General features: G+C 73.4%; 208 protein-coding genes, 7 tRNA genes and 1 riboswitch (1 of these 216 only partly in view). Of the genes, 129 read left to right on the top strand and 86 right to left on the bottom strand.

Annotation, left to right across the window (positions count from 1 at the left end; all coding sequences use genetic code 11):
* Nucleotides 1-1,057, bottom strand: partial view of an acyl-CoA dehydrogenase family protein gene (locus tag FHX73_RS01065; RefSeq protein WP_145902801.1) — the 5' portion only. The gene continues 92 nt to the left of window position 1, outside the view; only the first 1,057 of its 1,149 coding nucleotides appear in the window; the start codon lies at nt 1,055-1,057; its stop codon lies off the left edge, out of view.
* Between the two features lie 141 nt (nt 1,058-1,198).
* Here FHX73_RS01065 and FHX73_RS01060 point away from each other — a divergent pair, with 141 nt between their 5' ends.
* Both FHX73_RS01060 and FHX73_RS01055 read left to right on the top strand, forming a co-directional pair.
* Nucleotides 1,199-1,828: a TetR/AcrR family transcriptional regulator gene (locus FHX73_RS01060; protein ID WP_145902800.1), complete on the top strand. Its 630-nt coding sequence runs from the start codon at nt 1,199-1,201 to the stop codon at nt 1,826-1,828.
* 176 nt (nt 1,829-2,004) lie between these two features.
* Nucleotides 2,005-3,237 carry a protein kinase domain-containing protein gene (locus FHX73_RS01055; RefSeq protein ID WP_145902799.1) on the top strand — a complete coding sequence of 411 codons (1,233 nt, stop codon included), beginning with the start codon at nt 2,005-2,007 and terminating at the stop codon, nt 3,235-3,237.
* Nucleotides 3,238-3,330: 93 nt separating this feature from the next.
* Here FHX73_RS01055 and FHX73_RS01050 read toward each other — a convergent pair whose 3' ends face one another.
* The 5 genes from FHX73_RS01050 to FHX73_RS01030 form a co-directional block, all read right to left on the bottom strand.
* Nucleotides 3,331-3,786 (bottom strand): hypothetical protein, encoded by a 456-nt coding sequence (locus FHX73_RS01050; RefSeq protein ID WP_145902798.1) that lies wholly within the window; start codon nt 3,784-3,786, stop codon nt 3,331-3,333.
* Between the two features lie 324 nt (nt 3,787-4,110).
* Nucleotides 4,111-4,440, bottom strand: coding sequence for a DHCW motif cupin fold protein (locus FHX73_RS01045; RefSeq protein ID WP_145902797.1), 330 nt, complete (start codon nt 4,438-4,440; stop codon nt 4,111-4,113).
* A gap of 15 nt (nt 4,441-4,455) precedes the next feature.
* Nucleotides 4,456-5,736: a nitric oxide synthase oxygenase gene (locus FHX73_RS01040; RefSeq protein WP_246213285.1), complete on the bottom strand. Its 1,281-nt coding sequence runs from the start codon at nt 5,734-5,736 to the stop codon at nt 4,456-4,458.
* A 122-nt stretch (nt 5,737-5,858) separates the two neighbouring features.
* Complete coding sequence (locus FHX73_RS01035) at nt 5,859-6,656, bottom strand: TIGR03084 family metal-binding protein (RefSeq protein ID WP_145902796.1); 798 nt, start codon at nt 6,654-6,656, stop codon at nt 5,859-5,861.
* A gap of 119 nt (nt 6,657-6,775) precedes the next feature.
* Nucleotides 6,776-7,972, bottom strand: a complete 1,197-nt coding sequence (locus FHX73_RS01030) for a serine hydrolase domain-containing protein (RefSeq protein WP_145902795.1) — start codon at nt 7,970-7,972, stop codon at nt 6,776-6,778.
* A 123-nt stretch (nt 7,973-8,095) separates the two neighbouring features.
* On the opposite strand from FHX73_RS01030, the gene FHX73_RS01025 reads away from it, so the two are divergent.
* On the top strand, nt 8,096-9,337 hold the full coding sequence (locus tag FHX73_RS01025; protein WP_145902794.1) for a methyltransferase: 1,242 nt from the start codon (nt 8,096-8,098) through the stop codon (nt 9,335-9,337).
* A 15-nt stretch (nt 9,338-9,352) separates the two neighbouring features.
* On the opposite strand, the gene FHX73_RS01020 is transcribed toward FHX73_RS01025, so the two are convergent.
* The 6 genes from FHX73_RS01020 to FHX73_RS00995 all read right to left on the bottom strand — a co-directional run bounded on the left by FHX73_RS01020 (nt 9,353) and on the right by FHX73_RS00995 (nt 14,105).
* Nucleotides 9,353-9,673 carry a hypothetical protein gene (locus FHX73_RS01020; protein ID WP_145902793.1) on the bottom strand — a complete coding sequence of 107 codons (321 nt, stop codon included), beginning with the start codon at nt 9,671-9,673 and terminating at the stop codon, nt 9,353-9,355.
* A 239-nt stretch (nt 9,674-9,912) separates the two neighbouring features.
* A complete protein-coding gene (locus tag FHX73_RS01015; RefSeq protein WP_145902792.1) occupies nt 9,913-10,485 on the bottom strand; it encodes a hypothetical protein in 573 nt (190 codons plus the stop codon).
* Nucleotides 10,482-11,876: a hypothetical protein gene (locus FHX73_RS01010; RefSeq protein ID WP_145902791.1), complete on the bottom strand. Its 1,395-nt coding sequence runs from the start codon at nt 11,874-11,876 to the stop codon at nt 10,482-10,484. Before FHX73_RS01010 ends, FHX73_RS01015 begins: the two co-directional genes overlap by 4 nt.
* On the bottom strand, nt 11,873-12,682 hold the full coding sequence (locus FHX73_RS01005) for an ABC transporter ATP-binding protein (RefSeq protein WP_145902790.1): 810 nt from the start codon (nt 12,680-12,682) through the stop codon (nt 11,873-11,875). The genes FHX73_RS01010 and FHX73_RS01005 overlap by 4 nt, the downstream gene beginning before the upstream one ends.
* A gap of 56 nt (nt 12,683-12,738) precedes the next feature.
* Complete coding sequence (locus tag FHX73_RS01000; RefSeq protein ID WP_170304798.1) at nt 12,739-13,548, bottom strand: zf-HC2 domain-containing protein; 810 nt, start codon at nt 13,546-13,548, stop codon at nt 12,739-12,741.
* Nucleotides 13,545-14,105 (bottom strand): RNA polymerase sigma factor, encoded by a 561-nt coding sequence (locus FHX73_RS00995; protein WP_145902789.1) that lies wholly within the window; start codon nt 14,103-14,105, stop codon nt 13,545-13,547. Before FHX73_RS00995 ends, FHX73_RS01000 begins: the two co-directional genes overlap by 4 nt.
* A gap of 184 nt (nt 14,106-14,289) precedes the next feature.
* Between FHX73_RS00995 and argC the strand changes: the two genes are divergently transcribed.
* From argC to FHX73_RS00905, 18 genes are all read left to right on the top strand, one after another.
* Nucleotides 14,290-15,318: an N-acetyl-gamma-glutamyl-phosphate reductase gene (argC, locus tag FHX73_RS00990; protein ID WP_145902788.1), complete on the top strand. Its 1,029-nt coding sequence runs from the start codon at nt 14,290-14,292 to the stop codon at nt 15,316-15,318.
* Nucleotides 15,319-15,353: 35 nt separating this feature from the next.
* The gene (gene argJ / locus FHX73_RS00985; RefSeq protein WP_145907978.1) at nt 15,354-16,508 is read left to right on the top strand and encodes a bifunctional glutamate N-acetyltransferase/amino-acid acetyltransferase ArgJ; all 1,155 of its coding nucleotides are present in this window, start codon (nt 15,354-15,356) and stop codon (nt 16,506-16,508) included.
* Nucleotides 16,509-16,595: 87 nt separating this feature from the next.
* A complete protein-coding gene (gene argB / locus FHX73_RS00980; protein WP_145907977.1) occupies nt 16,596-17,471 on the top strand; it encodes an acetylglutamate kinase in 876 nt (291 codons plus the stop codon).
* Nucleotides 17,468-18,739, top strand: coding sequence for an acetylornithine transaminase (locus FHX73_RS00975; protein ID WP_211786106.1), 1,272 nt, complete (start codon nt 17,468-17,470; stop codon nt 18,737-18,739). The genes argB and FHX73_RS00975 overlap by 4 nt, the downstream gene beginning before the upstream one ends.
* 18 nt (nt 18,740-18,757) lie before the next feature.
* The gene (locus tag FHX73_RS00970; protein WP_145902787.1) at nt 18,758-19,309 is read left to right on the top strand and encodes an arginine repressor; all 552 of its coding nucleotides are present in this window, start codon (nt 18,758-18,760) and stop codon (nt 19,307-19,309) included.
* Between the two features lie 211 nt (nt 19,310-19,520).
* Entirely contained in the window at nt 19,521-19,724 is a 204-nt protein-coding gene (locus FHX73_RS00965; RefSeq protein WP_145902786.1) for a ferredoxin, read from the top strand.
* On the top strand, nt 19,721-20,923 hold the full coding sequence (locus FHX73_RS00960; protein ID WP_246213284.1) for a cytochrome P450: 1,203 nt from the start codon (nt 19,721-19,723) through the stop codon (nt 20,921-20,923). Before FHX73_RS00965 ends, FHX73_RS00960 begins: the two co-directional genes overlap by 4 nt.
* A gap of 178 nt (nt 20,924-21,101) precedes the next feature.
* On the top strand, nt 21,102-22,295 hold the full coding sequence (locus FHX73_RS00955) for an argininosuccinate synthase (protein ID WP_145902785.1): 1,194 nt from the start codon (nt 21,102-21,104) through the stop codon (nt 22,293-22,295).
* 44 nt (nt 22,296-22,339) lie between these two features.
* On the top strand, nt 22,340-23,770 hold the full coding sequence (gene argH, locus FHX73_RS00950) for an argininosuccinate lyase (protein WP_145902784.1): 1,431 nt from the start codon (nt 22,340-22,342) through the stop codon (nt 23,768-23,770).
* Nucleotides 23,771-24,028: 258 nt separating this feature from the next.
* Nucleotides 24,029-24,529: a GNAT family N-acetyltransferase gene (locus FHX73_RS00945; protein ID WP_145902783.1), complete on the top strand. Its 501-nt coding sequence runs from the start codon at nt 24,029-24,031 to the stop codon at nt 24,527-24,529.
* A gap of 452 nt (nt 24,530-24,981) precedes the next feature.
* Nucleotides 24,982-26,016, top strand: coding sequence for a methionine ABC transporter ATP-binding protein (locus FHX73_RS00940; RefSeq protein ID WP_170304797.1), 1,035 nt, complete (start codon nt 24,982-24,984; stop codon nt 26,014-26,016).
* On the top strand, nt 26,013-26,711 hold the full coding sequence (locus tag FHX73_RS00935) for a methionine ABC transporter permease (RefSeq protein ID WP_145902782.1): 699 nt from the start codon (nt 26,013-26,015) through the stop codon (nt 26,709-26,711). The genes FHX73_RS00940 and FHX73_RS00935 overlap by 4 nt, the downstream gene beginning before the upstream one ends.
* Before the next feature lie 81 nt (nt 26,712-26,792).
* Entirely contained in the window at nt 26,793-27,617 is an 825-nt protein-coding gene (locus FHX73_RS00930) for a MetQ/NlpA family ABC transporter substrate-binding protein (RefSeq protein ID WP_145902781.1), read from the top strand.
* A gap of 135 nt (nt 27,618-27,752) precedes the next feature.
* Entirely contained in the window at nt 27,753-28,376 is a 624-nt protein-coding gene (locus FHX73_RS00925; protein ID WP_145902780.1) for a GNAT family N-acetyltransferase, read from the top strand.
* Between the two features lie 174 nt (nt 28,377-28,550).
* Nucleotides 28,551-29,789 carry a precorrin-6y C5,15-methyltransferase (decarboxylating) subunit CbiE gene (gene cbiE, locus FHX73_RS00920; protein WP_145902779.1) on the top strand — a complete coding sequence of 413 codons (1,239 nt, stop codon included), beginning with the start codon at nt 28,551-28,553 and terminating at the stop codon, nt 29,787-29,789.
* Nucleotides 29,790-30,324: 535 nt separating this feature from the next.
* Nucleotides 30,325-33,786: a nicotinate-nucleotide--dimethylbenzimidazole phosphoribosyltransferase gene (gene cobT / locus FHX73_RS00915; RefSeq protein ID WP_145902778.1), complete on the top strand. Its 3,462-nt coding sequence runs from the start codon at nt 30,325-30,327 to the stop codon at nt 33,784-33,786.
* A 112-nt stretch (nt 33,787-33,898) separates the two neighbouring features.
* Nucleotides 33,899-35,137, top strand: coding sequence for a uroporphyrinogen-III C-methyltransferase (gene cobA, locus FHX73_RS00910; RefSeq protein WP_145902777.1), 1,239 nt, complete (start codon nt 33,899-33,901; stop codon nt 35,135-35,137).
* A gap of 16 nt (nt 35,138-35,153) precedes the next feature.
* Complete coding sequence (locus FHX73_RS00905) at nt 35,154-35,960, top strand: TrmH family RNA methyltransferase (RefSeq protein ID WP_145902776.1); 807 nt, start codon at nt 35,154-35,156, stop codon at nt 35,958-35,960.
* Between the two features lie 99 nt (nt 35,961-36,059).
* On the opposite strand, the gene FHX73_RS00900 is transcribed toward FHX73_RS00905, so the two are convergent.
* The 6 genes from FHX73_RS00900 to FHX73_RS00875 form a co-directional block, all read right to left on the bottom strand.
* The gene (locus FHX73_RS00900) at nt 36,060-37,928 is read right to left on the bottom strand and encodes a serine/threonine-protein kinase (RefSeq protein WP_246213283.1); all 1,869 of its coding nucleotides are present in this window, start codon (nt 37,926-37,928) and stop codon (nt 36,060-36,062) included.
* Nucleotides 37,929-38,493: 565 nt separating this feature from the next.
* Nucleotides 38,494-38,568: transfer RNA gene (locus FHX73_RS00895), tRNA-Val, on the bottom strand.
* 51 nt (nt 38,569-38,619) lie between these two features.
* Nucleotides 38,620-38,691 (bottom strand) — tRNA-Val (locus FHX73_RS00890).
* Between the two features lie 51 nt (nt 38,692-38,742).
* Nucleotides 38,743-38,814, bottom strand: a tRNA-Val gene (locus FHX73_RS00885).
* Nucleotides 38,815-38,844: 30 nt separating this feature from the next.
* Nucleotides 38,845-38,918 (bottom strand) — tRNA-Cys (locus FHX73_RS00880).
* 68 nt (nt 38,919-38,986) lie between these two features.
* Nucleotides 38,987-39,059: transfer RNA gene (locus FHX73_RS00875), tRNA-Gly, on the bottom strand.
* A gap of 223 nt (nt 39,060-39,282) precedes the next feature.
* On the opposite strand from FHX73_RS00875, the gene FHX73_RS00870 reads away from it, so the two are divergent.
* From FHX73_RS00870 to FHX73_RS00860, 3 genes are read left to right on the top strand one after another with little or no spacing between them, the layout of a single operon-like run.
* Nucleotides 39,283-40,311: a chorismate-binding protein gene (locus FHX73_RS00870; RefSeq protein WP_145907973.1), complete on the top strand. Its 1,029-nt coding sequence runs from the start codon at nt 39,283-39,285 to the stop codon at nt 40,309-40,311.
* A gap of 42 nt (nt 40,312-40,353) precedes the next feature.
* Nucleotides 40,354-41,175, top strand: coding sequence for an aminotransferase class IV (locus FHX73_RS00865; protein WP_145902774.1), 822 nt, complete (start codon nt 40,354-40,356; stop codon nt 41,173-41,175).
* A 50-nt stretch (nt 41,176-41,225) separates the two neighbouring features.
* The gene (locus FHX73_RS00860; RefSeq protein ID WP_145902773.1) at nt 41,226-42,059 is read left to right on the top strand and encodes a GNAT family N-acetyltransferase; all 834 of its coding nucleotides are present in this window, start codon (nt 41,226-41,228) and stop codon (nt 42,057-42,059) included.
* A gap of 7 nt (nt 42,060-42,066) precedes the next feature.
* On the opposite strand, the gene FHX73_RS00855 is transcribed toward FHX73_RS00860, so the two are convergent.
* Nucleotides 42,067-42,555 carry a DsbA family protein gene (locus tag FHX73_RS00855; RefSeq protein WP_145902772.1) on the bottom strand — a complete coding sequence of 163 codons (489 nt, stop codon included), beginning with the start codon at nt 42,553-42,555 and terminating at the stop codon, nt 42,067-42,069.
* A gap of 90 nt (nt 42,556-42,645) precedes the next feature.
* Between FHX73_RS00855 and FHX73_RS00850 the strand changes: the two genes are divergently transcribed.
* Complete coding sequence (locus FHX73_RS00850) at nt 42,646-43,083, top strand: hypothetical protein (RefSeq protein WP_145902771.1); 438 nt, start codon at nt 42,646-42,648, stop codon at nt 43,081-43,083.
* Nucleotides 43,084-43,103: 20 nt separating this feature from the next.
* Here the strand turns inward: FHX73_RS00850 and FHX73_RS00845 are convergent, their stop codons facing one another.
* On the bottom strand, nt 43,104-43,694 hold the full coding sequence (locus FHX73_RS00845) for a CGNR zinc finger domain-containing protein (protein WP_145902770.1): 591 nt from the start codon (nt 43,692-43,694) through the stop codon (nt 43,104-43,106).
* 347 nt (nt 43,695-44,041) lie between these two features.
* Nucleotides 44,042-44,455 (bottom strand): SsgA family sporulation/cell division regulator, encoded by a 414-nt coding sequence (locus FHX73_RS00840; RefSeq protein ID WP_030056266.1) that lies wholly within the window; start codon nt 44,453-44,455, stop codon nt 44,042-44,044.
* 320 nt (nt 44,456-44,775) lie between these two features.
* Here FHX73_RS00840 and FHX73_RS00835 point away from each other — a divergent pair.
* Nucleotides 44,776-44,847: transfer RNA gene (locus FHX73_RS00835), tRNA-Val, on the top strand.
* 224 nt (nt 44,848-45,071) lie between these two features.
* Nucleotides 45,072-45,143 (top strand) — tRNA-Val (locus FHX73_RS00830).
* Between the two features lie 66 nt (nt 45,144-45,209).
* On the opposite strand, the gene FHX73_RS00825 is transcribed toward FHX73_RS00830, so the two are convergent.
* On the bottom strand, nt 45,210-45,932 hold the full coding sequence (locus FHX73_RS00825) for an exonuclease domain-containing protein (protein WP_145902769.1): 723 nt from the start codon (nt 45,930-45,932) through the stop codon (nt 45,210-45,212).
* Nucleotides 45,933-46,175: 243 nt separating this feature from the next.
* On the opposite strand from FHX73_RS00825, the gene thrS reads away from it, so the two are divergent.
* Together thrS and FHX73_RS00815 are read left to right on the top strand one after the other, a co-directional pair.
* Nucleotides 46,176-48,155 (top strand): threonine--tRNA ligase, encoded by a 1,980-nt coding sequence (thrS, locus tag FHX73_RS00820; protein ID WP_145902768.1) that lies wholly within the window; start codon nt 46,176-46,178, stop codon nt 48,153-48,155.
* A 69-nt stretch (nt 48,156-48,224) separates the two neighbouring features.
* Entirely contained in the window at nt 48,225-48,785 is a 561-nt protein-coding gene (locus tag FHX73_RS00815; protein WP_145902767.1) for an HIT family protein, read from the top strand.
* An 87-nt stretch (nt 48,786-48,872) separates the two neighbouring features.
* Here the strand turns inward: FHX73_RS00815 and FHX73_RS00810 are convergent, their stop codons facing one another.
* Entirely contained in the window at nt 48,873-50,522 is a 1,650-nt protein-coding gene (locus FHX73_RS00810) for a hypothetical protein (RefSeq protein WP_145902766.1), read from the bottom strand.
* Between the two features lie 179 nt (nt 50,523-50,701).
* Here FHX73_RS00810 and FHX73_RS00805 point away from each other — a divergent pair, with 179 nt between their 5' ends.
* From FHX73_RS00805 to FHX73_RS00790, 4 genes are all read left to right on the top strand, one after another.
* Nucleotides 50,702-51,082, top strand: coding sequence for a thiol-disulfide oxidoreductase DCC family protein (locus FHX73_RS00805; RefSeq protein WP_145902765.1), 381 nt, complete (start codon nt 50,702-50,704; stop codon nt 51,080-51,082).
* A 177-nt stretch (nt 51,083-51,259) separates the two neighbouring features.
* Nucleotides 51,260-51,901 (top strand): phosphatidylinositol phosphate synthase, encoded by a 642-nt coding sequence (gene pgsA, locus FHX73_RS00800; RefSeq protein ID WP_145902764.1) that lies wholly within the window; start codon nt 51,260-51,262, stop codon nt 51,899-51,901.
* Nucleotides 51,902-51,904: 3 nt separating this feature from the next.
* A complete protein-coding gene (locus tag FHX73_RS00795) occupies nt 51,905-52,879 on the top strand; it encodes a phosphatidylinositol mannoside acyltransferase (RefSeq protein ID WP_145902763.1) in 975 nt (324 codons plus the stop codon).
* Nucleotides 52,876-54,057 (top strand): glycosyltransferase family 4 protein, encoded by a 1,182-nt coding sequence (locus tag FHX73_RS00790; protein ID WP_145902762.1) that lies wholly within the window; start codon nt 52,876-52,878, stop codon nt 54,055-54,057. Before FHX73_RS00795 ends, FHX73_RS00790 begins: the two co-directional genes overlap by 4 nt.
* Nucleotides 54,058-54,117: 60 nt before the next feature.
* On the opposite strand, the gene FHX73_RS00785 is transcribed toward FHX73_RS00790, so the two are convergent.
* Nucleotides 54,118-55,029: a hypothetical protein gene (locus FHX73_RS00785; RefSeq protein ID WP_145902761.1), complete on the bottom strand. Its 912-nt coding sequence runs from the start codon at nt 55,027-55,029 to the stop codon at nt 54,118-54,120.
* 130 nt (nt 55,030-55,159) lie between these two features.
* On the opposite strand from FHX73_RS00785, the gene FHX73_RS00780 reads away from it, so the two are divergent.
* The 12 genes from FHX73_RS00780 to FHX73_RS00725 all read left to right on the top strand — a co-directional run bounded on the left by FHX73_RS00780 (nt 55,160) and on the right by FHX73_RS00725 (nt 67,662).
* Nucleotides 55,160-55,705 carry a LemA family protein gene (locus tag FHX73_RS00780; protein WP_145902760.1) on the top strand — a complete coding sequence of 182 codons (546 nt, stop codon included), beginning with the start codon at nt 55,160-55,162 and terminating at the stop codon, nt 55,703-55,705.
* A gap of 129 nt (nt 55,706-55,834) precedes the next feature.
* Nucleotides 55,835-56,749: a pyridoxal 5'-phosphate synthase lyase subunit PdxS gene (gene pdxS, locus FHX73_RS00775; RefSeq protein ID WP_145902759.1), complete on the top strand. Its 915-nt coding sequence runs from the start codon at nt 55,835-55,837 to the stop codon at nt 56,747-56,749.
* Between the two features lie 128 nt (nt 56,750-56,877).
* The gene (pdxT, locus tag FHX73_RS00770) at nt 56,878-57,501 is read left to right on the top strand and encodes a pyridoxal 5'-phosphate synthase glutaminase subunit PdxT (protein WP_145902758.1); all 624 of its coding nucleotides are present in this window, start codon (nt 56,878-56,880) and stop codon (nt 57,499-57,501) included.
* A 79-nt stretch (nt 57,502-57,580) separates the two neighbouring features.
* Nucleotides 57,581-58,345 (top strand): YebC/PmpR family DNA-binding transcriptional regulator, encoded by a 765-nt coding sequence (locus tag FHX73_RS00765; RefSeq protein ID WP_145902757.1) that lies wholly within the window; start codon nt 57,581-57,583, stop codon nt 58,343-58,345.
* 155 nt (nt 58,346-58,500) lie between these two features.
* Nucleotides 58,501-59,049: a crossover junction endodeoxyribonuclease RuvC gene (gene ruvC / locus FHX73_RS00760; protein WP_145902756.1), complete on the top strand. Its 549-nt coding sequence runs from the start codon at nt 58,501-58,503 to the stop codon at nt 59,047-59,049.
* A complete protein-coding gene (gene ruvA, locus FHX73_RS00755) occupies nt 59,046-59,660 on the top strand; it encodes a Holliday junction branch migration protein RuvA (protein WP_145902755.1) in 615 nt (204 codons plus the stop codon). Before ruvC ends, ruvA begins: the two co-directional genes overlap by 4 nt.
* 60 nt (nt 59,661-59,720) lie before the next feature.
* On the top strand, nt 59,721-60,806 hold the full coding sequence (gene ruvB, locus FHX73_RS00750) for a Holliday junction branch migration DNA helicase RuvB (RefSeq protein WP_145902754.1): 1,086 nt from the start codon (nt 59,721-59,723) through the stop codon (nt 60,804-60,806).
* Nucleotides 60,807-60,985: 179 nt separating this feature from the next.
* Complete coding sequence (gene yajC, locus FHX73_RS00745) at nt 60,986-61,387, top strand: preprotein translocase subunit YajC (RefSeq protein ID WP_145902753.1); 402 nt, start codon at nt 60,986-60,988, stop codon at nt 61,385-61,387.
* Between the two features lie 130 nt (nt 61,388-61,517).
* On the top strand, nt 61,518-63,380 hold the full coding sequence (gene secD, locus FHX73_RS00740; RefSeq protein WP_425461355.1) for a protein translocase subunit SecD: 1,863 nt from the start codon (nt 61,518-61,520) through the stop codon (nt 63,378-63,380).
* A gap of 4 nt (nt 63,381-63,384) precedes the next feature.
* A complete protein-coding gene (gene secF, locus FHX73_RS00735; RefSeq protein ID WP_145902752.1) occupies nt 63,385-64,515 on the top strand; it encodes a protein translocase subunit SecF in 1,131 nt (376 codons plus the stop codon).
* A gap of 1 nt (nt 64,516) precedes the next feature.
* A complete protein-coding gene (locus tag FHX73_RS00730) occupies nt 64,517-65,074 on the top strand; it encodes an adenine phosphoribosyltransferase (RefSeq protein WP_211786104.1) in 558 nt (185 codons plus the stop codon).
* A 134-nt stretch (nt 65,075-65,208) separates the two neighbouring features.
* Nucleotides 65,209-67,662, top strand: a complete 2,454-nt coding sequence (locus FHX73_RS00725) for a RelA/SpoT family protein (protein ID WP_145902750.1) — start codon at nt 65,209-65,211, stop codon at nt 67,660-67,662.
* 79 nt (nt 67,663-67,741) lie between these two features.
* Here FHX73_RS00725 and FHX73_RS00720 read toward each other — a convergent pair whose 3' ends face one another.
* Together FHX73_RS00720 and FHX73_RS00715 are read right to left on the bottom strand one after the other, a co-directional pair.
* The gene (locus FHX73_RS00720; protein WP_145902749.1) at nt 67,742-68,971 is read right to left on the bottom strand and encodes a DUF349 domain-containing protein; all 1,230 of its coding nucleotides are present in this window, start codon (nt 68,969-68,971) and stop codon (nt 67,742-67,744) included.
* 231 nt (nt 68,972-69,202) lie between these two features.
* Nucleotides 69,203-69,988 carry a peptidylprolyl isomerase gene (locus FHX73_RS00715; protein ID WP_145902748.1) on the bottom strand — a complete coding sequence of 262 codons (786 nt, stop codon included), beginning with the start codon at nt 69,986-69,988 and terminating at the stop codon, nt 69,203-69,205.
* Between the two features lie 257 nt (nt 69,989-70,245).
* On the opposite strand from FHX73_RS00715, the gene FHX73_RS00710 reads away from it, so the two are divergent.
* The 9 genes from FHX73_RS00710 to rpsD all read left to right on the top strand — a co-directional run bounded on the left by FHX73_RS00710 (nt 70,246) and on the right by rpsD (nt 80,999).
* Nucleotides 70,246-70,953, top strand: a complete 708-nt coding sequence (locus tag FHX73_RS00710) for an MBL fold metallo-hydrolase (protein ID WP_145902747.1) — start codon at nt 70,246-70,248, stop codon at nt 70,951-70,953.
* Nucleotides 70,954-70,964: 11 nt separating this feature from the next.
* Entirely contained in the window at nt 70,965-72,227 is a 1,263-nt protein-coding gene (gene hisS / locus FHX73_RS00705; protein ID WP_145902746.1) for a histidine--tRNA ligase, read from the top strand.
* Nucleotides 72,224-74,002: an aspartate--tRNA ligase gene (gene aspS, locus FHX73_RS00700; protein ID WP_145902745.1), complete on the top strand. Its 1,779-nt coding sequence runs from the start codon at nt 72,224-72,226 to the stop codon at nt 74,000-74,002. The genes hisS and aspS overlap by 4 nt, the downstream gene beginning before the upstream one ends.
* Before the next feature lie 158 nt (nt 74,003-74,160).
* Nucleotides 74,161-74,727 (top strand): Uma2 family endonuclease, encoded by a 567-nt coding sequence (locus FHX73_RS00695; protein WP_145902744.1) that lies wholly within the window; start codon nt 74,161-74,163, stop codon nt 74,725-74,727.
* A 75-nt stretch (nt 74,728-74,802) separates the two neighbouring features.
* The gene (gene ppk2 / locus FHX73_RS00690; protein ID WP_145902743.1) at nt 74,803-75,624 is read left to right on the top strand and encodes a polyphosphate kinase 2; all 822 of its coding nucleotides are present in this window, start codon (nt 74,803-74,805) and stop codon (nt 75,622-75,624) included.
* 67 nt (nt 75,625-75,691) lie between these two features.
* A complete protein-coding gene (locus FHX73_RS00685) occupies nt 75,692-76,912 on the top strand; it encodes a serine/threonine-protein kinase (protein ID WP_246213282.1) in 1,221 nt (406 codons plus the stop codon).
* Between the two features lie 91 nt (nt 76,913-77,003).
* Nucleotides 77,004-78,701, top strand: a complete 1,698-nt coding sequence (locus FHX73_RS00680; RefSeq protein ID WP_145902742.1) for a serine/threonine-protein kinase — start codon at nt 77,004-77,006, stop codon at nt 78,699-78,701.
* Nucleotides 78,702-78,741: 40 nt separating this feature from the next.
* Nucleotides 78,742-80,091, top strand: coding sequence for a replication-associated recombination protein A (locus FHX73_RS00675; protein ID WP_145902741.1), 1,350 nt, complete (start codon nt 78,742-78,744; stop codon nt 80,089-80,091).
* Nucleotides 80,092-80,384: 293 nt separating this feature from the next.
* Nucleotides 80,385-80,999, top strand: coding sequence for a 30S ribosomal protein S4 (gene rpsD, locus FHX73_RS00670; RefSeq protein WP_145902740.1), 615 nt, complete (start codon nt 80,385-80,387; stop codon nt 80,997-80,999).
* Between the two features lie 92 nt (nt 81,000-81,091).
* On the opposite strand, the gene FHX73_RS00665 is transcribed toward rpsD, so the two are convergent.
* On the bottom strand, nt 81,092-83,233 hold the full coding sequence (locus tag FHX73_RS00665) for an ATP-binding protein (protein ID WP_211786103.1): 2,142 nt from the start codon (nt 83,231-83,233) through the stop codon (nt 81,092-81,094).
* A gap of 178 nt (nt 83,234-83,411) precedes the next feature.
* On the opposite strand from FHX73_RS00665, the gene FHX73_RS00660 reads away from it, so the two are divergent.
* The 7 genes from FHX73_RS00660 to FHX73_RS00630 all read left to right on the top strand — a co-directional run bounded on the left by FHX73_RS00660 (nt 83,412) and on the right by FHX73_RS00630 (nt 91,632).
* Complete coding sequence (locus FHX73_RS00660; RefSeq protein ID WP_145902739.1) at nt 83,412-83,888, top strand: DUF948 domain-containing protein; 477 nt, start codon at nt 83,412-83,414, stop codon at nt 83,886-83,888.
* Between the two features lie 6 nt (nt 83,889-83,894).
* Nucleotides 83,895-84,290 (top strand): DUF6167 family protein, encoded by a 396-nt coding sequence (locus tag FHX73_RS00655; RefSeq protein ID WP_145902738.1) that lies wholly within the window; start codon nt 83,895-83,897, stop codon nt 84,288-84,290.
* 16 nt (nt 84,291-84,306) lie between these two features.
* Nucleotides 84,307-86,976 (top strand): alanine--tRNA ligase, encoded by a 2,670-nt coding sequence (alaS, locus tag FHX73_RS00650; RefSeq protein WP_145902737.1) that lies wholly within the window; start codon nt 84,307-84,309, stop codon nt 86,974-86,976.
* Entirely contained in the window at nt 86,976-87,464 is a 489-nt protein-coding gene (gene ruvX, locus FHX73_RS00645; RefSeq protein WP_145902736.1) for a Holliday junction resolvase RuvX, read from the top strand. Before alaS ends, ruvX begins: the two co-directional genes overlap by 1 nt.
* Before the next feature lie 108 nt (nt 87,465-87,572).
* On the top strand, nt 87,573-88,745 hold the full coding sequence (gene mltG / locus FHX73_RS00640; RefSeq protein ID WP_145902735.1) for an endolytic transglycosylase MltG: 1,173 nt from the start codon (nt 87,573-87,575) through the stop codon (nt 88,743-88,745).
* Nucleotides 88,746-88,896: 151 nt separating this feature from the next.
* The gene (mltG, locus tag FHX73_RS00635; protein ID WP_145902734.1) at nt 88,897-90,774 is read left to right on the top strand and encodes an endolytic transglycosylase MltG; all 1,878 of its coding nucleotides are present in this window, start codon (nt 88,897-88,899) and stop codon (nt 90,772-90,774) included.
* Nucleotides 90,775-90,804: 30 nt separating this feature from the next.
* Entirely contained in the window at nt 90,805-91,632 is an 828-nt protein-coding gene (locus FHX73_RS00630) for a shikimate dehydrogenase (RefSeq protein ID WP_145902733.1), read from the top strand.
* Nucleotides 91,633-91,653: 21 nt separating this feature from the next.
* Here FHX73_RS00630 and FHX73_RS00625 read toward each other — a convergent pair whose 3' ends face one another.
* Nucleotides 91,654-91,905 carry a CBU_0592 family membrane protein gene (locus FHX73_RS00625; RefSeq protein WP_145902732.1) on the bottom strand — a complete coding sequence of 84 codons (252 nt, stop codon included), beginning with the start codon at nt 91,903-91,905 and terminating at the stop codon, nt 91,654-91,656.
* 17 nt (nt 91,906-91,922) lie between these two features.
* Nucleotides 91,923-91,988: riboswitch (guanidine-III (ykkC-III) riboswitch) on the bottom strand.
* 211 nt (nt 91,989-92,199) lie between these two features.
* Between FHX73_RS00625 and aroC the strand changes: the two genes are divergently transcribed.
* From aroC to FHX73_RS00595, 6 genes are all read left to right on the top strand, one after another.
* A complete protein-coding gene (gene aroC, locus FHX73_RS00620; RefSeq protein WP_145902731.1) occupies nt 92,200-93,384 on the top strand; it encodes a chorismate synthase in 1,185 nt (394 codons plus the stop codon).
* Entirely contained in the window at nt 93,381-93,896 is a 516-nt protein-coding gene (locus FHX73_RS00615; protein WP_145902730.1) for a shikimate kinase, read from the top strand. Before aroC ends, FHX73_RS00615 begins: the two co-directional genes overlap by 4 nt.
* On the top strand, nt 93,893-94,981 hold the full coding sequence (aroB, locus tag FHX73_RS00610) for a 3-dehydroquinate synthase (protein WP_145902729.1): 1,089 nt from the start codon (nt 93,893-93,895) through the stop codon (nt 94,979-94,981). Before FHX73_RS00615 ends, aroB begins: the two co-directional genes overlap by 4 nt.
* Nucleotides 94,978-95,436 carry a type II 3-dehydroquinate dehydratase gene (aroQ, locus tag FHX73_RS00605; protein ID WP_145902728.1) on the top strand — a complete coding sequence of 153 codons (459 nt, stop codon included), beginning with the start codon at nt 94,978-94,980 and terminating at the stop codon, nt 95,434-95,436. Before aroB ends, aroQ begins: the two co-directional genes overlap by 4 nt.
* A gap of 78 nt (nt 95,437-95,514) precedes the next feature.
* Complete coding sequence (locus FHX73_RS00600; RefSeq protein ID WP_145902727.1) at nt 95,515-96,345, top strand: AAA family ATPase; 831 nt, start codon at nt 95,515-95,517, stop codon at nt 96,343-96,345.
* 16 nt (nt 96,346-96,361) lie between these two features.
* A complete protein-coding gene (locus tag FHX73_RS00595) occupies nt 96,362-97,168 on the top strand; it encodes an Fpg/Nei family DNA glycosylase (protein ID WP_145902726.1) in 807 nt (268 codons plus the stop codon).
* A gap of 9 nt (nt 97,169-97,177) precedes the next feature.
* On the opposite strand, the gene FHX73_RS00590 is transcribed toward FHX73_RS00595, so the two are convergent.
* The 5 genes from FHX73_RS00590 to FHX73_RS00570 form a co-directional block, all read right to left on the bottom strand.
* Nucleotides 97,178-97,591 (bottom strand): DUF6234 family protein, encoded by a 414-nt coding sequence (locus FHX73_RS00590; RefSeq protein WP_145902725.1) that lies wholly within the window; start codon nt 97,589-97,591, stop codon nt 97,178-97,180.
* 73 nt (nt 97,592-97,664) lie between these two features.
* Entirely contained in the window at nt 97,665-98,954 is a 1,290-nt protein-coding gene (locus FHX73_RS00585) for an MFS transporter (RefSeq protein WP_170304796.1), read from the bottom strand.
* Between the two features lie 57 nt (nt 98,955-99,011).
* Complete coding sequence (locus FHX73_RS00580) at nt 99,012-99,446, bottom strand: sigma factor-like helix-turn-helix DNA-binding protein (RefSeq protein ID WP_145902724.1); 435 nt, start codon at nt 99,444-99,446, stop codon at nt 99,012-99,014.
* 93 nt (nt 99,447-99,539) lie between these two features.
* On the bottom strand, nt 99,540-100,163 hold the full coding sequence (locus tag FHX73_RS00575) for a TetR family transcriptional regulator C-terminal domain-containing protein (protein WP_145902723.1): 624 nt from the start codon (nt 100,161-100,163) through the stop codon (nt 99,540-99,542).
* Nucleotides 100,164-100,203: 40 nt separating this feature from the next.
* Nucleotides 100,204-100,644: a MarR family winged helix-turn-helix transcriptional regulator gene (locus FHX73_RS00570; RefSeq protein WP_145902722.1), complete on the bottom strand. Its 441-nt coding sequence runs from the start codon at nt 100,642-100,644 to the stop codon at nt 100,204-100,206.
* Between the two features lie 80 nt (nt 100,645-100,724).
* Here FHX73_RS00570 and FHX73_RS00565 point away from each other — a divergent pair, with 80 nt between their 5' ends.
* Nucleotides 100,725-101,639, top strand: a complete 915-nt coding sequence (locus tag FHX73_RS00565; protein WP_145902721.1) for a quinone oxidoreductase family protein — start codon at nt 100,725-100,727, stop codon at nt 101,637-101,639.
* 7 nt (nt 101,640-101,646) lie between these two features.
* Here the strand turns inward: FHX73_RS00565 and FHX73_RS00560 are convergent, their stop codons facing one another.
* Nucleotides 101,647-103,047, bottom strand: coding sequence for a lipase maturation factor family protein (locus FHX73_RS00560; protein WP_145902720.1), 1,401 nt, complete (start codon nt 103,045-103,047; stop codon nt 101,647-101,649).
* A gap of 112 nt (nt 103,048-103,159) precedes the next feature.
* Between FHX73_RS00560 and FHX73_RS00555 the strand changes: the two genes are divergently transcribed.
* The 4 genes from FHX73_RS00555 (at nt 103,160) to FHX73_RS00540 (ending at nt 106,308) form a co-directional block, all read left to right on the top strand.
* Nucleotides 103,160-104,266 (top strand): M24 family metallopeptidase, encoded by a 1,107-nt coding sequence (locus FHX73_RS00555; protein ID WP_145902719.1) that lies wholly within the window; start codon nt 103,160-103,162, stop codon nt 104,264-104,266.
* Nucleotides 104,267-104,337: 71 nt separating this feature from the next.
* Nucleotides 104,338-104,901, top strand: a complete 564-nt coding sequence (gene efp, locus FHX73_RS00550) for an elongation factor P (protein ID WP_145902718.1) — start codon at nt 104,338-104,340, stop codon at nt 104,899-104,901.
* Between the two features lie 2 nt (nt 104,902-104,903).
* Entirely contained in the window at nt 104,904-105,341 is a 438-nt protein-coding gene (gene nusB / locus FHX73_RS00545; RefSeq protein ID WP_145902717.1) for a transcription antitermination factor NusB, read from the top strand.
* A 130-nt stretch (nt 105,342-105,471) separates the two neighbouring features.
* Nucleotides 105,472-106,308: a thioesterase family protein gene (locus FHX73_RS00540; RefSeq protein ID WP_145902716.1), complete on the top strand. Its 837-nt coding sequence runs from the start codon at nt 105,472-105,474 to the stop codon at nt 106,306-106,308.
* Between the two features lie 133 nt (nt 106,309-106,441).
* Here the strand turns inward: FHX73_RS00540 and bldD are convergent, their stop codons facing one another.
* Nucleotides 106,442-106,945 (bottom strand): transcriptional regulator BldD, encoded by a 504-nt coding sequence (bldD, locus tag FHX73_RS00535; RefSeq protein WP_030056198.1) that lies wholly within the window; start codon nt 106,943-106,945, stop codon nt 106,442-106,444.
* A gap of 345 nt (nt 106,946-107,290) precedes the next feature.
* On the opposite strand from bldD, the gene pyrR reads away from it, so the two are divergent.
* The 16 genes from pyrR (at nt 107,291) to FHX73_RS00455 (ending at nt 125,591) form a co-directional block, all read left to right on the top strand.
* Complete coding sequence (pyrR, locus tag FHX73_RS00530) at nt 107,291-107,896, top strand: bifunctional pyr operon transcriptional regulator/uracil phosphoribosyltransferase PyrR (RefSeq protein ID WP_211786267.1); 606 nt, start codon at nt 107,291-107,293, stop codon at nt 107,894-107,896.
* Nucleotides 107,897-107,904: 8 nt separating this feature from the next.
* On the top strand, nt 107,905-108,879 hold the full coding sequence (locus FHX73_RS00525; RefSeq protein ID WP_145902714.1) for an aspartate carbamoyltransferase catalytic subunit: 975 nt from the start codon (nt 107,905-107,907) through the stop codon (nt 108,877-108,879).
* The gene (locus FHX73_RS00520) at nt 108,876-110,180 is read left to right on the top strand and encodes a dihydroorotase (RefSeq protein WP_145902713.1); all 1,305 of its coding nucleotides are present in this window, start codon (nt 108,876-108,878) and stop codon (nt 110,178-110,180) included. The genes FHX73_RS00525 and FHX73_RS00520 overlap by 4 nt, the downstream gene beginning before the upstream one ends.
* A gap of 17 nt (nt 110,181-110,197) precedes the next feature.
* Nucleotides 110,198-110,752, top strand: a complete 555-nt coding sequence (locus FHX73_RS00515; protein WP_145907970.1) for a PH-like domain-containing protein — start codon at nt 110,198-110,200, stop codon at nt 110,750-110,752.
* Nucleotides 110,749-111,906: a glutamine-hydrolyzing carbamoyl-phosphate synthase small subunit gene (gene carA, locus FHX73_RS00510; RefSeq protein WP_145902712.1), complete on the top strand. Its 1,158-nt coding sequence runs from the start codon at nt 110,749-110,751 to the stop codon at nt 111,904-111,906. The genes FHX73_RS00515 and carA overlap by 4 nt, the downstream gene beginning before the upstream one ends.
* A complete protein-coding gene (gene carB, locus FHX73_RS00505; protein ID WP_145902711.1) occupies nt 111,899-115,207 on the top strand; it encodes a carbamoyl-phosphate synthase large subunit in 3,309 nt (1,102 codons plus the stop codon). Before carA ends, carB begins: the two co-directional genes overlap by 8 nt.
* Nucleotides 115,208-115,271: 64 nt before the next feature.
* Nucleotides 115,272-116,366, top strand: a complete 1,095-nt coding sequence (locus FHX73_RS00500; protein WP_145902710.1) for a quinone-dependent dihydroorotate dehydrogenase — start codon at nt 115,272-115,274, stop codon at nt 116,364-116,366.
* A 122-nt stretch (nt 116,367-116,488) separates the two neighbouring features.
* Nucleotides 116,489-117,355 carry an iron-sulfur cluster-binding protein gene (locus FHX73_RS00495; RefSeq protein WP_145902709.1) on the top strand — a complete coding sequence of 289 codons (867 nt, stop codon included), beginning with the start codon at nt 116,489-116,491 and terminating at the stop codon, nt 117,353-117,355.
* Nucleotides 117,352-118,314 carry a dihydroorotate dehydrogenase gene (locus tag FHX73_RS00490; protein WP_246213280.1) on the top strand — a complete coding sequence of 321 codons (963 nt, stop codon included), beginning with the start codon at nt 117,352-117,354 and terminating at the stop codon, nt 118,312-118,314. The genes FHX73_RS00495 and FHX73_RS00490 overlap by 4 nt, the downstream gene beginning before the upstream one ends.
* Nucleotides 118,315-118,322: 8 nt before the next feature.
* Nucleotides 118,323-119,153, top strand: coding sequence for an orotidine-5'-phosphate decarboxylase (pyrF, locus tag FHX73_RS00485; RefSeq protein ID WP_145902708.1), 831 nt, complete (start codon nt 118,323-118,325; stop codon nt 119,151-119,153).
* 267 nt (nt 119,154-119,420) lie between these two features.
* Entirely contained in the window at nt 119,421-119,747 is a 327-nt protein-coding gene (gene mihF / locus FHX73_RS00480; protein ID WP_145902707.1) for an integration host factor, actinobacterial type, read from the top strand.
* Nucleotides 119,748-119,909: 162 nt separating this feature from the next.
* On the top strand, nt 119,910-120,467 hold the full coding sequence (gene gmk, locus FHX73_RS00475; protein WP_145902706.1) for a guanylate kinase: 558 nt from the start codon (nt 119,910-119,912) through the stop codon (nt 120,465-120,467).
* A gap of 34 nt (nt 120,468-120,501) precedes the next feature.
* On the top strand, nt 120,502-120,768 hold the full coding sequence (rpoZ, locus tag FHX73_RS00470; protein WP_145902705.1) for a DNA-directed RNA polymerase subunit omega: 267 nt from the start codon (nt 120,502-120,504) through the stop codon (nt 120,766-120,768).
* Between the two features lie 92 nt (nt 120,769-120,860).
* Nucleotides 120,861-122,099, top strand: coding sequence for a bifunctional phosphopantothenoylcysteine decarboxylase/phosphopantothenate--cysteine ligase CoaBC (gene coaBC, locus FHX73_RS00465; protein ID WP_145902704.1), 1,239 nt, complete (start codon nt 120,861-120,863; stop codon nt 122,097-122,099).
* 140 nt (nt 122,100-122,239) lie between these two features.
* Nucleotides 122,240-123,433 carry a methionine adenosyltransferase gene (gene metK, locus FHX73_RS00460; RefSeq protein ID WP_145902703.1) on the top strand — a complete coding sequence of 398 codons (1,194 nt, stop codon included), beginning with the start codon at nt 122,240-122,242 and terminating at the stop codon, nt 123,431-123,433.
* A gap of 88 nt (nt 123,434-123,521) precedes the next feature.
* On the top strand, nt 123,522-125,591 hold the full coding sequence (locus FHX73_RS00455) for a primosomal protein N' (protein WP_145902702.1): 2,070 nt from the start codon (nt 123,522-123,524) through the stop codon (nt 125,589-125,591).
* 84 nt (nt 125,592-125,675) lie between these two features.
* On the opposite strand, the gene FHX73_RS45925 is transcribed toward FHX73_RS00455, so the two are convergent.
* Nucleotides 125,676-126,224 (bottom strand): hypothetical protein, encoded by a 549-nt coding sequence (locus tag FHX73_RS45925; protein ID WP_246213279.1) that lies wholly within the window; start codon nt 126,222-126,224, stop codon nt 125,676-125,678.
* Nucleotides 126,225-126,409: 185 nt separating this feature from the next.
* On the opposite strand from FHX73_RS45925, the gene def reads away from it, so the two are divergent.
* Genes def through FHX73_RS00430 form a run of 4 tightly spaced genes read left to right on the top strand, consistent with a single transcriptional unit; the run spans nt 126,410 to nt 130,235 of the window.
* Nucleotides 126,410-126,955 carry a peptide deformylase gene (def, locus tag FHX73_RS00445; protein WP_145902701.1) on the top strand — a complete coding sequence of 182 codons (546 nt, stop codon included), beginning with the start codon at nt 126,410-126,412 and terminating at the stop codon, nt 126,953-126,955.
* Nucleotides 126,956-127,011: 56 nt separating this feature from the next.
* Nucleotides 127,012-127,947: a methionyl-tRNA formyltransferase gene (gene fmt, locus FHX73_RS00440; RefSeq protein WP_145902700.1), complete on the top strand. Its 936-nt coding sequence runs from the start codon at nt 127,012-127,014 to the stop codon at nt 127,945-127,947.
* 51 nt (nt 127,948-127,998) lie between these two features.
* Nucleotides 127,999-129,432, top strand: coding sequence for an RsmB/NOP family class I SAM-dependent RNA methyltransferase (locus FHX73_RS00435; RefSeq protein ID WP_145902699.1), 1,434 nt, complete (start codon nt 127,999-128,001; stop codon nt 129,430-129,432).
* Nucleotides 129,433-129,476: 44 nt separating this feature from the next.
* Nucleotides 129,477-130,235 (top strand): nucleotidyltransferase domain-containing protein, encoded by a 759-nt coding sequence (locus tag FHX73_RS00430; RefSeq protein ID WP_246213278.1) that lies wholly within the window; start codon nt 129,477-129,479, stop codon nt 130,233-130,235.
* A 34-nt stretch (nt 130,236-130,269) separates the two neighbouring features.
* On the opposite strand, the gene FHX73_RS00425 is transcribed toward FHX73_RS00430, so the two are convergent.
* Nucleotides 130,270-131,052: a TetR/AcrR family transcriptional regulator gene (locus FHX73_RS00425; RefSeq protein WP_246213277.1), complete on the bottom strand. Its 783-nt coding sequence runs from the start codon at nt 131,050-131,052 to the stop codon at nt 130,270-130,272.
* A 136-nt stretch (nt 131,053-131,188) separates the two neighbouring features.
* Here FHX73_RS00425 and FHX73_RS00420 point away from each other — a divergent pair, with 136 nt between their 5' ends.
* The 3 genes from FHX73_RS00420 to FHX73_RS00410 all read left to right on the top strand — a co-directional run bounded on the left by FHX73_RS00420 (nt 131,189) and on the right by FHX73_RS00410 (nt 134,026).
* A complete protein-coding gene (locus FHX73_RS00420; RefSeq protein WP_145902697.1) occupies nt 131,189-132,187 on the top strand; it encodes an ATP-binding cassette domain-containing protein in 999 nt (332 codons plus the stop codon).
* Nucleotides 132,187-132,978 (top strand): ABC transporter permease, encoded by a 792-nt coding sequence (locus tag FHX73_RS00415; RefSeq protein WP_145902696.1) that lies wholly within the window; start codon nt 132,187-132,189, stop codon nt 132,976-132,978. The genes FHX73_RS00420 and FHX73_RS00415 overlap by 1 nt, the downstream gene beginning before the upstream one ends.
* A 76-nt stretch (nt 132,979-133,054) precedes the next feature.
* The gene (locus tag FHX73_RS00410; protein ID WP_145902695.1) at nt 133,055-134,026 is read left to right on the top strand and encodes an aldo/keto reductase; all 972 of its coding nucleotides are present in this window, start codon (nt 133,055-133,057) and stop codon (nt 134,024-134,026) included.
* A gap of 16 nt (nt 134,027-134,042) precedes the next feature.
* Here the strand turns inward: FHX73_RS00410 and FHX73_RS00405 are convergent, their stop codons facing one another.
* A complete protein-coding gene (locus FHX73_RS00405) occupies nt 134,043-134,873 on the bottom strand; it encodes an SDR family NAD(P)-dependent oxidoreductase (protein WP_145902694.1) in 831 nt (276 codons plus the stop codon).
* Between the two features lie 100 nt (nt 134,874-134,973).
* Here FHX73_RS00405 and FHX73_RS00400 point away from each other — a divergent pair, with 100 nt between their 5' ends.
* The 3 genes from FHX73_RS00400 (at nt 134,974) to FHX73_RS00390 (ending at nt 137,571) form a co-directional block, all read left to right on the top strand.
* Nucleotides 134,974-135,753 (top strand): class I SAM-dependent methyltransferase, encoded by a 780-nt coding sequence (locus FHX73_RS00400; protein WP_145902693.1) that lies wholly within the window; start codon nt 134,974-134,976, stop codon nt 135,751-135,753.
* Between the two features lie 75 nt (nt 135,754-135,828).
* Nucleotides 135,829-136,512 (top strand): ribulose-phosphate 3-epimerase, encoded by a 684-nt coding sequence (gene rpe, locus FHX73_RS00395; RefSeq protein ID WP_145902692.1) that lies wholly within the window; start codon nt 135,829-135,831, stop codon nt 136,510-136,512.
* 96 nt (nt 136,513-136,608) lie between these two features.
* A complete protein-coding gene (locus FHX73_RS00390) occupies nt 136,609-137,571 on the top strand; it encodes a pirin family protein (protein ID WP_145902691.1) in 963 nt (320 codons plus the stop codon).
* Between the two features lie 86 nt (nt 137,572-137,657).
* Here FHX73_RS00390 and FHX73_RS00385 read toward each other — a convergent pair whose 3' ends face one another.
* The 13 genes from FHX73_RS00385 to FHX73_RS00325 form a co-directional block, all read right to left on the bottom strand.
* Nucleotides 137,658-137,981 carry a helix-turn-helix domain-containing protein gene (locus FHX73_RS00385; RefSeq protein WP_145902690.1) on the bottom strand — a complete coding sequence of 108 codons (324 nt, stop codon included), beginning with the start codon at nt 137,979-137,981 and terminating at the stop codon, nt 137,658-137,660.
* Between the two features lie 170 nt (nt 137,982-138,151).
* Nucleotides 138,152-138,985, bottom strand: coding sequence for an FkbM family methyltransferase (locus tag FHX73_RS00380; RefSeq protein ID WP_145902689.1), 834 nt, complete (start codon nt 138,983-138,985; stop codon nt 138,152-138,154).
* The gene (locus FHX73_RS00375) at nt 138,982-139,254 is read right to left on the bottom strand and encodes a phosphopantetheine-binding protein (RefSeq protein WP_170304794.1); all 273 of its coding nucleotides are present in this window, start codon (nt 139,252-139,254) and stop codon (nt 138,982-138,984) included. The genes FHX73_RS00380 and FHX73_RS00375 overlap by 4 nt, the downstream gene beginning before the upstream one ends.
* Nucleotides 139,255-139,289: 35 nt before the next feature.
* Nucleotides 139,290-140,417: an LLM class flavin-dependent oxidoreductase gene (locus FHX73_RS00370; RefSeq protein ID WP_145902688.1), complete on the bottom strand. Its 1,128-nt coding sequence runs from the start codon at nt 140,415-140,417 to the stop codon at nt 139,290-139,292.
* Nucleotides 140,414-141,811, bottom strand: coding sequence for an aldehyde dehydrogenase family protein (locus tag FHX73_RS00365; RefSeq protein ID WP_246213276.1), 1,398 nt, complete (start codon nt 141,809-141,811; stop codon nt 140,414-140,416). Before FHX73_RS00365 ends, FHX73_RS00370 begins: the two co-directional genes overlap by 4 nt.
* 29 nt (nt 141,812-141,840) lie before the next feature.
* Nucleotides 141,841-142,578: a class I SAM-dependent methyltransferase gene (locus FHX73_RS00360; protein WP_145902686.1), complete on the bottom strand. Its 738-nt coding sequence runs from the start codon at nt 142,576-142,578 to the stop codon at nt 141,841-141,843.
* A gap of 26 nt (nt 142,579-142,604) precedes the next feature.
* Nucleotides 142,605-143,918 (bottom strand): condensation domain-containing protein, encoded by a 1,314-nt coding sequence (locus tag FHX73_RS00355; RefSeq protein ID WP_145902685.1) that lies wholly within the window; start codon nt 143,916-143,918, stop codon nt 142,605-142,607.
* Nucleotides 143,919-144,053: 135 nt separating this feature from the next.
* Entirely contained in the window at nt 144,054-145,340 is a 1,287-nt protein-coding gene (locus FHX73_RS00350; RefSeq protein ID WP_211786101.1) for an MFS transporter, read from the bottom strand.
* Nucleotides 145,337-146,950 (bottom strand): class I adenylate-forming enzyme family protein, encoded by a 1,614-nt coding sequence (locus tag FHX73_RS00345; protein ID WP_246213275.1) that lies wholly within the window; start codon nt 146,948-146,950, stop codon nt 145,337-145,339. Before FHX73_RS00345 ends, FHX73_RS00350 begins: the two co-directional genes overlap by 4 nt.
* A gap of 14 nt (nt 146,951-146,964) precedes the next feature.
* Nucleotides 146,965-147,384 carry a cupin domain-containing protein gene (locus FHX73_RS00340; RefSeq protein ID WP_145902683.1) on the bottom strand — a complete coding sequence of 140 codons (420 nt, stop codon included), beginning with the start codon at nt 147,382-147,384 and terminating at the stop codon, nt 146,965-146,967.
* Between the two features lie 69 nt (nt 147,385-147,453).
* On the bottom strand, nt 147,454-148,476 hold the full coding sequence (locus FHX73_RS00335; protein ID WP_246213274.1) for a phosphotransferase: 1,023 nt from the start codon (nt 148,474-148,476) through the stop codon (nt 147,454-147,456).
* A 147-nt stretch (nt 148,477-148,623) separates the two neighbouring features.
* Nucleotides 148,624-149,532, bottom strand: coding sequence for a hypothetical protein (locus FHX73_RS00330; RefSeq protein WP_145902682.1), 909 nt, complete (start codon nt 149,530-149,532; stop codon nt 148,624-148,626).
* 120 nt (nt 149,533-149,652) lie between these two features.
* Complete coding sequence (locus FHX73_RS00325) at nt 149,653-150,642, bottom strand: Lrp/AsnC family transcriptional regulator (protein ID WP_246213273.1); 990 nt, start codon at nt 150,640-150,642, stop codon at nt 149,653-149,655.
* Between the two features lie 139 nt (nt 150,643-150,781).
* Here FHX73_RS00325 and FHX73_RS00320 point away from each other — a divergent pair, with 139 nt between their 5' ends.
* The 7 genes from FHX73_RS00320 (at nt 150,782) to FHX73_RS00290 (ending at nt 160,703) form a co-directional block, all read left to right on the top strand.
* The gene (locus tag FHX73_RS00320) at nt 150,782-152,299 is read left to right on the top strand and encodes an FAD-dependent monooxygenase (RefSeq protein WP_145902681.1); all 1,518 of its coding nucleotides are present in this window, start codon (nt 150,782-150,784) and stop codon (nt 152,297-152,299) included.
* A gap of 858 nt (nt 152,300-153,157) precedes the next feature.
* Nucleotides 153,158-154,750: an ArnT family glycosyltransferase gene (locus FHX73_RS00315; RefSeq protein ID WP_145902680.1), complete on the top strand. Its 1,593-nt coding sequence runs from the start codon at nt 153,158-153,160 to the stop codon at nt 154,748-154,750.
* Between the two features lie 86 nt (nt 154,751-154,836).
* Entirely contained in the window at nt 154,837-156,852 is a 2,016-nt protein-coding gene (locus FHX73_RS00310) for a galactose oxidase early set domain-containing protein (protein WP_211786266.1), read from the top strand.
* A gap of 43 nt (nt 156,853-156,895) precedes the next feature.
* Nucleotides 156,896-157,369, top strand: a complete 474-nt coding sequence (locus tag FHX73_RS00305) for a hypothetical protein (protein WP_145902679.1) — start codon at nt 156,896-156,898, stop codon at nt 157,367-157,369.
* A 362-nt stretch (nt 157,370-157,731) separates the two neighbouring features.
* A complete protein-coding gene (locus FHX73_RS00300) occupies nt 157,732-158,712 on the top strand; it encodes a hypothetical protein (RefSeq protein WP_145902678.1) in 981 nt (326 codons plus the stop codon).
* A gap of 120 nt (nt 158,713-158,832) precedes the next feature.
* Complete coding sequence (locus tag FHX73_RS00295) at nt 158,833-159,270, top strand: hypothetical protein (RefSeq protein ID WP_145902677.1); 438 nt, start codon at nt 158,833-158,835, stop codon at nt 159,268-159,270.
* Nucleotides 159,271-159,374: 104 nt separating this feature from the next.
* Nucleotides 159,375-160,703 carry a hypothetical protein gene (locus FHX73_RS00290; RefSeq protein WP_145902676.1) on the top strand — a complete coding sequence of 443 codons (1,329 nt, stop codon included), beginning with the start codon at nt 159,375-159,377 and terminating at the stop codon, nt 160,701-160,703.
* Here FHX73_RS00290 and FHX73_RS00285 read toward each other — a convergent pair.
* Nucleotides 160,700-162,649 carry an AfsR/SARP family transcriptional regulator gene (locus FHX73_RS00285; RefSeq protein WP_145902675.1) on the bottom strand — a complete coding sequence of 650 codons (1,950 nt, stop codon included), beginning with the start codon at nt 162,647-162,649 and terminating at the stop codon, nt 160,700-160,702. The genes FHX73_RS00290 and FHX73_RS00285 overlap by 4 nt on opposite strands.
* Before the next feature lie 104 nt (nt 162,650-162,753).
* Here FHX73_RS00285 and FHX73_RS00280 point away from each other — a divergent pair, with 104 nt between their 5' ends.
* The 5 genes from FHX73_RS00280 (at nt 162,754) to FHX73_RS00260 (ending at nt 166,646) form a co-directional block, all read left to right on the top strand.
* Nucleotides 162,754-163,620, top strand: coding sequence for an alpha/beta fold hydrolase (locus FHX73_RS00280; protein ID WP_145902674.1), 867 nt, complete (start codon nt 162,754-162,756; stop codon nt 163,618-163,620).
* A 47-nt stretch (nt 163,621-163,667) separates the two neighbouring features.
* Nucleotides 163,668-163,898: a hypothetical protein gene (locus FHX73_RS00275; protein WP_145902673.1), complete on the top strand. Its 231-nt coding sequence runs from the start codon at nt 163,668-163,670 to the stop codon at nt 163,896-163,898.
* A gap of 106 nt (nt 163,899-164,004) precedes the next feature.
* Entirely contained in the window at nt 164,005-164,544 is a 540-nt protein-coding gene (locus FHX73_RS00270) for a hypothetical protein (RefSeq protein ID WP_170304793.1), read from the top strand.
* Between the two features lie 30 nt (nt 164,545-164,574).
* The gene (locus FHX73_RS00265) at nt 164,575-165,576 is read left to right on the top strand and encodes a helix-turn-helix transcriptional regulator (RefSeq protein ID WP_145902671.1); all 1,002 of its coding nucleotides are present in this window, start codon (nt 164,575-164,577) and stop codon (nt 165,574-165,576) included.
* A gap of 218 nt (nt 165,577-165,794) precedes the next feature.
* Nucleotides 165,795-166,646 (top strand): dioxygenase family protein, encoded by an 852-nt coding sequence (locus tag FHX73_RS00260; protein WP_145902670.1) that lies wholly within the window; start codon nt 165,795-165,797, stop codon nt 166,644-166,646.
* A gap of 61 nt (nt 166,647-166,707) precedes the next feature.
* Here FHX73_RS00260 and FHX73_RS00255 read toward each other — a convergent pair whose 3' ends face one another.
* Nucleotides 166,708-167,283, bottom strand: coding sequence for a TrmH family RNA methyltransferase (locus tag FHX73_RS00255; protein ID WP_145902669.1), 576 nt, complete (start codon nt 167,281-167,283; stop codon nt 166,708-166,710).
* A gap of 55 nt (nt 167,284-167,338) precedes the next feature.
* Entirely contained in the window at nt 167,339-168,079 is a 741-nt protein-coding gene (locus tag FHX73_RS00250; RefSeq protein ID WP_145902668.1) for a class I SAM-dependent methyltransferase, read from the bottom strand.
* Between the two features lie 162 nt (nt 168,080-168,241).
* Here FHX73_RS00250 and FHX73_RS00245 point away from each other — a divergent pair, with 162 nt between their 5' ends.
* Nucleotides 168,242-169,261, top strand: a complete 1,020-nt coding sequence (locus FHX73_RS00245) for a glutamate ABC transporter substrate-binding protein (RefSeq protein WP_145902667.1) — start codon at nt 168,242-168,244, stop codon at nt 169,259-169,261.
* Here FHX73_RS00245 and FHX73_RS00240 read toward each other — a convergent pair.
* From FHX73_RS00240 to FHX73_RS00220, 5 genes are read right to left on the bottom strand one after another with little or no spacing between them, the layout of a single operon-like run.
* Nucleotides 169,258-172,281 (bottom strand): alpha-mannosidase, encoded by a 3,024-nt coding sequence (locus FHX73_RS00240; protein WP_145902666.1) that lies wholly within the window; start codon nt 172,279-172,281, stop codon nt 169,258-169,260. The two genes, FHX73_RS00245 and FHX73_RS00240, sit on opposite strands and share 4 nt — an antisense overlap.
* Before the next feature lie 25 nt (nt 172,282-172,306).
* On the bottom strand, nt 172,307-173,560 hold the full coding sequence (locus FHX73_RS00235) for a glycoside hydrolase 5 family protein (RefSeq protein ID WP_145902665.1): 1,254 nt from the start codon (nt 173,558-173,560) through the stop codon (nt 172,307-172,309).
* Between the two features lie 36 nt (nt 173,561-173,596).
* Nucleotides 173,597-174,460, bottom strand: coding sequence for a carbohydrate ABC transporter permease (locus FHX73_RS00230; protein ID WP_145902664.1), 864 nt, complete (start codon nt 174,458-174,460; stop codon nt 173,597-173,599).
* On the bottom strand, nt 174,460-175,347 hold the full coding sequence (locus tag FHX73_RS00225; RefSeq protein WP_145902663.1) for a carbohydrate ABC transporter permease: 888 nt from the start codon (nt 175,345-175,347) through the stop codon (nt 174,460-174,462). Before FHX73_RS00225 ends, FHX73_RS00230 begins: the two co-directional genes overlap by 1 nt.
* A 17-nt stretch (nt 175,348-175,364) precedes the next feature.
* Nucleotides 175,365-176,660 carry an ABC transporter substrate-binding protein gene (locus FHX73_RS00220; protein ID WP_145902662.1) on the bottom strand — a complete coding sequence of 432 codons (1,296 nt, stop codon included), beginning with the start codon at nt 176,658-176,660 and terminating at the stop codon, nt 175,365-175,367.
* 131 nt (nt 176,661-176,791) lie between these two features.
* Here FHX73_RS00220 and FHX73_RS00215 point away from each other — a divergent pair, with 131 nt between their 5' ends.
* From FHX73_RS00215 to FHX73_RS00200, 4 genes are all read left to right on the top strand, one after another.
* Nucleotides 176,792-177,817 carry a LacI family DNA-binding transcriptional regulator gene (locus FHX73_RS00215; RefSeq protein WP_145902661.1) on the top strand — a complete coding sequence of 342 codons (1,026 nt, stop codon included), beginning with the start codon at nt 176,792-176,794 and terminating at the stop codon, nt 177,815-177,817.
* A gap of 119 nt (nt 177,818-177,936) precedes the next feature.
* The gene (locus FHX73_RS00210) at nt 177,937-178,869 is read left to right on the top strand and encodes a glycosyl hydrolase family 18 protein (RefSeq protein ID WP_145902660.1); all 933 of its coding nucleotides are present in this window, start codon (nt 177,937-177,939) and stop codon (nt 178,867-178,869) included.
* 51 nt (nt 178,870-178,920) lie between these two features.
* Nucleotides 178,921-183,108 carry a glycoside hydrolase family 38 N-terminal domain-containing protein gene (locus FHX73_RS00205; RefSeq protein ID WP_145902659.1) on the top strand — a complete coding sequence of 1,396 codons (4,188 nt, stop codon included), beginning with the start codon at nt 178,921-178,923 and terminating at the stop codon, nt 183,106-183,108.
* Entirely contained in the window at nt 183,105-183,785 is a 681-nt protein-coding gene (locus FHX73_RS00200; RefSeq protein WP_145902658.1) for a DUF7158 domain-containing protein, read from the top strand. Before FHX73_RS00205 ends, FHX73_RS00200 begins: the two co-directional genes overlap by 4 nt.
* A 22-nt stretch (nt 183,786-183,807) precedes the next feature.
* On the opposite strand, the gene FHX73_RS00195 is transcribed toward FHX73_RS00200, so the two are convergent.
* Nucleotides 183,808-185,172, bottom strand: a complete 1,365-nt coding sequence (locus tag FHX73_RS00195; protein WP_145902657.1) for an FAD-dependent oxidoreductase — start codon at nt 185,170-185,172, stop codon at nt 183,808-183,810.
* Nucleotides 185,173-185,595: 423 nt separating this feature from the next.
* Between FHX73_RS00195 and FHX73_RS00190 the strand changes: the two genes are divergently transcribed.
* The 3 genes from FHX73_RS00190 to FHX73_RS00180 are packed head-to-tail and all read left to right on the top strand — an operon-like array spanning nt 185,596 to nt 188,884.
* Nucleotides 185,596-186,252, top strand: a complete 657-nt coding sequence (locus FHX73_RS00190; RefSeq protein ID WP_425461354.1) for a helix-turn-helix transcriptional regulator — start codon at nt 185,596-185,598, stop codon at nt 186,250-186,252.
* Nucleotides 186,252-186,881 (top strand): Pvc16 family protein, encoded by a 630-nt coding sequence (locus FHX73_RS00185; RefSeq protein WP_145902655.1) that lies wholly within the window; start codon nt 186,252-186,254, stop codon nt 186,879-186,881. Before FHX73_RS00190 ends, FHX73_RS00185 begins: the two co-directional genes overlap by 1 nt.
* Nucleotides 186,878-188,884: an ATP-binding protein gene (locus FHX73_RS00180; RefSeq protein ID WP_246213272.1), complete on the top strand. Its 2,007-nt coding sequence runs from the start codon at nt 186,878-186,880 to the stop codon at nt 188,882-188,884. Before FHX73_RS00185 ends, FHX73_RS00180 begins: the two co-directional genes overlap by 4 nt.
* Nucleotides 188,885-188,977: 93 nt before the next feature.
* Here FHX73_RS00180 and FHX73_RS00175 read toward each other — a convergent pair whose 3' ends face one another.
* From FHX73_RS00175 to FHX73_RS00135, 9 genes are all read right to left on the bottom strand, one after another.
* The gene (locus FHX73_RS00175) at nt 188,978-190,654 is read right to left on the bottom strand and encodes a peptidoglycan-binding domain-containing protein (RefSeq protein WP_145902654.1); all 1,677 of its coding nucleotides are present in this window, start codon (nt 190,652-190,654) and stop codon (nt 188,978-188,980) included.
* Nucleotides 190,655-190,866: 212 nt separating this feature from the next.
* Entirely contained in the window at nt 190,867-192,189 is a 1,323-nt protein-coding gene (locus tag FHX73_RS00170; protein WP_145902653.1) for a discoidin domain-containing protein, read from the bottom strand.
* Nucleotide 192,190: 1 nt separating this feature from the next.
* A complete protein-coding gene (locus FHX73_RS00165; protein WP_145902652.1) occupies nt 192,191-192,739 on the bottom strand; it encodes a phage tail protein in 549 nt (182 codons plus the stop codon).
* Nucleotides 192,740-192,743: 4 nt separating this feature from the next.
* Nucleotides 192,744-194,696 carry a putative baseplate assembly protein gene (locus tag FHX73_RS00160; RefSeq protein WP_145902651.1) on the bottom strand — a complete coding sequence of 651 codons (1,953 nt, stop codon included), beginning with the start codon at nt 194,694-194,696 and terminating at the stop codon, nt 192,744-192,746.
* Entirely contained in the window at nt 194,696-195,142 is a 447-nt protein-coding gene (locus tag FHX73_RS00155) for a GPW/gp25 family protein (RefSeq protein WP_145902650.1), read from the bottom strand. Before FHX73_RS00155 ends, FHX73_RS00160 begins: the two co-directional genes overlap by 1 nt.
* A gap of 78 nt (nt 195,143-195,220) precedes the next feature.
* Nucleotides 195,221-197,113 (bottom strand): VgrG-related protein, encoded by a 1,893-nt coding sequence (locus tag FHX73_RS00150; protein ID WP_145902649.1) that lies wholly within the window; start codon nt 197,111-197,113, stop codon nt 195,221-195,223.
* Between the two features lie 20 nt (nt 197,114-197,133).
* Nucleotides 197,134-197,844 (bottom strand): CIS tube protein, encoded by a 711-nt coding sequence (locus tag FHX73_RS00145; protein ID WP_170304792.1) that lies wholly within the window; start codon nt 197,842-197,844, stop codon nt 197,134-197,136.
* A 2-nt stretch (nt 197,845-197,846) separates the two neighbouring features.
* A complete protein-coding gene (locus tag FHX73_RS00140) occupies nt 197,847-198,281 on the bottom strand; it encodes a phage tail protein (RefSeq protein ID WP_145902647.1) in 435 nt (144 codons plus the stop codon).
* A gap of 61 nt (nt 198,282-198,342) precedes the next feature.
* Nucleotides 198,343-199,539, bottom strand: a complete 1,197-nt coding sequence (locus tag FHX73_RS00135; protein ID WP_145902646.1) for a hypothetical protein — start codon at nt 199,537-199,539, stop codon at nt 198,343-198,345.
* On the opposite strand from FHX73_RS00135, the gene FHX73_RS00130 reads away from it, so the two are divergent.
* The gene (locus FHX73_RS00130) at nt 199,529-200,032 is read left to right on the top strand and encodes a hypothetical protein (protein WP_145902645.1); all 504 of its coding nucleotides are present in this window, start codon (nt 199,529-199,531) and stop codon (nt 200,030-200,032) included. The two genes, FHX73_RS00135 and FHX73_RS00130, sit on opposite strands and share 11 nt — an antisense overlap.
* Before the next feature lie 339 nt (nt 200,033-200,371).
* Nucleotides 200,372-200,683 carry a hypothetical protein gene (locus tag FHX73_RS00125; protein WP_145902644.1) on the top strand — a complete coding sequence of 104 codons (312 nt, stop codon included), beginning with the start codon at nt 200,372-200,374 and terminating at the stop codon, nt 200,681-200,683.
* Nucleotides 200,684-201,649: 966 nt separating this feature from the next.
* Here FHX73_RS00125 and FHX73_RS44405 read toward each other — a convergent pair.
* From FHX73_RS44405 to FHX73_RS00105, 5 genes are all read right to left on the bottom strand, one after another.
* A complete protein-coding gene (locus tag FHX73_RS44405; RefSeq protein ID WP_170304791.1) occupies nt 201,650-201,808 on the bottom strand; it encodes a DUF6760 family protein in 159 nt (52 codons plus the stop codon).
* Nucleotides 201,808-202,290: a hypothetical protein gene (locus FHX73_RS00120; RefSeq protein WP_145902643.1), complete on the bottom strand. Its 483-nt coding sequence runs from the start codon at nt 202,288-202,290 to the stop codon at nt 201,808-201,810. Before FHX73_RS00120 ends, FHX73_RS44405 begins: the two co-directional genes overlap by 1 nt.
* The gene (locus FHX73_RS00115) at nt 202,290-202,733 is read right to left on the bottom strand and encodes a phage tail protein (RefSeq protein WP_145902642.1); all 444 of its coding nucleotides are present in this window, start codon (nt 202,731-202,733) and stop codon (nt 202,290-202,292) included. Before FHX73_RS00115 ends, FHX73_RS00120 begins: the two co-directional genes overlap by 1 nt.
* A gap of 52 nt (nt 202,734-202,785) precedes the next feature.
* Nucleotides 202,786-204,384, bottom strand: a complete 1,599-nt coding sequence (locus tag FHX73_RS00110) for a phage tail sheath family protein (RefSeq protein WP_145902641.1) — start codon at nt 204,382-204,384, stop codon at nt 202,786-202,788.
* Nucleotides 204,385-204,801: 417 nt separating this feature from the next.
* Nucleotides 204,802-205,509 (bottom strand): 2OG-Fe(II) oxygenase, encoded by a 708-nt coding sequence (locus FHX73_RS00105; RefSeq protein WP_145902640.1) that lies wholly within the window; start codon nt 205,507-205,509, stop codon nt 204,802-204,804.
* 197 nt (nt 205,510-205,706) lie between these two features.
* Between FHX73_RS00105 and FHX73_RS00100 the strand changes: the two genes are divergently transcribed.
* Nucleotides 205,707-206,753, top strand: a complete 1,047-nt coding sequence (locus tag FHX73_RS00100; protein WP_145902639.1) for a GRAS family protein — start codon at nt 205,707-205,709, stop codon at nt 206,751-206,753.
* A 17-nt stretch (nt 206,754-206,770) separates the two neighbouring features.
* On the opposite strand, the gene FHX73_RS00095 is transcribed toward FHX73_RS00100, so the two are convergent.
* Nucleotides 206,771-207,895, bottom strand: a complete 1,125-nt coding sequence (locus FHX73_RS00095) for an FAD-dependent oxidoreductase (RefSeq protein ID WP_145902638.1) — start codon at nt 207,893-207,895, stop codon at nt 206,771-206,773.
* 53 nt (nt 207,896-207,948) lie between these two features.
* Here FHX73_RS00095 and FHX73_RS00090 point away from each other — a divergent pair, with 53 nt between their 5' ends.
* Nucleotides 207,949-208,647, top strand: a complete 699-nt coding sequence (locus tag FHX73_RS00090; protein ID WP_145902637.1) for a TetR/AcrR family transcriptional regulator — start codon at nt 207,949-207,951, stop codon at nt 208,645-208,647.
* On the opposite strand, the gene FHX73_RS00085 is transcribed toward FHX73_RS00090, so the two are convergent.
* From FHX73_RS00085 to FHX73_RS00070, 4 genes are all read right to left on the bottom strand, one after another.
* Nucleotides 208,631-209,197 (bottom strand): GNAT family N-acetyltransferase, encoded by a 567-nt coding sequence (locus FHX73_RS00085; protein WP_145902636.1) that lies wholly within the window; start codon nt 209,195-209,197, stop codon nt 208,631-208,633. The two genes, FHX73_RS00090 and FHX73_RS00085, sit on opposite strands and share 17 nt — an antisense overlap.
* Before the next feature lie 65 nt (nt 209,198-209,262).
* Entirely contained in the window at nt 209,263-210,024 is a 762-nt protein-coding gene (locus tag FHX73_RS00080) for a group II truncated hemoglobin (protein ID WP_145902635.1), read from the bottom strand.
* 107 nt (nt 210,025-210,131) lie between these two features.
* Nucleotides 210,132-210,476, bottom strand: a complete 345-nt coding sequence (locus FHX73_RS00075) for an antibiotic biosynthesis monooxygenase family protein (protein WP_246213271.1) — start codon at nt 210,474-210,476, stop codon at nt 210,132-210,134.
* Nucleotides 210,477-210,551: 75 nt separating this feature from the next.
* A complete protein-coding gene (locus tag FHX73_RS00070) occupies nt 210,552-211,739 on the bottom strand; it encodes a serine hydrolase domain-containing protein (RefSeq protein ID WP_145902634.1) in 1,188 nt (395 codons plus the stop codon).
* Nucleotides 211,740-211,852: 113 nt separating this feature from the next.
* Here FHX73_RS00070 and FHX73_RS00065 point away from each other — a divergent pair, with 113 nt between their 5' ends.
* Nucleotides 211,853-213,007 carry a sensor histidine kinase gene (locus FHX73_RS00065; protein WP_145902633.1) on the top strand — a complete coding sequence of 385 codons (1,155 nt, stop codon included), beginning with the start codon at nt 211,853-211,855 and terminating at the stop codon, nt 213,005-213,007.
* Nucleotides 212,995-213,639 carry a LuxR C-terminal-related transcriptional regulator gene (locus FHX73_RS00060; RefSeq protein ID WP_145902632.1) on the top strand — a complete coding sequence of 215 codons (645 nt, stop codon included), beginning with the start codon at nt 212,995-212,997 and terminating at the stop codon, nt 213,637-213,639. Before FHX73_RS00065 ends, FHX73_RS00060 begins: the two co-directional genes overlap by 13 nt.
* A gap of 35 nt (nt 213,640-213,674) precedes the next feature.
* On the opposite strand, the gene FHX73_RS00055 is transcribed toward FHX73_RS00060, so the two are convergent.
* The gene (locus FHX73_RS00055) at nt 213,675-214,511 is read right to left on the bottom strand and encodes a DUF1684 domain-containing protein (protein ID WP_145902631.1); all 837 of its coding nucleotides are present in this window, start codon (nt 214,509-214,511) and stop codon (nt 213,675-213,677) included.
* Between the two features lie 227 nt (nt 214,512-214,738).
* Between FHX73_RS00055 and FHX73_RS00050 the strand changes: the two genes are divergently transcribed.
* Both FHX73_RS00050 and FHX73_RS00045 read left to right on the top strand, forming a co-directional pair.
* Entirely contained in the window at nt 214,739-215,584 is an 846-nt protein-coding gene (locus FHX73_RS00050) for an SAM-dependent methyltransferase (protein WP_145902630.1), read from the top strand.
* Between the two features lie 65 nt (nt 215,585-215,649).
* On the top strand, nt 215,650-217,785 hold the full coding sequence (locus FHX73_RS00045) for an NB-ARC domain-containing protein (RefSeq protein WP_246213270.1): 2,136 nt from the start codon (nt 215,650-215,652) through the stop codon (nt 217,783-217,785).
* 19 nt (nt 217,786-217,804) lie between these two features.
* Here the strand turns inward: FHX73_RS00045 and FHX73_RS00040 are convergent, their stop codons facing one another.
* The gene (locus FHX73_RS00040) at nt 217,805-219,481 is read right to left on the bottom strand and encodes a translation initiation factor 2 (RefSeq protein ID WP_145902629.1); all 1,677 of its coding nucleotides are present in this window, start codon (nt 219,479-219,481) and stop codon (nt 217,805-217,807) included.
* 33 nt (nt 219,482-219,514) lie between these two features.
* On the bottom strand, nt 219,515-220,804 hold the full coding sequence (locus FHX73_RS00035) for an MFS transporter (protein ID WP_246213269.1): 1,290 nt from the start codon (nt 220,802-220,804) through the stop codon (nt 219,515-219,517).
* A 157-nt stretch (nt 220,805-220,961) separates the two neighbouring features.
* Here FHX73_RS00035 and FHX73_RS00030 point away from each other — a divergent pair, with 157 nt between their 5' ends.
* Both FHX73_RS00030 and FHX73_RS00025 read left to right on the top strand, forming a co-directional pair.
* Nucleotides 220,962-221,330 (top strand): ArsR/SmtB family transcription factor, encoded by a 369-nt coding sequence (locus FHX73_RS00030; RefSeq protein ID WP_145902628.1) that lies wholly within the window; start codon nt 220,962-220,964, stop codon nt 221,328-221,330.
* A 173-nt stretch (nt 221,331-221,503) separates the two neighbouring features.
* Nucleotides 221,504-221,962, top strand: coding sequence for an SsgA family sporulation/cell division regulator (locus FHX73_RS00025; RefSeq protein WP_145902627.1), 459 nt, complete (start codon nt 221,504-221,506; stop codon nt 221,960-221,962).
* A 20-nt stretch (nt 221,963-221,982) separates the two neighbouring features.
* Here the strand turns inward: FHX73_RS00025 and FHX73_RS00020 are convergent, their stop codons facing one another.
* Together FHX73_RS00020 and FHX73_RS00015 are read right to left on the bottom strand one after the other, a co-directional pair.
* On the bottom strand, nt 221,983-222,438 hold the full coding sequence (locus FHX73_RS00020; RefSeq protein ID WP_145902626.1) for a nucleotide triphosphate diphosphatase NUDT15: 456 nt from the start codon (nt 222,436-222,438) through the stop codon (nt 221,983-221,985).
* 40 nt (nt 222,439-222,478) lie between these two features.
* A complete protein-coding gene (locus FHX73_RS00015; RefSeq protein ID WP_145907958.1) occupies nt 222,479-223,972 on the bottom strand; it encodes an SDR family NAD(P)-dependent oxidoreductase in 1,494 nt (497 codons plus the stop codon).
* Between the two features lie 286 nt (nt 223,973-224,258).
* Here FHX73_RS00015 and FHX73_RS00010 point away from each other — a divergent pair, with 286 nt between their 5' ends.
* Nucleotides 224,259-225,209 (top strand): 2-hydroxyacid dehydrogenase, encoded by a 951-nt coding sequence (locus FHX73_RS00010; RefSeq protein WP_145902625.1) that lies wholly within the window; start codon nt 224,259-224,261, stop codon nt 225,207-225,209.
* A 23-nt stretch (nt 225,210-225,232) separates the two neighbouring features.
* On the opposite strand, the gene FHX73_RS00005 is transcribed toward FHX73_RS00010, so the two are convergent.
* Nucleotides 225,233-226,039 carry an arylamine N-acetyltransferase family protein gene (locus tag FHX73_RS00005; RefSeq protein ID WP_145902624.1) on the bottom strand — a complete coding sequence of 269 codons (807 nt, stop codon included), beginning with the start codon at nt 226,037-226,039 and terminating at the stop codon, nt 225,233-225,235.
* Nucleotides 226,040-226,131: 92 nt separating this feature from the next.
* A partial coding sequence (locus FHX73_RS44400; RefSeq protein ID WP_342795274.1) for an MFS transporter occupies nt 226,132-226,575 on the bottom strand: 444 nt, incomplete at its 5' end.

The raw sequence follows: 226,575 nt of genomic DNA, 5'->3' as shown, positions 1-226,575 counted from the left end.
GCAGCAGCTTGCCGGCCGGGTACTCGTCGATGAAGCCGTAGCCGCCGAAGACCTGGAGCGCGTTGTTGGCCGCGCGCACGGCCGCCTCGCTGGCGTACAGCTTGGCGACCGAGGACTCGGTGGCGAACGGCAGGCCGCGGTCGATGTGGTCGGCCACCCGCCAGGTGAGCAGCCGGGCCGCGTCCAGGTCCACCGCGATGTCGGCGAGCAGCTCCTGCACCAGCTGGTGCGAGGCGATCGGCTTGCCGAACTGCTCGCGCTCGGTGGCGTAGCGCACGGCGGCGTCCAGCGCGGCCCGGATGATGCCGACGCAGCCGGCCGCCACCGACATCCGGCCCTTGGCCAGCGCCGCCATGGCGACCGTGAAGCCCTTGCCCTCCGGGCCGAGCCGGGCGCCGTCCGGCACCCGGACCTGATCGAGGGTCAGCTCCGCGGTGGCCTGGCCGCGCAGGCCGAGCTTGCCGTGGATCTCCCGGCGGCCGAAGCCGGGGGAGTCGGTCGGGACCAGGAAGGCGGTGATGCCCTTGTGGCCCGGCCCGCCCGTGCGGGCGAAGACCAGCGCGACGTCGGCCCAGGTGCCGTTGGTGATGAACGTCTTGGCGCCGCTCAGCAGCCAGTGGTCGCCGTCCTTCACCGCCTTGGTGGTCAGGTTCGCCGCGTCCGAGCCGTTGCCGGGCTCGGTCAGCGCGAAGCAGGCCAGCGCCTCGCCCGAGCAGAGCCGCGGCAGCCAGTGGCGCTTCTGCTCCTCGGTGCCGAAGCCGTTCACCGACTTGGCGACCAGGCCGAGCGAGACGCTGACGATGCCGCGCACCGCCGAGTCGCCCCGGCCGAGCTCCTCCAGCACCAGGCAGTAGGCCAGGTGGTCGCCGCCGCTGCCGCCGTACTCCTCGGGGATCGTCAGGCCGAGGAAGCCCAGCTTGCCGAGCTTGCCGATCACCGACCGGTCCACCGACTCGGCGCGGTCCCACTCGGCGGCGAACGGCGCGATCTCGCGCGCGGCGAACTCGGCGGCGAGGTCGCGGACGGCGGCCTGCTCCTCGGAGAGCTCCAGGTCCATGGCGTGCCTTCCCGGGTCTTGTGATCCAGCGGGGCCGTAAACTAGCGGTGCAAGTTTTTCCGGACTCTAGCCCGCCCGGCGGGCCGCTGGGAAGAGGCACCCTGCGAGAATGCCTCCTTCCACCCCTGAACGGAGCACCCCATGGCCCGCCCCCGCACCCCGCTGCTCAGCCGCGAGCGGATCGTCACCGCCGCGCTGGCGCTGGTGGACGCGGAGGGCCTGGAAGCGCTCTCCACCCGGCGCCTGGCCACCGAGCTCTCGGTCAGCGGGCCCTCGCTCTACAACCACTTCGCGACCAAGGACGACCTGCTGGACGCCATCGTCGACAGCGTGATGGGCGAAGTGGACCTGGCGATGTTCGTCCCCGGCGCCGACTGGCAGCACGCCCTGCGCGCCTGGGCCCGCTCCTACCGCGCCGCGCTCGCCGCCCACCCGCACGTGGTGCCGGTGCTCGCCCAGGGCCCGGGCCGCCGACCGAACGCGCTGCGCCTGGCCGACGCGGTCTACGGCTGCCTGGTGGAGGCCGGCTGGCCGCGCGGGCAGGCCACCCGGATCGGCGCACTGATGCGGTACTTCGTCACCGGCTCGGCCCTGGGCTCCTTCGCCTCCGGCTTCCCGGAGGACGCGGCCCTCTACGGCACCGACTACCCCCACCTCGGCGAGGCCCATCGCCTCGCCGAGCACCGCGCCTCGATCGACCAGGGCGCCTTCGACCTCGGCCTGGACGCCCTGCTGGCGGGCCTGGCGGGGCGCTACCCGACCCAGGACTGACCGCTCCGTAGCCCGGGCCGGCCGGCTCGCCCTCGCTGCGCTCGCCCTCGCAGGACGTGCCCCTGCCAGGACACCCTGCCCGCTCACGGCGCTCCCGTCCCACAGGGTTTTCACATGAATGCCCGCTACGGTCCGGCGCCTGTACGGTCTCCGGCCGGAAGAGAGGAACCCGAGGCATGGACCAACAGCGGCTGCTCGGTGGTCGGTACGCCCTGGGCGGTCTGCTCGGGCGCGGTGGGATGGCCGAGGTCCACCTGGTGCGGGACCTCCGGCTGGACCGGACCGTCGCGGTGAAGATCCTGCGGGCGGACCTGACGGCGGACCTGTCCGGACGGGAGCGGTTCCAGCGGGAGGCGCAGTCGGCTGCGGCGCTCAACCACCCTGGCATCGTCGCGGTCTTCGACACCGGCGAGGATGTCGTCGCGGGTGTCGCGCTGCCGTTCATCGTCATGGAGTACGTCGAAGGCTCGCCGCTGAGCGACCTGGTCGACCAAGGCGAGCCGATCGACCCCGAGCGGGCCGTGCTGATCACCATGGACATCCTCGACGCCCTCTCCCACGCGCACGGCCAGGGCATCGTGCACCGCGACATCAAGCCGGCGAACGTGATGGTGGCGGCCGGCGGAAGCGTCAAGGTGATGGACTTCGGCATCGCGCGCTCGCTCGGCCTCGCCACGGGACCGGCACTGACCCAGACCAACCTGGTCGTCGGCACCGCGTCCTACCTCTCTCCCGAGCAGGCCCGCAGTGAGCCGGTGGACGCACGCAGCGACCTGTACTCCACCGGCTGCCTGCTCTACGAACTACTGACCGGGCGACCGCCGTTCGTCGCCGAGAGCCCACTGGGTGTGATCTGGAAGCACGTGCACGAGGAGCCGGTGGGACCCTCGGAGCTGAAGGCAGCGCTGCCGCCGGCGCTCGACACCGTGGTGCTCACGGCCCTATCCAAGGACCGCGACCAGCGGTTCGGCTCCGCCGCGGAGATGCGTGCCGCGTTGGAGGAGGCGCTGCTCCTGCCACCCGCCACCACGGTGTCGCGGCCCGCGCCCCCCGACGCCCCCGCACCGCCCCGTCGGCGTCGCCGGACCGGGCGGTTGGGCGTGGCCATCACGGCCTGCCTGGCGCTGGCCGCCGGTGCCACCGCCTACGCCGTCGCCCACCGGAGCGGCACGCCGGCCAGCTCGCAGCGCATCCCCGAACTGGCCGGCGTCACCGTCCTCCAGGCCCGTGAGAGCGTCCGGAACGCCGGTCTGCGGATGGGGGACATCGCCTACGGCGACTGCCCCGGCCCCCGTGCCGCGCAGCCGAGCAGGATCTGCGCCCAACACCCGGCCCCCGGCACCCTGGTGGCTCGCGGCACGGCTGTCACCGTCCGGCTGCCCGACCCGCACCGGGCCACCGCGCAGTAGGGCGCCCGGGCACGGGCCCCCGGGAACGGCCAGGGTGCGCGGGAGTGACGGGTCCCTCTCCCGCGCACCTTCAGCCGCTTCGCGGCCCGCTGATCAGCAGTGGAAGGCGCCGCTGTCGAAGAACGCCACGTCCGTTCCGTCAGGGGTGTAGGTGTCCGCCGTGACCCGGATGCAGTGGCCGCTGCCCGGGACGCTGACCGGGCCGGCGTAGTAGTAGAAGGCGTTACTGTCCTCGCGGGACGTGAGTGGCGGAAGGCCCGGGTAGTCACCGCAGGCGCTGCCCGTGAAGTCGTACGCGCACTCGTAGATGGTGACGTCGGTGAGCGTCTTCGTGCCGTAGAGGCTGCCGGTCTTCACGTTGACCGCGCAGTTCTGCCCTGTCGAGCTGTTCCAGAACACGTGGACGTAGCTGAGGACCGCACCGGTCATGGTGGTGTGCGTCAGGTACGGCGAGCCACTGACCTCGGTGCCCGAGCAGCCCCAACCGCCGGCGGAGGCGGTGGTGGCGGAGGCGAGCGTGATGCCGCTGGCTATGGTGACGGCTGCCATGACGGGGGCGAGTCTACGAAGGAGTCCGCGCATGGGTGTTGTCATCCTTTCAAACGGCTGTGGGGAGCCGGATGGCGGTAGTGGGGTTCTGCATGACACCCCGGCAGCAGGCAGGGCGGTGCTCAGCGCTCGGACCTGCGTCGACGAGGACCCCGCCGGTGCCAGGAGGAGTTGATCGCCGGAATGATCGCATTCTGCGAATGTTCCTGGGAAGTCCCTTGGTACAGCGGGTATTTGAGGGCGTATTGGTTCGCTATTCGGGGGTGAGCGTCCGGGCGCGGTGAGCACGCCGGGGCGGACGGGGCAGCAGAGCCGGGATCACGGTCAGTCGACGATGAACAGCCGAGCCCCGTCCCGGGTGCTGGAGCGGTGCGCCTGGACGTTGTCGCCGACCTGGTAGCTGGTGCCGGCGGTGAGGGCGACGGTCTCACCGCCCGCCAACTCCGTGGTCAAGGTGCCCTCCAGGACGAGGAGGATGTGCCCTCGCTCGCACCAGTGGTCGGCCAGGTATCCGGGGCTGTAGTCGACCATCCGCACGCGCAGGGGGCCGAACTCGCGGGTGCGCCAGGTTGCGGTGCCGGTCTCGCCGGGGTGCTCGGTCGGCTCGACCTGTGACCAATCCGTGGTCCCGAAAGGGATGTTGAGCATGTCCATCGGATGATCGTAGGCTCACCACGGCTCGCGCGGCACGAACGCCGGGCGCAGGGCGGGGTCCACCGGGTCGTAGTAGCGGTGGAACACCGGCGTCAGGGCTCCCGAGACCGGTGGGACGATCCAGCTCCAGTCCGCCGGTGTGGGGCGGCCGAGGCGTTTCTCCTGGGCGATGTGGCGCAGGAAGCGGTCCGACTCGGTGTGGTGGTCGGCGATGGTCACCCCGGCCTCCTGGAAGGAGTGCAGCACCGCGAGGTTGAGCTCGACCAGGGCGCGGTCCCGCCAGAGGGTGCGGTCGCTGGAGGTGTCCAGGCCGAGCCGCCCGGCGACCTCGCCGAGCAGGTCGTAGCGGTCGGCGTCGGCCAGGTTGCGGGCGCCGATCTCGGTGCCCATGTACCAGCCGTTGAACGGCGCGGCGGGGTAGCGGATCCCGCCGATCTCCAGGGTCAGGTCGCTGATCGCCGGCACCGCGTACCAGCGCAGGCCCAGTTCGGCGAACCAGGCGTGGTCGGGGTGGCGCAGCGGCACCTCCAAGGTGCTGTCGTCCGGCAGTTCGTACCAGCGCGGCGGCTCGCCGGGTCGCTCCTGCACCAGCAGCGGCAGCACGTCGAACCGGCCGTCGCCGCGCTTCCATCCCAGGTCGGCGGCGCGGGCGGCGAGTTGCCCGCCGGCCGGGTCGCCGGTCCAGCCGCCGTCGGGGCGCGGGTGGCCGGCGTACCGCACCAGCTGGGAGTTGAGGATCCGCGGCGCCGGGCGGCCGGGCCGGTCCGGGGCGAACACGCTGATCACCGGGCGGATCCGGCCGCCGTTGCCCGCCGTCCGCAGGTGCTCGAAGCAGTGCTCGGCGAGTTCGTCCGCGCTGGAGCACTCGCGCAGGTCGCGGACCACCAGGCTGCGCCAGTACAGCCGGCCGATGCAGCGGGCCGAGTTGCGCCAGGCGACCCGGGCGCCGAAGGCCAGCTCCTCGGGGGTGTGCCGGTAGCTGCCGGTGCGCTCGATCTCGTCCAGCACCTGACGCACCCTCGGCTCCGGGTCCCCGGAGCCCGGGCGCTCGGCGTGGAACTGCCGCAGGAAGGCGGCGGCCTGCACCGGGTCGGTGAAGTCCGGCTCGGTGGCGGACGGCTCGGCGGCAGACAGTTCGGCGGCAGACGGTTCGGTGGCGGACGGCTTGGTGGAGGACGGCGCGGGCCGGGGCGGCGGCACGCTGGCCGATCCGGCGGGCACCGTGCCGTGGCCCATGGGGCAGCCGGCCTGGGCCGGGTGGGTGGTGCGGCGGGAGCGGAGGCGGCTGAAGATCAAGGCGAGGTCCTTTCCGCCCGCCATGCAAGCGCCTGCCCCGCCGCCCGGGCCGGGAGTCACCGATTCCCGCCCACCGGGGCCGCGCTCGCGGGTACCCTGCCCACCCCGCCTGCCCGGGAGCCTCAGCGCCCGCGCGGCTTGCGCCCCTCCCCGGGCGGGCCGGCGAAGACCTGGGCGATCGGCACCCAGGCGGTCGCCACCGGGCCGCTGACCGCCAGCGCCAGGTCCTCGGGGTGCCGGCGCTGGGTGACCAGCAGGCAGAAGTCCAGCGCCGGGCCGGCGATCCGGTTCTCCGCGTCGGCCGGCCCCCAGCTCCAGGACTGGCCCTGAGCCCCCGTCAGCTCCACCCGCACCGGGTCGGTCGGGATCGGCTGCCCGTGGGCCGAGAAGGCGAAGCCCATGGTCCGCACGCCCAGGTGCGCGACGTGCCGCAGCCGGGCGGTCGGCGGGCGCCCGGCGCCGACCGCCTCGGCCACGTCCTCGCCGTGCGCCCAGGTCTCCATGATCCGCGCGGTGGCCATCGAGCCGGCCTTCATCGGCGGGCCGAACCAGGGCAGTTTGCGGCCGTCCGGCACCTCGGCCAGCGCCGCCAGCAGTTCGGCCCGGCCGGCCCGCCACCAGTCCAGCAGGTCGCGCGGGGCGAGCGCGGCGCCGGCGGCCGCGCCCTGGTCCACGAAACCGTCGAACTCGGTGGCGCCGACCAGCAGTCCGGTCGCGGCGGCGTGGAAGCCCTCGGGGTCCCGCACGGCGCGCAGCGCCCACTCGTCCGTCCAGGCCAGGTGGGAGATCTGGTGGGCGATGGTCCAGCCCGGGGCCGGCGTGGGCGTCCGCCAGCCGGCCGGGTCCAGCGGCTCCACCAGTGCGTCCAGCGCGTCGCCCTCCGCACGCAGGTCCGCGAGGATCTCCGCGGTGTCGGTCATCGTCTCCCACCCCTCCGGTCGCCGTGCTCCGAGCCCCGCCAGCAGGCTTCCCCGCTGCCCACGGCGGAACCCCCACTCTGGCCCCGGGGTCCCGGCCGGCACCAGAGCCGTGCGGCGGGTCAGTCGGTGAGCGCGGCGTACATCGCGGTCCAGAAGTCCTGGCAGACCGGCGGCGGGGCCGGGGAGCTCCAGGCCCGCGAGGTGAGCAGCACGCCGACCGTGCCGCGCACCGGGTCCACCGCCCAGGAGCTGCCCAGGCCGCCGTCCCAGCCGTACTGCCCGGCCGGGTGGCCGAGTTCGGCCGTCCGGGTCACCACCGCGACGCCCATGCCCCAGCCCCGGCCGTCGAAGTAGCCGGGCACCAGCTGACCGAGCGTCTTCTGCTGCTCGGTCAGCTGATCGGTCGCCAGCAGCTCGACGGTGCCGGGGGAGAGCAGTCGCCGCCCGCCGTACCGGCCGCCGGCCAGCAGCATCCGGCCGAACGCCAGGAAGTCGTCCACGGTGGAGACCAGGCCCGCGCTGCCGGCCGGGAAGGCCGGGGGCGCGGCCCACTCGCCGTTCACCTCGTCGTAGACGGCGGGTCCGCCGTTTCCCGGGTCGCCGGCGTAGCAGGTGGTGAACCGGTCCAACTGGTCGGCGGGCACGTGGAAGCCGGTGTCCCGCATGCCCAGCGGTTCGAAGACCCGCTCGCGCAGGAACTCCTCGAAGGGTCGGCCGCTGGCCCGGGCGATCAGCACGCCCAGCACGTCGAAGGCGGTGTTGTAGAGCCAGCGCTCGCCGGGCTGGTGCATCAGCGGCAGGGTGGCGAACCGGCGCAGCCACTCCTCCGGCTCCGGCGGCAGGGCGGGGTGCGGGGCGTGCTGGCCGAGGTCCAGCACCTCCATCGCGCGCTGGATCGGGTAGCTGCCGGGCGGGGCCATGACCAGGCCGGTGCCCATCCGGAAGGTCAGCAGGTCACGCAGGGTGATCGAGCGGTGTGCCGGCACCGTGTCGTCCAGCGGGCCGAGCGGGTCGGCCAGCACGCGGCGACCGGCCAGCTCGGGCAGCAGCTCGTCCACCGGGCCGTCGAGCCGCAACCGGCACTCCTCGGCGAGGATCAGCGCCGCCACGGCCGTCACCGGCTTGGTCATCGAGGCCACCCGGAAGAGCGTGTCCCGACCCACCGGCCCGCCGCCCAGCGAGCGCTTGCCCAGCGCCTCCACGTGCACCTGGTCACCCTGCGCGACCAGGGCGACTAGCCCGGGCACCCCGCCGTGCGCCACGTGCCCGGCCAGCACGTCGTGCAGCCCGGTCAGCCGCTCCCTGTCGAACCCCATGCGTGTGCTCCTGTCTGCGCTCCGGCTGACGGGCCGTCGGATCCCGCTCCGATCCTGCCAGTCGGGGCGGACGAACCGGGGCAATCACCGCGCCGCCGGGCCAGCGGATAGCCTGGTCGCACGATGAACCTCTTCACCACCGCCCGGGGCGAGCTGCGGCTCTCCCGCTACCCGGAGGACCCGCGCGAGCAGTTGCGGGCCTGGGACGCCGCCGACGAGTACCTGCTGAACCACCTGTACGGCGCCGCCGACCCGGACCTGCTGCCGCCGGACACCCCGCCCGCGGACCCGGCCGGCGAGGTGGTGGTGCTCGGCGACCGCTGGGGCGCGCTGACCACGTCGCTGAGCACGGGAGGGGCCGCCACCCCCACGGAGCCGCGCCCGACCCTGGTCACCGACTCCCACCTGGCCCGCGAGGCGACCCGCGCCAACCTGGCCCGCAACGGCGCCGACCCGGCCGCCGCGCGCCTGCTCGCCAGCACCGACCCGGCGCCCTGGGGCCCCCACCCGGCCGAAGGCCCGGGGAGGATCGACCTGCTGCTGGTCCGGGTGCCGAAGAGCCTCGCCTTCCTGGAGGACCAGCTGCACCGGCTGGCCCCGGCCCTGCACCCGGGCAGCGTCGTGATCGGCACCGGCATGGTGACGGAGATCCACACCTCCACCCTCCAGCTCTTCGAGCGGATCATCGGCCCGACCCGCACCTCGAAGGCGGTCCGCAAGGCCCGGCTGATCTTCAGCACCCCGGGGGTCGAGACCCGCCCGGCCAACCCCTGGCCGCTGCGCCACCACCTGCCCGAAGGCATCGGGGTGCTCTCCGGACGGCCCGTCACCAACGTGGCCGGCGTCTTCTGCGCGGACCGGCTGGACATCGGCACCCGGTTCCTGCTGGAGCACCTGGCGGTCCGGCCCGGGCCGCTGCAGGTGGTCGACCTGGGCTGCGGCAACGGGATCCTCGGCACCGCCGCCGCGCTGGCCAACCCGCAGGCCGCGGTGACCTTCGTCGACGAGTCCTTCCCGGCGCTCGCCTCCGCCGAGGCGACCTTCCGGGAGAACGCCGGCCCGGACGCCGCCGCCACCTTCCTCGCCGCCGACGGCCTGGGGCCCGACGCGGTGGCGGCCGTGCCGCCCGGCTCGGTCGACCTGGTGCTGAACAACCCGCCGTTCCACTCCCACCAGGCCACCACGGACGCCACCGCCTGGCGGATGTTCACCGGCGCCCGCCGCGCGCTGCGCCCGGGCGGCGAGCTCTGGGTGGTCGGCAACCGGCACCTCGGCTACCACGTCAAGCTGCGGCGGATCTTCGGCAACTGCCAGACGGTGGCGGGGAACCCGAAGTTCACCGTGCTGCGCGCCGTCAAGCGCTGAGCACGAGCCGGCCGGTCAGGCCGCGGCGGTGCACTGGAGCTCGACCTCGGCGTTCCAGCGGATGGGCCGCGCCAGCGTGTAGCTCACCCACTGGTTGACCTGGGTGCACCCGCTCGACGGGTAGCCGGCGCTGTTCGCCGCGCTGTCCGCGGCGGCCGTCGCGTTGCCGAGCGCGCCCTGGTAGAGCAGGGACCAGCCGGTCCCGTAGAAGTCCTGGGTGGAACCGGGCGCGGCCTGCCGGGGAGCGGCCGCCCGGGCGGAGGCCGGGGTGACTCCGAGGAGCAGCAGCGCCCCGGCGGCGAGCGCTGCGGCGAGAACGCGATTGGTCGTCAGCATGGGGTCGGTCCCTTCGGGATGACGGTCCGTGCGGCAGCACGGCGGGCAGTACCTTGGCAGCCGTGGTGCCGGTGTGTCGCCAGTGGTTCCGGGGGCGGACGGCACTTTGGCGGGATCCGGCCCCACTTTGGCGCGCCCCCGTCGCGGGGCGGTGCCGGGTGGACCCGTCAGCCCGTCAGCCCGTCAGCCCGTCAGCCCGTCAGCCCGTCAGCCCGTCAGCCCGTCGGCCTGGCGACCCGTCAGCGCCGCGGTCCCGCCACCGCGTACAGCACGGTGCCCGCCGCCAGCAGCGCCCACGCGGTCGCGGCGGACGCCGTCGTGGCGGGGGAGTAGAGCATCCAGCTGCCCACCTGGCCCACGACGCCGGGCGCGACCGGCGCCAGCAGGGTGTAGCCGAGCCAGCCGGTCGGCAGGGTCCAGGCGAACGGTGCCCCGCACAACACCGCCCCGAGCGCGGCCAGGCCGATCAGGCCCGCGCCGTCCCGGACGACGAACGCGGCCGGGGCGAGGTCCGGGCCCGCCGCCCGGACCGCCAGCAGCGCCGCGCCGGCGACCGCGCCGCCCAGCAGCACGTGCGCCGCCCGGCGCAGCGGCCAGCGGATCGCGGCCGTCCGCTCCAGCGCCTCGTCCGGCCCGCCGAGTCCGATCGAGGCGGCCGCCACGTTCGCGGTGAGCACCAGGAGCGCGACGTTCAGACCGGGGCCGTGGCCGCCGCCCTGGCCGAGGGCCCACAGCGCCAGCGCGACCAGCGTGATCGCGGCGGCCGAGGCGGGTACCTGCCGCGAACGCGCGTACAGCGTCAGCCACCTCACGAGGACGCCTCCCCGGTCAGTGCCGCGAGCCCGTCCTGGCAGGAGAGCGCGGCGGCGTGCGCCCGGGCGATCCGCGCGCGCTGCTCGGCCGGCGGCAGGGCCGTCAGCTGCTGCCAGGCGGCTTGCGCCCGCGCCCACGCACGCTGCCCGTACTCGCCGGGGTCCGGCTGCCGCAGCGGTTCGAGCCGGTGATCGCCGAGGGCCCAGCTCGCGACGATGCTCTGCACGGGCACGTCGACCAGCCCACCGCCCTCCCACGGGGTGCGCGGCGCGCAGTTCGGCGCCAGGCCCTGGGCGACCAGGACGCGGGTCAGTCCGTCCCCCGACGCACCGACGACCAGCGGGTCCTCGAAGTCGACCAGCAGCACGTCGCCGGCGAGTTGGCGGTCGTCGGCGAGCGCGCGCAGCGCGGTCTCCTCCCGCACCGAGGCCGGTGCCCCGTCGCCCAGGGCGTCGTGCAGCAGGCGCAGCGCCTCCTCGGCGCGCGGCGCGAGTGCGGCCAGCTGCGAGCGGTGCGCCTGCGTCACGCACACCGGGCCGTCGCAGACCAGGGCGGCGGCGGCCCGGTCGACGACGTAGCTGCCGCGCGGGTCGGCCGGCAGGATCAGCAGGGCCAGGGCCGCGCCGGCCAGCACGGGGGCCGCCGCGAGCAGCCGGGCCCGGCGGGTCGCGGCCGACAGCAGGCCGAGTCCGGTGGCGAGCAGGCCGAGCAGCCAGAGCGCCTGGCCCAGGTGCACGGAGCCGGACAGGGTCAGCAGCAGCTCCCGCGGCTCCGCGACCGCCGGGGACAGCAGGGCGAGCCGGTTCGGCGCGGTGCCCGACGGCAGCAGCCCCTCGTTGTCCTGACGCAGCAGCAGCTCCGCCAGGAGGAGCAGCATCACCAGGGCCGGCGGGGTGAGCACGGAGGGGAGGGCCCGGGCGGCGCCCATGCCGAAGACCGCCGCCGCGACCAGGGCCAGCGCGGCCACCAGCGAGATCGGCAGCCAGCCGAGGGACGTCAGGTGGCCGGTGGGGCCGAGCGCCACTCGGACCGCGCCCACCAGGACGACCAGGCCGAAGCCGGTGACCAGCGCGAGCGCCATCGCACCGGCCGGCGCCGCCGCGCGGCGCCAGGCCGGCAGCGGGGTGGTCGCGAGCAGCTCGGTCATCCGCGAGCGGGAGTCGCGCAGCCCGTACACCGCCCCCGCGCCCGCCGCCAGCGGCCACCAGTAGGCCAGCCAGGACCGGGTCCACAGCGCCATGGGGGTCCACTGGGCCGTCCACCCGGCGGTGCCCCGCCACCAGATCCCGTCGATCAGGAAGAGGATCGCCACGCTGCCGCCGAGCACGACGACGCCGGGCCACGGCGCGACGGACCGCTTCAGCTCGATCCCGAGCACCCGCGCGTTCACCAGGTCCCCCGCTGCTGCCCGGAGTTCTGGAGCAGGGCCGAGTAGCCGCGCTCCAGCGGGCTGTCGCCCGGGTACTCGGAGCCGCCCGCCGCCGCCAGCACCTCCGGGGTGCCCTGGAAGACCAGGCGGCCCTCGGCGAACAGCACCACGTCGGAGCAGGCGGCCGCGACGTCCTCGACCAGGTGGGTGGAGACGACCACGCAGGCGTCGCGGCCCAGTTCCTGCAGCAGCTCGCGGAAGCGCAGGCGCTGCGCCGGGTCCAGACCGGCCGTCGGCTCGTCGAGGAGCAGCAGCACGGGGTCGTTGACGATGGCCTGGGCGATGCCGGCGCGGCGCACCATGCCGCCGGAGAGGGTCTTCATCCGGTGGTCGGCGCGGTCGGCCAGGCCGACCCGCTCCACGGCGCGCTGCACGGCCGCGGGGACGTCCGCCTTGGGCACCTCCTTCAACCAGGCCATGTACTCGACGAACTCACGCACCGTGAAGCGCTTGTAGTAGCCGAACTCCTGCGGCAGGTAGCCGATCCGGCGGCGCAGCGCACGCAGGTCGCCCGAGCCGCCGACCGCGGTGCCGCACAGCCGCAGCTCGCCGCCGGCGGGGCGCAGCACGGTGGCCAGGGACCGGATCAGGGTGGTCTTCCCCGCCCCGTTGGGCCCCAGCAGGCCGTGGGTGCCGGTGCCCAGGGCGAGGTCGAGTCCGTCGACGGCCATCTTCTTGCGTCCGGCCCGCACCTTCAGGTCGGTGGCCTGGATCTCCCAGGCGTAGGTCCTCGGCGCGGTGTCGGCCGCGCTCGTCATCGGTGGCATGAGCTGCTCCCCTTCTTCAGCGAGTTCTTCAACGAGGTCGAGGTGCGACGAGGGCTTCACAGCGTCGAGTAGGCGTTCCTGCGGGCGATCACGGTGCCGGTGCCGAGCGCCAGGAGCACGGCCCACACGGGCAGTTGGTCCGACAGCAGGGCGAGCGGGAGGCGGCCGTCGCCCCAGGGCACCGCGATGACGGCGCCCCAGGCGGCCACCAGTGCGGCGGCGGCGCGGGTCACGCCGATCACGCTGCCCAGCGCCAGCGCGGTGGAGGTGAAGGCCAGGGAGGGCAGCAGCCACTGCGCGGCCGTGGTGGCCCCGGTCAGCAGGCCCCCCACCAGGAGCACCGGCACGACCACCACGAGGGCGGCGGTGGCGCGCCGCAGGAGCAGCGGCAGACCGGCCCGGGCGGTGGCGGCGGTCAGCTCGTGCGCCGGGTCCAGGGCGCGCGACCAGGCCCCGGCGACGGCGCACAGCGGCAGCACGGGCGCGATCAGCACCAGGGGCGAGGCCCCGTCGAAGGCCGGCGCCCCGGCGCTGCCCAGCGCCAGCGCCAGCAGGGCGACGGCGACGGTCACGGCCAGCCACGGGGCCGCGGCCGGCGTCAGCCAGGTCGTCACCCAGCTCGGGCGGCGGCGCCGCGCGGGCGTCTGGACGGCTGCGTCCAACTGCGGCTCCAGACCGGCCCGGACGGCGTCGACGAGCGCGGCGACGCCCGGCGCCCCGGTGGCCACGGCGGCCGCCAGGCGGCCCCGGCACGGCGCGCAGGTCTCCAGGTGGGCCTCCAGGGCCCACACGGTGTCCGCGGCCATCGCCGCGTCACCGCGCGCGTACTCGTCGAGCAACCGCGTCGACGCATGGTCGGTGCTCATGCCAGTGCCTCCCGCATCGCGATCCGGGCCCGGCGGGCGCGGGTCTTGACCGTGCCTTCGGGCAGTCTGAGCAGCACGGCGGTCTCCCGAACCGAGAGCCCGTCGAGCACCATGGCCTGCAGGACCAGGCGCAGTTCCGGCGCCAACTGCCGCAGGGCGTCGCCGACTTCGCCGCCGACAGTGGCGGCCAGTGCCTCGTCCTCCGCGGCGGGCACCACGGCCCGCTCGGCGGCGGCCGCCGGCGGTTCGGCGTGGTGGGCGCGGCGGCGGAACGCGTCGACCAGGCGGCGCGCCGCGATCGTCCACACCCACCCGACGCCCGTGCCGCCGATCGCGCTGCCGGCGAACGCGCCGGCCGCGCGCCACACCGCCAGATAGGTCTCCTGCATGACCTCGGCGACGATCTGCTCGTCCGCGCAGCGGCGGCGCAGCCGCACCGCCAGCCACGGCGAGGTGCGGCGGTACAGCTCGTCGAACGCCGCCCGGTCACCCCTGGCGACCAGCCGGAGGAGGTGCTCCTCGTCCAGCTCGTCCAGTGCTCTCCTGCGTGATCTCACACCAGCCAGACGGCTGCTGCGGCCTGCGGGTTCTACATCGGAAGTGATCTGCGTCACAGAACCCACCGCCCACGCCGGGGCCCTCAGGCTACCCATCGCAACTCCTTGCATGAATGTTCCGCAGTGCGTATATTCATGCCAAGTTGTCGTGGGCAGCACGTCATGGTCAGGGAGGATGGCAGTCATGGCCTTGCGGGTCGCAGTCGCCGGGGCGAGCGGGTACGCGGGCGGTGAGGTGCTGCGCCTGCTGCTCTCCCATCCCGAGGTGGAGATCGGCGCACTGACCGGCGGCTCCAACGCCGGCACCAAGCTCGGCGAACTCCAGCCGCACCTGCTGCCACTGGCCGACCGGGTGCTGGAGCCGACCACCACCGAGGTGCTGGCCGGGCACGACGTGGTCTTCCTCGGTCTGCCGCACGGGCAGTCCGCCGCCGTCGCCGAGGCGCTCGGCGAGGACGTGCTGGTGGTGGACTGCGGTGCCGACTTCCGGCTGAAGGACCCGGCCGACTGGGAGCGGTTCTACGGCTCCGCGCACGCCGGCACCTGGCTCTACGGCCTGCCCGAGCTGCCCGGCCACCGCGCGGCGCTCAAGGGCACCAAGCGGATCGCCGTGCCCGGCTGCTACCCGACCGCCGCCACCCTGGCGCTCTTCCCGGCCTACGCGGCCGGGCTGGCCGAGCCGGAGGCCGTGATCGTCGCGGCCAGCGGCACCTCGGGCGCCGGCAAGTCGGTCAAGACCCACCTGCTGGGCAGCGAGGTGATGGGCTCGGTCAGCCCGTACGGCGTCGGCGGCGTGCACCGGCACACCCCCGAGATGTCGCAGAACCTGACTCCGGTGGCCGGCGAGCCGGTGACCGTGTCGTTCACCCCGATGCTGGTGCCGATGTCCCGCGGCATCCTGGCCACCTGCAGCGCCAAGGCCAAGCCGGGGGTGACCGCGGGCGACCTGCGGGCCGCCTACCGGGCCGCCTACGGTGACGAGCCGTTCGTCCACCTGCTGCCCGAACTCCAGTGGCCGCAGACCAAGTCGGTGGCGGGCTCGAACAACGCGCTGGTCCAGGTGGTGCTCGACGAGCACGCCGGCCGGATCATCGCGATCAGCGCGATCGACAACCTGGTCAAGGGCACCGCCGGCGGCGCGGTGCAGAGCATGAACATCGCCCTCGGCCTGCCCGAGCAGCTGGGCCTTCCCGTGAACGGAGTCGCACCATGAGCGGCAGCACCGACAGCACCGACAGCACCGACAGCATCGGCGTCACGGCGGCCCAGGGCTTCCGCGCGGCGGGCGTCACCGCCGGGATCAAGGCCTCCGGCACCCCGGACCTGGCCCTGGTGGTGAACGACGGCCCGTCCTTCGCGGCGGCCGGCGTCTTCACCTCCAACCGGGTCAAGGCGGCCCCGGTGCTCTGGTCGGAGCAGGTGCTGAAGGGCGGTCGGCTGGCCGCGGTGATCCTCAACTCCGGTGGTGCCAACGCCTGCACCGGCCCGGCCGGCTTCCAGGACACCCACACCACCGCGGAGCGGGTCGGCGCGGCGCTCGGCGTCGGGGCCGGCGAGGTCGCGGTCTGCTCCACCGGCCTGATCGGCGAGCGGCTGCCGATGGACCTGCTGCTGCCCGGAGTCGGGCTGGCCGTCGGCGAGTTGAGCCCGCAGGGCGGCGAGGCCGCGGCGATCGCGATCAAGACCACCGACACCGTGCACAAGACCGCCGAGCAGCGCAGCCCGGCCGGCTGGACGGTCGGCGGGATGGCCAAGGGCGCCGGCATGCTGGCCCCGGGCCTGGCCACCATGCTGGTCGTGCTGACCACCGACGCGGCCGTGGACGCACCGGAGTTGGACGCCGCGCTGCGCGCCGCCACCCGCACCACCTTCGACCGGGTGGACTCCGACGGCTGCATGTCCACCAACGACACGGTGCTGCTGCTGGCCTCCGGCGCCACCGGCACCGCCCCGGACGGGGACGAGTTCGCCGAGGCGGTCCGGCTGGTCTGCGCCGACCTGGCGCGTCAGCTGATCGGCGACGCCGAGGGCGCCAGCAAGGACATCCGGATCGAGGTGACCGACGCCGCCACCGAGGACGAGGCGGTCCAGGTCGCCCGCACCATCTCCCGCAACAACCTGCTCAAGTGCGCCATCCACGGCGAGGACCCGAACTGGGGCCGGGTGCTGGCCGCGATCGGCACCACCGACGCCGCCTTCGACCCGGACCGCCTCGACGTGGCGATCAACGGGGTCTGGGTCTGCCGGGACGGCTCGGTGGGCGAGGACCGCGCGCTGGTCAGCATGAAGGAGCGCGAGGTGGTGATCACCGCCCGGCTGAACGCCGGCGCGGCGAGCGCCACGCTGTGGACCAACGACCTGACCGCCGACTACGTGCACGAGAACAGCGCCTACTCCACCTGAGCCGCGAGACCTGAGCCGCGAGGACTACCCGTGCAGATCGCACCCAAGGGCGAACAGGCCCGCAACAACACCGCGCTGCCCAAGGCGATGACGCTGATCGAGGCGCTGCCCTGGCTGGAGCGGTTCCACGGCAAGACCGTGGTGATCAAGTTCGGCGGCAACGCCATGGTCGACGACTCGCTCAAGTCGGCCTTCGCCCAGGACGTGGTCTTCCTCCGGTACGCCGGCCTGCATCCGGTCGTGGTGCACGGCGGCGGCCCGCAGATCAGCGCCCAACTGGCCAAGCTGGGCCTGGAGTCCACCTTCACCGCGGGCCTGCGGGTGACCACCCCGGAGACCATGGACGTGGTCCGGATGGTGCTGGCCGGCCAGGTCCAGCGCGAACTGGTCGGCCTGCTCAACGAGCACGGCCCGTTCGCGGTCGGGATGACCGGCGAGGACGCGCACACCATGACGGCCGTCAAGCGGTACGCGGTGGTGGACGGCGAGCAGGTGGACATCGGCCTGGTCGGCGACATCGTCAACATCGAGCCCGGCGCCGTCAAGGCGCTGATCGCGGACGGCCGGATCCCGGTGATCTCCAGCGTGGCCCGGGGTGCCGACGGCCACGTCTACAACATCAACGCCGACACCGCCGCCGCCGCGCTGGCCAGTTCGCTCGGCGCCGAGATGCTGGTGGTGCTGACCGACGTCGAGGGGCTGTACGCCGACTGGCCCAACTCCGATGACGTGATCAGCCAGCTGACGGCCAGTGAGCTCGAAGCCATACTGCCGACCCTGGCCAGCGGCATGCTGCCCAAGATGGAGGGCTGCCTGCGCGCGGTGCGCTCCGGGGTGGGCACCGCCCGGGTGCTGGACGGCCGGGTGCAGCACAGCCTGCTGCTGGAGATCTTCACCGACGAGGGCATCGGCACCATGGTGGTGCCGGACGACGAGACGACCGTACTGGGGGGCTTGGCATGACGAGCGACGAGGCAGGTTCCAACAAGGCTGTGTCCAACAAGGCTGTGTCCAACAAAGAACTGACGGACCGTTACCAGGCCGCCTTCACCGACAACTACGGCACCCCGCGGCTGCCGCTGGTCAAGGGCGAGGGCTCGGTGGTCTGGGACGCCGACGGCAAGCAGTACCTGGACCTGGTCGCCGGCATCGCGGTCAACGCGCTGGGCCACGCGCACCCGGCGCTGCTCGCCGCGGTGACCGCCCAGCTCGGCACGCTCGGCCACGTCTCCAACCTGTTCACCAGCGAGCCGACCATCGCGCTGGCCGAGCGGCTGCGGGCGCTGGACCCGCGGCCGGGCCGGGTCTACTTCTGCAACTCCGGCACCGAGGCGCTGGAGGCCGCGTTCAAGCTCAGCCGGCTGACCGGCCGGACCGGGCTGGTCTCGCTGCAGGGCTCGTTCCACGGCCGGACCATGGGCGCGCTGGCGCTCACCGGCCAGCCGGCCAAGCAGGACCCGTTCCGCCCGCTGCCGGGCGACGTCACCCACGTGCCGTTCGGCGACGTCGAGGCGCTGCGGGCGGCGGTCACCGAGCGGACGGCCGCCGTGGTGCTGGAGCCGATCCAGGGCGAGAACGGCGCGATCCCGCTGTCGGCGGAGTACCTGCTGGCGGCCCGGGAGATCACCCGCGCGGCCGGCGCGCTGCTGGTGCTGGACGAGGTGCAGACCGGCATCGGCCGGACCGGCCACTGGTTCGCCCACCAGGCGGTGCCCGGCCTGGAGCCGGACGTGGTGACGCTGGCCAAGGGCCTCGGCGGCGGTCTGCCGATCGGCGCCGTGATCGCCTACGGCGCGGCGGCCGAGCTGCTGAAGCCCGGTCACCACGGCTCCACCTTCGGCGGCAACCCGGTGGTGGCGGCCGGCGCGCTGGCGGTGCTGGACACCATCGAGTCGCAGGGCCTGCTCGCCCGGGTCCAGCAGCTCGGCGAGCGGCTTCGCACCGGCATCGAGGCGATCGGCGACCCGCTGGTGGCCGGGGTGCGGGGCGCGGGCCTGCTGCTCGGGATCGTGCTCACCGAGCCGGTCGCCGTCCAGGTGCAGGCCGCCGCCCAGCAGGCCGGCTTCCTGGTGAACGCCGCGGTGGCGGACGCGGTGCGGCTGGCGCCGCCGCTGGTGCTGACGGACCGGCAGGTGGAGGAGTTCCTGGGGGCGCTGCCGGCGGTCCTCGCCCAGGTCCGGGCCGAGCTGGACGCCCGGCAGGACGACCCGGCCGCGCAGGCCGGCGAGTAGTCCGGAAGAATCATCATCATGACAGTGCCCCCACCCGACCAGCCCGCCCCGGGCCCGACGCCGCAGGTGCCGCAGACCCGGACCGCGCGGCACCGCCGGATCGTCGACCTGCTGACCCGTCAGCCCGTCCGCTCGCAGAGCCAGTTGGCCAAGCTGCTGGCCGACGACGGGCTGGTGGTCACCCAGGCGACGCTCTCCCGGGACCTGGACGAGCTGGGGGCGGTCAAGATCCGCAACCGGGACGGCGCGCTGATCTACGCCGTCCCGGCCGAGGGCGGCGACCGCACGCCGCGCGCCCCGATGGGGGAGTCGGCCAGCGAGGGCCGGATGGCCCGGCTGGCCGGCGAGCTGATGGTCTCGGCGACCGCCTCCGGCAACCTGGTGGTGCTGCGCACCCCGCCGGGCGCCGCGCAGTTCCTCGCCTCCGCGATCGACACCGCCGAGGTGTACGAGATCATCGGCACCATCGCCGGCGACGACACGGTGCTGCTGATCAGCCGTGACCCGGCCGGCGGCCAGGCCCTGGCCGACCACCTGATGCAACTCGCCCAGTCCCGCACGGACCGGTGAGGACCGGACCATCGGGGCCCGGAGCGGCGAAGCCGGACCATTGACGCTCCACCGTTGACGCTGACCATTGAAATCCGGCCAATCTCGGACAGCGTGATCCGATCCGTCGTGCACAGCGCAACGGCGCGTTAAGTTGGCAGCACGGATAGTTGGTTGCCCGAGGCAACGGGCTCGGGTGGCCTTCTCCCTTCGCCCCCGACGAGGTACCGCCATGCACGTGAGTGTCGATCAGGACCGTTGTTGCAGCTCCGGCCAGTGCGTACTGGCCGTCCCCACCGTCTTCGACCAGGACGAGGAAGAGGGGGTGGTGCGTCTGCTCGACGCCGACCCGTCCCCGGAGCTCGACGAGAAGCTCAGGACCGCCGCCGCGCTCTGCCCGGCCGGCGCGATCAGCCTGACGGAGGTGGCCCGGTGACCAGCCTCCACGAACCCCCGCACGAGACCGCCGAGCTGTTCACCTTCCCGCAGCCCCGGGCCACCGGCTGCCCCTTCGACCCGCCCCCCGCGCAGCGCCGCCCGGCCACCCGGATGGCGCTCTGGGACGGCGCGCCCTGCTGGATGGTGACGGACTACCAGGACGTCCGCACCGTGCTGAGCGACCGCCGGTTCAGCGCCGACGCCCGGATCGAGGGCTTCCCGTTCTTCGCCCCGGGCCGGCGCGCCTTCATCCGCGACGAGCCCGCCTTCATCCGGCTCGACGACCCCGAGCACCAGCGGCTGCGCCGGATGATGACCGGCGACTTCCTGGTCAAGCGGGTGGACCAGCTGCGCCCGCGGATCCAGCGGATCGTCGACGACGCGCTGGACGCGATGATCGCCAAGGGCGCGCCGGCCGACCTGGTCGCCGACTTCGCCTTCCCGATCCCCTCGCTGGTGATCTGCGAGCTGCTCGGCGTGCCCTACGAGGACCACGAGTTCTTCCAGCGGCAGAGCCGGCTGGTGCTGGACGCCACCGCCGGCGCCGAGCAGGTCAAGGCGGCGATGGACGACTTCAACGCCTACATGACCGAACTGGCCGCCTCCAAGAAGGGCGAGGAGGACGGCATCGTGGCCCGGCTGGCCTCCCGGGAGGACCTGACGCCCGGTGAGGTGGCCTCCAACGCGCTGCTGCTCCTGCTGGCCGGCCACGAGACCACGGCCAACATGACCTCGCTGTCGACCCTGGTGCTGCTGCGCCACCCCGAGCAGCTGGCGAAGCTGCGGGCCGAGCCCGAGCTGGTCAAGGGCGCGGTCGAGGAGCTGCTGCGGTACCTGACGATCGTGCACACCGGCCTGCCCCGGGTCGCGGTGGAGGACGTCGAGCTGCCCGGGGGAGCGGTGGTCCGGGCCGGCGAGGGCGTCTTCGCGATGATCGCCGCGGCCAACCGGGACGAGGAGATGTTCGGCGCCGGCGAGGAGTTGGACATCACCCGGGACGCCCGCCGCCACCTGGCCTTCGGCTTCGGCGTGCACCAGTGCCTGGGGCAGCCGCTGGCCCGGGTGGAGCTGCAGATCGCGCTGGCCACCCTGGTGCGCCGGCTGCCCGGGCTGCGGCTGGCGGTGCCGTTCGAACAGGTGCGGTTCCGCACCGAGTCGCTGATCTACGGACTGCACGAGCTGCCGCTGGCCTGGTGATCCGTCAGCAGTCCACGGCTGATCCGTCAGCACTCCACGGCCCGCTCCGGGGTTTCCCGGGGCGGGCTTTGAGTTTCATGCAGAGTCGTGCATACTTATGCCTATCAGCGCATGAGAACTCCGCAAGGGACCCTCACTGCCGCTCGCCCCTGCACGCACCGCGAAGAAGGAGAAAGCCGTGACCGAGCGCGTCGTACTCGCCTATTCGGGCGGTCTGGACACGTCCGTCTGCATCGGCTGGATCGCCGAGGAGACCGGCGCCGAGGTCATCGCCGTCGCGGTCGACGTCGGCCAGGGCGGCGAGGACCTCGACGTCATCCGCCAGCGCGCCCTGGACTGCGGTGCGGTCGAGGCCGAGGTCGCCGACGCCCGCGACGAGTTCGCCGACGAGTACTGCCTGCCGGCGCTCAAGGCCAACGCCCTCTACCAGGGCCAGTACCCGCTGGTCTCGGCGCTCTCCCGGCCGGTGATCGTCAAGCACCTGGTCGCCGCCGCCAAGAAGCACGGCGCCACCACCGTCGCGCACGGCTGCACCGGCAAGGGCAACGACCAGGTCCGCTTCGAGGTCGGCATCCAGTCGCTGGCCCCCGAGCTCAAGTGCATCGCCCCGGTCCGCGACTACGCGATGACCCGGGACAAGGCGATCGCCTTCGCCGAGGCCAAGGGCCTGCCGATCGCCACCACCAAGAAGTCGCCGTACTCGATCGACCAGAACGTCTTCGGTCGCGCCGTCGAGACGGGCTTCCTGGAGGACATCTGGAACGCCCCGATCGAGGACGTCTACGAGTACACCCAGAACCCGGCCACCCCGCGCGAGGCCGACGAGGTCGTCATCACCTTCGAGGCCGGCGTGCCGGTCGCGATCGACGGCCGCAAGGTGACGGTGCTCCAGGCGATCGAGGAGCTTAACAAGCGGGCCGGCGGCCAGGGCATCGGCCGGCTCGACATGGTCGAGGACCGACTGGTCGGCATCAAGTCCCGGGAGATCTACGAGGCCCCCGGCGCGATCGCCCTGATCACCGCCCACCAGGCGCTGGAGAACGTCACCGTCGAGCGCGAACTGGCCCGCTACAAGCGGCAGGTGGAGCAGCGCTGGGCCGAGCTGGTCTACGACGGCCTGTGGTTCTCCCCGCTCAAGCGCGCCCTGGACGGCTTCGTCAACGAGGCCAACCAGCACGTCACCGGCGAGATCCGGATGGTGCTGCACGGCGGCCGCGCGGTGGTCAACGGCCGCAAGTCGGCCCAGTCGCTCTACGACTTCAACCTGGCCACCTACGACACCGGCGACACCTTCGACCAGTCGATGTCCAAGGGCTTCATCGAGATCTTCGGGATGTCCTCGAAGATCGCCGCCCGCCGCGACCTCGCCTGACCCTCCCTCAGCACCCAGCCGACCGAACGCAAGGAGCGCCCCCGATGCCGTCCGACCAGCAATCAGATGTCCGCCTCTGGGGCGCTCGCTTCGCCGACGGCCCGTCCGAGGCGCTGGCCAGGCTCTCCGCCTCGGTCCACTTCGACTGGCGGCTCGCCCCGTACGACATCGCCGGCTCCAAGGCGCACGCCCGGGTGCTCAACAAGGCCGGGCTGCTGACCGAGGAGGAGCTGGCCGCGATGCTGGCCGGCCTGGACCGGTTGCTGGCCGACGTCGAGTCGGGCGCCTTCACCGGCACGGTCGCCGACGAGGACGTGCACACCGCCCTGGAGCGCGGCCTGCTGGAGCGGCTCGGCCCCGACCTGGGCGGCAAGCTGCGGGCCGGCCGGTCCCGCAACGACCAGATCGCCACCCTGTTCCGGATGTACCTGCGCGACCACGCGCGGATCATCGGCGGCCTGCTCCTCGACCTCCAGGAGGCCCTGGTCGGCCTGGCCGAGGCGCACCCGGAGACGGCGATGCCGGGCCGCACCCACCTGCAGCACGCCCAGCCGGTGCTCTTCGCCCACCACGTGCTGGCCCACGTGCAGGCGCTCGGCCGGGACGCCGAGCGGCTGCGCCAGTGGGACGCCCGCACGGCGGTCAGCCCGTACGGCTCCGGCGCGCTGGCCGGCTCCTCGCTCGGCCTGGACCCGGAGGCGGTCGCCGCCGACCTCGGCTTCGAGGGCGGCTCGGTGGGCAACTCGATCGACGGCACCGCGGCCCGCGACTTCGTCGCCGAGTTCGCCTTCGTCACCGCGATGATCGGCGTCAACCTCTCCCGGATCGCGGAGGAGGTGATCATCTGGAACACCAAGGAGTTCGGCTTCATCACGCTGCACGACGCCTTCTCCACCGGCTCCTCGATCATGCCGCAGAAGAAGAACCCGGACATCGCCGAGCTGGCCCGGGGCAAGTCCGGCCGGCTGATCGGCAACCTGACCGGCCTGCTGGCGACCCTCAAGGCGCTGCCGCTGGCGTACAACCGGGACCTCCAGGAGGACAAGGAGCCGGTCTTCGACTCCTGCGACACGCTCGAAGTCCTGCTGCCCGCCTTCACCGGCATGATGGCCACCCTGACGGTCCATCGGGAGCGGCTGGAGGAGCTCGCCCCGGCCGGCTTCTCGCTGGCCACCGACATCGCCGAGTGGCTGGTCAAGCGCGGCGTGCCGTTCCGGGTCGCGCACGAGGTGGCCGGCGCCTGCGTGAAGGTCTGCGAGGGCCAGGGCATCGAGCTCTGGGACCTGACGGACGAGCAGTTCGCCTCCATCTCCGCGGACCTGACGCCCGAGGTGCGCGAGGTGCTCAGCGTGCACGGCGCGATCGGCGCCCGCAGCGGCCGGGGCGGCACCGCGCCGAGCGCCGTCGCGGTGCAGCTGGGCGAGGTCAAGGCCGACCTGGCCACCCAGCGCGAGTGGGCGGCCCCGGCGGGCTGACGCCCGGTCGGGGCTGCGGCAATCGGCGGTCCGCCGGTCACCGTCCGCGTGATTTGCGCCACCTGCGGGATGCGGGCGGGTTGAGAACAGCTGAAGGCTGGGTAGAGCGCTGGCGAACGTAGCGGCCGGAATCGGCTGGTACGGTCTAGCGCTACTCCCCGGTCTGGGCCGATCCCCGGCCGGGCAGACCTCCGGCTGGCCACTCGGCGCTGACCCTCACGCTGTGCGCCGGGACTTGACGATGGGAGGCCCCCGCACATGGGCATGAGCGTGATCATCTCGGCCGCGACCGAGCAGGACACCGAGCAGATCCTGAAACTGCAGTACCTCGGCTACCAGAGCGAGGCCGAGCTCTACGGCGACTGGTCGATCGAACCGCTCACCCAGACCCTGGAGAGCCTGCGCACCGAGCTGGCCGAGCGCCACGTGCTGGTCGCCCGGCTCGGCGACGAGGTGGTCGGCACGGTCCGCGGCTGGATCGACGCGGACGGCGTCGGCCGGATAAACCGCCTGGTCGTGCACCCGCGGATGCAGCACCACGGCCTCGGCGGCCGGCTGCTCCGCGCGGTCGAGGACCGACTGCTGGCCCAGGGCCCGGTGCGCGCCTTCCAGCTCGCCACCGGCCACCGCAACCTCGGCAACCTGCGGCTCTACACCGCCCAGGGCTACCGGCAGTCCGAGGTCCGCCAGGCCGCCCCCGGCCTGAGCCTGGTCACCCTGGAGAAGCCGGCCACCCAGCCGCTGGCCACCGCGGTCTGAACCGGTCTGAACCAATCTGAGCTGGCCCGACGAGCGGCTCCACTCTCCCCGAGGGTGGAGCCGCTCGCGTTTTCCCTTGCGGCGACTGCATCGTGTCCGCAATGCGGACGCAACGTCCTGTTCATTGGGACTCATGCGCATCATCTGTTTTACTGGTTCTCATGACTGCGACGACGAAATCCACCGCCACCGGCACCATGCCGGCAGGTGTGCGTGGCATGTGTTGTCGAATGTGCCGGTCCTGACCGGGCGCTGACGCCGGGTTGACACCCGCCCCGCCCCTGCGGCCCTGACCGAGGCCGCCCCGCACGCCCCGCCCCGCACGCACCGCGTCGCACCCCCTCGCACCACCCCGCCCCCGGCCCGCGCCGGACGCATACGCACGCCCAGTGCTGCGCGGGCACCGTGCGAGGACGAACACCCCACCCTCCCCCGGAGTTACGGAACCAGCTGTGATCACCACCACAGGCCTTTCAAAGGTCTACACCTCTCGCGGCAAGGAGACCGCCGCCCTGCGCGGCGTCGACCTGCACGTGCGCGAAGGCGAGGTGTACGGAGTCGTCGGCACCAGCGGTGCCGGCAAGAGCACCCTGATCCGCTGCGTCAACATGCTGGAGCGCCCCAGCTCCGGCACCGTCACGGTGGACGGCGTCGAGCTCACCGCACTGCGCGGCAGCGCCCACCGGGCCGGCCGGGAGCTGCGCGAGGCCCGCCGCCGGATCGGCATGGTCTTCCAGCACTTCAACCTGCTCTCCTCGCGCACCGTGCAGGAGAACGTCGAGCTCCCGCTGGAGATCACCGGCCTGGACCGCGCCGCCCGCCGCCGCAAGGCCGCCGAGCTGCTGGAGCTGGTCGGCCTGGCCGACAAGGCCCGCAACTACCCGAGCCAGCTCTCCGGCGGCCAGAAGCAGCGGGTCGGCATCGCCCGGGCGCTGGCCGGCGACCCGAAGGTGCTGCTCTCCGACGAGGCCACCTCGGCGCTCGACCCGGAGACCACCCGCTCGGTGCTGGAGCTGCTGCGCACGCTCAATCAGGAGCTCGGCCTGACCGTGCTGCTGATCACCCATGAGATGGACGTGGTCAAGTCGGTCTGCGACTCGGCCGCGCTGATGCGCGACGGGCGGATCGTCGAGTCCGGCACGCTGACCGACCTGCTCGCCACCGGCGAGTCCGAGCTGGCCCGCGAACTCTTCCCGCTCGGCGCGCCCGGGGGGAGCGGGTACTCCGACGGCACCGTGCTGGAGATCACCTTCCAGGGCGACAGCTCCGGACAGCCGTTCATCTCCCAACTGGCCCGCACCTACCAGATCGACATCAACATCCTGGGCGCCGCGGTGGAGACCATCGGCGGCCGCCAGGTCGGCCGGATGCGGGTCCAGCTGCCCGGCACCCACCAGGACAACGTCGTGCCGATCGGCTACCTGCGCGAGCAGGGCCTGCAGGTCGACGTCGTCACGACCGCCCACCGGACGGGAGCCCTCGCATGACCTGGGACGACATGCAGCCGCTGCTGCACGACGCGACCATCGAGACGTTCCAGATGGTCGGCATCGCCACCCTGGTGACGCTGCTGCTCGGCCTGCCGCTCGGGGTGCTGCTGGTGCTCACCGACAAGGGCGGCCTGTGGCAGAACCGCCCGGTCAACAAGGTGGTCGGCGCGGTCGTCAACGTCGGCCGCTCGCTGCCCTTCGTGATCCTGCTGGTCGCGCTGATCCCGTTCACCCGCTGGGTGGTCGGCACCTCGATCGGCTGGCAGGCCGCCACCGTGCCGCTGGCCGTCGGCGCCATCCCGTTCTACGCCCGGCTGGTCGAGGGCGCGGTGCGCGGCGTGGACGGCGGCCTGGTCGAGGCCGTCCAGTCGATGGGCGGCTCCACCTGGGCGGTGGTCCGCAAGGCCCTGCTGCCCGAGGCACTGCCCGCCCTGGTCTCCGGCCTCACCACCACGGTGATCGCGCTGATCGGCTACTCCGCGATGGCCGGCACGGTCGGCGGCGGCGGGCTCGGCAACCTCGCCATCACCTACGGCTACATGCGCTTCGAGACCGGCTTCATGGTCGTCATCGTGATCGAGCTGGTGGTGCTGGTCACCCTGGTCCAGCTGCTCGGCGACCTGATCGGGCGCCGGCTCGGCCACCGCGGCGCCACCGCCGGCCTGCTCGCCCGCCTGCGCCGCACCGCCTGACGCACCCTCACCGACTTCCGCCCCCGAACCCCCGGGTGCGCGGCCACCCCCTCGTGGAACCAACGGAGAAAGGCACTTTTCGTGCGTACCGTCCTGAAGATCAGCACCGCCGCCCTCGCCGTCACCGGCCTCACCCTGGGCGCCACCGCGTGCTCCGGCTCGTCCTCCTCGAACAGCGCCGACAAGCCGCTCGTGGTGATCGCCTCGCCCACCCCGCACGCCCAGATCCTGGACTACGTCCGGGACAACCTGGCCGCCAAGGTCGGCCTGAAGCTGACGGTCCGCGAGGTCTCCGACTACACGCTGCAGAACCCCGCCGTGCAGGACGGCTCCGCCGACGCCAACTACTTCCAGCACGTCCCGTACCTGAACGACTTCAACAAGACCCACGGCACCGACATCGTGCCGGTCGAGACGGTCCACCTGGAGCCGCTCGGCGTCTACTCCAAGAAGGTCAAGAAGGCCGCCGACCTGGCCGACGGCGCCTCGGTCGCGGTGCCCAACGACGCCACCAACGAGGGCCGCGCGCTCAAGCTGCTCGCCGACAACCAGGTGATCAGCCTGAAGGACGGGGTCGGCACCGCCGCCACCATCCACGACATCACCGGCAACCCGAAGCACCTGAAGTTCAAGGAGCTCGACGCCGCCCAGCTGCCGCGCGCGCTGAGCGACGTGGACGCCGCCGTGATCAACGGCAACTACGCGGTCGGCGCGGGCCTCAAGCCCGCCACCGACGCGATCCTGCTGGAGAAGGCGGACAACAACCCGTACGCCAACGTGCTCGCCGTCAAGAAGGGCAAGGAGAACGACCCGCGGGTGCAGAAGCTGGCCCAGCTGCTGCACTCCGACGAGGTGAAGAAGTACATCGAGGACAACTTCCAGGGCTCGGTCATCCCGGCCTTCTGATCCCTCGCACACCCGGGGCCCCGTCCGTCGGCGGGGCCCCGCGGCACGTCCCGGAGCTGACGCCCGGTCACCCGCGGCGCCGAGCGGGTCGGGCGGGGCGTACCGTGGGTCCACGACCCGGCGAGGAGAGACGGTATGCCAGCGAGCTTCCCCGAGACCGCGATCAGCACCGAACGGCTGCTGCTGCGCCCCTTGGAGGACGGCGACGTGCCCGAGCTGGTCGCCATGATGGCCGACGACCTGGTGCTGAACTGGACCGACGTGCCGCAGCCCTACACCCACCGGCACGCCCTGGACTGGATCCGCCGGCAGGCCCCGGCCCTGCGCGCGCAGGGCCGCGGCATCGCCTTCGCGGTCACCGAGCACCTCACCCAGCGGCTGGTCGGCACCGTCGAACTGCGGCACACCGACTGGCGGCTGCTCAGCACCGAGGCCGCCTACGTCACCGCGCCCTGGGCCAGGGGCGAGGGCTACGCGGTCGAGTCGCTGCTCGGCATCGCCCAGTGGCTCTTCGAGGACCGCGGCTTCCACCGGCTGGAGCTGCGCACCGCGGCCGGCAACACCGCCGCCCAGCAGGTCGCCCAGAAGATCGGCTGCATCAGCGAGGGCGTGCTGCGCAGCGCCTGGATAGTGCGCACCGGCGAAGTCGGCTCGGCGGGGGAGGAGAGCCGCAGCGACCTGATCCTGTGGAGCCTGCTGCCCGAGGACCTGGAGCCGGTCGACGACCTGCTGAAGGACCGTTACGCCTTGCAGGATTGAGGGTCCGTCGAACCGCCGGACCGCGCGCCACGCGGTCGACCAAGATCGCCGGATACCGCCGCACCGGCACACCCACCAGGTAACCTCTGCTGCTGGGCGGACGGCCCGGGCGACGGGGGCGCAGCGCCATCCGCGCGAGACGAGCTTCGAGCACTCCGAGGGAGAACTGCCGGCATGGCCGACCGGATCACGGTCATCGGGTGGGACGGAACACCGCTGACCGAGGCGGCCGCCGCCGCGCTCACCGCCGCCACCCTGGTGGCGGGGGCGCCCTACCAGCTGAACGCGCTCCCGGTGCCGGCCGGCGCCGAACGGATCGCGCTGGGGAGCGTGGAGAGCGCCGCCCGCCGGATCGCCGAGCACCGCGGCGCCGTGGTGGTGGTCGCCGAGGGCGACCCGGGCTTCTTCGGTGTGGTCCGCGCCCTGCGCCGGCCGGAGTACGGGCTGGAGTTGGAGGTGCTGCCCGCCGTCTCCTCGGTCGCCGCCGCGTTCGCCCGGGCCGGCATGGCCTGGGAGGACGCCCAGGTGGTCTCCACCCACGGCGGCCGGCTGCGCCGGGCCGCCAACGTCTGCCGGGCGCACTCCAAGGTCGCCGTGCTGACCAGCGCCGACGCCGGGCCCAGCGAGCTCGCGCTGATGCTGCGCGGCGTGCACCGCACCTTCGTGGTCTGCGAGGCGCTGGGCACCGCGGACGAGGACGTCACCGTGCTCACCTCGGACCGGGTGCCGGACCACGACTGGCGCGACCCCAACGTGGTGCTGGTGATCGGCGGCTCCACCCCGCAGAGCGCGGGCGTGGACGCGACCGCCGGCTGGCTGGCCGGCCGGCCCGTCGGCTACCCCGGCACCGAGCGCGGCTGGGCGCTGCCCGGCGACGCGTACGACGGCGACTCACCCCGCACCCTCTCCCCGCAGACCCGCGCGGTGGTGCTGGCCCGGCTCGGGCCGGGCGCCGGCGACCTGGTCTGGTGCGTGGGCGCGGGCAGCGGGGCGCTCGCGGTGGAGACCGCGCGGTTCGGCGCCGCGGTGGTCGCGGTCGAGGAGTCGGCGGCGACCTGCGCCCGGATCGCGGTGAACGCGCGCCGCTACGGCGTCGAGCTGGAGACCGCCGCCGGACCGGCGACCGAGGTGCTGGGCGGACTGCCCGAGCCGGACGCGGTGGTGGTGGAGCAGGGCGGGGCCGAGGTGGTGCGCGCGGTGCTGACCCGCCGTCCGGCCCGGCTGGTCGCGCTGGCCGGCACGGTGGCCGAGGCGGGCGAGATCCGCGCGGTGATGACCACGGCCGGGTACCGGGTGGAGGGCATGGTGCTGCAGTCCGCCCCGCTGCAGGCCACCCCGTCGGGCTCCGACGCCGAGTCGGCGATCGGCCCGTTCGAGAGCACCCTGCTGCTCTGGGCCGAGCCCGCGCCCTGAACCGGCTGGCCTCCCGCAGGGCGGGCCCGGCCCTGGGTGCGCGCCGTGAGCTTGCCGGGAGCCGGGTAAAGGTCTCCGAGGTGACGAATCGACAATTGAGGATGATTCGGACAGCGGCGGCCCGAGTGGACCTTGGTGGCCGGTAGTCTGACGATCTGACTGCCCGCCTGCCTGGCGCGGTGGTGCGAACCGCGCCGACGTGGTGCAACCCACACGTGGATCGGTGCGTGGGCATTCGACTGACGCAGGCCCGACCGGGAGAATGTCCCGGGGTTCCGGGCCGGTCGTGCCGGATGCCCCGGGCTGTCGTTAGTTCAGGTGGCGGTGCCCCGCCTCACGCGTCGGACCAGACGCGGCGAGCGCCGGCACCGGACACCGTGACCGGTCGAACGGCCCACGGTCGCCGCACCCGGCGGCCGACAGGTGAACGACGGTGGGGTGGGCCGGTCTCCGGCTTGGACCCGGAACGGGCGGTGCGCCTCGGTCGGCGACCGGGTCGCCAAGGACGCGGAAGCGGCCTGGAAGGAGTGTTGACATGACCGACGCTGGTCACGTCCCCAGTGAGGGACTGCCGGAGCACCTGCTCCCCGAGACCGGGACCGAACCGGTCCAGGGAGGTGGCGGGTGGGGCGGCGACCTCGTCGGCCAGTCCGTACCGGGGGGCGGCGGTGCGCCGGCCGGGCCCGGGTACACCTTCATCGACCAGCCGGACGACGAAGAGGACGTGCTGCTGATGCCCGGCCCGCAGGGCGGCTGGGCCGACCCGTCGGCCACGCCCGTGGTGCCGCTCGGCGAGGCGCTCACCCCGCCCGCCCCGGGCGGGTTCGTGGCGCAGCCCGGGTACCCGGGCGCCGCGCCGATGGCGCAGCCGGTACCGCCGCAGCCCGTCGCCGTCCAGCCGGTGGCCGTCGAGCCCGTCGCCGTCCAGCCGGTGGTTGCCGCCGAACAGCCCGTGCCCGGCACGCCCGTGGAGCCGTCCTGGCCGCCGGTGGTGCCGCCCGGGTACGCCGAACAGCCCCAGGCCGAGGCCTCCCCGGTCGCCGCCGTGCCGCAGCCCGCGCAGCCGCGCCGGCCGCTGCACGCCGGGCCGCCGATCCCGGACCCCTCGCTGATGACCGGTCAGGTGCCGGTCCGCTCGCTGGCCGACCGCGGCCCGTCCGAGCCCGGCGGCACGCCGCCGCACGGGGTGCCGGTCGCCGTGCTGCCGCCGGAGACGGCCGCCGAGAGCACCCTGGTGCTGCCGGTGCAGAAGGCCGCGGCTCCCGTCGAGCAGCCGGTCGCCCCGGTCGCCGTGCCGGTCGCTCCGGTCGCCCCCGTCGCTCCGGTCGCGGAGCCGGTGGCGACGGAGCAGGCCGTCGTGGAGCCGGCGCCGGTCGCCATCGAGCCGGTGATCGCGGAGCCCGTGGCCGTGGAGGCGCCCGCCGCGGCCGTCGCGCCCGTGGAGACGGTCGCGCCGGTCGAGACCGTCGAGCCGGCGCCGGTCGCCGTCGTCGAGCCCGTCCCCGCGCCGCAGCCGGTGGCCGCCGAGGCCGCGCCCACTCAGCCGGTGGCACCGGTCCAGGAGGCGCCCGCCGCCCCCGAGGCAGCCGCCCCCGCGCAGCCGGGCGCACCGCGCCGGATCGCCGCGTTCCTCGCCGACCCCGCGCCGCTCGGCCTCGCCGTGGTGGACCCGGTGGTCGAGCAGCCGGCCCCGGTCGCCGCCGAGGCCCCCGCCGCGGAGCAGCCGGCCGTCGAGGCCCCGGCCCAGCCCGCCGAGCAGACCCCGGTCGCTGACGCCCCGACCGCTGACGCCCCGTCGGCTGAGGCGCCGTCCGCCGAGGCCGCGCCGGCCCCGGAGCAGCCGACCGCCGTCGAGGCACCCGCTGCCGAGACCCCCGCTGCCGAGACCCCGGTCGCCGCCGAGCCCGTCGCCGCCGAGCCCACCATCGCCGAGGAGCCCGTCGTCGCCGAGGCCCCCGCCGAGCAGGCCGAGCCGCTCGCCCAGCCCGACCCGGCCACCCCGATAGCGCCCGCCGCGCCGGAAGCCGCCGCCGAGGCCGCGCCCGGGGCCGAGCCGGTCCAGCCGACCGAGCCTGTCGAGGCGCCCGCCGCACCGGAAGCCGCCGTCGCCGAGCCGGCCACCGCGCCCGAGCCGCAGCCCGCCGCGGCCGCTCCCGAGGCCGCCGGCGAGCCCGACGCGCAGCCCGTACCGGACCAGGCCGAAGCCGGAGCCGAGCCCGCCGCCGAGCCCGAGGCCCCGCGCGGAGAGGCCGCGCCGGGCTACGACACCGCCGCCCGCGACGCCGTCCACCAGGTGATGCGCGAGCGCCGCGACATCCGCAACGGCTTCCGCCCCGACCCCGTCCCGCACGAAGTGCTGCTCCGGGTCCTGGAGGCCGCCCACACCGCCCCCAGCGTCGGCTACTCGCAGCCCTGGGACTTCGTGGTGATCCGCTCCTCGGACACCCGCCGGAAGATGCACGCGCTGGCCGAGCGGCAGCGCGAGGCCTACGCCGACTCGCTGCCCAAGGGCCGGGCCAAGCAGTTCCGCGAGATCAAGATCGAGGCGATCCTCGAAACCCCGGTCAACATCGTGGTCACCGCCGACCGCACCCGCGGCGGCCGGCACACCCTCGGCCGGCACACCCAGCCGCAGATGGCCCCCTACTCGGCCGCGCTCGCCGTGGAGAACCTCTGGCTGGCCGCCCGCGCCGAGGGCCTGGGCGTCGGCTGGGTGAGCTTCTTCGACGAGGAGGAGATGGTCCGCGAGCTCGGCCTGCCCGAGCACCTGGACGTCGTCGCCTACCTCTGCATCGGCTTCGTCGACTCCTTCCCGGACGAGCCCGAGCTGCAGCAGCAGGGCTGGGCCAAGAAGCGCCCGCTCTCCTGGGTGGTGCACGAGGAGCAGTACGGCAACCGCGCGCTGCCCGGCGAGGAGCCGCACAGCCTGCTCTCCGAGACCCTGCGCACCATCCGCCCGCTGGACGCCAAGGCGCTCGGCGAGGCCTGGGACCGGCAGAAGCGGATGACCAAGCCGGCCGGCTCGCTCGGCATGCTGGAGATCATCTCCGCCCAGCTCAGCGGCCTGTCCCGGAAGTGCCCGCCGCCGATCCCGGAGCCCGCCTGCGTGGCGATCTTCGCCGGCGACCACGGCGTGCACGCCCAGGGCGTCACCCCCTGGCCGCAGGAGGTCACCGGCCAGATGGTGGCCAACTTCCTGGCCGGCGGAGCGGTGGTCAACTCCTTCGCCGCCCAGGTCGGCGCCGAGGTCTGCGTGGTGGACGTCGGCGTCAAGGCCGAGCTGCCCGAGGCGATCCAGCAGGGCCGCACCACCGGCCTGCTGCCGCGCAAGGTCAAGCCCGGCACCGACGACATGACCCAGGGACCGGCGATGAGCCGGGAGGAGGCGCTCAAGGCGCTGGAGGTCGGCATCGAGACCGCCCGCGACCTGGTCGCGGCCGGCAACAAGATCCTGATCACCGGCGACATGGGCATCGCCAACACCACCGCCTCCGCCGCGCTGATCTCGGTCTTCACCGGCGTCGACCCGGCCGAGGTCACCGGCCGCGGCACCGGCATCGACGACGAGACGCACACCCGCAAGGTGGCCGTCATCCGGCAGGCACTGGAGCTGCACCAGCCCGACCCGACCGATCCCATCGGCGTGCTCGCCGCGATCGGCGGCCTGGAGCACGCGGCGATCGCCGGCTTCCTGCTCGGCGCCGCCTCGCTGCGCACCCCGGTGATCCTGGACGGCGTGATCGCCGGCTCCGCCGCGCTGGCCGCCAAGGCCATCGCCCCCGAGGTGCTGGCGGCCTGCATCGCCGGCCACCGCTCGGCCGAGCCCGGCCACCAGGCCGCGCTGGCCAAGCTCGGCCTGCGCGCGCTGATCGACCTGGACCTGCGGCTCGGCGAGGGAACGGGCGCCCTGCTGGCCCTCCCGCTGGTGCAGAGTGCGGCCCGGGCGATGCACGATGTAGCCACCTTCGACTCCGCCGGAGTCACCGAGAAGGGCTGATCCACCGTCTCGGCTCCACCGTCTTGATTGGCCCCGTACCGGCCCGAGGGCGCGCCGGTACGGGGCACCGCCTTATCCGAAATTCGTCCTTCGCCCCACAGGAGCCACCCGCATGAACGCGCCCAACGTGCACCCCAGCACCACCGGCCAGACCCCGTACCCCGTCGGCCTGTTGCTGGCCGGCCGCCGGGTGGTCGTGGTCGGCGGCGGCCAGGTGGCCCAGCGCCGGCTGCCCGCCCTGATAGCCGCCGGCGCCCAGGTGCACCTGGTCTCGCCGAGCACCACGCCCGCCGTCCAGGCGATGGCCGACGCCGGCGAGATCACCTGGCACCGCCGCGGCTTCGCCGCCGGTGACCTGGCCGAGGCCTGGTACGTGCTGGTCGCCTCCTCCGACCCGGCCGTCAACGAGGCGGTCAGCGCCGAGGCCGAGCAGGCCCGGATCTTCTGCTCGCGCAGCGACGACGCGGCCGCGGCCACCGCCTGGACCCCCGCCAGCGGCCACGACGACGCGGGCACCACGGTCGCCGTGCTCACCGGCGACCCCCGGCACTCGGCCGCGCTGCGCAACGCCATCGTCGAGGGCCTGCGCACCGGCACCCTGACCGCGCGTCAGTACCGGCAGCGGACGGCCGGCGTGGCCCTGGTCGGCGGCGGCCCCGGCGACCCCGACCTGATCACCGTGCGCGGCCGCCGCCTGCTCGCCGACGCCGACGTGGTGGTCGCCGACCGCCTGGCCCCGCGCGAGCTGCTCGCCGAGCTGCCCCCGCACGTCGAGGTGATCGACGCCTCGAAGATCCCCTACGGCCGGCAGATGGCCCAGCAGGCGATCAACGAGGCGCTGGTCGAGCACGCCAAGGCCGGCAAGTTCGTGGTCCGGCTCAAGGGCGGCGACCCGTACGTCTTCGGCCGCGGCGGCGAGGAGCTGCTGGCCTGCGCCGAGGCCGGCATCCCGGTCACCGTGGTGCCCGGCATCTCCAGCTCGATCAGCGTGCCCGCCGCCGTCGGCATCCCGGTCACCCACCGCGGCCTGACCCAGGAGTTCACCGTGATCTCCGGGCACGTCGCCCCGGAGGACCCGCGCTCGCTGGTCAACTGGGAGGCCGCCGCCCAACTGAACGGCACCCTGGTGCTGCTGATGGCGGTGGAGCGGATCGGCGCGATCGCGGCCAGGCTGATCGCGGCCGGCCGGTCCGCCGACACGCCCGTCGCCGTGATCCAGGAGGGCACCACGGCCGGCCAGCGCCGGATCGACGCCACCCTCGCCACCGTCGCCGACACCGTGGCCGCCGAGGGCGTGCGCCCGCCGGCGGTCATCGTGGTCGGCGAGGTCGTCCACGTCCTCCAGCACTGACAACCGGAAGACCGTCATGTCCCAGCCCAGCACCGTCACCGATCCCGCCGACCCCCGGCTGGCCGACTACACCGGCCTGACCGACGTCGAACTGCGCCGCCGCCGCGAACCCGCCGAGGGCCTCTTCATCGCCGAGGGCGAGAAGGTGATCCGGCGGGCCCTCGCGGCCGGCTACGGGATGCGGTCGATGCTGCTCACGCCCAAGTGGCTGGACGTGATGGCGGACGTGATCGAGACCGTCGACGCGCCCGTGCACGTGGTCGAGCCCGCCGTGGCCGAGCAGGTCACCGGCTACCACGTGCACCGCGGCGCGCTCGCCTCGATGGCCCGCAAGCCGCTGCCGGACGTCGCCGAGGTGCTCGGCCCGGCGCGCCGGGTCGCGGTGCTCGAAGGACTGGTCGACCACACCAACCTCGGGGCGATCTTCCGCAGCGCGGCGGCCCTCGGGATGGACGCCGTGCTGCTCTCGCCGGACTGCGCGGACCCGCTCTACCGGCGGGCCGTCAAGACCTCGATGGGCGCCGTCTTCTCGGTGCCCTACGCCCGGCTCGACCCCTGGCCCGGCGCGCTCGACGCGCTGCGCGCGGCCGGCTTCCGGGTGCTCGCCCTCACCCCGGCCGAGGGCTCCGTCACCCTCGCCGAGGCCGCGCCCCACCAGCTCCCCAAGGCCGCCCTGATGCTCGGCGCCGAGGGCGACGGCCTCACCCCGCGGGCCCTGGCCGCCGCCGACACCCTGGTCCGGATCCCGATGGCCCACGGCATCGACTCCCTCAACGTCGGCGCGGCGGCCGCCGTGGCCTTCTACACCGTCAACGCCGGCTGACGGCCGCTCAGAGCGCGGGCCGGGTCGAGCCCGCCGCACCACGTCCGGGGCCGGCAGCTCCAGCAGCTCGTCCAGCCGCCCGCCCGGTACGCCTGACGCCTACGGCGCCGGCGTCCCCCCGGCACCCGTGCCGCCCGCGACACCCGCGCCCGGCCAGGACTCCTCCAACGACCCGTCACCGCGCACCGCGTAGCGCGTGGTCGCCACCGCACCCGTCTGCGGCACCCGCTCCTCCCGGACCAGGGCGCCCTCGTCGAGCCGCCAGGTCGCGGTGGAGGACGGGTCGGCGGCGGAGGTGCGGGCGGTGGCCAGGGCGGGGGAGTCGCCGCTGAAGGTGAAGAGCTCCACCAGGTCGACCGGCATCGCCCCCTCGGTCCGCCGCAGCACCACCACCTGCGCCGGGTTGCCCCGGTAGCGGGCCGGCATCACGGCGGACAGCGCCACGGCGGGCGGCCCGGCCGAGCGCCCGTTCTGCAGCTGGATGGCCGGCCCGCCCGACGGGTCGGGGTAGCTGCGGTTCGGCCAGTCCACCTGCGGCACCGATCCGGCCGCGGGACCGAAGCCGGCCGGCAGCGGCGAGCCGCTTGTGTGTGCGGCCGGCTGCGCGCCGTCGGCCGAGAGACCGATCGGCGGGACGGCGGCCGCGCCCTGCACCGCCGGCTGGGCGAGGCTCGAAGTGCTCGGCACGGCCGGCGCGGGCAGGCCCTGCGCGTGCCGGTTCTCGCACCCCTGGGCGGCGGCGATCGCCAGCGCGACCCCGATGGTGACCGTGATGAAGACCACCAGCCGCTGCCGCAGCAGCCGCCGCCGGGCCGCCAGCCCGCCGGTGGGCGGCGGGGTGTGCTGCCGGTCCCGGGCGGGCCCCGGCGCGGGCCGGGGCACCGGGCGCGCCGCCGGCCGGGGCGCGGGGCGCGCGGGCACGGTCGGGTGCCCGCCGGAGGACGGGTGCGGCTGCGAGCGGGCGAACCGCGGCCGCCCGAGCGCCCGCGCCTCCTCCGACTCGCGCGCCACCTTCTCGGCCCGGGCCGCCTCGCGGGCCGCCAACTCGGCGGCCGACAGCGGCGAGCCGGAGCCGACCCGCGCCTGCTCCCGCGCCCGGGGGGCCGAGGCCTGGGTGGCGACCGGCTCCGCGGCGGCTGCGGCCCGCCGCCCGCCGGCCCGCGCCGCCAGCTCGCTCAGCCGCTCGTGCAGGTGCGCCGCGCCGGGCCGCTCCAGCGGCTCCTTGGCCAGGCAGGCCCCGATCAGCGGGGCGAGCACCGGCGGCACCTCGGAGAGGTCCGGCTCCTCGTGCACCACCCGGTAGAGCATCACCTCGGAGGAGGCTCCCGAGCCGAACGGGGTGTCCCCGGTGAGCGCGTAGGCCAGCGTGGCGCCGAACGCGAAGACGTCGGTGGCCGGCGTCACCGCGGCCCCGCGCACCTGCTCGGGCGCCAGGAAGCCGGGGGAGCCGACGGCGGTGCCGACGTGGGTCAGCGTGCTGGCGCCGCGCGACCAGGCGATGCCGAAGTCGATGATCCGCGGGCCCTTGGGGGAGAGCAGGATGTTGGACGGCTTGAGGTCGCGGTGCACCACCCCGGCCTCGTGCACCTTGACCAGCCCGTCGGCCAGCGCGGCGCCGATCCGGGCCACCTCCGGCCAGGCCAGCGGGCCCTCGTCGCCGACCCGCTTGTAGAGCGAGGGACCGGGCACGTAGGCGGTGGCCAGCCAGGGCCGGTCCGCCTCGATGTCGGAGCCGACCACCCGCGCGGTCGCGCCGGCCCGGATCCGGGAGGCCGCCGCCACCTCGCGGGCGAACCGGGTGCGGAACTCGGAGTCCTCGGCCAGCTCGGCGCGGATCAGCTTGAGCGCGACCCGCTGCCCCTTGCGGTCCGACCCGAGGTAGACCACGCCCATCCCGCCGGCGCCCAGTCGCCGGTGCAGGCGGTACGGGCCGACGATGCGGGGGTCCTCACGCCTCAGCCGCATCATGCCCATGTCCGTCCCGTCGGCCCGTCAGGTGGGCAACCCGTGAGAGGGGCCCCGGGTGCTGGGGCATCGTCAGTTCCTGTCTGGCACAGCTTACGGAACGTCGGCTGCGGTGTGCTGATACGCAACACGTGAACCGCCAATGGGATTGTCCGACCCTTTCCGCAGGCCCCACCCCGCCCCGACCCCGAGGCCTCCCCTCAGGGTTCCCCCCGTGCGGCGCGACCCCGCCGTACGTCTTGAGACGTATGCGACCGGCGTGTCCTCATCCTCTGGGACACCCCGAGGACGAGACCGGGGCATGACGCCACGACCCGTCCACCGCCCTAACGTTGAGTGTGACGGAGCGCCCGACCTCCCAGGGGACAGGGACCGGGCGCCCAGCCGGTGGCAGGCGCCGCGCGGGGACGCGGACGGGCGGCAAGCGCGCGCCACAGACCCACCGGCGACCGCGAGTGCCGTGGTCGGACGTCGGTGAGGGCGGCCGACCACGGTACTCGTACCTCCGTCGATCCACGCCCCCCACAGACGCCGGAAGCCGGACCCGCGAGGCGGATCCGGCTTCCTGTGGTGCGCGATACTGGGATTGAACCAGTGACCCCTACCGTGTCAAGGTAGTGCTCTCCCGCTGAGCTAATCGCGCGGGGTTGAACTGTCTTGCTCACCACACTGATCCGCTGGGACCGGGTGGTCGTGCGCGATACTGGGATTGAACCAGTGACCCCTACCGTGTCAAGGTAGTGCTCTCCCGCTGAGCTAATCGCGCCTGTTCAACTGTCTTGCTCACCACGCCGATCCACTGAGGACCAGGTGGTCGTGCGCGATACTGGGATTGAACCAGTGACCCCTACCGTGTCAAGGTAGTGCTCTCCCGCTGAGCTAATCGCGCGGGTGGATCCCCGGTCGAACCGGGGATCCATGGAGGTGGAGACGGGATTTGAACCCGTGTACACGGCTTTGCAGGCCGTTGCCTCGCCTCTCGGCCACTCCACCAGGCAACTCGGTCCAGCCGGACCGCAGCTGAACCATATCAGTAAGAACGATCTTGCTGTTCTCCACCGAGCGGACGACGAGATTCGAACTCGCGACCCTCACCTTGGCAAGGTGATGCTCTACCAACTGAGCCACGTCCGCCTGTCTTCCGGGCCCTTCACCGCTTTCCAGCGGCTCCGTTTCCCGGCGACGTGTTGAACTTTAGCGGAAACCTCGGCCAGCTCAAATTCCGTTCCCGCCGAGCGTCGCCGGAGCGCCCGCGCAGCCCCAGGTCAGCGACCTAGACTCGAATCACCGCACACCTTCGAACGCGCCCAGGAGCACCGTGCCCACCCCCAGCCTGCCGCTCCCGTCCGACCAGCCGATGGCCCGCTTCGGCGGCCGGCTCGCCACCGGCCTGCTGGAGGTCAGCCACGATCCGGGCGTGCTGGAGACCGAGGGCTGGTGGGCCGTGGCGCACGACTTCGAGGGCCGGCTCACCTGCGCCCGGTTCGCCGAGGTCCGTCCCGACCCCGCCCCCGCGCAGGCCGGCGACCGCTGGCACGGCCCGCACCCCGACAGCTGGCACACCTCCCTGGACCGGGCCGGGTACGTGGCCGGGGTCCGCCGGATCCGCGAGCACATCGCGGCCGGCGAGGTCTACCAGGCCAACCTCTGCCGGGTGCTGACCGCACCGCTGCCCCACCCCGACCCGGCGCGCAGCGACATCGACGCGCTCACCGCCCAGCTCGCCCTCGGCAACCCGGCCCCTTACGCCGGAACGATTCGCCTCCCCGAGCACGGCATCGAGATCGCCACCGCCTCCCCCGAGCTCTACCTGCACCGCGACGGCCGCACCGTCTCCTCCGGCCCGATCAAGGGCACCGGCCGCACCGAGCACGACCTGCTGGAGAAGGACCACGCGGAGAACGTGATGATCGTGGACCTGGTCCGCAACGACCTCGGCCGCGCCTGCGCCACCGGCAGCATCACCGTGCCCGACCTGTGCGTGGTGGAGAAGCACCCGGGCCTGGTCCACCTCGTCTCCACCGTCGAGGGCCGGCTGCGCGACGGCGTCGGCTGGCGCGAACTGTTCGCCGCGAGCTTCCCGCCCGGATCGGTCACCGGCGCACCCAAGTCCAGCGCGCTGCGCATCATCGAGGCGCTGGAGACCGCCCCCCGCGAGCCCTACTGCGGTGCCATCGGCTGGGTGGACGCCGACCGGCAGCGCGCCGAACTCGCCGTCGGCATCCGCACGTTCTGGATCGACCGGGCCGATCCGGCGGCTCCGCTGCTGCGCTTCGGCACCGGCGCCGGCATCACCTGGGACTCCGACCCGGAGCGCGAGTGGGCGGAGACCGAACTCAAGGCCGCCCGACTGGTCGCGATAGCGTCTGGCCAGCAGGTGGAGTAGCCCAGCACGGCCGAGGACCGCACATCTCAGGAAGGGCCCGCGATGATCTGGCTCAATGGCGCACTTGTCGAGGAACACCGCGCGGAGGTCTCCGCCCTGGACCACGGGCTGACCGTCGGGGACGGCGTCTTCGAGACCGTGAAGACGGTGCACGGCCGGACCTTCGCACTCACCCGCCACCTCGACCGGCTGGCCCGCTCGGCTGCCGGCCTCGGTCTGCCGGAACCCGACCTGGAGCAGGTCCGCAAGGGCGTCGAGGCGGTCACAGCCGCCAACCCGGCGCCGCTCGGCCGGCTCCGGATCACCTACACCGGCGGCCTCGGCCCGCTCGGCTCGGACCGGCTCGACACCCCGCCCACCCTGGTGATCGCCCTCGGCGCCACCGCCCCGCGCCCCGACACCACCGCCGCGGCCACCGTCGAGTGGACCCGCAACGAGCGCGCCGCCACCGCCGGCCTGAAGACCACCTCCTACGCCGAGAACGTGATCGCGCTCGCCCACGCGCACCGGCTCGGCGCCTCCGAGGCGCTCTTCCCGAACACCGTCGGCGCGCTCTGCGAGGGCACCGGCTCCAACGTCTTCGTGGTGCTCGGCGGCAAGCTGCTCACCCCGCCGCTCGCCTCCGGCTGCCTGGCCGGCGTCACCCGCGCCCTGGTGCTCGACTGGTGCGACGGCGAGGAGGCCGACCTGCCGATCGAGGTGCTCCAGCAGGCCGAGGAGGTCTTCCTCACCTCCACCCTGCGCGACGTGCAGGCGGTCTCCCGGATCGACGACCGGGTGCTCGGCGACGCCCCCGGCCCGGTCACCGCCCGCGCGATGGCCGCCTTCACGGCCCGCTCCGCCGCCGACACCGACCCCCGCTGAGCCGCCCGCACACCCGTTAACCCCCGCCGCGCACGGGGAAGAGAGCAGCCATGACGACCACGCTGCGCCCCACCGGTCCCGAGGAGCCCCGGCCCGGCGGCGGCCGGCTGCGCCACTGGCAGGTCTGGGCGAACGGCCGGGCGGTGGGCAAGGTGCTGATCGCGGAGCACCTCGGCACCGGCCGGATCGAGGGCCTGGAGATCACCGAGGCCCGGCGCCGCGGCCGCGGCACGGTCGCCGCACTGGCCGCCGAGGAGGTGCTGCGCGGCTGGGGCTGCCACCGGGTCGAGGTGAGCGTGCCGACCGGGGCGAGCGCCGGCCACCGCCTGGCCCGGGCCCTCGGCTACACCGAGACCAGCCATCACATGCACAAGCGGCTGAGCCGTCCCCCGCTACCGCGACCGGAGTTGACGACCCGTCCGATCGGCCCGGAGGAGTTCCAGGACTGGCTGGACGGGATCAACCGGGGCTACCGCGACCAGTTGCGACGAGTCGGCCTGACGGAGCGCCAGGCCGCCGAGAAGGTGGCCGCCGACGTGGCCCGACTGCTCCCGAGCCTGCACGCCACCCCCGGCATGGCGGTGCACCTGCTGCTGGTCCCCGGCGAGCCCGGGCCGGCCGGCAGCCTCTGGCTCTCCCTCGACAACGGCCGGCTGCCCCCCGACGACCGCCCGCTGGCCTGGGTGATGAACGTCGAGGTCGAGCCCGGCCGGCGCGGCCGCGGCTACGGCCGCGAGCTGATGCTCACCGCCGAGCGCCTCTGCCTCGCGGCCGGGGTCCACGACCTCGGGCTGAACGTCTACGCCGCCAACGAGCCGGCCCACCGGCTCTACGAGTCGCTCGGCTACCGGCTCACCCGGCGGCAGTACGCCAAGCCGCTGTGACGGGGGCTCAGCCCTCCAGCAGCGCGGTGATCCGCTCCAGCAGCCCGTCCTGGCTCTTGCCGCCGTCCAGCCGCTGCCGGCCCACCACGTAGGTCGGCGTCCCGGTCACGCCGATCGCCTTGCCCTCGGCCTGGTCGGCGTCGATCACCAGCATGTGCCGGCCGTCGATCAGCGCCAGCTCGACCTCCTCGGTGTCCAGGCCCAACTCGCCCGCCACCTCCAGCAGCAGCTCCGGGCCGCGCCGCTCCAGCTCCTCGACCCGGGCGAGCACGGCCTCCACGAACGGCCACCCCTGGCCCTGGGCGAAGGCCTCCTCGGCCGCCTCCGCGGCCGGATAGGCATGCTTGTGCTTCTCCAGGGGAAAGTGCCGCAGCGTGACGTTCAACGCGTCACCGAAGCGGGCGCGCAGCGCGCGCAGGTCGTCGAGCGCCGTGCGGCAGTCGGAGCACTGCAGCTCGCACCAGAACTCGACCTGGGGGAGGGAACCTTCGATCATGCGCCCAGTGTTCCACTACGGGGGACCCCGCACCGAAACCACCGGAGTGACCATGGCGAGCAACCGAGCCATCGAGAGGGAGCGGTCGTCATGCTGACCGGCGCCGTCTGCTACGCCCTGACCGCCGCCGGCCTGGTGCTCGCCGGCCTGCACGGCTGGCGCCGCCGCTGGCGCACCGCGACCAGGTGGGCCGGTGTCGCACTGCTGCCGGCCGGCCTCTACCTGACCGGCCTGATCCCGGTCGGCACGACGATCGGCCGCGCGCTCGGCAACTGGGCCGCCCGCCTGGTGCTCGACCCCGGAGTGTGGACCGGCATCGCCCTGCTCGGCCTGGCCGCGCTGCTGCTGGCCATCACCGGGGTCGGCCGCAAGCCGAAGGCGGGCGGCGGCGAGCAGCAGTCCGCCCCGGCGGCCCCGGCCGCCCAGTCCCGCCCCGCCGTCGCCCCGAGCCGCCCGGCCCGCGGCGCCGCCGAGGACCTCGGCGACTTCTCCGACATCGAGGAGATCCTCCGCAAGCGCGGCATCTGACCGCTGACCACCGGTGGCCGTCAGGCCCCGACGACCACCCCGGCCGCCTCCTCCGCGTCCGCGCCGGCCCGCTGGCGCGCCCGGTAGGCGGCCACGTGCATCCGGTTCCCGCAGGTGCGGCTGTCGCAGTACCGGCGGGACCGGTTGCGCGAGAGGTCCACGAAGACCCGGGCGCAGTCCGGCGCCTCGCAGCGCCGCAGCCGCTCCCGCTCGCCGGCCATCAGGATCAGGCCCAGCGCCATGCCCAGCTCGGCCGCCAGGTGGTCGGCCAGCGCGGCGTGCGGGGCGAAGTAGTGCATGTGCCAACCGTGCCCGTCGTGGTCGGTCAGCCGGGGCGTCGCGTTGACCGCCGCCACCAGGGTGTTCACCAGCCCGGCCGCCACCTCGGTGGAGGGCGCGGTGAAGATCTCCCGCAGCTGCCCGCGCAGCTCCCGGACCGCCGCCACGTCGGCCGACCCGGTCCCGGCCACGTCGCTGATGTCGCAGCGCAGCACGAACGCGTCCACCGCGGCGACGTCGGACAGCTGCTCCGCACCGGCCACCTCGGGCGCCGTGTTCAGCAGCTCGACCAGGATGCCCAGGGCGCACTCGGTGTCATGGGTGATCAGCACGTGGGTAGCTCCTCGCGTGCGCCGGGGGCGGTCGGTCCGCCCGCTGCACGCCCCCACGCCTCGGCCGGGTGGGGGCCGGTCATCACCGCCGAACAATACCGGCCCGCACCGACGGAACGGCGAAGGCGCCCGGCGCCGCCGCCCTTCCGACCGCCGTGGCGGGCGGGGGAGGAGCGGGGCGCCGGGCGCCGGCAGGCCGGTGCGGCCTGGGGTGGATCGATTGACTCGGTGCGCACCGGGTCGGTACGTACGGCTGGCGTCGGCGTGCGCGGTCGAGTCGGTGGCCGTGCCCCCGAGTAGGACAGCCACCGGTGGAGCGGAACGGGCCCGGGGGATCGCCCCTGGCGTCAGCTCTCGGCGAGGATGTGCGACAGCTCCCGATCCAGATCGAAGTGACGGTGTTCGGTGCCGGGTGGCACCGCGGCGTCGGTCCGCTTGAGGAAGGACTCAAGCGCCCGGGCCGGGGCTTCCAGCAGGGCCTCGCCCTCAGGAGAGCTCAGCGCGATGCAGACGACTCCCTGTCCGTGGCTGCGTGACGGCCACACCCGGACGTCGCCCGTCCCGGTGGGTCGGTGCAGCCCCTCCGCGAGGAGGTCGCGGGCGAACACCCATTCCACGGTCTCGTCCGCACCGGTGTGGAAGGTGGCGTGCACGGCATAGGGGTCGGCGGTGTCGTAGCGCAGGCCCGCGGGGACGGGCAGTGACGACTCGCTCGACACGATGAGGCGCAGGTGCAGCTCGCAGCTGACCGTGGTGTTCATAAGCGCCAGGGCCTTTCGCTCAGTGTGCGCTCGGGGAATCGCACGTCGGCGAACGGACCATCCCACCTCCAGCGGCGATGTAAACCCGTCTGTCCCGATTCGGGGCATCCCGGTAACTCTTCCGGCGCATTGTCCAAAGCCCCGGATCGGGGTCGCGCGGCGGTTATCGGGAGGGGGTCGGCGGGGGCGCGGGGCGGGCGCCGGGCTCGTCGCGGATCGTGATCGGTGGCCTGGTCGGGCTGGTCGGGCCGGTGCCGGGCGGTCGGGCGGGGGGTGGTTCGGAGCACCCCTTCGGATGGGGTAATGTTTTCCCTGCAGCCGGGCGATTAGCTCAGCGGGAGAGCACTTCGTTCACACCGAAGGGGTCACTGGTTCGATCCCAGTATCGCCCACCGGATTGCATTGCAAGGCGTAGGACCCCGGTTATTTCCAACCGGGGTCCTACGCCTTTTCCGGCGTTTTCGAACGACCGTCGGTCAGGTTCGGGAACTGCGCCCGGAACTGAGTGCTCGTCATCTCCGGGGGCCGGTGCGGCTGCTGTCGCAGTGTCGGGCGGGCGGTGATCGACGAGTTTCACAACACCCCGTCCGGGGTGCTACTGTTCATCTCGTTGCCCGGGCGATTAGCTCAGCGGGAGAGCACTTCGTTCACACCGAAGGGGTCACTGGTTCGATCCCAGTATCGCCCACCGGACAACATCGGGCCCCAACTGCCACACGGCAGTTGGGGCCCGATGCCGTTGTGCGACGGTCCGTCAGGCGGCGGGGCGCAGCGGCCAGGAGCGGTCCACCCGCTCCTGGGTGCCGGAGCGGTCGAACCAGGCCTGCAGGCCGCGGGCCTGGGCCGCGTGCCAGGCGGTCTGACGCAGGTGCAGTTCGGCGGGGGAGAGTTCGCCGAGTGCGGTCCGGTGGCGGCCGCCGAGCACCCGGACCAACTGCAGGGCGGCCCAGGCGTCCGCGCCCGCGTCGTGCGCGCCGGCCAGCTCGACGCCGTAGTGCGCGCACAGGTCGGTCAGGGTGCGGCGGCCCTTGCGGTAGCGGTCCACGTGCTTGTCCAGCACCCGGGGGTCGACCACCAGCAGCTCGGCGCCGGCCAGGTGCGCGGCCAGCGTGCTGCCCGCGTGCCGGCGCAACTCCCGGTCCAGCAGCGTCAGGTCGTAGGGCGCGTTCATCACCACCAGCGGCACCCCGGCGCGGGCCTGGGCGGCCAGCGCGACGGCTATCTCGGTGCTGACCTCGGTGGGCGGGCGGCCGTGCGCCCGCACCTGTTCGTCGGTTATCCCGTGCACGGCGCGGGCGCCGTCCGGGATCGGCACGCCCGGATCGGCCAGCCAACTGCTCCGCTGCACCGGGGCGCCCGGGGCGGACTGCACGAGCAGGGCGGCGGAGACGATCCGGTCCTGTTCCACGTCCACGCCGGTGGTCTCGGTGTCGAAGGAGGCGAGCGGACCTTCGTACCACTGGGAGTTCTGATTCATGACCACCCCTCACTTCCCCTCGGTACCCCGCTCGGATCCGGTGCGGGTGCATCGCGCGGCGCGTGAACTGACGGTGCGTCGGCGGCGGCAGGGTTCCGACCAGGTGATACCCCCGGCCCCTACCGGCTCAACCCCGCCGGGGCGGCCCGGTCGGACGGGTGCACGGCGGTGCGGGTCGGCTCGGTACCATCGGGGCTGCAGCACCAGCTGCGACCATCAGATCCAGCACGTCAGGAGAGACCGGTGACGGACGTCCGGGTAATCATCAACCGCGAACCCGATCGGGAAGAGCGCGTGGTGACCACGGGCACTACCGCCGCCGAGCTGTTCGCCGACAACCGCGCCGTGATCGCCGCCCGGGTGGCCGGTGCGCTCAAGGACCTCGGCTACCCGCTGCAGGACGGCGACGAGGTCGAGCCGGTGGAGATCACCAGCGAGGACGGCCTCAACATCCTGCGCCACTCCACCGCGCACGTGATGGCGCAGGCCGTGCAGGAGATCTTCCCCGAGGCCAAGCTCGGCATCGGCCCGCCGATCAAGGACGGCTTCTACTACGACTTCGACGTCGAGAAGCCGTTCCACCCCGATGACCTCAAGGCCATCGAGAAGCGGATGCAGGAGATCATCAAGAAGGGCCAGAAGTTCGCCCGACGGGTGGTCACCGACGAGGCCGCCCGCGAGGAGCTGGCCAAGGAGCCGTACAAGCTGGAGCTGATCGGCCTCAAGGGCTCGGCCGCGACCGCCGGCGAGGGCGCGGACGTCGAGGTGGGCGGCGGCGAGCTGACCATCTACGACAACCTGGACGCCAAGACCGGCGAGACCTGCTGGGGCGACCTGTGCCGCGGCCCGCACCTGCCGAGCACCCGGATGATCCCGGCGTTCAAGATCATGCGCTCGGCCGGCGCCTACTGGCGCGGCAGCGAGAAGAACCCGATGCTCCAGCGCATCTACGGGACCGCCTGGCCGACCAAGGACCAGCTCAAGGCGCACCTGGACTTCCTGGAGGAGGCCGCCAAGCGCGACCACCGCAAGCTCGGCAGCGAGCTGGACCTCTTCTCCATCCCCGAGGAGATCGGCTCCGGCCTGGCCGTCTTCCACCCCAAGGGCGGCGTGATGCGCCGGGCCATGGAGGACTACTCGCGCAAGCGGCACGAGGAGGCGGGCTACGAGTTCGTCTACACCCCGCACGCCACCAAGGGCACCCTGTTCGAGCTCTCCGGTCACCTGGACTGGTACGCCGACGGGATGTACCCGCCCATGCAGCTCGACGGCGAGAACGACTACTACCTCAAGCCGATGAACTGCCCGATGCACAACCTGATCTACCGCTCGCGCGGTCGGTCGTACCGTGAACTGCCGCTGCGGCTCTTCGAGTTCGGCACGGTCTACCGGTACGAGAAGTCCGGTGTGGTGCACGGCCTGACCCGCGCCCGCGGCTTCACCCAGGACGACGCGCACATCTACTGCACCAAGGAGCAGATGGCCGACGAGCTCGACTCGCTGCTCACCTTCGTGCTGGACCTGCTGCGCGACTACGGGCTGACCGACTTCTACCTGGAGCTGTCCACCAAGGACCCGGAGAAGTTCATCGGCTCGGACGAGGACTGGGAGGAGGCCACCGAGACCCTGCGCAAGGCGGCCGAGAAGCAGAACCTCGAACTGGTCCTCGACCCGGCCGGTGCCGCCTTCTACGGTCCGAAGATCTCGGTGCAGGCGCGGGACGCGATCGGCCGCACCTGGCAGATGTCCACGATCCAGGTGGACTTCCAGCTGCCGCAGCGCTTCGACCTGGAGTTCCAGGGCGGCGACGGCAACCGGCAGCGGCCGGTGATGATCCACCGCGCGCTGTTCGGCTCGATCGAGCGGTTCTTCGCGGTGCTGCTGGAGCACTACGCGGGCGCCATGCCGCCGTGGCTGGCCCCGGTCACCGTGGTCGGCATCCCGATCACCGACGAGCACGTGCCGTACCTCCAGGAGGTCGCGGCCGAGCTGAAGAAGCACGGGATCCGGGTCGAGGTGGACGCCTCGGACGACCGGATGCAGAAGAAGATCCGCAACGCCCAGAAGTCCAAGGTGCCGTTCATGCTGATCGCGGGCAACGACGACGTCGAGGCCGGCGCGGTGAGCTTCCGCTACCGCAGCGGTGAGCAGAAGAACGGCGTCTCGGTCGCCGACGCCGTCGCGGAGATCGTGGACGCGGTGGAGCGCCGGATCCAGGTCTGACCGGACGGAGCGGGGGGACTCCTCATGAGGAGTCCCCCCGCTCCTGTTTTCCGGCACGGTGCTCCGAATATGCTGATCAGCATGACGAGTGAGCCGGTACTGCAGCAGGGCGTCGGGGAACCGGACGGTTTCCGGCGTCTGTGGACCCCCCATCGGATGGCGTACATCCAGGGTGAGAACAAGCCCACCGGGCCCGCCCCGGACGACGGGTGCCCGTTCTGCACGATCCCCTCGCTGAGCGACGAGGACGGCCTGATCATCACCCGCGGCGCGCACGTCTTCGCGGTGCTCAACCTCTACCCGTACAACGGCGGCCACCTGATGGTGGTCCCGTACCGGCACGTGGCCGACTACACCGAGCTGACCGACGAGGAGACGGTGGAGCTGGCCAAGCTGACCAAGCAGGCGATGACCGCGCTGCGGGCGGCCTCCGGGGCGCACGGCTTCAACATCGGGATGAACCAGGGCGGTGCGGCCGGCGCCGGGATCGCCGCGCACCTGCACCAGCACGTGGTGCCGCGCTGGGGCGGGGACACCAACTTCATGCCGGTGGTGGGCCACACCAAGGTGCTGCCGCAGCTGCTCGCGGACACCCGCAAGATGCTGGCCGAGGCCTGGCCCCAGGACTGAGTCGCGGCACCGAGTCGCGGCACCGAAGTCGCAAACGACAGGCCCCCCGGAGGGATCCGGGGGGCCTGTCGCACGTCTGACGGACCGTCACCAGGCGTCGTACTGGTCCGACTTGAACGGCCGGGCGCCCTGCATCTCGGACTTCATGATCAGCGAGCGGCCGGTGAACCGGTCCACGTTGACGTCGTGGTCCGCCAGGAAGTCGATGGTCGCGGCGAGCACCGCGCTGACCACCGGGCTGGCGATCCGGACCGAGTCGTCGGCCATGAACCGGTTGCCCCAGGCCGGGTTGGCCCAGGCGTGCCGCAGGCCGAACGGCTCCGGCAGCTTCATCGTGCCGCCGAGCCAGGCGAGCAGCGTGGGCACCTTGAGGAACGGTGCGCGCAGCGCCTGCCGGACCACCTCGATGTTGTCCACCAGGGGGAGCTGGATGGTGCGCTCCTCCCAGAACTTGCCGGGCTTGGGCTCGGTGCGCTCCTTGGGCTTGGGCTTGTCGGTGAAGGCGCCCTGGATCGGCCCGAGGGTGTGGCCGGCCACCGAGACCCGCAGGGTGTTCGCCAGCGCGGTGACGGTGACGGTGACGCTGACGATCAGCTGGCCCTTGTTCAGCACGAACTGGGTGCCGAGGTAGTGGCGCAGCCCGTCCTTGCCGAAGTCCTGCTGGTTGGCGACGGTGACCACGGCGTGGTCGCGCATCCGCGGGCCGTCCATGTCGGGTCCGCCGGGGCGGCTGATCTCGTCGGCACCGGCGCCGATCGAGCTGATCACCCACTGGTCGACGGAGGAGTTCGGCACGGCGCCGTTGGCCACGTGGCTGCGGCCCAGGGTGCCGTTCAGCCGGTCGGTGATCTTCTTGACCAGGTCCCAGGTGTGGAAGGTGCGGAACTCCTCGAAGCCCTCGGCGGGCCTGAGGTCCTCGACCATCTCCCAGGAGCCCCAGCGGCGGCCGAGGCCGAGTATCCCGTTGACGCCCGCGTAGTGCAGCACGTTGGTGTCCTGCTCCAGCACCAGCTGGGTCAGGCCCTCCTTGAGCGCGGCCGCCTTCTTGTCGTTCTCGTGGCGGGGCACGGCGGTGGGCAGCACGGCGGCGCCCAGGTTGCCCTCCAGCACACCCGCCCAGCGGCTGCGCAGGTCCTTGACCGAGTTGACCACTATCCGCTTGGCCAGGAACCAGCCGACCAGCGGGGCCAGCATGGTGACCCGCAGGTAGAGCGAGAGGAGGCCGTTGAACGGCGGCTTCCAGGCGAAGAAGAGCGTGAGCGCGGCCGGGATCAGCAGGATCAGCGCTCCGAAGAAGCCGTCCCACTTGCCGCCCGACAGCCGCCTGCGCAGTTCGAGGGCGCCGAGCCAGATCACCGTGCCCGGCAGGAAGAGCAGGCCGCAGACCACCGTCACCAGCATCAGCCGCTTGTCCCGGGCGGCCCGCAACTCCTCGGCGGCCAGGCAGTGTTCGACCACCGTGCGGGGTTCCATGCCGTAGGCGGGGACCAGCGGCTTGCGGCCCTTGCCGAGGGTGCGCCCGATGACGGCCTTGCTGAAGGCCTCGCCGAGGTTGGGGCGGAACAGATCGTGCCAGCCGGTCTTGCCGACCACACCGTCCTGCACCTTGGCGATGAACCCGTCCAGGTCGTCGTCGCGGTAGGCGGTGGCCGAGAGTGCCTGGGTGACCGCGGTCTGCGGGCCGCCGGCTTCCGTGCGGGGTATCTGCGGACCCGGAGTCATGTCGAGCTTCGCCACGACCGCCTCCCCTCCCTCCGTGTTCAGCGGCAGGTTACCGTGCCCCAGCGCCCTTGTGGCGATGATCGTCTGAAGTCCCGTCACCTGACGGTGGCGCTTTCCGCCAGGTTCCTTCCCCGGTGTGACACGGTTCGCACCCCCGAGGCGGATCCGGAGGGCGTTGGGGCAGGATCTGTGGCATGAGACTTTCGGAGCCACTGCTCGTGTTCGACGGCGACTGTGCCTTCTGCTCCTCCTGCGCACGGGCGGCGGAACGTTTCCTCGCCGGCGGGTGGACGGCGCGGCCGTACCAGTTCGCCGACCTGGCCGAGCTCGGGCTGACCGAGGAGCGGGCCCGGTACGAGGTGCTCTGGGTCACTCCGGCGGGGGAGGTGTACGGCGGGGCGCAGGCGGTGGCGAAGCTGCTGCTGCGGGCCGGCGGCGCCTGGGCCTACCTCGGCGGGGCGATGCGGCTGGCGCCGGTGCGGCCGTTGGCGGCCGCCGTGTACCGGCTGGTGGCGCGGCACCGGGACCGGATGCCGGGCGGTTCGGCGGCCTGCGCGCTGCCCCGGCGGGGCTGACCGGGCGGCTGCGCCGGGCCGATCGGCCGCCGATCGGGTGTGCGGCGGCCGGGAGCGGTCGGTGGCCTGGCTACCATGGGTCCCGCCGGGTGGCTGATCCGCCCGGCCGCCCGGTGGTGCCGCTGACGGCCGCCGGTGCTTCAGACCGGTAGTGAGATCGGAGCGGTCGGGAAGGCCATGCTCAACAAATACGCGCGTGCCTTCTTCACACGTGTCCTGACCCCGTTCGCCGCGCTGCTGCTGCGCTGGGGGGTCAGCCCGGACGCGGTCACGCTGATCGGGACCGCCGGCTCGGTGGCGGGCGCCCTGGTGTTCTTCCCGCGCGGGGAGTTCTTCTGGGGCGTGATCACCGTCACGCTGTTCATCTTCTCGGACCTGGTGGACGGGAACATGGCCCGGCAGGCGGGCACCTCCAACAAGTGGGGGGCGTTCCTGGACTCCACGCTGGACCGGGTGGCGGACGCGGCGATCTTCGGTGGCCTGGCGCTCTGGTACTCGGGGCAGGGGAACAACGACCTGCTCTGCGCGGTGACGGTGTTCTGCCTGGCCAGTGGGCAGGTGGTGTCGTACACCAAGGCGCGGGCGGAGAGCCTGGGCCTGCCGTGCGACGTCTCCGGGCTGGTCGAGCGGGCCGAGCGGCTGGTGATCACGCTCACCTGCGCCGGTCTCGCCGGTCTGCACAAGTTCGGGGTGCCGTACATCGAGTGGCTGCTGCCGATCGCCCTCTGGGTGGTCGCGGCGGGCAGCCTGGTGACGGTGCTGCAGCGGATGCTGACGGTGCGCCGGGAAGCGTTCGAGGCGGCGGGCCGGGAGGGCTGAGGGATGGCGGAACAGGCCGGGGCGGCGTCGGAGCCGAAGCTGCGCGAGCGCGTGGTCGACGGCGCGTTCGCGGCGGGCTGGGCGGCGCTGAAGGTGCTGCCGGAGCCGGTCGCGCGCGGGCTGGGCACGGCGGTGGCCGACTTCACCTGGTGGCGCCGGGGCAAGGGGGTGCGGCAGTTGGAGGCCAACCTGGCCCGGGTGCGGCCGCAGGCCTCGTTCCTGGAGCTGCGCGAGCTCTCGCGGGCCGGCATGCGCTCCTACCTGCGGTACTGGATGGAGGCGTTCCGGCTGCCGGCCTGGAGCGACCGGCGGATCGCCAACGGTGTCCGGATCGAGGGCATGGAGCACCTGGAGGCCGCGATGGCCGCCGGGCGGGGCGCCGTGCTGGCGCTGCCGCACATGGCGAACTGGGACCTGGCCGGCGCCTGGGTGGTGCGGGCCTGCGGGTACCCGTTCACCACGGTCGCCGAGCGGTTGAAGCCGGAGTCGCTGTTCGAGCGGTTCGTGGCCTACCGGGAGAGCCTCGGCATGGAGGTGCTGGCGCTGACCGGCAGCGACATGTCGGTGATCGCCACGCTGGCGCAGCGGCTGCGGGCCGGCAAGCTGGTCTGCCTGGTCGGTGACCGGGACCTGTCGGAGGCCGGCATCGAGGTGCAGTTCTTCGGCGAGGCCACCCGGATGCCGGCCGGTCCGGCGGCGCTGGCGCAGCGCACGGGCGCGGCGCTGCTGCCGGTCTCGCTCTGGTACGAGGGCCGGACGATGGGCGCCCGGATCCACCCGCCGGTCGAGGTGCCGGCGGACCCGGACAAGAAGGCGGCCAAGGCCGCGATGACCCAGCGGCTGGCCGACGTCTGGGCGGGCGAGATCGACCAGCACCCGCAGGACTGGCACATGCTGCAGAAGCTCTGGCTCGCCGACCTGCCGCGGGCGGCGCACCCGAAGCGGGACGCGAAGTCGGCGGCGGAGGCCGCCTCGTGAGGATCGGCATCGTCTGCCCGTACGACTGGGACGTGCCGGGCGGTGTGCAGTTCCACATCCGCGACCTGGCCGAGCACCTGATCGCGCAGGGCCACAAGGTGTCGGTGCTGGCGCCGGCGGACGACGAGTCCAAGCTGCCCGCGTACGTGGTCTCGGCCGGGCGGGCGGTGGCCGTGCCGTACAACGGGTCGGTGGCGCGGCTGAGCTTCGGGATCATCTCGGCGACCCGGGTGCGGCGCTGGCTGCGCGACGGCGACTTCGACATCCTGCACGTGCACGAGCCGGCCTCGCCGAGCCTGTCGATGCTGGCGGGCTGGGCGGCGACCGGTCCGATGGTGGCGACCTTCCACACCTCCAACCCGCGCTCGCGGGTGATGACCGCGGCCTCGCCGATCCTGCAGCCGATCTTCGAGAAGATCGACGCCCGGATCGCGGTGAGCGAGTACGCCCGGCGCACCCTGGTGGAGCACCTGGGCGGGGACGCGGTGGTGATCCCGAACGGGGTGGACGTCGGGTTCTTCGCCAAGGCGCAGGCGGATCCGCGCTGGACCGGGCGGACGATCGGCTTCATCGGCCGGATCAACGAGCCGCGCAAGGGCCTGCCGACGCTGCTCGCGGCGCTGCCGCAGATCCTCGCCGCGCACCCCGAGGTGCGGCTGCTGGTGGCCGGCAAGGGCGACGAGGCGGAGGCGGCCGCCGCTCTGGCGCCCGAGGTGCGGGCCCGGGTGGAGTTCCTGGGCATGGTCAGCGACGAGGAGAAGGCCCGGCTGCTGCGCAGCGTCGACCTCTACGTGGCGCCCAACACCGGGGGCGAGAGCTTCGGGATCATCCTGGTGGAGGCGATGTCGGCGGCGGCTCCGGTGCTGGCCAGCGATCTGGACGCGTTCGCCCAGGTGCTGGACGGGGGCCGGGCGGGGGAGCTGTTCCCGGTGGAGGACGCGGGGGCGCTGGCCCGGGCGGCGGTGCGGCTGCTGGACGACCCGGTGCGGCTGGCCCAGCTGCGCACGGCGGCCGCGGAGCACGTGCGGCGGTTCGACTGGTCGGTGGTCGGCGCGGACATCCTGGCGGTGTACGAGACCGTGGTCGACGGGATGGGCGGCACCGGCGCGGCCTCCAAGGTGCGCGAGGACGACCGCAGTTCGCGCCCGCGCCGACTGCTGGGCCCGGCCCGGGACTGAGCCCGGCGCGGGACTGGGCTCGGCCCGGGACTGGGCCCGGGCCGAGCAGCCGCCGCCTGCTCAGTGCAGGTGGACCACCTTGTGCATGCCTTCGAAGGCGTGCGGCAGGCCGGTCTGGTCGTCGGGGACGAAGCAGAGCAGCACGTAGTCGCCGGGCGGCAGCTTGTCGATGTGGATCACGGCGTCGTGGCCGGGGGAGATCACGCTGAGGCCGACCGGGACGCCGGTGAACGGCGGGGGCGGCGGGGGAGTGTTGTTCAGCAGCGCGTCGAAGTAGGCCTGCACCTGGTCGTCGGTGGTGCCGGGGGCGACAGGCTGGATCTGCATCTCGTGCAGCTCGTCGGCGGCGTTGTGCACGAAGATGCCGCCGTTGGCGTCGTCCACGGCCTCGGTCTGGAAGCGCGGGCCGTTGCTGGTCTCGTGCTGGATGACGATCGAGTGCGGGAAGTGCGGCAGGTGGAAGCCGGCGTCCTCGCAGAGGTCGAGCTCCTTGACCGGGGGCGGCGAGCCGGGGTTGGCCAGGAACGCGGTGAAGTCCAGCAGGTAGACCGGGCCGGCCTTGATGTCCTCGGTCAGGATCGCGTCGTTGCCGGGCCGGGCCAGGCCGCCGCCGAGCGCCTCGGCCTCGTCCCGGACCTTGACGATCGCGGCGGCCGCCGCGGTCGGGTCGGGGCCGACGGCGACGGCCAGGTCCTGCAGCACCTGGTCCATGGTGACGCCCTGGTGCGGCCGGATCATCTGGAGTTCGCGGCCGTTCGGGTCGTCGGTGGCGATCTTGAAGGTGACGGTGCCGCCGGCGTGTTCGTCGGGCGCCTGGACGACGCCGGAGGTGGACAGCTTGACGTTGACCACGAAGCCCTCGTGGCCGGGTGCGTCGGCCCGGGCGACTCCGGTGGCGCCCATGGCGGTGGCGACGGCCAGTGCGGTGACCGCCGCGCTCCTCGCGCCGCGGCGCAGCAGAGCGGTGCTCATGCCGGTCCTCTCTGTGTTGGGTGACCCCCGTCACAGATCATCAGACTGACGGATCATCAGCTAGGCGCCATGCGGGCGACGGGCACCGATTGGCGTAGCCGCCGCCCGGGGGCCGGTAGCGTGGCCCCCCGTGACCGATTGGATCTGGGCCGCTGTGGCCGTGGTGCTGTTCGCCGTCTACCTGAGCTGGACGGCGGGCCGGCTGGACCGGCTGCACGCCCGGCTGGACACCGCGCGCGCCGCCCTCGACGCCCAGCTGCTGCGCCGGGCCTCGGTGGCCCAGGAGCTCGCCACCTCCTCGCTGCTCGACCCGGCCACCTCGCTGCTGCTCTACGAGGCCTCGCACGCGGCCCGGCAGGCCGACGAGGAGCAGCGCGAGGTGGCGGAGAGCGAGTTGAGCCAGGCGCTGCGGGCGGTCTTCGGCGAGCCGGAGCAGGTGGCGGCGCTGCGGGCGGCGCCGGGCGGGGACGAGGTGCTGCGCGACCTGTCCTCGGCGGCGCGCCGGGTGCCGATGGCGCGCCGGTTCCACAACGACGCGGTGCGCGCGGCGCGCGCCCTGCGCACGCACCGGATCGTCCGCTACTTCCGGCTGGCCGGCCGGGCGCCGTTCCCGATGGCCTTCGAGATGGACGACGAGGTCCCGGCGGCCCTGGCACCGCAAGGTTCGCCCGCGTAGCGTCGGGCGCTATCGGCCTGTTTGTCGAGGAGCGCCGGTCGGTCTGGACCGGGTGGCGCATCGGAACGCGGATCGCACGGCCTACCATAGGGCGATAGCACACCGGTTCGTCTTCGAGTGAGGTCTTACGTGTCCAGCAGCACTACCGCTTCCGCCGACCAGCCGCAGATCGGCACCGCCCGGGTCAAGCGCGGTATGGCCGAGCAGCTCAAGGGCGGTGTGATCATGGACGTGGTCAACGCCGAGCAGGCCAAGATCGCCGAGGACGCCGGTGCCGTCGCCGTCATGGCGCTGGAGCGGGTTCCGGCCGACATCCGCAAGGACGGCGGCGTTGCCCGGATGTCCGACCCGGACATGATCGACGGCATCATCAACGCGGTGTCGATCCCGGTGATGGCCAAGTCCCGGATCGGCCACTTCGTGGAGGCCCAGGTCCTGCAGGCGCTCGGCGTCGACTACATCGACGAGTCCGAGGTCCTCACCCCGGCCGACGAGGTCAACCACTCCGACAAGTGGGCGTTCACCACCCCCTTCGTCTGCGGCGCCACCAACCTGGGCGAGGCGCTGCGCCGGGTCGCCGAGGGCGCGGCGATGATCCGTTCCAAGGGCGAGGCCGGCACCGGCAACGTGGTCGAGGCCGTGCGCCACATGCGCCAGATCAACGCCGACATCCGCCGCCTGACCACGCTGGACGAGAACGAGCTCTACGTCGCGGCGAAGAACCTCCAGGCCCCCTACGAGCTGGTCAAGGAGGTCGCGCAGCTGGGCAAGCTCCCGGTCGTGCTGTTCTCCGCCGGCGGCGTGGCCACCCCGGCCGACGCGGCGCTGATGATGCAGCTGGGTGCCGAGGGCGTCTTCGTCGGCTCGGGCATCTTCAAGTCCGGCGACCCGGCCAAGCGCGCCGCCGCCGTCGTCAAGGCCACCACCTTCTTCGACGACCCGAAGGTCATCGCGGACGTCTCGCGCGGTCTGGGCGAGGCCATGGTCGGCATCAACTGCGACACCCTGCCCGAGACCGAGCGCTACGCCAACCGCGGCTGGTAGTCCGGGCTCCGCGCCACGTTCGTCCGGCCCGCCGCGCGCAGCTCCAGGCGCGGCGGGCCGTCCTTGCTTTTTTCCCCCGGCCTTCGGCCGGGGGCGCCCCCACTACCGAGTTGAAGAGGTAGCCACCCGTGTCCACCCGCACCGCAGTCATCGGCGTCCTGGCCCTGCAGGGCGACGTCCGCGAGCACCTCATAGCGCTCGCCGAGGCCGACGCGCAGGCCCGCCCGGTCCGCCGGCCCGAGGAACTGGCCGAGGTCGACGCCGTGGTGATCCCCGGTGGCGAGTCCACCACGATGTCCAACCTGGCGCTCTCCTTCGGCCTGATGGAGCCGCTGCGCGAGCGGGTCGCCAAGGGCATGCCGGTCTACGGCTCCTGCGCGGGCATGATCATGCTGGCCGACGTGATCCTGGACGGCCGGGACGACCAGCAGAGCGTCGGCGGCATCGACATGACGGTGCGTCGCAACGCCTTCGGCCGGCAGAACGAGTCCTTCGAGTCGGCGATCGACGTCAAGGGCTTCGACAGCGCGGTGCACGGCGTCTTCATCCGGGCCCCCTGGGTCGAGTCGGTCGGGGCCGAGGTCGAGGTGCTGGCCGAGCTGCCGGCCGCCGACGGGGCCCAGTCGCGGATCGTGGCGGTGCGTCAGGGGAACCTGCTGGCCACCTCCTTCCACCCGGAGCTGACCGGCGACCACCGGGTGCACGAGCTGTTCGTCCGGATCGTCGAGGAAGCGCTCGCCGACCAGGGCTGACCGGTGCCAGGCGCGCCGCTCCGACACCGGTAAGATCTCCCCTGTTTCATTTCCCTTTGGCGACGTAAAGGAGCTGGTGATGTCCGGCCACTCTAAGTGGGCTACCACCAAGCACAAGAAGGCCGTGATCGACGCCAAGCGCGGCAAGCTCTTCGCCAAGATGATCAAGAACATCGAGGTGGCGGCGAAGACCGGCGGCCCCGACCCGGCGGGCAACCCGACGCTCTACGACGCCATCCAGAAGGCCAAGAAGAGCTCCGTCCCGATCGACAACATCAACCGCGCCGTCAAGCGCGGTGGTGGCCTGGAGGCCGGTGGCGCCGACTACTCCACGATCATGTACGAGGGCTACGGCCCGAACGGCGTCGCGGTGCTGATCGAGTGCCTCACCGACAACCGCAACCGCGCCGCCTCCGACGTGCGCGTGGCGATGACCCGCAACGGCGGCTCGATGGCCGACCCGGGCTCGGTGTCGTACCTGTTCAACCGCAAGGGCCAGGTCATCGTGCCCAAGGCCGACGGCGTGGACGAGGACCGGGTGCTGGAGGTCGTGCTGGAGGCCGGGCTGGACGTCGAGGAGGTCAACGACCTCGGCGACACCCTGGAGGTGCTCTCCGAGCCGTCCGACCTGGTCAAGGTCCGCACCGCGCTGGTCGACGCCGGCCTGGACTACGACTCGGCCGAGTCGCCGTTCGTGCCGAGCATGCAGGTCGAGCTGGACGTCGACGGCGCCCGCAAGATCCTCAAGCTGATCGACGTGCTGGAGGACAGCGACGACGTGCAGAACGTCTTCGCCAACTTCGACATCTCGGACGAGGTCGGCGCGCAGCTCGACGCCGAGTGACACCTGACGGTGCGTGCGACCGGCCCGGTGGTCCTGACGGACCGCCGGGCCGGTGCCGTTGTCGGTGAGTGCGGCCGTCGGTGAGTGCTGCTGTCGGTGCCGTTGGCTAGGGTCTGACCAGGCGTGCAGCGGCGGAACGCGGAAAGGGCGGGAGCGTGCGGGTACTGGGTGTGGACCCCGGACTGACCAGGTGCGGGGTCGGCGTGGTGGAGGGGGCGCCGGGCCGGCCGCTGCGGATGCTCGGCGTCGGCGTGGTGCGCACCCCGGCCGACCAGGACGTGCCGCTGCGGCTGCTCGCCGTCGAGCAGGGCCTGGAGCGCTGGTTGGACGAGTACCAGCCCGAACTGGTCGCGATCGAGCGGGTCTTCGCGCAGCACAACGTGAGCACCGTGATGGGCACCGCGCAGGCCAGCGCCGTCGCGATGCTCTGCGCCACCCGGCGCGGCATACCGGTCGCGCTGCACACCCCGAGCGAGGTCAAGGCCGCCGTCACCGGATCGGGGCGGGCCGACAAGGCGCAGGTCACCGCGATGGTGACCCGGCTGCTGCGGCTGGCCGAGCCACCCAAGCCGGCCGACGCGGCGGACGCGCTGGCCCTGGCGATCTGTCACATCTGGCGCGGCAGTGCGAGCGACAAGATCGCCGCCGCGCTGGCCCGCAGCACCCCTCCGCGTTCCACCCCAGCCAAGGAGTACCGCCCGTGATCGCCTTCGTCCAGGGCCCGGTGGCCGCCCTCAGCGCCGGCCTCGCCGTGATCGAGGTGGGCGGGGTCGGCATGGCGGTGCAGTGCACCCCGAACACGCTGTCCACGCTGCGCCTCGGCGAGCCGGCCCGGCTGTGCACCTCGCTGGTGGTCCGGGAGGACTCGCTCACCCTGTACGGCTTCGCCGACGAGGACGAGCGGGCCACCTTCGAGGTGCTGCAGGCGGCGCCCGGGGTCGGGCCCCGGCTGGCGCAGGCGATGCTCGGGGTGCACAGCCCCGAGGCGCTGCGGGTCGCGGTGGCCCAGGGCGACGAGCGGGCGCTGATCAAGGTGCCCGGGATCGGCAAGGCCAAGGCGGCCAAGCTGCTGCTGGAGTACAAGGACAAACTGGGCGTGCCGCACGGCACCGTGCCGGTGCAGTCGGCGCCGGTCGCGGTCGGCCCGGCGCCCTGGCAGGACCAGCTGCACGCCGCGCTGGTCGGCCTGGGCTACGCTCCGCGCGAGGCCGACGAGGCGGTGGCCGCGGTCACTCCGGAGGCCGAGGCGCAGCAACGCACCGACGTCGGCGCGCTGTTGAAGTCCGCGCTGCGCAGCCTGAGCCGGGCGCGCTGAAGCGGATCCGCTGGGCCGATCTGACCCCTTATCAATCTGTCGACTTGGAGCCAGTCCCCGATGAGCCCGTACGAGTCCGACCCCGTCGACCGGCTGGTCGGCGCCGCCGCCGACGACGCCGACCAGGCGGTGGAGGCGGCGCTGCGCCCCAAGCTGCTCGACGAGTTCATCGGCCAGGAGCGGGTGCGCGAGCAGCTCTCGCTGGTGCTGCGGGCGGCCCGCAAGCGCGGCGCCGCGCCGGACCACGTGCTGCTCTCCGGCCCGCCCGGGCTCGGCAAGACCACGCTGTCGATGATCATCGCGGCCGAGCTGAACGCGCCGATCCGGATCACCTCCGGGCCGGCCATCCAGCACGCCGGCGACCTGGCCGCGATCCTCTCCTCGCTGACCGAGGGCGAGGTGCTGTTCCTCGACGAGATCCACCGGATGTCCCGGCCCGCCGAGGAGATGCTCTACATGGCGATGGAGGACTTCCGGGTCGACGTGATCGTCGGCAAGGGCCCCGGCGCCACCGCGATCCCGCTGGAACTGCCGCCGTTCACCCTGGTCGGCGCGACCACCCGGGCCGGACTGCTGCCGCCGCCGCTGCGCGACCGGTTCGGCTTCACCGGGCACATGGAGTTCTACGCGCCCACCGAGCTGGAGAAGGTGGTGCACCGCTCGGCCCGGCTGCTGGACGTGGAGATCGACCCGGCCGGCGCGGCCGAGATCGCCGGCCGCTCCCGCGGGACCCCGCGGATCGCCAACCGGCTGCTGCGCCGGGTGCGCGACTACGCGCAGGTGGAGCACGACGGGGTGATCGACCGTCAGATCGCCGCCCGGGCCCTGGCCGTCTACGAGGTCGACGAGCGCGGGCTGGACCGGTTGGACCGCGCGGTGCTCGACGCGCTGCTGCGGCTCTTCGGCGGCGGGCCGGTCGGGCTCTCCACGCTGGCCGTCGCGGTGGGGGAGGAGGCCGAGACGGTGGAGGAGGTGGCCGAGCCGTTCCTGGTCAGGGAGGGGCTGTTGGCCCGCACCCCGCGCGGGCGGATCGCCACCGCCGCGGCCTGGCAGCACCTGGGGCTGGCCCAGCCGCCGCACGCCCCGGGCGGGCGCGGCGCGGTGCCGGGCCAGCAGGCCCTACTCGGTCCGGAGCCGTCCGCCTGATGAGGCGCGCCGAACTGAGTGCGCCGCAGACTCGCCACCTTTGGCGGCAGGATGCGATGCTTGGCGTTGTCCGATCAGAGCGGGTCTCCTAGACTTCGCCGGACCGTCCCGTCTCACTGGTGGGACGACCATCGCCACTGGCCAGCCCCCCGGCCGGGCCCTCAAAGGACATTTCTGCTGTGAGTCTCATCATCCTCGTCCTCCCGATCGCCGTGATGTTCCTGCTGTTCCGGTCGCAGAAGAAGCGCCAGCAGCAGACCCAGCACACGCTGTCGGCCATGGCCCCGGGCTCCGCGGTCCGCACGATCGGCGGCCTCTACGCCACCGTGAAGTCGATCGGCGACTCGACCGTGGAGCTGGAGATCGCCCCCGGCGTCTTCACCCACTTCTCCAAGAGCGCCGTCGCCGCGGTGATCGACCCCCAGGAGTACGACGAGATCATCAACGGCCGTCCCGCCGAGGACGAGTCCGCCGAGTTCGAGGCCGACGAGACCGAGGAGGCCGAGACCGAGACCGTCGCGGACGAGGCCGTCGAGGACAGCATCAGCCTTGAGAAGGCCGGCGAGAAGACCGCCAAGTAGTACCCCCCACGGCACGCAGACCCGTCAGGCTGCACCACTCACGGTTGTCCGCAGCAGGTACCGCCCACCTGTCCCTGAGGCAGGCGGGCGGTGCTGAGCCAGCGGCATGGGACAGGGAGAAACGAGCAAGGTGGCAACACCCAAGTCGCGTCCGCGCGACGGTTACCCGGGGCGGGCTCTGGCCCTCGTCCTGGCAGTGACCGTCGGACTGGTCGCCCTCATGTTCGGGACGGGCCACAGGACGCCTCGCCTCGGGATCGATCTGGCCGGTGGCACCGAGATCACGCTGACCGCCAACTCGACCGACAAGAACGCGGTCAACAAGTCCAACATGGACATCGCGGTCGGGATCATCCAGAAGCGGGTCAACGCGTTCGGCGTCTCCGAGGCCGAGGTGCAGACCCAGGGGAACAACAACATCATCGTTGACATCCCCAAGGGCACGAACAGCCAGCAGGCTGCCGAGCAGGTCGGCACCACGGCCCAGCTCTACTTCCGCCCGGTGATCACCTACGCGCCGACCGGCGTGCCGGCCCAGCCGACCCCGACGCCCAGCGGCTCCCCCTCGGGCAGCGCCGCTCCGTCGGGCAGCGCCTCGCCGAGCGCCGCCGCGAGCGGCTCGGCCAGTGCCTCCGCCGCCGCCAGCGCCTCCGCCCCGACCGGCGCGAGCCCCTCGGCCAGTGCCACCAAGGCCGGCCGCGCGGTCTCCGACGCCCTGAAGGCCGACGCCACCACCGGCACCGCCGCGGCCGCCTCGCCGTCGGCCGCCGCCTCGGCCGCCCCGTCGGCCGCGCCGTCCGCGCCGTCGCTGGCCAACCCGTCCGCCGCCCCGCCGGCGGCCGACCCGAACGCCGCGATCCCGGCCGACGTCCAGCAGCAGTACGCCAACCTGGACTGCTCGCAGGCGTCGCAGCGCAAGGACTACCAGGCCGCCGACCCGAGCAAGCCGACCGTCGCCTGCTCCACCGACCCGGAGCCCACGGGCGCCGGGAACCAGAAGGCCTACAACAAGTTCCTGCTCGGCCCGGTCGAGGTGAACGGCAAGGACGTCTCCAAGGCCACCGCGGGTTACGACACCCAGCAGGCCAACGGCTGGGAGGTGCAGCTGGCCTTCAACGACAAGGGTTCGAAGGACTTCGCGACCACCACCGGCCAGCTCGCCACCCAGCAGCAGCCGGCCAACGAGTTCGCCATCGTGCTGGACGGCAACGTCGTCTCGCACCCCTACGTGGCGCAGTCGATCACCGGCGGCAACGCGGTGATCAACGGCACCTTCACCCAGGAGCAGGCCAGCAGCCTGGCCAACGTGCTCAGCTACGGCGCGCTGCCGCTGAGCTTCGCCAAGAGCGACGTGACCACCGTGTCCGCCGCGCTCGGCGGCGACCAGCTGCACGCCGGCCTGCTGGCCGGCGCGATCGGCCTGGCGCTGGTGATCATCTACTCGCTGGTCTACTACCGCGGCCTGGGCCTGGTCTCGATCGCCGGTCTGGTGGTCTCCGCGATCCTGACCTACTCGATCATGACGCTGCTGGGCGCCAGCATCGGCTTCGCGCTGAACCTGCCGGCGGTCTGCGGTGCGATCGTGGCGATCGGCATCACGGCCGACTCGTTCATCGTCTACTTCGAACGGATCCGCGACGAGGTCCGCGAGGGCGCCCAGCTGCGCCCGGCGGTCCAGCGGGCCTGGCCGCGCGCCCGGCGCACCATCCTGGTGTCGGACTTCGTCTCGTTCCTGTGTGCCGCGGTGCTGTACGTGGTGTCGGTGGGCAAGGTGCAGGGCTTCGCGTTCACGCTGGGCCTGACCACGCTGCTCGACATCGTGGTGATCTTCCTCTTCACCAAGCCGATGATCACGCTGCTGGCCCGTCGGAAGTTCTTCGCCAACGGCCACCCGTGGTCCGGTCTGGACCCGAAGCGGCTGGGCGCCCGTCCGCCGCTGCGCAGCACCCGCCGCCGCTCCGGCACCCCTGCCGCCGCCGTCAAGGAGGCCTGACGCAATGTCACGCTTCAGCAACCTCGGCCACCGTCTCTACCGGGGCGAGATCAGCTTCGACTTCGTCGGCCGCCGCAAGCTCTGGTACAGCATCTCCGGGGTCATCGCCCTGGTGGCGGTCATCGGACTGTCGACGGTCGGGCTGCACCTGGGCATCGAGTTCAAGGGCGGGTCGGTCTACACCGTCACCAAGCCCGGACTGACGATCAGCCAGGCGCAGACCGAGATCAACAAGATCGTCGGGGACTCCACCTCGCAGGTGCAGTCCACCGGTGACGGCAAGATCCGGATCCAGGTCAGCGCCGACGAGAAGGTGTCCTCGGACACCGTCGTCAAGGACCTCTCCACCGACCTGGGCGTGGACGCCGCCAACATCGACGCCCAGGTGGTCGGCCCGAGCTGGGGCCACGAGATCTCCCAGAAGGCGCTGCTCGGCCTGGTGATCTTCATGGTCCTGGTCACCGCCTACCTGGCGATCGCCTTCGAGTGGCGGATGGCGCTGGCCGCGCTGGTCGCCCTCGTGCACGACCTGCTGATCACCATCGGCGTCTACGCGGTGGTCGGCTTCGAGGTCAGCCCGGGCACGGTGATCGGCTTCCTGACCATCCTCGGTTACTCGCTCTACGACACGGTCGTCGTCTTCGACACCGTGAAGGAGAACACCAAGGACATCGAGAAGCAGAACAAGCTCACCTACAGCGAGGCGGCCAACGCCGGCCTCAACCAGACCCTGGTGCGTTCGCTCAACACCACGGTGGTGGCGCTGCTGCCGGTCGCCGCACTGCTCTTCATCGGCGGCGGCATCCTCGGCGCCGGCACCCTGAACGACATCTCGCTGGCGCTGTTCATCGGCCTGTCGGCCGGTGCCTACTCCTCGATCTGCGTCGCCACCCCGCTGCTGGCGCAGCTCAAGGAGCAGACCCCGCAGATGCGGGCGCTGGCCAAGCGGGTCGCCCAGCGGCGCGCGGCGGACGCCAAGGCGGCGGCCGCCGCCGAGGCGGCCGGCACGACCGCGGAGCCGGTGGACGAGGCCGAGCAGGCCGTGGCCGACGGTGTCGCGGCGGGTATGGTCGGTCAGCGTAACCAGCCGACGGGCCGGGCCCGCGGCAAGGGCCGGCCCTCCGGCAAGCGCTGAGATGGGGAACCCCGTGACCGACACCGCCTTGACCGACCTGCTGAACAGCAGGATCCGGGACGTGCCCGACTACCCGAAGCCGGGGGTGCTGTTCAAGGACATCGCCCCGCTGCTCGCCGACGCCGAGGCCTTCGGGGCGCTCACCCGGGCGCTGGCCGAGCGGGCGAAGGAGCTGGGCGCCACCAAGGTGGTCGGTCTGGAGGCCCGCGGGTTCGTGCTGGCCGCTCCGGCGGCCGTCGCGGCGGGCCTGGGCTTCGTGCCGATCCGCAAGAAGGGCAAGCTGCCCGGCGAGGTCTTCCAGAAGTCCTACGACCTGGAGTACGGCTCGGCCACCCTTGAGGTGCAGTGCGACGCCTTCGCCCCCGGGGAGAAGGTGCTGGTGGTGGACGACGTGCTGGCCACCGGCGGCACCATCGCCGCCTCGCTGGACCTGGTCCAGCGGGCCGGCGCCGAACTGGTCGGCGTGGTCGTGCTGATGGAGCTCGGCTTCCTCGACGGGCGCGAGCGGCTCGCCCCGCACCTGGCCGGGGCTCCGCTGGAGACCCTGGTCACGGTCTGACACCGGACCGTTCCGAAGAGCGGTGATCGCACACGCGATCACCGCTCTCGGCATGTCAGGGGCGCACCGGTCGGCCGCCGCCGCGCCGCGCTCGGTACCATGAAGGTTCATCCGGTGCGTACCGAGGAGTGTCGTTGCCCGACGAGGCCCAGCACACGGGCGCGGCGCCCGCCAACGAGGAGAGCGCCCGCCAGCCCGCGCCGTCCGGCGCCACCTCGGCGCGGCCGGCACCCCCCTCCGGGCTGGCCCGCGCGGTCGGCCCCGCGCTGCGCCAGGCCTCCGCCAGCGGCGGCATGCGGGCCCGGCTGGCCCGCTTCGGCGGCCAGCGCAGCGCCGTGCACAACCCGGTGCTGGAGCCGCTGTTCCGCACCATCCGGGCCCAGGACCCGAAGGCCGACCCGGCCCTGCTGCGCGACATCGAGCGCGCCTACACGGTGGCCGAGCGCTGGCACCGCGGCCAGAAGCGCAAGAGCGGCGACCCCTACATCACCCACCCGCTGGCCGTCGCCACCATCCTGGCCGAACTGGGCATGGACGCCCCGACCCTGATGGCCGGTCTGCTGCACGACACCGTCGAGGACACCGACTACGGCCTGGAGACGCTGCGCCAGGACTTCGGCGACTCGGTCGCGCTGCTGGTGGACGGCGTCACCAAGCTGGACAAGGTCAAGTTCGGCGAGGCCGCGCAAGCGGAAACGGTTCGCAAGATGGTCGTCGCGATGGCCAAGGACCCCCGGGTCCTGGTGATCAAGCTCGCCGACCGGCTGCACAACATGCGCACCATGCGCTACCTCAAGCGGGAGAAGCAGGAGAAGAAGGCCCGCGAGACGCTGGAGATCTACGCCCCGCTGGCGCACCGGCTGGGCATGAACACCATCAAGTGGGAGCTGGAGGACCTGGCCTTCGCCATCCTCTACCCCAAGATGTACGACGAGATCGTCCGGCTGGTCGCCGAGCGCGCGCCGAAGCGGGACGAGTACCTGGCCACCGTGATCGACCAGGTGCAGCACGACCTGCGCGGGGCCCGGATCTCCGCCTCGGTCACCGGCCGGCCGAAGCACTACTACTCGGTCTACCAGAAGATGATCGTCCGCGGCCGCGACTTCGCCGAGATCTACGACCTGGTGGGCATCCGGGTCCTGGTCGACACGGTGCGGGACTGCTACGCGGCGCTCGGCACCATCCACGCGCGGTGGAACCCGGTCCCCGGCCGGTTCAAGGACTACATCGCGATGCCCAAGTTCAACATGTACCAGTCGCTGCACACCACGGTGATCGGTCCCGGGGGCAAGCCGGTCGAACTGCAGATCCGCACCTTCGACATGCACCGCCGGGCCGAGTACGGCATCGCCGCGCACTGGAAGTACAAGCAGCGCGCGGTGGCCGGCACCTCCAAGGTGCGCACCGACACCCCGACCCAGGTGCGCAAGGAGGACAAGGCCGGCGCGGTCAACGAGATGGCCTGGCTGCGCCAGCTGCTGGACTGGCAGAAGGAGACCGAGGACCCCAGCGAGTTCCTGGAGTCGCTGCGCTTCGACCTGTCCAACAACGAGGTCTTCGTCTTCACCCCCAAGGGCGACGTGATAGCCCTGCCCGCCGGCGCCACCCCGGTGGACTTCGCCTTCGCGGTGCACACCGAGGTCGGCTTCCGGTGCATAGGAGCCCGGGTCAACGGTCGGCTGGTGCCGCTGGAATCCACCCTGGAGAACGGCGACACGGTCGAGGTCTTCACCTCCAAGGCGGAGGGCGCCGGCCCGTCCCGGGACTGGCTGACCTTCGTCAAGTCGCCGCGGGCCCGCAACAAGATCAAGGCCTGGTTCTCCAAGGAGCGCCGCGAGGAGGCGATCGAGCAGGGCAAGGAGGCGATCGCCCGGGCGATGCGCAAGCAGGGCCTGCCGATCCAGCGGATCCTCACCGGCGACTCGCTGGTCACCCTGGCCCACGAGATGCGCTACCCGGACATCTCCTCGCTGTACGCGGCGATCGGCGAGGGCCACGTCTCGGCCCAGTCGATCGTGCAGAAGCTGGTCCAGGCGCTCGGCGGCGAGGAGGGCGCCACCGAGGAGTACGCCGAGACCGCCACCGTGCCCAGCCACGAGGGCCGGGCGCAGCGGCGCCGCCGGGCCAAGGGCGACCCGGGCGTGATCGTGAAGGGCGTCGACGACGTCTGGGTCAAGCTCTCCCGCTGCTGCACCCCGGTGCCGGGCGACCCGATCGTCGGCTTCGTCACCCGGGGCAACGGCGTCTCGGTGCACCGGGCGGACTGCGTCAACGTGGACTCGTTGACCCAGCAGCCCGAGCGGATGATCGAGGTCGAGTGGGCGCCCACCCAGTCCTCGGTCTTCCTGGTGGCGATCCAGGTCGAGGCGCTGGACCGCTCGCGACTGCTCTCGGACGTCACCCGGGTGCTCTCCGACCAGCACGTCAACATCCTGTCGGCGGCCGTGCAGACCTCCCGGGACCGGGTGGCGATGAGCCGGTTCACCTTCGAGATGGGCGACCCCAAGCACCTGGGGCACGTGCTCAAGGCGGTGCGCGGGGTGGAGGGCGTCTACGACGTCTACCGGGTCACCTCGGCCCGGAAGTGAGCAACGGGAAGGGGCCCACCGCCGCGGCGGTGGGCCCCTTCCCGTTGTGCTGACGGCGGACCGTCGTGCTGACGGCGGATCAGCCGCTGAACTCCTGCAGGCTCTTCAGCGCCTGGTCGAGCAGCGCCTGACGGCCCGCCAGCTCGCCCTCAAGCTTGGCCGCCTTGCTCGCGTTGCCGGCCGCCCGGGCCTTGTCCAGCTCGCCCTGGAGCTTGTCCACGGCGGCCTGCAGCAGGCTGGTCATGCCGGTCGCGCGGGCCTTGGCCTCCGGGTTGGAGCGCTGCCACTCGGCGTCCTCGGCCTCGCGGATCGCCCGCTCGACCGCACCCAGCCGGCCGTCCAGGCGCGGCTTGGCGTCGCGCGGCACGTGGCCGATCGCCTCCCAGCGCTCGCTGACGCCGCGCAGCGCCGCCTTGGCCGCCTTGATGTCGGTGATCGGCAGGATCGCCTCGGCCTCGGCGGCCAGCGCCTCCTTCAGCTTCTGGTTCTCCGCCTGCTCCGCGTCCCGCTCGGTGAAGATCGCCGAACGGGCCTGGAAGAAGACGTCCTGGGCGCCGCGGAACCGCGCCCACAGCTCGTCCTCGGCGTCGCGCTGGGCCCGGCCCGCGGCCTTCCACTGCGCCATCAGGTCGCGGTAGCGGGCCGCCGTGTCGCCCCACTCGGTGGAGTTCGAGAGCGCCTCGGCCTCGGTGACCAGCCGCTCCTTGACCGCCCGGGCCTGGTCCCGCTCCGCGTCCAGCTGCGCGAAGTGCGCCTTGCGGTGCTTGGAGAAGACCGAGCGGGCGTGCGAGAAGCGGTGCCACAGCTCGTCGTCGCTCTTGCGGTCCAGGCGGGGCAGGCCCTTCCAGGTGTCCACCAGGGCGCGCAGCCGGTCGCCGGCCTCCCGCCACTGGGTGGACTCGGCGAGCTGCTCCGCCTCGGCGACCAGCGCCTCCTTGGCGGTGCGGGTCTCCTCGGTGGCCTTGGCGCGGGCCGCCTTGCGCTCCACCTGGCGGGTCTCGATCTCACCGGCCAGGGTGTCCAGGCGCTGGGCCAGGGCGGCCAGGTCGCCGACCGCGTGGCCCTCGACGACCTGGGCGCGCAGGTGGTCCAGCGCGGTCTGGGCGTCCTTGGCACCGAGGTCGGTCTTGCGCACCCGGTGCTCCAGGAGCCCGATCTCGGCGGACAGGCCCTGGTACTTGCGCTCGAAGTAGGCGAGAGCCTCCTCCGGGGAGCCCGCCTGCCAGGAGCCGACGACGCGTTCGCCCTCGGCCGTCCTGACGTAGACGGTCCCCTGCTCGTCGACACGGCCCCACGGGTCGCTGCTCACAGCGCCTCCTCCACATGACGTCCCGTCACCGACTGGGTGCGGATCCGTCGTCCACAGTTGAATGTGCGGCGGACCGATGGCCCGTCGTCCCTGCCCGCCCGAGTCTTCCAGGTGCTTGCGGTGCTGCCCTGGGTGACGGCGGCGGGCCAGGGCACCCTATACAACAGCAACATAGGCGACCAGGCCCGGTGCTGTCCGCATCCGGGCCGGGTCGATTTCCGGCGGACCGGGTCAGTCCTTGACGGCGGTCACCTTGTTGAACACCACGGTGGCGTTCGGGGCGCCGTCGCCCTGTCCGTTCGCGTCGTTCTCGCCGGCCTGGGCGATGTTGTTCAGCACGTCCATGCCGCCGGTGATCTTGCCGAACGGGGTGTAGCTGGCGGGCAGCTGGGTGTCCTTGTAGACCAGGAAGAACTGGCTGCCGTTGGTGTTCGGGCCGGAGTTGGCCATCGCGACGGTGCCGGCCGGGTAGGTCGCGCCGGTCAGGTTCTCGTCGGTGAACTTGTAGCCCGGGCTGCCGGAGCCGGTGGCGGTCGGGTCGCCGCACTGCAGCACGTAGATGCCCTGGGTGGTGAGCCGGTGGCACTTGGTGTGGTCGAAGTAGTTCTGACCCGCCAGGAAGACGAACGAGTTGACCGTGTGCGGGGCCTTGCTCGCGTCCATGGTGAAGGTCACGGTGCCGCAGCTGGTGTCCAGCGTGGCGGTGTAGGTGGCCTTGGCGTCGACCGTCATGCTCGGCTCGGTGGACCACTGCTTGTTGTTCGGCGAGCCGGGCTGCGGGGTGGTGCAGCCCTTGCCGACCGGGGCCGCGCTGGCGGTGGCGGCCTTCTTCTTGCCGTCGGAGGAGAAGACGCCGGAGGCGGCCAGGCTCGCGCCGGCGACCACCACCACGGCGACCGCGCCGGCGATGATCGCGTTGCGGCGCTTCGCCTTGCTCCGGGCCTCGACGCGGTTCGCCTGCTGCCGCTCGTACTTCTCGCGGGCGAGCTGCCGCCGCCGCTGTTCGCTGGTGACCACCGGGCCGTCTCTCCTAGGTAACGCCGTACTGCACGGAAGTGTGGATGTGCTGGGCGGATCATCGCATCCACCAGCCGCCAAGTGTAGGGACCCTGTCGGTAAGAACACGGTGAGAAGGCGGGAACGGGGCATCCGAACCACCGGCACGGCGGCACGCCAGCAACCGGTATCCGGTTCGCAACCGGTGCCTTACCGCCGGTAGGCTGCACCGACAAGCCCGTCCCCCGTCCACCCCGACACGCCAGCAGAGGTCAACCGTGTTCATCGCCGGATTCCCAGCCGGAGCCTGGGGGACCAACTGCTACCTGGTGGCCCCCGCGGCCGGCGAGGAGTGCGTGATCGTCGACCCCGGCCACCAGGCGGCGGCCGGAGTGCAGGAGATGGTCCGCGAACACCGGCTCAAGCCGGTCGCGGTGGTCCTCACCCACGGGCACATCGACCACGTCGCCTCCGTGGTCCCGGTCTGCGGCGCCCAGGGCGTGCCGGCCTGGATCCACCCGGCGGACCGGTACATGCTGTCCGACCCGGAGAAGGCGCTCGGCCGCTCGATCGGGATGCCGCTGATGGGCGAGCTGACCATCGGCGAGCCGGACGACCTGCGGCTGCTCACCGACGGCAGCGAACTGGAGCTGGCCGGTCTGAAGTTCACCGTCGACCACGCGCCCGGCCATACCGAGGGGTCGGTGACGTTCCGGACGCCCGCGAGCGAGGAGATCCCCCCGGTTCTCTTCTCGGGCGACCTGCTCTTCGCCGGCTCCATCGGGCGCACGGACCTCCCGGGCGGCAGCCACGCAGCCATCCTGCGATCGCTGGCCCGGGTCTGCCTGCCCCTCGACGACGCGACCGTGGTGCTCTCCGGCCACGGCGCCCAGACCACCATCGGCCGCGAGCGCGCCACCAACCCGTACCTCCAGCAGGTGATGGGGTTGTCGGATGGCCCCGCGGCACCGCGACGAGGAATGTGACGGAAGAGAAGTTGAGCACCTTCACCGCCCCCAAGGGCACCTACGACCTGCTCCCGCCCAGCTCCGCGACCTTCCTGGCGATCCGTCAGGCACTGGCCGCCCCGCTGCGCCGGGCCGGCTACGGCTACATCGAGACCCCGGTCTTCGAGGACACCAAGCTGTTCTCCCGCGGCGTCGGCGAGTCCACCGACATCGTCACCAAGGAGATGTTCACCCTCACCCAGCGCGGTAGCGAGGCGCTGGCGCTGCGCCCCGAGGGCACCGCCTCGGTGGTCCGCGCGGTGCTCCAGGCCAACCTGCACAAGCTGGGCAACCTGCCGGTCAAGGTCTGGTACTCGGGCAACTTCTACCGGTACGAGCGCCCGCAGAAGGGCCGCTACCGGCAGTTCTCCCAGGTCGGCGCCGAGGCGCTGGGCGCCGAGGACCCGGCGCTGGACGCCGAGCTGATCATCCTGGCCGACGACGCCTTCCGCTCGCTCGGCCTGACCGACTACCGGCTGCTGCTCAACTCGCTGGGCGACAAGCAGTGCCGCCCGGTCTACCGGGCGGCACTGGTGGACTTCCTGGCCGGCCTCGACCTGGACGAGGACACCCGGCGCCGGGCCGAGATCAACCCGCTGCGGGTGCTGGACGACAAGCGCGAGGCCGTGCAGGCCCAGCTGGTCGGCGCGCCGATGCTGCGCGACTTCCTCTGCGAGGACTGCAAGGCCTACGACGAGCAGGTGCGCGCGCTGCTCACCGCCGCCGGCGTGGCCTTCGTGGACGACCCCAAGCTGGTCCGCGGCCTGGACTACTACACCCGCACCACCTTCGAGTTCGTCCACAACGGGCTCGGCGCGCAGTCCGCGATCGGCGGCGGCGGGCGCTACGACGGCCTGTCCGAGATGCTCGGCGGCCCGGCCCTGCCCTCGGTCGGCTGGGGCCTCGGCGTGGACCGGATCTTCCTGGCCCTGGAGGCCGAGGAGATCACCCTCGACCTGCCCGCGACCACCTCGGTGTACGCGGTCGCGCTCGGCGAGGAGGCCAAGAACGTGCTCTTCGCCAAGGTGACCGAGCTGCGCCGGGCCGGCGTGGCCACCGACCTCGCCTTCGGCGTCAAGGGCCTCAAGAACGCCATGAAGTCCGCCGACCGCTCCGGGGCCCGCTTCGCCCTGGTGGCCGGGGACCGGGACCTCGCCGAAGGGGTCGTCCAGCTCAAGGACATGACCACCGGCGAGCAGGCCCCGGTCGCACTCGAAGCACTCGTCACCACCCTGAAGGAGAAGCAGCTGTGATCCGCACGCACGACGCGGGCACGCTCCGCGCGGAGCACGCCGGAGCGACCGTCACCCTGGCCGGCTGGGTCGCCCGCCGCCGCGACCACGGCGGGGTGGCCTTCATCGACCTGCGCGATGCCTCCGGCACCGTGCAGGTCGTGGTCCGCGACCTGGACTCCGTGCACGGCCTGCGCGCCGAGTACTGCGTCAAGGTGGTCGGTGACGTCCGGGTCCGCCCCGAGGGCAACGAGAACCCGGACATCCCGACCGGCGCGGTCGAGGTCGTGGTGAGCGAGATCGTGGTGCTCTCCGAGGCCGCCCCGCTGCCGTTCCAGGTCGCCGAGTACGAGCCCGGCACGGTGAACGAGGAGGTCCGGCTGCGCTACCGCTACCTGGACCTGCGCCGCGAGGGCCCGGCCAAGGCGCTGCGGCTGCGCTCCAAGGTGAGCAACATCATCCGCCGGGTGATGGAGGAGAACGACTTCCTCGACATCGAGACCCCGTACCTGACCCGGTCCACCCCGGAGGGCGCCCGCGACTTCCTGGTCCCGGTCCGCCTGCAGCCCGGTCACTGGTACGCGCTTCCGCAGTCGCCCCAGCTGTTCAAGCAGCTGCTGATGGTGGCCGGCATGGAGCGCTACTACCAGATCGCCCGCTGCTTCCGCGACGAGGACTTCCGCGCCGACCGGCAGCCGGAGTTCACCCAGCTGGACATCGAGGCCTCGTTCGTCGACCAGGAGGACGTCCTGGCCCTCGGCGAGAAGATCGTCGGCTCGATCTGGCGCGAGGTGCACGGCTACGAGATCCCCAACCCGCTGCCGCGCCTGTCCTACGCCGACGCGATGGCCCGCTACGGCTCGGACAAGCCGGACGTCCGCTTCGGCCAGGAACTGACCGACCTCACCGAGTACTTCAAGGGCACCGAGTTCCGGGTCTTCCAGGCCCCGTACGTCGGCGCCGTGGTGATGCCCGGCGGCGCCTCGCAGCCGCGCAAGCAGCTGGACGCCTGGCAGGACTGGGCCAAGGCGCGCGGCGCCAAGGGCCTGGCCTACGTGCTGATCGACGCCGAGACCGGCGAGCTGCGCGGCCCCGTCGCCAAGAACCTCTCCGAGGAGCACCTGGCCGGCCTGGCCGCCGCCGCCGGCGCCAAGAACGGCGACGCGGTCTTCTTCGCGGCCGGCAAGCGCACCGCCTCCCAGGAGCTGCTGGGCGCCGCCCGCCTGGAGATCGGCCGCCGCTGCGAGCTGATCGACGAGTCGCAGTGGGCCTTCCTCTGGGTCGTCGACTTCCCGATGTTCGAGCCGATCGAGGACGAGAAGGGCGAGTTCCAGGGCTGGCACGCGGTGCACCACCCGTTCACCGCGCCCACCGCCGAGTCGCTCGCCAGCTTCGACACCGACCCCGGCAACGCCCTGTCCAACGCCTACGACCTGGTGCTGAACGGCTCCGAGCTGGGCGGCGGCTCGATCCGCATCCACCAGCGCGAGGTGCAGAAGCGGGCGTTCGACGCGATCGGCCTCTCCGAGGAGGAGGCCGCCTCGCAGTTCGGCTTCCTGCTGGACGCCTTCAACTACGGCCCGCCGCCGCACGGCGGCATCGCGCTCGGCCTGGACCGCGTGGTCACCCTGCTGGGCGGCTACGACACCATCCGCGACGTGATCGCCTTCCCGAAGACCTCCACCGGCGGCGACCCGCTGACCGGCGCGCCGACGCCGATCACCGCGGCCCAGCGCAAGGAGGCCGGCGTGGACGCCACGCCGAAGTCCGCGACCGAGGCGAAGCCGGAGAGCTGAGCCCCGCGCCGCACGCGCTCCAACGACCGGTGATGACCCGTTTGCCGTAACGGGTCGTCACCGGTCGTCGTTTATCCGGATGACACTGTGAACCGATACCGTCCCGGTGCCCCTCCGGGGGACAATGTGGGCAGGTACTCGGAGGAGGAGGAAGGACCGTGAGCGTTGCGGCTGTTGAGCAGCACAGCGGGCCCTGGACGTTGGACGACGTCCTGGCACTGCCCGAGGACTCGCACCACCGGGTCGAGCTGGTCGGGGGGGCACTGCTGATGAGCCCCAACCCGGGTGTGCCGCACCAGCGCACCAGTTCGCGTCTCTGGGCTTCACTGGCGGCAGCCATCGAGGCGGTCGGCGCGCCGTTCGAGGCACTGGAGGCCGTCAACGTCGTCGTTCCGGACGGGCTGCTCATCCCTGACCTGGTCATCGCGGACGCCCTCGCTGTCGAGAAGGCCGGCCTGACCCTGAGCGCCCACGACGTCGCTGTGGTGATCGAGATCGCCTCGCCCTCCACGCGGGTCAGTGACAAGCGCCTCAAGCCCTCGCTCTACGCCGCCGCGGGCATCCCGCACTACTGGAGGGTCGAGCTCGACCCGGCCCCGCGCTTCTACCTCGGCCGCCTGGAGCTCGGCAGTTACCAGGAGCGCCTGGTCCAGGTGGGCGAGCGTGCCGTACTGGACGATCCCTTCGCGCTGGAGCTCGACCCGGCGGGGCTGCTGCGGGGCTGAGCCGTGCGGCGAGCGGGTGCTGATGATCGGACTTACTCTGAGGGATCATCAGCTACCGACCCGTCAGGAGTCCCCGTGAGCGATGCACCCGCCAAGCAGCCCCGGCTGGCGAAGAAGCTGTACGAGGCCGAGTTGCTGCGGCTGCAGTACGAGCTGGTCAAGCTGCAGGAGTGGGTGCGGGCCGAGGGGGTGCGGCTGGTGGTGGTGTTCGAGGGGCGGGACGCGGCCGGGAAGGGCGGCACGATCAAGCGGGTGACGCAGTACCTGAACCCGCGGGTGGCGCGGATCGTCGCGCTGCCGGCGCCGACCGAGCGCCAGCGCGGGCAGTGGTACTTCCAGCGGTACGTGGAGCAGTTGCCGGCCGCGGGGGAGATCGTGCTGTTCGACCGCAGCTGGTACAACCGGGCCGGGGTGGAGCGGGTGATGGGCTTCTGCTCCGAGCAGGAGTACTGGCAGTTCCTGCACCAGTGCCCGACCTTCGAGCGGATGCTGATCGAGGCCGGCATCGAGCTGCGCAAGTACTGGTTCTCGGTCAGCGACACCGAGCAGCAGCGCCGCTTCCAGGACCGGCTGGACGACCCGATGCGGCGCTGGAAGCTCTCGCCGATGGACACCGAGTCGATCAGCCGCTGGGAGGACTACTCCCGGGCCAAGGACGAGATGTTCATCCACACCGACCTGCCGGACTCGCCGTGGCAGGTGGTGGAGAGCGACGACAAGCGGCGGGCCCGGATCAACATGATCTCCCACCTGCTCTCCACCCTCCCCTACCGCGACGTCACCAGGCCGCCGGTGGCGCTGCCGCCGCGCCCGGCGACGAAGGGCTACCAGCGCCCGCCGCGAGACCTCCAGAAGTACGTCCCCGACCACGCGGCCGAGCTGGAGCGGCGGGCCTGACCCGACTTGTGCCCGGGTGCGCCGCCCCGCCATGATGGCCCGTCAGTGAGCCGATGGGGGTGGGCGCGTGAAACCGCTGGCTGCGGGGGATCCGACGGAGGTCGGACCGTACCGGCTGCTCGGGCGGCTGGGCGCGGGCGGCATGGGCCAGGTGTACCTCGGCCGCAGCCCCGGCGGGCGCACGGTGGCGATCAAGCAGGTCAGGTCGGACCTGGCGGCCGACGCGGAGTTCCTGGGCCGGTTCCGCCGCGAGGTGGCGGCGGCCCAGCGGGTCGGCGGCGACTGGACGGCGCCGGTGCTGGACGCCGACACCGACTCCGCCGAGCCCTGGGTGGCCACCGGCTACGTCGCCGGGGCCTCGCTGGAGGAGGCGGTCAAGGAGTTCGGCCCGCTCAGCGAGCACTCGGCGCGGGTGCTGGTGGCCGGGCTGGCGGAGGCGCTGGCGGCGGTGCACGGGATGGGGCTGATCCACCGGGACATCAAGCCGCCCAACGTGATGCTCTCCTCGAACGGGCCGGTGCTGATCGACTTCGGCATCGCCCGGGCGCTGGACGGCAGCCACACCGCCGGGCTGACCAGCACCGGCTACGTGATCGGGACGGCCGGCTACATGTCGCCGGAGCAGGCGGCGGGCGAGCCGCTGGGCGCCGCCTCGGACGTCTTCCAGCTCGGTGCGGTGCTGGTCTTCGCGGCCACCGGCCACGAGCCGTTCCCCGGCCCGCACGCGCCGGCCGTGCTGCACCGGGTGCTCTACGGTGAGCCGGACCTGAGCGGGCTGCACGGCGAGCTGTGGCAGATCGCGGCGGCCTGCCTGGCCAAGGACCCGGCCGCCCGGCCGACTCCGGCGCAGCTGGCCGAGGGCCTGGCGCCGCAGGGGGCCAGGACGCTGGTGGACCACGGTTGGCTGGCGGCGCCGCTGATGGCGCAGATCCTGCGCCGGGTGACGGACATGCTGAACCTGGACGCCGGGCCGGCGCCGCAGACCCACCGGCTGGCCGTGCCTCCCGTGCCGACCGCGCCTCCAGTGCCGACCGCGCCTCCCTCGCCCGCGGAGCCGGCCGCGGCGTCCGCGCCGGCGGTGTCGTCCGCGCCGGCCGTGTCGTACGACGCCCGGCCGATCCCGGACCAGCCGGGTTGGCCGGCCGCCGAGCCGCTGCCGGCCACCGGCGAGGAGCCGGGCGAGGAGAGCGAGGGCCGGATCTGGCTCAAGCTGCTGACCACCGTCGGCCTGATGACGGCCTTCATCCTCGGCCTGATCGCGCTGGCGGTGAACCTGCCCGGGAACTGACGGGGGGCCTCCACGCACCGGACTTGTGTCCGACCTCCGGCCGCCGCCATGATCAGGGCCGTCGATCGGGCGTACGGGGGAGAAGAGGCGCATGCAGCCGTTGGCACCGGGGGATCCGGTCGAGGTCGGGCCGTACCGGCTGTTGGGTCGGCTCGGCGCCGGCGGGATGGGTCAGGTGTACCTCGGCCGCAGCCCGGGCGGGCGCACGGTGGCGGTCAAGCGGGTCAAGTCCGAGCTGGCGTCGGACGCGGAGTTCCTCGGCCGGTTCCGGCGCGAGGTCGAGGCCGCCCGCCGGGTCGGCGGCAGCTGGACGGCGCCGGTGCTGGACGCCGACACCGAGTCCGCCGAGCCCTGGGTGGCGACCGGCTACGTGGCCGGGCCGGCGCTGGCCGAGGCGGTGGCCGAGTTCGGCCCGCTCGCCGAGCACGGGGTGCGGGCGCTGGTCGCGGGCCTGGCCGAGGCGCTGGCGGCGGTGCACGGGCTCGGGCTGATCCACCGGGACGTCAAGCCGTCCAACGTGATGCTGTCGCCGGACGGGCCGGTGCTGATCGACTTCGGGATCGCGCGGGCGCTGGACGGCAGCACCACGGCCGGGCTCACCCAGTCCGGCTACGTGGTCGGCTCGCCCGGCTACATGTCGCCCGAGCAGGTGCAGGGGCTCGGTCTCGGGGCCGCCTCGGACGTGTTCCAGCTGGGCGCGGTGCTGGTCTTCGCCGCCACCGGGCAGGGGCCGTTCCACGCCGAGAGCGCCGCCACCCTGCTCTACAAGGTGGCCCACGGCGAGCCCGAACTCGGCACGCTGCAGGGGGAGTTGCGGGAGATCGCGGCGGCCTGCCTGGCCAAGGACCCGGCCGCCCGGCCGACCCCGGCGCAGCTGGCCGCCCGGCTGGCCCCGCAGGGCGCCCGGGTGCTGGTGGACCAGGGCTGGCTGGCCGCGCCGCTGATGGCGCGGATCTCCCGGCGGATGGCCGAGCTGCTGAACCTGGACGCCGCTGTGCAGCACCCGGGCACCCAGCGGCTCGCGGCCGTGCCGGTGCGCCCGGCCGAGCCGCCGGCCCACCCGCCGGTCCACCCGCCGACCGCGGCCGCCACGGTGGTGCCGCAGGCGCCGCCGAAGCCGCAGGCCGTGCAGGACCCGGAGCAGAACCGGGTCGCCGAGCTGCTGCGGCGCCAGCGGGAGCGCGAGGAGGCCGAGCGCCGCGGGCAGGTCGCGAGCCAGGAGGCCGAGCGCCGCCGCCGGGTGCGGATGGGGCTGCCCGCGGATCCGCCGCCGCCGAAGGACCGCACCAGGTCGGCGATCGTGATCACCGTCGGCGCGCTGCTGCTGGCGGGCGGGGTGATCGCGGTGGCGAACATGGGCGGCGGGAGCGGCAAGGCGGGTGCGAGCGGCACCGGCCAGTCGCCGTCGGCGAGCCCGATCGTCCCGCTCAAGTTCTACGGCCACTGGTCCGGCCCGATCGCCGGACAGGACGGGAACCCGGCGGGCAGGGCGGGCACCATGGCGCTGGACATCGTCAACGGCACGGACCAGCACCAGGCCCAGGCCCAGGCCACCTTCACCCTCTCCAGCAGCTTGACCTGCGAGTACAGCTACACCGTGCGGGGCACCTCCGACACCGAGGTGGAGCTGTCCGGTCCCTCCGCGGCCGGCTCCAACCCAGCCGGCTGCGAGACGGACTTCAGCGCCCACCTCTACCTGAACGCGGACAGCACCGCGACCTACTCCGGCGGTGACGTGGTCGCCAAGGTCCTGGAGGCGACCCTGACCTACAGCGGTGCCACCCCCTGAGCCGCCCCGGGCTGTCCGCGGTGCCCATTAGGGTGGCGGGGTGGACGAACCGGACCTCTTCACCGCCGCCGCCGAACAGCACCAGGCCGCCGAGCCCGGGCGGGCGCCGCTGGCCGTGCGGATGCGCCCGCGCACGCTGGACGAGGTGGCCGGGCAGCGCCAGCTGCTGAAGGACGGCTCGCCGCTGCGCCGCCTGGTGGCCGGCGCCAAGGGCCCGGCGGCGACCAGCTCGGTGATCCTCTGGGGTCCGCCCGGCACCGGCAAGACCACGCTGGCCCACGTGATCAGCCAGGCCGTGGAGGGCCGCTTCGTCGAGCTCTCCGCGATCACCGCCGGGGTCAAGGAGGTCCGCGCGGTGATCGAGGGCGCCCGCCGGGCGGTCGGGATGAGCGGCCGGGAGACGGTGCTCTTCCTCGACGAGATCCACCGCTTCTCCAAGGCCCAGCAGGACTCGCTGCTGCCCGCGGTGGAGAACCGCTGGGTCACCCTGATCGCCGCCACCACCGAGAACCCGTACTTCTCGGTGATCTCCCCGCTGCTCTCCCGCTCGCTGCTGCTCACCCTGCAGTCGCTCACCGACGAGGACGTCCGGGCGCTGCTGCGCCGCGCGACGGCCGACGAGCGCGGGCTGAACGGCGAGGTGACGCTGGGTCAGGAGGCCGAGGACCACCTGGTCCGGCTGGCCGGCGGGGACGCCCGGCGGGCGCTGACCACGCTGGAGGCGGCGGCCGGCGCGGCGCTGGAGCAGGGCCTGGCGGAGATCTCGCTGGCGGTGACCGAGACCGCGGTCAACCAGGCCGCCGTGCGCTACGACAAGGACGGCGACCAGCACTACGACGTGGCCAGCGCGCTGATCAAGTCGATCCGGGGCAGCGACGTGGACGCCACCCTGCACTACCTGGCCCGGATGATCGAGGCGGGGGAGGACCCGCGGTTCATCGCCCGCCGGCTGATGATCTCGGCCAGCGAGGACATCGGCCTGGCCGACCCGACGGCGCTGCCCACCGCGGTCGCGGCCGCCCAGGCGGTGGCGCTGATCGGCTTCCCGGAGGCCCGGATCATCCTCTCCCAGGCCGCCATCGCGCTGGCCCTGGCGCCCAAGTCGAACGCCGCCTACCTGGCGATCGACGCGGCGCTGGCCGACGTCCGGCAGGGCCTGGCCGGCGCGGTGCCGCCGCACCTGCGGGACGGCCACTACGCCGGCGCGGCCAAGCTGGGCCACGCCCAGGGCTACCAGTACCCGCACGACCTGCCCGGCTCGATCGCCGCCCAGCAGTACGCCCCGGACGCGGTGCACGGCAAGGAGTACTACGAGCCGACCAGGAACGGCGGCGAGGCCCGCTACGCGGACGTGGTCGAGTGGACCAGGGGCCGGCTCAAGGGGCGGTAAGCAGCCGGTATACTCGCTCGAAGTGCCAAGTTCCGGGTCCGGCAGCCAGCAGGCTGACCGGCCGCACCAGCGGGACGACGGCCCGCGGCCCCGCTCACGGGCGGTGCCGCCAGGAGCGTCGCGCACCGTCATCGGTGTCACGGACCACTTGCTGATCCGTGTACAAGCACGTTCGTGCCCGGCTCCGGAGAGCGGCTGACCACCCCGGTGGTTTTTTCTCCGGGTCGCGAGAGGCGACCTCCGTCAACACCTGGTGACAGCCGTATTCACAGAACGAAAGAGGTTCCGGTTCCATGGCGAACCAGAAGCGCCCCAAGGTCAAGATCGCTCGCGCTCTTGGCGTTCCGCTGACCCCGAAGTCCGTCAAGTACTTCGAGGCCCGCCCGTACCCGCCCGGCCAGCACGGCCGTGGCCGCAAGCAGAACTCGGACTACAAGGTCCGTCTGCTCGAGAAGCAGCGTCTGCGCGCCCAGTACGACCTGAGCGAGAAGCAGATGGCTCGCGCCTTCGACCGTGCCCGCAAGGCCGAGGGCAAGACCGGTGAGGTCCTGGTCGCCGAGCTCGAGACCCGTCTCGACGCTCTGGTGCTGCGTTCGGGCATCGCCCGGACCATCTACCAGGCCCGCCAGATGGTCGTGCACGGCCACATCCAGGTCAACGGCAGCAAGGTCAACAAGCCGTCGTTCCAGATGAAGCCGGGCTACGTCGTCACGGTCAAGGACAAGTCCAAGGAGAAGGTCCCGTTCCAGGTCGCCCGTGAGGGTGGCTACGCGGGCGAGGGCGCGACCCCGAAGTACCTTGAGGTCAACCTCAAGGCGCTGGCCTTCCGCCTGGACCGCATGCCGCAGCGTCGTGAGGTCCCCGTGATCTGCGACGAGCAGCTGGTCGTCGAGTACTACTCGCGTTGATCCGCGGGTAGCGCACTCAGCGCCTCCTCGGGCCCCCGTCACCGGTTCGCCGGTGGCGGGGGCCCGTTGCGTTCCGGGGAGCCGAGGGTCCGTCAGATCGGCCGCCGGCCGAGCAGCACGCAGTCCGTCGCCGCGGCGTGCGCCTCGGCCGACGGCTGCTCGCCGAGCGCCCGGTGCACGGCGGTCGGCAGGTCCAGTGCGCCGCCCCGGTCGAAGGCGTCGGCGAACTCCGCCTCGGTCAGCCCGGCCCGGGCCCGCCGGGCGCACTCCCGGTGCGCCGCGTTGAAGCCCGCCGAGCCGAACAGCGGCACGCCGACGGCCTGCCAGATCCGGTGCGCCGCGCCCTGCAGCAGCCGGGCCTCCAGCAGCTCCCCGCGCTCGGTCTCCAGCAGCGCCAGCAGCTCCAGGCCGAGCACGATGCCGACCAGGTCGCGGAAGCCGAAGTGCAGCCGCACGCTCTCCCGGGCGAAGGCCCGGGCCTGGCGCACCTCGCCGGCCAGCCACTGCGAGTAGGCACGCGCGTAGAGTCCGTACGCGTAGGCCCACTGCTCACCGTGCTCCTCGCAGACCGTGCGGACCCGGGCCATGCACTCCTCGCCCTCGGCCAGCTCGCCCTGGAACAGGTGGGCCAGGCCCAGTTCGAAGACCGCCATCAGCACGTTGCTGTTCAGCTCGCCGACCGCCTCGTAGCGCTCCAGGGCCTCCCGGAACAGCTCGGCGGCCCGGGCCGGCTCGTCGCCGATCAGCGCGGCGCAGCCCAGCCGGTGCAGCGCGTAGGCCAGCGCCCGGTCGTCGCCGCGGGCCAGCGCCTGGCGGCGGCACTCCTCCAGCAGCGGCAGTGCGCGGGCCCGGTCGCCCTGCAGGATCGCGGTGTAGCCGGTCACCCAGAGCGCCTTGGCCCGGGCGTCGGTGGGGGTGCGGTCCAGCGCCAGCGCCCGCTCCAGCCAGTGCCGGCCCTCGCCCAGGTGTCCGCAGCCGACCCAGAAGTACCAGAGCGTGCCGGCCAGCAGCAGGGCGAGCTGCTCCTCGCCCGGTTCGCCGAGGCAGAACTCCAGCGCGGCCCGCAGGTTGCTGTGCTCCAGCGAGGTGCGCTCGGCGGTCTCGGCCTGCCGGGGGCCGAACCACTCCAGCTCACCCCAGGTGGCCAGGCCCAGGTACCAGTCGCGGTGCCGGCGGCGCAGCCGGTGCTCGGCGCCGCTGCCGCGCAGCCAGCCGGCGCCGTAGTCGCGCAGGGTGTCGAGCAGCCGGTAGCGCACCGGGTGGCCCTGGGGGCCTTCCGGGCCGGCGATCCGCAGCAGCACCGACTTGGCGACCAGTTCGCCGAGCAGGTCGAGCACCTGCTCGGAGTCGAGGCCGTCGCCGGCGCAGACGTGTTCGGCGGCCTCCAGGTCGAAGTCGCCGGCGAAGACCGAGAGCCGGGCCCAGAGCAAACGTTCCTGCATGCTGCAGAGCTCGTGGCTCCAGCCGATCGCGGTGCGCAGCGTGCGGTGCCGGGGCGCCGCGCCGCGGTCGCCGCCGGTGAGCAGCTCGAACCGGTCGTCCAGCCGGAGCGCGATCTGGCGCACCGACAGCGCCCGCAGCCGCCCGGCCGCGAGCTCCAGGGCCAACGGGATCCCGTCCAGGCGGCGGCAGAGCGCCACCGCCTCCGCGCGCTGCTGCTCGGTGCGCAGTTCGAAGCCCGGCAGCACCGCCGCCGCCCGGTCGGCGAACAGCCGCACGGCCTCCGGCAGCACCCCCGGCGGCGCGCCGACCGGCAGCGGCGCCACCGGCAGCAGGTGCTCTCCGGCGGTGCGCAGCGCCTCCCGGCTGGTGGCCAGCACCCGCAGCCGGGGCAGCGCCCGCAGCAGCGCCGCCGTCAGCTCGGCGCAGGCGGCCACCAGGTGCTCGCAGCCGTCCAGCACCAGCAGCAGCCGGCGCTCGGCGAGTTGCTCGACCAGCACGTCCAGCGGCGGGCGCGCCGTGCCGTCGGTGAGCCCGAGCGCGGTCAGCACCGCGTGGCCGAGCAGCAGCGGGTCGTGCAGCTCGCCGACCTCGACCAGGAAGGCCTCCTCGGCGGCCAGCGCGGCCGCGCGCAGCGCCAGCCGGGTCTTGCCGACCCCGCCGGGCCCGGTCACGGTGACCAGCCGAGGGCCGGTCAGCAGGGCGGCCAGGGCGGCCAGTTCGGCGTGCCGTCCGGTGAAGCTGGTCAGTTCAGCGGGCAGGTTCCCGCGCCGCGCCGTGCTCTGCCGTTCCACCGGTCCTCCTGGCTCCCCGGGCCCGCCGACCGGTGCCCCGGGCGGCCCAACGAGGTGACCAGCCGGTAGGTTACGCGGGGTCCGTGCCACCGGGGACCGCCCCACCGGCGGTTATCCGGCGGAGCCGGGGGTCCCGGCGCGATAGGGTTCGGTACTGAGGAGTGGAAGGGAGCGCGCGGTGTCCGTCTCAGAGCTGGCCGGGCTGCTGGTGGCCGTCGGCTGGGTTGTCCTGGTGACGCTGCTCGCCGTCGTGCTGGTCCGCCTCGCCAAGGTCTTGAAGGAGGCCACCGCGCTGGTCGGCACGGTCGCCGAGCAGGCCGTCCCGCTGCTGCGCGACGCGGGTGACGCGGTGCGCAGCGCGCAGGAGCAGCTGGAGCGGGTGGACGACATCACCGCCAACGTGCAGGACGCCGCCGCCAACGCGAACGCGCTCTCCTCCACCGTCGCCGCCACCCTGGGCGGCCCGCTGGTCAAGATGGCGGCCTTCAGCTACGGCGTGCGCAAGGCGGTCGGCCGCCAGCAGGCCGGTCTGACCCTGCCTCAGCAGTCCGCCGAGCGGGAGGAGCTGGCCCGGCTGGTCCGGGCCGAGGTCCGCGCCGCCACCGCCCCGCGCCGCGGCCTGCTCTCGCGGGTCCGCCGAGCAGTGAAGGGCTGACGCACCGTGGTACGACGCATCTTCTGGATGACGGTCGGCGCGGGCGCCGCCGTCTGGGCCATGACCAAGGCCGAGGAGGCGACCCGCCGCCTCACCCCGGACAGCCTCTCCGGCACCGCCGCCCGCGGCGCGCTGCGGGCCGGCGACGCCGCCCGGCGGTTCGCCCTGGACGTGCGGGCCGGCATGACCGAGCGCGAGGAGCAGCTGCGGGCCGACCTCGGGCTGGACGGCACCGCGGTGGTCGAGCCGCGGGTGCGCCGGCCGCTCGTGGGCCGAGCTATCGAGGCGGCCCCCGGAGCATCCCGGTCGGCCGCCCTGCCCCCGTCGCGCAGCACCACCACCCCCCAGATCATCGCGTCAACGCCCCGTCAGCTGGATCAGCGCCGGGGTCAGCACCCTTAAACCGGAAGGACCACTCATGGAGTCGGCAGAGATCCGCCGCCGCTGGCTGCGCTTCTTCGAGGAGCGCGGCCACACCGTCGTTCCCTCGGCGTCCCTGGTCGCCGACGACCCCACCCTGCTGCTGGTCAACGCCGGCATGGTGCCGTTCAAGCCGTACTTCCTCGGCGAGGTCAAGCCGCAGTTCTCCCGCGCCACCAGCGTGCAGAAGTGCGTGCGCACGCTGGACATCGAGGAGGTCGGCAAGACCACCCGGCACGGCTCGTTCTTCCAGATGTGCGGCAACTTCTCCTTCGGCGACTACTTCAAGGAAGGCGCCATCAAGTTCGCCTGGGAGCTGCTCACCAGCTCCGTCGCGGACGGCGGCTACGGCCTGGAGAAGGAGAAGCTCTGGATCACCGTCTACAAGGACGACGACGAGGCCGAGCAGATCTGGCGCGACGTCATCGGCGTGCCGGCCGAGCGGATCCAGCGCCTGGGCATGAAGGACAACTTCTGGTCGATGGGCGTGCCCGGCCCGTGCGGCCCGTGCTCGGAGATCAACTACGACCGCGGCCCCGCCTACGGCGAGGAGGGCGGCCCGGCGGTCAACGGCGAGCGCTACCTGGAGATCTGGAACCTGGTCTTCATGCAGTACGAGCGCGGCCACGGTGACGGCAAGGACGGCTTCGAGATCCTCGGCGACCTGCCGAGCAAGAACATCGACACCGGCCTCGGCCTGGAGCGCCTGGCCGCCATCCTGCAGGACGTCGACAACCTCTTCGAGATCGACACCAGCCGGATGATCCTGGACCGGGCGGCCGAGCTGACCGGCCACACCTACGGCGCCGACCACAAGTCGGACGTCTCGCTGCGCGTGGTCACCGACCACATCCGCACCGCGCTGATGCTGATCGGCGACGGCGTCACCCCCGGCAACGAGGGCCGCGGCTACGTGCTGCGCCGGATCGTGCGCCGGGCGATCCGCAACATGCGCCTGCTCGGCGCCACCGACCCGGTGGCCAAGGAGCTGATCGACGTCTCGATCAAGGCGATGGCCCCGCAGTACCCGGAGCTGGAGAGCGACCGCAAGCGGATCGAGACGGTCGTGGTGGCCGAGGAGACCGCGTTCCTGCAGACCCTGCGCTCCGGCACCAACCTGCTGGACACCGCCGTCACCGAGACCAAGCAGGCCGGCGGCGCGGTGCTCTCCGGCGAGCAGGCGTTCAAGCTGCACGACACCTACGGCTTCCCGATCGACCTGACCCTGGAGATGGCCGAGGAGCAGGGCCTCCAGGTCGACGAGGCCGGCTTCCGCCGCCTGATGCAGGAGCAGCGGGACCGGGCCAAGGCGGACGCCAAGGCCAAGAAGATGGGCCACGCGGACGTCGCGGCCTACCGCGAGGTGGCGGACAAGTCCGGCGCCTCGGTCTTCACCGGCTACCTGAACACCGAGGGCGAGGCCACCGTGGTCGGCCTGCTGGTGGACGGCATGCCGGCCCCCGCAGCCACCGAGGGCGACGAGGTCGAGATCATCCTCGACCGCACCCCCTTCTACGCGGAGGGCGGCGGCCAGCTCGCCGACCACGGCCGGATCCGGCTGGACTCCGGCGCGGTGGTGGAGATCCGCGACGTGCAGCAGCCGGTGCCGGGCGTGACCGTGCACTCCGGCGGGGTGCTCTTCGGCGAGGTGGTGCTCGGGGCCTCGGCCTACGCCACCATCGACATCGACCGCCGCCGCGCCGTCTCGCGCGCCCACTCGGCCACCCACCTGACCCACCAGGCGCTGCGCGACGCGCTCGGCCCGACGGCCGCCCAGGCCGGTTCGGAGAACGCGCCGGGCCGCTTCCGCTTCGACTTCGGCTCGCCGGCCGCCGTGCCGGGCAGCGTGCTGACCGACGTCGAGCAGAAGATCAACGAGGTGCTGACCCGCGAACTGGACGTCACCGCCGAGGTGATGACCATGGACGAGGCGCGCAAGCAGGGCGCCATCGCGATGTTCGGCGAGAAGTACGGCGACTCGGTGCGCGTGGTCACCATCGGCGACTTCTCCAAGGAGCTGTGCGGTGGCACGCACGTCGGCAACACCGCCCAGCTGGGCCTGGTGAAGCTGCTCGGCGAGTCCTCGATCGGTTCCGGCGTGCGCCGGGTCGAGGCGCTGGTCGGCGTGGACGCCTACAAGTTCCTGGCCCGCGAGCACACCGTGGTGGCCCAGCTGACCGAGCTGGTCAAGGGCCGTCCGGAGGAGCTGCCGGAGAAGATCTCCGGGATGCTCGCCAAGCTCAAGGACGCCGAGAAGGAGATCGAGAAGTTCCGCGCCGAGAAGGTGCTGGCGGCGGCGGCCGGTCTGGCCGAGGGCGCCGAGGACGTCCGGGGTGTGGCCGTGGTCGCCGCCCGGGTGGCCGACGGCACCGGCGCGGACGAGCTGCGCAAGCTGGTGCTCGACGTGCGCAACCGGTTGGGCTCGCGCCCGGCGGTGGTCGCCGCCTTCACCGTGGCGAACGACCGCCCGCTGACCGTGATCGCCACCAACGAGGACGCGCGCTCGCGCGGCATCAAGGCCGGCGAGCTGGTCCGCACCGCGGCCAAGACGCTCGGCGGCGGCGGTGGCGGCAAGGACGACGTGGCGCAGGGCGGCGGCTCCAACCCGGCCGCGGTCGGCGAGGCGATCGAGGCCGTGCGGGCACTGGTCGCGGAGCGCGCCGCCTGATGGAGCCTCAGCTGGAGTTCCGGCCGGCCTGGCGCCGGGGTCGGCGGATCGCCGTCGACGTCGGCGACGCCCGGATCGGGGTCGCCTCCTGCGACCCCGACGGGTTGATCGCCACCCCGGTCGAGACGGTGCCGGCCGGCGGCAAGGCGCCGGCCCGGATCCGGCAGATCGTCGAGGAGTACGACGCCATCGAGGTGGTGGTCGGCCTGCCCCGCTCGCTGAGCGGGAAGGAGGGGCCGGCCGCCGCCAAGGTGCGGGCCTGGGCCGGCCGGTTCGCCGCGCTGGTGGCCCCGGTGCCGGTGCGGCTGGTGGACGAGCGGATGACCACGGTCACCGCGGCCGCCGGGATGCGGGCCTCCGGGGTGAAGGCGAAGAAGGGCCGCTCGGCGATCGACCAGGCGGCCGCCGTGGTGATCCTGCAGGCCGCGCTGGAGACCGAACGGGTGAGCGGTCGGGCACCCGGCGAGAGTGTCGAGCCGGTCAGCTGATCATCCTGGCCTAGCGTGCCGTGTGAGGGGCCCGTCCCGATGCATCGGGACGGGCCCCGATCCCTTCCGGACCGATCGGTCCGTCCGGACTGATCGCAGGTGCGCGCGATGGACCACGACACCTTGCCCGGACTCACGCCGGGACACCTCGGCGCGCCGGTGCTGGAGCCGCCGGCCGGCGACCCGCCGGTGCCGCGCGAACCGCGCCCGCTCGACCGCACCCGGCTGGCCTGCTCGCTCACCCTGCTGCTGCTCCTGCTGCTGGTCGGCGGCACCGTCCTGACGATCCGTCAGCTCTACGGTGCGGTCGCCCACCAGGGGCCGCGCCCGGCGGCCGACTACGCCGGCGCGGGCAGCGGGGTCGCGGTGCAGGTCTCGGTGCCGCAGGGCGCCAGCCTGACCAGGATCGGCGAACTGCTCCGGGCGGACGGGGTGGTGGCCAGCGTCAAGGCCTTCACCGAGGCCGCGGGCGGCGCCACCGACCGGATCCAGCCCGGCACCTACGCGCTGCGGCACAGGATGTCGGCCGCCGCCGCGCTCGGCGTGCTCGGCGACCCGGCCAACGCCAACGCCCTGACCGTGCCCGAGGGCTGGCGCTCCAGCGCGGTCTTCGCGGCGATCGACCAGCGGCTCGGCAAGCCCGCCGGCACCGCCCAGCGCACCGCCGCCGACCACGCCGGCGAACTGGGCCTGCCGGACTGGGCGGCGCAGAACCCGGAGGGGCTGCTCTACCCCGCGACCTACCCGGTGACCGGTGAGAGCACCCCGCTCGGGCTGCTCCGGCAGATGGTGACGCGGTCCGGCGCCGAGTTCCGGGACAGCGGCCTGGTGCAGGGCGGCCCGAACCAGCTGACGCCGTACCAGGTGCTGGTGGTGGCCAGCCTGGTGCAGGGCGAGTCGGACAACGCCGACGACATGGCGATGGTGGCCCGGGTCGTCTACAACCGGCTGGCCCGGGGCATGCCGCTGCAGCTCGACTCGACCATCAACTACGCGCTGGGCCGCACCACGCTGCACACCACGGTGACCGACACCCAGCTCGACTCGCCCTACAACACCTACCGGGTGGCCGGCCTGCCGCCGACCCCGATCGACAACCCGGGCCGGATGGCGCTGGACGCCGCACTGGACCCGGCGCCGGGCGACTGGCTGTACTTCGTGACCGTCCGACCCGGGGACACCAGGTTCACGGACAGTGAGGAACAGCAGCGCAAGAACGTCGACGAATTCAACGCATACCAGGCGAGTCACGGCGGTTCACCGACTCCGGGCGGCCCTTGAGGGCCGAACGCGGGAATGTGGGCCTTACCCTGCGGTACGGTAACGTCTCCCCTCAGGCGCTGCGCTAGCACGCCGGTTCGAGGTACTGCCGGGACGCCGTCCCGGGCGGGAGGTCAGATCAGCCGCCCGTTCCGTTGGCCTAAGGGAATCGATGACTGATCTGGGTCGGGGCTACGGCTCCCAGCCGTGGCACCCCTCTGATCCCGGTTACGGTGAGCAGCCGCCGCAGGAGTACCAGCAGCACCCGCAGCACCAGCAGTCCGTTCCCGGCGCCGAGCAGTACGTCCAGCAGTCCGACGATCCGTACGGCCAGTACCAGGCGCAGGACGCCTACGGCCAGCAGGCCTACGTCCCGGTGGACCCCTACGCCCAGCAGCAGTGGCAGCAGCAGGGCTACCAGCAGCAGGCCGGCTACCCGCAGCAGCCGGGCCAGGCGCAGATGCTCCAGCAGCAGGGGTATCCCGAGCAGCAGGGCTATCCGGACCAGCAGGGCTACGCCGAGCAGCAGGTCTACGTCGACCAGCAGGGCTACGCCCAGCAGGTGGGATACCCGCAGCAGGCCCAGCAGTTCCAGCAGGCGGCGCAGCAGATGCCGCCGCAGCAGTTCCAGCAGGTGCCGCAGCAGGTCCAGCCCCGGGCGCCGCAGCAGCTCCAGCAGCCGGCGCCGCAGGAGCACACCGGCGGCCCGGGCCCCGACGGCATCGACTGGGAGGCCGAGGCCGCCGCCCTGGACAACCCGCAGCCCGTCGCGGACGAGCCGTACCAGGAGTACGACGAGTACGCCGAGCACGCCGAGGACGAGTACACCGACGAGGAGCACCTCGACGGCGAGCACCCCGAGGGCGGGTACGCCGAGGACGAGTACGCCGAGGAGCGGGACGGCGAGTTCGGCTCCTTCCTCGGCGACCAGGACGACAGCGCCGAGGCCGAGGCCAAGCGCAAGGCCAAGGGAAAGAAGTCGGGCCTGCGCAACGGCGGCGCCTGCCTGACCGCCGCCGTCGTGCTGCTGGCCGCCGTCGGCGGCGCCGGCTGGTGGGGCTACGGCTTCTACAAGAGCCACTTCGGCCCGCCGCCGGACTTCGCGGGCAACGGCACCGGCAAGGTGCAGGTGCAGATCCAGGACGGCGCCACCGCCTCGGACATGGCCCTGGTGCTGCAGAAGGCGGGCGTGGTGAAGAGCACCGGCGCCTTCGTCAACGCCTACAACCGGGCCAACAAGATGCTGCAGCCGGGCTACTACATCATGGCGCTGCAGATGTCCGGCGACGCCGCGGTGGCCGAGATGGTCAGCGAGGCGGGCGGCGACTCGCTGATCATTCCGGAGGGCAAGACCTCCACCGCGATCTACGCGATGATCGACACGAAGCTGAAGCTGAGCGCGGGCACCACCGCCGCGGCGGCCAAGGCGAACGTCGCCAACCTGGGCCTGCCGGCCTACGCGAACAACAACCCCGAGGGCTTCCTCTGGCCGTCCAAGTACTCGGTGGCCGACGGCATGAAGCCCGAGGACCTGCTGAAGCAGATGGTCACCAACGCGGTCAACGAGTACAACTCGCTGGGCCTGGACGCCGCCGCCGCGCAGATCGGCCTGAAGAACGCCTACGAGGTGGTCACCGAGGCGAGCATCCTGCAGGCCGAGGGCAACAACGTGGCCGACTTCGGCAAGATGGCCCGGGTGATCAACAACCGGCTGACCACCACCGCCACCAACCACACCCTGGGCATGGACACCACGCTGCAGTACTCGGTCGGCTCGAAGCAGCTGACCGACGCGCAGATCAAGGACGGCTCGAACAAGTACAACACCTACATCAACCCGGGCCTGCCGCCGACGCCGATCTCCAACCCCGGTGAGGACGCGCTCAAGGCGGTGCTGAACCCGACGCCGGGCCAGTGGGTCTACTTCATCGCGATGAGCCCGACCGAGACCCGCTTCTCGGTCTCCAAGGACGAGTTCGCGGCGAACGTCAAGGAGTACTGCACCGACAACCACCGGGGCTTCGACGCGGCCACCACCACCTGCAAGTGACCATCAGCTGACGACCCGACAGGGGTGACCATGCACCACCGCGCCGCCGTGCTCGGTTCGCCGATCGCGCACTCGCTCTCCCCGGTGCTGCACAACGCCGGCTACGCCGCGCTGGGCCTGACCGACTGGGAGTACGGCCGGTTCGAGGTGGACGAGGCGGGGCTGCCCGCTTTCGTCGAGGGGCTCGCGGTGCGGCGGGACGGCTGGGCGGGCTGCTCGCTCACCATGCCGCTCAAGCGCGCGGTGATCCCGCTGCTGGACGAGGTGGGCGAGGCCGCGCTCGCGGTGGACGCGGTGAACACCCTGGTCTTCGAGCCGGACGGCCGCCGCCGGGGCGACAACACCGACGTGCCGGGCCTGGTCGCCGCGCTGCGCGAGCGCGGCATCGAGCGGGTCGAGCGGGCCGCGGTGCTCGGCGCGGGGGCCACCGCCTCCTCGGCGCTGGCCGCGCTGGCCCAGCTGACCGACGGCGAGGTGACGGTCTACGTGCGCTCGCCCGAGCGGGCCCGCGAGATGCGCGAGCTGGGGGAGCGGCTGGGGCTCACGGTGCTGGCGGCCGACTGGGCGGACGGGGCGCGGGCGCTGGAGGCGCCGCTGACCGTCTCGACCACGCCGGTCGGCGCCACCGATGCGTTCGCCGAGCGCCTGACCGCCACCCCGGGCGCGCTCTTCGACGTGCTCTACCACCCCTGGCCGACCGCGCTGGCCGCCGCCTGCGCCGCCCGCGGCGCGACCGTGCTCGGCGGCCTCGACCTGTTGGTGCACCAGGCGGTGCTGCAGTTCGAGCAGTTCACCGGCGTGCCGGAGGGTCCGCTGGCGGCGATGCGGGCGGCCGGCGAGGCGGCGCTGCGGGGCTGAGCCGCTGCTCGGCCGGTTCGGCTAGTGGGTGGCCCGCGGGGTGCGCCCGCGCAGCGCGGCGATCAGGCTGTTCGCCGAGACCACCGCCCAGACGCCCTCCAGCAGCAGGAACCCCCACTGCGAGGTGAGCCCGGCGAGCACCGCGAGGATCGCCGAACCGCACAGGTTCAGCAGCAGGTACGGGCGGGAGTGCGCGCTGATCCGGCCCCACTGGGCGAGCGCGAAGGGTACGAGGATCAGAATCGATCCGAAGACCTGAACGGCCTGCTCCATACCGGCGTCCTCCTGACGGTGCGTCGTCTTGTCGGTCCGGGTACGGCGCGTCTCGTCCGGTGGCCGCGGGATGGCGGCGGTCAGTCCATTGTGCACCATCGACCCGGCGGCCCCGAGGGCCCGGGCCGCAACCGTTCCTGGGACCGCGGGACCGCGCGGTGAACACCTGGCGTCCGCCAACCGGACCATGACCCGTCCAGGTGCCGGGACGTGAAAGGATCGGGACGCGGGCCCCGGCGGGGCCCGACCGGCGCCGCCCCGGGCGCCCGGGGAGTCCGCTATGAAGGAGCACCGTTGGGTACGTTGCGCTGGCTGACGGCGGGGGAGTCGCACGGTCCCGCCCTGGTCGCGACCTTGGAGGGCCTGCCCGCCGGCGTGCCCGTGACCACCGCCGCGGTGGCCGACGCGCTGGCCCGGCGCCGGCTCGGCTACGGTCGCGGCGCCCGGATGAAGTTCGAGCAGGACGAGGTCACCTTCCTCGGTGGCGTCCGGCACGGCGAGAGCCTGGGCAGCCCGGTGGCCGTCATGGTCGGCAACACCGAGTGGCCGAAGTGGCAGCAGGTGATGGCCGCCGACCCGGTGGACCCGGAGATCCTGGCCGGCCTGGCCCGCAACGAGGCGCTGACCCGCCCCCGCCCCGGCCACGCCGACCTGGCCGGCATGCAGAAGTACTCGCTGGACGAGGCCCGGCCGATCCTGGAGCGCGCCAGCGCCCGGGAGACCGCCGCCCGGGTCGCGCTCGGCACGGTCGCCCGCTCCTTCCTCAAGGAGGTCTGCGGCATCGAACTGGTCTCGCACGTGGTCGAGTTGGGCGCCGCCAAGGCCCCGGCCGGCGTGCTGCCGCTGCCCTTGGACGAGGCCCGCCTCGACGAGGACCCGGTGCGCTGCCTGGACGCCGACGCGTCGGCGGCGATGGTGGCCGAGATCGACCAGGCGCACAAGGACGGCGACACCCTGGGCGGAGTGGTCGAGGTGCTGGCCTACAACGTGCCGGTGGGCCTGGGCTCGCACGTGCACTGGGACCGCCGACTGGACGCCCGGCTGGCCGCCGCGCTGATGGGCATCCAGGCGATCAAGGGCGTCGAGGTCGGCGACGGCTTCGAGCTGGCCCGGATCCCCGGCTCGCTGGCGCACGACGAGATCGTCCCCTCCGAGCAGGGCGTCAAGCGCACTTCCGGCCGCTCCGGCGGCACCGAGGGCGGCCTGTCCACCGGCGAACTGCTGCGGGTGCGGGCCGCGATGAAGCCGATCGCCACCGTGCCGCGGGCGCTGCGCACCATCGACGTGCGCACCGGCGAGCCGGCCAAGGCGCACCACCAGCGCTCCGACGTCTGCGCGGTGCCGGCCGCCGGCATCGTCGCCGAGGCGATGGTCGCGCTGGTGCTGGCCGACGCGGTGCTGGAGAAGTTCGGCGGCGACCACGTCTCGGAGACCCGCCGCAACGTGCAGGGCTACCTCGACAACCTGGTCGTCCGGTGACCGGTCCGCGCGTGGTGCTGGTCGGCCCGCCCGGGGCCGGCAAGAGCACCGTGGGCCGACTGGTCGCCGAGCACCTCGGCGTCCCGTTCCGGGACACCGACGACGACATCGTCGCCACCGCGGGGAAGCCGATCGCCGACGTCTTCGTGCAGGACGGCGAGCCGCACTTCCGCGAGCTGGAGCGGGCCGCGGTGGCCGCCGCGCTGGCCGAGCACCCCGGGGTGCTCGCGCTGGGCGGCGGCGCCGTGCTGGCCGAGCCGACCCGGGCGCTGCTGAAGGGCCACCGGGTCGCCTACCTGGAGGTGGCGCTGGCCGACGCGGTGAAGCGGGTCGGCCTGGACGCGCCCCGCCCGCTGCTCGCGGTCAACCCGCGCCAGCAGTGGCGCGAGCTGATGGAGCGCCGGCGCCCGCTCTACCTGGAGGTCGCCGCCGCCGTGGTCAGCACGGAGGGCCGCACGCCCGAGCAGGTGGCGGACGCGGTACTGGAGTCTTTGGAGCTGAAGGAAGCATGAGCGACACCGTCACCATCCACGTCGGCGGCTCGGCCGGACACGACCCGTACGACGTGCTGATCGGCCGTCAGTTGCTGGGCGAGCTGGCCCACTTGATCGGTGGTCAGGCCCGTCGGGTGGCGATCATCCACCCGGAGGCGCTGGCCGCGACCGGCGACGTGATCCGCGAGGACCTGGCCGCCGAGGGCTACGAGGCGATCGTGCTGCAGGTGCCGAACGCCGAGGAGGCGAAGAGCGCCGAGGTGGCCGCCTACTGCTGGTCGGTGCTCGGTCAGACCGGGTTCACCCGCAGCGACGTGATCATCGGCCTCGGCGGTGGCGCCACCACCGACCTGGCCGGCTTCGTCGCCGCGACCTGGCTGCGCGGGGTGCGCTGGATCTCCATGCCGACCACGCTGCTGGGCATGGTGGACGCGGCGGTCGGCGGCAAGACCGGCATCAACATCGCCGAGGGCAAGAACATGGTCGGCGCGTTCCACCCGCCGGTGGGCGTGCTGGCCGACCTGGCCACCCTGGAGACCGTGCCGAAGCACGACTACGTCTCCGGCCTGGCCGAGGTGATCAAGTGCGGCTTCATCGCCGACCCGGCGATCCTCGACCTGATCGAGTCCGACCCCGAGGGCGCGACCACCCCGGACGGCCCGCACACCGTGGAGCTGATCCGCCGGTCCATCCAGGTCAAGGCCGACGTGGTCTCCGGCGACCTCAAGGAGTCCGGCCGCCGGGAGATCCTCAACTACGGCCACACCCTGGGCCACGCGATCGAGCGCAACGAGCGGTACAAGTGGCGGCACGGCGCGGCGATCTCCATCGGCATGCTGTTCGCCGCCGAACTCGGCCGCCTGGCCGGGCGGTTGGACGACGCGACGGCGGACCGGCACCGCGCGGTGCTGGCCTCGGTCGGCCTGCCGTTGAGCTACCGGGCCGACGCCTGGCCGAAGTTGCTGGACGCCATGAAGATCGACAAGAAGTCGCGCGGCGACCTGCTGCGCTTCATCGTGCTGGACGGCCTGGGCAAGACCTCGGTGCTGGAGGGCCCGGACCCGTCGCTGCTGGTCGCCGCGTACGCGGAGGTGTCCGCGTGACGCAGCCCGTCGGCAAGCAGCGCGTCCTGGTGCTCAACGGCCCGAACCTCGGCCGCCTCGGCAGCCGGGAGCCGGACGTCTACGGCGCCACCTCCTACGCCGGCCTGGTCGACCGCTGCACCGCGCTCGGCAAGGAGCTGGGCTTCCAGGTGGAGGTCAAGGAGACCAACTCCGAGCAGCAGATGATCGAGTGGCTGCACTGGGCGGCCGACGAGCGCACTCCCGTGGTGATCAACCCGGGCGCGTTCACCCACTACTCGTACGCGATGCGGGACGCGGCGGCCCAGCGCACCGCGCCGCTGATCGAGGTGCACATCTCCAACCCGCACGCCCGCGAGGAGTTCCGGCACACCTCGGTGATCTCCGCGATCGCCACCGGGACGATCGCCGGATTCGGCATCGGCTCCTACGAGTTGGCGCTGCGGGCGCTGGCGAACCAGCTGGCCGAGCGCTGAGGCCTGCCGAGGTCCCGGTGGCGGGCTGGGCTCGCCGCCGGGACTGCGTGTAGGGTCCCCAGCGGGAGGTGTGTCGAGGTGTCGCAGCAGTACGGCGGGGGAGTGCCCCCACGGCCGGTGGGTCCGCCACCCGTGCCGAAGCGCCAGGGGTCCGCGCCGGCGCTGCCGGCCCGCCCGACCGCCCCGCCGCTGGTGCCCGCACTGCCCTCGGGAGCTCCGGGCGCAGCACCTCGCCGGCCGCCGCTCAGCGCGCCCGCGGTGGCCATCCCGCCCGGCAGCACCGGCCACTTCGTGCTGCCCACCGGCGCCCCCGTGCAACTGCCCCCGGCCACCCCGAGCCCGGCGCAGCACGTCGGCCCGCTCGCGGTGCTGCTGATCGGCCCGGCCGGCGCCGGCAAGACCACGGTGGCCCGCCATTGGGCCGAGCGCCGCTCGGTGCCGACCGCGCACATCAGCCTGGACGACGTCCGCGAGTGGGTGCAGTCCGGCTTCGCCAACCCGCAGTCCGGCTGGAACAGCGACACCGAGGCGCAGTACCGGCTGGCCCGCCGCACCTGCGGCTTCGCCTGCCGCAACTACCTGGCCAACGGCATCTCCTGCATCATCGACGACGCGGTCTTCCCGGACCGTCCCGCGATCGGCCTGGGCGGTTGGAAGCGGCACATCGGCCCGGGCATGATCCCGGTGATCCTGCTGCCCGGCCTGGACACCGTGCTGGCCCGCAACGCCCGGCGCTCCGGCAACCGGCGGCTCAGCGACGAGCAGGTGGCGCTGATCCACGGCCGGATGGCCGGCTGGTACAACTCCGGCCTGCCGATCATCGACAACACCCAGCTCGACGTGGCCGAGACCGCGGCGGCGCTGGACCGGATGATCGCGGCCCGGCTGGCCGGGCGCCCGGTCCGCTGAACGAGGAAGCCCTGCCATGCCCGAAGGCCACATCCTGCACCGCCTCGCCGCCGAGCACACCCGGCTGTTCGGCGGCGCCCCGGTCGCCGTCTCCAGCCCGCAGGGCCGGTTCGCCGACGGTGCCAAGCTGATCGACGGTCAGCCGCTGGAGCGGGCCGAGGCGGACGGCAAGCACCTCTTCCTCGGCTTCCCGGCCGGCTGGCTGCACATCCACCTGGGCCTGTACGGCGGCTACACCTTCGGCGCGGGGGAGGCGCCGGACCCGGTGGGCCTGATCCGGCTGCGGCTCGTCAATAATGCCCATTACGCCGACCTGCGCGGCCCCAACACCTGCGAACTCCTCACCCCCGCCGAGAAGGACGCGGTGCACGCCCGCCTAGGCCCGGACCCGCTGCGCGCCGACGCCGACCCGGAGCAGGCCTGGCAGCGGATCTCCCGCAGCCGCACGACGGTGGCCGCGCTGCTGATGGACCAGAAGGTGCTCGCCGGTGTGGGCAACGTCTACCGCGCCGAGGTGCTCTTCCGACACGCCGTCAACCCGCACCGGGCCGGCCGCGACCTGGGCCGGGCTGAGTGGGACGCGATCTGGGCCGACCTGGTCGAGCTGATGCGCGGCGGCGCCGCGATCGGCCGGATCGACACCGTCCGCCCCGAGCACACCCCCGAGGCGATGGGCCGCCCGCCCCGCGTCGACGACCACGGCGGGGAGGTCTACGTCTACCGCCGGGCAGGCCAGCCGTGCCTGGTCTGCGGCACCGAGGTGCGCACCGAGGAGCACGCGGCGCGCAACCTGTTCTGGTGCCCGCGCTGCCAGCAGCGCTGAGCCGTTCGCTCAGCCGCCGGACGGGCAGACCGTCACGGGGCGGTACGCGAGGGCTACGTTCGGGGGCGCGGTGAGCGGGCCCGCCGCGAGCAGCAGGAGAAGGGCGAGGACGCCCGACGCGCCGAAGTGGATGCGCGCGGTCCACCGGGCCCCCTTCCGGGCGGCGAGGACGGCGATCGCCACGGCGACGGCCAGCACGACGACGAGCCACCACGCGAACCGCCCGAGATCGCGCCGTGCGTCTTCCGAGTTGCTCCACAACGCCATCGCGTTGCAGAAGACGCCCACCAGCGTGGCGATCCCGATCAGACTCAGCAGCCCGAGACCGAGCAGGACGTCCGTGACGGTGCCGACCGTCCGGGACGGCGTGGGATGCGGGGCCCTGGGGGCCGGCTGTGGCGACAACTCCGGTGCTTCGACCATGCGTTCAGTCTGCGCGGCTGACGGGCCGCCGGCCCCGGAGTTGTCGAACCGTTAGCTCGGGGCTGTCCCGGTGTCAGTTCGCGGGCACGGCCGCTTCCTGCGGCGCGGTGACCGGCTCCGCCGCGGCCGCCCGCAGGGCCGTCAACCGGCGCAGGCAGGCGCCGCGTTGGAGGGCGCCCACGCCGGTCAGCACGGCGCCCAGGGCCAGCCACCCGGCCGGCCCGGCGGCGAACACCGCGCCGGTGAGCAGCAGCGGGCCGGCCGCCTTCTCGATGGACTGGGACATGCCCGCCACGCCCAGGTAGGAGGCGCGCGCCTGCTCCGGGGCCAGCGAGACGGCGAGTTCCCAGGAGCTGACCGACCGGAGCAGCTCGGCGACGGTGGTGAGCATCGCGGCGAGCACCATCGCCAGGGCAGCGGTCCAGGCGCCGCCGCCGGTGCCGAAGGCGATGACCAGGCAGCAGGCCAGCATCGTCGCGCCGTTCAGCGCCACGGCGGTGGCGGCCCGGCGTGGGGTGCCGGCCCAGCCGGAGAACCGCATCTGCAGCAGCACCACCATGACGGTGTTGATCACCAGGAAGGCCGGCACCAGGGCGTGCGGGGCGTGGGTGCGATGGATCAGCCAGAGCGGCAGGCCGACGTTGAGCACCCCGTCGTCCAGGTTCATCACCACGTCCAGCAGCACGAAGAGCAGGTAGCCGCGGTCCCGCCACGGGTTGGGGCCGGTCTGCTCGGCAGCGGCGGCCCGCGCGGTGGTCTGCCCGGCCTCCGGCCCGGTGCGCCGGATCAGCAGCGCCGCACCCACGTAGGAGAGCCCGTTGACCAGGATCAGCGCCTGGTAGGCGCCGACCGTGCCGATCGCGATGCCGATCGCCGCGATGCCCGCGCCGACCGCGTAGCCGGCGTTGGCGATGGTGCGGAAGAGTGCCTGGTAGACGGCCCGTTGCTGGCCTGCGACCCGGGTGGCGAAGAGCATCTCCAGGGTCTTGGCGGCCCGGTCGCCCAGGCTGGTCAGCGCGACCAGCGGCAGCAGCTCGCCGAAGCCGTGGCAGACCAGCAGGAGCAGCATGGCCGCCAGCCGCAGCAGGTGACAGGCGATCAGCAGCCGCCGCACCGAGCGGCGTTCGGCGAGCCATCCGGCGATCGGCGAGCCGGCGACGCCCGCGATCGCGGCGACGCCGAGCAGCAGGCCGACCTGGCGGGCGTCCAGGTGGGCGACGTAGGTGAAGTAGAGCACCGAGGCCGCCCACCACATGCCGGTGCCGGTCCGGTCGAGGCCTTGTGCGGCGAGCATCAGCCGGGCGTCCCGCCCTCCCGGCGGGTGGCGCAGCTGGGCCAGCAGTCCGTCGTTGCTCGTGCGCATGGCGTCCCCCCGGGTCGGATCGTTCGCGGAGCAGCCTGCCGGAGAAAACTCTTGAGGTCAAGATACTTGATGTCGAGGAACTGGCGGCCGCCCCTGGAGCCGGTCGTGCGCCTGCTCGGCGAGCAGGCAGGTGCCCTGCTCGCTCGCGCCGAGGATCCGGGCCGCCTCCGCGAGCGGGAGGTCGAACAGGTCGAGCAGCAGCAGGGCGAGCCGCTCGGCGGGCGGCAGCGACCCGAGCACCACGAGCAGGGCGGGGACGGTGGCGTCCGGCTCCGGCTGCCCCCCGGACGGTGACCGCTCGCCCCGGGCCGGCCGCTCGCGCACCCGCTCCAGGGCGACCCGGCCGACCAGGGTGGTCAGCCAGGGGCTCAGCTCCTCCGCCCGGTCGGCCCGGCGCCGGGCCTCCCGCAGGGCCCGCTCCGCCTCCTCGGCCGAACCGAGCAATCGCCGTGCCATCGCGTGCAGTTCGGCCGGGAATTCCTGGTGCTCCACCGGTCGCGCCCCCTTCGTCGAGTTCCGCCGACGAGCTCCGTCAATGAGCTCCGTCAACGGATTGACGGAATCGGGGCCGTCGATGTGACGGCGTCACCCCACGGGCCGGAGCAGCCCCGCGACCACCCGGCGGATCTTGCTCGCCGCGCGCTCGTCGCCGATCAGCACCGCCGTGTTCGCGGCCGCCAGCGCCGCCGCGAGCTGGAAGGTGGCCAGCTCGACGTCCAGCGGGGCGATCTGGGCGGTGTCCACGGCGTGTTGGAGCTCGGACCCGAGCAGGCCCAGCCAGTCCTGGTGGTGGCGCAGCAGGGCGTCGCGGACCGGCCCGGGGCGGCTGTCGAAGTCCGCGAGGTTGGCGACCCAGAAGCAGCCGCCGGGGAAGAGCGGGGCCTCGATGTACTCGATCCAGTGCTCGGTGAGCAGCCGCAGCCGGTCGGCGCCGGGCTCGGCGGAGGCGGTGGGGCGGACCACGGCGTCCAGGAAGGCCTCGTGGGCGGCGGCCACGGCGGCCAGTTGCAGCTTCTCCTTGGTGCCGAAGAGGGTGGCGATCCCGCTCTTGCTGAGCTGGAGGTCGGTGGCCAGCCGGCCGATGCTCAGGCCGCTGAGCCCCTCCAGGGACGCGACGTCGGCCGCGTGGCGGGCAATGGCGTGTCGGGCCCGCGCGCCGCGCACCAGTCTCTGGTCGGAGGGGGCGGGGGCGGTGTCAAGCTCGCTCATGTGCCCCATCCTGCCGGACCGGCGCGCTCCGGGGCGACGGTCACCCGATCCGTCCTTCGATCATCTTGCGTACCAAGATGAGTAGTTGTTCGCGCTCGGCCGGATCGAGCGGCGCCAGCAGCTGCTCGTTGGCCGCGTCGGTGCGCACTCGCAGCCGGGCCAGCAGCTCGGCGCCGGCGGGGGTGAGCGCGATCGCGTTCTTCCTGGCGTCGCGCGGGTCCTTGCGGCGCACCAGCAGTTCGCGGGCCGACAGGTCGTTCACGATCCCGACGATGTCCTTGGGGTCGATCCGGACCAGGCGGGAGAGCTCGGCCTGGGCGAGCGGTCCGTGCTCGGCCACGGCGGCGAGCACCGCGTGGTGGCCCAGCTTGCTGTCCTCCTCGGCCATCGCCTCGGCGACCAGTCGGTGGCCGAGCGCCCCGGCCCGGCCGAGGAGCCAGCTGGGGAGGGTCTGCAGGCGGCTGAACGGAGCGTCGGTCATGCGCACATCCTAAAACCGTTGGTCATCCCAATGAAAGCTGCTATCGTTGGGACCGCCAACGAATACAAGGGGGATGCCAGATGCGCAAGATCCGTTTCCATCGCGACAGTGACACCGCGGCGGCGCTGGTGCTCGACGAGCAGCCGGTGCCCAGCCCGGCCTCGGGTGAGGTGCAGGTCCGCGCGGAGGTGGCCGGGGTCACCCTGATGCTGCTCAAGCAGTTCCACGCCCCCGATCCGCAGGTGGGGGGCAGCTTCGTCGGCCGGATCACGGCCGTCGGCAGCGGGGTGACGGGCCATCAGGTCGGCCAGCGGGTCGGCGGTGTGGCCGCGGACACCTTCGCCGACGTCCTGACGGCCCATCCGGCCACCATCACCCCGGTCCCCGAGGAGGCGGACGCCGCCGAGGCGCTCGGCCTGGTGCACGGCGGCCTGGTCGCGCTCTCCGCCCTGAAAGTCGGTCAGCTCGACGTCGGCGCCACGGTCCTGATCACCAACGCCGCCGGGGGCGTCGGTCACCTGCTGGTCCAGCTGGCGAAGGCGCTCGGTGCGGGCCGGGTGGTCGCGGCCGTGAGCGACCCCGCGGCCAAGGCCGACTTCTTGCGCGGCCTGGGCGCCGACGAGGTGGTCGGCTACCAGGAGCAGGCCGGCCCGGTCGACCTGGTGCTGGAGGGCGCAGGCGGCGCCGTGCTGCCCTGGGCGCTCGGCACGCTGCGCCCCTTCGGCCGCCTGGTCACCCTGGCCGGCTACGGCGGCACCCTGGACGCGGGCGCGGTGCTCGGCTCGATGGCCACCGTCACCGGCCTGTCGATGGGTCAGCTGGCCCGGCACCGTCCGGAGCTGCTTGCCGAGGTGCGGGCCGAGCTCTGGGAGCTGCTCGCGGCCGGCCGGGTCAAGCCCGTCTCGGAGGAGTTCCCGCTGGAGCGCGCCGCCGAGGCCGTGGCCCGTCTTGAGCACCGGGCCAACCTCGGCCGCGTGGTGCTGCGGATCGGCTGACCGGCCCTCAGCGACCCACCGCCGCGTAGTACGTCCCGACCCGCTCCCGGTGCCACCAGCTGCCGTCGGCCCGCCGCTCGGCCGGGGTGCTGAACCGGTAGCGGTAGAGCACCGCCCGCACGTGCCGGGGCGGCTCCCCGGGGAACGGGTTGTGCCGCAGCAGCCGCAGCGTGGCCCGGTCCCCGGCCAGCAGCCGGTCCAGCAGCCCGGGGAACCACGGCCGGGCGTAGGACGGCGAGATCGCGGCGAACCACATCAGCCAGTCCAGCCGCAGGTGGTAGGGCGCGAACTGGCGCGGGCGCCGGCGCAGCTCCCCGGGCTTGCCGCGGAAGCCGTACTCCGACCAGTGGGTGCCCACCCGCGGCACCGCCTCCGCGGTGCCCTCCACCACCACCTCGAACCGCACCCGGTTGATGCTGCCGAACGCGCCGTAGGTGTTGACCAGGTGCAGCCGGTTGAACGAATAGTTCATCAGCTGCCCGCGGGAGAGCAGGTTGCGGGCCGGCCACCAGCTCAGGGCCAGCACCAGCGCGGTGAAGGCCAGCACCAGCACCTCGAACCAGAGCGGCGCGCGGTGCCCGTGCGGGGAGGGCGCGCCGGGCAGCCGCAGCGCGCCGAACGCCAGGGCGACGGTCAGCCAGTTCAGCCAGGCGAAGTTGCCGGAGGCGACCAGCCAGAGCTGGGTCACCACCATGGCGGCGGCCGCCACCGAGGCCACCGGCTGCGGCGCGAAGAGCAGCACCGGCAGCCCCAGCTGGGCCACGTGGTTGGCCGCCACCTCGACCCGGTGCAGCGGCATCGGCAGGTGGTGGAAGTACCAGCTGAACGGCCCGGGCATCGGCTGGGTCTCGTGGTGGTACTTCAGGCAGCTCAGGTCGCGCCAGCAGCGGTCCCCGCGCAGCTTGATCAGCCCGGCCCCGAACTCCACCCGGAAGAGCAGCCAGCGCACCAGCAGCAGCACCGGCCAGGGCGGCGCCACCGCCGCGTTGCCGAGGAAGACGGCCAGCGTGCCGGCCTCCAGCAGCAGCGACTCCCAGCCGAAGGCGTACCAGGTCTGCCCGACGTTGACGATCGACAGGTAGAGCACCCAGAGCAGCGCCCAGAGCAGCATCGAGGCCCAGAGCGGCACGGCGTCGCCGAGCCCGGCGCACAGCCCCGCCGACACCGCCGCGCCGCCCCAGGCCACGGCGGCGAAGAACCGGTCGGAGTAGTGCCACTGGAACAGGCTCGGCGCCTCCCGCCAGCCGTTGCGCCGCAGGTAGCGGGGGATCGGCAGCAGCCCGCGCGCCCCGAGCAGGGCGCGGAACTGCCGGGCCGCCGCCACGAACCCCAGCAGGTAGACGGCGGCCAGCAGGCGCAGCAGCACCAGCCGGCTGAGCGCGTACTCGGGCGCGGTGAACCACTCCACCCGCCCATCCCACCACCGCCGCCCGTGCCGCCCGGGCCAGCGCGCCGACGCGTCACCCCGCCCGGCGTACCTGAACGGGCGTCAGGCGCCCCGGCTTCGTAGGCTGGCGACCATGTCCGATGCGCACGCGGCCCGCCGGGAGCGGCTGCTCGAACACTGCAGCGCGAGCGGGGCCGACGCGGTACTGGTCACCAGCCCGGCCAACGTCCGCTACCTGACCGGCTGCACCCCCTGCGGCGCGAGCCTGCTGCTCACCCGGGAGCGCGCGCTGCTCGTGCTCCCGGGCGAGCTCCCGCCCGACGACACCGGCGAGCACCCGTACCCCGTCGACCTGCCCACCCGCAGCGCCGGGCCCGAGCAGGACACCGCCGAGCCGGCCGGCCGGGCCGCCGTCGAGTTCGGGGCCACCGATCTGGCGGTGGAGGAGCACGACCTGACGGTCAGCCGGTACCGGGCGGTCGGCGTGCAGGCGGCCGGGGTGCGGCTGCACGACCTGGGCCGGACCGTGGAGCGGCTGCGGGTGGTCAAGGACGAGCAGGAGGTCGCCGACCTGCGGATCGCCGCCGAGATCGGCGACCAGGCGCTCGGCGAGCTGCTGGAGTCGATCCTGGTCGGCCGCACCGAGCGGCACCTGGCGATGGAGCTGGAGCGCCGGATGATCGACCACGGCGCGGACGGGGCGGCCTTCCCGGTCTCGGTCGGCACCGGCCCGCACTCCGGCCGGACCGCGCACCGGCCGACCGACCGCAGGGTCGAGGAGGGCGACTTCCTGACCGTCTCGCTCGGCGCCCGGTACCGCGGCTACACCATCCGCTGCACCCGCACCTTCGTGATCGGCGCGGCCCCGGCCGGCTGGCAGGTGGAGCTGCACCGGCTGGTCTTCGAGGCCCAGCGGGCCGCCCGGGAGGCGCTGGTCCCGGGCACCGAGTGCGCCGCGCCCGACCGCGCGGCGCGCGAACTGCTGTACGCCGCGGGCTACCGCGAGGAGCCGCCCCGACCGTTCGGGCACGGTATCGGCCTGGAGACCAGGGAGGCGCCGCAACTCGGGCCCGGCGAGACGGGTAAGCTGGACAACCGCGTGCCGGTCACCGTGGGTCCAGGGGTTCATCTCCCGGGCCGCGGCGGGGTCCGGATCGAGGACACGCTCGTCGTGCGCCCCTCTGCAGAGGGCGGGCCCGAGCTGCTCACCATCACCACCAAGGAGCTCCTCGCCCTGTGACCGCCGTTCTCCGGCGGACAGGCCCGCGTCCCTTGGTTCCTTGACAGCTATATGCAGGAGTAAGTGCGCCCGTGGCTACCACGAACGATCTGAAGAACGGCATGGTCCTCAACCTCGACGGCGTCCTGTGGACCGTGGTCGAGTTCCAGCACGTCAAGCCGGGCAAGGGCCCCGCCTTCGTGCGTACCAAGCTGAAGCACGTGCTGAATGGCAAGGTCGTCGACAAGACGTTCAACGCGGGCACCAAGGTCGAGACCGCGAACGTCGACAAGCGCACCATGCAGTTCTCGTACAAGGACGGCGAGCAGTTCATCTTCATGGACCTCGACACCTACGACCAGATCCCGGTCTCGCCGGAGGTCGTCGGCGACGCGGCCAAGTACCTGCTGGAGGGCTTCGAGGCCCTGGTGGCGCAGCACGACAACGCCCCGCTGTACATCGAGCTGCCGGCCGCCGTCGAGCTGGTCATCGCCGAGACCGAGCCGGGCCTGCAGGGCGACCGCTCCACCGGTGGCACCAAGCCCGCCACCCTGGAGACCGGCGCCGAGATCCAGGTGCCGCTGTTCGTCACCACCGGCGAGAAGATCAAGGTCGACACCCGCGACGGCAGCTACCTCGGCCGGGTGAACAAGTAACCGTGGCGTCCGCTCGCACCAAGGCGCGCACGCACGCCTTCCAGATCCTCTTCGAGGCCGACCACCGGGACGCCAACCCGCTGTCGGTGCTCGCCGACTGGGTGGCCCGCGGCCGCGAGGCCAAGCCGGGTGACGGCGTCCCGCAGGTCGCCGAGTACACCATGCAGCTGGTCGAGGGCTACGTCCAGCACGCCCGTCGGATCGACGAGCTGATCGCGGCCTACGCGGTCGGCTGGACCATCGACCGGATGCCGGTGGTGGACCGCAACGTGCTGCGGCTCGGGGCCTACGAGCTGATCTGGGAGGACGGCGTCCCGGACGCGGTCGTCCTGGACGAGGCGGTGGAGATCGCCAAGGAGTTCTCCACCGACGACTCGCCGGGCTTCGTGAACGGCCTGCTGGCCCGCTTCCAGGAGAACAAGGCGTCGATCCGTCGCTGACCTTCGCGACGGCGAGATCCCGCGCCTGCGGCAACGGCCGCCGGACCCCATGGGTCCGGCGGCCGTTGCGTTGTGGGGGCTGGCGTAAGCTTCCTACCAGCCAGTAACTTAACTGAAGGGCGGGACCGCCATGACCACCGTGACCAGCAGCGAGTTCGACCGGGGCATCGCGCTGGCGCCCGACGGCAGCACCGGTGGCCACCGGGGCGAGCTCGGCGCCGGCTGGCAGATCGGCGGCGGGGTGAACGGCGGCCTGCTGCTCGCGGTGGCCGCCAACGCGATCCGCCAGGAGCTGCCGGAGCACCCGGACCCGGTCTCGATCACCGGGCACTACCAGGCCACCTCGCACCCCGGGCCGGTCACCGCCCGCGCCGAGGTCATCCGCCGCGGCCGCAGCCTCTCCACCGCCACCGCCACGCTCTCCCAGCCCGACGAGCAGGGCCGGCCGGTCGAGAAGCTCAGAGTGCTGGCCAGCTTCACCGACCTGGCCGGGCTGGCCGGCGAGGTGCGCACCTCGGCCCAGCCGCCCGCGCTGCCGCCGCGCGAGCAGTGCGTCGGCATGGAGCACGCGCCGCGCGAGCTGATCGCGCAGGCCGCGCTGCTGGAGCGGTTCGAGCTGCGGCTGGACCCGGCCACGGTCGGCTGGGCGGTCGGCGCGCCGAGCATGAACGGGCGGATCCAGGGCTGGTTCCGGCTGGCCGACGGCCGCGAGCCCGACCCGCTCTCGCTGCTGCTGGTGGCCGACGCCCTGCCGCCGGTCACCTACGACCTGGGCCTGCCGGGCTGGGCACCGACCGTGGAGCTGACCGTGCAGCTGCGGGCCGAGCCGGCGCCGGGCTGGCTGCGGGTCAGCCACGCCACCCGGAACCTGGCCGGCGGCTACTTCGAGGAGGACTGCGAGATCTGGGACGAGGCCGGCCGGCTGGTCGCGCAGTCCCGGCAACTCGCCCGGGTGCCGCGGGGCTGAGGGGGCGCCTGGTGCGGGCGGGAGCCGCGGGCGCGCGCCGTGCGCCCGCGCGTGCCCCCGAACGGCAACGGCGCGGCCCCGTGGGGCCGCGCCGTGACGTTTCTTCAGCTGGCGATGAGTCAGCCGCGAGGGGTCAGCTCGCGTCCTCCTCGCGCACCGCGCGGCGCGCGTCCGGGTTGAGCACGCCCCAGCTGATCAGCTGCTCGGTGAGGATCGACGGCGACTGGTCGTAGATCACGGCCAGGGTGCGCAGGTCGTCCTGGCGGATCGACAGCACCTTGCCGTTGTAGTCGCCGCGCTGGGACTGGATGGTGGCCGCGTAGCGCTGCAGCGGGCCGGCCTTCTCGCTGGGGACCTGGGTCAGTCTCTCCAGGTCGAGCACCAGGCGCGGCGGCGGCTCGGCCGCGCCGCCCGGGGTGCCGCCGGGCAGCAGCTCCTGCACCGGGACGCCGTAGAACTCGGCAAGCTCGGCCAGGCGCTGCACGGTCACGGCGCGGTCGCCGCGCTCGTAGGAGCCGACCACGACCGCCTTCCAGCGCCCCTGGGACTTCTCCTCAACACCGTGCAGGGAGAGCCCCTGCTGGGTGCGGATGGCTCGGAGTTTGCCTCCGAGCTGCTTCGCATAGTCGCTGGACATTGATCTCCCCGGACGAGAATTTCTGTGTTCTAGGTGGTCACGCGGGAGCGGGGCCCAAGGGTGTGCGGCGCCCGACTGCCCGGGCGTCCTACCGGTGGGTACGACGCCCATTCCGTAACTCACTGTGAGGTTACGTAGAGTGAGGTAGCTGCGTCAAGCCGAATGGGGCAGTCGTGCGAATGCTCTGCTTCCTCTGCGTGAACACGACATCCGAGGTGGGCGGGCTGCGCATGATCGCCCTGGTAGCATGGGCGAGGCGTCCGCCACGTGAACGGGCAGCCACTTCCAGACATCCTTTAAGGCCCGTCCAGTGAGGCGGGGAAGGAGGTCCGCTTCGGCATGACCATGAACACCGACACACCGCGACCGCCGCACCAGGTGCTGGACGGCGCGGACATCACCCGGGTGATCACCCGGATCGCGCACGAGATCGTCGAACGCGCCAAGGGCGCCGAGGACGTCGTGCTGCTGGGCATCCACACCCGCGGGGTCCACCTGGCCCGCCGGCTGCACACCCGGCTCACCCAGATCACCGGCCGGGACATCCCGCTGGGCACCCTCGACATCACCATGTACCGGGACGACCTGCGGCTGAAGCCCGCCCGGGCCCTGGAGCACACCGACATCCCGGCCGACGGGATCGACGGCAAGCTGGTGATCCTGGTCGACGACGTGCTCTTCTCCGGCCGCACCGTGCGCGCCGCCCTCGACGCCCTCGGCGACATCGGCCGCCCGCGCGCCGTGCAGCTCGCCGTGCTGGTCGACCGCGGCCACCGGGAGCTGCCGATCCGGGCCGACTACGTGGGCAAGAACCTGCCCACCTCGCTGCGCGAGGCCGTGCAGGTGCGGCTCGCCGACAGCGACGGCGAGGACGCCGTCCTGGTCGGCGACCGCGACTACAAGGTTCGTAGCTCTCAGGCGCTCGCCGCCGATCCGACCAAGCCCGAGTAGGGAATCCCGTGCGCCACCTCGTCTCCGCCGCCGATCTCAGCCGCGACGACGCGCTGCTGATCCTGGACACCGCCGAGGAGCTCGCCCAGCTCTCCGGACGGGCCGTCAAGAAGCTCCCCACGCTGCGCGGTCGCACCGTCGTCAACCTGTTCTTCGAGGACTCCACCCGCACCAAGACCTCCTTCGAGGTCGCCGAGAAGCGCCTCTCGGCCGACGTGATCAACTTCGCCGCCAAGGGCTCCTCGGTCTCCAAGGGCGAGAGCCTCAAGGACACCGCGCTCACCCTGCAGGCGATGGGCGCCGACGCCGTGGTGATCCGTCACCACGCCTCCGGCGCGCCGGCCCGGCTCGCCCAGTCCGACTGGCTGCACGGCAGCGTGATCAACGCCGGCGACGGCACCCACGAGCACCCCACCCAGGCCCTGCTGGACGCCTTCACCATGCGCCGGCACCTCAACCCCGGGCTCGGCAACGACCTCGCGGGGCGCCGGATCACCATCGTCGGCGACGTGCTGCACAGCCGGGTCGCCCGCTCCAACGTGCTGCTGCTCAACACGCTGGGCGCCGAGGTCACCTTCGTCGCCCCGCCCACCCTGCTGCCGATCGGCATCGAGAACTGGCCCTGCGAGGTCTCCTACGACCTCGACGCCACGCTCGCCAAGACCGACGCGCTGATGATGCTCCGGGTCCAGCGCGAGCGGATGAACGCCGCCTTCTTCCCCACCGAGCGCGAGTACTCGCGCCGCTACGGCATGCACGGCGGCCGGCTGGCCAAGCTGCCCGAGCACGCCATCGTGATGCACCCCGGCCCGATGGTGCGCGGCATGGAGATCACCGCCGAGGTGGCCGACTCGCCGCGCTGCACCGCCGTCGAGCAGGTCGCCAACGGCGTCTCGATCCGGATGGCCGTGCTCTACCTGCTGCTCGGCGGCGCGACCGCCTCGGACACCAACAGCACCAACACCAGTGAGGCCGCCAAGTGACCAGTTACCTGATCCGCAACGCCCAGATCCTCGGCGGTCCCGCGCAGGACGTCCTGATCGCCGACGGCGTGATCCAGCAGATCGGCGCCGACCTGGTCGCCGACGCCGAGGTGGAGATCGACGCCACCGGCCTGATCGCGCTGCCCGGCCTGGTCGACCTGCACACCCACCTGCGCGAGCCCGGCCGCGAGGACGCCGAGACCGTGCTGACCGGTACTCAGGCGGCCGCCATGGGCGGCTACACCGCGGTGCACGCGATGGCCAACACCTTCCCGGTGGCCGACACCGCCGGCGTGGTCGAGCAGGTCTGGCGGCTCGGCAAGGAGTCCGGCTACTGCGACGTGCAGCCGGTCGGCGCCGTCACCGTCGGCCTGGAGGGCAAGAAGCTCGCCGAGCTCGGCGCGATGCACGAGTCCGCGGCCGGCGTGCGGGTCTTCTCCGACGACGGCAAGTGCGTGGACGACGCGGTGATCATGCGGCGCGCGCTGGAGTACGTGAAGGCCTTCGACGGCGTCGTCGCCCAGCACGCCCAGGAGCCCCGGCTCACCGAGGGCGCCCAGATGAACGAGGGCCGGGTCTCCGGCGAGCTCGGCCTGGGCGGCTGGCCGGCCGTCGCCGAGGAGGCGATCATCGCCCGCGACGTGCTGCTCGCCGCGCACGTCGGCTCCCGGCTGCACGTCTGCCACGTCTCCACCGCCGGCTCGGTGGAGATCATCCGCTGGGCCAAGGCCAAGGGCTGGAACGTCACCGCCGAGGTGACGCCCCACCACCTGCTGCTCACCGACGAGCTGGTCCGCAGCTACGACCCGGCCTACAAGGTCAACCCGCCGCTGCGCACCGCCGAGGACGTGCAGGCGCTGCGCAAGGCGCTGGCCGACGGCACCATCGACGCCGTCGCCACCGACCACGCGCCGCACCCGGCCGAGGACAAGGACTGCGAGTGGGCGGTCGCCGCGATGGGCATGGTCGGCCTGGAGACCGCGCTGTCCGTGGTGCAGCAGGCCATGGTGGACACCGGCCTGCTGAACTGGGAGGCCGTGGCCGACCGGATGTCGCACCGCCCGGCCCGGATCGGCCGTCTCACCGGGCAGGGCCGTCCCGTCTCGGTCGGTGAGCCGGCGAACCTGGTGCTGTTCGATCCCGCGTACCGTGGCACCGTGAACCCCGAGAGCTTCGCCACCCGTAGCCGCAACACCCCGTACAAGGGCCTCGACCTGCCCGGACGGGTGCACGCCACCTTCCTGCGCGGCCGGGCCACCGTGCTGGCCGGCGCGCTGGTCGAGCCTGGCGAGCCGGCGTGACGAGCCCTCAGCTGGCGATGGAGAAGGCCAAGGTCCACGACTGGCCCACGCACATCGGCTGGATCGTCGGCCTGCTGATCCTGGTGGCGCTGGTCTACTGGCTGATGCGCCAGGGCTGGAACTGGCGCCGCACCCTCCAGTCCGACCTGCCCGACCTGCCCGCCGTGCCGGCCGAGGCCGGGCCGCCCATCCTGGAGAGCAGCGGCCGCTACCACGGCAGCACCACCGCCGGGAACTGGCTCGACCGGGTGGTCGCCCACGGCCTGGGCACCCGCAGCCTGGCCGAGCTGACCCTGACCGAACGGGGCCTCAAGGTCGAGCGCCCCGGCGACCGGGACCTGTGGATCCCGGTCGAGGCGCTGACCGGCGCCCGCACCGACTCCGGCATCGCCGGCAAGGTGGTCCCGTCGGGCCTGCTGGTGGTCGGCTGGCGACTCGGGGAGCAGGAGCTGGAATCCGGCTTCCGACTGGACCGACCGGAGCAGCACGCCGCCTGGGTCACCGCCCTGGACGGCCTCGCTGACCCACCGACAGCAACACGTACGACGAAGACGGAAGGCGTAACACGATGACCGCACCTGCCCCCACCACGCCGCGCCCCGGGCGCGAGCGCGTGCCCGCCGTGCTGGTGCTGGAAGACGGTCGCAGCTTCCGCGGTCAGGCCTACGGCGCGACCGGCGAGACCTTCGGCGAGGCGGTCTTCAACACCGGCATGTCCGGCTACCAGGAGACCCTCACCGACCCGTCCTACCACCGCCAGGTGGTGGTCATGACGGCCCCGCAGATCGGCAACACCGGCTGGAACGACGAGGACGACGAGTCCAAGCAGATCTGGGTGGCCGGCTACGTGGTCCGCGACCCCGCCCGGGTCGCCTCGAACTGGCGGGCCACCCGCTCGCTCGACGAGGAACTGGTGGCCCAGGGCATCGTCGGGATCAGCGGCATCGACACCCGGGCGCTCACCCGGCACCTGCGCGAGCGCGGTGCGATGCGGGTCGGCATCTTCTCCGGCGAGCGGCTGGCCGAGCCGGCCGAGCTGCTGGAGCGGGTGCTGCGGGCGCCCGAGATGAAGGGCGCCGACCTGTGCGCCGAGGTCGCCACCACCGAGGCGTACGTGGTCCCGGCGATTGGTGAGAAGAAGTTCACGGTCGCCGCCGTGGACCTCGGCATCAAGGGCATGACCCCGCACCGGATGGCCGAGCGCGGCATCGAGGTGCACGTGCTGCCGGCCAACTCGACCGCCGAGGACCTCTACGCGGTCAACCCGGACGGCGTCTTCTTCTCCAACGGCCCGGGCGACCCGGCCACCGCCGACCACCAGGTCGCCGTGCTGCGCGAGGTGCTGGGCCGGGGGACCCCGTTCTTCGGGATCTGCTTCGGCAACCAGATCCTCGGCCGGGCGCTGGGCTTCGGCACCTACAAGCTCAAGTACGGCCACCGCGGCATCAACCAGCCGGTGCAGGACCGCACCACCGGCAAGGTCGAGGTGACCGCGCACAACCACGGGTTCGCCGTGGAGGCGCCGCTGGACCGGGTGAGCGACACCCCGTTCGGCCGCGCCGAGGTCTCCCACGTCTGCCTCAACGACGACGTGGTCGAGGGCCTGCAGTGCCTGGACACCCCGGCGTTCAGCGTTCAGTACCACCCCGAAGCGGCGGCCGGTCCGCACGACGCGGCCTACCTGTTCGACCGTTTCGTCCAGCTCATGGAGGGCCAGCGTGCCTAAGCGCACTGACATCAAGTCCGTCCTGGTCATCGGCTCCGGTCCGATCGTGATCGGCCAGGCGGCCGAGTTCGACTACTCGGGCACCCAGGCGTGCCGGGTGCTGCGGGCCGAGGGCCTGCGGGTGGTGCTGGTCAACTCCAACCCGGCGACCATCATGACCGACCCGGAGATCGCCGACGCGACCTACGTCGAGCCGATCACCCCGGAGTTCGTCGAGAAGATCATCGCCAAGGAGCGGCCGGACGTGCTGCTGCCCACCCTGGGCGGGCAGACGGCGCTGAACACCGCGATCTCCCTGGACAAGGCCGGCACGCTGGCCAAGTACGGCGTGGAGCTGATCGGCGCCAACGTCGAGGCGATCAACAAGGGCGAGGACCGCGAGCTGTTCAAGCAGGTCGTGGAGGCCGTCAAGGCCAAGATCGGCCACGGCGAGTCGGCCCGCTCGGTGATCTGCCACTCGATGGAGGACGTGCTCGCCGGCGTCGACACCCTCGGCGGCTACCCGGTCGTGGTGCGCCCCTCCTTCACCATGGGCGGCGCCGGCTCCGGCTTCGCGCACGACGAGGAGGACCTGCGCCGGATCGCCGGCCAGGGCCTGGCGCTCTCGCCGACCACCGAGGTGCTCCTGGAGGAGTCGATCCTCGGCTGGAAGGAGTACGAGCTTGAGCTGATGCGCGACAAGAACGACAACGTCGTGGTCGTCTGCTCGATCGAGAACTTCGACCCGATGGGCGTGCACACCGGTGACTCGATCACCGTGGCGCCGGCCATGACGCTGACCGACCGCGAGTACCAGATCCTGCGCGACATCGGCATCGCGGTGATCCGCGAGGTCGGCGTGGACACCGGCGGCTGCAACATCCAGTTCGCGGTCAACCCGGAGGACGGCCGGGTGATCGTCATCGAGATGAACCCCCGGGTCTCCCGCTCCTCGGCGCTGGCCTCCAAGGCCACCGGCTTCCCGATCGCCAAGATCGCCGCCAAGCTGGCCGTCGGCTACACGCTGGACGAGATCCCCAACGACATCACCGAGGAGACCCCGGCCTCCTTCGAGCCGAGCCTCGACTACGTCGTGGTCAAGGTCCCGCGGTTCGCCTTCGAGAAGTTCCCGAGCGCGGACGCCACGCTGACCACCACCATGAAGTCGGTCGGCGAGGCCATGGCGATGGGCCGCAACTTCCCCGAGGCGCTGAACAAGGCGCTGCGCTCGCTGGAGAAGAAGGGCTCCCAGTTCAGCTGGGTCGGCGAGCCGGGCGACAAGGCCGAGCTGCTCACCAAGGCCCAGGTGCCCACCGACGGCCGGATCAACACCGTGATGCAGGCGATCCGGGCCGGCGCCACCCCCGCGGAGGTCTTCGAGTCCACGAAGATCGACCCGTGGTTCGTGGACCAGCTCTTCCTGCTCGACGAGATCGCCCAGGACCTGGCCGGCGCCGAGCTGCTCGACCCGGAGCTGCTGCGGCACGCCAAGCGGCACGGCTTCTCCGACCAGCAGATCGGCGAGATCCGCGGCCTCAAGCCGGACGTGGTCCGCGAGGTGCGGCACGCGCTCGGCATCCGCCCGGTCTTCAAGACGGTGGACACCTGCGCGGCCGAGTTCGCCGCGAAGACCCCGTACTTCTACTCCTCCTACGACGAGGAGAGCGAGGTCGCGCCGCGCACCAAGCCCGCGGTGATCATCCTCGGCTCGGGCCCGAACCGGATCGGCCAGGGCATCGAGTTCGACTACTCCTGCGTGCACGCCTCGTTCGCGCTGGCCGAGGCCGGCTACGAGACCGTGATGGTCAACTGCAACCCGGAGACCGTCTCCACCGACTACGACACCTCCGACCGGCTCTACTTCGAGCCGCTCACCCTGGAGGACGTGCTGGAGATCGTGCACGCCGAGCAGCAGGCGGGCCCGCTGGCCGGCGTCATCGTCCAGCTCGGCGGCCAGACCCCGCTGGGCCTGGCGGCCGCGCTGAAGGAGAACGGGGTGCCGATCGTCGGCACCCAGCCCGAGGCGATCGACCTGGCCGAGGAGCGCGGCGCGTTCGGCCGGGTGCTGCGCGACGCCGGCCTGCCGGCGCCCAAGCACGGCACGGCGTTCTCCTTCGAGGAGGCCAAGGCGATCGCCGACGAGATCGGCTACCCGGTGCTGGCCCGCCCGTCCTACGTGCTGGGCGGCCGCGGCATGGAGATCGTCTACGACGAGGCCAGCCTGGCGTCCTACCTGGAGCGGCACGCCGGCCTGATCTCCGAGCACCCGGTGCTGATCGACCGCTTCCTGGACGACGCGGTCGAGATCGACGTGGACGCGCTCTACGACGGCGAGGAGCTCTACCTCGGCGGCGTGATGGAGCACATCGAGGAGGCCGGCATCCACTCCGGCGACTCGGCCTGCGCGCTGCCGCCGATCACCCTGGGCGGCTACGACATCAAGCGGCTGCGCGCCTCCACCGAGGGCATCGCCAAGGGCGTCGGCGTGCGCGGTCTGATCAACATCCAGTTCGCGCTGGCCGGGGACATCCTCTACGTGCTGGAGGCCAACCCGCGCGCCTCGCGCACCGTGCCGTTCACCTCCAAGGCCACGGCGGTGCCGCTGGCCAAGGCGGCGGCCCGGATCTCGCTCGGCGCCACCATCGCCGAGCTGCGGGCCGAGGGCCTGCTGCCGGCCGAGGGCGACGGCGGCACGCTGCCGGCCGACTGCCCGGTCTCGGTCAAGGAGGCCGTGATGCCGTGGTCGCGCTTCCGCGACGTGCACGGCCGCGGGGTGGACACCGTGCTCGGCCCGGAGATGCGCTCGACCGGTGAGGTCATGGGCATCGACAAGGTGTTCGGCACCTCCTACGCCAAGGCCCAGGCCGGCGCGTACGGCTCGCTGCCGACCAAGGGCCGGGTCTTCGTCTCGGTCGCCAACCGGGACAAGCGCAACCTGGTCTTCCCGGCCCGGGCGCTGGTCGAGCTCGGCTTCGAGGTGCTGGCCACCGCGGGCACCGCCGAGGTGCTGCAGCGCGCCGGCATCCCCTCCACCCAGGTGCGCAAGCACAGCGAGGGCACCGGTCCGAACGGCGAGCGGACCATCGTGCAGCTGATCCACGACGGCGAGGTCGACCTGATCATCAACACGCCGTACGGCACCGGCGGCCGGATGGACGGCTACGAGATCCGCACCGCGGCGGTCTCCCGCGGGGTGCCCTGCCTGACCACCGTGCAGGCGATGGGGGCGGCCGTGCAGGGCATCGACGCGCTGACCCGTGGCGACGTCGGAGTGATGTCGCTGCAGGAGCACGCGGCGCTGATCAACGCCGCCCGCCCGTAGAACCATCCTGAAGGGGAGGCATCCAGTTCCGTCGGATGCCTCCCCTTCCCATGCGAGGAGCCCCGTGTACAAGATCCTGTTCAACCTGGTCTTCCGGAAGATGGACCCCGAGAAGGCCCACCACCTGGCCTTCTTCTGGATCCGGCTGGCCGCCTCGGTGCCCGGGCTGCGGCAGCTGGTGGCGCTGGTGCTGGCCCCCCGCGACAAGGCGCTGCGCACCGGGGCGCTCGGCCTGGACCTGCCCGGCCCGTTCGGCCTCGGCGCCGGCTTCGACAAGAACGCGGTCGGGATCGACGGCCTGGCGATGCTCGGCTTCGACTACGTCGAGATCGGCACGGTGACCGGCGAGCCGCAGCCCGGCAACCCGGCCCCGCGGCTGTTCCGGCTGGTCGAGGACCGCGCGCTGATCAACCGGATGGGCTTCAACAACCAGGGCTCGGCCCGGATCGCGGCCCGGCTGGCGCAGCGTCAGCGCGGCTCGATGTCCCCGGTGGTCGGGGTGAACATCGGCAAGACCAAGCTGGTCGAGGAGGCCGACGCGGTCGCCGACTACGTGAAGAGCACCGAGCGCCTCGCCGTGCACGCCGACTACCTGGTGGTCAACGTCTCCTCGCCGAACACCCCCGGGCTGCGCAACCTGCAGGCCGTTTCGGTGCTGCGGCCGCTGCTGACCGCCGTCCGGGAGGCCGCCGACCGGTCCACCCCGCACCACGTGCCGCTGCTGGTGAAGATCGCCCCCGACCTGGCGGACGAGGACGTGGACGCGGTCGCCGACCTGGCCCTGGAGCTGGGCCTGGAGGGGATCATCGCGACCAACACCACGATCGGGCGCGAGGGCCTGCGGGCGCCGGCTGCCGAGGTGGAGGCGATCGGGATGGGCGGGCTCTCCGGCGCGCCGCTGAAGGACCGCTCGCTGGAGGTGCTGCGGCGGCTGCGGCGGCGCACCGAGGGCCGGCTGGTGCTGGTCTCGGTGGGCGGCATCGAGACCGCCGAGGACGCCTGGCAGCGGATCCTGGCCGGGGCCGACCTGGTGCAGGGCTACAGCGCCTTCATCTACCAGGGCCCGTTCTGGATGCGCCGGGTGCACAAGGGCCTGTCGGCCCGGCTGCGCGAGCACGGCTACCGCTCGATCGACGAGGCGGTCGGGGCGGGGGCCTGAGAAGCGCGGAGATGCTTGTCTGACCATATGTCAGATTTGGGGGGTGATGGGACGACGGCCCGAGCGGTCTGCGAGAGTGCGACGGCGAACGGGCCGCACGGAACGGCGAAAGGTGCCCAGGCATGGCCAACCCCCTCCAGTTGCGGGCCGAGGTGCTCGCCGACCACCCCGAAGGCGCCTACCGGCGACTGGTGCTCCGGGCGCCCGGAGTGCCCCGGCGGGTCCGGCCCGGCCACCTCGCCGCGCTCGCCGTCGGCGGGGCCGGCGCCCCGCGGCTGCTGCGCCGGGCCCACCCCGTGCACCGGGCCGACCCGGCGGCCGGCACCGTCGAGCTGGTGCTCCCGGCCGACGACCCCGCCGTCGCCGAGAAGGCCACCGAGCTGGACCTGATCGCCCCGCTCGGCACCCCCTTCCCGCTGCCCGACGGCCCGGCCGCCGCCCTGCTGGTCGGCGAACAGGCCGCCGCCGGGCCGCTGCTGGAGCTCGGCGCCGAACTCCTGCGCCGCGGCTGCCGGATCGGCTTCGTGCTCGGCGCGCCGAGCGCCGACCGGCTGTACGGCGTGGAACGGGCGCAGGTGCTCACCCCGGACGTGCTGGTGCTCACCGAGGACGGCTCGGCCGGGCTGGCCGGCCGGGTCACCGACCCCCCGGCCGGGGGCGGGGGACCCCACTCGCCCAGCGTCCTCGCCCAGGCCGTCGAGGCGATCGGCGCCACCGTGCTCTACGCGGCCGGCGGCCGGCGCACGCTGGCCGCCGCCGCCCGGACCGCCGCCGAGCGGTCGGTGCGCTGCCACACCGCCGTGCCGCAGGCTGCCGTCTGCGCCACCGGCAGCTGCCTGAGCTGCGTGCTGCCGGTGGTCGGCGCGGACGGCCGGGTCCGGTTCGCCCGCGGCTGCGCCGACGGCCCGGTCTTCGACGGCACCAAGGTGCGTTGGGAGCAGATCGGCACCGTGCCGGCCGACCTGGACGGTGCGGGGGCGGCCCGGTGAACCCGCGCCCCGAGGACGTGGACCTCACCGCCCCGCTCGGCGGCACCACCCTGCCCAACCCGCTCAGCACCGCCGCCGGCTGCGCCGGCTACGGGCGCGAGCTGGCCAGGTTCGTGCCGCTGGACGCGCTCGGCACGATCACCACCCGGACCGTGATGGCCGAACCCCGGGCCGGCCTGGCCACCCCCCGGCTCGCCGAGACGCCCGCCGGGCTGCTCAACGCGATCGGCCTGCAGGGCTGCGGCATCGACGCCTTCCTGGGCGACGAACTGCCCTGGCTGGCCGAGCGCGGCGCCCGGGTGCTGGTCTCGGTCGCGGGGGAGCGGCTGGAGGAGTTCGCCGGCCTCGCCGAGCGGCTGAACGGACGGCCCGGGGTGGCCGGGGTGGAGCTCAACATCTCCTGCCCCAACACCGCCGACCGGGGCCTGCTGTTCGCCGCCAACCCGGCGATCAGCTACGACGTGGTGCGGGCCGTCCGGGCGGTCACCGACCCCGCGCTGCCGGTCTACGCCAAGCTCTCCCCGGACGTCGCCTCGATCACCGACGTGGCCGCTGCCTGCGTCCGGGCCGGGGCTGACGGACTGTCAATGATCAACACCGCGCTGGGCATGGCGATCGACACCGACACCCTGCGACCGGCGCTGGCCGGCACCACCGGCGGGCTCTCCGGCCCGGCGCTGCGCCCGATCGCGGTGCGCTGCGTCTACCAGGTGCACGCCGCGATGCTGGCCGGCCGGATGGCCCCGGTGCCGATCCTCGGCATGGGCGGCGTCGGCACCGGCCGGGACGCGCTGGAGCTCACCCTGGCCGGGGCGAGCGGCGTGGCGGTCGGCAGCGCGCTCTTCCACGACCCGGCCGCACCCCTGCGGATCCTCGACGAACTGCGGGCCCTGCTCGCCGCCCGGGGGTTCGCCAAGTACACCGACGCGGTGGGGTACGCCCACCGCGGCAACCAGTGAAGGAAGTCATGATCTCGTTCGGTACCCGCCTGCACCACGCGATGGCCGAGCGCGGCCAGCTCTGCGTCGGCATCGACCCGCACGCCGCGCTGCTCTCCGCCTGGGGCCTGGGCGACGACCTGGCCGGCCTGGAGACCTTCAGCCGCACCGTGGTCGAGGCCCTGGCCGACCGGGTGGCCGTGCTGAAGCCGCAGGCCGCCTTCTTCGAGCGGTTCGGCAGCAAGGGCGTCGCGGTGCTGGAGCGCACCGTGGCCGAGGCCCGGGCGGCCGGCGCGCTGGTGGTCATGGACGCCAAGCGCGGCGACATCGGCTCCACCATGGCCGCCTACGCCGAGGCGTTCCTGACCCCGGACAGCCCGCTCTTCTCGGACGCCCTCACGGTCAGCCCCTACCTGGGCTTCGGCTCGCTTCAGCCGGCCGTGGACCTGGCCCGCGAGCACGGCTGCGGCCTCTTCGCGCTGGCCCTGACCTCCAACCCGGAGGGCTTCGAGGTGCAGCGCGCCACCGGCCCGGACGGGGTGAGCGTGGCCCAGCAGGTGCTGAACCGGCTGGCGGCGGAGAACGCCGGTGCGCAGCCGCTGGGTTCGTTCGGCGCGGTGGTCGGCGCGACGCTGGCCGACGCGGGCGCGGACCTGGCGATCAACGGCCCGCTGCTGGCCCCCGGGGTCGGCGCGCAGGGGGCCACGATGGCCGACCTGCCGCGGGTGTTCGGCGCCTCGGTGCCGGCGGTGGTCCCGAGCGTGAGCCGGGACGTGCTCAAGCACGGACCGTCCGTGACGGGTCTGCGGGAGGCCGCGCAGCGGTTCGTCGACGATGTGAGGGCTGTCACACTCGGCTGATCAGGAGGGCCCAAACCGGGCCGTTTTCTACCGAAAAGTCCTGGCCTACCTGTGCTGACCAGGACTTTTCTGCTTCTTTTCCTGACGCGGGCGCGCAATGCGGGTAGTGTCCGGCGGTAGGTGCCCAAGGCGGGCGGTTCCTCGTTGCTCTCGCAGGTCAGAGCGGCTAGGTTCCTCTGCGGTCATCGCCCCAACAGGCAATGGCAGGCCCCTGGTTCGACCAATGTCCTAGCACTTCAATTCCTTCCAGACCCTGAGGTGAACGGCGTGGCTCTTCCGCCCCTTACCCCTGAACAGCGCTCCGCCGCGCTGGCCAAGGCCGCCGAGGCTCGCCGGGAGCGCGCCGAGGTGAAGAACCGGCTCAAGCACTCGGGCGCGTCCTTGCACGAGGTCATCAAGGCCGGCAAGAACGAGAACGAGGTCATCGGCAAGATGAAGGTCTCCGCGCTGCTGGAGAGCCTTCCGGGCGTCGGCAAGGTCCGCGCCAAGCAGATCATGGAGCGCCTCGGCATCAGTGAGAGCCGTCGCGTGCGCGGTCTCGGTACCAACCAGATCGCCTCGCTGGAGCGCGAGTTCGGCGGCACCGCGTCCTGACGCGACCGCTGCCAAAACCCCGGTGAGCGGGCGAGCCGCGAGCGAGCGGAGGGTGGGGGTCGCCGAGGAACGAGGCGGCACCCGCCCGCAGCTCGGGAGCGGATCGTGGAGCGACCCCGGGGGGTGGTCTCGGAACCGTCCAGGATCCGGGATAATCGGTGCATGAGTGAACGTCCGCGGCTGACCGTGCTCTCCGGCCCTTCGGGGGTCGGCAAGAGCACGGTCGTCGCTCATATGAGGCAGCAGCACCCCGAGGTCTGGCTCTCGGTCTCGGTGACCACCCGGCGACCGCGCCCCGGCGAGCAGAACGGGGTGCACTACTACTTCGTCGACCACGACGAGTTCGACAAGCTGGTCGCCAACGGCGAACTGCTGGAGTCGGCCACCTTCGCCGGGAACCGGTACGGCACCCCGCGGTCCGCGGTGCAGGAGCGGCTGGACCGGGGCGAGCCGGTGCTGCTGGAGATCGAGCTGGAAGGCGCCCGGCAGGTGCGCGAGTCCATGCCGGATGCGCAGCTGGTCTTCCTCGCCCCGCCGAGCTGGGAGGAGCTGGTCCGCCGGCTCACCGGCCGGGGCACCGAGCCGCAGGAGGTCATCGACGAGCGGCTGGCCGCCGCCCGGGTCGAGCTGGCCGCCGAGCCGGAGTTCGACACGACCCTGGTCAACACCTCCGTCGAGCAGGTGGCGAGCGAGCTGCTAGCCTTGCTCGGTGTAGTCTGACCTTTTGTTTTCCACCCTTTCGGAAGGTTTTCGCGTGTCCTCTTCCATGACCGCGCCCGAGGGCATCATCAACCCGCCGATCGACGAGCTGCTTGAGGCCACGGACTCCAAGTACAGCCTGGTGATCTACGCGGCCAAGCGTGCTCGCCAGATCAACGCCTACTACTCGCAGCTGGGCGAGGGCCTGCTGGAGTACGTCGGCCCGCTGGTCGACACCCACGTGCACGAGAAGCCGCTGTCGATCGCGCTGCGCGAGATCAACGCCGGCATGCTGACCGCCGAGGCGACCGACGTCGCCTGACGGCTGCGTCAGCTGCCTGACGGCCTTTCAGAGGGCCCACCGGACCAGTCCGGTGGGCCCTTTGGCGTTCCGGGCGGTCTAGGGTGTCCCCCATGAGTGAGACTTCGCCCCAGGTCCGGCCGCAGGTGGTGCTCGGCGTCAGCGGCGGGATCGCCGCCTACAAGGCCTGCGAGCTGCTGCGCCGGTTCACCGAGTCGGGCCACCAGGTGACCGTGGTGCCGACCGCCGCCGCGCTGCACTTCGTCGGCGAGGCGACCTGGGCCGCGCTCTCCGGCCGGCCGGCCGCCACCGAGACCTGGGACCGGGTGCACGAGGTGCCGCACGTGCGGATCGGGCAGGGCGCCGACCTGGTGGTGGTCGCCCCGGCCACCGCCGACCTGCTGGCCAAGGCCGCCCACGGGATGGCCGACGACCTGCTCACCAACACCCTGCTGACCGCCCGCTGCCCGGTGGTCTTCGCGCCGGCCATGCACACCGAGATGTGGGAGCACCCGGCCACCCAGGAGAACGTCGCCACGCTGCGCCGGCGCGGCGCCGTGGTGCTGGAGCCCGCGGTGGGCCGGCTGACCGGCAAGGACACCGGCAAGGGCCGGCTGCCCGACCCGGACGCGATCTTCGCCGCCTGCCGCCGGGTGCTCGCCCGCGGCGCGGGGGCGGCCGACCTGGCCGGCCGGCACGTGGTGGTCTCGGCCGGCGGCACCCGGGAGGCGCTGGACCCGGTGCGCTTCCTCGGCAACCGCTCCTCCGGCAAGCAGGGTTACGCGCTGGCCGTCACCGCCGCCGCGCGCGGTGCCCGGGTGACGCTGCTGGCGGCCAACGTCGAACTGCCGGACCCGGCCGGGGTCGACGTGGTGCGCGTCACCAGCGCGCTGGAGCTGCGCGAGGCCGCGGTCAAGGCCGCCGCCGACGCGGACGTGGTGGTGATGGCGGCCGCGGTGGCTGATTTCCGCCCCGCCGTGTACGCCGCCGGCAAGATCAAGAAGGTCGAGGGGGAGGAGCCGGCGCCGGTCGCGCTGGTCCGCAACCCCGACATCCTGGCGGAACTCAGCGCGCACCGGACACACCCGTCCCAACTGGTGGTCGGCTTCGCCGCCGAGACCGACCGGGTGCTGGAGAACGGCCGGGCCAAGCTCGCCCGGAAGGGCTGCGACCTGCTGGTCGTCAACGAGGTCGGCGAGGACAAGGTCTTCGGCACGGACAGCAACGAGGCGGTGCTGCTGGCCGCCGACGGGGCCGAGGTGCCGGTTCCGCTGGGTTCGAAGGAGCAGCTCGCCGACCTGGTCTGGGACCAGGTGGCGGCACGGTTCGGCACCCGCCCTCTCACGGATTGAGACAGGCTGGCCCGAATCCCGCGGAGAGTGTTGAAGGGCGATAGCTGACCGTTACACTCCAGGCATCAAGTCTTTCCGGATGCCCCGGCCCCGGCCGGAAGTGCATTCAGTCAGCAGCCGCTGCAACCCCAGGGAGCGCTGTGTCTCGCCGCCTGTTCACCTCGGAGTCCGTCACCGAGGGGCACCCCGACAAGATCGCTGACCAGATCAGCGACACCATCCTCGACGCCCTGCTCAAGGACGACCCCACCTCTCGGGTCGCCGTCGAGACCCTGATCACCACCGGCCAGGTGCACATCGCCGGTGAGGTCACCACCAAGACCTACGCTCCGATCGCGCAGCTGGTGCGCGAGAAGATCCTGGAGATCGGGTACGACAGCTCGAAGAAGGGCTTCGACGGCGCCTCCTGCGGCGTCTCGGTCTCGATCGGCGCGCAGTCCCCGGACATCGCGCAGGGCGTGGACAGCGCCCACGAGCACCGCGTCGAGGGCGATGAGGACGAGCTGGACCGGCAGGGCGCCGGCGACCAGGGCCTGATGTTCGGCTACGCCTGCGACGACACGCCCGAGCTGATGCCGCTGCCGATCACCCTGGCGCACCGGCTCTCCCAGCGGCTCACCGAGGTGCGCAAGAACGGGACCATCCCGTACCTGCGCCCCGACGGCAAGACCCAGGTCACCATCGAGTACGACGGCGACAAGGCCGTGCGGCTGGACACCGTCGTGGTCTCCACCCAGCACGCCTCGGACATCGACCTGGACTCGCTGCTCACCCCGGACATCCGCGAGTTCGTCGTGGAGCCGGTGCTGCAGGGCCTGGACCTGGACACCTCCGACTACCGCCTGCTGGTGAACCCGACCGGGCGGTTCGAGATCGGCGGCCCGATGGGCGACGCCGGCCTGACCGGCCGCAAGATCATCATCGACACCTACGGCGGCATGGCCCGCCACGGTGGCGGCGCCTTCTCCGGCAAGGACCCGTCCAAGGTGGACCGTTCGGCCGCCTACGCGATGCGCTGGGTCGCCAAGAACATCGTCGCGGCCGGCCTGGCCCGCCGCGCCGAGGTCCAGGTCGCCTACGCGATCGGCAAGGCCGAGCCGGTCGGCCTGTTCGTGGAGACCTTCGGCACCGAGACCGTCGACGTGCTGAAGATCCAGGAGGCCGTCACCAAGGTCTTCGACCTGCGCCCGGCCGCGATCATCCGCGACCTGGACCTGCTGCGCCCGATCTACTCCCAGACCGCCGCCTACGGCCACTTCGGCCGCGAGCTGCCGGACTTCACCTGGGAGCGGACCGACCGCGCCGAGCTGCTGAAGGCCGCCGTCGCGGGCTGAGGTTGAGAGCGCGTGCGGCGGTGGCCGTCCCCTCGGGGGCGGCCACCGCCGTTTTCCGTCAGCCGCCCGTGGTACCACTGGACCCGACATGAGCAGCGAGAACGTTCCCGAGCAGCTGGCGCTGATCCGCGAGACGGTGCGCCGGGCCAAGCCGCGCACCTGGCGCGGTGCGCACCTGGCCGAGGAGCTGCCGGTGGCCCGGGTGGTGGTGGACAAGGGGCTGCTGCACCTCGACCAGTACTACGACTACGCCGTGCCGGTGGCGATGGCCGAGTCCGCCCAGCCCGGGGTCCGGGTCCGGGTCCGGTTCGGCGCCCGGGTGAACGCGGCCGGGCGGCGCGAGGGCGGCGAGCTGCACGACGGCTTCGTGGTGGCCCGGCTGGAGGCCAGCGACTACCCCGGGGTGCTCGCCCCGCTGGCCCAGGTGCTCTCGCCGGAGCGGGTGCTCACCCCCACGCTGCTCGGCCTCAGCCGCACCATCGCCGACCGCTACGCCGGCACCCTGGCCGACGTGCTGCAGCTGGCCGTGCCGCCGCGGCACGCCAAGGCCGAGGCGGAGCCCTCGCCGGCCCCGCTGCCCCCGCCGCCGGCGCCCGGCCCGGGCAGTTGGCAGCGCTACCCGCAGGGCCCCGAGTTCCTCGCCGCGCTGACCGCCGGGCACGCGCCCCGGGCGGTCTGGACGGCGCTGCCCGGCCCCGACTGGCCGGCCGAGATCGCCCGCGCGGTGGCCGCCACGCTGGCCGGCGGGCGGGGCGCGCTGGTGGTGCTGCCGGACGGGCGGGCGGTGGCCCGGGTGGACCAGGCGCTCACCGAGCTGCTCGGCGGGCCCGAGCGGCACGCCGTGCTCACCGCCGACCTCGGGCCGCGCGAGCGCTACCGGAACTGGCTCGCCGTCAGCCGGGGCTCGGTGCACGCCGTGATCGGCACCCGGGCCACCGTCTTCGCCCCCGTGCACGACCTGGGGCTGCTGGTGGTCTGGTCGGACGGGGACAGCAGCCACAGCGATCCGCGCGCCCCCCATCCGCACGTGCGCGAGGTGGCGCTGCTGCGTGCCGCCGAGGAGGGCGCCGGGGTGCTGGTCGGCGGACTGGCCACCACGGTGGAGGCGGCGCAGCTGCTGCGCACCGGCTGGGCCCGGCCGCTGGCCGCCGAGCGGGCCGGGGTGCGGGCCGCCGCGCCCCGGGTGCGCACCGTGGAGGACACCGACCAGGCGCGGGACGCGGCCGCGCAGGCGGCCCGGCTGCCCAGCGTGGCCTGGCAGGCGGCGCGCGAGGCGCTGAAGGCGGGCCCGGTGCTGGTGCAGGTGCCGCGGCGCGGCTACGTGCCGCGGCTGGCCTGCGAGCGGTGCCGGGAGCCGGCCCGCTGCGCGCACTGCGCCGGGCCGCTGGAGGCGCCGGGGGCGGACCAGGTGCTGCGCTGCGCCTGGTGCGGGGTGGAGCAGCCGGAGTGGCACTGCGTGGAGTGCGGCTCGTTCCGGCTGCGCGCGCAGGTGGTCGGGGCGCGGCGGACGGCGGAGGAGTTGGGCAAGGCGTTCCCGGGGATCCCGGTGCGCACCTCCGGGCGGGAGGCGGTGCTGGCGACGGTGCCGGACGAGCCGGCCCTGGTGATCTCCACGCCCGGGGCCGAGCCGGTGGCTGAGGGCAGCGGGTACGCCGCCGCGCTGCTGCTGGACGGCTGGGCGCTGCTGAACCGGCCGGACCTGCGGGCGGCGGAGGAGGCGCTGCGGCTCTGGCTGGCCGCCGCGGCGCTGGTGCGGCCGGCCGGGGAGGGCGGGCTGGTGGTGGTGGTCGCCGATCCGGGGGCGCGGCCGGTGCAGGCGCTGGTGCGCTGGGACCCGGTCGGGTTGGCCGAGCTGGAGCTGGGGGAGCGGGCCCAGTTGGGGTTCCCGCCGGTCTCCCGGATGGCGGCGGTGAGCGGCACGCCGAGTGCGGTGGCGGATCTGCTGGGGGTGGCCCGGCTGCCGGACGGGGCCGACGTGCTGGGGCCGGTGGCACTGCCGCCGCTGCGCGGGCAGGAGCAGGAGCGGGCGCTGCTGCGGGTGCGGCCGGGGCAGGGGGGTGCGCTGGCGGCCGCGTTGAAGGCGGCGCAGATCGCCCGGGTGGCGCTGCGGGGCTCGGAGCCGGTGAAGGTGCGGATCGATCCGACGGACATCGGGTGAGCCGGGTGGGGCGGGTGGTGCGCTCAGGTGTACGGGAAGTCAGGTCGGCCGACTTCCCGTACAGCGAAGCGATCTGATCGTCGGTCAGCTGTGCACGCCCTGGCGATCCAGTCCGCCCTGGCGCGCGGCGGGCACCGTGCGGGCCAGGCCGCCGGCGGTCGGCGGGGCCGTCTCCTCCTCCCGCACCGCGGTCGGCGCCGGCACCGCGGGCGCACCCGGCTGGGCCGGCAGTTGGGCCGGGAGCTGGGCCGGCAGCTGGGCGCCCGCCGCGCCGATCAGCTCGCCGGAGCGCCGCATCCCGTACCGCCGGTGCACCGCCTGCTTGGTCACGCCGAGCGCGGAGCCCACCGAGTCCCAGGAGAACCCGAGGGCCCGGTCGAACTCGACCGCCGCCGCGACCAGCGTCTCCACGCTCTCCCGCAGCTCCTGGGCCAGCCGGACGGTGGGCGCGGGCGCCCGCCCGTAGACCACGAAGCCGCCGGAGCTGCTGGGCCGGCGCGGCCGGTAGACGTTGCCCAACTGGGCGGTGAGGGTGCGCAGTGCGTCCACCTGGCGGCGGACCCGCTCGATGTCCCGCACCAGCAGGTGCAGGCTGGCCCGCGCCCGGGTGTCGTGGTTGATCTGCTCGGCCATTGTGCTCAGGGCCACCTTCCGTGCCAGTGATGGGCCTCACGCCGGCCCGGTGTCGTTCACGGTCAATCTCTTTTGACAACGTCCGAACCGGGTCCAGGTCACGCATTGGGATATGCCAACTCGGGGCCGTTCGTCCGCCGCATAGACTGGGGTGCCGTCAACCGTGAGCCGAAGGAGCCCGACCCGTGGCCATCAAGCCGATCCGGATCTTCGGCGACCCGGTGCTGCGGGCCAAGGCGCAGCCCGTGACGACCTTCGACAAGGAGCTGCGCACCCTGGTCAAGGACCTCACCGAGACCATGCTGGACGCGCCGGGCGCCGGTCTGGCGGCTCCTCAACTCGGGGTCTCGCTGCGGGTGTTCACCTATCACGTGGGTGGGGTGACGGGGCATCTGATCAACCCCGACCTGAGCCTGACCGAGGAGGAGCAGGACGGTCCGGAGGGCTGCCTGTCGCTGCCCGGCCTGCGGTTCGACACCAAGCGCGCGTTCGGCGTGGTGGCGCGCGGGTTCAACGAGTACGGCGATCCGGTCACCGTGGAGGGCACCGAGCTGCTGGCCCGCTGCGTCCAGCACGAGACCGACCACCTGGACGGGATCATCTTCATCGACCGGCTCGACCGGGAGCGCCGCAAGGAGGCGCTGCGGGCGATCCGCGAGAGCGACTGGGGCGGCGGGCCGGTGCCCGAGGTGCGGGTCTCGCCGCACCGCACCTTCGGTGCGATCAGCTGACCCGCCCGTTCTGACTCCTCCGCCCCGATCCGTTCAGCACTCGAAAGGCACATCCCTTGCGTCTGGTCTTCGCCGGCACTCCCGAGGTCGCCGTCCCCGCCCTGGAGGCGCTGCTCGCCTCCGACCGGCACGAGGTGGTCGCGGTGGTCACCCGCCCCGACGCCCCCGCCGGCCGCGGTCGCCGGCTGGTCGCCAGCCCGGTCGCCGAGCGTGCCGAGGCGGCCGGCATCGAGGTGCTCAAGCCGGTGAAGCCCAGCGACCCCGAGTTCGTCGCCCGGCTCACCGAGCTGGCCCCGGACTGCTGCCCCGTGGTCGCCTACGGCGCGTTGCTGCGCGACCCGGCGCTGAGCATCCCGAAGCACGGCTGGGTCAACCTGCACTTCTCGCTGCTGCCCGCCTGGCGCGGCGCCGCGCCGGTGCAGCACGCGGTGCTGGCCGGCGACGAGGTGACCGGCGCCTCCACCTTCCGGATCGAGTACGGCCTGGACTCCGGCCCGGTCTTCGGCGTGCTCACCGAGGAGATCCGCCCGGGCGACACCAGCGGCGTGCTGCTCGACCGACTGGCCCGGGCCGGCGCCGGCCTGCTCACCGCGACCATGGACGGCATCGAGGACGGCGGCCTGGTCGCCGTCCCGCAGCCCGCCGACGGGATCACCCTGGCGCCCAAGATCACCGTCGAGGACGCCCGGATCGACTGGACCCACCCCGCGCTGCGGATCGACCGGGTGGTGCGCGGGTGTGCGCCCGCGCCCGGCGCCTGGACGCTGTTCCGCGGCGAGCGGCTCAAGGTCTCCGGGCCGGTCAAGCTGCTGCCCGGCGAGAGCGCGCTGAAGGCCGGGGAGCTGGCCGTCGGCAAGAACTCGGTGCGGGTCGGCACCGGCAGCCACGAGCTGGAGCTCGGCGAGGTGCAGCCGCAGGGCAAGAAGCCGATGCGGGCGGCCGACTGGGCCCGGGGCGCGCGGATCGAGAGCGGGGAACTGCTCGGCGCTTGATCTACCGTTGAACCGACTGTTGCCCGCACCTTTTCTGAAAGCGTTCCTGAGATGAGCACCGCCCCCGGCGCCAAGCGCCCGCCCCGCCCGCACCGCCGTCCGAAGAAGGACCCGGCCCGGATCACCGCCTTCCGCGCGCTGCGCGCCGTGGACGAGCGCGACGCCTACGCCAACCTGGTGCTCCCGCCGCTGCTGCGGGAGGCCGAGAAGCAGGGCATGGACCGGCGCGACGCGGCGCTGGCCACCGAGCTGGTCTACGGCACGCTGCGCGGCCAGGGCAGCTACGACGCGATCATCGCCGCGTGCGTGGACCGGCCGCTGCGCGAGGTGGACCCGCCGGTGCTGGACGTGCTGGCACTCGGCGCGCACCAGCTGCTGGCCACCCGGATCCCCACCCACGCGGCGGTCTCCGCGACCGTCGAGCTGGCCCGGGCGGTGCTCGGCGACGGGCGCGCCAAGTTCGTCAACGCCGTGCTGCGGAAGATCAGTTCGCAGGACCTGGAGAGCTGGATCGGGCAGGTCGCGCCGCCCTACGAGGACGACGCCGAGGACCACCTGGCCGTGGTGCACTCGCACCCGCGCTGGGTGGTGGCCGCGCTCTGGGACGCGCTCGGCCGCTGGCAGCCCGGTTCGGCCGGGCGGGCCGCGATCGAGGAGCTGCTGCGGGCCGACAACGAGCGGCCGGAGGTCACCCTGGTGGCCCGCCCCGGCCGGATCGCGGTCGAGGAACTGGCCGAGGAGCTGACCGGCAGCACCGAGGGCCGCTGGTCGCCGTACGCGCTGCGGCTGGCCGAGGGCGGCGACCCGGCCGAGCTGACGGCCGTTCAGCAGAACCGGGCCGGTGTCCAGGACGAGGGCAGCCAGCTGGTCGCGCTCGCGCTGGCCGCGGCGCCGGTCGAGGGGCGCGACACCCGCTGGCTGGACGCCTGCGCCGGCCCCGGCGGCAAGGCGGCGCTGCTCGCCGCGCTGGCGGCCGGGCGCGGCGCGGCGCTGGTCGCCTCGGAGCGGCAGCCGCACCGGGCCCGGCTGGTGGCCCGCGCGCTGGCCGGCAACCCCGGCCCGTACGCGGTGATCACCGCGGACGGCACCCGGCCGGCCTGGGAGCCCGGCAGCTTCGACCGGGCGCTGGTGGACGTGCCCTGTTCCGGCCTCGGCGCGCTGCGCCGGCGGCCGGAGGCCCGCTGGCGCCGCCGTCCGGAGGACGTGGCCGGCTTCGGCCCGCTGCAGCGCGCGCTGCTGCGCTCGGCGCTGGACGCGGTGCGGGTCGGCGGCGTGGTGGGCTACGCCACCTGCTCGCCGCACCTGGCGGAGACCCGGGCGGTGGTGGACGACGTGCTGCGCGGCCGCGCGGACGTGGAGTTCGTGGACGCCCGCCCGCTGCTGCCCGGTGTGCCGTCGCTCGGTGACGGTCCGGACGTCCAGCTCTGGCCGCACCTGCACGGGACGGACGCGATGTACCTGGCACTGCTGCGCCGGACGGCCTGACGCCGTAGGTTGGGGGGCCTACGACGGGGCCGGGGGAGGCGCTGGTGGGCGGGGACGCGGCGACGGAGGAGTTGGTGCGGCGGTTCGCCGCGGGGCTGGCCGGGGCGGTGCCGGTGCTCGCGGTGTGGGCGCACGGGTCGCTGGCGCTCGGGGACTACCAGCCCGGCCGCAGCGACCTGGACCTGCTGGCCGTGCTGGAGCGCGCTCTGGAGCCGGCCGAGCGCGAGCGCCTGGTGGCCCTGCACAAGGGGCTGGAGCGGGAGTTCCCGCCGGCCGCGAAGCTGCACTGCACCTACCTGCTCGCCGACCGCCTCGGCGATCCCGCGCTCGACCATCTCACCTGGGCGCACCGGGAGTTGTTCGCGCGTCCGGTCACCCCGGTGACCCGGCGCGAGCTGGAGCTCGGCGGTCTGTGCTACCTGGGTCCGCCGCCGGGGGAGTTGCTGCCCCCGGTCGGCGAGGCCGAGCTGCGGGCCTTCATCCGCCGTGACCTGTCCGGGTACTGGCTGCCGGCCACCAGGTGGTGGGTGCGCTGGCTGCGCGACGACTGGGTGGACGTCGGCCTCTTCACGCTGGCCCGGGCCACCGCGACGCTGCGTGGCGGTGGGCTGCTGACGAAGAGTCAGGCGCTGGCCGTGCTGCCGGAGTTCGGGGTCTCGCCGGCCCTGCTGGCGGACCTGTCGAGCCGCCGGGCGGGGCGGCCGGTGCGGACCGGCTGGCGTTGGCGCTCGCGGCGGGCGGCGCAGGCTCGCCGGGTGCTCCGGCTGGGGATCCGCAAGGTTCTGGCGGAGCAGCCGAACTGACGGTGCGTCAAGCCTGGCGTCGTCAGGTCTGGCGTCAGGTTTCGGTTTCGCTCTCGGTCCCGGTTTCGAAGAGCACGGTCAGCAGCCGGTCCAGGTAGCGGTCGAAGGAGGCGTCCGGGTCCGGCGGGGGTGCGCCGGCGCCGGCGGCGAGCGCGGTGGTCAGGTTGGGGTAGTCGCCGCTCATCGCGACCTGGGTCAGGTAGACCATCAAGTCCTGGTGCCAGCGGCCGGGTTGGGCCGCCGCCGCGGTGGCCTGCTCCCAGTCGGCGAACTGGCAGATCGAGCCGGTGATCATGGCCAGCGCCTCCATCTTGGCGCCGGGCCGCAGCGGCACCTCGGCCAGCGCGCCGAGGAAGTACTCGGTGAACTTCAGCCCGTTGGGCCCGAACGACGGCCGAGTGCGGATCGCGCTCGCCGCCCAGCCGTGCCGGCGCACCAGTGCGAGCTGCCCGCGGGCGAGCGCGTGCAGGTCGGCCCGCCAGTCGCCGCTGGGCGCCGCCGGCAGTTCCAGCTCGGCGGTGATGGCGTCCAGCATCAGGTCGAGCAGCTGCTCCTTCTTCGGCACGTACGTGTAGAGCGACATGGTGCCCGCGCCCAGTTCGGCCGCGATCCGGCGCATCGTCACCGCGTCGAGCCCCTCGGCGTCCGCGAGCGCCACCGCCGCGGCCGCGATCGAGGCGCGGCTGTGCGCGGGGCGGGGCCCGCGGCCGGCCCGCTCGGGGCGCAGCCAGATCAGCTCGGGCGGGCTGTCGGCGGACTCGGCGCCCGCCGGGGGCTTGCCGGACGGCTTGGGCGCCTTGGGCGGTGTGGACGGCACGGAACGATCACCTCGCGGTCCATCCTAGGCGCCCGTCGATTCCCCTTTAACCCCGTACTCCGTACGTAGTACGATGCTCGCATCTCCTCTCTACGTACACCGTACGTAGAGAGTCGCGACGACGGAGGGCAGAGCAATGACGCGTGAACCCGGCGGTCGGTGGGCCGTGCAGGCCGAAGGACTGGTGAAGAAGTACGGCAAGAGCACGGCGCTCGACGGGCTCGACCTCGCCGTGCCGACCGGGTCGATCTACGGGCTGCTCGGCCCGAACGGCGCGGGCAAGACCACCGCGGTGCGGATCCTCGCCACGCTCGCCGCGCCCGACCGGGGCACCGCGACGGTGGCCGGGTTCGACACCGTCAAGGAGGCCGCGCAGGTGCGCCGCAGTATCGGCCTGGCCGGGCAGCACGCCGCCGTGGACGAGGGCATCACCGGCCGCGACAACCTGCACCTGGTCGGCCGGTTCCACCACCTGGGCGGTCGGGAGGCCCGCCGCCGCACCGCCGAACTGCTGGAGCGGTTCGGTCTGGCCGAGGTCGGCGACCGGCTGGTGCGCACCTACTCCGGCGGCCAGCGCCGCCGGCTCGACCTGGTCGCCTGCCTGGTCACCCGGCCCCCCGTGCTCTTCCTGGACGAGCCCACCACCGGCCTCGACCCGCGCAGCCGCGGCGAGATCTGGGACGCGGTGCGGGAGTTGACGGGTACGGGCACCACCGTGCTGCTCACCACCCAGTACCTGGACGAGGCCGACCGGCTGGCCGACCAGGTGCTGGTGATCGGCCGGGGCAGGGCGATCGCCGAGGGGCCACCGGAGCGGCTCAAGGCCTCGATCGGGGCCCGGGTTGAGGTGGCCGTCGGCAGCGCCGCCGAACTGCCGGACGCCCGGCGGGTGCTGGCCGAGCTCACCGGCGGCGAGCCGGAGGCCGACCCGGACGCGCTGCTGGTCTCGGCGGTTGCCGGGCCCGGACGGGAGGTCTCGCTGCCCGCGCTGGTGCGGGAGTTGGACGCGGCCGGGGTCGCCGCCCGGGACGTGGCGCTGCGCACGCCCACGCTGGACGACGTGTTCCTGGCGCTGACCAGCGGCAACGCCGCGGCCGGCGCGGCTGCCGGTACCGGTGTGGAGGTGGCGGCCTGATGAGCACCCAGCGCTCGCGTCCGATCGCCGACGCCCTCACCTCGGCCCGCCGGATCCTGCTGCACTACCGTCACTCGCCCGGTCTGGTGGCCGCCTCGCTCGCCGTCCCGGTGCTGATGGTGGTGGTCTTCGGCTACGTCTTCGGCAGCGCGATGACCGTGCCGGGCGGCAACTACCGGGCCTTCCTGATGCCGGGGCTGTTCGCCATGGTGGCCGTCAACGGCCTGATGCCCACCATGATCGGCACCGCCCGCGACCTGCGCCGCGGCGCCGCCGACCGGATCCGCTCGATGCCGGTCTCCCGGCTCGGCGTGCTGCTCGGCACCGCCGTCGCCGACCTGCTGGTCAGCGTGGTGGTGCTGGTGCTGCTGGCCGCCGTCGGCCTGGCCACCGGGTGGCAGGCGCACCGCGGCCTCGGCCTGGCACTGGCCGGCTTCGGCCTGCTGCTGCTCTTCCGGTTCGTGATGACCTGGCTCGGCACCTGCCTGGGCCTGCTGGTCGCGAACGAGGAGATGGCGGGTCAACTCGCCGCGCTGACCTTCCCGGTGGCGATGGTGACCAACACCTTCGTGCCCACCGGCGGGATGCCCGGCTGGCTGCGCGCGGTCGCGGAGTGGAACCCGGTCAGCTCGCTGGTCGCCGCCTGCCGTCACCTCTTCGGCAACGCCGGAACCGGCGGCGGGAGTTGGCCGCTTCAGCACCCGGTGGCCGGCACCCTCGGCTGGTCGGTGGCGATCCTGGTGCTGTGCGCCCCGCTGGCGGTGCGCAGCTACGTCCGGCACGGGCGGTAGGGCGGGTCCGACACCGGGGCCAGGCTGGTAGTGGGAGGGCCTGGACAGGGTGACCGGTGTGGCAGAGGCTTGGATCATGGAGTACACCCGCCTCGGCCGCACCGGCCTCACCGTCTCCCGCCTCTGCCTCGGCACGATGAACTTCGGCCCGCACACGCCGGAGGCCGACGCCCACCGGATCATGGACACCGCCCACGAACAGGGCGTCAACTTCTTCGACACCGCCAACGTCTACGGCGGCGTGCGGGGCGAGGGCCTCACCGAGCAGATCATCGGCAACTGGTTCGCCCAGGGCGGTGGCCGGCGCGAGAAGACCGTGCTGGCCACCAAGGTCTACGGCGCGACGGGGGACTGGCCGAACCAGGGCAAGCTCTCCGCGCTGGCCATCCGCCGCGAGGTGGAGGCCAGCCTGCGCCGGCTGCAGACCGACCACATCGACCTCTACCAGATGCACCACGTCGACCGGGACACCCCGTGGGACGAGATCTGGCAGGCGATGGAGCTGCTGGTCGCCCAGGGCAAGGTGCTCTACGTGGGCTCCAGCAACTTCGCCGGCTGGCACCTGACGCAGGCCCAGGAGACCGCCCGTGCCCGGCACTTCCTCGGCCTGGTCAGCGAGCAGTCCTACTACAACCTGCTGCGCCGCGCGGTCGAGCTGGAGGTGCTGCCGGCCGCCGAGCACTACGGGATCGGGGTGCTGCCCTGGTCGCCGCTCTGCGGCGGGCTGCTCGGCGGCGTGCTGCGCAAGGAGCGCGAGGGCGTGCGGCGGGTCGGCGAGCGGGCGGTGGACACCCTGGAGAAGCACCGCGACCAGCTCGCCGCCTACGAGGAGTTCGCCGCCGAGCTGGGCCGGGAGCCCGGCGAGGTGGCGCTGGCCTGGCTGCTCAGCCGGCCCGCCGTCACCGCGCCCATCGTCGGCCCGCGCACCCTGGAGCAGTTGCAGGGCGCGCTCGGCGCGCTGGACCTGACGCTGGACCAGAAGTCGCTGGACCGGCTCGACGAGATCTTCCCCGGCCACCGGCCGGCGCCCGAGGACTACGCCTGGTAGCGGCCGCGCGGCGGGCTCAGCCGAGTGCCTTCGCCACCAACTCGTCGCAGAGCACGCGCAGTTGCTCGCGGGCCTGCGGGTCGTAGGCCTGGTCGTCGGCCCGGGTCTCGCGGGTGCCGTCGTAGTACCGGCCGGTGCGCTCCCCGGCCGGGCCGACGGCCAGGCGCCGGACCGCCTCCACCCCCTCCTCGACCGTGCTCCATGGCTCCACCCCGGCCTCCCGGACCATGGTGGTGGCCATGAAGGTCGCGGGGTGCAGGGCGTTGACGGTCACCGGGGAACCCGCCGCGGTGAGCCGCTCGGCCAGGTCGAAGGTGAACAGGATCTGGGCCAGCTTGGCCTGGCGGTAGGCCGTGCCGCCGTCGTAACGGCGGGTCAGCTGGGGGTCGGTGAAGTCGATCGCCTGCTGGCCCGCCGAGGCGACGTTGACGATCCGTCCGCCTTGCGGGGCCCGTTCGACCAGGCCGAGCAGGCGGTTCGTCAGGTGGTAGCCGGACAAGTGGTTGACGGCGAGGCGCAGTTCGTAGCCGTCCGCGCTCAGCTCGCGGCCGGCGCCCGGTGCGCCGGCGCCGATGCCGGCGTTGTTGACCAGCACGTCCAGCCGGTCGAAGTCGGCCAGCACGGTGTCGGCCAGCCGGTCGACCTGGTGCAGCTCGGCCAGGTCGGCCAGCCGCACCTCGGCGGTGGCGCCGAGGGCGCGGACCTGCTCGGCGACCTGCTCGGCCCGTTCGGCGGAGCGGCCGTGCAGCACGAGCCGGGTGTCCGGTGCGGCCAGCCGCAGCGCCAGGCCGCGGCCCAGGCCGTCGGTGGCGCCGGTGATCAGGATGGTGCGGAGGGACTGTGACACGGTCTCAGCTCCAGTGCGCGACGAGGTGGCGTGCCCCGTTCACTTACGAGGCACGCTGTATTGAAATTCTATACCCAGCTGCCTGTCGGAGGAGAGCACGATGACGATCGCCCACCAGGACCCCCGGCTCGCCGGTGCCTACGAGCGCGGCAACGCGATGCCGGCCGCCAGCCTCGCCGCCTGGACCGAGCTGATCGCGGACCGGTTGGGCCGGGCCGAACGGCCCGGGGAGTCGGGCTGGTTGCTGGAGGTGGGCTGCGGCACCGGCGTGTTCTGCGCCGCGCTCGCCGAACTGCTGCCCGGCGTCCGCGTCACCGGGGTGGACCCCAGCGAGGCCATGCTCGCCGAGGCCGCCCGGCACCACGCCCACCCCCGGGTCGAGTACCTCCACGGCCTCGCCGACGCGCTGCCGCTGCCCGACGGCAGCTGCGACGGCGCGCTGATCTCCCGGGTCGTGCACCACATCCCGGACCGCCCCGCCGCCGCCCGCGAACTGGCCCGGGTGCTGCGCCCCGGCGGTCGGGTGCTGATCCGCACCACCGTGCGCGAGCGGCTGGACAGCCCCGTCTACACCTACTGGCCGCAACTGCTCGACACCGACCGGCGGCGGTTCTGCGCGGAGCAGGAGCTGCTCGCCGACTTCGCCGGCGCCGGGTTCGTCCCGGACGGGTGGGAGTCCTTCGCCCAGCCGATCGCCGGCTCGCTGGCCGAACTGCGGGAGCGGTACGCGCTGCGCGCCGAGTCCAAGCTGGCGGCGCTGGGGGAGGCGGAGTTCGCGGCCGGGCTGGAACGGCTCGCGGCTGCGGCGGAGGGGGAGGGGGAGGGGCGTCCCGTGCTGGAGCGGTACGACGTGCTGGTACTGCGACGGGGCGGACGTTGAGATGATGACCTCGTTGAAATGATGACGAGGGCCGGCCGCGCGGCGGGCCCTGCCGACACCGTGAGGTTCACCGCAATGGCCCAGATCAGTCCCAGCATCCTGTCCGCCGACTTCGCCCGGCTCGCCCAGGAGGCCGAGGCCGTGCGCGGCGCCGACTGGCTGCACGTCGACGTGATGGACAACCACTTCGTGCCGAACCTCACCCTGGGCGTGCCGGTGGTCGAGTCGCTCGCCCGGGCCACCGACACCCCGCTCGACTGCCACCTGATGATCGAGCAGCCCGACCGCTGGGCCCCGCAGTACGTGGAGGCCGGGGCCGGCTCGGTCACCTTCCACGTCGAGGCCGCCGCCGCCCCCGTCCGGCTGGCCCGGGAGATCCGCGCCAAGGGTGCCCGCGCCTCGATGGCGCTGCGCCCCGCCACCCCGATCGAGCCCTACGAGGACCTGCTGCCCGAGCTGGACATGGTGCTCATCATGACCGTGGAGCCCGGCTTCGGCGGCCAGGCCTTCCTGGACATCATGCTGCCCAAGATCCGCCGCACCCGGGAGCTGATCTCCAAGCACGGCCTCGACCTCTGGCTCCAGGTGGACGGCGGGGTCTCGGCCAGCACCATCGAGCGCTGCGCCGAGGCCGGCGCCGACGTCTTCGTGGCCGGCTCCGCGGTCTACGGCGCCGCCGACCCCGCCGAGGCCGTGCGTGCGCTGCGGGCCCAGGCGGCGGCGACCACCGCGACGGCGCCCTGGGCCTGCCGGCACTGACGGGGGGTCAACGGGCGGGCGGTACTGACGGGGGGTCAATGGGCGGGCGGTACTGACGGGGGGTCAACGGGCGGCCGGGTTCGCTACCGTGATCGGGTGAGCAACCTCGACCTCAAGCCCGTGACCACGCTGTGCGGCGGCGACGCGAGCGCCGGCCCCACCCGCGACCTGCTGACCGGCCGCACCGTCCAGCTCGGCGAGAGCACCCAGGTCCGCCGCCTGCTGCCGACCCTCGGCCGCCGGATGGTCGGCGCCTGGTGCTTCGTCGACCACTACGGCCCCGACGACATCGCCGACCAGCCCGGCATGCAGGTGCCGCCGCACCCGCACATGGGCCTGCAGACCGTCAGCTGGCTGCACGACGGCGAGGTGCTGCACCGCGACAGCCTCGGCAGCCTGCAGACCGTGCGCCCGCGCGAGCTCGGCCTGATGACCTCGGGCCGGGCCATCTCGCACTCCGAGGAGTCCCCGCGCGACCACGCCCGCCTCCTGCACGGCGCCCAGCTCTGGGTCGCCCTGCCCGACGCCCACCGCCACACCGCCCCCACCTTCGAGCACCACGCCGACCTCCCGACCGTCTCGGTGGCCGGCCTGCACGGCACCGTGATCCTCGGCTCCGTCGACGGCGCCACCTCGCCCGGCACCACCTACAGCCCCCTGGTCGGCGTCGACCTCACCCTCGCCGAGTCCAGCACCGCCCGCACCCTCCCCCTCGACCCCGCCTTCGAGTACGCCGCCCTCGCGATCAGCGGCAGCGTCGACGTCGACGGCGTCCGGGTCGAGCCCGGCTCGATCCTCTACCTGGGCTGCGGCCGCCGCGAACTCACCCTGCTGGCACGCACGGACGCGTCGCTGCTGCTGCTCGGCGGCGAGCCGTTCGAGGAGCACCTGGTGATGTGGTGGAACTTCGTGGGGCGCACCGACGAGGACATCAGGCAGGCGCGGGCCGACTGGGAGGACGGCGCCCGGTTCGGCGAGGTGCACGGGTACGACGGGGCGCGGCTGCACGCGCCGAAGTTGCCGCCGGGGCCGCTGATGCCGCGGGGCAGGGAGCGCTGAGGGGCGGGGAGCGGCGGCCGTGACTGGGGCGTCTCGATCGTCGAGCGGGAGGACGCGGGTCAGCTCATTCTGTGACGGTCAGTCGGTCAGTCGGTCAGTCGGTCCGTGGGGCCGTTCTCGGGCTGAGGCAGGGTCAGTGCCCCTTGTGTCACGAGGTGGTAGGCCACGATTCCTGCCTGCAGCCGGGAGCCGAGGGAGAGCCGGTTGAGTATTGCCGTGGTGTGCGCCTTGATGGTTCGCTCACTTCGGTTCATCAATCGCGCCGTGGAGCGGATGTCCATTCCGGCGGCCAAGTGCGACAGCACCTCCGACTGCATCTTGGTCAGCCTTCTGGACTCCTTCAGGGCATGTGGTAACCAGTCGGGGAGTCGAGAACATTCTGGCTCGGAGATGCTATCGGTGGAATTCATGGGGGCCTTTCTTCGCACAGCCGAAGAAAGGCGGACAGGAGCGTCGGCCCACGCGTCGTCGCGCTTTGCCCTCCTGTTCCGCCGCTTATCGGCATCTCACTTCTGAGGTGTGAGTATACGCACGTAGATAAGCCCGGGACAGCTGCTTCGTGATCATGTTCGCCTGTTGTTCACCCCGTGGTGCGCCTCGCCGCGCAGGTGGCGGGGCGGACGGCGAACAAGGCGTGCCGATCGGTGCCGGCCAGGTGGTCGTCCTGGAACACCTGGACGTCGAACCCCTGGGCGGCGAGCAGCGCCACGGTCCACGCGAGCCGGCCCTGCGTCGAGGTGCCCGGTGCGTCGTGGATCTCCATCGCCACCTGCTGCACCAAGGGCCAGTGACGGGCTTCCAGCCCCGCCAGCACGTCGAGTTCGGCCCGCTGCACGTCGATCTTCAGCAGATCGATCCGCTCGACCCCCTCCTCGTCGATGACCTGGGACAGGCGGCGCAGACGGACCTGTTCCTGCCGGTCCTGGAACCGGTGCGAAAGCAGGCTGTCCACTCGGCGCAGCACCTTCTCGTCGCTCCGGCCGTCGGTCAGGAACCGACTCACCACGGCCTTGTCCGCCGCCGCGTCCGCGTACTCGCGCAGTGTGGACATGACCGAGTACCCCGGATAGAACGCGAACCAGGCCTGGCGCTCCGCGTCGGACAGTCCGCAGTGGTGAACACGGACGTCGCCGCCGAGCAGGGACGCATTGCGGCGGAGCTTTTCGGCGAGGAAACCGATCGGCTCGAAGGCGTGCACCGTCGCGCCCGGGCTCTCGGACAGGACGAACAGGGAGAACATTCCGATATTCGCGCCCACGTCGAAGACCGTCGCCGCAGCGGGCAGCACCACTGCGCCGCGCAGATAGCACCGCCGGACGAAGATGTCCTCGTGGAGGTGCCGGGTTTCGTAGCGGTTGACGCCTTCGACCCGGTCCAGGTCGAGCCGTGGTCCCGATGGCCCGGGGGTCGTCATTCGCCGTGCTCTGCTCGTGTCTCCACCAGCTTCCGGACGGTCGTCCAGAGGCTCGCCGGTGTCGAGACGGTCGCGTCGTCGAACGCTTCGTCCGGAATCGTGATGCCGAAGCCTTCTTCCAGGGCCACCATCACGCCGACTGCCGCCAGCGAATCGAGGCCCAGGTCGCGGAGATCGAGATCGGGCGTCAGCGATTGGTCGTCGTAGAGATAGGGCAGGAAGGGGCGGAGGATGTCTTCGAACTGCTGGGGCCATACCTCGGTGTCCACGGAACTCCCTTCGAGAGCGGTTGGTGGCGTCTGACTCACTGAACGGGCGCCGCACCGTCGGCAGTTGCTCCGGCCCAGAGGCCGCGCCCGGTGAGCACGGGCAACACGCCCTCGCCGAACCAGTACGCCTCTTCGAGGTGCGGGAAGCCCGAGAGGATGAACTCGTCGATACCCAGGGCGTGGTACTCGGCGATCCGGTCGGCGACCTCCTCGTGGCTGCCCACCAGGGCGGTGCCGGCGCCTCGCCGCACCAAGCCGAAGCCGGCCCAGAGGTTCGGGTAGACCTCCAGGTTGTCGCGCGCTCCGTTGTGCAGCGCCACCATCCGCCGCTGCCCCTCGGATTCGCTGCGCCGGAGCCCGGTCAGGACCGAGCGCTGCACCCGGGGGTCGATGCCGGACAGCAGGCGTTCCGCCTGCGCCCAGGCGTCCTGGGCGGTGTTGCGGGTGATGACGTGGAACCTGATGCCGAACCGGATCTCCCGGCCCTCGGCTGCGGCCAGGCCCCGGATCCACTCGATCTTCTCGGCCACGGCGGCCGGCGGTTCGCCCCAGGTGAGGTAGACGTCCGCATGCCGTGCGGCGACCGGGCCGGCAGCCTCGGAGGAACCGCCGAAGTAGATCGCGGGAGTGGGGTCGGGAGTGTCCGCGAGGCGCGCTCGCGAGAGGCGTACGTGCTGACCCTCGAAGTCGACGGTGTCGCCGCGCCACAACCCCCGCACGACACCGAGGAATTCATCGGCCCTCGCGTAGCGCTGCTCCTTGTCGAGGTAGTCGCCGTAGGCCCGCTGCTCCCGGCTCTCACCGCCGACGACGACGTTCAGCAACAGCCGCCCCCCGGAGAACTTCTGGAAGGTCGCGGCCTGTTGGGCGACCAGCAGGGGCGAGGCGAGACCGGGCCGGAACGCCACGATGTACTTCAGCCGCTGGGTGACGGGAGCGAGTGCCGCCGTGGCGAGCCACGCGTCGTCGGCCCAGGCACCGGTCGGGGTCAGCGCTCCGGCGAAGCCCAGTTGCTCGGCGGCACTCGCGATGAGCCGCAGGTACGCGGGCGACGCCGGACGGTCCCGGGCCGCCGTGCCGACCGCCGAAGCGTGGCCGCCGCCGACGATGTCCCTGCTGTCGCCGTGTGTCGGCAGGAACCAGTGGAAGGTTGGACGCCTCATCCCCGGGCACCGCCCAACTGCGTGTCCACCCGCACCGTGACGCACTTCGGCCGCTGGTACTCGGCGAGCGCCAGGGTGCTCAGGTCCGTGCCGTGCCCGGACGAGCCGCGACCGCCGTGCGGCAGCTGAGGGGTCTGCTCCAGGTGGCAGTTGATCCACACTTCGCCGCAGTCCATGGCCGCGGCCGTGCTCAGGAGCAGGGAGGCGTCACTGCCCCAGACACTGCCGGCGAGCGCCTGGTCGACGCTGTTGGCCAGCTCGATCGCGTGGCTGACGTCGCGTGCGGCCTGCACGGTGAGCACCGGACCGAAGACCTCCTCGGTGACGGCCGGATCGTCGGGCGGCAGATCCGCCAGCACCAGGCCCGGCCGCCAGTGGCCGCCGGCCTCGTCCGCCGCGACCGAGAGCGGCGCCACGCGCTGGTCGCGCGCCGCCGACGCGCCGATGATGCGGTCGTAACGGGCTGCCTGCTCGGCGTTGTTGAGCGGGCCGAAGTCGGCTCCTGCCCGGAACGACCGCATGGACCGGGCGAGTTCCTCGACCGTGCGGTCGTGGTTCTCGGCCAGCGTGATCACCCGCGCGGGGGCCGCACAGCTCTGCCCCGCGTTGTACACACAGGCGCGTACCAGGCTGTCGAAGGTGTAGTCCGGGGCATCCGGGAGGACGATCGCCGGTGCGTTGCCGCCCAGTTCCAGACTGACGCGGCGCGTGCCGGCCCGGGCGGCGACGTCGCGGCCACCCGCGTAACTGCCGGTGAAGGCAACGGCGTCGACGGGGCTCTCGACGAGGAGCCGTCCCGTCTCGCGTCCGCCCGTCAGAACGGTGAGGACCGACTCCCCGAGGATCTCGTCGGCGTCCCGCGCCAGCAGCAGGGCGCTGTCCGGCGTGGTCTGCGCGGGCTTCAGGACGACCGTGTTGCCGGCGGCGAGCGCGGGTGCGGCACGCCACATGGCCATAAGCAGCGGGTAGTTCCACGGCACGATGGCCGCGACGGTGCCGAGGGGCTCCCAGCGCACCCAGCTCTCCCGGCCCGCGATGTGCTGTCCGCCGGCCGGAGCGGTGGCGGCGAGGGCGGCCCCGGCGTAGAACCGCAGGACATCGGCGGACTGCCGGATCTCCGCGCTGGCCTCGGCCGTCGGCTTGCCGGTACCCGCGACCTCGGCACGGACGTAGTCGTCCAGCCTGTCGTCGAGCCGTGCGGCCAGCCTGAGCAGTCTGCCGGAGCGGTCGGCTCCGGTCGCACCGGCCCACGAGCTGCGGGCATCGCGCGCGCGCCGCACCGCCGCGGCGACCGCGTCCGGTCCGCTGTCCGGCGAGGTCGCACGTTCGCGTCCCGTCCGGGGATCGATGAGCGGGATCAGACCGGCCGTCTGCCCGTCGTCCGTCGGCTGCATGGTGCCCTCCCTGGTCGTTGCGCTGTCGGTCATCGCAGGACCAGCAGGTCGAGCTTGTCGATGACGGGGCCGGACTCCAGCCGCGCCGCCTGCCGCAAGCGGGCCAGACCGGCCTCGTACTCCTCGTCCGTCAGGAACCGCAGGGGGGTGAAGGCGTAGCGGTCCAGCCGGTCGGCGTACTCGGACAGCGACTGGGCGAAGACCTCGGGGACGGCGGCCAGCGACTCGAAGCCGAAACCAGCGCTCCGGAACGCCGCGCGAACGGTCTCGACGGACGGGTAGCCGTCCATCACGGCGAGGGTCTGGGGGAAGAACTCGCACAGGGTCAGGTCACCGCAGCGGCCGGGGAAGGCCGCACGGACGAGCACCGGCGCCCCGGGCTTCAGCACCCGGCGGATCTCCAGCGCCGCGGCCTCCAGATCGGGGACGTGGTGGATCACCGTCGACAGCCAGACCGCACTGACGCTCTCGTCCTCCAGCGGGATCCGCGCGGCGTCGCCCGCCATGACGCCGGGGTGCATCGAGAGCTCCCGCATCGCCGCCGACGGTTCGACGGCGAGCACGTCGACACCGAACCACCGGGTGAAGAGCGTCGCCCACAGTCCGGTCCCGGAACCGAGGTCCAGGATCGGGCCCGTCGGCGGCGTGCCGAGGGCCCGGCCGACGGCGTCGCGCCAGTCGGTGAGACCTTCTTCGGTGACGTGCCGGGAGGCCTGGAACGCGGCTGCGGCCGGCGTGCCGTAGGTGCGGACATCCACAGCGGGCATTTCCATGAGAAACCCTCCGGTCGGCATCAGCAGGTGCTGACAACATGGGTGAGCAACGGTTCCAAATGCGTCAGAACCGCATCTACTGAGTCCTTCGACAGCCATGCGGTGTCGAGCGTGATTCCCAGGGAAGCGCTGCCCCGAATCTTGCGCAGCATGACGTAGACCCCGGCTCCCTGGTACGAGTCCAGGCCACCCTGCCAACGAACGGTGCTCGGTTCCCGCGGCACGAGCGGATTGCCGGCTGATGGCTGGGGGCGCTCGTCGGCGGTGACGACCTGACCCGCCGTGAGATTGAGGCAGACGAGATCGGAGAAGTCAGCCGCCAGCGGATCGTAGTGCGCGTTGCGATAAGCAGTCAGGAGTCCGCTCGCTGCGCGGGAGACGAGTTCGTCGAACGGTGCCCGGGCTACCTCGATGCGCACCATCGCGCGCTGTGCGTAGGTGCCGACACTGTGCTTGATCGAATGGTCGATCCGATTGCTGAAGGAGATCTGGAAGACCACGGGATCGACGTCGAGGGTGGCTGCCATGGCCGCTGCGAACGCTGCGACGAATACCGTCTGGACGGAGACGCGGTATTTCGACGCAAGCGTCTCCAGTAGCGGAAACAGGTTGGGCGACGTCATTTCGGCCCGTTGGTACCTGGCGCCCTCGTCCGCCCCCGGTGCCGGGCGGGCCGGAGGTCCCTGATACCCATCGAGGCACCGGTTCAAGTAGGAGACGGCTCGCGCGGACCGGTGTGCTCCGTCGGCTCCTGCCTCGAAGAGGGCGCGGTCCCGCGGCTGGTGGACCGGCTGGGCCGCGTACGCCCTGCGCGTCTGTGCGGTGCCGTCCAGGAGCTTCTGGAAATCCCGTTCGGCGATCTCGCGGCCCCATCGGTCGACTGCCATGTGGAAGAGGTTGAGGATCAGGAACCTCGGCGCGGAACCCCCCATGACCACGGTTGCCCGCACGGGGATCTCGTCGGCGGTGAAAGGGACTTCCAGTGCCTGTTTCATTGACCGGCTCAGCACGTCGGAGACATGGTGCGGGCCGGCTTCCCGGATCTGGAGCGCCACGCTTCCGTGGCCCTGCACGACCTGTTGCGGTCCCGCTTCCCCGGTGGGGTCGTACGTGGTGCGCAGGGACTCGTGGCGTTCCAGGAGGAGTCGTGTGCAGTCGGTGATCTCCGCCAGGCTGTGCCCGGTGACGTCGACGGAGAACGAACTGTTCAGGAAAGGGGCAGTCGGGTCCGGGACGAATGCGGTCTCCCAGACGTGGCGCTGACCCCACGTCATCCGGCAGGTGCCGTGACTTTGCCCGTGGAATTCGATGAATTCCGTGACCTGGCCGCCCATGTGCCCCGTCGACCTTCTGCGTGTTCTGTCATCCGATAGCTGCGATGATCATTAAGGTACGTGGTCGTACGGACCACAACAAGGTGTCCTTTTGGGCACGGGCATTCCCGGCAGGGACCGCGGTGTTCCAGCCGGTCACGATCGGGAGGACGCCGCCTTCGGCACCCCGTCAGGGGCGGCCCCGGGAGGGCGGTCCGGAGCCGGCGGGTCGTCGGTGACGGGCGGCTCCGGGAACCGGCGAAGCACGACCGACGCGATGCCGGCCGTGGCGGCGGTGACGGCACCACCGAGTGCGAGGGTCCAGCGCGGGCCGCACACCTGGCCGAGCCACCCGGTGAGCTGGGCGCCGATCGGCACACCCCCGAGGTAGACCAACATGTACACACCCATCACCCGGCCGCGGATGTGGTCCGGAGCGCTGAGCTGGGTAGTGGTGTTGGCCGAGGTGATGAACACGAACGCCGCGGCCCCGGTCGGGACCAGCAGCGCCGCGAACGCCCAGGTGTCGGGCGCGGCGGCCGACAGCAGCTCCAACCCACCGGTCACGGCCGCCGAGGTGAGCACCAGGGCCGCTCCGACCTCGCGGCGCCGCGCCGCCGCCAAGGCTCCGCCCAGTGACCCCAGGGCGAACGCGGTGGTCAGCAAGCCGAATCCGGTGGCCCGGGCATGGAAGGCCCCCGTCGCCATCAGCGCCGTCGTGATCTGCGTGTTGAGCCCGAACATGCCGGTCAGGCCGGCCTGGACCATCACCAGGGCCATGGCGGGCCGGGTCCGGATGAAGGCCAGGGTCTGCCGGAACGCCCTGGCGCCCCGCTCCCGCGCCGGCCTGCGGACCAGTTCACCGGGGCGCATGAGGGCCAGCCCCAGCAGGACCGCCGCATAGCTCCCGGCGTTCGCGAGGGTGACCCAGCCGCTGCCCACCACCGGAATGAGCACCCCGGCCAGTGCCGGGCCCGCCATCCGCGCGAGGTTGAACACGGCGGAGTTGAGACTGACCGCGTTCGGCAGCAGGTCCGAGCCGACCAGCTCGCCGACGAACGTCTGCCGGGTCGGGTTGTCCACCGCGCTGGCCGTGCCGACCGCCAGCGCGATCGCGTACACCTCCCAGATCGTCACCCGGCCGCTGACGACCAGCAGGCCGAGCGTCAGCGAACCCAGGCCGAGCAGGGCTTGAGTGATCATCAGCAGCTTGCGCCGGTCCCACCGGTCCGCCAGCGATCCGCCCCACACCGAGAACGCGACCACCGAGAGGAACTGCAGCGCGGTGACCGTGCCCAGGGCCGTCCCGCTGTTGTGGGTGAGGCCGAGCACCACCCAGTCCTGGGCGATGCGCTGCATCCAGGTGCCGGTGTTCGACACCGCCTGCCCGGCCGCGAACAGCCGGTAGTTGCGCACGGACAGCGACTTGAACATCGAGCTCATTCGGATCGGCTCCCGTGGCTGCGGGGGCGTTCAGCGGCCGCGCGGGCCAGCACGTCCGCCAACTCGCTGCGCCGGATCTTGCCGGTCGCGGTCCGCGGGATCTGCTCCAGCCTCGTGATGGTCCGAGGCAGCGCCGCGGGGCTCAGCCGTGTCCGCAGGTGATCGAGCAGCGACTTCTCGGAGAGCTCCCCCGAGACGACCACGGCAGCGACGACCATTTCGCCGCGACGACGGTCCGGCATCGTCGCGCAGCCGGCGTCGCGCACCGGCGGGAAGCTCAGCAGAGCGCGCTCCAACTCCTCCAGGGAGACACTCTCCCCGCCGACCTTCGCGATGTTCTTCTTCCGTCCCGTGATGGTCAGGAGGCCTTGCCCGGGTGTGCCGTCGGGGCCGATGAAACCGAGGTCCCCGGAGTGGAACCAGCCGTTGGCGAACGCTTCGTCGGTCGCGGCCGGGTTGCCCACGTACCGGCTCATCACGTTGTACCCGCGCATGCAGATCTCCCCGACCTCGCCGGCCGGAACCGGGGTGCCGTCAGGATCGAGGACGGCGATCTCGCTGCCGTGCAGAGCGTGCCCGACCGGGGGGATCTCCGAGTCCAAGGTCAGTGCCCGGTAGTCGGATTCATGGAGCTGACGCGGCATCGTCGTCGAGAAGTTCGTGGTCTCGGTGAGCCCGTAGCCCTGCAGGACCCTGGCGTTCAGCCGGGTGAAGACGTTCTGCACCGTCGTCGTCGCGAGCGGCGCGGCAGCGGAGACGAAGTACTCGAACTCGGCGGGCAGTTGCGGTCGGGGCCGCGCTTCGAGGAGGCTCTCCAGGATGCTCGGCACGACGCTGGCGAGGCGGGGCCGGTACTCCGAGATGATGTCCGCATAGGTGAAGGGGCTGAACGACTCCGCCAGAACGGCGTGCGCGCCCGCGGCGAGCGTCGCGAACAGGGTGAAGTGCATCCCGTTGACATGGTGGATGGGCAGGCAGCCGAGCAGTCGGTCCCCTGGCCGGAGCGCGTGGTGGCGGCCGACCGCGTAGGCGTTGACCGCGGCGTTGGCGTGGGTCTGGGCCACCAGCTTGGACGCCGCGGTCGAACCGGACGTTCCGAAGAACAGCGCGTCGGCCTCGGGCCCCGGCAGTCGGCCGGATCCAGGGCGGGCCGTGCCAGTGCCCGCAGCCTCCGGCAACCGGTCGGGGAGCCGGATGATCGAGCCGACGCCGGGATCCGGGGCCTTGGGCCCGCGGAAGACGAATCCGGCGCCGAGCGCCGCGGTCTGCTCCGCCAGCCGCTGCGGCGGGTCGTGCGGATTGAGCACCAGGATCGGGCATCCGGACCGGAGCAGGGCGAAGACCGCCACCACCGATGGCACGTCGTTGACCGGCAACAACCCGCACACGTCCCCCGGACGCACTCCGACTTCCCTCGCGAGCCAGTCCGCCAGTGCCTGGCTGCGCACGTCCAACTCCCGGAAGGAGAGCGTCGTCCGGCGGCCGTCTCCTTCGACGACGGTGAGCCAAGGTGCGTCGCCCCGCAGCCGGGCCCACCGGTCCAATTGGGCGAGGATGGTGGGCGGGGCGGGCAGGGGCTGTCCCGTGGACGGCCCCGAGAGGGCATGCACGGCGGCGTGCCTCGTCACCGCTCGACCAGTTCCATGCGGTGCGCGGAGTCCAACGGCATGTGCGGGACGCCGAAGGCGAGGATCTCCAGCGGCGCCTTCGCGGCCCTGTCCGTCTTGACGCCGTGTGCGTAGTCGGCGGGCACGAAGATCGTGTCGCCCGCGGTCATGGCGTAGTCCGTGCCGTCGACGTGGATGTAACCGCGGGAGCTGAGGACGTAGAGGATGTGGGCGCCGGGGTGGGTGTGAAGTTCGAACTCCGACCCGACCTCCATCATGATCCGGTCGATCCCGATCGTCCCCAAGGCTATGGTTTCCGCTGCGCCGGGCACCCCCCGGATGCCCGGAATGATTTCCTCGAACGAGTTGACGAGGGCGACGTCGGGTTCGCCGGAAACGTTCCTGATGTGCTGCTCGGGGTCGAACTTGATGCTCATGACTGCATTCCTCCGGTAGCGCGGGAATTTCGCGTGGACAAGGGCTGGAATTGCCGGGACGTGCTGCTGCTACCAGCCGCAGCGCTCGCGGAGCCAGGCGAGGGCGACGTCCCCCTGCGCCTTGTAGAACGCCGGCAGGGTCGGCAGGCCGGGCCACGGCGGCTGGTGCCCCTGCCAGAGGAAGAAGCCCGCACACGCTGCGAGCACGGTGTTCACGTCCTCGGGATCGGCGTCCTGCGCCACCGGATGCCGGTCGAACACCTGGGCGGGCGGCGGGCCGCCCTGCATGTGGATGCACGGCAGCATCGCGACGAGGTCGAACCAGCGCGCCCCGCGGGCCGCCCAGGCCCAGTCGACCAGGACGACGCGGTCCGCAGTCAGCAGGATGTTGTCGGCCCGCAGATCGGCATGGACGAGCGCCGAACCGCTCGCGGCACGGGTCCAGTCCGCTTCCCGCGCAGCGAGCTCGTCGAGACGGGCCAGGGCCCAAGGGGCGAGCCAGTCGACGGCCGCGGGGTCGGCGTCGCGAGCGGCGGCCATCCGCCGCCACCCCTGGTAGAAGTCGCCCAGCCGCTCCCCGACCGGGACCACGTCGACCGGCGACGGATCGAACCGCGTCGCCAGGTCGGTCACGGCGTCGAGCACGCGGTCGAGCTCGTCCGGCTGCCAAGGGACGTCGGGCATCTTCCCGTCGACGTCCTCGTAGAGCAGCGCGACCCAGTCGGCCGACTCGAACACGTCCAGGAGGAGCGGCGCCGGCCCGTCGCTCCCCAGGGCGCTCAGGGCGCCCGAGATGCGGGCCTCGGCCCGGTGCAGGCCCGGGGTGTCGGCGTTGGGCTCCGCACTGACCGCCTTCACGAAGCCCGTTCGCCCGTTCTCCGCCACCAGCCGCGCCGCGACGCCGACGGAGAATCCGGCCGACTGGGTCGTCGCCCGAACGATCGGGGCACCCAGCGCACCTTCGACGGAGTTCCGCAGAGCCGTCGGCATCTCGAGCCACGCTTTGCGGACATTCGTCGCGATGAGTGGCGCCGGCCGCTCCGCGGTAATGACAGCGGGGCCGTGCGGCGCCCTTTCGGAATCCATTCCCATCGGGCCAGGATTCCAGGTCGATCGCGTGAGGACCATGAGTCTTCGACGCGCTTGCCCAAAGGGACGTTGCCCATATGGGCAGGCGCGCGCCCGGGGAATTGTGACGCACCGTCATGCCGGTGGGCGGAGTCGATCCGCCCTGCGCGGCTACCTGCTCGGGGCGGCGGGCCCGAGCGGGCCGCGGAAGCCGACCCGGTGGCGGCGGCGGAGCAGCACGATCTCGATCACGGCGGTGACCGTCACGCCGGCCGGGCCGGCCAGCAGGGCGATCAGGGCGGGGCCGTGGGTGGAGGTGCCCTTGGTGTCGACGAAGGCGAGGTGGCCGAGGACGGTGAGCCAGACCAGGGGGACGGCGACGAGCGGGCGGGCCAGGGGGTGGGCGCGGACGGCGAAGGAGTTGCGGTGCACCAGGTAGAGGACGCACGGGACGAACAGGCCCAGCCAGAGCAGGACCGGGGCGAGGAGCAGGCCGCCGGTGTCCTCGGAGCCGTTCTGGAAGGCCAGCATCATGCTGAGGAACACGGCGACGGTGCACAGGCCGACCAGCAGCGGGCGGGCGACCAGGCGGGCGACCTGGCGGCGGGTACCGGGGCGGGCCAGGGCGATCAGGGGGAGGCAGCCGAGGAGGAGGGCGATCGGGCCGGTGAGCATCATCACGACGCCGTCCTCGCCGAAGGCGGAGGTGAGCAGGTCGTTGGCGCTCCAGGTGCCGGTGCACAGGCGGACCAGGTGCAGGACGATGCCGAGGCCGAGCAGGGCACGGGGCGTCAGCAGGCGTTCGATGCGCGGGTCGAGGGCCTCCTCGGCGATGGTGGTGACGACCGGCTGCAGGTACGGGTCGAGGACCTGGGCGCCGACGGTCGCGGTGACGCCGGAGGCGGTCAGCCGGGCGAGGCGGGAGGTCCGGTACGGTCCGTAGACCAGGCGGGCCAGGCGCCAGGGGAGCAGGACGTCCAGCACCAGCTCGCGCGGGGCGGGCCGGGGCGGCGAAGGGGTGCGGTAGGGCGGGCGGGTGTAGGCCGCCGCCGGGTCGGCGCGCGGGAGTTGCGCGGTCATGGGCCCTCCCGTCCCCCGGTTCGTAGGGCACTGTGGCAGCGCGGGCGCGGGCGCGCAAACCGATTCGCGGGGGCGGGCGCCGAAAACCGTTTGGCGGAACGGTGGTTGACGTGGGGTCGGCTACGGGCGGTTCGCGGCCTGCTTGAGGGTCTTGATCACCTGCTCGGTCTCCAGGTGGGTGACGGCCGGCAGGGCGGCCACCCGGGTGGTCAGGTAGCGGTACAGGGCCCGCTGGTCCGGGCAGACCAGGCTGGCGTAGAGGTTGCTCGGGCCGGTGGTGGCGGCGGCGAACGCGACCTCGGGGTGGGCGGCCAGGGCCTCGCCGACCTCTTCCAGGCGGGCGGGGGCGACGGAGAGCCAGAGCTGGGTGCGCGGGCCGAGGCCGAGCAGGCGGTTGTCGCAGTCGATGTCGAGGTAGAGCACGCCGTGTTCGCGCAGTTCGGTCATCCGGCGGCGGACCGTGGTCGGTGACCAGCCGGTGGCCGTGGCCAGCTGCTCGAAGTCGGTGCGGCCGTCGACGGCGAGCGCGGCGAGCAGCCTGCGGTCGCCGTCGTCGAGCCGTACCGGCCCGCAGCGGCGGGCCAGTTGGGGTGGGCGCAGGGCCGCGACCGACTCCGCGTCGAGCGGGCCGAGCTTGGCGACGACGCTGTCCGGGCCGCCGTAGAAGGCGTGCAGCACGGAGTGCGCGCTCACCGCCTCCACGCGCGGGGTGCGGGGGAGGCGGGTCAGCAGCAGCGCCTCGCTGTCGGCCTCGCTCTCGGTGCGCACCGTGCAGGTGATCTCGGTGCCGCCGGAGGTGAGGTTCACCCAGGAGGTGTCCGGGCGCCGGGCCAGCGCCTCGGCGACCGCGACCGTGGCGGAGGGCGCGCAGCGCACCCGCAGCAGCCACAGCACCGCGCCCAGCGCGGTCGGGTCCACGCCGCCGACCACCCGGACCGCGCCGGACGAGCGCAGCCGGGCGTAGCGGCGGGCGACGGTGCGGTCCGACACGCCGAGGACCCGGGCGATGCTGCTGAACGGCGCTCTGCCGTCGACGTGCAGGGCGTGGACCAGCTGACGGTCCAACAGGTCGTAGCCGTGGCGGCGGTCTTGGGCGTAGTCGGATTCCACCTCGTCGAGGGTAGTCGGCGTCGGATGTCGGCACGATCGGGTCGGTTGCTGGCCCGGCTGTTCCGGTCGGCCGAGCGTTGGTGCTGTCCGGCGCGACCGCGCCGCGGCACAGCCGAGGTGACCGACCGAGGAGAAGACCATGGACACCGACGTACTCGTCGTCGGCGCGGGACCGACCGGGATGACGGCGGCCAACGAGCTGCTGCTGGCCGGGGTGTCGACCGTGCTGGTCGACAAGCTGCCGCGGCGCAGCACGCTTTCCCGGGCGGGCGCCGTGCAGTCCCGCACGGTGGAGGCGCTCGACCAGCGGGGCCTGCTGGAGCCGCTGTTGGCCGGCGGGGAACACCCCGTCGGGGCCGGCAACTTCGCGGGCATCCCGCTGCCGCTGGAGCCGACCGGCCCGGCCGGGCACCGCCGGCTGCCGTGGCGGTCCGTGCCGCAGGTCGCGGTGGAGGGCCTGCTGGAACGGCACCTCGCCGCGCAGGGCCTGCTGGTGCGGCGCGACCACGAGCTGGTCGGCCTGGCCCAGGACGCGGACGGGGTCACCGCGACCTTCGCCAACGGCGTTGCCGTCCGGGCGCGTTACCTGGTCGGCGCCGACGGCGCCCACAGTGCGGTCCGTGCGCTGCTGAAGGCGGAGTTCCCCGGTCGGGCGGGCACCGCGACCGCGGTCGCCGCCGACGTGCGGCTGAGCGGCGCGGACGGTCTGGCGCCGCACACCCGCGGTGCGGACGGCCACTGGGCGGCCGTGTTCCCGCTCGGCACCGACGACCGGGGCCGGCCGCTGCGCAGGCTGGCGATGGGCGGGCCGGGCCGGTCGCTGCCCAGGGAGGTGCCGGTCACCGAGGAGGAGCTGCGCGCGGGCCTGCGCGCCGTGTTCGGCGAGCGGGTGGGCCTGCTCGAACTCTGCCACGCCGACCGGATCACCAACGCGGCCCGGCAGGTCGCGCGTTACCGGCACGGGCGGGTGTTCCTGGCCGGCGACGCCGCCCACGTCCACCTGCCGTTCGGCGCGCAGGGGATGAACACCGGGATGCAGGACGCGTTCAACCTCGGCTGGAAACTGGGCGCCGCCGTGCGGGGTTGGGCGCCGACGGGCCTGCTCGACAGCTACCACGCGGAGCGGCACCTGGCCGGGGCCGTGGTGCTGCGCAACGTCCAGGCGCAGAGCCTGCTGCTGGACTGGACGGGCACCCTCGACCCGGACGTGACCGCGACCCGGGAGCTGTTCGCCGTACTGGCCGAACTTCCGCAGGTGCGGCGGTACTTGGGTGATCTGATGGCCGGGACGGCGACCCGCTACCCGATGCCGACGGCGCCGCGGGTGCCGGGCGAGCCCGCTCACCCGCTGCTCGGGCTGCCCGCACCCGACCTGGACCTCGGCCCGGCCCGGCTGCACGAACTGCTGCGCACCGGAGGCGGGGTGCTGGTCGACCCGGACGACGCGCTCGGCGGAGCGGCGGAGCCGTGGTCGGACCGGGTGGACCGGGTGGGCGGGGCCGGCCGGGGTGCCGCGGTCGAGCCGATGCTCATCCGTCCGGACGGCTACGTGTGTTGGGCCGCCGCCTCGGGGGAGGGCCTGCGGAGTGCCCTGGCGTACTGGTTCGGCGCCCCGCGCCCGGCCCTCGCGCCGACGGCCGGGCTCGGGGGGCGGTGAGCCGGGCGGCGGGGGCCCGTCGGGCGCGGCCCATGACCCTGGCATTTTCCCGCCATTGCCGACCGGCCGGAACCGTGCGCGCGCAACTCGCCAATGGCTCTGAATCGGACGTATTTCCCCGGAGGGAGCCGCCGAATCCGGTCAGGAATCGCTGATTTTCGGTCGGGGCTGGCACTGGAGCTATTGGGGCGTGCAAAGGTGGGGCCATCGAAGGGCGTTTTCGGCGAGATTCCCGAAAACACCACCCGGGACCTGCTGATGGGTATTCAATGGTCCGGTACCAGCCTCGGTTCGAGCGGCGAAGAGGGGCGCAGAGACGTCGGCGGGCAGCCGATGGGGGGAAGATGACCTGGTCGTTGTCCATGGAGTCGGGGGAGTCCATGGAGTCCACGGAGTCGGGGAAGTCAGGGAAGTCGGGGGAGCCGACGCAGTCGGTGGAACCCGTGCGCCCCGAGGGGCCGCGCCGCAGATCCGGCGGCATTCCACGCGGCTGACTCGGCACGCCCTACCGGCCCCGCCGGGCTCACACGTTCCGACTCGCCCCAGCTGACACACCTTCACCACTCGCCACACGCGTCCCGGTGCGGCGGACGGCCGCTGAACGCCGCCCGCCGCACCCGCTTCGCCATGCCGAAAGGCCGTGGCGGGCGGAAGCGGCAGAACGTTCCGGAGCGCGGCAACGCCGGATTCCGGGCATCGGTGGAATGCGCACGGTCGAGTAATTCCACGACGCTGTGAGCCGCTCCGGAGCCGCGGCGGGCGAGCGTCGAAAACCCGTCAGGAAACCACCGATCCGCGCCCGTTCGCCGCCCCCGCACCGGCCCCGACCCCGTCGGCCGCTCCCCGAAAGGTTGACCCGTGACCGCCCTCCTGGACACGGCCGCCCGTCCACCGATATCCCCGCCCGGCCGGCTCCCGCCACTGCGGCGCCGGCTGGCCCGACTGGCCCGCCCCGACCGCTGGACCGCCGCCGGCGTCACCCTGGCGGTCCTGGTGGTGCAGGGCTGGAACATCACCGGGTACCCGGGGGTGAGCGACGACGAGGGCACCTACCTGGCGCAGGCCTGGGCCGTCCAGCAGCAGCACGGGCTGGCCCACTACACCTACTGGTACGACCACCCGCCGCTCGGCTGGATCCAACTGGCGCTGCTCTCCTGGATACCCGGCCACTTCGCCGGCTCGGCCGAGCTGTTCACCGCCCAGATGCGGATCGCGATGCTGCCGGTGACCGCGGCGAGCTGCCTGCTGCTGCACACCCTGGCCCGCCGGCTCGGCCTGGCCCGCTGGGCGGCGGCCGCCGCGGTGCTGCTGTTCGGGCTGTGCCCGCTCGCCGTCGGCCTGCAGCGCGAACTCTTCCTGGACAACTTCGCGGTGGCCTGGATGCTGGCCGCGCTGGTGCTCGCCGCCTCGCCGCGCCGGCACCTGTGGCACCACGTCGGCGCCGGACTGTGCGCGGCCGTCGCGGTGCTGTCGAAGGAGACCATGGCCGTGGTGCTGCCGGCCCTGGCGCTGCTGCTCTGGCAGTGCAGCGCGCGCAGCACCCGCAAGTTCTCGGTGGTCGGCTTCGGCACCGCGCTGGTGCTGATCGTGCTGGGCTACCCGCTGTACGCGGCGACCAAGGGCGAGCTGTTCCCCGGGCCCGGGCACGTCTCGCTGCTCGGCGGCATCGTCTACCAACTGGACCGGCCGGGCTCCGGCTCGGTCTTCACGCCGGGCTCGCCGGCCCGCCAACTGGTCAGCTCCTGGCTGTACTACGACCGGGTGCTGATCGTGGCCGGGCTGGCCGGCGCGTTGGTCGCGCTGTGCGTGCGCCGGTTGCGGGCCCCGGCGCTGGCCGTGCTGCTGCTGGTCGCCGTGGTGCTGCGGCCCGGGGCCGGCTACCTGCCGGCGATGTACGTGATCCAGGCGCTGCCGTTCCTGGCGCTCTGCCTGGCCGCCGCCTGCGACCTGCTGGCCCGGGCGGTGCTGCGGGCCCTGCCCCGGGTGCGGCTGCGCCCGCTGCGCTGGGGCGTGCTGGCGCTGGCCGCCGCGCTCGCCGCCGGGTTCACCGTGCCGCGCTGGTACGCCGGCGACCGCACGGCGCTGACCGCCGACGCCAACGCGCCCTACGACCAGGCGGCCGGGTGGCTGCGGGCCAACCTGCCCGACCCCGCGCACACCCGGATCACCGTGGACGACGCGCTCTGGCTGGACCTGGTGCACGACGGCTTCCAGCCCGGCACCGGGGTGATCTGGTTCTACAAGCTGGACCTGGACCCGGCCGTCTCCCGCACCCTGCCGCAGGGTTGGCGCAGCCTCGACTACATCGTCTCCTCGCCCGCCCTGCGGCAGGACCCCAACGACCTCCCCACCGTGCACGCGGCGCTGGCCCATTCGACCGTGGTGGCCGCCTTCGGCCCGCCTGGCGGCCGGATCGAGGTGCGCCGGATCGACAAGTCAGCCCAAGCCTGAGCTCCCGAGGAGAACCACCCGTGATACGCACATCCCGCCGCAAAGCCGGGCCGGCCTTCCTGGCCGTGCTCGCGCTGCTGGCCCTGATGCTGGGCGTGGCCGCCCGCCCCGCCTGGGCCGGCGCCAACCTGGTGGTCAACCCGGGGCTGGAGTCGCTGGACTCCACCGGCTTCCCGGTCTGCTGGGAGCAGGCCGGCTGGGGCAACGGCAGCGTCGGCTACGCGGTGTCCCACAACGCGCACGGCGGCGCCAACGCCATGCAGATCACCGTCTCCGGCGTGAGCACCGGTGACCGCAAGGCGATGATGCTGGAGAACCCGTCCTGCGCACCCTCCGTGACGCCGGGTCACCAGTACGACCTGGGCGTCTGGTACACCACCACCTCGCCCGACACGGTGCTGACCGCCTTCCGCCACGACGTGGCCAACGGCTGGCAGTACTGGACCGACCTGGCGACCCTGCCCGTGGTGGGCGCCTACACCCAGGCGAGCGTGCGCACCCCGGTGATCCCGCCGAACACCGACCAGATCACCTGGGGCGTGACCATTTACGGCACCGGCACGCTGACCACCGACGACTACAGCATGCAGGACGCCATCGTGCCGGCCACCGGTGACGTCTGCACGGCCGGCGCCGTCTGCACCCAGGGCAGTTGGGCGGTCATGCCGTTCCCGAACCCGGTGCGCAGCATGCACGCGATCGTGCTGCACAACGGCAAGGTGCTGCTGATGGCCGGCTCGGGCAACGACCCGATGGCCTTCCAGGCGGGCACCTTCAGCTCCGCCGTCTACGACCCGGCCACCGGGACCTTCGCCCAAGTGCCCACACCCGCCGACATGTTCTGCTCCGGCCACGTGCAACTGCCGGACGGGCGGGTGCTGATCGTCGGCGGCACCAAGGCCTACCCGGCGGCCGACGGCAGCCACGGCTACGAGGGCCTGAACACCTCCTACATCTTCGACCCGGCGAGCAACACCTACAGCCAGGCCAACAACATGAACGACGGCCACTGGTACCCGTCGGCCACCGAGATGGGCGACGGCGACGTGATGACCTTCGGCGGGCTGCGCGGGGACTCCTCCGGCAGCGTGACGCAGGAGCGGTTCTCCAGCACCACCGACACCTGGCAGCCGCTCGCCGCCGTGCACCAGAGCTGGAACTTCTTCGGGCTCTACCCGTCGATGATCCTGATGCAGGACGGCCGGCTCTTCTACACCGGCAGCCACGTGTTCGGGAACGGCACCTCGGGCAGCGGCGCGTCGATCTACGACTACGACGCCAACACCGTGACCGACGTGCCCGGCCTGCAGAGCAAGGACACCCGGGACCAGTCGATGAGCGTGCTGCTGCCGCCGGCCCAGGACCAGCGGGTGATGACCATGGGCGGCGGCAACATCGTCAGCAACGTGGACGCCGGCCGGCAGACCGACATCATCGACCTGAAGGCGGCCAGCCCCAGCTACACCCCCGGCCCGCTGCTCCCCACCGGCACGCTGAGCAACGGCGCACCGGAGTCGGCGTCCCAGGGCAAGATGTACGTCTCCACCGTGCTGCTGCCGAACGGGCAGGTCTTCGAGACCAACGGCGGGCTGCACAACCGGGCCGATCCGGTCTTCGAGGCCTCGATGTTCGACCCGACCACCGACACGTTCACCCCGGGCATGGCCACCGACCCGATCCCGCGCACCTACCACTCGGCCTCCTTCCTGCTGCCGGACGGCCGGGTGATGACGGTGGGCGACAACCCGGGCAACGGCACCTTCGACATGCACGTGTCGATCTACACCCCGCCGTACCTCTACCACGGTGCCCGGCCGCAGATCACCGGCGTGGCCAACACCATGTGGTCCTACGGCTCGGCCCAGCACATCACGGTGGACGCGCCGATCGTCCGAGCCGAGCTGATCCGCCCGGCCGCCGTCACCCACTCCTCGGACCCGAACCAGCGGTTCGTGGACCTGCCGATGACGGTGCACGCCGACGGCGGCATCGACCTCAACGTGACCAGCAACCCCAACCTGGCGCCGCCCGGCTACTACATGCTCTACGTGGTCAACGCGGACGGCGTGCCCTCGGTCGCCTCCTGGGTCCACCTGATGTGACGCACCGTCAAGTACCCCTGAACTCCAACGAAAGGACGAGACGATGACCGTGCGACGACCCGCGCGCCGGCGGCTGGCCGGGCTGGGCAGGGCGGCGGCCGTGCTCGGCACCGGCGCGGCCGGGCTGGCCCTGGCCCTCACGCTCGCCACCCCGAGCGCCTCCTCCCGCCCCGTCCCGCCGGGCGGCACCTCCGCCATCACGCAGCACAAGCCCGACCCGCACATCATGGACTTCGCCCAGGGCCTGGGCGCCCACCCGATGGCCCGGTCCGAGCGGACGGACGAGACCCCGGTCGCGGCCAACGCCGACGGCTGCGACCACCACTACGGCGAGGTCAACGTCTGCGTGCCGTCCGCCTTCCCGCCCGGCGTGGGCAGCGCGCCCGGGGCGCGGTGCGGCTGGCTGGTGCGGCACGGCTACGCGGACCTGGCCGTGCACGGCAAGGACGACCTCGGGCTGGACACCAACCACGACGGCGTGGCCTGCGGCCGCGGCGACGCGGGCGCCGGCCGCTGACGGACCCGGCCCTGACGGACGGCCCTGACGGACGGCCCTGACGGAGCGCCCGGACCGGATGGTCCGGGCGCTCCGTCCGTTGCCGCGGCAGGTACGCGCCCAGCGTCCGCACAGGAGGCTCACAGCTGCCTGAGGCATCGTCAATTCACTGTATTGACAGTGTTTTACCCGGACTGCGCGAACCGTTGACCGGTCGAATGGCCCTCGCTACGCTCCCAGCCACCCGCAATCGCGGGCATCCCCCACCGAGCAACGGCGCCAACGCAGTTCGCCGCACCCGAGGGCCCCACCGGGCCTCGCCCGGGCCTGCCCGCGGACGGCGCCGCACCCGTCGAACACCCCAGTCGAAGGGCTCTCCCAGCATGCGTACCAGCAAGTTCCAGCGCACCGGTCTGGCCGTCGCCGCCGCGGCCGCACTCTCCCTGGCCGGTCTGGCCACCGCCGGCCCGGCCGGCGCCGCCGCTCCCGAGACCGCCCACCACATGGCCACCCACGCGGGCACCGCCGGCAGCACCGGCGGCAACCTCGCCTACGGCGGGGGCAACGTGGTCACCAGCCCGACCGTGTACATCGTCTACTGGGGCTCCCAGTGGGGCTCCAGCTCGATCACCAACGACCCGGCCGGCGAGGCCGCGCTGCAGCTCTCGTTCTTCCAGCACGCCTACGGCAGCGGCGACACCTGGTCCGCCTCGCAGACCCAGTACTGCGAGGGCGTGGCCACCGGCACCACCTCCTGCAACGGCGCCGGCACCGCCGTCGGCCACCCGGCCGCCAACCCGGTCGCCGGCACCTGGCTGGACAGCGGCGTCAAGGCACCTGGCAAGCCCGGCAGTTCGGCGATCGCCGCGGAGGCGCAGCGGGCCGCCGCGCACTTCGGCGTCTCCGGCGACAACGTGCAGATCATCGTGGACGCGCCGCACGGCGTGGTGCCGCAGGGCTTCAAGACCTCGTACTGCGCCTGGCACGACCACACCTCGGTGAACGGCGCCGACCTGCCCTACACCAACATGCCGTACGTCGCGGACGCCGGCTCCGGCTGCGGCGCGGGCTTCGTCGCCACCGGCAGCAGCGGGGTGAACGCCAACAGCGAGGGCGTGACCATCGTCGGCGGCCACGAGTACGCCGAGACGCTGACCGACCCGGCGCCGTCCAGCGGTTGGACCGACTCCACCGGCTCGGAGACCGGCGACAAGTGCGCCTGGGTCTCCAGCGGCCAGGGCGCCTCCAGCATCATCGGCCTGAACGGCGCGAACTTCGCGGTGCAGTCGCTGTGGAGCAACAACTTCAACGGCAACGCCGGCGGCTGCGTGACCTCGTACACCAGCGCGACCAACCAGAACTGAGCCACCGGTACTGAGTCAACGGCGCTGAGCCACCGGCGCTGAGCCGCCGGTACCTAGCCACCAGTGGGCCCGCCGACGTGGGGCGGCGGGCCCACCCCGTCCACTCCTGGAGCCGCGCCCATGCACCGCCGGACCCGAGCCGCCCTGCTCGCCGCCACCGCCGCCCTGCTGCTCACCGCCGGCTGCGCCGACCAGCACCCGGCCGGGCACACCGGGACCGCCGCCCGGCCGCCCTGCGAGCAGCCGCCGGACGCCGTGCTGCCGCACACCGCCGGCAGCCTCACCGAGGCGCAGTCCGGCAGTTACTGCCTCGCCGTCGGCGACCAGCTCTCGGTCTTCCTGACCGCGACGGCGACCGCCACGGCCGCTGGAGGCAGGTGGGCACCGGTCACCAGCTCCGGCCCGACCGTGCTCACCGCCGTCCCGGCCGACCAGCTCACCGCCCCGATCGGCGTGACCCCCGCGCTGTTCCGCGCCCGCGCGACCGGCACGGTCCAACTGACCAGCCGGGACGGCACCGGCCGCAGCTGGCGGGCGACCGTGGTGGTCGGGCGTTAGCCGGCCGCGCGGGTGCCCGAACTCCTGTCCGAGCGGACCTGTACGAACGAGGGGCGGCGCGGGCATCCTCGGGCGGGGGCGTCATCGGAACAGGGAGCACGGGCATGCAGGCGCAGGAGCGGAAGACGACCGCGGGAGCGGACGGCCACCAGGTCCGGACGGACCCGGCCCCGCAGGCCGCCGTGGCCACCACCCCTTTCACGCGCGGTCTGCTCACCCCGGACTCGATCCGCACCTTGCAGCGGACGGTGGGCAACGCGGCCGTGGTCCAACTCGCGCGCCAGGAGGCGCCACCGGCCGCTGCCGGCGCTCCGGTGATCCAACGGATCGTCAAGATCACCCCGGCGATGTACCAGCGGGGCCTGGGCGTCGAGGAGCTGACGCGCCCCCAACTGGGCCGCTACTTCCTCTACGCCGTCCGCGACGACGCGAAGCGGGCGGCGGCGATGGGGCAGGACGCGACCGTCGAGACGGACCTGGCCGACTTCCAGCGGAACCTCAGGAACCAGCAGATCGCGGTGCCGACCCTGGTCACCGCCCTGAACGCGCTGGTGACCAAGGTGAACACGGTCCTGAACACCCTGCAGACCGAGGTCCCCAGGTACAACCACCCCAACCAGTCCGCGCAGGCGATCGTGCCGAACTCGATGACCCGCTACGCCCGGGAGAACAACGTCGGGCAGGGGTACGAGCACTCGCCGCTGCCGGCCAACCACCCGGCGGAGCCGAGTTGGCGCCTCCCGCAGATGATGCACAGCCAGGTGGCCGACGCCCTCGGCCCGCTGGCCGAGTCCCCGGACACCGACCAGGCGCCCCGGGGCAACGGCCAACTGCCGCTCAAGCAGCTCACCATGGCGCAGGCCAGCAGCCTGTTGCCGCGCCCGTTGATGAACCTGATCTTCGACGTGCGCTTCCAACTGGAGGACGACCACGCGCAGGTGGGCCGGCGGGTGGTGATCGACGAACGCACCCCGAACGAGAAGGCGCGCCAGGAGAAGAGCCCCGTGGCGCCGGGCACGCTGCGCAGCTGGCACCAGGACGACAGCGGGAAGCTGCCGGACAACGGCTTCGACCCGAATGCCATCCCCGAGCACGCCAGGGCGCTGCACACGCACTACGAGACGCACTCCCAGTCCGGCGCCGGCGCCTCCATCGTGAACGCGGCCACCGCGCCCCGCGGATTCGCCGAGTACACCGGGGCGGGGGAGGAAGTCCCGCACAACGTCAAGGTGGTGCTGGACTACATCCAGAAGCGCGTCTACCTCACCGTGACGCACTACCAGTACTGGGCGTTGATCCCCGACGGGGCCGGCCACCGGTTCTGGCAGGCCCCGGGGCAGAACCTGGCGCAGGCCCAGGGCGCGCTGGCCCAGCAGCCGAACGGCGAGAACGGGGTCATGATGAGCCCTTGGGTGGAGATCCAGGTCGGCTAGCAGCCGACCGCCAGCCACTCGTCCACCGCGCCGAAGGAGAGGAACCCGCTGCCCGCCCCGGCCAGTTCGCCGGCCGCCGGGCGCAGCCGGTCGCGGGCGCGCTCCAGGGCGGGCTGGTCGGCGAGCTCCGCGGCGCCCGCGATCTCCAGGCAGCACAGCGCCTCGTACAGCAGACCGGGATCGGGCTCCGGGAGTGCGCGCAGCGCGGCGCGCGCCGCCGGTGCGCGGCCCGCGTCCAGCAGCAGCAACGGCTCCAGCCACGGCCGGTACGGCCCCCAGTCGGCCGTGCGGTCCACGGCGGGGCGCGGCGCGCCGGGGCGCAGCCGCAGCCCGAGCAGGGCCAGCGGCACCAGCCCCGCCGCCACGCCCGGCATCGCCGCCCCGGCTAGGCGCGGCGCCAACGCCCGGTAGGCGTCAGCCGCTTCGTCGCTCCGCCCGGTGGCGGCGGCCCGCAGCGCCCGGTACCCCGCAGTGAAGACCCGGGCCAGCGGGCGCCCGTGGCGGTCGGCGAGCCGGTCCACCGCCTCGGCCTCCCGATCGGCTGCGTCGAACTCGCCTGTGGAGCAACGGGCCTGAAGGAGGATCAGCCGCCCGAGCACCTCGAAAGAGGCCAGCTGGTGGCGCTGGGCGAGCGCCACCAGCTCCGCGCCCGTCCGCCGGCGCTGCGCCGCCGAGCCGGCCCGGTCGCAGCAGTGCAGGAACACCCCGTTGAGCGCGAAGGCCAGCAGGGCCGGATCGTCCAGCCGGCGGGCGATCTCCTCCGCCTGCCACGCCGCCGCGGCCCCGCGCGGCGAGCGGGTGCCCCGGGACTCGACGGCCACCGTCGCCAGCAGCCGCGCGCGGGCCGGGTCGTGCGCGGCGCCCGGCGGCAGCGCGGCGAGGGTGCGTTCGGCCGCCGCGACCACCTGCCGGGCCTGCGCCGGGTCGTCGCCGCGCGGCCAGAGGGCCGGCACGTCGAAGGCGCCGATCACCCGGGCGGTGAGCTCGGGGTCGCCGAGCGCCTCGGCGGCCGTGACCACCGCGAGGCGGTGCTGCCGGGCGGCGTCCAGCCCGTCGGCACCCGTCACCGCGAGTCCGCGCAGCAGGGCGACGGTGGACTCCAGCCGGGCCGGCGAGCCCTCGGGCACCGCGCGGTCGTAGGCCGCGGCCGCCCGCTGCCAGATCGCCTCCGGGCCCGGGGCGGGGTCGGCCAGCCCGGGGTCCTGGGCGAGCATCCGGGCCTCCAACCGGCGCAGCTCCGGGCCCGGGTCCAGGCCCAGTTGCTCGGCCAGCGTCCGCCGGGCCCGGCGGAGCACGGCGAGCGCGTCGCCCTGACGGCCCGTCCGGTGGACGGCCAGCGCGAGCAGCCGCCAGGCCTGCTCGCGGCCCGGATGCTCCGTCAGGTGCGCCTCCAGCTCGGGCACCGCCAGCTCCGCCGCGCCCAGCGCGAGCCGGGCCCCGGCCAGCCGTTCGACCGCGAGCAGGCGCAGTTCGAGCAGCCGGGAGCGCTCCGCCCGGGCCCAGCGCCGGTCGGCGAACTCGGCGTAGGCCGGTCCCCGCCACCAGCCGAGGGCCTCGGCGAGCAGCACGGCGGCCCGCTCGGGCGGCAGCCGTTCGGCGGCGCCGACGGCGGCCTCGAACCGCCAGGCGTCCACCGCCTCCGACGCGGCCCGCAGCGCGTAGCCCGGACCGTCGGTGACCAGCAGCGCGGCCGGGGCGCGCGGCGGGCGGTCGGGCTCCAGCACCCGGCGCAGCGCGGCGACGAAGGTCTGCACCGCCCCGGCGGCACCGGCCGGCGGCTCGGTCCACAGGTCGGCGACCAGCGTGCCGACCGGCACCACCCGGCGGCGCGCCACCAGCAGCCGGCCCAGCACCTCGCGGTGCCGCGGGCCCTTCAGGGCGAGCGCCCCTCCCGCGCCGTCCCAGGCCGCCACCGGCCCGAGCACACCGAAGCCGACCTGCGACAACGCTGCTCCTCGATCACTCGCCACGCCGCCACGGTACGTGCTGACCGGTTGCTGATCCGGCAGCGGGAGGCTGGGTCCACCGGTAACCCCCGCAAGGAGACCTCATGACCATCCCCGGCTTCGACCAGCACCGGATCCGCGTCGCAGACGGCGTCGAGCTGAGCGCGGCGGTCGGCGGCACCGGCACCCCGCTGGTGCTGCTGCACGGCTTCCCGCAGACCCGGCTGATGTGGCGCCTGGTCGCCGCCGAACTGGCCGCCGAGCACACCGTGATCTGCCCCGACCTGCGCGGCTACGGCGCCAGCGACAAGCCCGCCGACCCCGACGGCACCGCCTACGCCAAGCGCGCGATGGCCCGCGACGTGGTCGAGCTGGCCCGGGAGCTCGGGCATCCGCGGTTCGCGCTGGCCGGCCACGACCGGGGCGCGCTGGTCGCGCTGCGGGCCGCCCTGGACCACCCGGGCGCGATCAGCCACCTGGCCTGCCTGGACGTGCTGCCGACCCTGGACACCTGGGAGGTGATGCACGGCACCGGCGCGGCCGTCGGCTTCCACCTCTACCTGATGGCCCAGCCGCCGGGCCTGCCCGAGCAGCTGATCGGCGCCGCACCGGACGCCTTCTTCGGCCACTTCCTGGACGCGTGGGCCCGGGAGCCCGCGCCCGCCGAGGTCCGGGCCGCCTACCTGGACGCCTGCCGGGCGGCGGTGCCCTCGATCGTGGCCGACTACCGGGCCTCGGCCGGGATCGACGTCGAGCACGACCGGGCCGACCGGGCGGCGGGCCGGCGCCTCGCGATGCCGGTCACCGTGCTCCAGCAGGACTGGGGCGCGGCGCTCGGCTTCGACGCCCGCGCCCGCTGGTCGGCCTGGGCGCCGGACCTGGTGCACCGCACGGTGGACTGGGGGCACTTCATGGCGGAGGAGGAGCCCGCGGGAGTGGCCGGGGAGCTGCGCGCGCTGCTGCGGCGGTGAGCGGATGGCGGGCGGCCGAGGCTCCGGCCGAGGAGCATCCTTGGGGTATGGACACCAAGACCCGTGAAGACCCGATCGCCGAGGTCGCGCCGATCGACGCGGACTCGCGGTACCGCCTGGTCCGCTTCCGCGGACACGACTGGGAGCCGGTGGACGAGCAGGAGTTCCGCGCCGAGGCCGCCCGGCTGTTCCCGCGCGCCGAACTCACCGCCCCCGGCAAGGTCGCGTGGCGCGACCACCCGTGGGAGTGGCCCACCTGGCACCCGGGCGAGGCGTAGCGCGGCGGCCCATACTCCACGGCGCCCGCCGTTTCAAGCCGCCTTGACAGCGCCCGCCGCGGCGGACGAACCTGGCCGCACATTCCGACAGCGGAAGGAGTGCGGCGTGCCCTGGGTGGACGAGACAGGTCGTCATGAGGGTTTCCTGGCAGCCGTGTTGCCCGACGGCGGTGAGCCGGGCCCGACGGCCGACGGGCGCACCGTCTGGTGGGCCTACAACGGGGCGGACGGCCCGCGGGCCGTCGGGGTGCGGGGCGCCTGCCGGTGCGGCTGGCGCGGCGTCGAGTCGCACCCGGTCGACTTCGGCGACGACGAGGCGACCGAGGCGGTCGAGCAGCCCACCGGCCCGTACGCGGACTGGGAGCAGCACGTCGAGCTCGCCGAGGGCGTGATCCCGCGCGACGTCGAACAGTTGCTCGCCACCTTGGAGCGCCGGGTCGGGGAGCTCGCGGCGACCCGGTCGGCCACCGCGCTGCGGGTGGTGGCGCAGATCGAGCGGACGGCGGGCGCGACCGCGGACGCGGCGGTCGGGGCCGGGCTGCGCAACCTGCTCTCCTGGGAGGGCATCGGCCGGGCGCTGGGCAGCGGTCCGGAGCAGGCCCGCGAGCGGTTCGGCCATCTCGCCCCGGAGGGCGACCTGCGGTAGCCGCGTGCCCCGGGTGGGCAGCACTCAGCCATGAGCTACCCACCCCCACAGCACGACCCGCCCCAGCACGATCCAGTACGGCTCGACCCGCCACGGCACGACCCGCGCCCGGCGCGCTGCCGTCGGCTCCCCGGCCGCCCCGGGTACTCGGTGGAGCTGCACGAACTGCCCACCGACCAGCCCGGGGTGCTGCCGTTCGAGATCGGGACCTTCGCGGGCCTCGGGCCGCACTCGCACTCCCCGGACCCGCACCGGCACACCTTCCACGAGGTCGTCCTGGTCACCGGCGGCACCGGGGCCCACGTGGTGGACCTGGAGCGCCACCCGCTGGGCCCGCCGCAGCTGTACGTGATCGCGCCCGGGCAGGTGCACCACTGGGAGGACGAGGACCTGACCGGCTGGGTGCTGGTCTTCAACGAGGAGTTCCTGCTCCCGCACCCCGAGGACGCCGAGGCGCTGCGCACCCTGTCCCGCCGGCCGGGGCTGCGGCTCGGCGGGCCCGAGGCGGCGCGGGTCGAGGCGCTGTTCGGCGCGATGGCGGAGGAGTACCGGCAGGCCGATCCGGGCTTCGCCGGGGTGCTCGCCAGCTACCTGCACATCCTGGTGCTGCGGGCGCTGCGGCTGCCCGGGGCCGGGACGGCGGCGGGTGCGGCGGGCGGCCCGACGGCCGACCGGGCCGGTGAACTGGCGGCCCGGTTCAGCCGGCTGATCGCCCCGCCCGGTGCCCGGGAGCGCTCGGTCGGCCTCGACCGCTCGGTCGGCGCGCTGGCCCGCGAGCTCGGCGTCTCGGCCGGCCACCTGCACGAGGCGGTGAAGCGCACCACCGGCCGCACCCCGGCCCGGCTGGTCCGCGAGCAGCAGACTCTGGAGGCCAAACGGTTGCTGGTCGGCAGTGACTTGACGGTTCGTCAGATATCCGAGCGGGTGGGGTTCGGCGACCCCTCGTACTTCTGCCGGTTCTTCCGGCGGGAGAGCGGGGTGAGTCCGGGCGCGTTCCGCCGGGCGGCGAGAGGACACCCGGTCAGGCCCTGACGCGGTTCAGGGCCGCGCCGGCGGCCGAGGGAACGCTTCCGTCCGAAGGAATCACCACGTTCCCCGAGCCTGGTCCATCGTCGGGCCGCGGGCGGGCGCATACCTTGCTTGGCATGGCTCAGCCATTCCCCGCCCACCTCCCCGGGCGGGGGACCCCCACGGCGGCCACTCCCTGCACCAATCCCGCCTTCCCCCGAGCACAGGGAGCTCCACCAGCCATGAGCGAAGATCCCGCAGCCGGTAACCTCACCCGGAAGACCCTGCTCAAGGCCGCCGTCCTGGCCACCGCCGCCGCCCCGCTGCTGATCGGCGGCTCCGTCGCGCTGGCCCGGGACCGGGGCGCGAGCGGCCGCCCGCTGGCCGTCACCCCGGACTGCACCGACGGCGACCAGCCGACCCACGACAACATCGAGGGCCCGTACTTCAAGCCGGACTCACCGCTGCGCAACTCGCTGGTCGGCCCCGGCACCGTCGGCACCCCGCTGACCGTCAGCGGCTACGTCTTCGACCTGTCCTGCCGGCCGGTGGCCGGGGCCCTGCTGGACTTCTGGCAGGCCGACGACAGCGGGGCGTACGACAACACCGGCTTCGACTTCCGCGGCCACCAATTCACCAACGCGGACGGCAGCTACCAGCTGACCACCATCGTGCCGGGCCTCTACCCGGGCCGTACCCGGCACATCCACGTCAAGGCGCAGGCGCCGGGCCAGCCGATCCTGACCACCCAGCTGTACTTCCCCGGCGAGCCGCGCAACAGCACCGACGCCTACTTCGACCCCGCGCTGCTGATGACGGTCCGTCAGGCGGACGCGGGGAACCAGGCGAGCTTCGACTTCGTGCTGAACCTGACCCAGCCCTCGCCCACGCCGACCCCGACCCAGTCGCACGGCCCGACGCCGTCCCCGTCGCCCAGCGGCACCGCGGCGGCCCAGCCCTGGGCGCCGGACACCGCCTATCAGGCCGGGGACCTGGTGACCTACGGCGGGGCGGTCTACCAATGCCTCCAGGCGCACACCTCGATGACGGGATGGGAGCCCCCCGCGGTCCCGTCGCTCTGGCAGCGCCTGTAGGGAGGGCGGGGCCGTCGGCACCCCCATGGCCGGCGGCCCCGCGACGCCCGAGGGGCGCCGGCTACTCCGCGTCGAAGCCCTCGGTGCCGTCGGCGCCTTCGGCCGGCTGGTCGGCGAAGTCGAAGCCCTGGCGGCGCACCTCGTAGCAGCCGACGGCGAGCGCGGTGGCCACGTTCAGCGAGCCGACCTTGCCGAGCTGCGGCACGAACACCACGGCGTCGCAGGAGTTGAGGGCCTCGGCGGAGACGCCGCGGTCCTCGTGGCCGACCACCAGGCAGACGTCGCTGTCCAGCCGGGCGGCCGGCAGCGGGACGGACTCGTCGGCGAGCTCCAGCGCGACCAGTCGGTAGCCGTCAGCGCGGGCCTTGGCGGCCGCCTCCTTGAAGGTCTCGAAGCGCTGGACCGAGAGGTAGCGGTCGGTGCCCATCGAGACCTTGCGGACGCCGGCGATCTGCACGTCCGGGGTCCGGCCGGCCAGGTAGAGCGACTCCGCGCCCATCGCGGCGGCGGTGCGCACGATGGAGCCGACGTTGAACGGCGACTCGACGTGCTCCAGGAGCACGGCCAGCCGGTTCTCGTTCCTGCGGCGCCAAGTGCGGTGCAGGCGCTTCAGGTCGGTGCCGCCGAGCTGCTGCATGAGGGGGTCGCTCCTGTCTTCACGTGGTGCGGTGCGTCGGGCTGCTGCCGGACGGTCAGCCGGCGGTCTTCTCGGGGGCCGAGGGGGCCTCGGGGGCTGCGGAGGCCTCGGGGTCGGAGCCGACGGCCTCGCGGGGGCGGGTGGTCCGCAGGATGCGGAAGCCCTCGCGCGAGATGAGGCGCTCGGTCGGGAATCCCTGTTCGTTCAGCCACTTGGCGAGGGAATCCGAGCCCAGATTGCGCTGGACCACCATGAAGGCGGCCCCGTCGGGGGTCAATCGCGGCAGCCATTTCAGCAGCAGCTCGTGGAGTGCCGCCTTGCCGATCCGAATGGGCGGGTTCGAGTAGATGAAGTCGAACTCCAGGCCCTGCGGAACTTCTTCCGGGCGGCAGGCCTTGACGTTTTTCAGGCCGGCCCGCGCGCTGTTGTCGCGAACCAGTTCCAGGGCCCGGTTGTTGATGTCCACGGCCCACACCTCGGCGCGTCGCCGGGTCGCCGCCATCGTCGTGGCGATCGGGCCGTAGCCGCAGCCGAGGTCCAGATAGCGGCCGCGGTTCGGCGGCGGCGGGACGTGCTGCAGCAGGATGCGGGTGCCCTTGTCCAGCTTTCCGGCGGAGAACACGCCGACGTCGGTCTGGAGTTCCAGGGTGACGCCGCGGGCCGAGATCTCGATGCTGGTCCGGGCGCTCTCCACGGCGGGGTCGGCCGAGAAATAGTGCTGCGGTTGTGCGGCACCTTCGGATTCGGTATCGGGCCCGGATTCCGGACCGACATTCCCCCGCCTCGGCTGCGCCATGCTTTTGACTCCGGATGACCCTTGATTGTAATTCCGCACTCGTCGTTCCCAGACTACCCCATGGTCACCGGCCGACGTGCCGTGTACCGGCGGGAACCGAACGGGTGGATGATGGCGTGTCACATCTCGCACTCGGTACGGCACTTCACTCGGGGAGGGCTGATGGGGTCAGTTCGGCGGGCACTGGCGGTGACCACGGCGGTGCTGGTGGTGGCGGGGGCCGCCGGGTGCTCGCAGGGGGCGACGCACGGCCCGCCGCCGGTGGGCCAGGGCCGGCCCGCGCCGAGCGCGGCCCCGACGCCGGCGCAGGCGGCCGCGGATCCGGGGAACTGCGACACCCACGCCAGCCCCTACCGCCCCTCGCAGGCCGGCGGGCCGACCGTCGACGCGATCAAGGCGCGCGGCTACCTGATCGCCGGCATCGACCTCAACGACTACGAGTGGGGATTCCTCGGGCCGGACGGTCGGCCGCAGGGCTTCGACGTGGACATCGTGAACGCGATCGCCCAGTCGCTCTTCGGGCGGGCCGACCCGCAGACGGTGCACTACGTGCCGGTCGACGACGACCAGCGAATACCCCGCCTGCGCTCGACCGATCCGCAGCAGCACGTGGACCTGGTGGTGCACACCATGACGGTCACCTGCCAGCGGCAGCAGCAGGTGGCGTTCTCCACCGTCTACTACCAGGCGGGCCAGCGGGTGCTGGTGCCCAAGGCCGGCAACCGCTCCGACGAGAGCGGGCCCGATGCGCTCAAGGGCAAGCGGGTCTGCACGGCCGTCGGCTCCACCTCGGCCGACCTGCTCGCCGCGGACGCCCGGCTGCCGGAGGGCCAGCAGCGCTTCCCGGGGGCCGTGGTGCACACGGAGCAGAACGAACTGGACTGCCTGGCCCGCGACCTGCAGCAGCACCGGGCGGACGCGGTCCTGACCGACGACGCGATCGCCTACGGCCTGGCCGCCCAGGACCCGGAGACCATGGTGGTCGGCGCCGCGCTGACCGAGGAGCCGTACGCCGTCGCCATGCCGAGCACCTCCAAGGACCTGGTCGCCTGGGTCAACCAGGTCCTGGAGGACTACCGGAGCAGCGGCCAGTGGAAGCACAGCTACGAGACCTGGCTGCTGCGCTACCTGCCCGCCGGCCAGCCGGAGCCGACGCCCCCGCCGGCCGTCTACGCCCCCTAGAGCACCATGCGCAGGGTGACCAGCTGGAACGGGCGCAGCACCAACTCCAGCTCACCGTCGCCGAGTTCGGGGTGGCCGTCGGCCAGCGGGCGCTCCAGCAGGTCGCAGGCGTGCACCCGGCGCACCGGCAGGTCGGTGCGCAGGGTGGTGCGGGTGCGCGCGCCGGTCGCCTGGTAGAGCCGCACCACCAGGTCGCCGCTGCCGTCGTCGGCCAGCTTCACCGCGCTCAGCACCGCCTCCTCGCCGGCCAGTTCGACCAGCGGCGCGACCGGTCCGGCGCCGGGCAGCCGGCGCTCGGGCAGGTTGACCAGGTGGCCCTCGCGGACCGCGTCGGCGATGGTGGCGCCCGGCACCAGGGCGTGCCGGAACCGGTGCCGGCCCTGGTCGGTGTGCGGGTCGGGGAAGCGCGGGGCGCGCAGCAGCGAGGCCCGCACCGTGGTGGTGGTACCCGCGTCGGTGGCGCGCACGGTACGGGTCACGTCGTGGCCGTAGGTGGAGGCGGTGACCAGCGCGACGCCCCAGCCGGGCTCGGCGAAGTGGGTGAAGCGGTGGTTGCAGGCCTCGAACTTGGCGGCCTCCCAGCTGGTGTTGGTGTGGGTGGGCCGGTACTGGTGGCCGAACTGGGTTTCGGCCGCGTACCGGTCGGCGTGCAGGTCGAGCGGGAAGGCGAGCTTGAGGAACTTCTCCCGCTCGTGCCAGTCCACCTCGGTGTCCAGGTCGAGCCGGTTGGTGCCGGCGGCCAGGGTGACGGTCTGGGTGACCGTGGAGGAGCCGAACGAGCGGGTCACCCGGACGGCGACGGCCTCCGGCTTGTCGGCGAGCACCGTCAGCTCGTCGACGCCGGTCAGGTCGGTGCCGGTGTTGCGGTAGAACTGGTCCACGTCCCAGGCGTCCCACATGTTCGGGAAGTCCGGGTGGAGTTGCAGCAGGTTGGCGGCGGCGCCGGGGGCGATCGTCTCGCGCTGTCCGACCAGGTCGTGGACGGAGACCAGCAGGCCGCGCCCGTCCACCTCGACCCGGAGCAGCGCGTTGGCCAGCACGAAGCCGCCGCCCGCGCGCGGGCGCAGCGTGCAGTCGCCGGTCGGCGCCGCGGCGGGGGCGGCGCCGCCGGCCGGGACTCCGCAGCGGTGGTGCGGCGCGGAGTTGAAGACCAGCTCGGCCTCGCCCTCGCCGGCCAGTGCGCGCTGGGCGGCCTCGATGACGCCGGTCAGCTCGGCGGCCACCCGGGCGTAGGTCGCCTCGGCCTCCCGGTGCACCCAGGCGATCGAGGAGCCGGGCAGGATGTCGTGGAACTGGTGCAGCAGCACGGTCTTCCAGATCCGGTCCAACTCCTGGTACGGGTAGGCGAAGCCGGCCCGCAGTGCGGCGGTGGCGGCCCACAGCTCGGCCTCCCGCAGCAGGTTCTCGCTGGCCCGGTTGCCCTGCTTGGTCTTCGCCTGGCTGGTCAGGGTGGCCCGGTGCAGCTCCAGGTAGAGCTCGCCCACCCAGACCGGCGGATCGGGGTACTCGGCCTGGGCGGCGGCGAAGAACTCGGCCGGCTTCTCCCAGCGTACCGTCGGGGAGCCGGCCAGGTCGCGCAGCCGGGCCGCCTTGCCGAGCATCTCGCGCGTCGTGCCGCCCCCGCCGTCGCCCCAGCCGGTCGGCGCCAGTGACCGGGTGGCCCGGCCCTTCTCCTTGAAGTTGCGCTCCGCGTGGGCTAGTTCGCTGCCCTTCAGGGAGCAGTTGTAGGTGTCCACGGGCGGGAAGTGGGTGAAGATCCGGGTGCCGTCGATGCCCTCCCACCAGAAGGTGTGGTGCGGGAAGGAGTTGACCTGGCTCCAGGAGATCTTCTGGGTCAGCAGCCACTTGGCGCCGGCCGCCTTGATGATCTGCGGCAGGCCGCCGGTGAAGCCGAAGGTGTCCGGCAGCCAGGCCTCCTCGTTCTCCGTGCCGAACTCCTCCAGGAAGAACCGCTTGCCGTGCACGAACTGACGGGCCATCGCCTCCGAGCCGGGCATGTTGGTGTCGGACTCCACCCACATGCCGCCGGCCGGCACGAACCGGCCCTCGGCCACCGCCTGCTTCACCTTGGCGTAGACCTCGGGGCGGTGCTCCTTGATCCAGGCGTACTGCTGGGCCTGTGACATGGTGTAGACGAACTCGGGGTGGTCGGCCAGCAGGGCGGTCATGTTGGCGGTGGTGCGGGCCACCTTGCGGACCGTCTCGCGCAGCGGCCAGAGCCAGGCGGAGTCGATGTGGGCGTGGCCGACGGCGCTGATCCGGTGCGCGGCGGGCGCGGCCGGCACGGCCAGCGCGCCGGCCAGCTCGGCCCGGGCGGCGGCCGCCGTGGTGTTGACGTCCTGGAGGTCGAGCGCGTCCAGCGCCCGTTCGACCGCGCGCAGCAGCTCCCAGCGCCGGGCGCCGTCGACCGGCAGCTCGGCCATCAGCTCGCCGGCCACCTCCAGGTCGAGCACCAGCTCCCAGACCGTCTGGTCGAGCACCGCCAGGTCCAGCCGGGCCAGCCGGTACTGCGGCTCGCTGCCGGCCGTCGCCTTGTCGCCCAACTCGGTCGGCAGAAACGGGTGGTAGTCCAGGATCACCGGATTGGCGGCGGCCTCCACGTGCAGCAGCACCTGCTCGCCGCCGACCGCGCGGTCGGCGATCCGCACCCACTGGTTGTTCGGGTTGATGCCCTTCACCGGGCTGCCGTCCGGCCGGTAGACCAGGCCCTCGCACTGGAAGCCGGGCATGTTCTTGTCGAAGCCCAGGTCGATCAGCGCCTCGACGCACCGCCCGGCCCACTCGGCCGGCACGGTGCCGGAGACGGTCAGCCAGCTGGTGCTCCAGGGCGCGCCCCAGCGCTCGCCGGCCGCGATCGGGCTGCGCGGGGCCGCCAGGCCCTCGGCGACCGGGACCGGTTCTCCCGGTGCGGTCCAGATGCCGGCGGTGAGCGGGACCGAAGCGGGGTAGAGGGCGGGCCGGACGCGCTCGTCGAGCACGCGCTTGAGCCGGGCCTCGACCAGGGTGCGGTCGTCGTGCATGGAGCTCTCCCAATCTGACGGTGCGTCAGCTGACGTCTTCGACGGTGACGATCTCGGTGATACCCCGGGCGGACAGCCCCGCGTGGTCCGCCACGCGCTCGGCCAGCAGCACGGTGGGGCGGGCGCCGTCGGCGGCCAGGCGCATGAAGGCCTCGAAGAAGGCGCCGCCGGGGCCGCAGGTCGAGCGCTTCGGCGCGGCGTCCGGCAGGTCCAGCACCAGGGCGGTGGTGCGCGGGCGGGGCGGGTGCCAGTCGTCCCGGGCGGCGGCCAGCGCGCCGGCCAGCGCCCGCCCGGCCGGCTTGACCCGCTGCTCGGTGGTCAACAGACCCAGGCTGTACTCCAGTTCGGGGAAGTCGGCGAGCGAGCGGTCCACGTCGTGCGAGCACCACCAGGTGACGCCCCACAGGTCCGGGCAGTCCAGCACGGCGGCCACCGTCCGGCGGGTGAACTCGCCGGCCCGGTCGGCGGCGACGTGCGGGGCCGGCGCGCCGACCTCCTGCAGCCAGACCGGGCGGTGCGGCTGCCCGGCCCAGGCCTTGCTCAGCTCGACCAGGTAGGCGGCGTGCTGGGCGCCGGCCACCGAGTCGGCGCCGTAGCGCTGGGCGGTGCCGTTGAACACCCAGGAGTGCACGGCCGTGACCGCGCCGAGCCGGGCCGAGTGCGCGGGGGTGAAGGGGTGGTCGTCCTGGTAGAAGGCGGCGTCGTAGGAGGCGTGCAGGTGCAGCCGGCCCGGGGCGCCGCGCTCGCAGGCGGCCAGCAGCCGGGTCAGCCAGTCGGCCGCCTGGGCGGGGGTGATCCGGTCCGGGTCGGGGTGCGGGTCGCCGGAGAACTGGTTGACCTCGTTGCCCACGGTCAGGCCGAGGAAGTTCGGCCGCTCGGCCAGCGCGCCGGCCAGCGCCTCCAGGTAGGCGGCCTGGGCGCCGACCACGTCCGGGTCGGTGAACAGGTTGCGGCGGTGCCAGGTGGTGGTCCAGCTCGGCAGGAAGTCGAAGCTGGACAGGTGGCCCTGCAGGCCGTCCACCGCGACGTCCAGGCCGCGCTCGCCGGCCGCGTCCACCAGGGCGGCCAGCTGCTCCAGCGCGCGGGGGCGGATCAGCGTGCGGTTCGGCTGGAAGAGCGGCCAGAGCGGGAACACCCGCAGGTGGTCGAGGCCGAGCGCGGCGATCGCGTCCAGGTCGCGGCGCACCGGGTCCAGGTCGAAGTCCAGCCAGTGGTGGAACCACCCTCGGCTCGGGGTGTAGTTGACGCCGAACCGCGGTGCGGCGGGGGAATGCGTCATACGGGGTCTCCGGTCTCCGTGTTCGGGTCGGGGGGCTCAGCCCTTGACGGCGCCCTCGCCGACGCCGCGGAAGAAGTACCGCTGGAGCGCCACGAAGAGCGCGAGCACGGGCAGCAGGGCGATCATCGCGCCGGCCGCGATGGTGCGCGGGTCGGCGGTGAACGCGCCTTGCAGGTAGGAGAGTCCGACCGTGAGGGTGAGCTTGTCGGGGCTCTGCAGCACCAGCAGCGGCCAGAGGAAGTCGTCCCAGGCGCCGATGAAGGTGAGGATGGCGATCACGCTCAGGGTGCCCTTGACGGCGGGCAGCGCGATGAACCGCAGCCGCTGCCAGACCGTGGCGCCGTCGATCACCGCCGCCTCCTCCAACTCGGCCGGGACGGCCAGGAAGGCATTGCGCATCAGCAGCACGTTCAGCGCGCCGATCACGCTGGGCAGGGCCACGCCGAGCAGCGAGTCGCCCAGGCCCAGCCGGGTCACCGTCTGGTACTGCGAGATGATCGTCACCTCGCCCGGCAGCACCAGGGTGGACAGGAAGAGCCCGAGCACCAGGCGCCGGCCGCGGAAGCTCAGTCGGGCCAGCGCGTAGCCGGCGGCGGTCGCGCCCGCCAGGTTGCCGGCCACGTCGATCACCGCGACCAGTGCCGAGTTGAGCGCGAAGTGGCCGATCGGGATCAGCCGGCCCACCCGGCCGTAGTTGCCCAGGGTCGGGTGCCGGGGGAGCAGGTGCGGGCTGGCGGTGTAGACGTCCTCGGTGATCGCCTTCAGCGAGGTGGAAAGCTCCCAGAGCATCGGCCCGACGGTGATCGCCAGCACGGCCAGCAGGGTCAGGTAGCGCACCGTCAGTCCGAGCGGGGTCACCGCGTCGAAGACCGGTGAGCGGCGCCGGTGGTGATGCCTCATCAGTCCGTCCTCCGGTTCCAGCGGGCGAGCAGCAGCAGCGGGCCGACGGTGAGCACGAAGAGGAAGACGCTGAGCGCGGAGGCGTAGCCGAGCCGGCCGTCGCTGCCGGCGGCGGCCTGCTGGATCAGCATCACCAGCGAGACGTCCTGGCCGCCCACCCCGCCGGTGCGCCCGCCCAGCACGTACAGCTCGGTGAACACCCGCATCGCGCTGACCGCGATCAGCACCGAGACCAGCGCCATGGTGCCGCGCACCCCGGGCACGGTGACGGCCCAGAACCGGCGCACCGCGCCCGCGCCGTCCACCGCGGCCGCCTCGTGCAGCTCCCGGCGCACGTTCCCGAGCGCGGAGAGGTAGAGCACCATGTAGTAGCCGAGGCCCTTCCAGACCGTCAGCGCGATCGCGCTGGCCAGCAGCAGCCAGCGGTCGGTGAGGAACGGCACGGCCGAGTGGACCAGGCCGGCCTGCCGGGCCAGCCCGTTGACCAGGCCGCGGTCGTCCAGCAGCCACTGCCAGATCAGCGCCACCACCACGGCGGAGGCGATCACCGGGAAGTAGAAGACGGTCCGGAAGAAGCCCATGAACGGCAGGGTGCGCTGCACCAGCAGGGCCAGCAGCAGCGGCAGGAAGGTCAGCAGCGGGACGCAGACGGCCATGAAGACCAGGGTGTTGACGATCGCGTCGCGCAGCTGCGGGTCCTGCCACATCAGTTGGTAGTTGTGCGGCCCGATGAACTGCCCGCCGCTCAGGGTGTGCACGTTGGTGAAGGAGAGCACCGCGGTGTTGAGCGCGGGCCAGAGGCTGAAGACGGCCAGCCAGCCGAGCGCCGGCGCGATCAGCAGCCAGGGGGTGGACCGGCGGTGGGTCCGCGGCGGACGTGACGGCATCGGTGCCCTCCCGGCGGTCACTGGTTCAGCAGCTGGTTGGCCCGGTCCTGGGCGTTGTGCAGCGCCTGGGCGCTGCTCTCCTTGCCCGTCATGGCGAGCGCGATCTGCTGGTTGAGGTAGGTGTCCATGGCGGAGGTCCACACCGGCGGGGTGAAGTTCACCGCGTTCTGCATGTCCTGGTAGGCGAAGACCGAGGCGTCGCCCTGCGCGGTGCCGTCGCTCTTGCTGTAAGAGGGGTCGTCGGCGGCGGCCGTGGTGCCGGGCAGGTAGCCGGGCGCCAGCTTGACGAAGGCCGCCTGGTTGGCGTTGTCGGTGGCGAACTGGGCGAAGGCCAGCGCCAGCGGCAGGTTCTTGCTCTTCGAGGAGACCGACAGGCCCTGCACGTAGAGCGGGGCGGTGTCGAGGGCGGGGGAGGGGACGATCTGCGGCACCAGGCTGGGGTTGGTCTGCTGGGTGCTGGCGATGTAGTTGCCGCCGCCGGTGGTCCAGGCGACCACCTGTTTGTTGAACAGCGCCGAGTTGCCCTCGTAGGTGCTGGTGAGCACGTCGGAGGGCAGGTAGCCGGCCGCGTAGGCGGCGGTGTACTTGTCCAGCATGGCGGCGGCGCCCGGGGTGGCGAAGGCGAACGTCTTGCCGTCCGGAGTCATCAGCGGGGTACCGGAGTTGACGATGTCGGAGAGCCCGGGCGGACGGCTCATCAGGTAGTCCTTGCCGCCGGAGCGGTCGTGCATCACCTTGGCCTGGGCGAGCAGTTGGTCGAAGGTCTTCGGCAGGTTCGCCGGGTCCAGGCCGTCGCGCTGGAGCATGCCCTTGTTCCACAGGCTGATGTCGGTGCCCAGGTACCAGGGGAAGCCGTAGGTGGCGGCGGTGCCGAGGTCGCCGTAGGTGTAGGCGGTCAGGCCGCTGCGCACGTAGTCCTTGCTCAGCGTCGGCACGTTCTTGGCGAGGTCGAGCAGGCCGCCGACCTTGGCCACCGAGTGCGCGATGTCCGGCGGCAGGTTGACCACGTCCGGCAGGCTGCCGCCGGTCACCTGGCTGGTGACCTTGTCGGGGTAGCCGTCGCCCGGCTGGTCGACCCAGGTGACCGTGGTGCCGGGGTGCCGGCTCTCGAAGTCCTTGATCAGGGCGGTGAAGTAGGGCGTGAACTTGTCGTTCTTCAGGGACCAGGTCTGGAAGGTGACGGTGCCCTTGAGCGGGGCGTCGGTGGCCACGGCCTTGTCGCCGCCGGCCGCGCTGCTGCCGCCGACGCCGCAGGCGGTGAGGGTGAGCGACGCGAGGGCCGCGAGGGTGAGGGCTGCCCTGACTCTGCGCATGGGAGTTCTCCGGAGGGAGGGGTGCGGGGTGAGGGGGAGCGAATTCTGCCGACCAGTCAACTAAACCGGTATAGCGAATGTGTGGGACTATGCTCCTGCGCGGCAGGGGTGTCAAGAGAGGAACACGACACGTGGGCAGACCGACGATCGACGACATCGCCCGCGCGGCGGGGGTCTCCAAGGGCGCGGTGTCCTTCGCGCTGAACGGGCGCCCCGGGGTCAGCGAGCAGACCCGCCGGCGGATCCTGCAGGTCGCCGAGGAGATGAACTGGCGCCCGCACAGCGCCGCCCGGGTGCTCGGCGGGGCCCGGGTGGGCGCGGCCGGCCTGGTGCTGGCCCGCCCGGCCCGCACCATCGGGGTGGAGCCGTTCTTCGCCCAACTGCTCTCCGGCCTGCAGGCGGAGTTCTCCCGCTGCGCGACCGCGCTGCAGCTGCTGGTGGTGGAGGACACCGCCGCCGAGATCGAGGTGTACCGCCGCTGGGCCTCGGAGCACCGGGTGGACGGCTTCGTGCTGGTGGACCTCCAGGTGCGCGACCCGCGGATCGCCGTGCTGGAGGAGCTCGGCATGCCGACCGTGGTGCTCGGCGGGCCCGGCCGGCACGGCAGCCTGCCCAGCGTCTGGGCGGACGACCGGGAGGCGATGCTCTCGATCGTCGAGTACCTGGCCGCGCTCGGGCACCGGCGGATCGCCCACCTGGCCGGACTGCCCGCCTTCCAGCACACCCAGCGCCGGATCCGGGCGCTGCGCGACGCGGCCAGGCGGCTCGGCCTGAGCGAGGCGGTGTCGGTGCCGACCGACTTCAGCGACGCCGAGGGGGCTTCGGCCACCCGGGCGCTGCTGGCCCGCCGGGAGCGCCCGACCGCGATCGTCTACGACAGCGACGTGATGGCGGTGGCCGGGCTCGGGGTGGCCACCGAGATGGGCGTGCGGGTGCCGCGCGACCTCTCGGTGGTCTCCTTCGACGACTCGGTGCTGGCCCGGATCGTCCACCCGCCGCTGACCGCGCTCTCCCGGGACACCTTCGCGCTCGGCGAGCAGGTGGCCCGGGCGCTGCTCGGCCTGCTGGACGACCCGGCCTCGGCGGCCGACCTGAAGACGCCGACGCCCCGGCTGACGGTGCGGGAGAGCACGGGCAGCGCTTTTCCGCGTACCTGACAGAAAGTCAAGAGTGCCAACCGGCGCGCGGGGCATTGACGCTCCCGCTAAATCGCTTTAGCGTCCCGGGGCGAAGTGGCCGCTTCCCACCCTCGCCGACCCCTGCCCAGGGAGCAACCATGCCCGGTCGCGTCATCCGCGCCGCCACCGCCTTGTCGGCCGCCTGCGCCCTCGCGCTCGCCGCCCCCGTGGCCGCACACGCCGCCCCCGCCCCCCACGGCCACCGCGACGGCAGCAGCCGCCACGTGGTCGCCTACTACCAGACCCAGTACGACAACGGGACGTACGTCTCCCCGCTGCCGCTGGCCGGCACCGCCACCGACATCGAGCTGGCCGCCTTCCACCTGAACGCCGGCGGCGCCATCCACCTCAACGACGACCCGCCCTCCGCCGCCAAGTTCAGCCGGATGTGGCAGGAGCTGGCCACCCTGCAGCGCTCCGGAGTCCGGGTGGAGGCGATGCTCGGCGGCGCCGCCCAGGGCAGCTACGCCGACCTGCACAACGACTTCGCCACCTACTACGGCCAGTTGCGCGACACCCTGCGCACCTACCACCTGGACGGCATCGACCTCGACATCGAGGAGAGCTTCTCGCTCGCCGACACCGAACACCTGATCAACCAGCTGCGCCAGGACTTCGGCAGCGGCTTCGTGATCACCCTGGCACCGGTGGCCAGCGACCTCTCCGGCGGCTCGAACTTCTCCGGCGGGTTCGACTACACCCAGCTGGAGGCCGACATGGGCAACCAGATCAACTGGTACAACGCCCAGTTCTACTGCGGCTGGGGCGACCTGAGCGACACCTCCGCCTACGACGCGGTGGTGGCCAACGGCTTCGACCCCTCCCGGGTGGTGGCCGGCACCGTGACGAACCCGGCCAACTGCGACGGCTACCAGGACCCGGGCACGCTCGGCTCGACGATCGGCGGGCTGGTCTCGGAGTACCCGGGGTTTGCCGGGGTAGCGGGGTGGGAGTACTTCAACGCCGTCCCGGTGAACGGCAGCGGACCAGCCTCCTGGTACGCCGCCGTGAAGCAGGACATGGGCGCCTGAGCACGTTGAGCTGACGGACCAGCAGAGGACCAGCAGAGAGAGGAGCGACCAGTGCCGGTCGCCATCACCGCCGTCGAGTGCACCGACCTGTTCGTCGGCACCGCCACGGCCCCGCGCCAGGTACTGCGGGTCACCGTGGCCGGCCCCGCCGGGCCGGTCAGCGTGCAGGGGGCGGGGGTGCGCGGCAGCGCGACCGGCACGGGCCTGCTGGAGGTGCCGCTGGAGCTGCCGCCCGGCGCGGCTCCGGGCACCGAGCTGGCGGTCACCGTGACCGCCGGGGAGGCGAGCGCGCAGGCCGTGGTCACCGTCGCCGAGCCGGGCTGGACCATGTACCTGGTGCCGCACTTCCACTACGACCCGGTCTGGTGGAACACCCAGGCGGCCTACACCTCCCCCTGGGAGCTGCTGTCCGGCGACGCCACCACCCGCCCGCTCTGGGAGCGCAACGGCTTCGCCCTGGTCGAGGCGCACCTCGAACTCGCCCTGCGCGACCCGGACTACGCCTTCGTGCTGGCCGAGATCGACTACCTCAAGCCCTTCTTCGACCAGCACCCCGAGCGCCGCGCCGACCTGCGCCGGCTGCTGGCCGAGGGCCGGGTCGAACTGGTGGGCGGCAGCTACAACGAGCCCAACACCAACCTGACCGGCGCCGAGACCACCATCCGCAACCTGGTGCTCGGCATCGGCTACCAGCGCGCGATCCTCGGCGGCGACCCGCAGACCGCCTGGCAGCTGGACGTCTTCGGCCACGACCCGCAGTTCCCCGGCTACCTGGCCGGCGCGGGCCTGACCGGCAGCGCCTGGGCCCGCGGCCCGTTCCACCAGTGGGGCCCGATCCAGAAGAACTTCCGGGCGGCCAAGGACGACGCCACGGTGATGCAGTTCCCCAGCGAGTTCGAGTGGCTGGCCCCCTCCGGCGAGGGCGTGCTCACCCACTACATGCCGCACCACTACTCGGCCGGCTGGTGGATGGACTCCTCGCCCGACCTGGCCAGTGCCGAGGAGGCCGTCTACCAGCTCTACCGCAAGCTCAAGCCCGTCGGTGCGACCAGGAACCTGCTGCTGCCGGTCGGCACCGACTACACCCCGCCGAACAAGTGGGTCACCGAGATCCACCGCTCCTGGGCCGCCAAGTACGTCTGGCCGAGGTTCGTCTGCGGCACCCCGCGCGACTTCCTCACCGCGGTGCGGGCCGAGCTCGCCGCGACCGGGCGCCGGCCGAGCCCGCAGACCCGCGACATGAACCCGGTCTACACCGGCAAGGATGTCTCCTACATCGACACCAAGCAGGCCCAGCGGGCCGGCGAGGCGGCCGCCCTGGACGCCGAGAAGCTGGCCACCCTGGCCGCCCTGCAGGGCCTGGGCCGCTACCCGCAGGCCGCGCTGGACAAGGTCTGGCGCCACCTGGCCTACGGCGCCCACCACGACGCGATCACCGGCTCCGAGTCCGACCAGGTCTACCTGGACCTGCTCGGCGGCTGGCGGGAGGCGCACGACCTGGCCGCCGAGGTGCGGGACACCGCGCTGGACGCGCTGATCGGCCGGATCGACACCCGGGGCGAGGGGCGGGCCGTGGTGGTCGCCAACACGCTCTCCTTCGACCGCTCGGGCGTGGTGCGCCTGGAGCTGCCGGTCGGCCTGGCCGACGTCCGGGTGCTGGACGACGCCGGTGCGCCGGTGGCCTGCGCGGTGGACGCCGGGGTGCTGCACTTCCTGGCCGACCGGGTGCCGGCGCTGGGCTGGCGCAGCTGGCGGCTGGTCGACGGGGAGGCCGAGCCGCTCTGGCGGCCGGCCGAGGGGCACACGGCGGCCAACGAGCGCTACCGGGTGACCGCCGACCCGGCCCGCGGCGGCCACCTGAGCTCCGTCCAGGACCTGCTGGACGGGCGGGAGTTGATCCGCGACGGCCAGGTCGGCAACGAGCTGAGGCTCTACCAGGAGTACCCGCAGCACCCCGACTTCGGCGAGGGCCCCTGGCACCTGCTGCCCGCCGGCCCGGTCACCGGCTCGCGGGAGCGGGCCGCCGAGGTGCGCCGCCAGACCGGGCCGCTCGGCGAGCGGCTGGTGATCGCCGGGGTGGTGGACGGGCTGGTCTACCGGCAGACCGTCACGCTGTGGCGCGGCGAGGCCCGGGTGGACTGCCGCACCCGGGTGGTGGACCACGGCTCGGCCGACCGGCTGCTGCGGCTGCGCTTCCCGCTCGACCTGCCCGGCACGCTGCCGGTCAGCGAGGTGGCCGAGGCGGTGATCGGGCGCGGCTTCGCGCTGCCCGACGTGGACGTGGCCGAGGCGCCCTGGACCCTGGACAACCCTGCCAACACCTGGTTCGGGCTCGGCGCCACCGCCCGGGTGCGGCTGACCGCCCCGGACGGCACGCCGCTCGGCGACCGGGCGCTGGGGGTGGCCGAGGTGGTGGTGCCGGAGCTGGACCAGGCGGCCGGCGCCCGGGAGCTGGTGGTCGCGCTGGCCCGGGTCGGGGTCACCGCGACCACGGCGAGCGCCGACTGGTCCCGCTACGGCTGGCTGGACGTGGACTCCAACCTGCCGGACTTCCGGATCCTGATCGGCGGCCCGGAGCACAACCCGGCCACCCGGGAGCTGCTGGAGCGGGCCGGCGCCGAGTACGCCGGGGTGCTGGCCGAGCACGGCCGGGTCTGGGTGCCGGCCGAGAAGGCGCTCGCCGAGGTCTGGCAGCCGAACGCGGACCTGCGCGACCTGCGGGCGCTGCCCGCCCTGGTGGTTGCCGACCCGGCGGAGCTGGCGGCCGACCTGGCCGACGCCGTGGTGGCCGCCCGCTGCCCCGGCGAGCTGCCGCCGGGCGAGCGGCTGACCGACCACACGGCGGCCCTGCTCACCTACGGCCTGCCCGGCTTCGCGGTGGACGCCACCGGCGCGCTGCACCTGTCGCTGCTGCGCTCCTGCACCGGCTGGCCGTCCGGGGTCTGGATCGACCCGCCGCGGCGCACCGTTCCTGACGGTTCGTCATTCCAGTTGCAGCGCTGGACCCATGAGTTCGACTACGCGCTGGTCTCCGGCGAGGGCGACTGGCGGGCCCTCCAGCTGCCGTCCCAGGGACAGGAGTTCAGCCATCCGCTGCTGACCCGGGTGGTCGACGGCCACCCCGGCCCGCTGCCCGCCGAGCACTGCTGGCTGCGGGTCGAGCCCGCCCGCGAGGTGCGCCTGGGCACCCTCAAGCCGGCCGGCAACCCGATCGCCTTCGGCGAAGCCGGCGCGGCCGAGCCGGCGGCCGGGGTGGCGCTGCGGCTGACCGAGTCCACCGGGCTGGGCCGCACCGCCGTGCTCGGCGGGGCGCTGGAGCTGCGGGACCGGTGCTGGGGCGACCTGCTGGAGCGGCCCGGCGAGCCGGTCGGGGAGCTGGAACTGACGGGTTCCCAGGTGGCGACGGTGCTGGCCGTCCCGGCTGCGGCGGCCGCGCCGACCGGGCCCGCGCTGGGCGCCGAACGGGAGGCGGCCCAGCCGCTGTTCGCCCGCTACTGGCTGCACAACCGGGGTCCGGCGCCGCTCGGCTACCTGCCGGTCTCGGTCGGGATCAGCCCCGGACTGCTGCGCGACGGCGCGGGCGAGCTCTCCGTGGTGCTCTCCTCCCAACTCCGGGACGCGGCAGTGGAGGGCACGCTCGACCTGGTCGCGCCCGAGGGCTGGGAGGTGAGCCTGCGCCGGCGGCCGTACCGGCTGGAGCCGGACGGGCACCTGCGCTTCCCGGTCACCGTCACGCCGCCGGCCGGTGCCGTGCCCGGCCTCTACTTCGTCGCCGCCCGCACCGAGTGGGACGGTCAACTGGTCGAGGACGTGGCCACGGTGGCGGTCGGCGGGATGCCCGGCTTCCGACCCGCCACCGGCCCGGCGCCCGAGGAGGGCGCGCAGATCGGCGGCTGCGGGGACGCGGGCGGCCGGGACACCGGCCTGGCCGTCGGCGTGGTGGAGGAACTGGTCCGGGTGATCCCGGGCGGGCTCGGCGTGCTGGAGGTCACCCTGGCCAACCGCACCCGCAGCGAGATCCGCGGCGAGCTCCAGGCCGTCTCCCCCTGGGGTAGCTGGGACCTGCTGGCCGACCCGGTCCGGGGGTTCACGCTGGCCGCGGGCGAGCGGCGCACCGTCGCCTTCCCGGTCACGGCGCCCGAGGCGATGGCGCCGGGGGCCTACTGGGCGGTGGTGAAGGTGATGTGGTTCGGGCGCTGCCAGTACGCGCCCACGGTGGCCCTGGTGGTGGCGAAGTGACGGGCCTGCTCGGCTACTTGGACGGGCGGGCACTGCCGCGCACCGAACTGGACGCGCGGTTGGCCGCGTTGCGGGCCGGACCGCGCGCCACCGCGCTGCCCGCGCCGGGCAGCCCGGAGGACCGTCAACTGACCCGCTGGGTGGCCCAGGTGCTGCTCACCCAGGAGCTCTGCGCGGCCGAGGCGGCTGACCGTGGCTTGCCGCTGGGCGCGGGCGGCCCGGTCCGGCTGGACCAGCGGGCCGCCGTCGAGCTCGGCTCGATCACGGCGGCCGCGCTGGAGGGCAGCGCGGCCGTCCGGGCGGTCTACCGGGCGGTGACGGCGGAGGTTACCGTGCCCGCCCGGGAGCCGGTGCCACCCGAGGCGGGTGTCCGCTGGCGGCTGGACACCCCCGACGGCAGCTTCGACGCCGACCCGGCCACCCTCCCGCGCGCACTGGCCGACGCGCTGCGCACAGCGCCGCCCGGCACCCCGGTCACGGCGGCCGGCTGGACGGCCACCCTGGTCGCCGAGCTCACCCCGCAACCCGCCGCACCCCCGGACGACCGCCTCGACTGCGCCCGCCGCCTCGCCTTCGCCCGCTGGCTCGACCGCGCCCGGTCCGACCGGCTCACCCTGGTCCCGGGCCTGGAACACCCGGGCGACCCGGCCCAGCCGGACAACCACCACCGGCACTGACGGAGCATCAGCGGACGGTCCGTCAGGCCCCGCTGGCCCGCAGCATGTCCTCGCGCTCGACCACCTTGACCCGCTCGCGGTCCTCGGCCGTACCGAGGGCCCGCTCGTGGGCGTCGAGCAGCTTCCAGCCGTCCCAGGTGGTGAACCGGACCTGTTGGGCCGTCAGGTGGGCGACCACTGCGGCCGGGTCGGGCTCGGCGGCGCCGGCGAGCCGGCCGGCGCCGTGGTCGTCGAGCAGGCAGGCGACGGTCTCGTTGGCGTCGCCCTTGGTGTGGCCGATCAGGCCGACCGGGCCGCGCTTGATCCAGCCGGTCACGTAGGTGGCGTCCTGGTGGCTGCCGTCGGCGGCGAGCACCCGGCCGGCCGCGTTGGGCACGGTGCCGGAGACCGGGTCGAAGGGCAGCTTGGGCAGCTCGTCCGAGTAGTAGCCGACGGCCCGGTAGACGGCCTGCACGTCCCAGTCGGTGAACTTGCCGGTGCCCTTGACGTTGCCGGTGCCGTCCAGCTCGGTGCGCTCGGTGCGCAGGCCGACGACCTCGCCGTCGGCGCCCAGCACCTCGGTCGGCGACTCGAAGAAGTGCAGGTAGAGCTTGTGCGGGCGGTCGCCGGTGTCGCGGATCGCCCAGCGCTCGACGGTCGCGGCCACCAGGTCGACGTGCTTGACGGCGCGGCGCTCGGCGATCGAGCCCTCGTCGTAGTCGATGTCCTCGGGGTCGACGATGACCTCGATGTTCGGCGAGTGGTCCAGCTCGCGCAGCTCCATCGGGCTGAACTTGGCCTGGGCGGGCCCGCGCCGGCCGAAGACGTGCACCTCGACGGCCTGGTTCTGCTGCAGCCCGGCGTGGACGTTCGGCGGGATCTCGGTGGGCAGCAGCTCCTCGGCGGTCTTGGCGAGGATCCGGGCCACGTCCAGTGCGACGTTGCCCACACCCAGCACGGCCACCTTGCGGGCGGTGAGCGGCCATTCGCGCGGCACGTCCGGGTGCCCGTCGTACCAGGAGACGAAGTCGGCGGCGCCGTAGGAGCCGTCGAGCTCGATGCCGGGGATGTCGAGGGCCCGGTCGGCGGTCGCGCCGGTGGAGAAGACCACGGCGTCGTAGAACCGGTGCAGGTCGTCCAGAGTGAGGTCGGTGGGGTAGTCCACGTTGCCGAAGAGCCGCACGGCGGGCTTGTCGAGCACCTGGTGGAGCGCGGTCACGATGCCCTTGATCCGCGGGTGGTCCGGCGCCACGCCGTAGCGGATCAGCCCGAAGGGGGCCGGCATCCGCTCGAAGAGGTCGATCGACACGCCGGGGTCCTGCGCGGCATCGGACTTGAGCAGGGCGTCGGCGGCGTAGATGCCGGCGGGGCCGGCACCGACTATCGCGACACGGATGGGACGGGCCATGGCGGTGCACTCCTCCGGCGCCTGGGACAGCATACGCACCAACCGTAGACGGGCCGCTACGGGGGCCAGTAGGGGGCCCCGGCCTATGACCTCATAAACCAAGGTTATGGGTAAAGAAGCTCCGGCTTATGCAACGACTCTGCCCTGTTCGACCGTCCTAGGCAGTGTCCCCCCGGGCAGCGGATTGCCCCGGCGGACGCCATGTGAAATTGCACCGAGTCGACGGGTGCCGTCCGACGGGGCCTCAACGGGTTTCGACGGTAGCGGAGTTCACCGTTCCGCCGCAGTCTGCCCCTGAGGGCCCATCAACTTCCCGAGAGGGCCGGGAAAACAGTTCCGACGGACATGAACCCGGCTGCCCTCACGGTCCGTTGTCAAGGTACGAGAGTCTGTAAAAGCGGCAAACGATTGGGGGGCACGCCTGTGTTGCGACTGTCCGAGACGCCGACCGAGGCGGCCAGGGTCACCGTGGAGGTGCTGGCGCCCGACCCGATCTCGCGGGTCGGGGCGACCAGCCAACTGCGGCAGTACCCCGAAGTGAGCGTGGTGGAGGCCGGGGGACCGGACGGGGGAGCGACGGTCCGGATCCTGCTGGTCGAATCGCTGGACGGCGAGTCGATGGCCCAACTGCGCCGCCTGGTGCGCGGCGGCGCCGCCAAGGTGGTGCTGGTGGTCGGGCGGATCCGCGAGCCCGAGCTGATGGAGGCCGTCGAGTGCGGGGTCAACGCGATCCTGTGGCGCAACGAGGCCACCCCCGAGCGGCTGCGCCGCGCCGTGCTGGCCGCCGCCCGCGGCCAGGGCGACCTGCCCGCCGACCTGCTCGGCCGCCTGCTCAGCCAGGTCGGCCGGCTGCAGCGCGGCGGTGGCGAGGGCGCCCCCGGCGACCCCGGCGGACTGACCGCCCGGGAGACCGAGATCCTCCGGCTGGTCGCCGAGGGCCTGGACACCGCCGAGATCGGCGCCCGGATCGGCTACTCCCAACGCACCGTCAAGAACGTGCTCTACGGCGTCACCAACCGGCTGCGGCTGCGCAACCGGGCGCACGCCGTCGCCTACGCACTGCGTGAGGGCTACATCTAATGATCCATGAGATCGACGAGGTGCTGCGCGGCGTGCTGCGCGGCGGGTCACTGGCCGGCACCGAGGTCGAGGTGGTCTTCGACGCACCGACCCGGGACTGGGCGGCCCGCCGCAACACGCCGACCGTGGACGCCTACCTCTACGACATCCGGGAGGAGGTGTCCCGGCGCGAGCGCGGCCTGATCTCGGTGCGCGACGAGCGCGGCGTGGTCACCAGCCGGCGCCAGCCGTACCGCTGGTTCCGGCTCTCCTACCTGGTCACCGCTTGGACCAGGCGGCCGGAGGACGAGCACCGGCTGCTCTCCGCCGTGCTCGGCACCCTGCTGCGCCGCGAGTCGCTGGCCCCCGAGGAGCTGACCGGCCCGCTGGCCGCGCTCGGCGTGCACGTGCCGCTGGTCGCGGCCGTCCCGCCCGACCGCTCGGTCGCCGACATCTGGTCGGCGCTCGGCGGCGAACTCAAGCCCTCCCTGGAGCTGGTGGTCACCATGCCGTTCCCGGCGACCCCCGAGTACCCGGTCGCGCCGCCGGTCACCGAGGGCGCCGCGGTGCGGGTCGGCGACATGCAGGGCGAACTGCCCGACCCGCCGCTGCGCGCCCACCGGCCGCCGCTGTCCGGTGCCGGGCGGTGAGCGCGGCACTGCTGCACCGGCTGGCCGGGCTGCGCGGGCGGACCGCCGAACTGGTGGCGGCCCGCAGCGCGTCCGACCCCAGCGCCGGGGACCCGATGCGCGGGCTGCTGCTCACCCCTGAGGCGGTCGACCACCTGCTGACCGCCCGGCCGGAGCCGGCCCCCGACTGGCCGTCGCAGGCGGCGGACGACGAGCCGGCGGACGGTCAGCAGGACGAGCTGCACCGGTTGGCCGCGCGCGCCGGACTGACCGAACTCGACCTGCGGCTGCTGCTGATCGCGCTCGCCCCCGACCTGGACCGGCGCTTCGAGCAGTACTACGGCTACCTCAACGACGACGTCAGCCGCCGCCGCGCGACCGTCGGCCTGGCGCTCGACCTGTGCGGACTGCCCTGGCACTCCGCGGCCGGCCGGGCCCGGCTGCACGCCGGCGCGCCGCTGCGCCGGGCCGGGCTGCTGCTGGTCGAGGAGGAGGACCAGCGGCCGCTGCTCGGTCGGGCACTCACGGTGCCCGATCGGGTGGTCGCCCGGCTGCTCGGAGACACCACGCCCGACGCCCGGCTGGCCGGCGCGGTCCACCCGGTGGCGCCGGTCGAGGGCGGGCCGGACGGCGCGCCGCTCGACGGGCTCGCCCTGCTGCTGGCCAAGCGGCTCGCCGAGGGCGGCCCGGTCTTCGCCCACCTGCGCGAGCCCCGGCCCGGCGCCGCCCTGCCGTTGGCGGCCCGGGCGCTGCGGGCGGCCGGGCTGCCCGGGCTGCGGTTCGACCCGCGCCCGGCGGACGCGGCCGCCCTGGTGCCGGTGCTGCTGCGCGAGGCGCTGCTGGCCGGCGCCGCCCTGGTGGTCGGGCCGCTGCCGGCCGAACCCGGCCCGCTGGTCAAGGCCTTGGCCGCCGCCCAGGTGCCGGTGCTGCTGACCGGCCCGCAGCCCTGGGACGCCGAGTGGACGGACCGCCGCCCGCTCACCCTGGACGCGCCCCGCGCGGCCGGCGGCGACCCGGCGGCCTGGGAGCGCGAGTTGACGGCCGCCGCCGGTGCGCCGATCGGCTTCGACCTCGCCGACGCGATCGCGCCCTACCACCTGACGGACGATCAGATCGGCCGGGCCGCCAGGATCGCCGCCGAGCTGGCGGCCTTCGAGGGCGTCCCGCTGACGGCCGGTCACCTGCAGCGCGGCGCGCTCGCCCAGTCCGCCTCCGGCCTGGAGCAGCACGCCCGGCGGATCCGCCCCGGCGTCGACTGGTCCGACCTGGTGCTGCCCGAGCCGCCGCTGGTCCAGCTGCGCGAACTCGCGCTGCGCGCCCGGCACCGCGACCGGGTGCTCGGCGACTGGGGCCTGCGGGCCGGCGGCGGGCGCGGGCGGGGCGTGGTGGCGCTCTTCGCGGGCGACTCCGGCACCGGCAAGACGCTGGCCGCCGAGGTGGTCGCCGCCGACCTCGGCCTGGACCTCTACGTGGTCCAGCTCTCCTCGGTGGTGGACAAGTACGTCGGCGAGACCGAGAAGAACCTGGAGCGGATCTTCACCGAGGCCGACCGGGTCGACGCGGTGCTGCTCTTCGACGAGGCCGACGCCGTCTTCGGCAAGCGCTCCGAGGTGAAGGACAGTCACGACCGCTACGCCAACCTGGAGAGCGCCTACCTGCTGCAGCGCCTGGAGTCCTTCGACGGCATCGCGCTGCTCACCACCAACCTGCGCTCCAACATCGACGAGGCGTTCACCCGCCGGCTCGACCTGGTGGTCGACTTCCCGTTCCCGGACGCCGGCCAGCGGCGGGCGCTGTGGCGGCACAGCCTGGCCCGGGTGCCGCGCGCGGACGGGCTCGACCCGGATGGCTGCGCCGAGGAGTTCGAGCTGGCCGGCGGCGCGATCCGCAGCGCCGTGGTGACCGCCGCCTACCTGGCCGCCGGCCGGGGCGACGAGGTGACCGCGGCCGACCTGCTGGAGGGCGCCCGCCGGGAGTACCGCAAGTCCGGGCGGCTGGTGCTGGACGGCGGCTCCGACTGGTGAGCCGGCCGGGCCGCTGAGACGCCGGGCAGACCTCGGTGGAACGCCGACGGGCCGTGGGGAGCACCCCACGGCCCGTCCGCTTCTCCCGGTGGGTCAGTTGACCGGCCCCGGGATCCAGTTGTCCGCGCTCACCGTGCCCGGGTTGGAGCCGCCCTTCACCGCTCCGGAGAGCAGGGCGCCGTAGGTGGCGGTGTCGATGGTGCCGGTGACCGGCAGGTTCACGTCCTGCTGGTAGGCGCGCACGGCCTGCTGGAAGCCGGAGTCCGCCGTCGCGTTGGCCTGGGCGCGACCGGTCAGGTAGTAGATCCCGTACTGGGCGTACTGGGCGTCGCGCGCCGCGTTGTCGTGGTTGACGTCCGTGTACTGGGCCCACTGCAGCGCGCCGGAGGCCGCGAGCACCTGGAAGTTCGACTGCCCGTTGGCGACCAGGGACTGCTGGCCGGCGAAGCCGAAGGACCAGAGCGCGGTCATCGTCTCCCGGCCGAGCACGCCGTTCTCGTCCTGCACCAGGTGGCCCTTGCGCGCCGCGTCGGTGGCCTTCTGGAAGCAGCTGAGCGAGGCGACCGTGGGGCCGTCCAGGCGGCCGGGGGAGACCTTCTGGGTGAGCGTGCAGGGGTTGCCCGAGTTGAGCGCGGCCAGCCGGTACTGGGCGAACTGGACGAAGACGTTCGCCGGGTCGGAGGGCTTGATCGGCAGCGAAGCGCCGGCCTTGGGGGGCGCGCTGCTGGCCGGAGCACCGCCCCCGCCACCACCGCCCCCGCCGCCGCCACCGCCACCGGCGGGGGCCGGGTTGCCGGGGGCCGGCGCCGGCGCGGCCAGTGTGGGCACCCCGCCCGCGGGGGCCGGGTTGTTCGGCGCCCCGCCGCCGGGCGCCGGCAGCGCCCCGCCCGGGAGGGCCGGCACCGAGGGGCCCGGCTGCGCGGGCGCGCTCGGCGGCGGCGCCAGCACCGGCCCGGGCGCCGGGCTGATCGCCGAGGAGTTGGCCACCGGCGAGCCGTCCGAACCGTCCGCGAGCTCGTGCGCGTTGCTGCCCACCGAGGGCCGCACCGCGAGCCAGAGCGCGACGAACGCCACGGCCAGCGCACCGAGCAGTCCGCCGAGCGTCATCAGCCAACGCGGCATCACCGAGGGCTGCACGTAGCTGCCGTCGACCTTGACGGTCTCCGCGCCCGAGCGCTGGATGGTGATCCCGAACGGGCGGGTCTCCTTCTGGCCGGTCCACAGCACCCGGTTCGGCTTGATCCGCACCTTGGTGAACGCGGCCCGGCCGGGCTCGATCTGCAGGCTGCCGGGGCGGATGTCGAAGCCCAGCTGGTTCCCGGTGTCCTGCCCGGCGAGCGAGGCCGTCAGCTTGACGTTGCCGAGGTTGTCGATCGCCAGCTTCGGCCGTCCGCGGAACCGTCCGCGACTGGTCGGCGGCAGCAACTCGGCGCGGATCTCGGTGAACGGAGTGATCGTCAGGTTCCCCTCCGGCACCGTGGTGCTGTCGGGGAACTCGGTCGGCACGACCTGCAGCGCGTACGGGTTCGGCCCCGCCGTGGCGTCCGGCGAGCGCGGCGGCCGGAAGGTGATCTGCACGCTCCCGGTGGTCCCGGGGTACAGCTTCAGCCCGGTCGGCTCCACGGTGGCCCAGGCCGCCGGCTCGCCCACCGGCACGACGCGGTACTCCTCCACCACGTCCCCGGTGTTTCGTATCCGCAGCGTCACGGTCACACTGCCGCCCGCCTCGACGGTGGCGGACGGGGGTTCGAGGGAGGTCCAGATCGTCACCCGGGAAGGTTAGGCGCCGCCGGGCCCGCTGTCTGCGGCCGCGGGGCCCGCGTGCTGGGCAGTCCTGTTGCCCCAAAGGGCCGACATCTGTGACTGCGGTGCCGCTCCGGCACGCCGAGAATACCCGCACCCACCCGACGGGAGGCGCGAACGCCGTCGGCGGGCCGCCCCCGGGGAGGGGCGGCCCGCCGACGGCGGTGCTGCGGGTCCGCTCAGCTGGCGCCCTTGCGGCCGAAGAACTCGATCTCGGCGATCGCGACCTGCTTGTCGGGGGTCGCGCCGTAGGCGGCCTTCAGCACGAACCGGACGTTGCTGACGCTGCGGTGACGGAAGGTGAAGTGCTGCACGCCGCCGTCGTCGAGGGTCAGGGTCTGGGTGGTGGTCTTGCCGTCGGGGGTGGTGACGATGGCGTCCATCTGCTCGGGCAGGGCGGACAGGGTGGTCTGGTCCGGGCGGGCGGACTCGCCCGGGGTGATCACCAGGTCCAGCAGGTCGGTGGGCTGGCCGAAGTCGGCCTGGATCCACTGGCCGTCGGCGGCGCCGCCGTAGCCCGGGCCCCACCAGCTGTTGCTCACCTCGTCGAAGGCCTTCTCCGGCCCGTGGTCCGGGTAGGAGTGCGAGGCCTCGTAGCCGGTCGGGTGGACGGCGGCGCGGCCGGCGAAGTGGTCCTCGATCGCCTCGGCGGCCGGGTTCCAGGCCATCAGCAGGCCGACCACCAAGGCCAGTCCGATCACCCCGAAGATCGCCATCCGCAGCAGCTGCCCGATGTCCCGGCGCAGCCGCGGCCGCTCGCCGGCCCAGGGGGCCTCCCGGTTGCGCCAGTCGGTGATCCGCCGCCACCACGGTCGGCGGGCCGGTCCCTCGGGCTTGTCGGCCAGCCGCATCGCGCAGCGCCGGCAGAAGTGCCGGTCGGTCTGGTTGGCGGTGCCGCACCAGGGGCAGCCGATGCCGTTCAGCGGCCCGGCGTCCGGCTCGGCGGTGCGCACCGTCGGCCGGGCGGCCTCCGGGGTGCCGGGCAGCACGGGGGCGACCGGCGGCGGCGTCTCGGTGGGGCGGCTGCGGTCGGCGACCGGCACCAGCAGGGCCCGGGCCCGCTCCATCTCGGTGGTCTGGGCGGGCGGCGCGGGCGCGGGCGCGGCCGGGTCGTGCGGCGGCAGCTCGCGGGTGGCGGCCTCGGACTCCGCCGCCTGGGCGTGCGGGCGGTCGCCGGCCGGGGCGTCGGGCGCGAACAGGTCGTCCGGCAGCTCCATGGCCGGCAGCACCACCGCTGACGGGGCCTCAGCCGCCGGAGCGGCCTTGGGAGCCGGCGGCGCAGCAGGTGCGGCGGGTGCCGCAGGTGCCGGGGTTGCCGCGGGAGCCGGGGCCGCGGCGGGCTTCGCCGGCTCGGCGGCCGGCTTGGCCGCCGCGGGCGGTGTCGGTGCGTCAGGGGTGGCGGCCGCCGCGGTCCCCCAGTCCAGGAACGCCCCGCAGTCGTCGCAGAACGCCTGTCCGGGCGTGGCCGTGGCCCCGCACTCCTCGCACGCCTTGCCGCTCACCTCAGGTCCTCTCGATCGGTATCACCTGCACGGTGCAGGGAATGTGCGCGGGCCGGGCGGCCCGCACCAGGTCGTTGAGCCGCCGCTGGTCCACGGCCGCCGGGTCCGGCACCCGCAGCACCACGGTGAGCGCCGCCACCGGGTCGCCCGGGAACTCGCCGAGCGGGCGCGCCGACCACTGCGCCCCGCCGCTCTCGTGGATCTCCGGCAGCACGCCGAAGGCCAGCCGCACCGCCTCGGCCAGGCCGCGCGCGGTTCCGCGCAGGCGGTGCAGCGCGGCGGCGGCGGCCACGGCCTCGCGCAGCATCGCCTCCGGCTCGTCGTCGGTCAGCTCGGCGCCCACCCAGGAGCCCAGCCAGGTGGTGAAGTCGCGCGGGGCCAGCGCGGGGTCCAGGTAGGCCTCCTGGCAGTCCAGCACCGTCAGCAGCGGCGCCAGCACCCCGTCCAGTCCCTCGGTGAACCGCTGCATCAGCGGGTCCTCGGCGAAGGCGGCCGGCAGTTGCGCCCCGATCGGGTGCCGGGTGCCCAGCCCGTCGATGCCTCCTCGCACGCCGTCAGCCCCCGATCACGCGGACGCGGTGGTCGAAGGAGAAGACCAGCGCCGGGCGCTCCAGGTCGATCCGGTCGGTGGCATCGCCGCGCTTGCCGGTCAGCGGGTCGGCCGGGTGCAGCAGCACCTGGTCCACCAGCTCCACCCCGGGCACCCGCTGCAGCACGGCGAAGATCTCGCCGGACTGCACCGGCCGCCCGAACGGCCAGCCGGTGCCCAGCGCGCCGCCGACCAGCGGGTCCAGGTGGCGGTGCAGCGCGTCCAGCGCGGCCAGCCGCACCCGCTCGGCCTCGCCGGCCCGGTAGGCGTGCAGCGTGGCGACGACCGTGACGCCCTGGTAGAACGGCGGGCCGACGGCGAGCCGGGTGCCGATCGGGCGGCGTTCGTCCAGGTTGCGGGTGATCTTCTCCAACAGCTCGTCGCCGGGCACCAGTTGCTCGAACCGCAGCCGCCCGCCCAGGTCCGGCACCGCCTGCGGGACGACCAGCACCCGCACCGCGTTCTCGCCGTGCCGCGACTCGTCGGCGGCCAGGCAGGTGATCCGGGCCGCCTCCGGGGCGGCCCGGCGGGCCAGCTCCTCGTAGTCCCGCACGGTGACCGCGCGGTCCTGGGCCCGCAGCGTGACGGGCGCGCGCACCTTGGCCTCGGCCACCGTCTCGCCGTCGACCCCGCCGCGGGCCGACTCGCGGTTGTCCACCCGGGCGATGTACGGGATCGAGCTGCGCAGCACCTTGATGCTGCCCCGGGCGATGTTGCCGCTCTTCCCGCCGCCGGTGCGGTAGCGCCTGGCCCGGATCGCGGAGCCCTTGACCGGCACCGCGCCGTACTGGCGCAGCGAGCCGTCGGGCTCGCGGACGGCCGGGCCGAAGGCGATCTCGCCGGTGGCCGCGTCCAGCGTGACGTGCGGGTCGGCGGGGCCGGAGGAGGCGAAGTGGGTCACCACGGTCCAGTCCGTCCAGCCCTCGCCGTCCGAGACCTGGAGCTCCAGCGGCGGCTGGTCGGCCAGCACCGGGGCGTTCGCCAGCCGCACCCGCTGCCCGGGCACGCCGCTGGACTCGCCGAGCGGCTCGTCGGTGACCACGTCGGCGTGCACCGAGCGGACGGTCCCGCCGATGGTGAAGGCCGAGGCCGAACGCACGGTCGGCGAGAGCGAGTAGAACGGCTGCCCGGGCACCGGCTCGGTGACCCGGCAGCGCAGCCAGCCGGCGTCGAACCGGCCGAGCCGGGAGGGCGCGTGGCCGGACGGCACGTGCAGCACCACCTCGCCGGGCCGGTTGAGGCCGCCGGTGGTGTCCCGCTCGATCCGGCACTCCCGCCAGCCGTCGGCCGTCCAGGCCTCCCAGACCAGCGGGGGCTGGCGCGGGTCGACACCGACACCGTCCACCCGGCTGCCCAGGCGCAGCACCACGGCGCAGTCCGGCACCGCGGCGTCCAGCCCGAGCAGCATGGTGTCGCCGGGCTGCGGGGCCTCCTGGAAGCAGGAGACGTCCTGACCGTCCATCACCTCGGTGGTCACCTCGGCCGGCGGGTTGCCCTGGTGCTGGAGCAGCACCCGGTCCAGCGCGCACGGCACGATGGTCAGGTCCCGCTCGGTGGCGAAGACCACCGCCTCCTCGGTCTCGGTGCGCTGGGTGGCGGTCTGGGTGCCGGCCGGCAGCAGCAGCGGCTGCTGCTGCGGTGCGGAGAGCCAGAAGGTCACGTCGGTGTAGGCCGCCGACGGCGGGAACAGGGTGATCCCGAGCAGGTCGAGGAAGGCCAGGTAGTTCTTGTCCGGCACCCGGTTCAGCCGGTAGACGATCTGGTCGGCCATGTGGGCCACGGTCTCGATCAGCGTCACCCCGGGGTCGGAGACGTTGTGGTCGGTCCACTCGGGGGCGCGTTGCTGGACGTAGCGCTTGGCGTCGTCGACGAACTGCTGGAACCGGCGGTCGTCGAGGTTGGGGGAGGGCAGCGCCATCAGGCTTCGCTTTCGGTGGGGGCCGCACTGGCAGCGGACTCTGACGGGTCGTCGTGCGACGGGATGACGTAGAACGGGAAGACCAGGCTGCGCGGGTTGTTGGTGCCGCGGATCGAGTAGCGCACGTCGATCAGCAGCACCCCCTCCTCGTCCGGGTCGGCGGTCACCGAGACCTCGCGCACCTCGATCCGCGGCTCCCAGCGGTCCAGGCAGGTCCGCACCTCGTACTGGATCCGGCCCGCCGTGGCCTCGTCCACCGGCGCGAAGACCAGGTCGTGGATGGCGCAGCCGAACTCCGGGCGCATCGGCCGCTCGCCCGGCGCGGTGCACAGCACCAGCTGGATCGCCTCCTCGATCTCCCGCTCCCGGCTGACCAGCGCGATCCCGCCGGACGGCGAGATCCGCAGCGGGAAGGCCCAGCCGGAGCCGACGAACTGCTCAGCCACGGCCGCACCCGCCGATCGGTGGCTGCGGGGTCCGTGGGGTCTTCATCTGCTTCTGCTCCTCCATCTGCTGATGCCGCATCAGACGACCGGCAGGCCGTTGGCGGTGACGATGCCGGCCAGCTCGACGGTGACGGCGGCGGCGGTCAGCGTGCCGACGGCGGTCAGGTCCACCGCGCCGGCCGCGGTGACGCTCGCGTCACCGGCCGCCTCCATCGAGACCGCGCCGGCGGCGCTCATACTCGCGTCGCCGACCGCCTCGATGGCCACCGCGCCGCCCGCGTTGATGTTGACCGCCCCGCCGGCCTTGATCGAGACGGTGCCGCCGGCCTGCAGGTTGAGGTCCGCGCCGGCCTGCACGCTGACCGTGGTGGTGCCGTCGATCAGGATGCTGCCGTCGCTCTGGATGGTGATCTTGGTGCTGGTGTCGTCCAGGTGGACCTTGAGCGTGCGGTCGCCGGTGCGCAGCCGGATGCCGCGCTCGGCGTGCGTCTCCGCCTCCAGCAGCTCGACGATGTCGCCGCGCCGGTTCGCCACGCTGCGCCAGTTGACCGCCCCGCTGGTGCCGTCCACCGGATCGATCCCGTCCGGGTCCGGGGTCGGCCGGTCGATCCCGTTGTACAGGCCGGCGATCACGTACGGGTGGTCCAGCGAACCGCGGTCGAAGGCCACCAGCACCTCGTCGTGCACGTCCGGCAGCATCAGCCCGCCGCCGCGCACCCCGCCGAACTGCGCCACCCGGCACCAGTCGCTCTCGTAGTCCTCGGACAGCCAAGGGAAGGAGAGCTTGACCCGGCCCTGCCGCAGCGGGTCCTGGATGTTGGTGACCAGCGCGTTCGCCACCCCCGGGATCCGCGGCGCGGTGTCCGCCCCGCCGGACGCCAGGCCGTACAGCGAACGGAACTGACGGCCCGTCACGGTGACCCAGGTCTGGTACTGGGTACCGCCGGAGAACACGTGCCGGGTGCCGGTCACGGTGTACCGGCCCTCGAAGGGCTGGCCCGCGCCCTTGACCGCGACCGGCCGACCCGGCTTCAGCTCCGGGTTGCCGACCACCACGACCTCCAGCTCGGCGAAGCCCGCGGTGATGTCCTCCATCAGGCCCTTGGACGCCTTGGTGACCTCGGCCTGGGTGTCGAACGGCACCTCGGTGCCGGTCAGCCGGGCCGTGCCGAAGACCGCCACCAGCTCGTCCGGGGTGGTGCCCGGCAGCACGTCGGGGTTTCCGCTGGTCGGCGTCAGCGCCGTCAACGCCCGCTTGGCGGCCACGTTCCAGCCACGGACGTCGACCTCGGAGACCTGCCCGGCGGCGGTCACCGTGGCCCGGCTGCGCAGCATGGTGGTCTCGAAGTCCAGCACGAACTGGCTCTGCGCGGCGGGCACGGTGTCCGGCGGCGCCGCCGAGGCCGGCAGCAGCGAGGTGAACTGCAGCAGGCCCAGGTTGTCGACGAACAGGTAGAGGTCGTTCTCCCGGGCCAGCCGGCACAGGAAGTCCCAGTCGGTGACGTTCGGCTGGGTGCACAACTCGTAGATGGTGCTGGTGCTCTGGACCGTGCCGAGCGGCACCCCGCACTTGCCGGCCAGGGTGCGGACGATCTCGTCGGCGGTCATGTTCGGGTAGCCGGCCACCCGGCGGGTGCGCAGCAGCCGGTGTGCCTTGTCGAAACCGCGCACCACCAGCTGCTTGGACGTCGTGTCGGACTCCGACTCCAGCGCGGTGATCTCACCGGTCACCAGCGCCGCGCCCTTGTTGCCGTCGGTGTACGGGTAGAGCACCGCCTTGGCACCGATCCGCAGTTGCGGGAAGTCCTTGGTGATCTCCCGGCCCTGGTCGTTGAAGACCAGCTGGAAGGCGGCCGGGACGTTGACGCTCGCGTCGACCCAGCCCTCCTGCAGTTGGTCGGCCAACTTGTCCGGCAGCGGCGCGCCTTCGATCTCGACGTAGAGGATGTTGGAGTAGGTACCGAGGCTCATGGTGGTGTTTCTCCGACTCCCTATCGGTGGACGTCTTCGGCGGCCGGCAGCAGCAGCTCGGTGCCGGGCTCCAGCACCATCGGGTCGTCGATGTCGTTGGCCTCGGCGATCACCCGCCAGACCGTCGCGTCGCCGTACTCCCGGTAGGCCAGCGACTGCAGCGAGTCGCCCGCCACGGTGCGGTGCACCCGACGGGCGTTCAGTGCGCCGGAGGTCGGGTTCTGACCGCCCGTGATCAGCGGGATCTCGGTCAGCGCGAGCGTGACGGTGGCCCGGGTCGGCTCCCCGGTCGGGCTGAACAGCGTGAAGCTCGCATCCGCCCTGGTCACGTAGGCGACGAACTGCACCGTGCTGAACGAGCCCCAGGAGAACCGCACCCAGGGCGGCGACGGCCGCTTGGTGAACAGGCTCGGCGGGTACACCTCGCAGCAGGAGAGCAGCTGCTCCACCTGTGCCTGCACCTTGACCGAGCTGCCGGGCGCGTTCGCGTCCAGGAAGATCGGCACCGTCATCTGGGCGGGCTCGGCACCGGTGAACCGCGGCAGCGCGCCGAGCCGGTACCCGACCGATTCCGCCTTGTGCCAGTTGGCGCCCCGGCTCAGGCTCAGCTCCTTGGGGTTGAACTGGAAGTCCACGCTGCCGATCTCGCCGCCGAGCGCCATCAGCATGCTGGTCGGCGGCTCGTGGATCCACAGGCTCGCACGGACCAGGCTCGCACCGGGCTGGGCCATCGCTATGCCCCCGCCACGGTGAAGCCGTGGTGCGCGATCTCCAGCACCTCGGTGGCCACGGCCGGGCTCGCCGGATCCAGGGTCGGCCCCTGCCAGCGCACCGGCAGCACGTCCAGCAGGCCCCAGCGGGCGACGATCGAACCGTCCGCCCGCAGCGCCGCGATCTGCGCCGTCGGCCGCTGGATGCCGGTCGCCACGGTGGAGATCCAGGCCGCCACCTTCGCGGTGTCGGCGGTCAGCGGGCGGGTCAGCCGGATGTTGGAGAACCGCACCCGGGAGGGCAGTTGCCAGACGAACCCGTTGTTGCCGCCCTCCTCGTGGGTCTCCACGTCCACCTCGGAGGCCAGGCCCTCGCAGCCGTTGAAGAGGCCGAGATCCTGCCCGTCGATGGTGAGCGTGAAGAAGATCGTGGAGCCTGGATCGAGGGAGGTGGTCATGTGGCGGTGCTCCGGGTCTGGGTGGTCGGTGCGGTCGGGGTGGTCGGGTCGGCGCGCTCGGTCAGCGGAGCGGGTCGCGGGGGCGGCCGATCCGCTCGCGGTCGTGGCGCAGCTCGGCGCGCAGCAGGCGGCTCAGCGGGTTGATCAGGCGGCGGGCCAGGTCGTCGAGTTCGGCATCGCTCCAGGCGTGCGGCTCGGCCGGGGACTCGGCGGGGCGCGCGGCCGAGGTGGTCGAGCCGCCGGCCTCCCGCTGGACCGGGGGCGGGGTGGTGTTGCGGGGCTGCGGTGGCCGGGTGGCCGGGGGCGCCGGGGGTGCGGCCGGGGTGCGCTGCACGGGGGGCTGCGCGGGTGCCGGCGCGGCGGCGCGGCGCTGCACGGTGGGGAGGGGGAGGTCCGGCTGGGGTGCGGGGGCGGCCGGGGCGGTGCGGGCCACGGGGGCGCCGAGGCCGGGGCGGCGGGTGGTGGTGCGCGCGGGGGGCGGGCTGAGGGGTGTGGGGGTCGGGGAGGTCGGGCTCAGCGGGGTGCGCTGGACCGGGGGTGCCGGGGGAGCCAGGGGTGCGGGGGGCGTGGGCAGCTGGGGTGGGGCGGGCTGGGCAGCCTGGGCAGGCTGGATGGGCTGGGCCGGGGTGGCGGCCGGGGCGCGCTGCACGGTCGGTGCGGCGGCGGGTGCCTGGCGGTTGAGCGGGGAGCCGAGGCCCGGTCGGCGGGAGATGGGGGGCATCCGGCGCGCGGGGGTGGCGGGTGACGGTGCACCGGCTGACGGTGCGTCGGTTGATGGTGCGTTGACCGGCGGGGTGGTGGGGGCGGCGGTGGGCGCCAGGGCCTTGGCGGCGCGCTGCACGGCCGGCGGGAACGGGCTGGCGGCGGGCGCTGCCGGGGCCGACGGGGTCGCCGGCGGGCTGACGGGCGCCGGCGGGGTGGGGGTGCTGGGCTGCTGCATCGGGCTCGGGTTCGGGCGCGGGGGCATGGGCACGGCGGGCCTCGCGTCGTTGGTCGGCGCCGGCGCGAGGGCGCGCTGGACGGCGGCCGGTGCGGGCAGGGACGGCTGGACGGGGACGGCGGGGGTGGTGAACACGGGTGCGGCTGCGGCGCGTTGGACGGACGCGGCCGGGCCGGTCGGAAGGGTCGGCCCGGCCGGGCGCACGGCGGCTGCGGGGGCGGGCGCCGGTGTGACGGCGCGCTGCATCGGCGCGGTGGGGACGACCGGGCGGGTGCCCGTGGCGGCGAGGGGAGCGGCGGGAACGGCGGTGAGCGGCACGACCGGCGTCGGCGCGGCGGCCGGTGCGGGCGCGGCCGGTTGGGCGGCGGCGGACACCGGCCTCGGCGCGCTGCCGGCCGCCCGCGCGGGGGCGGGCCGACCGGGGGCCGCGAGCGCGCGCTGGGTGGTGAGGGTGGCGACCGTCGGCCGGGCGCTGACCAGCGGGGCGACGGTGCGCGCGGGCCGCACCGAACCGTGCTGCAAGGTCGGCGCGTTGGGGGCCGGGGCCTGGCTGGTGGTCGGGCCGGGGGCCGGCGTGGCGGCGCGGGTGGCAGCCGGGGTGACGGCGGGCGTGGTCGCGGGCGGCACCGGGGTGCTGCTGCCGGCGGTGGCCGGTCGCGGCGCGGGAGCGCTGGTGGCGGCGCGCTGCACGGGCGGGGTCGCCGTCGCCCGCTGGACGGTGGGTGCCACGGGCAGCTCGGCGGGCGTGGTCGCGGGTGCGGGGGCCGGCGAGGCGGTGGGCGCGGGCGTCGCCTTCCGCTGGACCGGGTGATCCTGCGCCGGGCCGGCGCTCGGCCGGGCGGCCGCCGTGGGCGTGGCGGCGGGGGAGGGGGTGCTCGCGGGGGTGTTGGAGGCGGCGCGCTGGACGGCCGGAGTGGGCGTCGCCGGCCGGGGGCTCGGGGCGCTCGGGGTGTTCAGAGTCTTCGGGGTGTTCGGAGTGGGAGCTGCCGCCGCGCGGGGGGCCGGAGCGTCCGCGACTCGACGCTGGACGGGGGCGGGCGCGACCGCAGCGGGCGCGGCGGTCGGGGTGGCTGACCGCACGGGGAGGTCGGGCATCGGGGCGGTCGGGGCGGCCGGAGTAGCCGGTCCTGACGGTGCGACAGCCGACGCCTTGCCAGGTGCGTCGGGCTTCGCCACGGGGGCCGCAGGCGCGGCGGCCTTCACGGGCGGCACGGCGGCGCCGCGTGTCGGCGCCGGCGCGCTCGGCGTGGCAGGCACCGGGGACGGACTCGGCGTGCGGGGCGCGCTCGAAGTACCGGGTGTGCGCGGTGCGCTGGGCGTGCTCGGCTTGGTCACGGCCGCAGGCGCGGCCGACCGCTGCACGGGCGCGGCCGGGGCCGCCGCAGGCGTGCTGGGTGTGGTGGGCCTGGTGGGCGTGGTGGGCGCCTTCACGGGCAGCGCCGCGGAGGTCATCACCCGCTGACCCGGCGTCAGCGGAGCAGGAGCAGGAGCAGCGACAGGAGCAGGCGCCGGAACGGGAGCAACCGGGGGAGCGGCTGCCGGAGCCGCCGCTCGCGCGGAGTCGTCGGAGGCGTCCGGCACGGCTGCGGCCGGGGTGGCGGCAGGCCGGTGCGACGCGACGCGCCGCAGCACCGGCAGGGTGGGGCGGGCCGTGGTCAGCGAGGGGCGGGCCGCCACGGCTCGCCGCTGCACGGGGGCACCGGCGGCACTCGTGGCGCGGCTCACCGGGCGAGCCGCGCCCGCCGACGTTGGTGAACCCGCCTGCACCGCAGCCGGCTTCGCAGCCGCCGGAGTCGTCGCGGGGCTCGCCGCCTCCCGGGTACCGGCGGACTTCGACGTGGGCGTCACCGCGGGCACGCTCGGCGTTCTGGCAGCTCCCGGAGCGACCGCCCGCGCCACCGGCACCGACACCGGTACTGGCGCGGCCGCCGGAGCAGCCGAGCCCGGTCCCGCCGCGAGCCCCGAGGTCCGGACGGTCCGCGAGGTCCCCAGCAGGCCGGTCTCACCCCAACCCGCGCCCTCCACCGCCGGGTTCGCCGCCACCGCACTCACGACCGGCAGCCGCAGCGCGGGCAGGCCGAGCTCGGCCGACCGCACGGGCACCGCGCGGAGCAGCCCGTGGGCCAGCCCGGCGGGCGCGCTGCGCTGCACCGAGTGCGACAACTCGCCGACGAACGAGGGGTTCTGGAACGCCGTCAGGGTTCCCCCGAACCCCGCCGCGCTGACCGCGCGCACCCCGTCGCCCAGCACCGGCCGCAGCGGTGCCAGGGCGGGCCAGTCCCGCACCCGGGGCCGGGCGGCCGGAGCGGCCTCGGCGGGCGCCTCGGCCGCCGCTCCCGCAGTCGGGCCGGAGTCCGTGGCCGAGGTCGCATCCGTGCCCGAACCCGCCCGGCGGCCACGCCAGTTCAGGATGCCCATCGGCGTCTCCTCAGCCCTCTGCTCCGGCGCGGGCGACGAGCCCCGCGATCTCCTCCACGTACCGGCGTCGGTCGCGGTGCTCCATGTCCAGGATCTCGTCCTGACCCCAGTGGAAGTGGTAGGCGATGTACGCGACCTCCTGGTAGAGGCGGTCGGTCGCGTACGTCACTATTCCCCCAGGCGGCTCCCGCCCAGCTCGACCTCGAAGGGCTGCTCGCAGTGCGGGCAGTTGACCGCCGCGCGGGTGTGCCCCTCGGAGTTGACCTGGCGGTAGAAGTCCTGCAGGAAGGCGAGGTCGGAGGCGAACATGTTCTCCACCACGCCGTCGTGCACCATCGGCAGGTCGCCGAGCCGGGTGATCACCCGACCGAGCAGCACCACCGACAGGTACGCCGGGTTCTCCTGCACCCGCACGTCGCGCAGCGGGATCAGCTCGTCCCGCGCGGTGGCCAGCCGCATCGCGCCGCGCCGGTGCACCGTGCCGGAGTCGTCCACGTACCCGCGCGGGAGCTCGAACTCGAACTCCGTCTGCAGGGTCTGACGCTGCGTCACGGGTGCGGGCGGAGCGGCCGCCGGAGCGGCCGCACCTGGAGCCGTGGCCGGAGCCGGGGCCTGGAAGGGCCCCGGCGCGACCGTCGCTTGACGACGCATTACTCGATGACCAGCTCTTCGTAGGTGATCGAGATGGTCTCGGTGAGCGCCGAGGCCTCGCCGGCCTTGACCGTGCTGGCCTCCACCGAGCTGCACCAGGCGTTGCGCATGTGGTAGCGCTTCACCGGGGCGTTGGTGTAGTCCATCATGATGATGGTGGCGTTCTTGCGGGCCGACGACATGTTGCCGTAGATCGACTCCTGGATCCACTGGCTGAACGCCGCCGAGTGGGTCATGCCGCGGACCACGGTGCACTCGCCGGCCTGCTTCACGCCGGGCATCTTCTTGGTGACCAGCTGACCCTGCGGGGTCACCTGCTTGTACTCGATCACGTCCTGCTTCATCGACAGGCCGCTGACCTCCTGCAGGTACTCGACGAGAACACCGTCGATCTGCAGGCCGAAGTTGTGTGAGGCGAGCGCGTCGCCGGGCTGCATGCTCATGAGCTAGGGCTCCTTCCGGGAAGTGGGGGTGGGCTGGCTGGACCGGTCCGGACTACTCGTCCAGCTCGCCGCCGCCGCTGGAGAACTGGGCCAGACGGAAGACCACGAATTCGGCCGGCTTGACCGGCGCGACCCCGATCTCGCAGACCACCCGGCCGAGGTCCACCGACTCCGGCGGGTTGGTCTCGGCGTCGCACTTCACGTAGAAGGCGTCCTCCGGGCGGGCGCCGAACAGCGCGCCGCTGCGCCACTCGGTGACCAGGAAGGCGGAGATGTTGCGGCGGATCCGGGCCCACAGCGCCTGGTCGTTGGGCTCGAAGACGACCCACTGGGTACCGACGAGGATGGACTCCTCAAGGTAGTTGAAGTAGCGCCGCACGTTCAGGTAGCGCCACGCCGGGTCGGAGGCCATGGTGCGGGCGCCCCAGACCCGGATGCCGCGGCCGGGGAAGGCCCGGATGCAGTTCACGCCGATCGGGTTGAGCAGGTCCTGCTCGCCCCGGGTGATCTGCAGCTCCAGGTCGACCGCGCCGCGCAGGATCTCGTTGGCCGGGGCCTTGTGCACGCCGCGCTCGGCGTCGTTGCGGGCCCAGACGCCGGCCACGTGGCCGGACGGGGGCACCAGGCGGGACTGGCCGCTGGACGGGTCGAAGACCTTGATCCAGGGGTAGTAGAGCGCCGCGTACTTGGAGTCGTAACCGGCGGTCTCCTGGCGCCACTTGCGGATGTCGCGGGCGTTCAGGCTGGGCGGCGGGTCGATCACGGCCATCCGGTCGCCCATCAGCTCGCAGTGCGAGATCAGGCCGAGCTGGACCGCCTTCAGGGCGTCCTGGTCGAGCGCACCGCGCTGGTAGGCGGCCATCAGGTCGGGCACGGCGACGATGGAGATCTCGTCGTACGCCTCCAGACCGCCGAAACCGGTGCGGTCGGCGGAGTCGCCCAGGTACTGGGCCGGGGTGGCGGTGACGCGCGCGGGCGCGGCCGGAGCGGCGGCGGCCGCCGGGCCGGCCGCGGGGGCGGCGGGCACCAGCACGGCCTGGTTGTCCGGGCGGGCCAGCTGCGCGGTCGGCACGGCCTCCTCGACGGCGATCAGCCGCGAGCGCTCCTTGACCTGGGTGACGACGTAGGCGCGGCCGCCGCGCTTGGCGGTCGCGTCGAAGGTCTCGACGACGGTCTCGCCGTCCTTGACCACCAGCTTGAAGCGCTCGGCCGGGCCCTCGCCCTCGGCGTCGGCGACCTCGACGGTCAGCTGACCGCCGGACGGCGCGGCGGCGATCGCGGTCACCTTGAAGGTGCCGAGCGCGGTCGGCTCGGCGGCGGGCAGCGCGGCCACCGGAGCGGCGGCACCGAGCTGGGCCTGGCCGGCCTCGGCCGGCACGCCGCCGGTCACGCCGCCGACCCGGACCACGTAGGCCGCGGAGCCGCCGTTGTTGAAGAACCCGTAGACGGCGTGGGCCAGGTAGTAGCCGTCGGTGAACTCGCCGAAGGACGCCGTGTACTGGGTCCAGTTGGTGACCAGGGTGGGCTCGTCCAGCGGGCCGGTCGGGGCGAGGCCGACGAAGGCGGCCACGGAGGTGCCGACACCCTCGATCGGACGCGAGCCGGAGGCCACCTCCTCCACGTACACGCCCGGCGACAGGTATGACGGCATGCTCTGTTCTCCTCGCAGGTCCTGGGACACGGGGTTTGACGGCCCGTTCGCCGGACCGGAACGGAGCGACCGGTCAACGGGCGGGCCTTACCGACCGCACGCAGCACCGTCCGGGCCGACCTGCCACGACGGGGCGGGCCGGTCTAGATTCCAGCAGTAGCGACCCGTCCGGCGAAAGGCTCATCGAGCCCGAACCGTTGCCCTTTCGTGCCGAACGTACTGCCCGGTAGGTACCGCTCCGGGTTCCGATTGCGCCGGTGACGAGGAGGAATGCGTCCGGTCCGGCCCCCGCGCGCCGTGCGGGACCGGACCGGACTTCGGGGCAACCGGGTCGTGCACCGTTCGATGCGGCGTCAGCCCGGCGGGCCGTCAGCAGGGTGCTCCGTCGGTCGGGTGCTCCGTCGGCCGGTTGCGGTGTCACGCGGCGTCGTGGAAGACCAGGCCCAGGGTGTGCCGGCGGCCGGAGCGGACGGTGCTCACGCCGTGCCGCATCGGTCCGGCCGACCAGCCGCGCCGGCTCGGGACCGGCCGCTCGCGGGTGGTGAAGACCAGGCCGTGGCCCTGCGGCAGGGTGGTGGCGGAGCCGCGGGACTGGGCGCGCGGGCGCTGCTCGGTCATCACGAACTCGCCGCCGGTGTAGTCGGTGCCCGGCACGTCGAGGCCGATCACCACCTGGAGCGGGAAGAGCAGGTCGCCGAACACGTCGCGGTGCAGCGCGTTCCAGTCGCCCGGGCCGTAGCGCAGCAGGATCTGCGCGGACTTGGCCTGCCCGGCGGCGTGGCACATCGCCAGCCACTCGGCCAGCTCGTCCGGCCACGGCGCCGGGGCGCCGAGCCGGGCGGCCCAGTCGCGCGCGATCGGCAGCAGGCGGGGGTAGCACGCCTCGCGCAACTCCCCTACCAGGGTGGGCAGCTCGTGGGTGAAGTAGCGGTACCGGCCGGAGCCGAAGCGGTGGCGGGCCATGTCCACCGTGCTGCGGAAGCGCTCGGGCTCGTCGAACAGCGCGGCGAGCGTCCGGCATTCGGCGGGGGTGAGCAGCGGGCCGGTCAACGCGTGGCCGTGCTCGTCGAGTTCGCCGGACAGGGCGGTCCAGTCGGTGCCGTCGAGGCGGCTGGGAGCGGGCATCGGTGGTTCCTCTCGCAGCGGTCGCCGTGCCCTCGATCATGGGCACCGCCTGCCCGCGGTGCTGGCGGGATCCGGACGGCGCGCTGCGCCACTGGTAAGCCGCCGGCGTGCGCGCTCCGCCCAACAGGTGAGAGATCCGCTCGGACGAGTGAGCGGAGTAGGAAGTCGGCCAAAGGTTTCTCCTAGCGTCCGGGCTCGTGAACGATGCTCTCCTCCTCCTCGACCGGGCGGCAGCGGCCGCTGAGGCCGACGACCCCGACCGGTTGGCCGCGGCCCTGGACCGGGCCGACGCGGTCCGGGCCGACGACATGCTGCTGCTGACCTTCTTCCTGGCCGGGCTCCGGGCCCGGCTCGCCCCGCCCACCGCCCGGGGGAACCCGTACCTGCGGGACGACGGCACGGCGCAGATCGACCTGTTCGCGGTGATGCTGCGTCACCTGCCGCTGCTGCGCGCGGGCCGGCTGGCCACCGAGAGCCTCCTGCCGCACCTGCACGGCGCCACCCGGGCCACCGTGCTGGCCCTCGGGATCGGCCACGGCGGCCAGGAGCGCGACCTGATCGCCCGCGCCGACTGGCTGGAGCAGGTCACCGTGGTCGGCGTCGACGTCGCGCCCGACAGCCTCGCCGCCGCCGGGCGCACCCTGCACGCGGCCGGCCGCCAGGCGCGCACCGCGGTCGACGTCCAGCAGGTGGCCCGCGCGACCGAGGACCTGGACGACGCGTTCTGGGAGGCGCTGGCCCGCCTGCCGCGCCCGCTGGTGGTGACGGCCTCCTTCGCCCTGCACCACATGCGCGACACCCCGGGCGGCGACGCGCGCACCGCGCTGCTGCGCCGCCTGCACGCCCAGCGGCCGGCCGCCCTGGCCCTGTGCGAGCCGGACAGCGACCACCACCGGGCGCCGCTGCGCACCCGGCTGGCGAACGCCTGGCAGCACTACGGCACGCTGTTCGCCGCGATCGACGCGACCGGCGCGAACCCGGCGGAGAAGGGGGCGATGAAGCGCTTCTTCGGCCGGGAGATCCTCGATGTCGTCGGCGCCCCGGAGGAGGACCGCCACGAGCGGCACGAGCCCACCGCCGTCTGGCTCGCCCGGCTCACTGCGACCGGCTTCCGCCCCCAGCCGCAGCAGCCCGCCCCGCCGCTCGGGCAGCCGGGCTTCACCGCCACCCGCCGGGCCACCCACACCGAGCTCGCCTTCAAGGGCGTGCCGCTGGCGGCCGTCATCACCGCCGTGCCCCGCTGACGCCGGACCCGGTGAGGTCAGGAGGGCTGGACCTCGTCGAAGTGCGCGAGGGCTTCGGCGGGGTCCGGGTTGACCAGGCGTTCCAGGCCGGCCGTCGTGATCTGTGCCCACCGGCCGGCCCGGGCCCACATCCGCTCCTCGAAGGCGCGGACGGCCTGGTCCAGTTCGCCGGGGCCGGGAGCGGCGGCGATGGCCTCGGCGAGTTCGGCGCCGTCCAGCATCGCGAGGTTCGCGCCCGCCCCCAGCGGGGGCATCAGGTGGGCGGAGTCGCCCAGCAGCGTCACCCCGGGGACGTGCTCCCAGGTGTGGGAGACGGGCAGGACGTGGACCGGATGCTCGGTGAAATCCGCGCCGTGGCAAAGGAGTTCGAGGACGGGAGCGGACCAGCCGGCGAACAGGGCGAGCAGCCTCGACCGCACGGCCTCGACGTCGGCCAGGTCCAGGCCGGCGTGCCAGTCCAGCGGCGCACGGAACCGGGCGTGCACCTTGACGTGGCCGCCGCTGTTGCGCTGGGCAACGAGACTGCGGTTCGCGCCGTACACGCCCACGGACCCGTCGCCGATCAACCGGGCGAGCTCGGGGTGGCGGGTGTCGACCTCGTCCAGCGAGGTCCCGACCGAGGTGATGCCGGTGTAGTGCGGCGTCACCGGCGAGACCGCCGGGCGGGTCCGGGACCAGGCGCCGTCCGCGCCGACCACCAGGTCGAAGGCCTCCTGCCGCCCGTCCGCGAACCGGACCAGCGTGCCGTCCCGGGTCCCCGGCACTACCTGCGTCACGCCCCGGCCCCACTGCACGTCGAGCGGGCCGAGCAGCAGGTCGCGCAGCTGTCCGCGGTCGATCTCGGGATTGGCCCGCTCGTCCGGCCGCGGGCGCCAGTCGCGCAGCACGGTCCCGTCCGGGTCCAGGATCCGCATCGCCTGCCCCTCGGGGCGCGACAGCTCCTCGAACCCCGCCAGCAGCCCCGCCTTCTCCAGCGCGAGCTGGCCCAGGCCCGTGTGCAGGTCCAGCGTGCCGCCCGGGGGCCGGGCGTCGGGGCCGGGATCGCGTTCGAAGACGGTGACGGGGTGGCCGTGGCGGTGCAGGACACGGGCGAAGGTGAGGCCGGCCGGGCCGCTCCCGACCACTGCGATACGCTGTCTCATGTCGATACACTGTATTTCGTAGGTGTGCTGACCCGCAATGGAACGGTGTGACCATGACTGTCTGGGACCGGCCCGAGCCGCCGACCGCCCCCGTGCCGCTCGACCGGGAGCGGATCGTCGCCGCCGCCGTCGCGCTGGCCGACGAGGGCGGGCTGGAGGCGGTGTCGCTGCGCAAGGTCGCCGCCCGGCTCGACGCCGGCCCGATGCGGCTGTACGGATACATCTCCACCAAGCAGGACTTGGTCGACCTCATGCTGGACGAGGTCCACGCCGAGATCCTCCCCGCGGAGCGGCCCGGCGAGCCCGGCGACTGGCGCGAGGCGCTGCGCACCCTCGCCCACCGCACCAGGGCGGCGGCGCTGCGGCACGAATGGCTGGCCGACCTGCTCGGCGGCCGTCCGACTCTCGGCCCGAACGCCCTCGCCGTGACCGAGGCCCGGCTCGCCGCCCTCGACGGCCTCGCCGACATCGACACCGCGATGCGCGCCGTGGAGACCGTCGGCGCCTACTGCACCGGCGCGATCAGGCGCGAGATCGCCAACCTGCGGGCCGAGCGCGCCACCGGCCTGTCCGAGCGCGACTGGCAGCGCGCTAACGGCCCGCACCTGACGGGCCTGCTGGCCACGGGCCGCTTCCCGGCGCTGAGCAAGGCCGTGCACGACGGCGCGGACGTGGACGCCGAGACGTCCTTCGCGACCGGCCTGGAGTGGGTCCTCGACGCGGTGGCCGGTCGGCTCACCCGGCCGGCGTGAGGCTCCTGGTGACGGCGAGCTCGACCTCCCGGAACGGGACGTCGGCCGGGACCAGCACGGTGGCGCCGGTGGGTTCGAACCCGGCCTTGCGGTAGAGGGCCTGGGCCCGGGCGTTCTCCTCGTGCACGAAGAGGCGGACCCGCTCGATCCGCGGCTCGGAGAGCGACCAGGACCACGCGACGGCGGCGGCCAGGAGCTCCTCGGCGATGCCGGCCCCGCGTGCCGCGGGGCGCAGGAAGACGCCGACCACATGGGTCTGCGGCGCCTTCGGCTCGCCGCCGAACGCCGAGGTGTCGCCGGGCAGTTCGACGCGCGCGGTGACCGTGCCCAGCCACTCGCCGTCCGGCGCCTCGGCCACGAACTGGCGCAGCGAGGTGCCTTCGGCGGAGGCCCGCGCGCGGTCCTGCCAGAACTCGTCGGGCCTGGCGAGCCCCTGCTCCAGCGTCTCCAGGAAGGCCAGGTGCGCGATCGGATCCCGCAGGGCCGCCAGGCGTATTTCCTTGGCCTTGGCCCAGTCCTCGGCCGGCACGGTCTTGATGATGTGGGTCATGCCCGGATCATCGCACCTGGTCGGACCGTGTCCGTACTGGTTTTGCCCGGCGATCGCGCGGCGGCTCAGCCCCGGTAAGGCGGTGTCAGCCCCCAGTCCCAGCGCGGCATCGGTGCGTCCGGCAGCGGGGGCGGCGTGGGTCCGGCGTAGAGCACGGCCATCCGGGTGCCCCATTCCAGGTAGTAGGCGAGGACGGCGCGGAACTCGGGGTCGGCGGGCAGGCCGACCTCGTCCGCCGTGTCGAGCAGCAGGTTCACCCAGCGGCGGCGCTGTTGCTCGCCGATGCCCCGGCCGAGGTGCTGCCCGGCCATGTGCCGGTGGCCGCCGTGCTCGGCGCTGTACACCTGCGGCCCGCCGAAGACCTCGCCTAGCCAGGCCGCCACGTGCTGGGCGTGCTCGGGGTGCTTGTCGGCGAAGAGCGGCGCCAGCAGCGGGTCCTGGTCCACGTGTTCGTAGAAGCGGGTGAAGAGCCGCTCCAGGGCCTCGGCGCCGCCCGCCCACTCGTAGAGGGTCGGGTGGGCGCCGCCGCGGCCCGCCACCTGGGTCGGCGCGTAGTGGCGCATCTCCTCGACGGCGCCGACGTACGGTTCGATCTCGGTGAAGAAGGCGCGGAACTCCGGGCCCTCGCGAAAGCCCCGCAGGTGGTCCTCGGTGGAGGTCCAGCGGATCCGCAGCACGTAGTCGCCGGGCTGTTCGGCGCAGGCGGTCAACTCGTAGTCCAGGCACTGCTCCGCCCTGGCGAGCGGCTGCGCGGCGCGGGCGTAGGCCGCCTCGAAGGCGGCGCGCCGGGGTTCGTCGATCCGGTAGCGGATGTACTCGACAATCATGGTCAGGACTCAATCGCAGCGGGGCGGCCGGAACAAGGACCGGCCCCGCGGCGTGCACCTGGACGGCGCAACGGTGACGGGCCGTCAGCCCGCCAGGCCGGCGGCCGTCAGCCCTCCGGTCGGGTGAACCCGTAGGCGCGCTCGACCTTGGTCACGTGGAGCGCGTACGAGCTGTACCAGTGCTCACGGCCGTACTTGCGGGCCAGCGCGTGCTCCGCGTGGTTGCGCCAGGCGGCGATGGACTGCTCGTCCTGCCAGTACGTCACCGTGATCCCGAGGCCGTCCGCGCCGCGGGCGGCGTCGACACCGAGGAATCCCGGCTCGTCGGCGGCCAGTTCCATCAACCGGTCGTCCGTCTCCTGGTAGCCGTTGTCGCCGGAGGTGCGCACGGCGGTGAACACCACGGCGTAGTAGGGCGGGGCGGGCAGTCGGGCGGGCGCACGATCGGTCACGGAGGTCCTCCAGGAGACGGCGTCGGCAGTACCGCCACAAACCATCTCGCGCACCCGCCCCAACTCACAACCCCGTTAGCGAGTTGCGCACAGTGCGTGGTCGACCAGCCGGGTCTCGGCGTCCTCCACGCGCCGCACGTCGGCCGGGGTGGCGGCCTGGACGCCCGAGAGCGAGACCGTCACGCTGCGCCGCCCGTCGGCGGTGACGCCGTCGCCGGTGATCCAGCCGGCGTCGCCGCCCTCGTGGCCCCAGTACACCCCGCCGCAGGAGAGCGGGCGGGAGAACAGCCCCAGCCCGTCTCGGGCACCCGGCATGAGCTGCGCGAAGTCCGGGCTGACCGGCACCGTCCCCTCCAACTCGGCCAGTTGGGCCGGTGCCAGCAGCCGGCCGCCGAGCAGGGCGCGGAAGAAGGCGTCGAGGTCGGCGGTGGTGGAGACGAGCCCCGCCTCGCCGTTGGTGCCCGAGCCGACCTGCTCGGTGACGTCGACGAACGGCTCGCCCGGGGCGAACCGCTGGTAGGTCTCGGCGTGCGGCTGCGGCAGGGCGGGCGAAGTGCCGGGCCAGAAGGTGTGGTCGAGGCCGAGCGGTCGGACGATCCGGTCCCGCACCTGCTGGTGCCAGGAGTCTCCGGTGACCCGCTGGATGATCATGCCGAGCAGCACGTAGTCGGTGTTGGAGTAGCCCCAGGCCGTGCCCGGCGGGAAGTCCGGCCGGTGGCGCATCGCCCGGGCGACGAGCTGCTCGGGCGTGTAGGTGTCGTACCGGTGCTGCTGGAAGTCCGCCGCCGAAGTGTAGTCCGGGTAGTCGTCGTGCAGCCCGCTGGTGTGCTGGAGCAGTTGGCGGACGGTGATCGCGCGGCCGTCGTTGCCGTTGCCGGCGACCACGCCCGGCAGCCAGCGCTCGACCGGGTCGTCCAGCGAGAGCCGCCGCTCGCCGACGAGTTGCAGGGTCACGGTGGCCACGAACGCCTTGGTGACGCTGGCGATCCGGAAGTACCCGTCGGGCCGCACCGGCTGGCGGCCCGTCAGGTCGGCGACGCCGCTGGTGGCGGTCAGGTCCGGGCGGCCGGCGGCGCTCAGGCGGGCCTGAACCCCCGTCACACCGAGCGCGGTGATCGCGTCGGCGTCGCGCTGGAGCAGGCTCCGGTCGGCCGATCGCGCATCGGCCGTCGTGCCCGGCGCGGTGGTGGCCAGGGTCGCGGTCAGCAGGGCGGCCAGGGCGAGGGTTCGCCGGCGGGGTGGGGCAATGGGTGAGCTGGTCATGGGTGTTGACGCTAGGTGCGGCCGAGGGGCGACGGCGCTACCGCTCACCCGTGGGAAAAAGGGGTAGTGGGCTGTAGTGCCGGACCCGGAAGCGGTGGTTCAGACTTGGGCGGATGAACCGACGTGTGACCCACCGGGTTTCGGCGACGGGGCGCGGTCTGGGCTACCTCCTGGGGAGCCTGTGCACCGCCGCCCTCGCCGTGTTCGCGCTGCCCGTGCTGCTCGTCCCGGGGGCGGCCCGCAGCTGGGCGTCCTGGCACCGCCGCCGGGCCGACCGGATGCTGCGCGCACCGCGCTCCGGCCCCGTCCGGCTCGGCGCCTGGCGGGTGCTCGGCTGGCTGTGCGTCAGCACCGTGAGCGGGCTGGCGTTCGGGCTGGTGGCGCTGCTGTGCGCGGGCAACGCGGTGAGCACGGCCGTCACGGTGCCGCTGTGGTGGGCGCTGCCCGCCGGCACCCGGGCGGGCGGGTTCGGCGCCGGCGTGCCGCTGACCGGGTGGGGCACGGCGCTGACCCTCGGCACCGCGCAGTGCGCCGTCTTCGCCGCCCTGACCTGCTGGCTGGTGCCGCCGCTGGCGCGCCTGCACGCCCGGACCTGCGTCGCGCTGCTCGCACCGTCGGCCGCCGGGGAGTTGGCGCAGCGGGTGGCGACGCTGACCGAGACCCGGGCCGATGCCGTCACCGCGCACGGCGCCGAACTGCGCCGGATCGAACGCGACCTGCACGACGGCACCCAGGCCCGGCTGGTGGCCATCGCGGTGCGCCTCGGCGTGGCCCGCGAGTCGCTCGACGAGGACCCGCACCTGGCGGCCAGGCTGCTGGCGGAGGCGCACGAGAGCACGGAGCAGGCGATGGTGGAGCTGCGTGCGGTGATCCGGACGATGTACCCGCCGATCCTCGCCGACCGCGGCCTCGCCGGGGCGCTGGCGGCGCTCGGCAGCAGGTCGGCGGTCGAGACCACCCTGGACGTCGGCGAACTGGGCCGCGTCCCGGCCGCCGTCGAGGCAGCGGCCTACTACACGGTCGCCGAGGCGCTCACCAACGCCGCCAAGCACAGCCGGGCGACCCGGACGGCCGTCCGGGTCGCCCGGGACGGCGACCGGCTGACGGCCTGGGTCAGCGACGACGGGGTCGGCGGCGCCGACGAGGCGCTGGGCACCGGCATCGCGGGCATCCGCCACCGCGTCCGCGCCCTCGACGGCACCGTGCACCTGCACAGCCCCGGCGGCGGTCCGACCACCATCACCGTGAGCCTGCCGTGCGGGTCGTGATCGCCGAGGACAACGTGCTGCTGGCCAACGGGCTGGAACTGCTGCTGGCGGCCAAGGGCTTCGAGGTCGCCGCGATCGTCGAGGACGCACCCGGCTTCGCCGCCGCCGTCGCCGAGCACCGGCCGGACGTCGCGATCGTCGACGTGCGCCTGCCGCCGACCTTCCGCGACGAGGGCATCCACGCCGCCATCCGGGCCCGCCGCCGGCACGCCGGCCTGCCCGTGCTGGTGCTCTCCCAGTACGTCGAGCAGCAGTACGCGGGCGAGCTGCTCTCCGACGGGCGCGGCGGTGTGGGCTACCTGCTGAAGGACCGGGTCAGCCGGGTGAGCGAGTTCACCGACGCGCTGCGGCGGGTCGCCGCCGGCGGGACCGTGATGGACCCCGAGGTGATCGGGCAGCTGCTCACCGGCCACAGCCACGACCCGGTGGCCGCCCTCACGCGCCGCGAACGCGAGGTGCTCGCCCTGATGGCCGAAGGGCAGGACAACGCCACGATCGCGGCCCGGCTGGTGATCACCGAGAACGCCGTGCACAAGCACATCGGCAACGTCTTCGCCAAGCTCGGGCTGTCGCCCGCGGACAGCGGCCACCGGCGGGTGCTCGCGGTGCTGACCTACCTCAGCCGGCGCTGACCCCTGCTACTTGGCGTCTGCTACCGGGCGCCGGGTCAGCCCTTGCCGTGGGGCTCCTTGCCGTGGCGCTCGAACGGGTACCGCTCGCCGGCCTCGACGGCGACCCGCAGGCGGTTCTCGGCGGGCGGCAGCGGGCAGGTGGCGTGCTCGGTGTAGGCGCAGGGGAGGTTGGTCGCGCGGTTGAAGTCGAGCACCACCCGCTGGTCGTCGTCGGGGGCCGGGACGGCGAGCGAGCGGTTCGCCGGGTAGGTGGTGGTGCCCGAGGTGGCGTCGGTGAACAGCACCTGGAGGGTGCCGGGGCGGCCGCCGTTGAAGGCGGTGAGCCGGTGGGTGGCGCCGTCCAGCTCGAACTCCAGCTGCCCGGGCGCCTGGTAGACGTGCTGGATGCCCTCGACCGCCGCGCCGACGGTCACCGGGCGCGGGGCGTCGAAGGGGACGAAGCGGGCGGGCACGGCCCAGCGCGGGTCCGGCTCGTAGGCGGCGGTGCCGGCGTAGTCGGCCAGCAGCTCGTTGCCGGGGTGGCGCGGGCGCAGGATGTCCTTGCCGCCGCGCTTGGCCACCTCGATCACGGCCTCGCCGGCCCGCACCAGGAAGCCGGCGCGCTCCTCGATCACCCCGAAGTGGTGGGTGCCGTGCACCGGGCTGCCGTCGATCACCAGCTCCTCGTCGACGGCCAGCTCGACGGTGACGCCCTCGGCGGTGCTGGACCAGCTGCCGGGGGCGTCCGGGTACCGGGTCGGCTCGGCGTCCAGCCAGTTCAGGCTGGTGACGGCGAGGAAGCCGTGCGGGTCGGTCCGCACCCGCTCGTGCTCGGCGTGCCACGCCTCCCACTGGCGGACGAACTCGCTGTGCTGGCCCTGCTGTTCGCTCATGGTCGCTCCTCGGCCGGGGGTCTCGCAGGGGAACGTAACCCGGGCGCCGGGCGCCGCACAATGCGCTCCGCGGGCCCGAAGCACCGTCGAAACGCACGTCAATCTGCGGGAAACGAAGAGGGTTCACCCACTCTTGATCAAGAATCAGATCGTATGGTGGGTTGACCGATCATCATCTTGGCTACACTCGCCGCAGCTTCGTAAGAACCTGAAGGGGAGTGGTCGGGATGGGCACGGACGAACTGCGGCAGGACGCACCCCCGAGCGCTGCCCTGCGGCAGGACATCCCGCACAGCGCTCGGATGTACGACTTCTTCCTCGGCGGCAAGGACAACTACCCGGTGGACCGGCAGGCCGCCGAGCAGGTGCTCAAGGTGTTCCCGACCATGCGCACCGCCGTCTGGGCCAACCGGGCGTTCATGCACCGGGCCACCCGGGTGCTGGCGCAGCGCGGGCTGCGGCAGTGGCTGGACATCGGCACCGGCATCCCGACCTCGCCCAACCTGCACGAGGTGGCCCAGTCCGTGGCCCCCGAGGCGCGGGTGGTCTACGTGGACAACGACCCGATCGTGCTGGTCCACTCCCGGGCGCTGATGACCAGCTCGCCCGAGGGCCGCACCGCCTACGTGCACGGCGACGTGCGCGACCCGGGCGCGATCCTGGAGGCCCCCGAGATCGCCCGCACCCTGGACCTGACCCAGCCGGTGGTGCTCTCGATGGTCGCGCTGCTGCACTTCGTGCCGGACCTCGCCGAGGCCCGCGCCATCGTGGACCGGCTGCTCGGCGAGCTGCCGTCCGGCTCGGCGCTGGTGCTCTCGCACGCCACGGCCGAGCTCGACCCGCAGGGCGCGCTCAAGGTGCAGGAGATCTACAACCAGGCCGGCACCAGCCTGAAGCTGCGCCCGCGCGCCGAGTTCGCGACGCTGTTCGAGGGCCTGGAGATGCTGGACCCCGGCATCGTCCCCGCGCACCGCTGGCACCCGCAGGAGCAGGTGGTCGGCGTGAACCGGCTGCCCGCCGACGTGACGGACGCCCAGGTCTCTTTCTACGCCGGGATCGCCGTCAAGAAGTAGCCCGCCCGGGGCGGTCCGGCGGGAAGTGCCCCCGGACCGCGCCCCGGTGGGCATAGAGTTGCCGGGTGGCCGAGGAGATCTACAACAGCACCGAGGACAACCACAACAACAGCCTGGACGGGCACGTCAGGGTCACCGGCGCGGTGGTCCAGGCGCGCGACATCCAGCACGTGCACGTCCACCAGCCGGCCCCCGCGCACCGCCCGTTCCAGGTGCCGCCCGAACTGCGGCCGTTCACCGACCGGACGGCCGAGCTGGCCGCCGTCCGCCGGGCGGCCGGCGCCCGGGGCGGGCAGGGCGGGCAGGGCGGGCAGGGCGGCCCGCTGGTCGTCTCGCTCACCGGCATCGGCGGGATCGGCAAGACCGCGCTCGGCTTCCAACTCGCCCGCACGCTCGGCTCGGAGTACCCGGACGGGGTGCTCTACCTGGACCTGGACGACCTGCGCCAGGACGGCACCGTCGAGGTCGCCGACGCGCTCGGCGACCTGCTGGACGGGCTCGGCGTCGAACCGTCCTGGCGCCAGCAGTCCTACGCCGGCCGGGCCAAGCAGTACTGGTCCCGCACCCAGGGCCGCCGCCTGCTGGTGATCATCGACAACGTGCGGTTCGGCAGCGAGGCCACCGCACTGCTCCCGGCCTCCGCGCACAGCCTCGCGGTGCTCACCAGCCAGGGCGGCCTGCACGACCTGGCCGGCGCCGACCTGGTCGAGCTGCCGGTCCGGCCGCTCGCGCCCGAGGCGGCCGTGGAACTGCTGCGCACCCTGGTCACCGACAACGACACCCGGTTGACCGCCGAACCGGAGGCCGCCGACGCGCTGGCCGACAGCTGCGGCGGACTGCCGGCCGCGCTCACCGTGGCCGGCCACCTGGTGCGCCGGTACCCGCGGCGCAGCCTGGGCCGACTGGTCGCCGAACTCACCGCCGACCTGCGGCAGAAGGGCATCCCGATGGTGGAGGCGGTCTGGGACGCGGGCTACCAGGGGCTGGAACCCGAGGCGGCCCGGCTCTACCGGGCGCTGCCGCAGCACCCGGCGCCCGTGGTCACCGCGCCGGCCGCCGCCGCGCTGCTCGGCTGCCCGCCGCAGGACGCCGAGGACGCCCTCGAACTGCTGCTCACCGCGGGCCTGCTGGAGCAGGACCGGGACGGCGACGGTTACCGGCTGCACCCGCTGCTGCGCGGCCACGCCGAGCGGCGGGCCCGGCAGGACGACCCGGCCGGCGAGCAGGGCACGGCCGCCCGGCGCCGACTGGTCCACTGGTACCGGCGGCAGGCCGCCCGCGCCGACCTGCTGAAGGCCGGCCCCCGCCTGACCTTCGCCGAACTCCCGCCCGCCCTCGACCAGGTGGCGGACGTCGAGTTCACCGACGGCTCCCAGGCGCTGCGCTGGCTGGAGGAGCACCGGCACGCGCTCTACGGCTGCGTCCGGCTGGCCCACGAGTCCGGCTGGGACGCGGACGCGGCGGCGCTCTGCGAGCCGCTCTGGACGCACTTCCTCGACTACCAGCACTACGCGGACGTCACCGACGCCTTCCGCCTCGGAGTGGCGGCCGCCGACCGCGCGGAGCACCTGCCGGCGATGATCCGGCTGCGCTGCCAACTCGCCCGCCCGCTCTGGGAACAGGAGCGCTACGAGGAGGCCGGCGAGCAGCTGCGGCAGGCGCTGGGCGCGGCCGGCGGACTCGGCGGCTCCGCGGCGGACCGCAAACTGCGCGCCTCCGCCGTCGAGTTCGGCGGCCTGCTGGAACTGGCGCAGGGCCGCTGGGCGGCCGCGGCCACCGCCTTCGAGGCCTCGCTGGCCGAGCACCGGGAGATCGGGAACCAGTACGGCGTGCTGCTCCAGACCCACCTGCTGGGCAAGGCCGCCTTCGGCGCCGGCGACCACCGGGGCGCGGTCGAACTCTTCGACCGGGCGCACCGGATGGCCGTCGAGCAGCGGCGCGAGCGGATGACGGCGCGGACCGGCTTCGAGCTGGCGCGCTCGCTGCGCCGGGTCGGCCGGGCGGAGGAGGCGCCGCCGCTGGTGGCCGCCGCCCTGGCCGCCGCGCGGGACCGGGGCGCGAGCCGGGAGGAGGCGCGGGTGCTGGCCGAGGCGGCGCTGCTCGCGGACGACCTCGGACAGGCCGAGGAGGCGGCCCGCTACCGCGCCGAGGCACAGAAACTGACGCTGCGTCACGGTGGCCTGACGGAGCATCAGGACTAGCCGCTGCTCGGGGTCGGACTCAGATCTCCTGCTCCAGCTCCGCCGGGGTTGGCCGGGCGAGCTCGACCCGGACCGTGAACGGGCCCGCCTGGCAGCGCAGTTCCGCCTCCCGGGGTGGGGCGGCGGGTGCGGTGGCCAGCCAGGCGTGCACGGCGGAGAGCACCGCCGCCGGGTCGGCGCGCAGCACCCGGCCGTCGGCGCGGCAGGGCGCGATCCGCACGCTCCACGGGCCCGTGGAGCGGTGGCGCAGCAGGCAGCGCCCGGCGTCGAGGACGACGGCGGCAGTCACGCAGGCGGGGTGCTCCGCGAGCATCCGCCCGGTCCAACCGGCTGCCGTCCAGCTGCTGCTGTGCGGCGCGGGCGGGGCGGTGCGGGCCCGGCGCCAAAGCACCGCGGCGCTCTGCAGCGCGCGCGGTCCCGCCTGCGGGTGCTCGGCGGCCAGGTGGTGGGCGGGCTCCGGGGTGTCGGCCGGGAAGCGCTCGACGGTGACCTGGTCGCCGTCCACCAGGGCCCGGACCGCGAGCGCGGCCGGCCCCGGACGCGGGGCGGCGGGGGAGGGGAAGGGGCGTGCCTCCAGCGGGACGGCCGGCGGGCGCAGGCCCAGCAGCCGGTACAGCTCGCGCCGCAGCCGGGGCAGCGACTCCCCGGGCAGCTCGAACGCCGCCCGGGCGAGTTTGCGGCCGTCGTCGCCGTCCGTTCCGGCGGCGAGCGCCTCGGGCAGCCCGGCGGGCCCGGCCAGCCGCGGCGCGCCGTCGAGCAGCGCGGCCATCGGGCTGCCGGGCAGCAACTCCGCGCCGCCGTCGTAGGCGTTGACCACCAGGCAGCCCGCCGCCGCGGCGTACAGCGCGGTGGACCCGTGGTCCGTGACCACCGCATCGGCCGCCACCAGCAGCGCCGCCCACTCCTCGTGCGGCTCGGCCAGCACCAGCCCGGCCGCCAGGGCCGGCGCCAGCCGGCGCGAGAGGTCGAAGGAGCCGACCGTGCTGTACGCGTTCGGGTGCAGCACCAGGCCGACCTGGTAGGCGTCGTGCGGCAGCACCGCCAGCAACTCCCGTGGCAGCTCGGGCCGGCGGGCCAGCAGCGACTCCGCACCCCAGGTCGAGGTGAGCACCACCAGCCGCCGCCCGCCGGTGCCCAGCACCGAGCGGTGCGCCTCCCGGTACGGCAGCGAGGCCAGCACCCGGTCCAGCGTCGGATCGCCGACCACGGCCGCCCGGTCCGCCGCCGGCGGGCAGTACTCGGCCAGCCGGTCCAACTGGTTGGCGTGCGCCAGCCCGTGCAGCGCCGCCAGCGGCTCGCCGTCGTCCAGCAGGAAGTGCGGATCCAGACCCGACGGGGTGTCAGGTGAGCCCTCGTCAGGGATCGACTTGTTGAACCCCGCCCCGTGCGGCACCAGCACCCGCGGCCCCGACAGCGCCCGCAGGGCCCCCTTCGGCGAGGCGCTCAGCACCAGGTGGTGCGCGCCGGCCAGCGCCTGCGCCCAGGTCAGCACCCGCACCCCGGCCCGCTCCACCGCCGCCAGCGCCTCCACGCCGAACTCCGAGCCCGGCACCAGCGTCACCCGGCAGGCGATCCGCCGGTCCCCGGCGAACACCGGCAGCACGTCCAGCACCCGGTTCAGCGCCCCCGCCGAGCGCACCGCCAGCAGCACGGTCCGCTGCTCGCTCTCCGGTTCGCCTCGGCCCGTGTGCGGCATGTCGGCGATGCTACCGGCAGCCCGTGCGCGTGATCACCGCGACGCCGCCGGGGCGGCGGGGGAGGCAGGGGCGGCGGGGGCGGCTGAGGTGTTCGAGGTGGTTGGCGTGGTTGGGGTGGGCGACCGGTGCCGGCGGAACGCGGGGCAGGCGAGCACGAGGAGCAGCATCACCGCGACGGCGGCCAGCCCGCCGCCGGCCACCGCCCAGACCGGGCCCACCACGGCCGCCGCCGCACCGTGCGCGAACCCCGCCAGCCGGGGACCGCCCGCCGCGACCACGGTGTCGGCGCCCTGCAGCCGGCCCCGCAGGTCGTCGGTCACCACCGTCTGCAGGACGGCCTTGCGGAAGGCGCTCAGCACGATCAGCGCGCCACCCGCGACGGCCAGCAGACCGGCCGCCAGCGCCAGCGGCCGGGCGAACGCGAACGCGGCGATCGCGCCGCCCCAGGCGCAGACCGCGCCGGTGATCGCCAGCCCCGGGCGGCGGATCCGGGTGAAGCTCCCCGAGAACAGCCCGGCGAGCACCCCGCCGACGGGGACCGCCGCGTACAGCACGCCGACCTGCCCGAGCCCCCAGCGGGCAGCGGCCAGTTGCGGGAAGAGCGCGCTGGGCAGGCCGAGGAAGAGGGCGGCGAAGTCGGCGAGGTAGGTGACCAGCAGCACCCGGTCGCGGACCAGCACCCGCAGGCCCGCGCGCACCCCGGGGCGGGGGGTGCGTGCGCTGCCCGCCACGGGGTGCGTGGGCAGTGCGGGCAGCGCGGGCAGGCACCGGACCGCCCAGAGCGTGGCGCCCATCGCCACGGCGTCCGCCAGGTAGAGCGTCCGCGCCCCGAGCACCGGCAGCAGCGCGCCCGCGAGCAGCGGCCCGGCGATGCCGGCGGACCAGTCCACGGTCGACTGCAGCGTGTTGGCCGCCGGCAGCAGCGGCGCGGGCACCAGCCGGGGCGTCACCGCACCGCCCACCGCCGCGTTGGCGCCGAAGAACGCCTGCTGCACCGCGACCAGCAGGAGCAGCACGCCCACCGACTGCTGGAGCGCCAGCAGCACCGAGGTCAGCCCGATCCCGCCGTTGGTGACCAGCAGCATCCGGCGGCGGTCCACCCGGTCGGCGACCGCCCCGCCCCACAGCGCGGCCAGCACCATCGGCACCAGGCCCACCAGCCCGGCCAGGCCCACCGCCGCGGACGACCCGGTGCGCTGGTAGATCTGCAGGGGCACCGTCACCGCCGTGAGCTGCGCCCCCAGCGAGGTGACCGTCCGGGCCCCCAGCAACCGCCGGAACTCCCGTTGCCGCAAGGGCTCCACGTCCATCAGTACCCGCACCCGCCCGCTCCCTCCGCGTTCGCCGTCGACCGCACCGACCCTGGGGCTTCCCCCAGGGGCAAGGTCAACGGGCGAGCGGGGAAGGTACGAGTTTTCCCGAACCTGACGTACAGTACGATGAAGTTCGTACTATTGCCGAGCGTGGAGGACCGTCACGATGGCCGCGATCGCCGCACCGCCGTTCAAGGACCACCCGCCGCGCCCCGGGGTGCCCGAGCCGCTGCCCGAGCCGGCCCTCGACGAGCTGCGCCTGGAGCAGGTGCTGGGCGCGCTGGCCGACCCGCTGCGGCTGACCATCGTTCAGAAGCTGCTGCTGGAGGCCGAGGAGTTCGACCACCCCTGCGGCTGGTTCGGCATCGACCGCCCGAAGTCCTCGCTGACCCACCACTTCAAGGTGCTCCGGGAGGCCGGCGTCACCCGGCAGCGCCAGTACGGCCTGGAGCGCCGCAGTCAGGTGCGGGTCGCCGACCTGGAGCGGCGCTTCCCCGGGCTGCTCGCCCTGATCGCCGCCTGGGAGGCCCGGTAGGCCGGGTGGTCCTGGCGGTACGAGGAACTGCGCCGCCGCCCCGACGCGTCCTGAGCAGCGGATGCGCGGTCCGGTCCGAGTCCTCCCGGGCGGTTTGACCGGCGGCGAGCTGGGCATTAGCGCTCGCACGACGGCTCCCGGAGAGCGCGCCGACCGGATCGGAGGCGTACGAGATGAGCGGTGACGAGGCAACGGTGGCAGTGACGGCCGAGGTCGCGGTCGAACTGCTGGTGCCCGGCCAGGACGAACGGATTCCGCTCCGCTCCACCTGGGCGTACCACAGCTACGACCCGCTGGCCGTCCGGGTGGACTTCCTGCTCCCGCTCGGCGCACCCGAGCGCTGGACCTTCGCCCGCGAGCTGCTGGCCGAAGGGCTGGACGCGCCCGCCGGCGACGGCGACGTGGTGCTCGAACCCGAGGCCGACCTGGACCACGTCCTGGTGCTGCTGCGCGGCGCCGACGGCGCGGCCGCCGTGCTGCGCGCCGAGGAACAGGGGCTGCGGGACTTCCTGGACCGTAGCTACGCCCGGGTGCCCTCGGGCGGCGAGCAGTGCGCGGCCGCGCTCGACCACTGGCTCGGCGCGGTCCTCGACACCGGGGAGCGCGAGCACGACCAGGGGATCGATGACTGACGGTCAGTCAGTCGGCCGGGTCAGAGTCGGTAGGCGTGCACCCCCGCCGGCAGCGGCCGCTCCGGCAGCCACTGCGACAGCACCCAGGAGGACGGTCCGAACATCGGCTCCGGCAGCTCGTCCAGCCCGACCCGCTCCCACCCGGCGCAGGCGTGCGGCTCGGTCACGAAGGCCGGCGCGTCACTGGCCGGCGCCAGCACCGCGGCGGTCAGCCGGGGCCGTCCCGCCAGGTGGTCCAGCAGCACGCCGAGCACCCGCATCCGCTCGGCCGGCAGCACGATCCCGGTCTCCTCGGCCAACTCGCGGGCGGCCGCCTGCTCGAAGGACTCGCCCGGCTCGTCCGCCTTGCCGCCCGGCAGGCTCCAGGTCGGCGGCTCGCCGGCCGCGGTCCGGCGGCCGATCAGCACCTGACGGCCGTCCGTGCTGGGCACGATCACGCCCGCGCCGATCAGGTGTGTCCCGGTCACAGTTCCCACGGATCCCGCCTCTCCCGACCGGCCGCCCGGGCCGCTCGGCTCACCAGTTGGAAGGCTCGAAGTCCTTCAGGAAGCAGCCGTACAGGTCCTCGCCCTGCTCGCCGCGGACGATCGGGTCGTACACCCGGGCCGCGCCGTCCACCAGGTCCAGCGGCGCGTGGAAGCCCTCGTCGGCCAGCCGCATCTTGTCCGGGTGCGGCCGCTCGTCGGTGATCCAGCCGGTGTCCACGGCGGTCATCAGGATGCCGTCGGCCTCCAGCATCTCCCGGGCACTGGTCCGGGTCAGCATGTTCAGCGCCGCCTTGGCCATGTTCGTGTGCGGGTGGCCGGCACCCTTGTAGCCGCGGGAGAACTGACCCTCCATCGCGGAGACGTTCACCACGTACTTGCGCCGCGCCGCGGACGCCGCCAGCGCCGGACGCAGCCGGCTGACCAGGATGAACGGCGCCGTCGAGTTGCACAGCTGGACCTCCAGCAGCTCGATCGGGTCGACCTCGCTGACCGTCTGCACCCAGCTGTTGGTGTCCACCAGGTCGGGCACCAGGCCGCCCGCGTCGATCGCCGTGCCCGCCGCGATCCGGGCCGGCGACGCCGAACCGGTCACCAGCGCCAGCTCGGCCACGTCCTGCGCCGAGAGCCCCTCGCCGCCGGCCAGGCCCGGCAGTGCCGGACGGTCCACCGCGCCGCTGCCGAAGGCACCGATCACCTCGCTGGCCGGCAGCTCGCCGGTCGGCAGCGGCGCCGCCTCGGCGGCCACCAGCTCGGCGTACGCGGCCGGGGAGCGGCGCACCGTCTGCGCCGCGTTGTTGATCAGGATGTCCAGCGGACCGTCCGCCGCCACCGAGTCGGCCAGCGCCACCACCTGCGCCGGGTCGCGCAGGTCGATGCCGACGATCTTCAGCCGGTGCAGCCACTCGGCGCTGTCCGGCATCGCCTTGAAGCGGCGGATCGCGTCCTTCGGGAAGCGGGTGGTGATCGTGGTGTGCGCGCCGTCACGCAGCAGCATCAGCGCGATGTACATGCCGATCTTCGCCCGGCCACCGGTCAGCAGCGCCCGACGCCCCGTCAGGTCGGCCCGCTGGTAGCGGCGCGACCGGTTCAGCTCCGCGCAGTTCGGGCAGAGCTGGTGGTAGAACGCGTCCACCTCGACGTAGCGCTGCTTGCAGACGTAGCAGGAGCGGGGGCGCTGCAGGATGCCGGCGAGCTCGCTGGTGGTGGTCGGCGAGGTCAGGCCGAAGACGCCGGCCGTCTCGTCGTCGATCCGGCCCGGCGCACCGGTCGCGGTGCGCGAGGTCACCTCGCGGTCGTTCGCCGTCTTCTTCGCCCGGTACTCCTGGCGGCGGCGCTGCTTCACGGTGCGGAAGATGTGCGCGACGGCGCGGCGGACGGCGATCGCGTCCGGGTGGTCCACGTCCAGCGAGTCCAGCTCGCCCAGCACGTCCAGGCAGAACTGCAGCCGCTCCGGGTCGATGCCGGGTCCGAAGTCCGTCACGGTCTCGTTCTCGGCCACGTCCACGGCCACGTCCACGGCCATGTGCACGGCCTCGGTCTCGTGCACGGCTTCGGCCGCGTTGCCGTTCACGGCCTGGTCCACGTCCACGATCTCGTGCACGGCCTCGTCCTGCTGATCCGTCGCCTCCGCTGCCCTCGTCATTCCGCTGCCGCTTCCCTGCTCGTCCTGGTGTCCGCCCCGATTACTCGATGAATCGTACGGAGTGCGCAGGCCCCGGCCAAACGGCCCCGGTGGCGAGGAGGGAGGAGGGCGTCGGCCGACGCAGGGCGGTGGGGTGCCCCGCGCGGCGGTGGGTAGATTGCGGGGCATGATCGCCGCACCCGCCCCCGTGGTCCTCACGCCCTACTCCGCCGAGCAGCTCCCCGGCCTGCCCGCCGACGGGCTCGAACTGCACACCTTCGACGGCGAGCGCACCGACGGCCGCCCCGGACCGCCGCCCGCCGAGCTGCTCGCCCGGGTCGAGCTGCTGGTCACCCCCTACCTCAAGACCGGCACCGTGCTCCCGCTGCTCGACCGGATGCCCCGGCTGCGCGCCGTGCAGACCCAGACCGCAGGGGTGGACGACATCGCCCCGCACGTGCCCGTCGGCGTCACCCTGAGCAACGCGCGCGGCGTGCACGACGCCAGCACCGCCGAGCTCGCCCTCGCGCTCACCCTCGCCGCGCTGCGCGACCTGCCCGCCTTCGTCCGCGGCCAGGACGCCGAGGACTGGCGGGCCGGCTTCTACCCCGCGCTCGCCGACAAGAACGTGCTGATCGTCGGCTACGGCTCGGTCGGCGCTGCGATCGAGGCCCGGCTGCTGCCCTTCGAGGTCACCGTCGAGCGGGTCGCCCGCACCGCCAGGACCGGCCCGAGCGGCCCCGTGCACGCGCTCGCCGACCTGCCCGCGCTGCTGCCCCGGGCCGACGTGGTGATCCTGGTCGTGCCGCTCACCGAGCAGACCCGGGGCCTGGTGGACGCCGGCTTCCTGGCCGCGATGAAGGACGGCGCGCTGCTGGTCAACGTCGCCCGCGGACCGGTCGTGCGCACCGAGGCGCTGGTGGCCGAGCTGACGACCGGTCGGCTGCGCGCCGCCCTGGACGTCACCGACCCCGAGCCGCTGCCCGCCGGCCACCCGCTCTGGCACGCGCCCGGAGTGCTGATCACCCCGCACGTGGGCGGCAGCTCCTCGGCCTTCCTGCCCCGGGCGCAGCGGCTGGTCGCCGAGCAGCTGGCCCGGTTCGCCAAGGGGGAGCCGCTGGCCCACGTGGTCAACTGAGCCCGCTGTCAGCTGAGTTGCTGTCAGCTGAGCCGCTTCACCTCGTCGAGGGTGAGCTCGATGCCGAACAACTCGCGGTAGGCGGACCGCTGCTCCTCGGCGGTGGTCAGCTCCTCGCGGGTCTGCTCGCCGTCGACGGTGCGGATCAGCACACCGCCGACCAGGGTCTCCCGGCCCTGCGGGGTGAGCCGCGAGCAGAGGGTGCGGCCGGTGAACGGGGAGTCCGGCGAGGTCGACTGGTACCAGCACGCCGGCACGAAGTCGGTCAGCTGGTACGGGCGCTGGTCCAGTCGGAACTGGACCTCGCCGTCCTGCGCCACGTCCAGGTCCGGCAGCGGGTCGGTCGTGGTGCCGCTGACGCCGGTCGGCAAGTGCTCGGTGATCCGGAAGGTGCCGAACGCGTCCTGCTGCTCGCCGCGTTCGGCGAGCCGCAGCGGCTCGGCGCTCAGCTGCCCGAACCCGACGTCCACCAGCCACGCCTCCCCGTCCAGCCACACCCGCAGCGCGAGGTGGTCGAACGGCAGACCCGCCCCGCCCCGGGCCAGCACCCGGCCGCTGAGCAGCTCCACCCGGTAGCCGAGCGCGGTCAGCAGCGCGGCGAACGCGCCGTTGAGCTCGTAGCAGTAGCCGCCCCGGCGGCGGTCCAGCACCTTGGCGACCAGCGCCTCCTCGGTGAGCGTGATCGGCTCGCCGAGCCGGACGCTGAGGTTCTCGAACGGGATCGCCATGGGGTGGGCGCGCTGCAGGGTGCGCAGCGCGGCGAGGTCGGGCGCGGCGGGGCGGGGCGTGCCGAGCCGGGCCAGGTACTCGGTTACGCGGGTGTGGTCCATGGGGTCCCCCTCGGGTGGTGCGCCGAACACCGGAACGCCGGTGGGCGGAGTGTTCGTACGGGTGCACGGTTGATCGCTCGTGTGATCGTTCGTCAGCGTAGCGCTGGGGGCCGACGGTCGCTCAGGCCCCTGGCCAGCAGCAGGGTGGTGGCAAGTGAGGCCGTAGCCAGCACGGCGATGGCGGTGCTGGGGGAGGTGTGCTCCGCGAGTGCACCGGCGAGGGCGGCACAGCACCCCTGGGCGGTGAGCATGCCGGCGGAGTGCAGACCGAGTGCCTGGCCGTGGCGGTCGGCCGGGGTGCGGTCGAGCAGGCGCTCCTGCAGGGGGAGCGCGGAGGCGTACCCGATCGAGGCGACGGTGACGGCGACTGCGACGACGGCGATGGGCGGCGGCGGACGCAGCGCGAGCAGCGGGTACGGGGCGGCGAGCAGCAGACAGAGCGGCACGCCGAGCCGGGCGCGCAGGCGCGGCGGCGTGAACCGGCCGGTCACCGTGTCGCCGAGCAGCATGCCGGCGGCGGCGCAGGCGAGCAGCAG

The sequence above is a fragment of the Kitasatospora viridis genome (assembly GCF_007829815.1).
GTDB classification, from domain to species: domain Bacteria; phylum Actinomycetota; class Actinomycetes; order Streptomycetales; family Streptomycetaceae; genus Kitasatospora; species Kitasatospora viridis.
This window is presented reverse-complemented; position numbering and strand designations above follow the sequence as displayed.

What these genes read in the sequence shown, in the direction of transcription:
- FHX73_RS01055 (WP_145902799.1), top strand. Translation starts at nt 2,005, where the DNA reads ATGGACCAACAGCGGCTGCTCGGTGGTCGGTACGCCCTGGGCGGTCTG.
- FHX73_RS00305 (WP_145902679.1), top strand. Translation starts at nt 156,896, where the DNA reads ATGACCGTGCGACGACCCGCGCGCCGGCGGCTGGCCGGGCTGGGCAGG.
- aroB (WP_145902729.1), top strand. Translation starts at nt 93,893, where the DNA reads ATGAGCGACACCGTCACCATCCACGTCGGCGGCTCGGCCGGACACGAC.
- FHX73_RS00080 (WP_145902635.1), bottom strand. Translation starts at nt 210,024, where the DNA reads ATGATTGTCGAGTACATCCGCTACCGGATCGACGAACCCCGGCGCGCC.
- argC (WP_145902788.1), top strand. Translation starts at nt 14,290, where the DNA reads ATGGCCTTGCGGGTCGCAGTCGCCGGGGCGAGCGGGTACGCGGGCGGT.
- FHX73_RS00095 (WP_145902638.1), bottom strand. Translation starts at nt 207,895, where the DNA reads ATGAGACAGCGTATCGCAGTGGTCGGGAGCGGCCCGGCCGGCCTCACC.
- FHX73_RS00900 (WP_246213283.1), bottom strand. Translation starts at nt 37,928, where the DNA reads ATGATGCGGCTGAGGCGTGAGGACCCCCGCATCGTCGGCCCGTACCGC.
- FHX73_RS00385 (WP_145902690.1), bottom strand. Translation starts at nt 137,981, where the DNA reads ATGAATTCCACCGATAGCATCTCCGAGCCAGAATGTTCTCGACTCCCC.
- FHX73_RS01005 (WP_145902790.1), bottom strand. Translation starts at nt 12,682, where the DNA reads ATGCCACCGATGACGAGCGCGGCCGACACCGCGCCGAGGACCTACGCC.
- FHX73_RS00865 (WP_145902774.1), top strand. Translation starts at nt 40,354, where the DNA reads ATGATCTGGCTCAATGGCGCACTTGTCGAGGAACACCGCGCGGAGGTC.
- carA (WP_145902712.1), top strand. Translation starts at nt 110,749, where the DNA reads ATGACCGCACCTGCCCCCACCACGCCGCGCCCCGGGCGCGAGCGCGTG.
- FHX73_RS00855 (WP_145902772.1), bottom strand. Translation starts at nt 42,555, where the DNA reads ATGATCGAAGGTTCCCTCCCCCAGGTCGAGTTCTGGTGCGAGCTGCAG.
- FHX73_RS00005 (WP_145902624.1), bottom strand. Translation starts at nt 226,039, where the DNA reads ATGGACCACACCCGCGTAACCGAGTACCTGGCCCGGCTCGGCACGCCC.
- FHX73_RS00245 (WP_145902667.1), top strand. Translation starts at nt 168,242, where the DNA reads ATGGGGTCAGTTCGGCGGGCACTGGCGGTGACCACGGCGGTGCTGGTG.
- FHX73_RS45925 (WP_246213279.1), bottom strand. Translation starts at nt 126,224, where the DNA reads ATGGCCGAGCAGATCAACCACGACACCCGGGCGCGGGCCAGCCTGCAC.
- FHX73_RS00295 (WP_145902677.1), top strand. Translation starts at nt 158,833, where the DNA reads ATGCACCGCCGGACCCGAGCCGCCCTGCTCGCCGCCACCGCCGCCCTG.
- FHX73_RS00555 (WP_145902719.1), top strand. Translation starts at nt 103,160, where the DNA reads ATGTCCGATGCGCACGCGGCCCGCCGGGAGCGGCTGCTCGAACACTGC.
- FHX73_RS00065 (WP_145902633.1), top strand. Translation starts at nt 211,853, where the DNA reads ATGAACCGACGTGTGACCCACCGGGTTTCGGCGACGGGGCGCGGTCTG.
- FHX73_RS00105 (WP_145902640.1), bottom strand. Translation starts at nt 205,509, where the DNA reads ATGCCCGCTCCCAGCCGCCTCGACGGCACCGACTGGACCGCCCTGTCC.
- FHX73_RS01060 (WP_145902800.1), top strand. Translation starts at nt 1,199, where the DNA reads ATGGCCCGCCCCCGCACCCCGCTGCTCAGCCGCGAGCGGATCGTCACC.
- FHX73_RS00110 (WP_145902641.1), bottom strand. Translation starts at nt 204,384, where the DNA reads ATGCCGTCATACCTGTCGCCGGGCGTGTACGTGGAGGAGGTGGCCTCC.
- FHX73_RS00340 (WP_145902683.1), bottom strand. Translation starts at nt 147,384, where the DNA reads ATGAGCATCAAGTTCGACCCCGAGCAGCACATCAGGAACGTTTCCGGC.
- FHX73_RS01035 (WP_145902796.1), bottom strand. Translation starts at nt 6,656, where the DNA reads ATGACCGACACCGCGGAGATCCTCGCGGACCTGCGTGCGGAGGGCGAC.
- FHX73_RS00970 (WP_145902787.1), top strand. Translation starts at nt 18,758, where the DNA reads ATGACAGTGCCCCCACCCGACCAGCCCGCCCCGGGCCCGACGCCGCAG.
- FHX73_RS00850 (WP_145902771.1), top strand. Translation starts at nt 42,646, where the DNA reads ATGCTGACCGGCGCCGTCTGCTACGCCCTGACCGCCGCCGGCCTGGTG.
- FHX73_RS00010 (WP_145902625.1), top strand. Translation starts at nt 224,259, where the DNA reads ATGATCGCCGCACCCGCCCCCGTGGTCCTCACGCCCTACTCCGCCGAG.
- FHX73_RS00120 (WP_145902643.1), bottom strand. Translation starts at nt 202,290, where the DNA reads ATGCGTCGTCAAGCGACGGTCGCGCCGGGGCCCTTCCAGGCCCCGGCT.
- FHX73_RS00260 (WP_145902670.1), top strand. Translation starts at nt 165,795, where the DNA reads ATGAGCGAAGATCCCGCAGCCGGTAACCTCACCCGGAAGACCCTGCTC.
- FHX73_RS00540 (WP_145902716.1), top strand. Translation starts at nt 105,472, where the DNA reads ATGACCACCGTGACCAGCAGCGAGTTCGACCGGGGCATCGCGCTGGCG.
- cobA (WP_145902777.1), top strand. Translation starts at nt 33,899, where the DNA reads ATGAACGCGCCCAACGTGCACCCCAGCACCACCGGCCAGACCCCGTAC.
- FHX73_RS00945 (WP_145902783.1), top strand. Translation starts at nt 24,029, where the DNA reads ATGGGCATGAGCGTGATCATCTCGGCCGCGACCGAGCAGGACACCGAG.
- FHX73_RS00290 (WP_145902676.1), top strand. Translation starts at nt 159,375, where the DNA reads ATGCAGGCGCAGGAGCGGAAGACGACCGCGGGAGCGGACGGCCACCAG.
- FHX73_RS00795 (WP_145902763.1), top strand. Translation starts at nt 51,905, where the DNA reads ATGGCGGAACAGGCCGGGGCGGCGTCGGAGCCGAAGCTGCGCGAGCGC.
- FHX73_RS00860 (WP_145902773.1), top strand. Translation starts at nt 41,226, where the DNA reads ATGACGACCACGCTGCGCCCCACCGGTCCCGAGGAGCCCCGGCCCGGC.
- FHX73_RS00350 (WP_211786101.1), bottom strand. Translation starts at nt 145,340, where the DNA reads ATGAGCTCGATGTTCAAGTCGCTGTCCGTGCGCAACTACCGGCTGTTC.
- FHX73_RS01045 (WP_145902797.1), bottom strand. Translation starts at nt 4,440, where the DNA reads ATGGACATGCTCAACATCCCTTTCGGGACCACGGATTGGTCACAGGTC.
- FHX73_RS01020 (WP_145902793.1), bottom strand. Translation starts at nt 9,673, where the DNA reads ATGCTGACGACCAATCGCGTTCTCGCCGCAGCGCTCGCCGCCGGGGCG.
- FHX73_RS00365 (WP_246213276.1), bottom strand. Translation starts at nt 141,811, where the DNA reads ATGCAGCCGACGGACGACGGGCAGACGGCCGGTCTGATCCCGCTCATC.
- FHX73_RS00255 (WP_145902669.1), bottom strand. Translation starts at nt 167,283, where the DNA reads ATGCAGCAGCTCGGCGGCACCGACCTGAAGCGCCTGCACCGCACTTGG.
- FHX73_RS00680 (WP_145902742.1), top strand. Translation starts at nt 77,004, where the DNA reads ATGCAGCCGTTGGCACCGGGGGATCCGGTCGAGGTCGGGCCGTACCGG.
- rpsD (WP_145902740.1), top strand. Translation starts at nt 80,385, where the DNA reads ATGGCGAACCAGAAGCGCCCCAAGGTCAAGATCGCTCGCGCTCTTGGC.
- FHX73_RS00785 (WP_145902761.1), bottom strand. Translation starts at nt 55,029, where the DNA reads ATGAGCACCGCTCTGCTGCGCCGCGGCGCGAGGAGCGCGGCGGTCACC.
- FHX73_RS00575 (WP_145902723.1), bottom strand. Translation starts at nt 100,163, where the DNA reads ATGAGCGAGCTTGACACCGCCCCCGCCCCCTCCGACCAGAGACTGGTG.
- FHX73_RS00565 (WP_145902721.1), top strand. Translation starts at nt 100,725, where the DNA reads ATGCGCAAGATCCGTTTCCATCGCGACAGTGACACCGCGGCGGCGCTG.
- FHX73_RS00355 (WP_145902685.1), bottom strand. Translation starts at nt 143,918, where the DNA reads ATGGGCGGCCAGGTCACGGAATTCATCGAATTCCACGGGCAAAGTCAC.
- FHX73_RS00905 (WP_145902776.1), top strand. Translation starts at nt 35,154, where the DNA reads ATGTCCCAGCCCAGCACCGTCACCGATCCCGCCGACCCCCGGCTGGCC.
- FHX73_RS00630 (WP_145902733.1), top strand. Translation starts at nt 90,805, where the DNA reads ATGCACCACCGCGCCGCCGTGCTCGGTTCGCCGATCGCGCACTCGCTC.
- FHX73_RS00320 (WP_145902681.1), top strand. Translation starts at nt 150,782, where the DNA reads ATGGACACCGACGTACTCGTCGTCGGCGCGGGACCGACCGGGATGACG.
- FHX73_RS00210 (WP_145902660.1), top strand. Translation starts at nt 177,937, where the DNA reads ATGCCCGGTCGCGTCATCCGCGCCGCCACCGCCTTGTCGGCCGCCTGC.
- FHX73_RS00515 (WP_145907970.1), top strand. Translation starts at nt 110,198, where the DNA reads ATGGAGAAGGCCAAGGTCCACGACTGGCCCACGCACATCGGCTGGATC.
- FHX73_RS00070 (WP_145902634.1), bottom strand. Translation starts at nt 211,739, where the DNA reads ATGACCAGCTCACCCATTGCCCCACCCCGCCGGCGAACCCTCGCCCTG.
- FHX73_RS00030 (WP_145902628.1), top strand. Translation starts at nt 220,962, where the DNA reads ATGGCCGCGATCGCCGCACCGCCGTTCAAGGACCACCCGCCGCGCCCC.
- FHX73_RS00805 (WP_145902765.1), top strand. Translation starts at nt 50,702, where the DNA reads ATGAGACTTTCGGAGCCACTGCTCGTGTTCGACGGCGACTGTGCCTTC.
- FHX73_RS00220 (WP_145902662.1), bottom strand. Translation starts at nt 176,660, where the DNA reads ATGCGCAGAGTCAGGGCAGCCCTCACCCTCGCGGCCCTCGCGTCGCTC.
- FHX73_RS00370 (WP_145902688.1), bottom strand. Translation starts at nt 140,417, where the DNA reads ATGAGGCGTCCAACCTTCCACTGGTTCCTGCCGACACACGGCGACAGC.
- FHX73_RS00815 (WP_145902767.1), top strand. Translation starts at nt 48,225, where the DNA reads ATGCTGATCAGCATGACGAGTGAGCCGGTACTGCAGCAGGGCGTCGGG.
- FHX73_RS00935 (WP_145902782.1), top strand. Translation starts at nt 26,013, where the DNA reads ATGACCTGGGACGACATGCAGCCGCTGCTGCACGACGCGACCATCGAG.
- FHX73_RS00225 (WP_145902663.1), bottom strand. Translation starts at nt 175,347, where the DNA reads ATGCCGTCACGTCCGCCGCGGACCCACCGCCGGTCCACCCCCTGGCTG.
- FHX73_RS00145 (WP_170304792.1), bottom strand. Translation starts at nt 197,844, where the DNA reads ATGGCCCAGCCCGGTGCGAGCCTGGTCCGTGCGAGCCTGTGGATCCAC.
- FHX73_RS00230 (WP_145902664.1), bottom strand. Translation starts at nt 174,460, where the DNA reads ATGAGGCATCACCACCGGCGCCGCTCACCGGTCTTCGACGCGGTGACC.
- FHX73_RS00965 (WP_145902786.1), top strand. Translation starts at nt 19,521, where the DNA reads ATGCACGTGAGTGTCGATCAGGACCGTTGTTGCAGCTCCGGCCAGTGC.
- pyrF (WP_145902708.1), top strand. Translation starts at nt 118,323, where the DNA reads ATGATCTCGTTCGGTACCCGCCTGCACCACGCGATGGCCGAGCGCGGC.
- FHX73_RS00040 (WP_145902629.1), bottom strand. Translation starts at nt 219,481, where the DNA reads ATGCCGCACACGGGCCGAGGCGAACCGGAGAGCGAGCAGCGGACCGTG.
- FHX73_RS00335 (WP_246213274.1), bottom strand. Translation starts at nt 148,476, where the DNA reads ATGGGAATGGATTCCGAAAGGGCGCCGCACGGCCCCGCTGTCATTACC.
- FHX73_RS01025 (WP_145902794.1), top strand. Translation starts at nt 8,096, where the DNA reads ATGAACCTCTTCACCACCGCCCGGGGCGAGCTGCGGCTCTCCCGCTAC.
- FHX73_RS00585 (WP_170304796.1), bottom strand. Translation starts at nt 98,954, where the DNA reads ATGCGCACGAGCAACGACGGACTGCTGGCCCAGCTGCGCCACCCGCCG.
- FHX73_RS00495 (WP_145902709.1), top strand. Translation starts at nt 116,489, where the DNA reads ATGGCCAACCCCCTCCAGTTGCGGGCCGAGGTGCTCGCCGACCACCCC.
- FHX73_RS00090 (WP_145902637.1), top strand. Translation starts at nt 207,949, where the DNA reads ATGACTGTCTGGGACCGGCCCGAGCCGCCGACCGCCCCCGTGCCGCTC.
- FHX73_RS00055 (WP_145902631.1), bottom strand. Translation starts at nt 214,511, where the DNA reads ATGAGCGAACAGCAGGGCCAGCACAGCGAGTTCGTCCGCCAGTGGGAG.
- FHX73_RS00455 (WP_145902702.1), top strand. Translation starts at nt 123,522, where the DNA reads ATGAGCAGCGAGAACGTTCCCGAGCAGCTGGCGCTGATCCGCGAGACG.
- FHX73_RS00420 (WP_145902697.1), top strand. Translation starts at nt 131,189, where the DNA reads ATGACGCGTGAACCCGGCGGTCGGTGGGCCGTGCAGGCCGAAGGACTG.
- FHX73_RS00590 (WP_145902725.1), bottom strand. Translation starts at nt 97,591, where the DNA reads ATGGTCGAAGCACCGGAGTTGTCGCCACAGCCGGCCCCCAGGGCCCCG.
- argB (WP_145907977.1), top strand. Translation starts at nt 16,596, where the DNA reads ATGACGCTGATCGAGGCGCTGCCCTGGCTGGAGCGGTTCCACGGCAAG.
- FHX73_RS00415 (WP_145902696.1), top strand. Translation starts at nt 132,187, where the DNA reads ATGAGCACCCAGCGCTCGCGTCCGATCGCCGACGCCCTCACCTCGGCC.
- FHX73_RS00085 (WP_145902636.1), bottom strand. Translation starts at nt 209,197, where the DNA reads ATGACCCACATCATCAAGACCGTGCCGGCCGAGGACTGGGCCAAGGCC.
- mltG (WP_145902735.1), top strand. Translation starts at nt 87,573, where the DNA reads ATGGACCACGACACCTTGCCCGGACTCACGCCGGGACACCTCGGCGCG.
- mltG (WP_145902734.1), top strand. Translation starts at nt 88,897, where the DNA reads ATGACTGATCTGGGTCGGGGCTACGGCTCCCAGCCGTGGCACCCCTCT.
- cbiE (WP_145902779.1), top strand. Translation starts at nt 28,551, where the DNA reads ATGGCCGACCGGATCACGGTCATCGGGTGGGACGGAACACCGCTGACC.
- FHX73_RS00840 (WP_030056266.1), bottom strand. Translation starts at nt 44,455, where the DNA reads ATGAACACCACGGTCAGCTGCGAGCTGCACCTGCGCCTCATCGTGTCG.
- FHX73_RS00330 (WP_145902682.1), bottom strand. Translation starts at nt 149,532, where the DNA reads ATGACCGCGCAACTCCCGCGCGCCGACCCGGCGGCGGCCTACACCCGC.
- FHX73_RS01000 (WP_170304798.1), bottom strand. Translation starts at nt 13,548, where the DNA reads ATGAGCACCGACCATGCGTCGACGCGGTTGCTCGACGAGTACGCGCGC.
- FHX73_RS00310 (WP_211786266.1), top strand. Translation starts at nt 154,837, where the DNA reads ATGCTGGGCGTGGCCGCCCGCCCCGCCTGGGCCGGCGCCAACCTGGTG.
- FHX73_RS00185 (WP_145902655.1), top strand. Translation starts at nt 186,252, where the DNA reads ATGATCCATGAGATCGACGAGGTGCTGCGCGGCGTGCTGCGCGGCGGG.
- FHX73_RS00870 (WP_145907973.1), top strand. Translation starts at nt 39,283, where the DNA reads ATGGCCCGCTTCGGCGGCCGGCTCGCCACCGGCCTGCTGGAGGTCAGC.
- ruvX (WP_145902736.1), top strand. Translation starts at nt 86,976, where the DNA reads ATGGAGCCTCAGCTGGAGTTCCGGCCGGCCTGGCGCCGGGGTCGGCGG.
- coaBC (WP_145902704.1), top strand. Translation starts at nt 120,861, where the DNA reads ATGAGTGAGACTTCGCCCCAGGTCCGGCCGCAGGTGGTGCTCGGCGTC.
- FHX73_RS00765 (WP_145902757.1), top strand. Translation starts at nt 57,581, where the DNA reads ATGTCCGGCCACTCTAAGTGGGCTACCACCAAGCACAAGAAGGCCGTG.
- alaS (WP_145902737.1), top strand. Translation starts at nt 84,307, where the DNA reads ATGGAGTCGGCAGAGATCCGCCGCCGCTGGCTGCGCTTCTTCGAGGAG.
- FHX73_RS00825 (WP_145902769.1), bottom strand. Translation starts at nt 45,932, where the DNA reads ATGAATCAGAACTCCCAGTGGTACGAAGGTCCGCTCGCCTCCTTCGAC.
- bldD (WP_030056198.1), bottom strand. Translation starts at nt 106,945, where the DNA reads ATGTCCAGCGACTATGCGAAGCAGCTCGGAGGCAAACTCCGAGCCATC.
- FHX73_RS00025 (WP_145902627.1), top strand. Translation starts at nt 221,504, where the DNA reads ATGAGCGGTGACGAGGCAACGGTGGCAGTGACGGCCGAGGTCGCGGTC.
- FHX73_RS01030 (WP_145902795.1), bottom strand. Translation starts at nt 7,972, where the DNA reads ATGGGGTTCGACAGGGAGCGGCTGACCGGGCTGCACGACGTGCTGGCC.
- FHX73_RS00250 (WP_145902668.1), bottom strand. Translation starts at nt 168,079, where the DNA reads ATGGCGCAGCCGAGGCGGGGGAATGTCGGTCCGGAATCCGGGCCCGAT.
- FHX73_RS00050 (WP_145902630.1), top strand. Translation starts at nt 214,739, where the DNA reads ATGGGCACGGACGAACTGCGGCAGGACGCACCCCCGAGCGCTGCCCTG.
- FHX73_RS00300 (WP_145902678.1), top strand. Translation starts at nt 157,732, where the DNA reads ATGCGTACCAGCAAGTTCCAGCGCACCGGTCTGGCCGTCGCCGCCGCG.
- cobT (WP_145902778.1), top strand. Translation starts at nt 30,325, where the DNA reads ATGACCGACGCTGGTCACGTCCCCAGTGAGGGACTGCCGGAGCACCTG.
- FHX73_RS00730 (WP_211786104.1), top strand. Translation starts at nt 64,517, where the DNA reads ATGGGGAACCCCGTGACCGACACCGCCTTGACCGACCTGCTGAACAGC.
- FHX73_RS00400 (WP_145902693.1), top strand. Translation starts at nt 134,974, where the DNA reads ATGACGATCGCCCACCAGGACCCCCGGCTCGCCGGTGCCTACGAGCGC.
- FHX73_RS00240 (WP_145902666.1), bottom strand. Translation starts at nt 172,281, where the DNA reads ATGCACGACGACCGCACCCTGGTCGAGGCCCGGCTCAAGCGCGTGCTC.
- FHX73_RS00570 (WP_145902722.1), bottom strand. Translation starts at nt 100,644, where the DNA reads ATGACCGACGCTCCGTTCAGCCGCCTGCAGACCCTCCCCAGCTGGCTC.
- FHX73_RS00140 (WP_145902647.1), bottom strand. Translation starts at nt 198,281, where the DNA reads ATGACCACCTCCCTCGATCCAGGCTCCACGATCTTCTTCACGCTCACC.
- FHX73_RS00380 (WP_145902689.1), bottom strand. Translation starts at nt 138,985, where the DNA reads ATGACGACCCCCGGGCCATCGGGACCACGGCTCGACCTGGACCGGGTC.
- pyrR (WP_211786267.1), top strand. Translation starts at nt 107,291, where the DNA reads ATGAACACCGACACACCGCGACCGCCGCACCAGGTGCTGGACGGCGCG.
- FHX73_RS00275 (WP_145902673.1), top strand. Translation starts at nt 163,668, where the DNA reads ATGGACACCAAGACCCGTGAAGACCCGATCGCCGAGGTCGCGCCGATC.
- FHX73_RS01050 (WP_145902798.1), bottom strand. Translation starts at nt 3,786, where the DNA reads ATGGCAGCCGTCACCATAGCCAGCGGCATCACGCTCGCCTCCGCCACC.
- FHX73_RS00410 (WP_145902695.1), top strand. Translation starts at nt 133,055, where the DNA reads ATGGAGTACACCCGCCTCGGCCGCACCGGCCTCACCGTCTCCCGCCTC.
- FHX73_RS00265 (WP_145902671.1), top strand. Translation starts at nt 164,575, where the DNA reads ATGAGCTACCCACCCCCACAGCACGACCCGCCCCAGCACGATCCAGTA.
- FHX73_RS00235 (WP_145902665.1), bottom strand. Translation starts at nt 173,560, where the DNA reads ATGACGCATTCCCCCGCCGCACCGCGGTTCGGCGTCAACTACACCCCG.
- FHX73_RS00195 (WP_145902657.1), bottom strand. Translation starts at nt 185,172, where the DNA reads ATGGCCCGTCCCATCCGTGTCGCGATAGTCGGTGCCGGCCCCGCCGGC.
- FHX73_RS00115 (WP_145902642.1), bottom strand. Translation starts at nt 202,733, where the DNA reads ATGAGCATGCAGCCCGGCGACGCGCTCGCCTCACACAACTTCGGCCTG.
- rpe (WP_145902692.1), top strand. Translation starts at nt 135,829, where the DNA reads ATGGCCCAGATCAGTCCCAGCATCCTGTCCGCCGACTTCGCCCGGCTC.
- FHX73_RS00625 (WP_145902732.1), bottom strand. Translation starts at nt 91,905, where the DNA reads ATGGAGCAGGCCGTTCAGGTCTTCGGATCGATTCTGATCCTCGTACCC.
- secF (WP_145902752.1), top strand. Translation starts at nt 63,385, where the DNA reads ATGTCACGCTTCAGCAACCTCGGCCACCGTCTCTACCGGGGCGAGATC.
- FHX73_RS00160 (WP_145902651.1), bottom strand. Translation starts at nt 194,696, where the DNA reads ATGGCGCTGCCCTCCCCCAACCTCGACGACCGCCGGTTCCAGCAGTTC.
- FHX73_RS00015 (WP_145907958.1), bottom strand. Translation starts at nt 223,972, where the DNA reads ATGGCCGTGGACGTGGCCGTGGACGTGGCCGAGAACGAGACCGTGACG.
- pgsA (WP_145902764.1), top strand. Translation starts at nt 51,260, where the DNA reads ATGCTCAACAAATACGCGCGTGCCTTCTTCACACGTGTCCTGACCCCG.
- FHX73_RS00595 (WP_145902726.1), top strand. Translation starts at nt 96,362, where the DNA reads ATGCCCGAAGGCCACATCCTGCACCGCCTCGCCGCCGAGCACACCCGG.
- gmk (WP_145902706.1), top strand. Translation starts at nt 119,910, where the DNA reads ATGAGTGAACGTCCGCGGCTGACCGTGCTCTCCGGCCCTTCGGGGGTC.
- FHX73_RS00925 (WP_145902780.1), top strand. Translation starts at nt 27,753, where the DNA reads ATGCCAGCGAGCTTCCCCGAGACCGCGATCAGCACCGAACGGCTGCTG.
- FHX73_RS00280 (WP_145902674.1), top strand. Translation starts at nt 162,754, where the DNA reads ATGACCATCCCCGGCTTCGACCAGCACCGGATCCGCGTCGCAGACGGC.
- FHX73_RS00975 (WP_211786106.1), top strand. Translation starts at nt 17,468, where the DNA reads ATGACGAGCGACGAGGCAGGTTCCAACAAGGCTGTGTCCAACAAGGCT.
- ruvB (WP_145902754.1), top strand. Translation starts at nt 59,721, where the DNA reads ATGAGCCCGTACGAGTCCGACCCCGTCGACCGGCTGGTCGGCGCCGCC.
- FHX73_RS00360 (WP_145902686.1), bottom strand. Translation starts at nt 142,578, where the DNA reads ATGCCCGCTGTGGATGTCCGCACCTACGGCACGCCGGCCGCAGCCGCG.
- FHX73_RS00150 (WP_145902649.1), bottom strand. Translation starts at nt 197,113, where the DNA reads ATGAGCCTCGGTACCTACTCCAACATCCTCTACGTCGAGATCGAAGGC.
- argH (WP_145902784.1), top strand. Translation starts at nt 22,340, where the DNA reads ATGCCGTCCGACCAGCAATCAGATGTCCGCCTCTGGGGCGCTCGCTTC.
- FHX73_RS00435 (WP_145902699.1), top strand. Translation starts at nt 127,999, where the DNA reads ATGAGCACCGCCCCCGGCGCCAAGCGCCCGCCCCGCCCGCACCGCCGT.